The 230686-nt window shown below is 40.6% G+C and carries 205 protein-coding genes, 3 tRNA genes, 5 pseudogenes and 1 other annotated feature (1 of these 214 running past the window's edge); of the genes and pseudogenes, 42 read left to right on the top strand and 171 right to left on the bottom strand.

The genetic code is table 11. The features are described 5' to 3' along the window. The 3 genes from IGI86_RS04135 to IGI86_RS04125 all read right to left on the bottom strand — a co-directional run. Positions 1 to 1569 carry the 5' portion of a prolyl oligopeptidase family serine peptidase gene (locus IGI86_RS04135; RefSeq protein ID WP_430617760.1) on the bottom strand. The gene continues 411 nt to the left of window position 1, outside the view, so 1569 of the gene's 1980 nt are visible here — the first part of the coding sequence; the start codon lies at positions 1567 to 1569; the stop codon falls past the left edge of the window. A 78-nt stretch (positions 1570 to 1647) separates the two neighbouring features. Then, positions 1648 to 2592, bottom strand: a complete 945-nt coding sequence (locus IGI86_RS04130; protein ID WP_430617759.1) for a tocopherol cyclase family protein — start codon at positions 2590 to 2592, stop codon at positions 1648 to 1650. A 213-nt stretch (positions 2593 to 2805) separates the two neighbouring features. After that, a complete protein-coding gene (locus tag IGI86_RS04125) occupies positions 2806 to 3843 on the bottom strand; it encodes an NADH:flavin oxidoreductase/NADH oxidase (RefSeq protein WP_430617758.1) in 1038 nt (345 codons plus the stop codon). 263 nt (positions 3844 to 4106) lie between these two features. On the opposite strand from IGI86_RS04125, the gene IGI86_RS04120 reads away from it, so the two are divergent. Further along, positions 4107 to 6245 carry a HelD family protein gene (locus tag IGI86_RS04120; protein ID WP_430617757.1) on the top strand — a complete coding sequence of 713 codons (2139 nt, stop codon included), beginning with the start codon at positions 4107 to 4109 and terminating at the stop codon, positions 6243 to 6245. 258 nt (positions 6246 to 6503) lie between these two features. Then, positions 6504 to 7799: an ISL3-like element ISEfa11 family transposase gene (locus IGI86_RS04115; RefSeq protein WP_429972316.1), complete on the top strand. Its 1296-nt coding sequence runs from the start codon at positions 6504 to 6506 to the stop codon at positions 7797 to 7799. A 131-nt stretch (positions 7800 to 7930) separates the two neighbouring features. Here the strand turns inward: IGI86_RS04115 and IGI86_RS04110 are convergent, their stop codons facing one another. After that, on the bottom strand, positions 7931 to 9328 hold the full coding sequence (locus tag IGI86_RS04110) for a CHAP domain-containing protein (RefSeq protein ID WP_430617756.1): 1398 nt from the start codon (positions 9326 to 9328) through the stop codon (positions 7931 to 7933). A 392-nt stretch (positions 9329 to 9720) separates the two neighbouring features. On the opposite strand from IGI86_RS04110, the gene IGI86_RS04105 reads away from it, so the two are divergent. Then, positions 9721 to 11121: a metallophosphoesterase gene (locus IGI86_RS04105; protein WP_420657460.1), complete on the top strand. Its 1401-nt coding sequence runs from the start codon at positions 9721 to 9723 to the stop codon at positions 11119 to 11121. Positions 11122 to 11570: 449 nt separating this feature from the next. On the opposite strand, the gene IGI86_RS04100 is transcribed toward IGI86_RS04105, so the two are convergent. From IGI86_RS04100 to IGI86_RS04080, 5 genes are all read right to left on the bottom strand, one after another. Next, entirely contained in the window at positions 11571 to 11924 is a 354-nt protein-coding gene (locus IGI86_RS04100) for a nuclear transport factor 2 family protein (RefSeq protein ID WP_430617755.1), read from the bottom strand. A gap of 590 nt (positions 11925 to 12514) precedes the next feature. Next, on the bottom strand, positions 12515 to 12715 hold the full coding sequence (locus IGI86_RS04095; protein WP_005225331.1) for a cold-shock protein: 201 nt from the start codon (positions 12713 to 12715) through the stop codon (positions 12515 to 12517). A gap of 247 nt (positions 12716 to 12962) precedes the next feature. After that, positions 12963 to 14423, bottom strand: coding sequence for a glycoside hydrolase family 1 protein (locus tag IGI86_RS04090; RefSeq protein ID WP_430617754.1), 1461 nt, complete (start codon positions 14421 to 14423; stop codon positions 12963 to 12965). A gap of 1 nt (position 14424) precedes the next feature. Then, complete coding sequence (locus tag IGI86_RS04085) at positions 14425 to 15867, bottom strand: glycoside hydrolase family 1 protein (protein ID WP_016610579.1); 1443 nt, start codon at positions 15865 to 15867, stop codon at positions 14425 to 14427. Further along, complete coding sequence (locus tag IGI86_RS04080; protein ID WP_086299180.1) at positions 15864 to 17735, bottom strand: beta-glucoside-specific PTS transporter subunit IIABC; 1872 nt, start codon at positions 17733 to 17735, stop codon at positions 15864 to 15866. Before IGI86_RS04080 ends, IGI86_RS04085 begins: the two co-directional genes overlap by 4 nt. A 107-nt stretch (positions 17736 to 17842) precedes the next feature. Between IGI86_RS04080 and IGI86_RS04075 the strand changes: the two genes are divergently transcribed. Both IGI86_RS04075 and IGI86_RS04070 read left to right on the top strand, forming a co-directional pair. After that, on the top strand, positions 17843 to 18652 hold the full coding sequence (locus IGI86_RS04075) for a MurR/RpiR family transcriptional regulator (protein WP_008377267.1): 810 nt from the start codon (positions 17843 to 17845) through the stop codon (positions 18650 to 18652). Positions 18653 to 18897: 245 nt separating this feature from the next. Then, positions 18898 to 19479, top strand: a complete 582-nt coding sequence (locus IGI86_RS04070) for a polymer-forming cytoskeletal protein (RefSeq protein ID WP_005237347.1) — start codon at positions 18898 to 18900, stop codon at positions 19477 to 19479. 192 nt (positions 19480 to 19671) lie between these two features. Here the strand turns inward: IGI86_RS04070 and IGI86_RS04065 are convergent, their stop codons facing one another. The 4 genes from IGI86_RS04065 to IGI86_RS04050 all read right to left on the bottom strand — a co-directional run bounded on the left by IGI86_RS04065 (position 19672) and on the right by IGI86_RS04050 (position 24240). Continuing rightward, the gene (locus tag IGI86_RS04065; RefSeq protein WP_005237349.1) at positions 19672 to 21336 is read right to left on the bottom strand and encodes a peptide ABC transporter substrate-binding protein; all 1665 of its coding nucleotides are present in this window, start codon (positions 21334 to 21336) and stop codon (positions 19672 to 19674) included. A 228-nt stretch (positions 21337 to 21564) separates the two neighbouring features. After that, the gene (locus IGI86_RS04060) at positions 21565 to 22512 is read right to left on the bottom strand and encodes a hypothetical protein (protein WP_005237351.1); all 948 of its coding nucleotides are present in this window, start codon (positions 22510 to 22512) and stop codon (positions 21565 to 21567) included. A gap of 108 nt (positions 22513 to 22620) precedes the next feature. Further along, a complete protein-coding gene (locus tag IGI86_RS04055; RefSeq protein WP_005237353.1) occupies positions 22621 to 23460 on the bottom strand; it encodes a Cof-type HAD-IIB family hydrolase in 840 nt (279 codons plus the stop codon). Positions 23461 to 23616: 156 nt separating this feature from the next. Continuing rightward, complete coding sequence (locus IGI86_RS04050) at positions 23617 to 24240, bottom strand: GNAT family N-acetyltransferase (RefSeq protein ID WP_034878738.1); 624 nt, start codon at positions 24238 to 24240, stop codon at positions 23617 to 23619. A gap of 73 nt (positions 24241 to 24313) precedes the next feature. Between IGI86_RS04050 and IGI86_RS04045 the strand changes: the two genes are divergently transcribed. Beyond that, positions 24314 to 25102, top strand: a complete 789-nt coding sequence (locus IGI86_RS04045; protein WP_005237356.1) for a MerR family transcriptional regulator — start codon at positions 24314 to 24316, stop codon at positions 25100 to 25102. Between the two features lie 87 nt (positions 25103 to 25189). Here the strand turns inward: IGI86_RS04045 and IGI86_RS04040 are convergent, their stop codons facing one another. Then, a complete protein-coding gene (locus tag IGI86_RS04040; RefSeq protein ID WP_008377255.1) occupies positions 25190 to 26962 on the bottom strand; it encodes an oleate hydratase in 1773 nt (590 codons plus the stop codon). A gap of 244 nt (positions 26963 to 27206) precedes the next feature. Then, entirely contained in the window at positions 27207 to 28850 is a 1644-nt protein-coding gene (locus tag IGI86_RS04035) for an SH3 domain-containing protein (RefSeq protein WP_034878740.1), read from the bottom strand. 611 nt (positions 28851 to 29461) lie between these two features. Here IGI86_RS04035 and IGI86_RS04030 point away from each other — a divergent pair. Further along, positions 29462 to 29602, top strand: coding sequence for a hypothetical protein (locus tag IGI86_RS04030; RefSeq protein ID WP_005237363.1), 141 nt, complete (start codon positions 29462 to 29464; stop codon positions 29600 to 29602). 345 nt (positions 29603 to 29947) lie between these two features. Here IGI86_RS04030 and IGI86_RS04025 read toward each other — a convergent pair whose 3' ends face one another. The 4 genes from IGI86_RS04025 to IGI86_RS04010 form a co-directional block, all read right to left on the bottom strand. Then, complete coding sequence (locus IGI86_RS04025) at positions 29948 to 30406, bottom strand: GNAT family N-acetyltransferase (protein WP_008377253.1); 459 nt, start codon at positions 30404 to 30406, stop codon at positions 29948 to 29950. A 71-nt stretch (positions 30407 to 30477) separates the two neighbouring features. Continuing rightward, positions 30478 to 30777, bottom strand: coding sequence for a MazG-like family protein (locus tag IGI86_RS04020; RefSeq protein WP_005237365.1), 300 nt, complete (start codon positions 30775 to 30777; stop codon positions 30478 to 30480). Between the two features lie 146 nt (positions 30778 to 30923). After that, entirely contained in the window at positions 30924 to 32237 is a 1314-nt protein-coding gene (locus IGI86_RS04015; protein ID WP_005237366.1) for a PTS sugar transporter subunit IIC, read from the bottom strand. Between the two features lie 12 nt (positions 32238 to 32249). Beyond that, positions 32250 to 33629, bottom strand: coding sequence for a glycoside hydrolase family 1 protein (locus tag IGI86_RS04010; protein ID WP_005237367.1), 1380 nt, complete (start codon positions 33627 to 33629; stop codon positions 32250 to 32252). Between the two features lie 199 nt (positions 33630 to 33828). Between IGI86_RS04010 and IGI86_RS04005 the strand changes: the two genes are divergently transcribed. Beyond that, on the top strand, positions 33829 to 34527 hold the full coding sequence (locus IGI86_RS04005; RefSeq protein ID WP_034868333.1) for a GntR family transcriptional regulator: 699 nt from the start codon (positions 33829 to 33831) through the stop codon (positions 34525 to 34527). A gap of 64 nt (positions 34528 to 34591) precedes the next feature. Here IGI86_RS04005 and IGI86_RS04000 read toward each other — a convergent pair whose 3' ends face one another. From IGI86_RS04000 to IGI86_RS03990, 3 genes are all read right to left on the bottom strand, one after another. Beyond that, on the bottom strand, positions 34592 to 35911 hold the full coding sequence (locus IGI86_RS04000) for a glycosyltransferase family 2 protein (protein ID WP_005237369.1): 1320 nt from the start codon (positions 35909 to 35911) through the stop codon (positions 34592 to 34594). Beyond that, positions 35911 to 36417, bottom strand: a complete 507-nt coding sequence (locus IGI86_RS03995) for a hypothetical protein (RefSeq protein ID WP_005237370.1) — start codon at positions 36415 to 36417, stop codon at positions 35911 to 35913. Before IGI86_RS03995 ends, IGI86_RS04000 begins: the two co-directional genes overlap by 1 nt. A gap of 97 nt (positions 36418 to 36514) precedes the next feature. Beyond that, a complete protein-coding gene (locus IGI86_RS03990; protein WP_016613772.1) occupies positions 36515 to 37261 on the bottom strand; it encodes a YcjF family protein in 747 nt (248 codons plus the stop codon). Between the two features lie 401 nt (positions 37262 to 37662). On the opposite strand from IGI86_RS03990, the gene IGI86_RS03985 reads away from it, so the two are divergent. Next, positions 37663 to 37860 (top strand): hypothetical protein, encoded by a 198-nt coding sequence (locus IGI86_RS03985; protein WP_016610551.1) that lies wholly within the window; start codon positions 37663 to 37665, stop codon positions 37858 to 37860. 207 nt (positions 37861 to 38067) lie between these two features. On the opposite strand, the gene groL is transcribed toward IGI86_RS03985, so the two are convergent. Both groL and groES read right to left on the bottom strand, forming a co-directional pair. Beyond that, positions 38068 to 39696, bottom strand: a complete 1629-nt coding sequence (gene groL / locus IGI86_RS03980; RefSeq protein ID WP_005237384.1) for a chaperonin GroEL — start codon at positions 39694 to 39696, stop codon at positions 38068 to 38070. A 32-nt stretch (positions 39697 to 39728) separates the two neighbouring features. Beyond that, the gene (gene groES, locus IGI86_RS03975; protein WP_005225291.1) at positions 39729 to 40013 is read right to left on the bottom strand and encodes a co-chaperone GroES; all 285 of its coding nucleotides are present in this window, start codon (positions 40011 to 40013) and stop codon (positions 39729 to 39731) included. A 217-nt stretch (positions 40014 to 40230) separates the two neighbouring features. On the opposite strand from groES, the gene IGI86_RS03970 reads away from it, so the two are divergent. After that, positions 40231 to 40875, top strand: coding sequence for a CPBP family intramembrane glutamic endopeptidase (locus IGI86_RS03970; RefSeq protein ID WP_008377239.1), 645 nt, complete (start codon positions 40231 to 40233; stop codon positions 40873 to 40875). A 45-nt stretch (positions 40876 to 40920) separates the two neighbouring features. On the opposite strand, the gene IGI86_RS03965 is transcribed toward IGI86_RS03970, so the two are convergent. The 10 genes from IGI86_RS03965 to IGI86_RS03920 form a co-directional block, all read right to left on the bottom strand. Beyond that, a complete protein-coding gene (locus IGI86_RS03965) occupies positions 40921 to 42351 on the bottom strand; it encodes a 6-phospho-beta-glucosidase (protein WP_087664408.1) in 1431 nt (476 codons plus the stop codon). A gap of 25 nt (positions 42352 to 42376) precedes the next feature. Then, the gene (locus tag IGI86_RS03960; RefSeq protein ID WP_430617753.1) at positions 42377 to 43669 is read right to left on the bottom strand and encodes a PTS sugar transporter subunit IIC; all 1293 of its coding nucleotides are present in this window, start codon (positions 43667 to 43669) and stop codon (positions 42377 to 42379) included. A 155-nt stretch (positions 43670 to 43824) separates the two neighbouring features. Next, on the bottom strand, positions 43825 to 44562 hold the full coding sequence (locus tag IGI86_RS03955) for a MurR/RpiR family transcriptional regulator (RefSeq protein WP_008377233.1): 738 nt from the start codon (positions 44560 to 44562) through the stop codon (positions 43825 to 43827). Between the two features lie 42 nt (positions 44563 to 44604). Beyond that, positions 44605 to 45411: an MBL fold metallo-hydrolase gene (locus tag IGI86_RS03950; RefSeq protein WP_005237390.1), complete on the bottom strand. Its 807-nt coding sequence runs from the start codon at positions 45409 to 45411 to the stop codon at positions 44605 to 44607. Between the two features lie 55 nt (positions 45412 to 45466). Then, a complete protein-coding gene (locus IGI86_RS03945; RefSeq protein WP_005237391.1) occupies positions 45467 to 46321 on the bottom strand; it encodes a two-component system regulatory protein YycI in 855 nt (284 codons plus the stop codon). Continuing rightward, entirely contained in the window at positions 46322 to 47632 is a 1311-nt protein-coding gene (locus IGI86_RS03940; protein ID WP_005237392.1) for a YycH family regulatory protein, read from the bottom strand. Further along, on the bottom strand, positions 47629 to 49470 hold the full coding sequence (walK, locus tag IGI86_RS03935; RefSeq protein ID WP_008377228.1) for a cell wall metabolism sensor histidine kinase WalK: 1842 nt from the start codon (positions 49468 to 49470) through the stop codon (positions 47629 to 47631). Before walK ends, IGI86_RS03940 begins: the two co-directional genes overlap by 4 nt. Before the next feature lie 3 nt (positions 49471 to 49473). After that, the gene (gene yycF, locus IGI86_RS03930; RefSeq protein WP_010747607.1) at positions 49474 to 50178 is read right to left on the bottom strand and encodes a response regulator YycF; all 705 of its coding nucleotides are present in this window, start codon (positions 50176 to 50178) and stop codon (positions 49474 to 49476) included. Positions 50179 to 50310: 132 nt separating this feature from the next. Continuing rightward, positions 50311 to 51171 carry a DegV family protein gene (locus IGI86_RS03925; RefSeq protein WP_429947454.1) on the bottom strand — a complete coding sequence of 287 codons (861 nt, stop codon included), beginning with the start codon at positions 51169 to 51171 and terminating at the stop codon, positions 50311 to 50313. Continuing rightward, positions 51164 to 51730, bottom strand: coding sequence for a DUF1836 domain-containing protein (locus IGI86_RS03920; RefSeq protein WP_429946600.1), 567 nt, complete (start codon positions 51728 to 51730; stop codon positions 51164 to 51166). Before IGI86_RS03920 ends, IGI86_RS03925 begins: the two co-directional genes overlap by 8 nt. 269 nt (positions 51731 to 51999) lie before the next feature. Between IGI86_RS03920 and IGI86_RS03915 the strand changes: the two genes are divergently transcribed. Beyond that, a tRNA-Lys gene (locus IGI86_RS03915) sits at positions 52000 to 52072 on the top strand. A 689-nt stretch (positions 52073 to 52761) separates the two neighbouring features. Here the strand turns inward: IGI86_RS03915 and IGI86_RS03910 are convergent. The 8 genes and pseudogenes from IGI86_RS03910 to IGI86_RS03875 form a co-directional block, all read right to left on the bottom strand. Further along, on the bottom strand, positions 52762 to 53766 hold the full coding sequence (locus tag IGI86_RS03910; protein WP_430617752.1) for an SIS domain-containing protein: 1005 nt from the start codon (positions 53764 to 53766) through the stop codon (positions 52762 to 52764). 11 nt (positions 53767 to 53777) lie between these two features. Further along, a complete protein-coding gene (locus IGI86_RS03905) occupies positions 53778 to 54827 on the bottom strand; it encodes an SIS domain-containing protein (RefSeq protein WP_430617751.1) in 1050 nt (349 codons plus the stop codon). 12 nt (positions 54828 to 54839) lie between these two features. Further along, positions 54840 to 55658 (bottom strand): PTS system mannose/fructose/sorbose family transporter subunit IID, encoded by an 819-nt coding sequence (locus tag IGI86_RS03900; RefSeq protein ID WP_170920130.1) that lies wholly within the window; start codon positions 55656 to 55658, stop codon positions 54840 to 54842. After that, on the bottom strand, positions 55645 to 56430 hold the full coding sequence (locus IGI86_RS03895) for a PTS mannose/fructose/sorbose/N-acetylgalactosamine transporter subunit IIC (protein WP_315043888.1): 786 nt from the start codon (positions 56428 to 56430) through the stop codon (positions 55645 to 55647). The genes IGI86_RS03900 and IGI86_RS03895 overlap by 14 nt, the downstream gene beginning before the upstream one ends. Positions 56431 to 56447: 17 nt before the next feature. Next, entirely contained in the window at positions 56448 to 56918 is a 471-nt protein-coding gene (locus IGI86_RS03890; RefSeq protein ID WP_430617750.1) for a PTS sugar transporter subunit IIB, read from the bottom strand. A gap of 10 nt (positions 56919 to 56928) precedes the next feature. Further along, the gene (locus IGI86_RS03885) at positions 56929 to 57348 is read right to left on the bottom strand and encodes a PTS sugar transporter subunit IIA (protein ID WP_315043964.1); all 420 of its coding nucleotides are present in this window, start codon (positions 57346 to 57348) and stop codon (positions 56929 to 56931) included. A gap of 83 nt (positions 57349 to 57431) precedes the next feature. Beyond that, the gene (locus IGI86_RS03880) at positions 57432 to 60206 is read right to left on the bottom strand and encodes a sigma 54-interacting transcriptional regulator (protein WP_430617749.1); all 2775 of its coding nucleotides are present in this window, start codon (positions 60204 to 60206) and stop codon (positions 57432 to 57434) included. A 171-nt stretch (positions 60207 to 60377) separates the two neighbouring features. After that, a pseudogene (locus IGI86_RS03875) lies at positions 60378 to 60608 on the bottom strand (type II toxin-antitoxin system RelE family toxin). A gap of 439 nt (positions 60609 to 61047) precedes the next feature. Here IGI86_RS03875 and IGI86_RS03870 point away from each other — a divergent pair. Then, positions 61048 to 62475 (top strand): APC family permease, encoded by a 1428-nt coding sequence (locus IGI86_RS03870; protein WP_005225272.1) that lies wholly within the window; start codon positions 61048 to 61050, stop codon positions 62473 to 62475. A 115-nt stretch (positions 62476 to 62590) separates the two neighbouring features. Here IGI86_RS03870 and IGI86_RS03865 read toward each other — a convergent pair whose 3' ends face one another. The 5 genes from IGI86_RS03865 to IGI86_RS03845 all read right to left on the bottom strand — a co-directional run bounded on the left by IGI86_RS03865 (position 62591) and on the right by IGI86_RS03845 (position 67389). Continuing rightward, positions 62591 to 63217, bottom strand: coding sequence for a TetR family transcriptional regulator (locus IGI86_RS03865; protein ID WP_081118357.1), 627 nt, complete (start codon positions 63215 to 63217; stop codon positions 62591 to 62593). Positions 63218 to 63264: 47 nt separating this feature from the next. Then, a complete protein-coding gene (locus IGI86_RS03860; RefSeq protein WP_077453594.1) occupies positions 63265 to 63966 on the bottom strand; it encodes an ABC transporter ATP-binding protein in 702 nt (233 codons plus the stop codon). 5 nt (positions 63967 to 63971) lie between these two features. Next, positions 63972 to 65048: an ABC transporter permease gene (locus IGI86_RS03855; protein ID WP_142963006.1), complete on the bottom strand. Its 1077-nt coding sequence runs from the start codon at positions 65046 to 65048 to the stop codon at positions 63972 to 63974. Between the two features lie 319 nt (positions 65049 to 65367). After that, positions 65368 to 66327 carry an L-lactate dehydrogenase gene (locus IGI86_RS03850; protein ID WP_216682823.1) on the bottom strand — a complete coding sequence of 320 codons (960 nt, stop codon included), beginning with the start codon at positions 66325 to 66327 and terminating at the stop codon, positions 65368 to 65370. Between the two features lie 93 nt (positions 66328 to 66420). Continuing rightward, the gene (locus IGI86_RS03845; RefSeq protein ID WP_269924377.1) at positions 66421 to 67389 is read right to left on the bottom strand and encodes a TDT family transporter; all 969 of its coding nucleotides are present in this window, start codon (positions 67387 to 67389) and stop codon (positions 66421 to 66423) included. A gap of 150 nt (positions 67390 to 67539) precedes the next feature. Between IGI86_RS03845 and IGI86_RS03840 the strand changes: the two genes are divergently transcribed. Beyond that, positions 67540 to 68367, top strand: a complete 828-nt coding sequence (locus IGI86_RS03840) for a LysR family transcriptional regulator (protein WP_244351483.1) — start codon at positions 67540 to 67542, stop codon at positions 68365 to 68367. Positions 68368 to 68451: 84 nt separating this feature from the next. Here the strand turns inward: IGI86_RS03840 and IGI86_RS03835 are convergent, their stop codons facing one another. Further along, positions 68452 to 68880: a GNAT family N-acetyltransferase gene (locus IGI86_RS03835; protein WP_142963003.1), complete on the bottom strand. Its 429-nt coding sequence runs from the start codon at positions 68878 to 68880 to the stop codon at positions 68452 to 68454. 208 nt (positions 68881 to 69088) lie between these two features. Further along, entirely contained in the window at positions 69089 to 69805 is a 717-nt protein-coding gene (locus IGI86_RS03830) for a GntR family transcriptional regulator (protein WP_144771955.1), read from the bottom strand. Between the two features lie 156 nt (positions 69806 to 69961). On the opposite strand from IGI86_RS03830, the gene IGI86_RS03825 reads away from it, so the two are divergent. Further along, positions 69962 to 71371, top strand: a complete 1410-nt coding sequence (locus IGI86_RS03825; protein ID WP_430617748.1) for a PTS transporter subunit EIIC — start codon at positions 69962 to 69964, stop codon at positions 71369 to 71371. 11 nt (positions 71372 to 71382) lie between these two features. Next, positions 71383 to 72474 (top strand): SGNH/GDSL hydrolase family protein, encoded by a 1092-nt coding sequence (locus IGI86_RS03820; RefSeq protein ID WP_236598581.1) that lies wholly within the window; start codon positions 71383 to 71385, stop codon positions 72472 to 72474. Positions 72475 to 72630: 156 nt separating this feature from the next. On the opposite strand, the gene mngB is transcribed toward IGI86_RS03820, so the two are convergent. The 4 genes from mngB to IGI86_RS03800 form a co-directional block, all read right to left on the bottom strand. Then, positions 72631 to 75306, bottom strand: a complete 2676-nt coding sequence (gene mngB, locus IGI86_RS03815) for a mannosylglycerate hydrolase (RefSeq protein WP_269924375.1) — start codon at positions 75304 to 75306, stop codon at positions 72631 to 72633. A gap of 263 nt (positions 75307 to 75569) precedes the next feature. Next, positions 75570 to 76670, bottom strand: a complete 1101-nt coding sequence (locus tag IGI86_RS03810) for a PTS fructose transporter subunit IIC (RefSeq protein WP_060792679.1) — start codon at positions 76668 to 76670, stop codon at positions 75570 to 75572. Positions 76671 to 76688: 18 nt separating this feature from the next. Beyond that, positions 76689 to 77012 carry a PTS fructose transporter subunit IIB gene (locus IGI86_RS03805; protein ID WP_005225262.1) on the bottom strand — a complete coding sequence of 108 codons (324 nt, stop codon included), beginning with the start codon at positions 77010 to 77012 and terminating at the stop codon, positions 76689 to 76691. Continuing rightward, the gene (locus IGI86_RS03800) at positions 77009 to 77470 is read right to left on the bottom strand and encodes a PTS sugar transporter subunit IIA (protein ID WP_269924374.1); all 462 of its coding nucleotides are present in this window, start codon (positions 77468 to 77470) and stop codon (positions 77009 to 77011) included. The genes IGI86_RS03805 and IGI86_RS03800 overlap by 4 nt, the downstream gene beginning before the upstream one ends. 247 nt (positions 77471 to 77717) lie before the next feature. Between IGI86_RS03800 and IGI86_RS03795 the strand changes: the two genes are divergently transcribed. Beyond that, entirely contained in the window at positions 77718 to 79652 is a 1935-nt protein-coding gene (locus IGI86_RS03795) for a BglG family transcription antiterminator (protein ID WP_413132682.1), read from the top strand. Between the two features lie 82 nt (positions 79653 to 79734). On the opposite strand, the gene IGI86_RS03790 is transcribed toward IGI86_RS03795, so the two are convergent. From IGI86_RS03790 to IGI86_RS03765, 6 genes are all read right to left on the bottom strand, one after another. Beyond that, positions 79735 to 81243 carry a Spy0128 family protein gene (locus IGI86_RS03790; RefSeq protein ID WP_226818337.1) on the bottom strand — a complete coding sequence of 503 codons (1509 nt, stop codon included), beginning with the start codon at positions 81241 to 81243 and terminating at the stop codon, positions 79735 to 79737. Beyond that, positions 81144 to 81908: a mucin-binding protein gene (locus IGI86_RS03785; protein WP_225001482.1), complete on the bottom strand. Its 765-nt coding sequence runs from the start codon at positions 81906 to 81908 to the stop codon at positions 81144 to 81146. The genes IGI86_RS03790 and IGI86_RS03785 overlap by 100 nt, the downstream gene beginning before the upstream one ends. Position 81909: 1 nt before the next feature. Beyond that, a complete protein-coding gene (locus IGI86_RS03780; RefSeq protein ID WP_269924372.1) occupies positions 81910 to 83205 on the bottom strand; it encodes a P-loop NTPase fold protein in 1296 nt (431 codons plus the stop codon). A gap of 92 nt (positions 83206 to 83297) precedes the next feature. Then, positions 83298 to 84605 carry a putative phage abortive infection protein gene (locus tag IGI86_RS03775; RefSeq protein ID WP_269924371.1) on the bottom strand — a complete coding sequence of 436 codons (1308 nt, stop codon included), beginning with the start codon at positions 84603 to 84605 and terminating at the stop codon, positions 83298 to 83300. Between the two features lie 32 nt (positions 84606 to 84637). Further along, positions 84638 to 85237, bottom strand: a complete 600-nt coding sequence (locus IGI86_RS03770; protein WP_430617747.1) for a tyrosine-type recombinase/integrase — start codon at positions 85235 to 85237, stop codon at positions 84638 to 84640. Between the two features lie 184 nt (positions 85238 to 85421). Further along, the gene (locus tag IGI86_RS03765; protein ID WP_269924370.1) at positions 85422 to 87257 is read right to left on the bottom strand and encodes a DUF6119 family protein; all 1836 of its coding nucleotides are present in this window, start codon (positions 87255 to 87257) and stop codon (positions 85422 to 85424) included. 573 nt (positions 87258 to 87830) lie between these two features. On the opposite strand from IGI86_RS03765, the gene IGI86_RS03760 reads away from it, so the two are divergent. Next, a complete protein-coding gene (locus tag IGI86_RS03760) occupies positions 87831 to 88190 on the top strand; it encodes an ArsR/SmtB family transcription factor (RefSeq protein ID WP_003726380.1) in 360 nt (119 codons plus the stop codon). Beyond that, on the top strand, positions 88187 to 90304 hold the full coding sequence (locus IGI86_RS03755) for a heavy metal translocating P-type ATPase (RefSeq protein ID WP_001291323.1): 2118 nt from the start codon (positions 88187 to 88189) through the stop codon (positions 90302 to 90304). The genes IGI86_RS03760 and IGI86_RS03755 overlap by 4 nt, the downstream gene beginning before the upstream one ends. Positions 90305 to 91014: 710 nt before the next feature. On the opposite strand, the gene IGI86_RS03750 is transcribed toward IGI86_RS03755, so the two are convergent. Further along, positions 91015 to 91707, bottom strand: coding sequence for a MurR/RpiR family transcriptional regulator (locus IGI86_RS03750; RefSeq protein WP_269924369.1), 693 nt, complete (start codon positions 91705 to 91707; stop codon positions 91015 to 91017). Positions 91708 to 91747: 40 nt separating this feature from the next. Here IGI86_RS03750 and IGI86_RS03745 point away from each other — a divergent pair, with 40 nt between their 5' ends. From IGI86_RS03745 to IGI86_RS03725, 5 genes are all read left to right on the top strand, one after another. Beyond that, positions 91748 to 92365: a hypothetical protein gene (locus IGI86_RS03745; RefSeq protein WP_002309706.1), complete on the top strand. Its 618-nt coding sequence runs from the start codon at positions 91748 to 91750 to the stop codon at positions 92363 to 92365. A gap of 11 nt (positions 92366 to 92376) precedes the next feature. Next, positions 92377 to 93678, top strand: a complete 1302-nt coding sequence (locus tag IGI86_RS03740; protein WP_002309705.1) for a PTS sugar transporter subunit IIC — start codon at positions 92377 to 92379, stop codon at positions 93676 to 93678. A 121-nt stretch (positions 93679 to 93799) separates the two neighbouring features. Further along, complete coding sequence (locus IGI86_RS03735) at positions 93800 to 94480, top strand: IS6-like element IS1216 family transposase (RefSeq protein WP_269924368.1); 681 nt, start codon at positions 93800 to 93802, stop codon at positions 94478 to 94480. A gap of 188 nt (positions 94481 to 94668) precedes the next feature. Beyond that, the gene (locus tag IGI86_RS03730) at positions 94669 to 95283 is read left to right on the top strand and encodes a recombinase family protein (protein WP_074536930.1); all 615 of its coding nucleotides are present in this window, start codon (positions 94669 to 94671) and stop codon (positions 95281 to 95283) included. A gap of 300 nt (positions 95284 to 95583) precedes the next feature. Next, positions 95584 to 95727, top strand: a complete 144-nt coding sequence (locus IGI86_RS03725; RefSeq protein WP_306769983.1) for a type I toxin-antitoxin system Fst family toxin — start codon at positions 95584 to 95586, stop codon at positions 95725 to 95727. A 584-nt stretch (positions 95728 to 96311) separates the two neighbouring features. Here IGI86_RS03725 and IGI86_RS03720 read toward each other — a convergent pair. From IGI86_RS03720 to IGI86_RS03705, 4 genes and pseudogenes are all read right to left on the bottom strand, one after another. Next, positions 96312 to 96557, bottom strand: a pseudogene (locus IGI86_RS03720) (MerR family transcriptional regulator); the annotation flags it as partial. Positions 96558 to 97352: 795 nt separating this feature from the next. Further along, a complete protein-coding gene (locus IGI86_RS03715) occupies positions 97353 to 97658 on the bottom strand; it encodes a hypothetical protein (protein WP_269924367.1) in 306 nt (101 codons plus the stop codon). A gap of 86 nt (positions 97659 to 97744) precedes the next feature. After that, the gene (locus IGI86_RS03710) at positions 97745 to 97960 is read right to left on the bottom strand and encodes a hypothetical protein (protein ID WP_010748155.1); all 216 of its coding nucleotides are present in this window, start codon (positions 97958 to 97960) and stop codon (positions 97745 to 97747) included. A gap of 66 nt (positions 97961 to 98026) precedes the next feature. Then, positions 98027 to 98227, bottom strand: a complete 201-nt coding sequence (locus IGI86_RS03705) for a cold-shock protein (protein ID WP_005237682.1) — start codon at positions 98225 to 98227, stop codon at positions 98027 to 98029. Between the two features lie 295 nt (positions 98228 to 98522). On the opposite strand from IGI86_RS03705, the gene IGI86_RS03700 reads away from it, so the two are divergent. Continuing rightward, on the top strand, positions 98523 to 98672 hold the full coding sequence (locus IGI86_RS03700; RefSeq protein ID WP_005237684.1) for a hypothetical protein: 150 nt from the start codon (positions 98523 to 98525) through the stop codon (positions 98670 to 98672). Positions 98673 to 98747: 75 nt separating this feature from the next. Here the strand turns inward: IGI86_RS03700 and IGI86_RS03695 are convergent, their stop codons facing one another. From IGI86_RS03695 to IGI86_RS03680, 4 genes and pseudogenes are all read right to left on the bottom strand, one after another. Next, positions 98748 to 98951 (bottom strand): hypothetical protein, encoded by a 204-nt coding sequence (locus IGI86_RS03695; protein ID WP_060792664.1) that lies wholly within the window; start codon positions 98949 to 98951, stop codon positions 98748 to 98750. 836 nt (positions 98952 to 99787) lie between these two features. After that, the gene (locus IGI86_RS03690) at positions 99788 to 100375 is read right to left on the bottom strand and encodes a chromate transporter (protein ID WP_430617942.1); all 588 of its coding nucleotides are present in this window, start codon (positions 100373 to 100375) and stop codon (positions 99788 to 99790) included. Next, positions 100364 to 100858: pseudogene (locus IGI86_RS03685) on the bottom strand (chromate transporter); the annotation flags it as partial. The pseudogene IGI86_RS03685 and the gene IGI86_RS03690, both read right to left, overlap by 12 nt. Before the next feature lie 428 nt (positions 100859 to 101286). Further along, on the bottom strand, positions 101287 to 101694 hold the full coding sequence (locus tag IGI86_RS03680) for a GGDEF domain-containing protein (protein ID WP_236596075.1): 408 nt from the start codon (positions 101692 to 101694) through the stop codon (positions 101287 to 101289). Positions 101695 to 102296: 602 nt separating this feature from the next. Between IGI86_RS03680 and IGI86_RS03675 the strand changes: the two genes are divergently transcribed. Continuing rightward, complete coding sequence (locus IGI86_RS03675) at positions 102297 to 103487, top strand: IS256-like element ISLgar5 family transposase (protein ID WP_269924365.1); 1191 nt, start codon at positions 102297 to 102299, stop codon at positions 103485 to 103487. Positions 103488 to 103792: 305 nt separating this feature from the next. Here the strand turns inward: IGI86_RS03675 and IGI86_RS03670 are convergent, their stop codons facing one another. From IGI86_RS03670 to IGI86_RS03655, 4 genes are all read right to left on the bottom strand, one after another. Then, positions 103793 to 104149, bottom strand: coding sequence for a hypothetical protein (locus IGI86_RS03670; RefSeq protein ID WP_223597931.1), 357 nt, complete (start codon positions 104147 to 104149; stop codon positions 103793 to 103795). A 120-nt stretch (positions 104150 to 104269) separates the two neighbouring features. Further along, the gene (locus IGI86_RS03665; RefSeq protein WP_430617746.1) at positions 104270 to 105937 is read right to left on the bottom strand and encodes an FAD-dependent oxidoreductase; all 1668 of its coding nucleotides are present in this window, start codon (positions 105935 to 105937) and stop codon (positions 104270 to 104272) included. Between the two features lie 17 nt (positions 105938 to 105954). Next, positions 105955 to 107034 carry an ACR3 family arsenite efflux transporter gene (gene arsB, locus IGI86_RS03660; RefSeq protein WP_005237696.1) on the bottom strand — a complete coding sequence of 360 codons (1080 nt, stop codon included), beginning with the start codon at positions 107032 to 107034 and terminating at the stop codon, positions 105955 to 105957. Between the two features lie 13 nt (positions 107035 to 107047). Next, on the bottom strand, positions 107048 to 107362 hold the full coding sequence (locus tag IGI86_RS03655; protein ID WP_010748148.1) for an ArsR/SmtB family transcription factor: 315 nt from the start codon (positions 107360 to 107362) through the stop codon (positions 107048 to 107050). Positions 107363 to 108527: 1165 nt separating this feature from the next. On the opposite strand from IGI86_RS03655, the gene IGI86_RS03650 reads away from it, so the two are divergent. Then, on the top strand, positions 108528 to 108695 hold the full coding sequence (locus IGI86_RS03650; RefSeq protein WP_010748147.1) for a hypothetical protein: 168 nt from the start codon (positions 108528 to 108530) through the stop codon (positions 108693 to 108695). A gap of 354 nt (positions 108696 to 109049) precedes the next feature. Here IGI86_RS03650 and IGI86_RS03645 read toward each other — a convergent pair whose 3' ends face one another. The 17 genes from IGI86_RS03645 to IGI86_RS03565 form a co-directional block, all read right to left on the bottom strand. Next, positions 109050 to 110291, bottom strand: a complete 1242-nt coding sequence (locus IGI86_RS03645; protein ID WP_005237700.1) for a serine hydrolase domain-containing protein — start codon at positions 110289 to 110291, stop codon at positions 109050 to 109052. Positions 110292 to 110336: 45 nt separating this feature from the next. Beyond that, on the bottom strand, positions 110337 to 111611 hold the full coding sequence (gene dltD / locus IGI86_RS03640) for a D-alanyl-lipoteichoic acid biosynthesis protein DltD (RefSeq protein WP_269924364.1): 1275 nt from the start codon (positions 111609 to 111611) through the stop codon (positions 110337 to 110339). Next, positions 111608 to 111850: a D-alanine--poly(phosphoribitol) ligase subunit DltC gene (gene dltC, locus IGI86_RS03635; protein ID WP_005237702.1), complete on the bottom strand. Its 243-nt coding sequence runs from the start codon at positions 111848 to 111850 to the stop codon at positions 111608 to 111610. The genes dltD and dltC overlap by 4 nt, the downstream gene beginning before the upstream one ends. A 14-nt stretch (positions 111851 to 111864) precedes the next feature. Next, positions 111865 to 113064, bottom strand: a complete 1200-nt coding sequence (dltB, locus tag IGI86_RS03630; RefSeq protein WP_005237703.1) for a D-alanyl-lipoteichoic acid biosynthesis protein DltB — start codon at positions 113062 to 113064, stop codon at positions 111865 to 111867. After that, a complete protein-coding gene (gene dltA / locus IGI86_RS03625; protein WP_010748143.1) occupies positions 113061 to 114578 on the bottom strand; it encodes a D-alanine--poly(phosphoribitol) ligase subunit DltA in 1518 nt (505 codons plus the stop codon). The genes dltB and dltA overlap by 4 nt, the downstream gene beginning before the upstream one ends. Before the next feature lie 11 nt (positions 114579 to 114589). Further along, positions 114590 to 114727: a teichoic acid D-Ala incorporation-associated protein DltX gene (locus tag IGI86_RS03620; protein WP_081117249.1), complete on the bottom strand. Its 138-nt coding sequence runs from the start codon at positions 114725 to 114727 to the stop codon at positions 114590 to 114592. A gap of 450 nt (positions 114728 to 115177) precedes the next feature. Further along, positions 115178 to 115780 (bottom strand): hypothetical protein, encoded by a 603-nt coding sequence (locus IGI86_RS03615; RefSeq protein ID WP_430617745.1) that lies wholly within the window; start codon positions 115778 to 115780, stop codon positions 115178 to 115180. A gap of 316 nt (positions 115781 to 116096) precedes the next feature. Further along, the gene (locus IGI86_RS03610; RefSeq protein WP_121262243.1) at positions 116097 to 116444 is read right to left on the bottom strand and encodes a DUF7006 family protein; all 348 of its coding nucleotides are present in this window, start codon (positions 116442 to 116444) and stop codon (positions 116097 to 116099) included. A gap of 56 nt (positions 116445 to 116500) precedes the next feature. Continuing rightward, the gene (locus IGI86_RS03605; RefSeq protein WP_430617744.1) at positions 116501 to 117772 is read right to left on the bottom strand and encodes an HTH domain-containing protein; all 1272 of its coding nucleotides are present in this window, start codon (positions 117770 to 117772) and stop codon (positions 116501 to 116503) included. 78 nt (positions 117773 to 117850) lie between these two features. Next, entirely contained in the window at positions 117851 to 122356 is a 4506-nt protein-coding gene (locus tag IGI86_RS03600) for a WxL domain-containing protein (protein ID WP_260456625.1), read from the bottom strand. A gap of 16 nt (positions 122357 to 122372) precedes the next feature. Beyond that, positions 122373 to 123428, bottom strand: a complete 1056-nt coding sequence (locus IGI86_RS03595) for a DUF916 and DUF3324 domain-containing protein (RefSeq protein ID WP_430617743.1) — start codon at positions 123426 to 123428, stop codon at positions 122373 to 122375. An 83-nt stretch (positions 123429 to 123511) separates the two neighbouring features. After that, on the bottom strand, positions 123512 to 124327 hold the full coding sequence (locus IGI86_RS03590) for a WxL domain-containing protein (protein WP_221693483.1): 816 nt from the start codon (positions 124325 to 124327) through the stop codon (positions 123512 to 123514). Between the two features lie 18 nt (positions 124328 to 124345). After that, positions 124346 to 124678: an LPXTG cell wall anchor domain-containing protein gene (locus tag IGI86_RS03585; protein ID WP_121262252.1), complete on the bottom strand. Its 333-nt coding sequence runs from the start codon at positions 124676 to 124678 to the stop codon at positions 124346 to 124348. Positions 124679 to 124973: 295 nt separating this feature from the next. Then, the gene (locus tag IGI86_RS03580) at positions 124974 to 126449 is read right to left on the bottom strand and encodes a helix-turn-helix domain-containing protein (protein ID WP_430617941.1); all 1476 of its coding nucleotides are present in this window, start codon (positions 126447 to 126449) and stop codon (positions 124974 to 124976) included. Positions 126450 to 126818: 369 nt separating this feature from the next. Next, positions 126819 to 127577, bottom strand: coding sequence for a hypothetical protein (locus IGI86_RS03575; protein WP_121262254.1), 759 nt, complete (start codon positions 127575 to 127577; stop codon positions 126819 to 126821). After that, positions 127577 to 128059 (bottom strand): MarR family winged helix-turn-helix transcriptional regulator, encoded by a 483-nt coding sequence (locus tag IGI86_RS03570; protein WP_121262256.1) that lies wholly within the window; start codon positions 128057 to 128059, stop codon positions 127577 to 127579. Before IGI86_RS03570 ends, IGI86_RS03575 begins: the two co-directional genes overlap by 1 nt. A 376-nt stretch (positions 128060 to 128435) precedes the next feature. After that, entirely contained in the window at positions 128436 to 128768 is a 333-nt protein-coding gene (locus IGI86_RS03565; protein WP_226818121.1) for a hypothetical protein, read from the bottom strand. Positions 128769 to 128903: 135 nt separating this feature from the next. On the opposite strand from IGI86_RS03565, the gene IGI86_RS03560 reads away from it, so the two are divergent. Further along, positions 128904 to 129584: an IS6 family transposase gene (locus tag IGI86_RS03560; RefSeq protein WP_269924360.1), complete on the top strand. Its 681-nt coding sequence runs from the start codon at positions 128904 to 128906 to the stop codon at positions 129582 to 129584. A gap of 18 nt (positions 129585 to 129602) precedes the next feature. On the opposite strand, the gene IGI86_RS03555 is transcribed toward IGI86_RS03560, so the two are convergent. The 14 genes and pseudogenes from IGI86_RS03555 to IGI86_RS03490 all read right to left on the bottom strand — a co-directional run bounded on the left by IGI86_RS03555 (position 129603) and on the right by IGI86_RS03490 (position 142322). Beyond that, the gene (locus IGI86_RS03555) at positions 129603 to 131486 is read right to left on the bottom strand and encodes a heavy metal translocating P-type ATPase (protein ID WP_081132257.1); all 1884 of its coding nucleotides are present in this window, start codon (positions 131484 to 131486) and stop codon (positions 129603 to 129605) included. Between the two features lie 319 nt (positions 131487 to 131805). Continuing rightward, complete coding sequence (locus tag IGI86_RS03550) at positions 131806 to 132039, bottom strand: heavy-metal-associated domain-containing protein (RefSeq protein ID WP_003125439.1); 234 nt, start codon at positions 132037 to 132039, stop codon at positions 131806 to 131808. A 146-nt stretch (positions 132040 to 132185) separates the two neighbouring features. Next, positions 132186 to 133040, bottom strand: a complete 855-nt coding sequence (gene lgt, locus IGI86_RS03545) for a prolipoprotein diacylglyceryl transferase (protein ID WP_269924359.1) — start codon at positions 133038 to 133040, stop codon at positions 132186 to 132188. Then, positions 133025 to 133363, bottom strand: coding sequence for a hypothetical protein (locus IGI86_RS03540; RefSeq protein ID WP_003102891.1), 339 nt, complete (start codon positions 133361 to 133363; stop codon positions 133025 to 133027). The genes lgt and IGI86_RS03540 overlap by 16 nt, the downstream gene beginning before the upstream one ends. 228 nt (positions 133364 to 133591) lie before the next feature. Beyond that, positions 133592 to 134296, bottom strand: a complete 705-nt coding sequence (locus IGI86_RS03535; protein ID WP_269924358.1) for a Crp/Fnr family transcriptional regulator — start codon at positions 134294 to 134296, stop codon at positions 133592 to 133594. 143 nt (positions 134297 to 134439) lie between these two features. Next, entirely contained in the window at positions 134440 to 135012 is a 573-nt protein-coding gene (locus IGI86_RS03530; protein ID WP_002292150.1) for a Dps family protein, read from the bottom strand. 534 nt (positions 135013 to 135546) lie between these two features. Beyond that, a pseudogene (locus IGI86_RS03525) lies at positions 135547 to 135753 on the bottom strand (IS256 family transposase); the annotation flags it as partial. Positions 135754 to 135928: 175 nt separating this feature from the next. Continuing rightward, complete coding sequence (locus IGI86_RS03520; protein ID WP_002318452.1) at positions 135929 to 136693, bottom strand: ABC transporter permease; 765 nt, start codon at positions 136691 to 136693, stop codon at positions 135929 to 135931. Next, positions 136690 to 137343: an ABC transporter ATP-binding protein gene (locus IGI86_RS03515; protein ID WP_002307505.1), complete on the bottom strand. Its 654-nt coding sequence runs from the start codon at positions 137341 to 137343 to the stop codon at positions 136690 to 136692. The genes IGI86_RS03520 and IGI86_RS03515 overlap by 4 nt, the downstream gene beginning before the upstream one ends. 83 nt (positions 137344 to 137426) lie before the next feature. Beyond that, positions 137427 to 137849, bottom strand: a complete 423-nt coding sequence (locus IGI86_RS03510) for a cupin domain-containing protein (protein ID WP_002307506.1) — start codon at positions 137847 to 137849, stop codon at positions 137427 to 137429. Between the two features lie 773 nt (positions 137850 to 138622). Continuing rightward, positions 138623 to 138964 (bottom strand): annotated as a pseudogene (locus tag IGI86_RS03505) (DNA topoisomerase); the annotation flags it as partial. Between the two features lie 206 nt (positions 138965 to 139170). After that, on the bottom strand, positions 139171 to 139764 hold the full coding sequence (locus IGI86_RS03500) for an HD domain-containing protein (protein ID WP_060792975.1): 594 nt from the start codon (positions 139762 to 139764) through the stop codon (positions 139171 to 139173). A gap of 198 nt (positions 139765 to 139962) precedes the next feature. Further along, positions 139963 to 140343 (bottom strand): DUF7006 family protein, encoded by a 381-nt coding sequence (locus IGI86_RS03495; protein WP_005225213.1) that lies wholly within the window; start codon positions 140341 to 140343, stop codon positions 139963 to 139965. 485 nt (positions 140344 to 140828) lie between these two features. Then, on the bottom strand, positions 140829 to 142322 hold the full coding sequence (locus IGI86_RS03490; protein WP_142967589.1) for a helix-turn-helix domain-containing protein: 1494 nt from the start codon (positions 142320 to 142322) through the stop codon (positions 140829 to 140831). Between the two features lie 531 nt (positions 142323 to 142853). Here IGI86_RS03490 and IGI86_RS03485 point away from each other — a divergent pair. Then, the gene (locus tag IGI86_RS03485) at positions 142854 to 143288 is read left to right on the top strand and encodes a hypothetical protein (protein ID WP_005225210.1); all 435 of its coding nucleotides are present in this window, start codon (positions 142854 to 142856) and stop codon (positions 143286 to 143288) included. A 103-nt stretch (positions 143289 to 143391) separates the two neighbouring features. Here IGI86_RS03485 and IGI86_RS03480 read toward each other — a convergent pair whose 3' ends face one another. The 3 genes from IGI86_RS03480 to IGI86_RS03470 all read right to left on the bottom strand — a co-directional run bounded on the left by IGI86_RS03480 (position 143392) and on the right by IGI86_RS03470 (position 145806). Then, a complete protein-coding gene (locus IGI86_RS03480) occupies positions 143392 to 144039 on the bottom strand; it encodes a MucBP domain-containing protein (RefSeq protein WP_269924356.1) in 648 nt (215 codons plus the stop codon). A 13-nt stretch (positions 144040 to 144052) separates the two neighbouring features. Beyond that, a complete protein-coding gene (locus tag IGI86_RS03475) occupies positions 144053 to 144937 on the bottom strand; it encodes a hypothetical protein (RefSeq protein ID WP_269924355.1) in 885 nt (294 codons plus the stop codon). Between the two features lie 395 nt (positions 144938 to 145332). Continuing rightward, entirely contained in the window at positions 145333 to 145806 is a 474-nt protein-coding gene (locus IGI86_RS03470; RefSeq protein WP_010747557.1) for a DUF1456 family protein, read from the bottom strand. A gap of 259 nt (positions 145807 to 146065) precedes the next feature. Between IGI86_RS03470 and IGI86_RS03465 the strand changes: the two genes are divergently transcribed. Continuing rightward, positions 146066 to 146515: a DUF305 domain-containing protein gene (locus tag IGI86_RS03465; RefSeq protein ID WP_005225207.1), complete on the top strand. Its 450-nt coding sequence runs from the start codon at positions 146066 to 146068 to the stop codon at positions 146513 to 146515. Between the two features lie 132 nt (positions 146516 to 146647). On the opposite strand, the gene hisIE is transcribed toward IGI86_RS03465, so the two are convergent. The 25 genes from hisIE to IGI86_RS03340 all read right to left on the bottom strand — a co-directional run bounded on the left by hisIE (position 146648) and on the right by IGI86_RS03340 (position 173174). Continuing rightward, positions 146648 to 147280 (bottom strand): bifunctional phosphoribosyl-AMP cyclohydrolase/phosphoribosyl-ATP diphosphatase HisIE, encoded by a 633-nt coding sequence (gene hisIE / locus IGI86_RS03460; protein ID WP_010747556.1) that lies wholly within the window; start codon positions 147278 to 147280, stop codon positions 146648 to 146650. A gap of 38 nt (positions 147281 to 147318) precedes the next feature. Then, complete coding sequence (gene hisF / locus IGI86_RS03455) at positions 147319 to 148077, bottom strand: imidazole glycerol phosphate synthase subunit HisF (protein ID WP_005225205.1); 759 nt, start codon at positions 148075 to 148077, stop codon at positions 147319 to 147321. Then, entirely contained in the window at positions 148074 to 148793 is a 720-nt protein-coding gene (hisA, locus tag IGI86_RS03450; RefSeq protein ID WP_015509107.1) for a 1-(5-phosphoribosyl)-5-[(5-phosphoribosylamino)methylideneamino]imidazole-4-carboxamide isomerase, read from the bottom strand. The genes hisF and hisA overlap by 4 nt, the downstream gene beginning before the upstream one ends. After that, positions 148790 to 149413, bottom strand: coding sequence for an imidazole glycerol phosphate synthase subunit HisH (gene hisH / locus IGI86_RS03445; RefSeq protein ID WP_269924354.1), 624 nt, complete (start codon positions 149411 to 149413; stop codon positions 148790 to 148792). Before hisH ends, hisA begins: the two co-directional genes overlap by 4 nt. 66 nt (positions 149414 to 149479) lie before the next feature. Then, on the bottom strand, positions 149480 to 150073 hold the full coding sequence (gene hisB, locus IGI86_RS03440) for an imidazoleglycerol-phosphate dehydratase HisB (protein ID WP_061053828.1): 594 nt from the start codon (positions 150071 to 150073) through the stop codon (positions 149480 to 149482). After that, positions 150070 to 151128 carry a histidinol-phosphate transaminase gene (gene hisC, locus IGI86_RS03435; RefSeq protein WP_430617742.1) on the bottom strand — a complete coding sequence of 353 codons (1059 nt, stop codon included), beginning with the start codon at positions 151126 to 151128 and terminating at the stop codon, positions 150070 to 150072. The genes hisB and hisC overlap by 4 nt, the downstream gene beginning before the upstream one ends. After that, positions 151125 to 152405, bottom strand: coding sequence for a histidinol dehydrogenase (gene hisD, locus IGI86_RS03430; protein WP_430617741.1), 1281 nt, complete (start codon positions 152403 to 152405; stop codon positions 151125 to 151127). The genes hisC and hisD overlap by 4 nt, the downstream gene beginning before the upstream one ends. Next, positions 152402 to 153961, bottom strand: coding sequence for an ATP phosphoribosyltransferase (gene hisG / locus IGI86_RS03425; protein ID WP_269924352.1), 1560 nt, complete (start codon positions 153959 to 153961; stop codon positions 152402 to 152404). The genes hisD and hisG overlap by 4 nt, the downstream gene beginning before the upstream one ends. 286 nt (positions 153962 to 154247) lie before the next feature. Beyond that, positions 154248 to 156086: a glucose PTS transporter subunit IIA gene (locus IGI86_RS03420; RefSeq protein WP_269924351.1), complete on the bottom strand. Its 1839-nt coding sequence runs from the start codon at positions 156084 to 156086 to the stop codon at positions 154248 to 154250. An 88-nt stretch (positions 156087 to 156174) separates the two neighbouring features. After that, the gene (locus tag IGI86_RS03415) at positions 156175 to 157620 is read right to left on the bottom strand and encodes a glycoside hydrolase family 1 protein (RefSeq protein WP_269924350.1); all 1446 of its coding nucleotides are present in this window, start codon (positions 157618 to 157620) and stop codon (positions 156175 to 156177) included. Further along, positions 157610 to 158416, bottom strand: a complete 807-nt coding sequence (locus IGI86_RS03410; RefSeq protein WP_077454010.1) for a MurR/RpiR family transcriptional regulator — start codon at positions 158414 to 158416, stop codon at positions 157610 to 157612. The genes IGI86_RS03415 and IGI86_RS03410 overlap by 11 nt, the downstream gene beginning before the upstream one ends. A gap of 314 nt (positions 158417 to 158730) precedes the next feature. Further along, complete coding sequence (locus IGI86_RS03405) at positions 158731 to 159573, bottom strand: Cof-type HAD-IIB family hydrolase (RefSeq protein ID WP_200126018.1); 843 nt, start codon at positions 159571 to 159573, stop codon at positions 158731 to 158733. A gap of 249 nt (positions 159574 to 159822) precedes the next feature. Next, entirely contained in the window at positions 159823 to 160206 is a 384-nt protein-coding gene (locus tag IGI86_RS03400; RefSeq protein WP_077454012.1) for a DUF7006 family protein, read from the bottom strand. A gap of 553 nt (positions 160207 to 160759) precedes the next feature. Then, positions 160760 to 161416: an HAD family hydrolase gene (locus IGI86_RS03395; protein WP_269924347.1), complete on the bottom strand. Its 657-nt coding sequence runs from the start codon at positions 161414 to 161416 to the stop codon at positions 160760 to 160762. Positions 161417 to 161691: 275 nt separating this feature from the next. Further along, positions 161692 to 162306 (bottom strand): helix-turn-helix domain-containing protein, encoded by a 615-nt coding sequence (locus IGI86_RS03390; RefSeq protein ID WP_216682839.1) that lies wholly within the window; start codon positions 162304 to 162306, stop codon positions 161692 to 161694. A 252-nt stretch (positions 162307 to 162558) separates the two neighbouring features. After that, a complete protein-coding gene (locus tag IGI86_RS03385; protein WP_430617740.1) occupies positions 162559 to 163827 on the bottom strand; it encodes a CapA family protein in 1269 nt (422 codons plus the stop codon). A gap of 302 nt (positions 163828 to 164129) precedes the next feature. Next, a complete protein-coding gene (locus tag IGI86_RS03380) occupies positions 164130 to 166271 on the bottom strand; it encodes a BglG family transcription antiterminator (RefSeq protein ID WP_430617739.1) in 2142 nt (713 codons plus the stop codon). 23 nt (positions 166272 to 166294) lie between these two features. Continuing rightward, a complete protein-coding gene (dapA, locus tag IGI86_RS03375; protein ID WP_413132740.1) occupies positions 166295 to 167200 on the bottom strand; it encodes a 4-hydroxy-tetrahydrodipicolinate synthase in 906 nt (301 codons plus the stop codon). Continuing rightward, on the bottom strand, positions 167197 to 167862 hold the full coding sequence (locus IGI86_RS03370; RefSeq protein ID WP_413132741.1) for an SIS domain-containing protein: 666 nt from the start codon (positions 167860 to 167862) through the stop codon (positions 167197 to 167199). The genes dapA and IGI86_RS03370 overlap by 4 nt, the downstream gene beginning before the upstream one ends. 24 nt (positions 167863 to 167886) lie before the next feature. Continuing rightward, positions 167887 to 169173 (bottom strand): PTS ascorbate transporter subunit IIC, encoded by a 1287-nt coding sequence (locus tag IGI86_RS03365; RefSeq protein WP_413132742.1) that lies wholly within the window; start codon positions 169171 to 169173, stop codon positions 167887 to 167889. 25 nt (positions 169174 to 169198) lie between these two features. Beyond that, a complete protein-coding gene (locus IGI86_RS03360; protein ID WP_005237463.1) occupies positions 169199 to 169564 on the bottom strand; it encodes a PTS sugar transporter subunit IIB in 366 nt (121 codons plus the stop codon). Position 169565: 1 nt separating this feature from the next. Next, a complete protein-coding gene (locus IGI86_RS03355) occupies positions 169566 to 170012 on the bottom strand; it encodes a PTS sugar transporter subunit IIA (protein ID WP_016620574.1) in 447 nt (148 codons plus the stop codon). A gap of 428 nt (positions 170013 to 170440) precedes the next feature. Next, entirely contained in the window at positions 170441 to 170572 is a 132-nt protein-coding gene (locus tag IGI86_RS03350) for a hypothetical protein (RefSeq protein ID WP_005237465.1), read from the bottom strand. Continuing rightward, entirely contained in the window at positions 170569 to 172707 is a 2139-nt protein-coding gene (gene feoB, locus IGI86_RS03345; protein ID WP_413132743.1) for a ferrous iron transport protein B, read from the bottom strand. Before feoB ends, IGI86_RS03350 begins: the two co-directional genes overlap by 4 nt. Next, positions 172704 to 173174 (bottom strand): FeoA family protein, encoded by a 471-nt coding sequence (locus IGI86_RS03340; RefSeq protein ID WP_077454022.1) that lies wholly within the window; start codon positions 173172 to 173174, stop codon positions 172704 to 172706. The genes feoB and IGI86_RS03340 overlap by 4 nt, the downstream gene beginning before the upstream one ends. Positions 173175 to 173531: 357 nt before the next feature. Between IGI86_RS03340 and nrdH the strand changes: the two genes are divergently transcribed. The 3 genes from nrdH to nrdF all read left to right on the top strand — a co-directional run bounded on the left by nrdH (position 173532) and on the right by nrdF (position 177076). Beyond that, positions 173532 to 173756, top strand: coding sequence for a glutaredoxin-like protein NrdH (nrdH, locus tag IGI86_RS03335; protein WP_005225182.1), 225 nt, complete (start codon positions 173532 to 173534; stop codon positions 173754 to 173756). Positions 173757 to 173853: 97 nt separating this feature from the next. Beyond that, on the top strand, positions 173854 to 176013 hold the full coding sequence (gene nrdE / locus IGI86_RS03330; protein WP_140966253.1) for a class 1b ribonucleoside-diphosphate reductase subunit alpha: 2160 nt from the start codon (positions 173854 to 173856) through the stop codon (positions 176011 to 176013). A gap of 97 nt (positions 176014 to 176110) precedes the next feature. Further along, on the top strand, positions 176111 to 177076 hold the full coding sequence (gene nrdF, locus IGI86_RS03325) for a class 1b ribonucleoside-diphosphate reductase subunit beta (protein WP_005225180.1): 966 nt from the start codon (positions 176111 to 176113) through the stop codon (positions 177074 to 177076). Positions 177077 to 177135: 59 nt separating this feature from the next. Here the strand turns inward: nrdF and IGI86_RS03320 are convergent, their stop codons facing one another. From IGI86_RS03320 to IGI86_RS03295, 6 genes are all read right to left on the bottom strand, one after another. Continuing rightward, positions 177136 to 178191, bottom strand: coding sequence for an alpha/beta hydrolase (locus IGI86_RS03320; protein ID WP_269924343.1), 1056 nt, complete (start codon positions 178189 to 178191; stop codon positions 177136 to 177138). A gap of 90 nt (positions 178192 to 178281) precedes the next feature. After that, positions 178282 to 178998, bottom strand: coding sequence for an MIP/aquaporin family protein (locus IGI86_RS03315; RefSeq protein ID WP_005225178.1), 717 nt, complete (start codon positions 178996 to 178998; stop codon positions 178282 to 178284). Then, positions 178991 to 180820 carry a type 1 glycerol-3-phosphate oxidase gene (glpO, locus tag IGI86_RS03310; RefSeq protein ID WP_223080497.1) on the bottom strand — a complete coding sequence of 610 codons (1830 nt, stop codon included), beginning with the start codon at positions 180818 to 180820 and terminating at the stop codon, positions 178991 to 178993. The genes IGI86_RS03315 and glpO overlap by 8 nt, the downstream gene beginning before the upstream one ends. A 3-nt stretch (positions 180821 to 180823) precedes the next feature. Next, positions 180824 to 182344, bottom strand: coding sequence for a glycerol kinase GlpK (gene glpK / locus IGI86_RS03305; RefSeq protein ID WP_086293308.1), 1521 nt, complete (start codon positions 182342 to 182344; stop codon positions 180824 to 180826). A 131-nt stretch (positions 182345 to 182475) separates the two neighbouring features. Next, positions 182476 to 183918, bottom strand: coding sequence for a helix-turn-helix domain-containing protein (locus IGI86_RS03300; RefSeq protein WP_269924424.1), 1443 nt, complete (start codon positions 183916 to 183918; stop codon positions 182476 to 182478). Beyond that, a complete protein-coding gene (locus IGI86_RS03295) occupies positions 183908 to 185215 on the bottom strand; it encodes an FAD-dependent oxidoreductase (RefSeq protein ID WP_430617738.1) in 1308 nt (435 codons plus the stop codon). The genes IGI86_RS03300 and IGI86_RS03295 overlap by 11 nt, the downstream gene beginning before the upstream one ends. A 136-nt stretch (positions 185216 to 185351) precedes the next feature. Between IGI86_RS03295 and IGI86_RS03290 the strand changes: the two genes are divergently transcribed. Beyond that, a complete protein-coding gene (locus tag IGI86_RS03290) occupies positions 185352 to 186176 on the top strand; it encodes a DUF92 domain-containing protein (RefSeq protein WP_430617737.1) in 825 nt (274 codons plus the stop codon). Positions 186177 to 186237: 61 nt separating this feature from the next. On the opposite strand, the gene IGI86_RS03285 is transcribed toward IGI86_RS03290, so the two are convergent. The 3 genes from IGI86_RS03285 to IGI86_RS03275 form a co-directional block, all read right to left on the bottom strand. Further along, positions 186238 to 186948 (bottom strand): MgtC/SapB family protein, encoded by a 711-nt coding sequence (locus IGI86_RS03285; protein ID WP_008377072.1) that lies wholly within the window; start codon positions 186946 to 186948, stop codon positions 186238 to 186240. 231 nt (positions 186949 to 187179) lie between these two features. After that, positions 187180 to 187881 carry a glucosamine-6-phosphate deaminase gene (nagB, locus tag IGI86_RS03280; protein WP_005225171.1) on the bottom strand — a complete coding sequence of 234 codons (702 nt, stop codon included), beginning with the start codon at positions 187879 to 187881 and terminating at the stop codon, positions 187180 to 187182. Between the two features lie 153 nt (positions 187882 to 188034). After that, positions 188035 to 188637, bottom strand: a complete 603-nt coding sequence (locus tag IGI86_RS03275) for a LysM peptidoglycan-binding domain-containing protein (RefSeq protein WP_016611944.1) — start codon at positions 188635 to 188637, stop codon at positions 188035 to 188037. A gap of 234 nt (positions 188638 to 188871) precedes the next feature. On the opposite strand from IGI86_RS03275, the gene IGI86_RS03270 reads away from it, so the two are divergent. Beyond that, positions 188872 to 189261, top strand: a complete 390-nt coding sequence (locus IGI86_RS03270) for a DUF1093 domain-containing protein (RefSeq protein ID WP_005237494.1) — start codon at positions 188872 to 188874, stop codon at positions 189259 to 189261. Positions 189262 to 189580: 319 nt separating this feature from the next. Here IGI86_RS03270 and glnA read toward each other — a convergent pair whose 3' ends face one another. From glnA to IGI86_RS03240, 6 genes are all read right to left on the bottom strand, one after another. Next, positions 189581 to 190921, bottom strand: a complete 1341-nt coding sequence (gene glnA / locus IGI86_RS03265) for a type I glutamate--ammonia ligase (protein ID WP_005225167.1) — start codon at positions 190919 to 190921, stop codon at positions 189581 to 189583. A 59-nt stretch (positions 190922 to 190980) separates the two neighbouring features. Next, positions 190981 to 191361, bottom strand: coding sequence for a MerR family transcriptional regulator (locus tag IGI86_RS03260; protein ID WP_005225166.1), 381 nt, complete (start codon positions 191359 to 191361; stop codon positions 190981 to 190983). A 291-nt stretch (positions 191362 to 191652) separates the two neighbouring features. Continuing rightward, positions 191653 to 192897, bottom strand: coding sequence for a GTPase HflX (gene hflX / locus IGI86_RS03255; RefSeq protein ID WP_153883510.1), 1245 nt, complete (start codon positions 192895 to 192897; stop codon positions 191653 to 191655). Beyond that, a complete protein-coding gene (miaA, locus tag IGI86_RS03250; protein WP_223080501.1) occupies positions 192894 to 193811 on the bottom strand; it encodes a tRNA (adenosine(37)-N6)-dimethylallyltransferase MiaA in 918 nt (305 codons plus the stop codon). Before miaA ends, hflX begins: the two co-directional genes overlap by 4 nt. Continuing rightward, entirely contained in the window at positions 193808 to 194557 is a 750-nt protein-coding gene (locus IGI86_RS03245; RefSeq protein ID WP_269924341.1) for a glycerophosphodiester phosphodiesterase, read from the bottom strand. The genes miaA and IGI86_RS03245 overlap by 4 nt, the downstream gene beginning before the upstream one ends. 222 nt (positions 194558 to 194779) lie before the next feature. Then, positions 194780 to 195298 (bottom strand): hypothetical protein, encoded by a 519-nt coding sequence (locus tag IGI86_RS03240; protein ID WP_005231097.1) that lies wholly within the window; start codon positions 195296 to 195298, stop codon positions 194780 to 194782. Positions 195299 to 195473: 175 nt separating this feature from the next. On the opposite strand from IGI86_RS03240, the gene clpP reads away from it, so the two are divergent. After that, on the top strand, positions 195474 to 196064 hold the full coding sequence (gene clpP / locus IGI86_RS03235) for an ATP-dependent Clp endopeptidase proteolytic subunit ClpP (protein WP_005225161.1): 591 nt from the start codon (positions 195474 to 195476) through the stop codon (positions 196062 to 196064). 62 nt (positions 196065 to 196126) lie between these two features. Here clpP and IGI86_RS03230 read toward each other — a convergent pair whose 3' ends face one another. The 3 genes from IGI86_RS03230 to IGI86_RS03220 all read right to left on the bottom strand — a co-directional run bounded on the left by IGI86_RS03230 (position 196127) and on the right by IGI86_RS03220 (position 200270). After that, positions 196127 to 196720: a gamma carbonic anhydrase family protein gene (locus IGI86_RS03230; protein WP_005231095.1), complete on the bottom strand. Its 594-nt coding sequence runs from the start codon at positions 196718 to 196720 to the stop codon at positions 196127 to 196129. A gap of 62 nt (positions 196721 to 196782) precedes the next feature. After that, positions 196783 to 198540: an ABC transporter ATP-binding protein gene (locus IGI86_RS03225; protein ID WP_005225159.1), complete on the bottom strand. Its 1758-nt coding sequence runs from the start codon at positions 198538 to 198540 to the stop codon at positions 196783 to 196785. Beyond that, complete coding sequence (locus IGI86_RS03220; protein ID WP_010747462.1) at positions 198537 to 200270, bottom strand: ABC transporter ATP-binding protein; 1734 nt, start codon at positions 200268 to 200270, stop codon at positions 198537 to 198539. Before IGI86_RS03220 ends, IGI86_RS03225 begins: the two co-directional genes overlap by 4 nt. A 401-nt stretch (positions 200271 to 200671) precedes the next feature. Here IGI86_RS03220 and IGI86_RS03215 point away from each other — a divergent pair, with 401 nt between their 5' ends. Further along, a complete protein-coding gene (locus IGI86_RS03215) occupies positions 200672 to 200884 on the top strand; it encodes a DNA-directed RNA polymerase subunit epsilon (RefSeq protein WP_005225157.1) in 213 nt (70 codons plus the stop codon). Between the two features lies 1 nt (position 200885). After that, entirely contained in the window at positions 200886 to 202565 is a 1680-nt protein-coding gene (gene rnjA / locus IGI86_RS03210; protein WP_005225156.1) for a ribonuclease J1, read from the top strand. A gap of 142 nt (positions 202566 to 202707) precedes the next feature. On the opposite strand, the gene IGI86_RS03205 is transcribed toward rnjA, so the two are convergent. The 10 genes from IGI86_RS03205 to ezrA form a co-directional block, all read right to left on the bottom strand. Further along, positions 202708 to 202908 (bottom strand): cold-shock protein, encoded by a 201-nt coding sequence (locus IGI86_RS03205; protein ID WP_005225155.1) that lies wholly within the window; start codon positions 202906 to 202908, stop codon positions 202708 to 202710. Between the two features lie 200 nt (positions 202909 to 203108). After that, complete coding sequence (gene radC / locus IGI86_RS03200; protein ID WP_081119097.1) at positions 203109 to 203801, bottom strand: RadC family protein; 693 nt, start codon at positions 203799 to 203801, stop codon at positions 203109 to 203111. An 81-nt stretch (positions 203802 to 203882) separates the two neighbouring features. Continuing rightward, positions 203883 to 204557, bottom strand: coding sequence for an HAD family hydrolase (locus IGI86_RS03195; RefSeq protein ID WP_081119098.1), 675 nt, complete (start codon positions 204555 to 204557; stop codon positions 203883 to 203885). Further along, a complete protein-coding gene (locus IGI86_RS03190; protein ID WP_081119100.1) occupies positions 204550 to 205863 on the bottom strand; it encodes a bifunctional folylpolyglutamate synthase/dihydrofolate synthase in 1314 nt (437 codons plus the stop codon). The genes IGI86_RS03195 and IGI86_RS03190 overlap by 8 nt, the downstream gene beginning before the upstream one ends. Positions 205864 to 206011: 148 nt before the next feature. Beyond that, the gene (locus IGI86_RS03185; RefSeq protein ID WP_077454036.1) at positions 206012 to 208657 is read right to left on the bottom strand and encodes a valine--tRNA ligase; all 2646 of its coding nucleotides are present in this window, start codon (positions 208655 to 208657) and stop codon (positions 206012 to 206014) included. Positions 208658 to 209018: 361 nt separating this feature from the next. Next, positions 209019 to 209253, bottom strand: a binding site (T-box leader). A 57-nt stretch (positions 209254 to 209310) separates the two neighbouring features. Beyond that, a complete protein-coding gene (gene tpx / locus IGI86_RS03180; RefSeq protein ID WP_081119102.1) occupies positions 209311 to 209802 on the bottom strand; it encodes a thiol peroxidase in 492 nt (163 codons plus the stop codon). A gap of 65 nt (positions 209803 to 209867) precedes the next feature. Continuing rightward, positions 209868 to 210521 carry a redox-sensing transcriptional repressor Rex gene (locus tag IGI86_RS03175; protein WP_005237525.1) on the bottom strand — a complete coding sequence of 218 codons (654 nt, stop codon included), beginning with the start codon at positions 210519 to 210521 and terminating at the stop codon, positions 209868 to 209870. A gap of 153 nt (positions 210522 to 210674) precedes the next feature. Continuing rightward, complete coding sequence (thiI, locus tag IGI86_RS03170) at positions 210675 to 211883, bottom strand: tRNA uracil 4-sulfurtransferase ThiI (RefSeq protein WP_042890128.1); 1209 nt, start codon at positions 211881 to 211883, stop codon at positions 210675 to 210677. Between the two features lie 47 nt (positions 211884 to 211930). Continuing rightward, positions 211931 to 213073: a cysteine desulfurase family protein gene (locus tag IGI86_RS03165; RefSeq protein ID WP_430617940.1), complete on the bottom strand. Its 1143-nt coding sequence runs from the start codon at positions 213071 to 213073 to the stop codon at positions 211931 to 211933. A gap of 186 nt (positions 213074 to 213259) precedes the next feature. Further along, positions 213260 to 214981, bottom strand: coding sequence for a septation ring formation regulator EzrA (ezrA, locus tag IGI86_RS03160; protein ID WP_016611694.1), 1722 nt, complete (start codon positions 214979 to 214981; stop codon positions 213260 to 213262). Between the two features lie 358 nt (positions 214982 to 215339). Between ezrA and IGI86_RS03155 the strand changes: the two genes are divergently transcribed. Then, positions 215340 to 216689 (top strand): aspartate kinase, encoded by a 1350-nt coding sequence (locus tag IGI86_RS03155; protein WP_086293332.1) that lies wholly within the window; start codon positions 215340 to 215342, stop codon positions 216687 to 216689. A gap of 71 nt (positions 216690 to 216760) precedes the next feature. Here IGI86_RS03155 and IGI86_RS03150 read toward each other — a convergent pair whose 3' ends face one another. The 3 genes from IGI86_RS03150 to IGI86_RS03140 all read right to left on the bottom strand — a co-directional run bounded on the left by IGI86_RS03150 (position 216761) and on the right by IGI86_RS03140 (position 219093). Then, positions 216761 to 217291 carry an HAD family hydrolase gene (locus IGI86_RS03150; protein ID WP_140966288.1) on the bottom strand — a complete coding sequence of 177 codons (531 nt, stop codon included), beginning with the start codon at positions 217289 to 217291 and terminating at the stop codon, positions 216761 to 216763. 102 nt (positions 217292 to 217393) lie between these two features. Further along, on the bottom strand, positions 217394 to 218254 hold the full coding sequence (locus IGI86_RS03145) for a Cof-type HAD-IIB family hydrolase (protein WP_413132748.1): 861 nt from the start codon (positions 218252 to 218254) through the stop codon (positions 217394 to 217396). An 8-nt stretch (positions 218255 to 218262) separates the two neighbouring features. After that, positions 218263 to 219093 carry a DUF72 domain-containing protein gene (locus IGI86_RS03140; protein ID WP_016610430.1) on the bottom strand — a complete coding sequence of 277 codons (831 nt, stop codon included), beginning with the start codon at positions 219091 to 219093 and terminating at the stop codon, positions 218263 to 218265. Positions 219094 to 219181: 88 nt separating this feature from the next. On the opposite strand from IGI86_RS03140, the gene IGI86_RS03135 reads away from it, so the two are divergent. Further along, on the top strand, positions 219182 to 220150 hold the full coding sequence (locus IGI86_RS03135) for an asparaginase (protein WP_086293338.1): 969 nt from the start codon (positions 219182 to 219184) through the stop codon (positions 220148 to 220150). A gap of 50 nt (positions 220151 to 220200) precedes the next feature. Here the strand turns inward: IGI86_RS03135 and IGI86_RS03130 are convergent, their stop codons facing one another. The 6 genes from IGI86_RS03130 to IGI86_RS03105 form a co-directional block, all read right to left on the bottom strand. After that, positions 220201 to 220959 (bottom strand): acyl-ACP thioesterase domain-containing protein, encoded by a 759-nt coding sequence (locus IGI86_RS03130; protein WP_195266105.1) that lies wholly within the window; start codon positions 220957 to 220959, stop codon positions 220201 to 220203. A 15-nt stretch (positions 220960 to 220974) separates the two neighbouring features. Beyond that, positions 220975 to 221805 (bottom strand): fructosamine kinase family protein, encoded by an 831-nt coding sequence (locus IGI86_RS03125; RefSeq protein ID WP_140966230.1) that lies wholly within the window; start codon positions 221803 to 221805, stop codon positions 220975 to 220977. 16 nt (positions 221806 to 221821) lie between these two features. After that, on the bottom strand, positions 221822 to 222601 hold the full coding sequence (locus IGI86_RS03120) for a tyrosine-protein phosphatase (protein ID WP_195266107.1): 780 nt from the start codon (positions 222599 to 222601) through the stop codon (positions 221822 to 221824). 159 nt (positions 222602 to 222760) lie between these two features. Next, entirely contained in the window at positions 222761 to 224149 is a 1389-nt protein-coding gene (locus tag IGI86_RS03115; RefSeq protein ID WP_008377011.1) for an L-cystine transporter, read from the bottom strand. A gap of 345 nt (positions 224150 to 224494) precedes the next feature. After that, entirely contained in the window at positions 224495 to 225823 is a 1329-nt protein-coding gene (locus tag IGI86_RS03110; protein ID WP_142962927.1) for an aminopeptidase C, read from the bottom strand. Positions 225824 to 225942: 119 nt separating this feature from the next. After that, positions 225943 to 226959: an acyltransferase family protein gene (locus IGI86_RS03105; protein ID WP_269924339.1), complete on the bottom strand. Its 1017-nt coding sequence runs from the start codon at positions 226957 to 226959 to the stop codon at positions 225943 to 225945. Positions 226960 to 227123: 164 nt separating this feature from the next. Between IGI86_RS03105 and IGI86_RS03100 the strand changes: the two genes are divergently transcribed. Both IGI86_RS03100 and IGI86_RS03095 read left to right on the top strand, forming a co-directional pair. Further along, positions 227124 to 227513 (top strand): GntR family transcriptional regulator, encoded by a 390-nt coding sequence (locus IGI86_RS03100; RefSeq protein WP_269924338.1) that lies wholly within the window; start codon positions 227124 to 227126, stop codon positions 227511 to 227513. Further along, the gene (locus IGI86_RS03095) at positions 227510 to 228898 is read left to right on the top strand and encodes a hypothetical protein (protein WP_413132751.1); all 1389 of its coding nucleotides are present in this window, start codon (positions 227510 to 227512) and stop codon (positions 228896 to 228898) included. Before IGI86_RS03100 ends, IGI86_RS03095 begins: the two co-directional genes overlap by 4 nt. A 92-nt stretch (positions 228899 to 228990) precedes the next feature. Here the strand turns inward: IGI86_RS03095 and IGI86_RS03090 are convergent. Next, positions 228991 to 229064 (bottom strand) — tRNA-Asn (locus IGI86_RS03090). Positions 229065 to 229259: 195 nt separating this feature from the next. Here IGI86_RS03090 and IGI86_RS03085 point away from each other — a divergent pair. Next, positions 229260 to 229332: transfer RNA gene (locus tag IGI86_RS03085), tRNA-Thr, on the top strand. Between the two features lie 95 nt (positions 229333 to 229427). On the opposite strand, the gene IGI86_RS03080 is transcribed toward IGI86_RS03085, so the two are convergent. Further along, positions 229428 to 229667 carry a hypothetical protein gene (locus IGI86_RS03080; RefSeq protein WP_077454047.1) on the bottom strand — a complete coding sequence of 80 codons (240 nt, stop codon included), beginning with the start codon at positions 229665 to 229667 and terminating at the stop codon, positions 229428 to 229430. A gap of 358 nt (positions 229668 to 230025) precedes the next feature. Then, positions 230026 to 230460 carry a universal stress protein gene (locus IGI86_RS03075; protein WP_140966225.1) on the bottom strand — a complete coding sequence of 145 codons (435 nt, stop codon included), beginning with the start codon at positions 230458 to 230460 and terminating at the stop codon, positions 230026 to 230028. Positions 230461 to 230686 lie beyond the last annotated feature (226 nt).

Below are 230686 nucleotides of genomic sequence, written 5' to 3'. Positions count from 1 at the left end.
GTTGGTCATAAAGCCACCATAGCTGCCACCAGCTACATGGATCGTGTTCGTATCGATTTCTGGATGGTTTGCCACCACGGCATCAACCCCCAACAGCAAGTCTTGATAATCTTTATTGCCATAATCACCTAAAATCGATTTGACAAACGCCTGACCGTACCCTTGCCCGCCACGAGGGTTCAACAAGATGACCCCATAGCCGTTAGCGGCATGGACTTGCATCTCGTGGAAAAATGTTTCGCCGTAGCAGACTTGCGGACCGCCATGGATGTACAAAATTGCTGGATGACTTTCTTGTGTTTCGGTCGGGGGCAAATACCAGCCTTGAATTTGCCAACCATCTGCTCCTTCGTACCAAAACGCTTCGGGTTTACTGATCGCTAACTGTGACATAATTGCTTGGTTGGGATCATATAGATCAGTTACTTCGCCACTTGTTAAGTCAATCAAGCCTAAGCGACTAGGGATCGATGGCGTCGCATAAGCAACAGCAAGTTTGGCTTCCGAATAGATCGCCGCATCAAGGATATCCATTTTTTCATCAAGCAGTTTGGTCCATTCTCCTTGGATCGAGGCGCGGTACAATTGTAGCTTGCCATGCTCCGTTACGGGTACAAGGAATGTGTCATCCGTCAACCAGGTGATCGCTACGCCGCGATTTTTTTGTTGAAAATCACTGATGATCGCATTGCCAAAAGCGATGTCAAGATCTTGGGAAAGATTTTTGACCGCTTTTGTTTTTAAGTCGACCAAAAACAAATCATCCAAGGTCACAAAACCATAGGAAAGATCATTGCCTAATAGTAATAGCTGATCATTGTGCGCTGCAGCAAAAGTATACGTTCCTTCTGGCAGAATGTTTTCTAAACTTTCTGTCTTTTTCGTCTGACTATTTAGGAGACAAACCTTCGAGCCATAATCCCACTCGTCTTCTTCCTCTTTGTCAAAAGTGAAAAACAAAGTCTCTTGATCATCCGCTAAGCCAGAGAACACAAAGGGATACTTATGCTCAAAAATCAGTTCCGTTTCTTGTGTCGCGATCGTTTTTTTGATGATCGAATGTTTTTTTTCTTTTAAAAAGCCGACGCCATCCGCCAAATAATTGACTTTCGTAGTAGCTTTTACTTGTGGAAATTCCTTTTGCTTGTCCGTCTTTTCTTTGTCGTCTTGATTCTCTGAAACCGTCTCCTCTTGTGCCAGCTGGTAATAGATAGCCGTTGCGTCTTGCTTCCAAAAATAGTCGCCCAGACCTTTTTCAGTGACAAGTGCTTGGGGCTTGCCGCCGGACACCGCCATCGTCCATAACGTACTTTCACCTTTCTTTGGATCGGTCGTCACAAAACTGAGCCATTGCTCATCTGGCGAGACCTTTAGACTGTTGTGGGTCGTCGCTTCTGTTCCCCACTCACGCCGTTCATTGGTCTTTGCGTCAATACTAAAAATCGCTGAATCATACGTGTTGGTCTCTGGGTTGACTATCGTTTCCAAGTAAAAAACCTGATTTTGCCCCACTGCAGGCTGCGCAATCGTTTTCAGTTCAAACAGTGTCTCATTCGTTATTTTTTTCATCCATTTCCCTCCAAATATACGTGTTTTCGTAGTAACTACCTACTAGTATATCAAAAGAAACGAATTTTTCTGCTTTTTTTAATAGTGAAATCCTCGCAAATTCGCTACTTCTTCAAAACCAGCCGACATCCCTGTCTGCCTTAAGATCTCCTGCCCATTTTCTAAAAGGGTCAAGGTGATTTCCGTACTGGCACTTTCGCGAATGATCCGATTCATTTGCCCAATAGAAGGTGCCCTCAAAGAATGCCCTTCTTTCGTCAAAACTTCGATCGTTAAGGACCATTGTTTTTGTTTGAGATGGATCACTAAACGGTCTTCCGTGCGTTTGACATCATGAATCTTTGCACTATGATAAGTAGCAAAACGATATTCTTGGCTCCCGACTTGCAGAACACAAATCGTTCCCAAAAAAGCAAAACCAGCAAAGGGAATGTCGGCTGCGGAGAAAAAGAACCGAACATCTGGCGCATCAAAGCTGTTGCATTGAACCCAAATATAAGCTGCTGGAAAGGAGGTTCCCCAATCTTTTTCCAAATAACCGATCCCGTTCGTAAAATCGATTGCTTCGTCGTTCCACTGCAGCGTACCTTCTAAGGTATGACTCATGCTCAAGACCCCGTGATAACACTCCATAAATGACAGATACGAAAAAGGACCCATGATACTCGGCGCATAACGTGTCCGCTGAATCGGTTTGTGGTCGTTATACTTTACTGACCCTTGTACTTGAAGTTCGTTATTTTTTAAAGAGACTTGGATGCCTGCTTCACTAAAGATATTGTCACCAATCGTTACTTTACGCTCCTCTTCTGACACTTGAAAGTCAGTTTCTGGAAAGGAAAAGTAATGCGCACCCTCATGATTGATCACTTGAATGAATACTTCTTTGGTCCCGTCTTTTTGAATCGAAAAACCAGGAATAAAAGCATAGACTTCTTCACCGATTTGGTGTTTATGGTACCAGCCTTCAAAAAAAGCGGTCTGCTTGTCGTGGCCGTGAAAGAACTGATCTGTTGTCAACATCTTGATTTCCCTCCGTTTCTTTTTTAGTGTAGCATGAAGCAGAAAGATTCCTCAGGATAATGCTTTTTCTATGTAAAAAAAGCCAGAAACAAGCAAGACACTTGTTTCTGGCTTTGCTTATTGCTCTTTCATCACTCGTTTGAAAATATTCTAGCAGAATAAAAAAATCTCCTAAGAAGAATTTTCTTCTAGGAGATGTTTTTATCAAATATATCAACGTTTCACCCCACGTTGATAGGAATCATTGTACGCTTGAAAGGACTTATCGTGAAGTTTAGCCGCTGCATCTGCCAACCAGTTGGCATTTCTGATCAATGCGCGCCCTTGTAAAACCAAATCCACTTGATTGGTTTGCAAAAGATATTCGCAAAGATCAGGATTATCCAATAAACCGACTGCTGCTACGGGAATATCGACCACTTGCTTGATGGCTGCAGCAAAGGGCACTTGGTAGCCATCATAGATCGGAATATTAGGCTTTTTATCCACCACACCGCCTGTGGAGCAGTCAAGACAATCAATGCCATCTGCTTGAAGCCATTGGGCTACTTGCTGCCAATCTTCCAACGAATTTTGGCGTCCTGGTTCTTCATAGTCTGTCAGTGACAAGCGCATCCACAATGCCCCAGAAAAGACCGCCCGAACTGCTTGTACCGTTTCTTTTACAAAGCGATACCTATTCTCTAAGGAACCACCATACAGGTCGGTGCGTTGATTGACGAGAGGGGAAAGAAATTGATCCATCAAGTAGCCATGAGCCCCATGAAGTTCGATCATCGTGACACCCGCTTTGGCTGCTCGTTGGGCAGCCTGAACAAAACTATCTTGCACCCGTTTGATTTCCGACAGGGTCATTTCTGACGGTAACGGGTAGCGTTCGTTAAAGGCAACGGCACTTGGTGCCAAAGGATTGGTGGCATCAACTGCTTTTCGTCCTGCATGGCTTAGTTGGATGCCTACTTGCGCATCGAACCCATGCAGCAGTTCCACCAATTTCGTCAGTTCTGTTTGCTGTTCTTCATTCCATAACCCTAGATCATTGTTTGTGATTCGTCCGTCTGGTTCAACGGCAGTTGCTTCGATAATGATCAATCCGGCTTTGCTTAATGCTCGTGCCCCATAGTGAACAAAATGAAAGGGCTCCGCAACACCGTCTTCTTTTTTTACTTCATACATACACATCGGCGACATAACGACGCGGTTGGCCAATGTTAAATTCGCTAGCTTCACTGGTGACAATAGTTTGGACATGTTGACACTCCCTCAACGATTTTTCGCTTTGTATTTTTCTCTATATTCAGTATAAACAGCCCCTTCAAAAACACAAGCAATGACCCTTTTTCTCATTTTTAAAACAAAAAAATAGACGCATTCTGCTTGCTCCCATGACATTGGAACAATCAGATGCCTCTTCCCACTATTATTATACCGCATCCAGAGTCAAAAAAATAGACTAGTATTTTTGGTGGATGCCCGTATAATTGAGTTACTTTGGAGAATGGATGTGAGTCTGAATGAACAACCTAAAGGCTGAAAAGAAGCATCTCGCAGACACGTACCAGCAATTGCTGACACGAAAGACAGTGCTGAACAGTTTCTTGACTGAAGGCAGAAAAAAAGATCGCCTCGCGATGCAAAGCATCGGCGAAGAGATTCGCTTAAACTTTGATAATTTTGCTGACCGTTTAGATACTTTTGCTGCCATCGAAAGTAAGAATCGTGAGATCGACCAAATGAACGCCGCTCTTCAATCTGCTGAACGTGAATTAGCTGCCATCGACCGTCTTCTGGATAGTCCCTACTTTGGTAAAATCTCCCTACAATTTGAAGATGAGGAAACGATAGAAGATTTTTACATTGGGATCAATGGTTTTGTTAATGAAAATAAGGAAGGGCTGATCTATGATTGGCGCTCCCCAATTGCCGAATTGTTCTATGCCAAACGCTTGGGTCCGGTCTCATATCAAGTGAACAATCAGACGATTTCTGCCGTTCTTGAACAACGCCGTCAATTTATTATCGAAAAAGATCAATTGAAGCAAGCCTTTGATACCTCAGTGGCGATTCAAGATGACGTGTTACTGGCAGCCCTTGAAGCCAATAATAGCCAAAAAATGCAGGATATCACTGCTTCGATCCAACACGAACAAAACGTCATCATCCGTGACTTAGCGCATAAAAACCTACTGGTCAACGGTGTTGCTGGAAGCGGAAAAACTTCTGCTGTCATGCAGCGGATCGCCTTTTTGCTGTACCATTTTCGTGAAGAGATGACCGCAGAGAATGTCTTGATCCTCTCCCCGAATTCGCGGTTTATTGATTATATTTCGCAAGTGCTGCCTTCCCTCGGTGAAAAAAATCCATTGACGTTGACCATGCGGCAGTTTTGCCAAGCATTTCCTAGCGTTGACTTAGAATCGGAAGAGGCTTATTTTGACCGCATCCAGCAAGCACCCAGTGAAGCAATCGAACTTTTACGCAGTGCTGACTTCAGCCGCTTTCTTCAATCCTTGAGCAAACAGCTGCCAGAAGAACTTGTGCTTCAGTTTAAACCAATCAAAAGAAAAAACGTCGTCCTTTTTTCTGAAGAAACGATCGACACTTTCTTCCAAGAAACACCGAAACAGGCACCCTTGCGCGATCGCATCCAAGCTGTCAAAAAGAAATTGGCTTACGCTTGGGAGGAACGATTGCAAAAAAATGCCTTAGCAGCGAATGTTCACGACCAAGTTCGTTCTTTGACTGAAGATGAACTACGATCCCTTTTAGGGACAGTTTTAAAAGATGATTCAGAAAAAACGATTCAGAAAGCAGCCCTTCGCCTCCTAAAGAAAAAATATGCAAAAGTTACGAAACAAATCAACGACCTTACGTGGTTTGATACGAAACAATTGTTAGCAGACAGTGCCGACTATTTTACTCATGGACAGATCACTTTGACGCAAACAACAGATAGTTTGGATTATACTGTTTGTCTATTGCTGATACGTCATTTGGTGGCCGAAAAACAACCTGTCCCTGCTTTGCGCTATCTCTTTATCGACGAAGTCCAAGATTATACGCCAGCACAACTGCAGTTTCTATTATGTCTTTTTCCTATGACCGCTTTCACCCTCGTGGGGGATCAGCAACAGGCGATTTTTACAAGTGCCATCACCGTATCAGAAATCCAAACGATATTTCAACAACAGGCGAAATCCCTCGAAACGTATCAGCTGACTACGAGTTATCGGTCTAGCGGTGCAATCACACGGTTATTTGCTCAAATGCTACCAAAAGAAACCAATTTAAAAATCTCTGCCGTTCGACCAGCAGGAAAGTTGCCACAGTTTTATGCCAATCTGACTGACGTTGCCTTGGTAGACATAGTAAAGGAACTTAAGCAGCCAGTAACGATCATCACAAAAGATAGTCGATCCAGTGAAGAGCTTAAACAATTCTTCGATAAACAGGCCGTGTCATTTCATGGAACGGTTTTACCGATTCATCTTGCCAAAGGATTGGAATTTAAGCAGGTTCTTTTATATGATGTTTCAGCAGAAAATTATCATACCGATCAAGATCAGCGGATTCTCTATACGGCGATTTCTCGTGCAATGGAAGAACTGATGGTAACTTCAAAAACGACCTTTTCACCGTTTCTCACTATTTGATAGTAGAACGAGAAACCTCCTATTTTCTATAGAATCTTGATAAGATTTGAGAGAACCCTGTCTTGTCTCTCTGGGTAATTCTCTTGTCTGACCGATTTAGAAAGCGATCGATCAAATAAAAAGGCTCTATAATTTATGGGACTGATGAATCAGAATTGATTCTTCAGTCCCATTTTCATTTTAGGTATTAAAAAACATATCGTTCTCTAGTATGATTAAATCACCACAAAATAAACAACTGAGAGGACGATATGCTATATGAATGATTCTATCAAAAAAATGCTGAGAATAATAGAGAAAGATTTGATGATTATAGAGGTCTCTTACGAGACCCTTCAGAAGAAAAAGACGTTGGTCGTCGATGCTGTTCTCTCGCCTACTCCTCGTGCTTGTAGAAGTTGTGGTTCTACTGTGGTAGATGGAAACGGGAAAGCAATTATAGTGAAAAATGGGAAGAAGGAAACGATTGTCCGTTTTGAACAATACAATCATATGCCTTTGGTTATGCGCCTAAAAAAGCAGCGCTATACCTGTAAAAACTGCCGAACCCATTGGACTGCTCAAAGTTATTTTGTCCAACCCAGACATTCAATCGCAAATCATGTTAGATATAAAATTGCTTCTTTACTGACTGAAAAAGTATCTTTATCTTTTATTGCGAAAAGCTGTCAGGTATCTTTGACCACCGTTATTCGTACATTGAAAGAGTTTAAAAGCTATTTACCAAAGCAATCTAAGAAGATTCTCCCCAGAGTATTGATGGTTGATGAATTTCGTTCGCATGCTTCCATAGAAGATAAAATGAGCTTTATTTGCGCAGATGGCGAAACAGGAAAATTAATAGATGTTTTGCCTACGCGTAAATTACCTCGATTAACAAGCTATTTCTTAGGTTGTACCAATCCAGAAGAAGTAGAATTCTTGGTGACAGACATGAACGCCGCCTACTTCCAGCTCACCAAACGTGTTCTGCCAAATGCGAAAGTAGTGATTGATCGGTTTCATATTGTCAAACACATGAATCAAGCGTTCAATGAGTTGCGTATCCGTGAAATGAATGAACTTCGTAAAGCGGGACAGAAAAGCCAGGCAGAAAAACTGAAAAAGAACTGGCGCTTTTTGCTAAAAAATCGTGCAAACATCAACCATTATGAATACAAAACATGGAAAAGTTTCCGAGCACCAAAATACCCATTTCTTACTGAAGCAATGATGATTGATCGATTGCTTGAGTTTTCTACGCCCCTGAAGGAGGCGTACCCCTTTTTTCATGAATTAGTTGAAGCCTTTCGAGACAAAGACCCTGACTTATTTTTCTGCATATTGGCAGAACTTCCCGAAACGTTAGATGACGGCTTTCGGGAGAAGCTTCAAAACCTTCTGACTTATGAAGAAGGCATCACCAACGCAATGATCTATCCTTATTCCAATGGAAAAATAGAAGCGAAGAATACCCACATAAAGACAATGAAACGAGTATCCTACGGATTTAAATCATTCGAGAACATGAGAATTAGAATCTTTTTGATCAATCAATTAATCAATGTAAGATAACAAAAAATCTGAGCCAGAATGTGGTTCATTCTGACCCAGATTTGATTTTGCACAACTCATCAGTCCTTATTGACAAAGAGCCAATAAAAAAGCATCAACGCGATTGCGTTGATGCTTTGCTTTTGATTTGATTAGCGATGGATGTAAGTATATCCAGATGCGCTCAATGTTGCAGTGTTTGGTCCACCAGGACTGTCAAAGCCCATTCCGCCTTGAGAGATCGTGATCGTATTGTTTGATGGGTTGTATGATTCAACATAGGCTACGTGACCATAAGTTGGATCAGCAGTCCAAACGCCACCAACTGATTGACCAGCGGCAAAGACTACAACAGCACCGGCTGCTGGTGTACCATTGACAGTGTACCCATCAGCTGCAGCTGACGCACCCCATTGGGCCCCGTTACCCCAGTAAGTACCTACCCAAGGAGCGCGGTTTTTCACGTACCAAGTACATTGACCCCAAGCATACATGTTCCCTGAGCTTGAATGATCTTTTCCGCCGCCTGTAGAAGTACTTCCGGTAGAATCATTGTTTGATGAAGAGTTTGAACCTGAGTTACTTGAACTTGAATTGCTTGAACTTGAATTGCTTGAACCAGTGTTCGAAGAGCTTGTGTTCGATGAACTTGAGCTGTTAGAACTGCTAGTATTGCTTGAACTTGAGCTTGTGTTGCTTGAAGAACTACTTGTTGCTGTTTCAGTAGAAGCAACTGTATTTTCTGTCGTGCTCTCTGTTGATTGGGCAGCAGCTTCTTCTTGTGCTTCTTTCAAAGCAGCAGCTTGTCTTTCTTCTTCTGCTTTTTGAGCAGCAGCAGCTTCTTGTTGTTCTTTCAAGACACGGGCTTTTTCAGCTTCCGCTTCTTGTTTTTTCTTGTTCAATGCATCTTTGTCTTTTTCAGCAGTTGCTTGTTCTGCTGCTAAGTTTGCTTTCAAGACATTTAAATCAGCTTGTTTTGCTGCAATGGCATCTTTTTGTTGGCTAAGTTCTGCTTGGTTTGCAGCAACTTCTTGGATCTTGCTTTCGTTTTCTTTGACTTTGTCTTCAACATCTTGTTTGTCTTGTTTTTGTTGTTCAACTAAATCATTGTTTGCATTGACGATCGTTGTCATCGCTTGTACTCGACCGATAACATCCGTTAAAGAATCTGCTTCTAAAACAGCATCAATGAAATTGGTGCTTTGACCGTTAACTTGTACATCACGGGCTTGCTTTTGAATTGCTTCTTCACGTTTGGCAATACGCAATTTCAATGTTGCGATTTTGTCTTGCAATTTCTCAGCTTCTTGACCTAACTCAACTTGTTTTGCTTCTAATGAAGCAACTTTTGCACTCACTGTTTCAATTTCTGCTTCTAGAGAATCGATCTGTGATTGGGCGTCAGCTTGCTGACCTTTAAGAGAATTGATTTTTTGGTCTTGCTGCTCGATTTGATCATCAATGGAATCTGCAAATGCTAATGCAGGTGCTGCAACTGCGGTTAATGTTAGTGAACACACCATTAATGCTGATAACAAACTATTCTTCACTCGTTTTTCCTCCGACTAGCTGGTTGATTTGACAGATGAACTGCCTTTATAAAAACTTAATTTTGTCTAAGAAAGTTTAATGTTCGATTTAACGACAAATGAATTCTACCATAATGATATGACACACAGATAAAGGAAATGTTACAAAAATGTTTCAATCTAACATTGCCTTTATCTCAGCGATAAATAACAGAACAATTAAAGACCGTTAAATCAATGTTTCTGAATAAAACACCGCGTTTTCTTTTCATTTTCAAAAAATGATGTTCTTTCTATTTTAGTTATTTTTATCACATAAAAGCACCCAAATAAGAGCACTTATAGTTTTTTCGGAATTATTTTAACAAGAAAAACTATGAAAACAAGAAATCTTTCAAAAAAAGACCCTTTATGTGACAAGATTCCTTTTCCTTCCTATAATAAATAAAACAAGCGAGGAGGGAATCGCGATTCGTACACACAAAAAATGGTTTTGGCCATTGGCACTTCTTACACTTTTTGTCACCTGTTTCCTGTTATTCTTTCAATTTCGTAAGGTGCATGAAGCCGATACACCTTTGCAACAGGCAAGCAACAGTGAGTTTTGGCTCTTAAGTGATATTCATTTTCTTTCCTCCACGCTTCATGATAATGGCGAAGCCTTTCAGACCTTCACGCAAGGAGCTGCTGGCAAAGAGATGATGTATCAAGAACAATCAATCGAGGCCTTCACCGCTCAAGCCTTAAAGGAGAAACCAACGGGAATTATTTTGACCGGTGATATGACGCTCAATGGCGAGAAAGCAAGTGCTCAAGAGTTGGCAAGATTGCTTGAACCATTGCAAGAAGCTGGCATTATGGTTTTAGCATTACCTGGCAACCACGAGATTTACAATGGTTGGGCGCGAGCATTTCAAGGTGAAAAGGAATACTATGCCGATCAAATCAGTCCTGAGGATTTTCAAACGATTTTTGCTGAAGGTTACGAAAAAGCCAACAGTATCGACAAGTCTTCCCTTAGCTACAGCATTCAGTTAAATGACAAGTATCGCCTCTTTTTACTAGATTCATGTATCTACGATTCTGAGGTTAATTGGGATGATCCTACAACGAATGGTGAGTTGAAACCAGCTACTCTAACCTGGTTGGAGGAGCAATTAACCCTGACAAAAGAAGCAGAGCAAGTACCACTGGTCTTTTTACATCATAACTTGTTTGGTCATAATAAATTGTTACAAGACGGTTATGTTCTCGATAATGCCTCCGAAACTGTCGCTTTGTTGGACCGTTTCAACGTGCCAGCCGTTTTCTCTGGTCATATCCACATTCAAGACATTAACGAAGGGAATGATTCGCTTTATGAAGCAGTCACTGGGTCTTATTCAACAGCAGAATTAGGCTACGGCGTCCTTTCTCTTTCTGACAAGGAAATCGACTATGAAGCTCGTCAAATTGATCTAGATGCTTGGGCGGCTGAAACGAAGCAAACTGATGAACAGTTACTGGACTATCAAAACTACCAGAAAAGTATTTTTGAAAATGACACCGACCAACTGGTCCGCGACCAATTGTCCGCCGTGTCTGAACTGTCAGAAGCCCAGATCACACAACTTTGCACGTTTGTCACGAAGCTGAACACGGCCCTTTTTACTGGCAATGATACTTACTCAGTCGAGGAAATAGCTGCCATCAAAGACTCCGAGGAGTATCAGTGGTTAGCGACCTATTCTTACTTTTTGAAGCAATATGTCGATTCAATGCTCGACGATCAAACCGATGATCGCAAGCTGACGATCCCCCTCAAAGCAGAATAAAGCCAAAAAGTGTCTTCTTCCTTTCTTTTAGGAAAAAGACACTTTTTCTTTTCTAATGAACGATAGCCCTCTCGTTTGGGTAAACGAGAAGGCTATCTGACGAGTCAATATTTATTCTTTGAAAGTGCAGCATACTATTACTACTATTATTTATTTCTCATTTAAACGATACAATCCCTAACCTCTATTGTATCCTTGTAACTCTGAAGTTACGCCAGGTTTGAATAAATTTCTTCAAAACAAGTAACGTGTGGTACAAAAATATTTGTCGCTTGTTAATAACAATACCACGAGACAGAGTGCAAATGGAAGGAAACGTACTTATTCTTAAACATTACTTAAACAAAAAGCTTTGTTTTCATACAGTGTTGCCCTTTAAGAATTTTACGTGAAGCGATTAACCTTCCTGTCATGCATATCTGCTAACCATTCCTATACGGGAATTCCTTTTATTCAATAGGCAAGTCGTGCTGTTTTAAAAAAGATAATTTATCCCAGTAGCCTCTTTGAAATAAAATTTTATCATTTACTATTTGAAAAAAACCGCAGCCTCTCAAACCTAATGGGTCACGCCACTCTAAAATTGCCCATTGTCCATCTTCGAAAATGTTCTCAACGATACAAACCATTTTTGCGTCAGAAAAATCTTGCTCAAACATCTGCTTTATCGCTTCTTTCCCAATAACTGGCTCATTGGCAACCTGATGGTTTATTGCATTGTCATCATATAATTCTGAAATACATTCTACATCTGCTTGATTAAACGCATCAACCCATTGGCAAAGTATTTCTTTTGGCTTCATATAGATTCCCCCTCGATAGGTAATCATCTTTGTTCCCATCTGCAATAAAAAAAGTATCTAATTTGTATCAATATATTCTACTTTTGCAATTGATTCAAGACAATATCGATGAAACGAATAAGAATTATCGATCTTGCACATCGATTACTCTTGTATAAGTACGGGGGACCAGACATTGAATCGTGGCATTTTCCACTGTACCTGTTTCTTTATTCTATTCATAATGAGACATGCCATTTGAATCACTTGCGATCAGTGATTTTAATTGATAGCGATGCTACTAAACCTGTTCAATCACTTTTTCATTTACTGTGAAAAGCATTTATTTATTGAATACGGTATAGTGCCCTCTTTCTCTTTTCCTCTTTTTATACGCTTATCATCGAATGAGAAATCATGGATAAGTAAAACACAACGCTTAGGGTTAGTTGACTATCGAAAGCAAAGATGTACTATTTACCATGTTAGGCTCTCAAATCCTGCAACTATTCTCTTGTAACAGATCCTGGAAACCTTATCCATTTCAATACTTATATAAAATAAAACAAAAAAAAGCGAGAACCCAATGGATTCTCGCTTGTTAACGTCAATTAACCTTTAACGATGTTTGTTGCTTGTAAGCCACGTTGGCCTTCTTCAACGTCGAAAGTCACTGCTTGACCTTCTTCTAAAGTTTTGAAGCCGTCGCCTTGGATAGCTGAGAAGTGAGCAAATACATCATTGCCGTCTTCACCTGTAATAAATCCAAAACCTTTATCTGCATTAAACCATTTTACTGTACCGTTATTCATAAACGTATACCTCCATATTACACATCGACTGTGTTTATTTGTTTGTAATAGAAAATGATGTGTAATTGAAGTGTGTATCAATAGAAAAGATAAACAAGTATTAACATATCAGAACTTTACCTATTCATCATAGCATGGTTAAAATAAAATAGCAAATAAATTTGGGCTTTTTTCTTGATAATAAGCGAAATTGTTAAGAAACCTTATGATTAAGCCTAGGAATTGCTTTATCTGGAAGAATCAAAAATCAAAGAGTTGCGCCGTTTGAAGCAATTACTTTTTTGTACCAATCAAAAGACGCTTTCTTCAAGCGTTTCTTTGTGCCATTGCCTTCATCGTCTTGGTCGACGTAGATAAAACCATAGCGTTTCGACATTTGTGAGGTTGAGGCACTAATGATATCGATACAGCCCCATGCCGTATAGCCAAAGACCTCGACGCCATCATGCAACGCTTCATTGATTTGTTCAATATGCTGACGCAGATAGTCGATTCGATAAAAATCATCGATGGTGCCATCTTCGTTTACGACATCTTCTGCTCCCAAACCGTTTTCGGCAATAAACAAAGGTTTTTGGTAGCGGTCATAGAGTTGATTCAATGCTGTTCGCAACCCTTTGGGATCGATCTGCCAGCCCCATTTACTGCTTGGCAAATAGGGATTTTTAATCCCACCAGTGATCAGATTCCCGACAGCACTTTCCAAGCGTTCTGGATGCGCGCTGACTGCGCTGGACATATAGTAACTAAAGGAAACAAAATCAACAGGGTTTTCTCGGATGATTTCTAAGTCTCCTGGTTCGATCACCAATTCCACTCCTTTTTCTTCAAACATGCGGTTGGCATATGCTGGATAATAGCCTCTTGCCTGCACATCACTGAAAAAGAGTGAGGTACGTTGACTTTCAACTGTTTTTTGGACATCGTCTGGATCACAACTGTACGGCGTTAATAATTGATAGCTGATCATGCAGCCGACCTTGGCATCGGGAATCAATCGATGGCAATAGTCAGTCACGATTGCGCTGGCGACAAATTGATGGTGCGCCCCTTGGTACTTGTCTTGTTCAATATTAGGATGACCTTCTTCAATGATCCCGACACTAACATATGGATGGTGTTTAACACAGTTGATTTCATTAAAAGTCACCCAGTATTTGACTTTCTTTTGGTATCGCTCAATCACCGTCTTGGCAAAACGGACATAAAAGTCGATCACTTGCCGGTTTGGCCATCCTCCATACTCAGTCACTAAATACAAAGGCATCTCATAATGGGATAGTGATACCACTGGTTCGATCCCATACTTCAAACACTCATCAAAGACTGCGTCGTAAAATGCCAATCCAGCTTCGTTTGGCTCTACCTCATCCCCCTTTGGAAAGATCCGTGTCCAGGCAATTGACATCCGATAGGCTTTGAAGCCCATCTCAGCAAATAAACGAATATCTTCTTTAAAGTGATGATAAAAATCGATTCCCTGTCTTTTCGGATAGTATTTCGTGCTGTTTGGATCCTGTGCTTCTGCAACTTGCTGATGAGTCATCATATGCCATTGGTCCGTCCATCGTTCTTTCGGCATTGAGGAATCGAATAGATAGACATCAGAAACCGACAAGCCTTTTCCATCGATTCCAGAACCTCCTTCAACTTGGTTGGCAGCCGTTGCTCCTCCCCAGAGGAAATCTTTTGGAAAATAACTTTTCATTTTACTTGCCGCCTTTCAAAAATGATTCGTACGCCAACGCTTCCCCATTCGTGGCGATCACTTGCTGATAATACGCAAAACTAGCTTTTTTCTTGCGGGAAAGATCTCCGCTACCATCATTTTGCTTATCGACATAGATAAAGCCGTATCGTTTTTCCATCTCTCCTGTCCCCGCAGAAACGATATCGATCGGTCCCCACCATGTATAGCCTAGAATCGTTGCGCCATCTTTGATCGATTCCGCCATTGCTTCTACATGGTCTTTCAAATAGGCCATCCGTTCTTCATCGACGATCGATCCATCTTCATTGACAACATCCTTTAAACCAATTCCATTTTCAACGATAAATAATGGTTTTTGATAGCGATCAGTCAATTCGCTGCAAACATAGCGTAATGCCAGCGGATCGATCGGCCATCCCCAAGCAGTTTCTTTTAGGTAAGGATTCTTTTTCCCTAGTAATCCGCCAGTATTGCCTAAAATTTTCATGCCTGCTTCATGCAATGAGCTGCGGTAAAAACTAAAGCCTAAATAATCGCAGGTCCCCGCTTTAATGATCGCTAGATCTTCTTCTGTAATGTCCAGCAACAGATGATTATCCTTCACGATGCGGTCGAAGTATTCCGGATAGGCTCCTCGCAATTGCACATCACTATAGAACAAGGAACGACGGCGCAGTTGATACGATTCAAAAACATCTTGCGGGTTGCACGTCGCAGGGTAAATCGGGCTCAGTGACAGCATACAGCCAATCTGATTGTTTTCATCTACTGCCTTCCCATTCAGAACTGCTTTGGCACTTGCAACAAACATATTATGACTTGCTTGATAAAGTGCCTGTAATTTTTCTTCTTCAGTCTCGAAAGAAAACACATCGATACCTGCTGCGAGTAACGGGATCGTATGGGTATGGTTGATTTCATTGAAAGTCATCCAATATTTCACTTTCCCTTTGTAGCGTGCAAAAACCACTTTTGTATACCGATCAAAAAAATCGATCAGCGCACGATTTTGCCAACCACCATATTTCGTCACCAAATGCAGTGGCGTCTCAAAGTGGGCTAACGTAACAACTGGTTGGATCCCTTTTTCATTCAAGGCATCAAATAAATCATCATAAAATTGTAAACCTGCTTCATTGGGTTCCGTCTCATCCCCATTCGGAAAAATGCGACTCCAAGCAATTGAGGTACGCAAACACTTCAAGCCCATTTCCGCAAACAGTTCAATGTCTTCTGGGTACCGATGATAAAAGTCGATGGCTTCATGGCTCGGATAAAAGTTATCCTCTTCAAGCTGCAGTGAAACTTGCTCAATACGTTTTTCACCAACTGGTAAAATATCTGCTACACTTAATCCTTTTCCTCCTTCCAAATAAGCTCCTTCGGCTTGATTTGCGGCGATCGCGCCGCCCCATAGGAAATTTTTTGGAAATACACTCATGAAATCGCTCCTTTTAATAAATCATTTGCTACCAAAGCGGTAACGTCTTTTTTCGCTTGATCCACAACTGTCAATGCATCTTCTTTGATCACACTGGTAAAGACCAACATGGTTGTCGGATCATATCCTTTTTCAATAATTTTTGCTAAGTCAAAGGTGCCAATTTTTTGCCCCTTCACGACTTGATCCCCTTGTTTCACCGAAATCTCAAACACGCCTTTTGCTAAATCAACCGTGTCTAAGCCGATATGAACCAACACTTCCGTCCCAGCAGCTGATTGGATCCCAAAAGCATGTCCAGTTGGAAAAACTGTCACAACCGTACCAGTAAGTGGCGCATAAATATCGCCGGCTGATGGATAAACGGCTAATCCATCCCCCATTGCTCGAGAAGAAAATACTTCATCTTTGACATCATCAAGCGTGATCGCTTCACCAGCAACTGGTGTCATCACTTGCAGCCCTGCACCTTCTTCTAAAACAGGTTCTAGCGTTTCTTCAAATCCTAATACATAGGTCAAAATAGCAGTACCGAAGAACGCAAAGGCAATGCCGATCAAATAGTACACAAAGGTGTCCCCAAAGAAAGCTGGCAATGTCGTCAATGCTGGAAAAACATAGACGATGGCCTTGGTTTGCATCATGCCCATAAACGCACCAGCAATGGCACCAACGATGGTTTGAGCAATCAACGGCTTTTTAAATTTTACCGAAAGTCCATAGACGATGGGTTCTGTAATTCCTCCAAGCAATGCTGGAAGCAAGGAAGATAGCGCCAGACCTTTGGTTTCTTTTCTGCGAGAGCGTAAAAATACACCTAAAGCAACCCCAGCACTCGCAAATGTTGCTGCTGCGATCATCGGGCGCAGCGTATCATAGCCATATACCGCTAGGTTATTGACCATGATCGGTACAACTCCCCAATGGATCCCGATCATTACTAAGAATGTCCAACCGCCACCGATCAACAAGCCAGCCAACAGCCCACTCTTATCGCTGATAAAGTTCATGGCATTGCCTAAACCGTCCCCAAGCATTACACCTACCGGTCCAATGATCAAAACGGTCAGAGGCACCATGATCAAAAGAGCCACTAGCGATAGAGCAAAAATCTCGATACTCTTAGGAATGATCCGTTTGAGTAGGCGTTCCAAGTGCGAGTAGATATAGATCGAAACGATCGCTGGAATCACGGTACCCGAATACCCCATCAGCACAGCTGGGATGCCAAAGAAATCAACCGTCACACCGTTTTCCGTCACCATTGCTGTAAAATTCGGCTCCAGCAACGCCCCAACGATTGCTAAAGCAATAAACATATTGACTTTGAAAATCCGCGCTGCACTGATCGCTAAAAATAAAGGCAAGAAATAAAAGACACTATTGCCAGCAGCAGCTAATATTTTATAGGTGCTTCCTTCTGCGTCCATCAAATGATAGGTCGTAAAAACAACTAGTAAAGCTTTCAACATCCCTGCCCCTGCAAGCGCAACAATGATTGGATTAAAGATCGCAGACAATACATTGAAGAATCGGATAAATACATTGCCTTGTTTTTCTGTTGATTCTTCGGCATCTCCATCACTTTCCAAAGCGTTTTGGATCGAATACTTGCTCATGATCGTTTGAAAAACATCTGCCACATGATTCCCGATCACGACTTGAAACTGGCCATTTCCTTCAATGACTGACAATACCCCATCAAGCTGCTGAATTTTGTTCTTATTTTTTCGTGCCAACTCGACATCTTTCAACTTAAAACGCAATCTAGTGATGCAATGATACAGGCTAACGATATTTTGTTCCCCACCGACCTGTGCTATAATTTCACTAGCAAGTTTTGAATAATCTTTTGCCAAATGACTCACTCCCGTGTTTGATTTATAAAGCGCTTTATGGCGTTACTATAGCAGATTTTTTTCTCACACCTGCGAAAGTTCGCAATTTGGAAACTGCTTACAAGAAAGGAAAGAAAATGGGCCTCTTAATCATTCGTTTATTGAATCTTTTAAATAATGCACCCACTGATTCCACCAACTACTATATCGGTTTGACCATGATCAACTATTACGATCAGATCCAAACTCTAAGTATTGGTGAATTCGCCGCTCTTTGCCATGTGTCAAAGTCAACCGTTTCAAAATTCGCCCGTACCTTAGGCTTTGATGACTATGGTGATTTAAAAGACAACGCAGCTTTCATCGAGAACCGCTTCAACAATCCGCTAAATTATCGCTCGAATATTTTGTCTGCTTTGGAGCAAGAAGGCGTAGACTCCTATTTTGACGCAGTGATACAAGACATCGATTATCTGCGGCATCATCTTGATCTGCCAGCCATCGAACGGGTCGCACAAGCAATTGTTTCGCATAAAAATGTCTTTGCTTTTGGAATATTATTCTCAGAATCGGCTGCTATTGATTTCCAGATCAAACTAGCTTACAACGGCAAGTTCATTCGGACCTTCCAAGACGATCTCGTACAGGAAGAAATCATCAAATCTGCCGATGAAGAATCGCTTTTTATTATTTTTACCAATTCCGGTGACTACCTGACCAAGCAACAAATTCGAAATGGAACGCCTCGAAAAGATTTCTTTGATCGAACCAAAGCCAAAGTCATCGTGATCACCGCCAACCCACAGATCTCGGAACTTCCCTTTGTCCAAGAAGCAATCATCTTCCCTCATCAAACCCATTTCCAAACCCATGCCTTTATGTATCAGTTCATCATGGATTTGATCGTATCGAAGTTCAAGCAGTTGACTGATCGAAAGCGAATGTAGTAATGACCCTCCATTATAGAAGAAGTGCATTTCTTCCATAATGGAGGGTTCTTTGTGAATGAGATGTCTCATTCATTCGTAAGCGTCACGCATTTATTCCTAGTTTCTTTGAAATTTTTTTAATCCTAGGCTGATATTTATTAAATTTCTCCTCATTTATGTTTTTTGTTTCACAAACTTCACTTCGGTATGGTATAATCATTTTGTTTTTAAGAAAACTATGGGAATACAAAGGAGAAGGAAACATGAAAAAAACTAAAATCACTTTAATCGCTGCATCATTGCTTATGGGAGGCACTCTTTTAGCTGCATGTAGTTCAGATAACGACACAGCTGCAAGCTCATCATCAACAGCAGCTTCAACTGCTGCATCAACTGAATCATCAGATGATGTTGTTTCAACTGCTTCTATCAGTGACCAAACTTCAGTCATTGAAAAAGCATTGGGTGCAGATGGTAACTGGATCGTTGCTGTAACTGCTGACATGACATTTGATAACGATGTAACCGTTGATGGCGAATTCCATGATAAAGGCGATGACTCAGCTGATATCTACCGTAAATTTGCATTGTACTCACAAGATGAAGACCGCAACGTAACAGCTGAGTACACAGTAACTGTTCCTAAATTGATCGTTAACTCAGAAAACTTCAACATCGTTCACGGTGTAATCAAAGGTGACGTTGAAGTGAATGCAAACGGCTTTGTATTGAACGGTGCAAAAGTTGAAGGTAACGTAACATTCACTTCAAAAGAATTCCAAGATTCAGCAACACTTGACGAAGATGGCGCTTCTGTAACAGGCGACGTAACAGTTAGCGAATAATCTTTCACTGGATTTCTGTGAAATAGATGAAGAAAAAACGAGGTTGACAAGTTGATCATTGATCCTTGTCAACTTTTTTTTGTTTTTTTATAAACAATTGCATCCGCTCTCATTACTAACATTGTGTAAGTAAGAACAAAGCACAAGAAAAAACTGGCTTGCTTACGCAAAACCAGCTTCTTCTTTAGGCGCTTATTCTTCAATAACTGCCCACTTGTAATCGTATTGCGCACCGGCACCGTGAGAAACGACCCCTTTTACTTTTGGTGCACGTAAATGAGCTTCAACGTTTTGGTACACAGGGATAACCCCTTGTTGATCCATGATGATTTTCTCTGCATCCAACAAATCTTGCCAGCGGGCATCTGGATTGCCAGCATTTGTCGTGGCAGATGATTTCACTGCTGCATCGTACTCATCGCTTGTCCAACGACCTCGGTTGTATGAATTATCGGTTACAAATAGATCTGTAAAACTGCTGGCATCCGCATAGTCAGCACCCCAGCCACCCATAACGACATCAAAATCACCTGAGTTTGAACGATCAAGGCGAACGGAGAAAGGTACTGGACTTAGGCTAACTTTCACCCCATCAAGCGTATCTTGAATCGCACTTTGAATATATTCAATGGCTTTTTTGGTTGAGTCTGTGTCAGAGGCCAAAATTTCAAAACTTAAAGAATCGATTCCCAAAGCCTCTTTGGCTTTTTCCCAATGTTCTTTGGCTTTTTCTTGATCGTATTCAATGACACTTTCCGCTTCATCGACAAAATCAGTATTATCAGTTGGGTTAAAGGTCATTCCTTTTGGTATCAATCCTGTGGAAGCCAATGAACCATCACCTAAAATCGATGTCACTAATGCATCACGATCGATGGCATAAGAGATTGCTTTACGCAGATCCTCATTGCGAAATGGCGAATCTTCTTCTCGCTGATTCAACTCGATATAGGAAGTACGGGCTAATGGTTCTGACACAAACGCTTCATCATTGGCCATTTGCTGCGCCAATTCTCCTGTTAAGATGACGTCGTCCGCTTGCCCATCCTGGAATAGATTCAAAGAGGTCGATGATTCTTTTACGACACTGACATTGATCGTATCAAGTTTCACCGTATCTTTATCCCAATATTGGTCGTTCTTTTCATATGACCATTCTGTATCGGTTCCTGGACCATCAAAGCCAGCTAACACAAACGGTCCATTGTAAACGGCATTGTCGCTTGTTGAAGCATATTGATCGCCGTTGTCTTCTACGACTGCTTGGCTTTGTGGGAAGAAGGATGGAAATGCCAATAAGTATTGGAAGTATGGCGTAGGTGTCGTCAGCGTGATTTCTAATTCATAGTCGCTGACTGCTTTGATCCCCAATTCTGAGGCATCTTTTTCACCTGCTGTTATCGCTTCGGCATTGGTTACGGGCGCAAATAAGTACGCATATTCAGAACCTGTTTCCGCACTTACGGTGCGTTGCCAGCCAAAGACATAATCCGCTGCTGTTACTGGTTCTCCATTTGACCATTTGGCATCTTCACGTAATTTCAATTTATAGGTCAGACCATCTTCACTGACTTCCGCTAATTCGGCGGCACCTGCTGGTTCGGGCTTACTATCAGCATCTAAGCGGTACAACCCTTCATACACATTATTTAAAGCACTGAAACTGATCGTATCGGTGGCTAAGGATAGATCAGCACTAGGCATTTCTTGTTGAACCACAACATTAAAAATTTGTTCGGCAGCTGCTGTCCCACTACCACTTGAACTTTCACCTGTACTTGATGTCCCTCCTGTTGAGCAACCTGCTAATACGATTCCACAAACAGCGATGACACCATATCCCCATTTTTTCTTCATCTTACCTACCCCTTATGAAAATCCAAAATTTTCAGAATTATTACAAAACTCTGAATGTAAATAAGATTTTAATAAATATTAATTATAAAAGCAAGCTATTTTTCTCATTTTATTATTATTTATTTTTTATGTTAACACTGCATGTTATTATTTATGACACAAAAACAAAAAACACAAAGCGAAAGAGATCGCGCTTTGCGTTTTTTTATCTTTGGATAGAAAAGTGGATTACTCCATTTTATAGCTTTGACGCGTCACTTTCCCCTCTCGTACCGCAGCGATAATAGTTGGAATAGCCCCAATCGCCGTAAAGAGATAGACCAGACCTAAGTTCCCGTAATATTGACTCGCTTCCAAATACCCTTCACGAATCAAATCAGGTAAAATACGGAAAGCGTAGAAGACATCAACGTCTGTGTAATAATTCGCTACACTGATCGACCAGTCGATACGATTCCCGACATAGACCATAATGATCATGACGATGATACTACTAATAATACCTTTTGTACTGAGTTTTCCACCTAATAATTCATACCCTTTGATGGCACAGATCGCCATTGCGATTCCAGACAATGCAGCTACATATCCCAGTTGTCCTAATAAAATAATTGCGCCGGCACCAATCAGTGAACCAAGAAACGCGCCCACTGTTCCAGCTAGCCAATTTTCTTTTTTCTGCCCTTTTTCCCGTTCTTGTGCAAGGACCGCTTCTTGTTGTTTCTTAAAGCAAGCTTCACACGCAATGACGGGAGTGCCGCTAATAGCATACAGCGAAACCGGCTCAGTGATCGTTCCGCAGAAGGTACAAGCATTTTGGTAAGCTTTCGTCTTCAAGAAATTCGTCAATTGGTCCAACGCAGTACGGATCTTGTCCACAGTTTTCCCTGCAGTCATCGCTCCGCGTAATGTATAGGCAACTTGATATCCTTGGATCACACAGTCGGTGATCTCTTTTGACTCACTTAAAACTTCTTTGACTTCTTCTTGGTTCGGAAGTTCCCCCTCTTTGCTAAGGGAAAAATGAGCCACAAGAGAATAACTATTGTTATTCTCTTGAACTAAAAAAAGTTTATAACTATGATACGTTCCATAAATCACCCCGGTGGAAGTATCAACTGAGAGCCCCAACGGCTCGGCAAATTTGGTCAATGTCTTCTCGATCTTCTTATTCATTTTTCTCCTTCTTTCCAACAAACACTTACCTTTTTAGGTATAGCTAAAAGTTTAAGGAGAGTAGAAATGAAAGTCAATCAATTTGTTCAAAAAACCTAGTTTTTTTATTTATTCTGTGACAAATCGCCGCAATGCATCAGCAACCCCATGGTCTGTATTGCTAGCCGTCACAAAATCAGCTTTTGCTTTGACCAAATCGGGCGCATTCTCCATCGCAACACCGATACCGGCTGAAGCAATCATTGGCAGGTCATTAAAATTATCGCCGATCGCTAAGGTTTGCGCCAGCGGCACTTGGAAATAGGCCGCTAATTCATTTAGCGCCTTATCTTTTCCCACAGCTTGATGAGTGACTTCCAAATAATTCTCTTTGGATAAATAAAAGGCGCTTTCTAAAAAGTCAGCGTTCTGGCAGGCAGCATGAAGCGCTTGGATTTCTGCCGTTGTGCCGATCAAAAGAAACTTATGTACCTCAAAAGCTTCTTGTGCCAACAGTTGTTCCAATGAAGTTTCCAAAGGGGTCTCTTTGGTAATCGCCGCTTCTGCCTGTGCCCACTGATCCACTCTTTCGCAATACCACTGATCACCAGAGTAGACATTGATGGAAACGGCAGGAAAATCAGCTTTGATGCGAGCAACCAAAGTCTTTGCTTCTGCTTTTTTGACCTCATGACTAAATATTGGTACAAGCGTACCCGTATGATCGTACCGTCCAATCAGGGCACCGTTGTAGCAAGCCAAGGGCCAGTCTTCTATCTCTAATTCTTCAGCTATCGGTAGCATTCCTTTCGGGGAGCGAGCGGAAGCCAAAACAAAAGGAATCGCTTGCTGCTTCAACCGTTTGATTTCTTCAATCAAAACCGGATCGATTTGATGTTTATGATCCAAGATCGTCCCATCGATATCACTTAAAATAAACCCAATCTGCTTTTTTTCCAAATAAACCATCCTTTCCCATTCCCATCCTTTTTACGAAAGCGAATTGATCCATCGCTTTCGACCAAAACAAGCGCCGTTTCCATAAAACGAAAACAGCTTTCTTGTCCTTCTTTGCTTCCAGTTTACCATACTAGCCAATGAAAAAAAGAGTGCATCGCTGCACTCTTAGGAAGTATAGATATAAAACTCGATTTCCTTCTTGATCGGCTTTTTGATCCAGCGTTTCACAGCAGCTGCCCGCTTCAAGCCCATATGCTCATAAAAACCGTAATTACAAGTGGTATCGGTATAAAGGAAAAACGGAGCTGTTTTATCATGCTGGACCATCGCTAAGAAGGAAGTAAAGAGTTGCTTGCCTACACCCAATCCTTGTGTTTTGGGACTAACGGCAAACAAACCAACTTCGGTCTGAAAAGGAATTTGTAAGTCTTTCAACATCGCTTGATTTAACTCAGCCACCTCTTTGGCATAATGCAGCAGCGTGTTTCTCCCTTGATTAGAAAGCACTAAGCAGCCAGCATGCCACATCGTTTTCCCCCAATAGCGCATTGGATGAAGCTTCTTCCCTCTTTTACTGTCTGCTAATAAGATACCGACAGCTTCACCATTTAAAAGAGCCACACGTGAATAGGTAGCACGGGCAAGTTCATAACACAAAAAGACATGAGCAAAGTGTTTGGCGGTCTTCTGGTCAAATTGCTTGTCGTAGTTCCAGCTATCAATAATTACTTGCACAAGCGCAGGCAGATCTTCTCGTTTAAATGGTCGATATGTTACTTGTTTATTCATTCTATCTTCCTCCCAGTAGTTGACTATCTTTAGTATAAAGTTTACAGTAACTGTAAAGTCAAGGAGGAGCGCCATGAAAACCAAATTAAAAGTATCGGAAATGGCACGCTTAGCGCGAATCAATCCTCGGACACTCCACTATTATGACGAGATTGGGCTATTTCAACCAAACAGCAAAGACGAGAACGGGTACCGGTATTATTCCCTTGATCAACTTTTGGATCTCGGATTGATCCTGTCATTGAAAGAATTATCGATGCCCTTAAAAGAGATTCAAACAGCGTTGCAGGGGGATGCCGAGACCATGAGAAACTTATTGGAAGCCAAGCGGCAAACCATCGATGAAAAAATTCAGCAGTTGTCCAACATCCAAAAAATCATCGAACGAAAAGCAGCGGACTTGCGTCTGGCTGCAGAAAAAACTTCCCCCTTCACCTTGAAGGAACAGCCAGAGGAGTATTTCTCCCTTAGTCCTAGATTAAACGGCAGCAGCATCCCAGAGATGATCACCCAAGCCTACGACCTTTTGATGGCACAGCCTTATCTTTTCTCGAATAACGAATACGGTTTTATGATTCGGACGAACAAAGACAATACGCAGGACATCGACTACGTTTATGTGCGGCAAGAAGAACCACAACGAGCTTCCTTCGTGAAACCAGCAGGTTGCTATTTAACCACCATTTATCAGGGGGATGACGAAGGATTGAAGCAGTTCTATCAAAAACTCAAGCAGCTGATTGCAGCGCACCAATGGCAAATCGATGACTACTTCTATGAACGATCGATCCATGAAACGACCCTTAGCAACGAGCAAGCTTATTTGACAGAGATCCAAGTACGGATTTTATCTGAGGAATAAGGATTCGTCTAAACAACACTAAAAAGTAAATGAAAAAACGCAACGACCACGAGCAGTTTCTTTCGCCTCGCCGTCGTTGTGTTTTAATTAAATCAAATGGTTTTCTTTCAACAGATCGCCAATGTAGGTATGTTCGGTTTTCTTAACGAATCCTTCCAATAGTTTCCGTTCGATAAATGGTAGCTCCATTTCCGTGATTTTTTTCTTATCGGTCAGATAATAGACAGCTTTGGCCAAGGTACGCAGATCATAAGCGGAAGCAAACACTTCTGGTACCCCGCGTTCCACATCTAATAGCTGATAAACAGCCTCCATTGCAGTCCGAACGGAATACTCTGTTGTAAAAACAGTGTCTCTTTCAGTCTCTGCGAAATTACCGATAAAAGCTAAGTTTTTGGAGCCATTTGGAATAACCAATGGCCGATCCCCTGGCTCACGCAGCATGAAGTAGGAAGTGATAAACGGCATGTAAACCGGAACTGCCACACTTGATTCTTTTGAAATGCGTTGGATTTCTGCTTCCGGCACGCCTAAATGGTAAAGCAGTTCTTGCACGATTTCTTGTCCCGAACATTGTTCAATTGGTTTTTTGATGTAGTTTCCTGGCGTATTTGACAACAATCCATACACCCATGTGATCGTTTGTTGGTCTTTTTGTTCTTTAAAGTGCGGTTGGCGATGGGTCGCAAAGCTCATCATCCAATTGGAATCTTTGATGGTGATGATCCCGCCAGTGACGATTCTGCCTGTTCGCAACTTGCGATGGGTCAATTTTTCTAAATAAGGTTCAACATCAAAATTTTGCCAAGTGACAGTTGCCGAAACAAACCAGCTTTCTTCAGGTAAGTTTTCATAAAAGACTTCTGGATGACCAAACTCAGGCGATTGCGCCGCCAAGTTTTTCCATAAACGCCAGCTACCACCAGGTGCTTTTGAGATAGGCGCTGGAGTATAATGGTCCCCTTGCGTGGAACTTTCAGTGATCGATCCGTTGGTAACAAAGACCAAGTCATCTTCTGACAAAGGAATTTCTTCGATTGCCCCCGCTTTTTCTAGCACAAGTTTTTGAGCAACTTTTTCCTCGCCCACGATCCGAACATCGATATTGCTGACTGTGCATTCATATTGGAAGTCGACTCCTTGTTCTTCCAAATAAGCAAGTAGTGGTTTGACCAATGACTCATATTGGTTGTAACGGGTAAATTTTAACGCGGTAAAATCAGGCAAGCCATCGATATGATGCACAAAACGCAACACATAGCGACGCATTTCAATCGCCGAATGCCATTTTTCAAAGGCGAACATCGTACACCAGTATAGCCAAAAATTGGATTCAAAGAATTCTTCGCCAAAAACATCTTCGATTTTTTTCCCGATCAATTGATCTTCTGAAGTCATAAATAATTGAGTCAATTCTTTTTGTGCTGTAGCAGACAAGGTAAATTCTCCATCATCTGCTGCTCGTTGGCCGCGATTGTGGATGATCCGACAGTTAGACGAATTTGGATCATCGTGATCCAACCAGTAAAACTCATCTAACACTGAAGCATCTTCCACCTCCAAAGACGGAATCGAGCGAAATAGATCCCACAGACACTCAAAATGATTTTCCATTTCTCGACCGCCGCGGGTCACAAATCCATCATGGGGAATGAATTTTCCGTCTAATGAACCGCCTGATAAAGAAAGTTCTTCAAGGACGTGGATTTTCTCACCAGCCATATGGCCGTCACGGATCAAGAAGACTGCCGCAGCAAGTCCTGCTAATCCACCACCAACAATATAGGCTTCTTTCTTTTCGACATCTTTCGGTTTTCTGCTTCTTGCAAAAGCTTCGTAATTTCCGTTCGTATATCTCATGTAGATCCCTCCTAATATTGGTACGTTTTTATGGTATCAGTAACTATTTTTTTTGACAAAAATTTGTACTAGTAAAAACAAGTGATTTTGACAAATCGGCCTTTTTGTCAAAAAAACAAGGGCAAAATCCCACCTTTTAGAAGATCTGCGCCCAGCACAAAAAGCGCCCCTAAGAAAACTGATTGCAGCTTTCTTAGGGGCGTTTCTAACAAAGGACAAACCCTTTGCCTTTTCAATAAAATATTTATTTCACGCGTAGAGCGAAGCTAGCAGTCGAAAAGCCTGATTGTGCTTCGGTGACTGTATAACCCGTGCTTGGCGCATGGATATAGCTTGTATTACTTGTAGCGATCGCTACATGGTAGGTATTCCCTTTTTGACCCCAGAACAGCAAGTCGCCAGCTTGTGCTTGCGAGACAGGAATGATCGTCCCTGCGCTTTCTTGTGGGACTGTCCAATCACCGATGTTTTTGCCCGTCACTTTTAAGAAGACGTAGCGTGTAAACCCAGAACAGTCGAAGACATCTGGTCCTTTGCCTCCCCATTGATAAGGAGTGCCGATATGTTTTCTAGCTTCTGCAACGATCGCTGCTCCGTTCACGCTCATCGGAACATTGGTATTGCCTGCGTTGTTATTGTTGCCAGGAGTCGTCGCACTGACTTCTTTGACATATGCTGCAGATACCCAGCCACCAGTTGATAACTTATACCAAGTGGTATTGCCATTGACTGACGTGCCTTGTTTTTGAGCCACTGCTTTGAAGGTCGCATTACTGCCCAAACTGCTGACCACACTTGCAGAAGTCGATGCATTTGAGCGCACATTCATCCCAGTGGTTGTTTGGAACGTCTTATTGATGGCTTGCTCACTCGCATTGCTTGAGCCGTTTGATGAACCAGTATTGTTTGAACCTGTGTTTGAATTATTGTTATTACTTGTATTTCCAGAACTAGACGTGACGTCACGCACATATGCCGCTGTGATCCAGCCACCAGTCGATACTTTGTACCAAACATTGGTGCCGCCAACGGATGTGCCATTTTTCTGGGCAACGACCTTCACCGTCGTGCTGTTGCTTAGGCTGCCAACGACACTGCCGCTTGTTGACGCACTCGAACGAACATTTAATGCCGCTGTTGTTTTCACGTTCTTGCTGATAGCCGTTTCTGCAGAAACACTTGTATTGCCGCCAGAAGAACTATTGCCTGTGGAGTTACTGGAAACATCTTTGACATAGGCTGCCGTGATCCAACCGCCTGTGGACAATTTGTACCAAGTGGTCGTGCCATTCACCGATGTCCCACTCTTTTGTGCAACGACCTGTACTGTCGCATTACTGCTCAAACCGCGTACGACACTAGAACTTGTCGTTGCATTTGAACGGACGTTCAATGCAGTAGTCGTTTTCACTGATTTCGAAATTGCTTTTTCCGATGAAGAAGACGACGAATTGGACGAGCCTGTATTGGCAGAAGAAGAGCCTGAGGTGCTCTTCACATAAGCCCCTGAGATCCAGCCGCCTGTTGATAGCTTATACCATATTGTATTGCCATTCACTGAGGTACCGTTCTTTTGAGCCACCGCAGTGATTGTTGTATTTGCTCCTACACCACTTACGATAGAGGCGCTCGTTGAAGCATTTGAACGAACATTCAGTGAAGCTGTTGTTTTAAATTGTCGATTGATCGCCGTTTCAGCTGACGATCTGGCAAGAGTAGCAGTTGTGTTGGTTGATGACGAAGCGTTCGTCGTTTCGGTCGCATGAGCAAGAGACGTAAAGACACCTGAAGTTGATGCTAACGCTGCTGTGATACCCAATCCTTTTTGTACGAAAAGGGACCGTTTTTGTTTCACTAAACGCTTCCGTTTGATTTTCCGAGATTCCAATAAAACACCCCCTGTACCCCATTTTAACAAAAATTAATATTTTTTGATATTGTTTTCGTTTTGTATTTTTTTAATTTGCGTTTAATAAAACGTGTCATTTATTTTCCTGCGTTATTCTTTTTAATCACTTTCTCTTTGACGCTGACCACTGACACTATATTTACAAAGATTTCTATAAACAACAAAAAAATGCTATTTCATTCAACGTTATTTTAATTCGCGAATAAAAACAGGATTTTTTTTGCAAACAAACCCACTTTTTGAAAATCAAGACTGTTATTTGAATAACATTTCTTTCCTGATCCCCTTTTTCAAAAATCGATACTAAAATCACCCATTTATCATTCCTTTTTTACACACGGGATTCTGTGAAAAAGTTTTTTCAAAAAGAATGCTTCTTTCACCAGTGTGATCGACGCTATGATGAAATCCTGTTACATCGCTTCCAACTGGATACGAATTTTTTGATAGAGAAGTCCCTCACTTCTACCGAAAGAAATATTTTCACAATGTATTTCATACGAAAGTTTATAATACCAAGGAGAAAACCAAGAATTTGCATAAGTTTGTGAAATTATGCTATACTAAAAAAAAGGAAGAGGTGACCGAGTATGAAAACAAAGACGAAAGAAAAAGTTTATGCTGAACGACAACATAACTACAAAACGAAAAAAGAAGAGATTTTCAAAAAAGCCCTAGATTCCGTACCGACCACAGACAAGAAAAAAGAAGAACAGAAAAAGAAAGCGTAGAATCCTGCGTTTTCTTTTTTTGTTGATCTGTAAAAAGACGAGGCTTCGCCGAAGGGTGGCGAGTCTCGTCTTTATTGTAATCGAAAAAAAAGCAGGCTATGATACTTTCTATCTCAACCATTGTCAATTCACCTTGAAAATCACCGAATGACTACCATCAATGCAATAAAGGGAAACTCTTCCTCAAAAGAAGCGACAGTTTCTTATTCCAACGGGTCTTAAACACAATATTTAGTAGGCGAAAACACGTTCCTACAATATATTGTGGATAAACCTGTTGAAACTGTGCATAACTAAAAAGCCTGCGATTTTTTCGCAGACTTTTTAGTTATTGACATGCTTGAATTAATCTAGAGATAAATAATAGCTCACATTATCTGGTAACGGTTTAAAGCCATTCTTTTTGTAAAAATCCGCTGCGGGCATACTTTCTTCGGTATCTAACAGGATCGTTGGAATCTCTTTCTTGAGCAGATCCTCTTTGATCATTTCTAAGAAAGTGGAACCCAAGCCCTTTCCTTGGTGCGTGCCTGTAATTAAAAAGGTGTCGACCACATACTCTTTTCCTTGATACCAGGGCTTGATAAAGCCCAATGAAAGACCAATCAATTCATTCGATGCTCGGTTTGTTAGTCGATAACCAATAAAAGTATTCATTGCCATCATTGATGATACATAGTCGGTGATTTGCGGCACTGTCAATTGGTCATTCCATGGTTCTGCTGAAAATACAGCAATATAGTGGTCCACGACTTCTGCTAAATCTGCCGTTGTTAATTCACGCATGCTTACGTTCTTTTCCATCCTATCTCCTGCTTCCCTTTCTATTTCGGTCGAGCCTATACTCGAAGAATCCACTAATTTTTGTGCGTGTATCAATCATCGATTCGTTTTGCATAGCCATTGCCATAACTGATATAACGGCGCTTTTGGTTGACGGCCATTTTTTTATGAATCTCTGCTTCAAGATCAATGGAAAGGATTTCTGCTAACCCAAGAAGATAAATCGCCACATCCGCCAATTCTTCTCCTACCTCTTGTTGCTTCCGATAGGCATCAAAGGCCTCCCCTATTTCACCATATAAAGCCAAAAACTCTTTTTCAATATTGGTGACATTGAATTGGTGATCAATCTTGTTTTGATAAATCGCTTTTTGCATTTCTGATAGTTTCATAGTCGCTCCTTTTGGGATAGTATACCATTTAATTAAAATTCAAAATAGAAACTTAGTAAAAAAATCACCTCAAAAAATAGTGACCCCAAAACGTTAGAATTTTGATCTAACTTTTGTAGGTCACTATAATATAGGATTCCCTTTTTTTATTCTGCCCGCTCCAATTCAGCAGATTTGATTGCAACCCGTTGAGCGATTTTTAAAAATGGAAAATAGATTGCTACACAGACGACGATGATGATCACTTGAACCAAAACAACTTTAAAATCCCCTTTTGATGCCAACAATGCACTAAGAATTGGTGGTGTCGTCCAAGGAACCATCACAGAAAGTGGCTCAATGAATCCTACTGCGGTAGCAAAGTAGCCAATCAACGTCGCCACAATTGGACTTGCAACGAAGGGAATGATCATGGGTAAATTGAAGACGATCGGTAAACCAAAGATGATTGGCTCATTGATATTAAAAATACCCGGAGCTAGGGATAGATTGACGACATCCCGAAAAGGTTGGTAATTGCGGACGAATAAGAGCACTGCAATGATCAAGCTGATCGTAAATCCAGTCCCGCCTAGTTGTGCGAAAACCGTCACGAATGCTGAATTTAAGATATTGGGCGGCGCAGCACCGTCCTGCACGGCTTGCATGTTTTCATTCATATTGACTAACAGCAATGGATCTAATAAGGTGCCATTGATGACGGTTTGGTGAATGCCTAAAGTAAACAGAAAGTTGCCCGTTGAATAGATGATCAAGAACCCAAAAATCGATGTGTTCAATAAACGCAGTGGTTCTTGGATCACTGTGGAAATGATTTGAATCAGATCGGTATCAAAGGCTGCTAGCACGGTCGCAACTAAGGCAAAGAAAGAAATCACTAAAATAGCAGGGATCAACGTGCTGAAGGATTTGCTGACGGCAGGAGGAACTTGATCCCCTAAATTGATTTTTAAGTGCTTGTTTTCTGATAGCCGAATAAATAATTCCGTGGCAACTAGCCCACAAATGATTCCAGAAAACATCCCTTTGGTCCCGACATCATCAAACAGCATCACACCACTGATGGTCACTTCTGCTTGGGCGCCTTCTGGCATCACGGCATGAGCCATCGCCAACATGACCACTAAGCAAGTCGTTGCCACAAAAGTTGCATTGATAGCGCTTGGATTATTTTTGTTGCGACAAAGGAAGTAGGCGATCATCGGAGCAATCAGCAAACCGGCGATATTCAATGTTCCATTGGTGATGGAATTGCCAAACACTTGCATTCGCGCCAAGGCAGCCCCTTCTAAGAACCACGGAAAGAAGACATTATTAAACAACACAGCGATCCCTGCGATAATAAAGGCAGGCATTAAGGTCGCAAACGCATCACGAAGACTTTTGAGATGAACCTGATTGCCGAGACGGACCGAAAACTCTGTAAATTTATCTAAAAACGTGCGCTTTTCTGCTGCCATTTTCTGTTCCTCCTATTCTGCATATGGGTTTGTATAGATCGTACTACCATTCGTTTTGATCACTTCTTTGAACCATTCATACGATTTTTTCGGCACACGTTTCATATCTCGCAACTCATGATTGCCACGATTGACATACACAAGTCCGTATCGTTTCTCCATATCACCTTGAGAGCTCAAAATGTCGATCAGTCCCCAGCCAAGATAACCAAGACAGACCACTCCATCTTCCACCATCGCTGCAAACATCGCTCGAATATGCTCTTGATGGTAGGCAATCCGGTAATCATCTTGAATCGGTTCGTTGCCATTCCAATGCTCTCTGACACCAATTCCGTTTTCAATCGGAAACACTGGCAACCGGTACCGCTGATAGACTTTATTTAAGACATCACGGAAGCCGAGCGGATCAATTTGCCAATTCCATTCCGTCGTTTCAATATACGGATTGTCTTGTTTTCCAAAAGTCATGTACCGATTTGGCGGCGTTCCTTCAGGGATTTTTTCAGCGTTCAAGGTAGAAGAAGCATAATAGCTAAAGGCAATGTAATCATTTTTCTGCGCTGCGATCGCTTCTAATTCCCCAGGTAAAATATTCATATTGAGTTGATGATTTTTCACGTATCGGTCTTGTGCTGCCGAATACTTGCCGTGCGCATAGCAATCTAATAAAGTAAAATTCGCAAATTCATCAAACTCTCTTGCTGCTTTGATGTCTTGTGGACGACAAGTCGCTGGATACGCTTCAGAATACGCCAGCATGCCGCCAATCTTCGCATTTGTTGTTTCATGAAGATAGTTACAGATCTCTGCATGGCAAACCATGACATTGTGGAAAATTTGATACAATTCTTCTGTTGTTTCTTCCCCTTCTAAATAGCCGCTGATCTTAAAACCATGGTCTTGGTGGAAAAGATTTTGTTCGTTAAAGGTTAACCAATAATGGACTTTATCCGCAAAACGATCCACCATTTCTTTACCAAAGCGAATGAATGCGTCCTTCACTTCTTTGCTGATGAACCCGTTATAGGTTTTCGCCAGATGCAGGGGCATATCAAAATGATACAAACAAATCATAGGCTCGATTCCTCGAGCTAACAGATCATCAATAAAACGATCGTAATAGGCGATCCCTTCTTCATTAAAAGCACCATCTCCATCGTGAACGACCCTTGACCAAGAAATTTGGAAACGATACATGTTCATCCCCAAATCTTGCATATAATCAAAGTCTTCTGTATACGCATGATAGTTATCATTTGCTACATGCCAATCGCTAGCCTGTTCCGAAGCTTCCCGTATATCATAAACGGATAAGCTTTTACCACCTTCATTCCAACCACCTTCTGTCTGCATACTGCTGACACTGTTCCCCCAATAAAATGTTGTCATAGTGATTCCTCCATCATTTGTATTCGCTTACAAAACCTATTATAATTAGGTGAAATCGGCATGTAAATTTTTCAAACACACATGTAAATCTTTTTCTGTACATTTGAATTGCAGTTGATTCTTTAATGATATACCTTGTTTTTATCCCCTTCAAACAAAACTCAAGTCCATGAATTTCTTTACATAAGGAGTGATGACTATGACAAAATACAAAGAGATTGTTGATCAGTTGCGGACGAATATTTATGAAGGTGTTTTTCCAGCTTTATCAAAACTACCGGAACAAACGGCGTTAGCCAAACGATTTCAAACCTCGCGAATGACGATCCAAAAAGCGCTAAATCAACTGAAGCAAGAAGGCCTGATTTCCACCAAAAGAGGTCATGGCACCTATGTCAATTCAGCGACCTACCAAGGACAGATCAATGAGTATATCGGTCTAGTCAACCGATATGGCGGGCGGCATAAAGTGCAAAGTAAAATCATTAGTTTCAATGTTCGTTTCCCAGAAGCCAACGAAATGGATTACTTGTCCTTGCGAGAAAACGAACCTGTTTATGATATCGTACGACTGCGCTATGTTGATAACGAACCCTTTGAATTGGAGTACACGATCATGCCCATCAAAACCATTCCCGATATTGATATGGCGATCCTTGAACACTCGATCTATCGATATATCACTGATTCCTTACACCTCAAAATAGGCCCCGCCATACGTAAAATCCGTGCCGACAAAGCGGATTCCTATGATATCAAATATTTAGAAGTTGATCCCAATGATCCGATCTTAGAATTAGAACAAGTTGCTCGTCTCTCCGACGGACGGCCCTTCGAATTTTCACAAACTCGTTATCCTTACCAAAATCGTGAGATTTACTATCTTTCTGAACCTTAATGGCAAAAAAACAAGTCTGAAGAAAACTCAGACTTGTTTTTATTGTCTAGGAAAGGTGAACTCGTTAAGATTCTTCGTTTTTTTTCGCCGTTCGCTCGGGACTGACCCAAACGCCGCTACCGTAGCCAAGGATGGTTTTGACGGCTGGAATAAAGGTAGTGACGATCGTTATGGCATTAATCATCCAGTAAAACAGCATGTAAAAAGGGGCAAAGCGGAAATACTTCAGCTTGCTGCGGTTGTCATCCGCCAAAAGGCTGGTAAATAGCTGCATGACCCCTGCAATCATCTCAAAACAAACAAAGAGAAAGGCCATCGTAAACATATGGTAGATCCGCTCGTAATTCCCAGTTGCCCCATAATAAATCAGATAAAAAACAAACAAAGCCGAAGACAACCAGAAAAAGAATGACCATATAATACTTAAGGACTGATCCACAAACATGGCGGTTCGTCCGATATTTTCAAAAGGGTGTAAGAAAACTTTTTTAAAATTGGTCAACCACACTTCCGTTCCGCCTTTCGCCCAACGTTTCCGTTGCCGATAGAGCATCTTGAGTGTTTCTGGCACCTCCATGAAAAACATCACTCGTGACGCAAATAATGACAACCAACCATGGAATTGGTGGTCCCAGGCAATACTGATATCTTCCGTGGCACGATTTTGTCGAAAGAGACCAACGTCCATCAATGCGGCTCTACGATACATTGTGTTGGCACCGCTATAGGCATAGATGACGCCGAAAACGGCTTGCTGGGTTCGTTTGATAATTCCTACGATACTTGAAAATTCAACGGTTTGCGATTTCCCGACGATCGTTGTGCGATTTTGAACGTCCATATTCGCCGTAATGGCAGAGATATTGATGGAATCTTGGCGGATGAAATAATTGACATATTTCCACAATGCATCAGGTTCAGGGACCGTATCTGCGTCGTTGCTCAAAATCAATTCCCCTTTAGCAAACCCTACACCAATATTAAAGGCATGGGCTTTCCCTTGGTTTTTTTCGATACGCAAAACCCTTAGATTCGGGTACTGTTCCATCAATCGATCTAGTATCACAGGAGTTTGATCCGTTGAGCCATCATCCGTCACCAACACCTCATAGTTGCTGTAGTTTAGATTGTTCATTAAATAATGAATCGTGTCTTCAATTACGACTTCTTCATTGTGAGCCGGTACCATAATGGTGATCATCGGCTCGATTTCTTCGGGGATCGGTATCCACTCTAACTGACGATAGCGGAACAAAAAACGATTGCAGATCACCCCGATGAACCAAGCAAAGCCGCCTAAAATGGGATACGTGAACAGAATCATTAAAACAACCGTTAAAAATGTATCCAACCACGGGAACCCAGTATCAAAATTGACAACCATCAGCCCACCCCATTTCTACGGAAAAGTTCTTGGATCTCCGTTTCTCCAATGTTTTGCTCAGGAGTAACGGCATAGTACTTGGCAGCGTGACGCTCTTCTTTCGTTCCGAAGCGTTCTTCGTAAAAAGCTTCTAATACTTCTTTGCGTTTTTCTAAGGCAACTTCGTCATGCATCGATTGCTTTTGCAACAATCTTTTGAAACGCCGGTTGTTCCTCAAGGTCAACAAAGTAAATGTCAGAACCAAGACCAAAAAAGAAATTCCTAGGAACAACGCCAAAAAATCAAAAGTCACTGCTTCTTCCAGATATGTCCGAAAGGCGATCCGATCCGCTAGATTCGGTAAAGTCAGCGGGATGGCCAGCCAGACAAACGGAACCAAGACCATCAGCCAAGCAAGAATCGTCAAAATCGTTTGGCGGGTCTTCAAAGCAGAACGACCTTTTTGAAAATACGCATCGGTGACCAACCGTTCTTTGACTTCTTCCCGTGTCACTCGTTGTTTCATTTTACTCACTCCTTAAAAAGTATTTTTTGCTGTGAAGAAAAAGAAGCAACAAAAGCAAGTCGTCTTTTGATGGACCTGCTTCGTTCTTCTTTTTGACCTACTTGGATTTCTTGCCAACTTTCAACGCATTGAACAGCGTGTGAAATTGGCCTTTAAAGGACATCACTTGCTCAAACACATCTTCCCCATCATTCAGCATCTTGACAGTCACCCAGCCTAATGCTTCGGTGATACCACTAGCCACACTGGCATTGATCGCAGCTCCAGCAACGGTGCCTACTGCTGGGACAAATTTCAAGATATTGCCAACGGCACTGCGTCCAAAACTCACCACCACTAACTCTTTCGAGATACTCTTCGCTAACCCTTCACGCCACGTTCGCCCAAAAATGCGATACAAACGTGCCATCATCGTCATTTGAACCGGCACAAGTAACACTGCATCTGAAAAAGGAATCGGTGAACAGCCGATGATCGCCGCCGTCAAAGAAGCCGCATGGATCGTGCGGTGGGCTTTTTTCCGCGTTTCATCATCTACGCCAACCAAAAACTCCTCAAACACCTGATCAAATTGATCCTTGCTTTTCGCTAACACTTTTTCCGCTTGGGCTTTTGATCCGTCATAGCCTTTCATCACAAGGGCAGCCGATTTTTTCGGCATTCGCATCATGACATCCGCAAAAAAAGAAGTAAACTCCGCTTCTTCTTGCAGCTCCTCTCCCGTTTGACTTTGCTCGACTTGAACGGACTGTTCCGTTAATAATTCATTTTCGTTTTGTTTCTTTTTGCGTTTTATCCATGGTTTTTTCAAAGAAATGTCTCCTTCTTTCGACTCGTTGTTCATTTAAAAAATCAAAGTGAGCCATGATTTTGTTCCTCTTTCTATTTTAGCTCAGGTTTTTCAAGATAGCGAAAATGTAGCTTGAGAGAGCTTACACTTGCTAAAAAAATGCATATTTGCATCTTAACATTATTTATTTATATTATCGTTTTTTTATGCTATGATACACAAAAGGAGTGGATCGAATGAAAAAGAAATTGAATTGGAAAGTCCTTTTTTATCTAGGCTTATTGACTTACTTTCTTTTAAGCGGGATCTTCGCATTCTTTGGAGTCGAAATACCGTTTCTTTATAAACGTTGATCTTCACGTTTTCTCAGAACCATATCATTCAACTCTTTGCTCTATGTTGAGAGAATCCATCATTCTATCGTCCATTCAATCTAATCAGAAAAGGTGATTTTCTTGTCCATTTTATTTGATCTATTGCAGCTGCTTGCCGTTATCTGTATCGCGTATTTATTGTTCACAAAAAACCATTTCCTCAAACAATTAACTGCTGTTCAGAAAATGGTCTTTGTCGTTTTATGTATTTCGGTGATACTGCCGGCTCTTTATGAATTTATTACTGGTTTTGCGCAAGGATTTTGGGAACGGTTGTAATTCACGGTTCCTTAGGAAACACGCTGCCTTTACAAGACAAACAGATAGATCATATCTACCAGTCCTTTCTCCTTTTATTCAAGCAATGAACCAATTCTTTGGTGCTTAGAATACTAAGAAGAGAGGTTTTTTGTCTTTTTCTGTGTTAAAGTATTTTTTGATCGTACAAAAAAAGAACCCCTCAAAAGAGGAGTTCTCAAGGCTTGCTTACATCATGCCGCCCATACCCATTGATGGGTCCATTGCAGGAGCTGCTGGCGCTGCTGGTTCTGGTTTGTCGGCAACGACTGCTTCAGTTGTTAACAATAATGCGGCAACAGAAGCTGCGTTTTGTAATGCAGAACGCGTTACTTTTGTTGGGTCAACGATCCCAGCTTCTAGCATGTTTACCCATTCGCCAGTTGCTGCATTGAAACCAACACCTAAGTCAGCGTTTTTCAATTTGTCGATGATGACTGAACCTTCGTAGCCTGCATTTTCAGCAATTTGACGAACGGGTTCTTCTAATGCACGTAAAACGATTTTGACACCTGTTGCTGCATCGCCATCTGTTTCGATTTCTGCAACTTTGTTGATGACATTGACTAAGGCAGTTCCACCACCAGAGACCATGCCTTCTTCAACAGCGGCACGTGTTGCGTTCAATGCATCTTCAATACGTAATTTCAACTCTTTCAATTCAGTTTCAGTTGGTGCCCCAACTTTGATCACTGCAACTCCACCAGCAAGTTTTGCTAAGCGTTCTTGTAGTTTTTCACGGTCAAAGTCAGAAGTTGTATCAGCGATTTGGTTTTTGATCAATTGAACGCGTGCGTCAATTGCTTCTTTTTCACCAGCACCTTCAACGATCGTTGTGTTGTCTTTATCCACAACCACTTTGCTTGCTTGACCTAAGTTATCGATGGTTGCATCTTTCAACTCAAGACCTAAGTCTTCAGTGATCACTGTACCACCAGTTAAGATCGCAATGTCTTCTAGCATTGCTTTACGACGGTCACCAAATCCTGGTGCTTTCACTGCGACAACGTTGAATGTTCCACGGATTTTGTTCAAGACAAGTGTTGGTAATGCTTCGCCATCAACGTCATCAGCGATGATCAATAATGGTTTTGATTGTTGTAAGATTTGTTCTAACAATGGCAAGATATCTTGGATGTTAGAGATTTTTTTGTCAGTGATCAAGATGTATGGATTTTCTAACGCTGCTTCCATTTTATCGTTGTCAGTTACCATGTATTGTGATAAGTACCCACGATCAAATTGCATTCCTTCCACAACATCTAATTCTGTTTCGATCCCTTTTGATTCTTCAATAGTGATAACACCGTCATTGCCGACTTTTTCCATTGCATCAGCGATATATTGACCAACTTTTTCACTACCAGAAGAAACAGCACCAACTTGTGCGATTGCTTCTTTTGAATCAACGATTGATGAAATGTTGTGTAGCTCTTCTACAGCCACTTTTGTTGCCATTTCGATCCCACGACGAATACCTAATGGGTTCGCACCAGCGGTGACATTTTTCAATCCTTCACGAACGATTGCTTGTGTCAATAACGTAGCAGTCGTTGTTCCGTCACCAGCGATATCGTTTGTTTTTGAAGCGACTTCAGAAACAAGTTTTGCGCCCATGTTTTCAAAATGATCTTCTAATTCGATTTCTTTAGCGATCGTTACACCGTCATTTGTAATCAATGGTGAACCGTAAGATTTTTCTAAAACCACGTTACGACCTTTAGGACCTAAGGTTACTTTTACTGTATCTGCTAATTTATCTACCCCACGAAGCATTGCTGCGCGTGCGTCTTCTGCAAATTTGATTTCTTTTGCCATGATTTCATCACCTCAAGTATTTTTTATTTTTCTTATTCTACTACTGCAATGATATCTTTTGCAGCAACGATCAAATATTCTGTTCCTTCATATTTCACTTCTGTGCCAGCGTATTTTTCAAACATTACTTGTTCGCCAACGTTGACAGCAACAGGAGCTTTTTCACCGTTTTCGAGCGTGCGTCCTTCGCCGACTGCAATAACGGTACCCGTTTGTGGTTTTTCTTTTGCTGCTGATGCAAGCACGATTCCGCCTACAGTTTTTTCTTCTTCTTTTGCGACTTCGATAATCACACGATCACCTAATGGTCTTAACACGATAAATCCCTCCAATGAATGTTATAGAATTTAGTATTAGCACTCTCTTGTATCGAGTGCTAACTTACAGTTTCAATATTACTCATTTTCCCAAATTTTTGCAAGCCTTTTGCTAAATTTTTTTTGCATTTCTATTTGATTGATAAAAATAGTAGGATTTTTTGTTTCTAGAAGCAACCTAGTCTATAATGAAGCAAAGGAGTGTGAGGAAACAACTATGTCTTTATCAAAATATTCTTTGTCCACGATTCTTACTTACGGCATCGTCTTTTTTCTACCGATCGCCTTCATCCCTAGCGGACATCAAGTGGCCGCAACAACGATTGGTTATTTAGTTGGTGCTGCGATCATGTTTTTCTTGTATTTCAAACAAACGGAACCGTTATCGTTTGAACACAAAAGATCAAAAATTTCATCGATTCTTATTTATGGACTGACAGGTATTATTGCAGCGATCTTGTTGCAAAATCTAGCCATTTTTATCGAATCGCTTTTCGGTGAAGTCAGTGCTTCGCAAAATACCGAAAATATCATTGCTATTGTGCTGCAAAACCCACTGTTCGCCCTCGCGGCAATGGTTGGTGGACCAATTATGGAAGAATTTGTCTTCCGCAGAGCCTTAGTTGGCATCATTGGGAAATACAGCAATGTTTGGGTCGGTGTAGTGGTCAGCGCTGTAGCCTTTGCCTTTGCCCATAATGACAATCATCTCTTAGTCTATATTTTCTTAGGACTGTTCTTTTCTGGGCTTTATGCCTTGACCGGCAGCATTTGGACTTCCATGATTACCCATGTGGGAATGAACACTTTAGTTATTATTATTCAGTTGTTGCTTCATTACGGCTATATCCAAATGCCCTAAAGAAAAAAAACGCTACGCAGAAATTTTGCGTAACGTTTTTTTTCTTTATACCTTCATGCCATTGGACGCAATCACTTGCTGATACCATGCAAATGAATCTTTCTTCCGACGATCAAGGGTCCCATTTCCTTCATTGTCTTTGTCCACATAGATCACACCGTAGCGTTTCTTCATTTCCCCTGTACCAGCAGAAACCAAGTCAATGATGCCCCACGGTGTATAACCCAATAAGTCGACGCCATCATAAGCTACTGCTTCTTTCATCATTTCGATATGGGCTTTCAGGTAATCAATACGGTAGTCATCATGGATCTGCCCATCCTCTTCCACTGTATCTACGGCACCAAAGCCATTTTCTACAATGAAGAGCGGCAATTCGTAGCGTTCGTTGAACCAATTCATGGCGTAGCGTAAGCCCACGGGATCAATCTGCCAGCCCCATTCGGAAGCATCAACATAGGGATTATCCACCAGATCTTGGCTCTCATCATAGTCATAGGTTGGATCATTTTCCTTACCTTTGATCGCAAAAGACATATAGTAACTAAAGCCGATGTAGTCAACACAGCCGTTTGCCAAAATTGCTTCATCTTCAGGGGTGATATCTAAATCAAATTGTTTTCTCTCAAAATAGCTACGCATATATCTCGGATAGTGTCCACGGGCATGCACATCTGAAAACCAATAGCGGCGCTGCATGGCCACCGTGGCTGCCATCATGTCTTTGGGATCGCAAGAATACGGATAGATTGGACACATTGCGATCATCGATCCGATTTGAAACGCAGGATTGATTGCATGCCCTAGCGCCACCGCTTTCGCACTGGCAACGAGTTCGTAATGGGCTGCTTGGTACATGATTTTTTCTCGGTCTTCTCCTTCGGTAAAGAACAGACCGGAATTGGTAAACGGCGCAAAATCTTCTTTGTAGTTTGCTTGATTGTTGATTTCATTGAAAGTCATCCAATACTTCACTTTCTTTTGATAGCGCGTAAAACAAACTTCTGCAAAGCGGACAAACAAATCGATCAACTTACGGTTACGCCAACCTCCGTATTCGGTAACTAAATGATAGGGCATTTCAAAGTGAGAAAGGGTAATAACCGGCTCAATGCCATAGCTTAAACACTCATCGAATAATTGATCATAAAAGGCCAAGCCTTCCTCATTCGGCTCGCGTTCATCACCTTTTGGAAAAATACGGGTCCAGGCAATCGATGTTCGGAAGCACTTCAACCCTAATTCGGCAAAAAGCTTGATGTCTTCAGGATACCGATGATAAAAATCGATCGCTTCATGATTGGGATAGCTTTCGCCCGGTTGGATACCTTCCGTGATTCGGCGAGAAATTCCGTTGCCTCCTACAGTCATGACATCAGCGACACTCACGCCTTTTCCACCCGCACGGTAGCCGCCTTCCAATTGGTGAGCAGCGACTGCGCCACCCCATAAAAAATCGTTTCTAAGTTTATTCATTTCTGTTCAACCTGCTTCCTTGGTATTAAACGATCTCTGTTTCTTGTTTATAGTTCAAACTATCGACCTTACGAATGAAAGGATAGTAAATAAAGAAGCCGATTGCTAAAACAACAAATTGTAAAATAGCGGTCCGGATGCCCCCTACTAGAAATCCTGAAATGATCGGCGGGGTCGTCCACGGAACTTGCACAGCAGTAAATAACGGTACGATACCAGTATAAAGTGCAAAATACGTGATCACGCCTGAAACCATCGGTGTCAAAATAAATGGTAAGACCATGATTGGGTTCATGACGATCGGTGTCGCAAAAATAATTGGTTCATTGATATTAAAGAATGCTGGGATCAGGGAGAGACGTCCTAATTGTTTGAACTGCGCTGAACGGGCAAAAGCCACCATGTATAGCACGATGCCAATTGTCATTCCTGCACCAGTTACCGTCATAAATTGATCTAAAAACTGTTGGGTCACGATGTGTCCGCCATTTTCCAATGTCAATGCTTTACCAGATTCAAGAATAGCCGTATTTGCTAATGAATTGGCTTGTAAAATCGGCCCCATGATGCCGCCCACGATCGTCGAACCATGAACCCCGAAGAACCACAAGAATGGTACTAAGAAGCCTAGCATCATTGCACCGCCAAGAGAATCCGTCACACCTTGCATTGGACTTTGAATCACGGTGTAGATCCATTCGACCACGGTTGTCTGAAAGGCTTTATCAAAGAAAACATAAATGCCTAATGCGATGGTCGTCAAAACAGCTGCCGGAATCAACGCTGTAAATGAGTTTGCAACATTGGTGGGTACTTGTTCTGGCAGTTTGATCCGGATGTCGCGTTTTAAGAACCAAGTATAGCCCCAACCCACAAAAAGCCCTACTAAGATGGCACTGATCATGCCTTGTCCACCAGTCCATGTTTTATCAATGACATTTGCGATGGTCACATTTGCTTCAGCATCCGTTACACTTGACTCCATAGTTAATAAGAAAATAACTAAACCAATCATTCCTGCAGGGAGTCCTTCGTAACCTTCTGCTTTTACATACGAATAGGCGATGCCCATTACGGCGAAAAAGGCCATAATTGCAAAAGAGGCGCCATAGGCTTGGTTGAAGTATTCACCTAAGCCGCTATTCGTTACCCAATCCGCAATCGACTGGACGGGAAAGTTTGCTAACAGTAAGAAAATCGATCCTACGATTGAAAAGGGCATCGTATAAAGCATACCGTTTCTTAATGCAGTGATTGCTTTCGTATTAACAAATTTTAATATTGGGGGTAATAATTTCTCATTGATCCATTCGTTCATCTCACATCACTCCTAAAATAAAATTCCATCCACCGGCCAGTGAATTCGCTTACAAATAAATCTTAATGGATAATATTCCCCTTGCCTATAGCTTTTCTAAGTTATGAAACATGTTCCAACAAAAAAAACAGCCGAAGCTGTTTTTTTACGATCGCTTAGATTTGCTTGTAGACTTGATGGGCTAAAAGTTCGATCAGTGTAATCACCGGGACTTGCGTTGTCAGGTTCAAATCGACTTCTTTTCCGCCACTTACGACGGGCATATAATACGATATATTGTAGTCCGCCATTTGGGCGATCGTCGATTTTTCATCATTGGTGATGCTGAGTACTTTTGCTCCATAGCGTTTGAAGTCTTCCGTTTGCTTGATCATTTGAATGGTTTCACCCGACACCGATAAAATGATCGCTAACGTATTTTCCATTCCACGAGACGGTACTGGCAAAAAGGGATCAACGATGCTATAAGCATTAATGCCTAAGTTGGCAAAATAGCGACTGCCATAGGTGCCCAGAATGCCGCTTGTGCCGATACCGGAAAACGCCACATGGCGTGCGGAAAGAATCAATTCTACTGCCGGTTGGATAAACTTACGGTAATCTTCATTATTGACTTTTTTTAAGAATGTATTGACTTGAATCGTTGCATCATAGAAAAGATCAAACGCTCGTGCGTCTTGTTCCTTTTTTTGACAGATTGCATACTTTAACTCTGAATATCCACGATAGCCCAATTTCGTGATACATCGTAAAATCGTCGACGTTGAGACGTGGCATGCAGCTGACAATTCGCGAATCGTCAGCTGATCGATCTCTTCAAAATGCTGGACAATGTATTTATAAACTGCCATTTCAAGCTCGTTCAAAGTCTTGATTTTTTCTTCATCAAACATCCCACTGCCTCCACCCAACAAATTCATCGCTCTGATGATCGATTAGATCGCAAATAATTCCGTCGCTTTGTCAGGATCGGTATCAAAGACTTCAAACGTTTCTCCAACACCTAGATCATGTTCTTTCATGGTGTTGACCATCGTTAAGTGCGCCAACTCTTTCAGGTTGTTTTCTTTACTTAAATGACCAAGATAGACCCGTTTGGTGTTGTCGGTCAAGATATCCGTCATGACAAGTGCGCCATCTTCATTCGATAAGTGACCGCGATCTCCAAGAATCCGCTGCTTGAGACTCCATGGATAAGGACCCATTCGCAACATTTCTAGGTCATGGTTGCTTTCTACAAGGTATGCATCGGCGCCTTTGATGATGCCTCGCACATGATCGCTGCAATAACCGGTATCCGTCAACATCACGAATGATTTGCCGTCTTTATGGAAACGATAAAATTGCGGCGCTGCAGCATCGTGAGAGACGCCAAAGCTTTCAATGTCCAAGTCACCCAAGGTCAGCACTTTTCCCATTTCAAAGATATGTTTTTGCTCGACAGCGACGTTACCGATCATTGGATCCATCGCTTGCCATGTTTTTGTATTCGCATAGACATCAAGTTTGTATTTTCGTGCCAGTACTCCAACACCGTGGATGTGGTCCCGATGTTCGTGGGTCACAAGAATGGCGTCCAAGTCTTCTGGTTTGCGCCCTACTTCATCCAATAATGAAGTGATCTTCTTGCCGCTCAAACCGGCATCCACTAAGATCCGCTTTTTATTGCTTTCGATATAGAGCGAATTCCCTGAGCTTCCGCTGGCTAGAATACTTACTTGAAAGGCATTTTCCTTCATCATGGTTTACGTGACTTCCTCTCTGGTTGTTTCAACGAGTTCCATTATACCCGCTTTTTTATGGATTTTCTACCTTTTGAACGGCATTATTCGTGATGATCCGATTGCTGAAGGCATTGACCGTTTCGATTTGGATGGTGTCATCGCCATCTAATTGGAAAGCAATAAACCATGCAGGAATATACACGTTTTTTTCCCTAACCTTCAAAATCATCGTATAGGCTAATTCCGTCCAGAGAATTTTCGAGTGACTTGGCAGCTTGTTGTTCAGATAAAGCGTATTTACTGCTTCTTTTTCTGAATAGACCGTCATCTTTTCCCTTAGAGGCGTAATATTGGAGATATGTGTTTGCGTATAACGGGCAATCTGCAGTAGATCATCCGTTTGTTCTAAGGTGATATCGATCCGACTTGAGCTGTCATTGAAAGGAATGCCTTCATACGACTGGACCGCCACCACCGTCGGATGATTGGCGTTCAAGACAGAGAGGTTTTCCAAATAGTCATATTCATCCCCAAACAGGACTTGGTCTTTACGTTGCAAGAAACCATTGACGGTTTCTTCCGTTTGAGAATCATCACTGATATAAAAGCCATTGGTTGAGACATGGATCAACTGCTGCCCTTTGACCGTCGACCCTCTTTTGAACTGAGTATTGAGTTGCGGATTTCGTAGTTCTGCCTCAAAATCCGTCTGTTCACCGCTCAAATAATAGCCACTCAAGACCTCGTCTGATAATTCACCAGAATACCGAATGTCCTCAGAATCGAGTCGTTGTTCGATAGGAATCGTTTGGTTTGATTGTGAAACCATCTGATGCTCGCTGCGAGCCTCACTATAAACATTGAATAAAAAGACATTCAGACCAAGAAAAGCGAGGAAAAAAATCCATTCGATTCGTTTAAAATCCAATTAATTCTCCTCCGTTTCTGCTAATTTTGTCATTAATGCATCATAGCTAATCCAAGACGAGTCATAATTGACATACCAAGCAGGCGTCAAATCAACCAGTGGTGCATCTTTGATCTCCCCCCACTGATAGCCGACGATGATCTGTTGCAACAACGCTGGGTCAGCCCCTGCCGCAATCAAATCATTTTTGACTGACAAACTAGAAGGCAATTCAATCTCCGTTTCAGAAGGAATCGGCACTTGGATCGCATTCAAGCTGGCAGAAATCGTCATTTCACGACTGCCGGTCTGACCACTTTCTGAAAAAGCGACACTGATCACCCCCTGGCCGCCTGTACTAAAGACTGGATAGCCTTCGACGAAAACCCGATAATCCAAGTGTTTGTCTTGTTGATCAAAATAGCGGATCGTCCCAAAGTTATTGCCTAGACGAATAATGTAATCCGCACTCAACATTGCCAGATCCATTTCATCGGAACCGTCTGTGGTGGTTTCAAACTTGACTTGCTGCTGATCTTGCAAGACCGTCATGTTTTGCCCACCTTCATAATAGTAGGTATCGACACTTTCGTCGTTGATCTTGACATTTTTAGGATTGCTGAAAAAGGCTTCTCGGAACAAACTCTGAGACTGTGTCGAAGAATAGTAGCTGTATTTTTTTAGCTTGATCGAATCCTGCGTATAGTATTGATTGCTGGATCGTTCTTGATCAGTCCTCATTGCCGTCCATTCCCGAGGATTGTCTGCTAGCAAGTGTTTTACTTGGCTTTTATCCCAGTCGATCTTGCCTCGAACTACTCGTTGATGGGTAAAGTCAACAAATTGGATCGTATTTTCTTCGAGATCAAACTGGATGCGAGAAAACGGAAAATCCTCTGTTTCACTTTCGTCCTCTAAGGACAGTTCTTTATCAAAGGTTTTCTCGTAATCTTTCAAGTAAAATGTCGTATAGTAGTTTAAGGATATTCCTTGATCGACCTCTTGGGCTTTCGAAAAAGCCTGTTCTTCACCATAGGTTCGCAGGGTCAAATCACTGATCGTTGCCTCGTTGATCACCTCTTGGATCTCTCGAATCACCGCTTCAGAGTTGGTTTCTTTGATATCCTCTTCATCATTCCATGTTAGATATAGGGGCAAAAACAAATCGCTTTTTTGTTTGTACGTTTGAACCGAAGGATTGACGCCAGTATCTGTTTCGGTGCTGGCATTGTTGAACCCGGTCGGATTTAGCCAAATCATATAGGAGAAATAAAAACTCAAGGCGATCATCACGATCAAACCTGCTCGAATGATTTTTTCTGAGATTCTCATACCCACCAATCCTCCTCATACGGTTCATACGGCAACATAATGTAAAATGTTGACCCGCGATTTTCTCGACTTTCCGCCCAAATCGCACCGCCATGAGCTTTGATGACTTCACGTGAGATCGCCAACCCTAAGCCGGTACCTCCTTGTTGCCGGGCTCGAGCTTTATCGACTCGGTAAAAACGATCAAAGATCTTCGTGAGATCTTTTTTCGGAATTCCTAGTCCTTGGTCATTGATGCTAAGGACGATGTTGTTATGAGTCTCCATCAATTTCACCGTAATAATCCCACCATCTGGCGAATATTTGATGGCATTATTCATGATGTTGTCGATCACTTGGATCATTTTGTCCGTATCGACTTCCACCCACAATTCTCGTTTGGTGAACTCCCGACGAATCAGATATTTTTTGCTTTCATTCGTCACCATCATGTCAAAACGGTCCAACACGAAATTAACCATTTCATTGAAATTGATGTATTCCAATTGCAGTTGCGAATTGCCGCTATCCATCCGCGACAAACTCAATAGGTCATTGATCATGCGAATCATCCGATCCGTTTCATCCAAGGTCACTTTTAGAAAGTTCGGTGCAATTTCTGGATCTTTCCAAGCACCCTCACTCAGCGCTTCGATGTAACTACGCATACTCGTTAGAGGTGTTCGCAACTCATGGGAAACGTTGGAGACAAATTCTCGCCGTTCCTGCTCATTTTTTTCTTGTTCCGTGACATCGTGCATTACCGCAACTAGACCGGAAATGAACCCGGACTCTCGACGGATCATGGAGAAATCGATGCGCAAGATCAGATTTGTTCCCGTCAAATCATTGCTAGGACGTTCCAAAAGCATGTCTTCAGGATTTTCCAAAAGTTTTCGCAACGTGTATTCTTCATCGATTTCCAATAACGTCAAAATCGACTGCCCGATCGCTTCTTCGTTAGTGACATTCAACAAGGACATCGCCATCTCATTGATGGTTATGACTTTGCCTCGTCGGTCGGTGGCAACAACGCCGTCTGTCATGTGGGATAAGACACTATCCAAACGATTTCGCTCGGACTCCATCGCCTCTTGAGTCTCTTCGATTCGTTCCCCTAGTTGATTGAAGGTTTCCGCCAATTGTCCCAATTCATCTTTCCCATGAATCGCGACCTTGCGGCTATAATCTCCTTTAGCGATGCGAATCGCTTGTTCCCGCATCTCTCCAATTGGTTGGGTAATCGAACGAGAGACCAATAGTGCCACAATGATCGAAATCACTGCCGCTATCAGCGAGGCGGTAACAAAAATGACCGCCGTCGTACTGACTTCATTGTACTTTGACTCTAGATTGCTCCGTAAATAAAGGGTTCCTAAAACGGTATCCCCTGTCGGTGATTGGATCGACTGGACGATATTGAACACCCGCTGACCGCTGGATTCATCATAAAGGACTTCACTGCGGTTCGTATCGTAATCACGGTAATCATTTTTTTCTCCCACCGAGCCACGATCATTGATATTGGTGGTTGCACGAATAATCCCTTGCTCATCCACCACCCGCATCTCCAAAATTTCTGAAGAGTTGGTACTCGTTAAGATTCGATTCAGGGAAGCATTCATGGAATCCCAATCCAACCCGTCATCATTATCCATGCGACTCAATTCAGAGCCTAATGTCACCACTAACGTGCTGGCCCGTGCCTCCATGTCGCGTTTGAAGGCATCGACCGTTGTTCTTTCCAATTCGCGAATAAAATACGCCCCGATAATCTGGATCGCAATCAATAAGATCAAGATAAAAGTCAGGGCGATTTTGAAGTTCACCGATTGAAAAAAGCGAACCTTATTTTTCATAGCTTATTCCTGTTCTGGGTTCCGCAAGTAATAGCCCACTCCGCGACGAGTAACCAAATAGTTTGGATGGCTCGGGCTGTCTTCGATTTTTTCACGCAAACGGCGCACCGTCACGTCAACGGTTCGGACATCACCAAAGTAGTCATAGCCCCAGACAGTTTGTAATAAATGTTCTCGGGTCATCACTTGACCAAGATGTTTTGCCAAGTAGTGCATCAATTCAAACTCCCGGTGCGTCAGTTCGATGGCTGCACCATTTTTAGTGACCATGTAGGCATCGGGATGAATCGTTAAATCACCAATCGTTAATTCGCTGTTGGCATTGTCGTCTGCTTCCTTCGCAGCTGCCGAGCCGCGACGCAGATTGGCTTTGACGCGGGCCACCAATTCCCGGTTTGAAAATGGTTTGGTTACATAATCATCCGCACCAAGCTCAAGGCCTAGTACTTTATCGATTTCAGAATCTTTGGCTGTGACCATGATGATTGGCATGTCATGGGTTTTGCGCACTTCCCGTGCAACTTCCAACCCATCCATTTTTGGTAGCATCAAATCAAGCAAAATCAGATCAGGATCGACCTCGGCTACTTTTTCTAATGCCTCTTCTCCATCATAGGCGGTATATACTTCATATCCTTCTTTGGTTAAATTAAATTTGACGATATCAGAAATTGGTTTCTCATCGTCCACGACTAGGATCTTTTTCAAAAATGTCACCTCAATTTTTTTTGGTTTCTTACTTATTATACATTATTTAAACGGGCTTTTCATCTTTCCCAAAAACCGCGGCCTTATTCTTAAGGAAAGCACAAAAAAAGAAAGGCACGGGGCCTTTCTTTTTTACTCTTCTAAAAGCTGGATACCGATCCCTAACAACCCAGGACCCGTGTGGACGACTAATGCGGGAGAAATTTGTCCAAATAAGATTTCTTTGACCTTAGGAAATTCGGCTTCTAATCGTGCTTTCATTTCTTTGGCTTCTTGTAGTGCATCACCTTGGGCCACGGCTAAACGCACATGGCGATGATCACCGATGAATTGCTTGATCAAGTCAACGGTTTTGTCCAAGCTTTTCTTCCGTCCACGAGATTTTGCGACCGTATAGTAGATCCCTTCTTCATTACAAGAGATAATTGGATTCAATTTCAAAGCATTACCTAAGATGGATGCGACCAGACCGATGCGGCCGCCTTTTTGTAAATACTCTAAGGTAGCTACGTTGAAAAAGACTTTGTTTTTCGGTACTTCATTCGTTAATTGTGCCCGCAATTCTTCCCAAGCCACGCCTTTTTCTAACAGTTCTGCCGCACGAATCGCTTGCAGCCCTGCACCGATCCCAATATTTTTCGTATCAAGTACAAAAACCTCAAGATCCGTCCGTTGTTCACCTAACAGTCGAACGACATTAAATGTTCCGCTCAATCCGCTGGAGATGGTTACGGCAAGGACTTTTTCATACCCATCGGCTTTGATCCGATCAAAGATTTCCCCGATCGCCGCGCCATCAGGTAACGAGGTACTAGGGATCTCTTGTGGCAAGCGCTCGTAAATTTCTTCGGCAGTAATATCAACTTTATCGGTATAGGTTCGATCCTTATAGATTATTTGCAATGGCAGCATATACATGCCGTATTGCTCCATGATCTGTGCGGGAACATCGGTACCTGAATCAACTAATAGGGCAATTTTCTCTTTATTCATGGGCTTCTCCTTTATGTGTTTCTAAATAAATGACTTCCAATTCGATTGTTTTTTCTGCCAATAATTTATTAGCAAAGGAACGCGTTGCACCTTTCATGGCCACTAATTCAATCGGGATTGGTTCCAATGCCATTTGCTCGGGCTCTCCCATTGCTTCTTTGCCAACAAGATGGATTGCTTTTTCTTGTTCTTCACAAAATACATTATAGGCATTTCTGATTCCGACAGCTTTCCCTTGAAAAAGGATGCCTGTCTTTATTTCTGGAATTGTCAACACTTGCTTCAGCATCGTGATCGCGATCAAAAATGCGAGATGCTTTTGGTTGTAACGTTTTTTTTCTGGTGCGGGGATCATCCCTTTTTTGACATAATTATTGACCATAGAAGAGGTCAATAGCGGATGTTTTTCTGTTTGGATCACAGGTGATAAATATTGGTCAATCAAAGTGATTACCTGATCCATATACAGTTCCAGGGTTGGCAACTCTTCCCACCTAGGCAGATGGAATTCCAGCAGCGATTCACCCCATGTTTTCATGTCCGATTGTAATTTTTCCATGTCATCCTCCATTTTGACTAACAGAAGGTTAGATTATCACAAACTAATCATCTAGTTTCGATAACTAGATACATTTTATCACGGTTTTCTGAGTTTTTAAAGCAATCTGATCAATCTTTTAAGAATTTCCTATCATTTGAAATTGGGGAACGAATGGTGTTTTTTTAAGATAACCCCTGTTTTCCAACTGAAAAAAGCGCACATTTTTTTCAAAAGAATGATTGATTTTTAAACACCGGAGTGCTAAGATAATGAAGTACTTTTGGTACGGGCCGTTAGCTCAGTTGGTAGAGCAGCTGACTCTTAATCAGCGGGTCGCGGGTTCGAGCCCCTCACGGCCCATTGGGTGCCAAACCCACGGAACAGGTAAATGTTGGTGCGAAAGCATTTCGAAAACATTTATGCTGTTCCATTTTTTTGTTTAAGCCTTTTTTGATCACCTTGAAAAGATGCACCAGGGTTTCCTTCTCCACTGCTGATCATTCGGAAACTTATATGACTATCCTTAACACTTATCTCTATCCCCAAAAAACACCTCGCTTCTAAGTAGTTCAGCTATGCTCTTTTCAAGAATCAAAGTAATTCGGGCTAACTTCTTAGGAAGAACTCCCACTTCTCAGACGTCTTTCAATGGTAGATTGCTGCCATTTTTTACAAATATTAGAAACCTTTTGATTCGGCCTCCCTCTTTTTCCCGTTAACTTTAAACTAACTTAATTGCATTTCGTTAGTTTATTATCAACAAGGAGGTATTAGATTTTTGTAACTGTTTAAGTCCCTTCAAATTCTTTTCCTTTATCTTTTCGTTTCTTTTTGCTCCTCCAATAAATACCAAAAAAGCGTTCCATCAACATTTAGTTAACGAAACGCTCTATACATTGTTAAATTATGAATTCAGGTGTTCTTCATTTATGATATTTAAGAATAGATCACTTTTTCTTATTAAGGTAGCTATCCACTCTATAGAAACATTATATTTCAGTGTTCTTTTGGGTTATCTTTCTATCGATCCTATCTCTCTCTGTTTCCTATCAGTACTCGAATTGGCGATAGTAGCGCCGAATTTCCATTGGGTGACAATTCATTTGTTCGACATAGGCATCAATGCGCTGCGTCACACAATGCATCAATAAGTGGGACAGCACTCGGCCACGATATTTCTCACTGATTCCTGAAATAGGATAGTCCTTGGTATCGATCAATGTATAGTTTCCACAAATTCTTGGCAATAATTTAGCTACTCTTTCTGATAATGGACGTTGCTCATCTTCTCCTAAAAATACTGTGACAGGTGTGGTTTCGTCAACGATTTCCAACGTTCCGTGAAGAAACTCAGCAGCATGGATCGATTTTGAACGCAACCAGCTTTGCTCCTCCCAATAGCACATAGCATAAGAATAGACAGCACCCCATTGATTTCCCGCACCGATAAAATAATGCATCGGATCGTGACGATGTTTCTCCGCAAATGCTCGCCCAAATTCGTCCGCCTGCTTTTCAGCTTCTACTAATCCTTTTGCTAAATATTGATCCAATTCTCGATAGTAGGTGTCGTAATCAGGAAAATCTCCATGGTTTTTCATTAATCGATCGGCAACCATAAAGAATTTGATTTGTTCGGTTCCCGGTGCAGGATACGTGATGACATGGTCACATTGTTCCGCCAAAATACTGCCTTTTGAATCAATAAATCCTAGTAATGTCGCTCCTACTTTTTTGATTTCTTCAACTGCTTTAACCACTTCTTGTGTCGTTCCAGTAACAGAGGACAAGATGACTAACGAGTCTTTGGTCAAACGACGGTTGCCGGTTGTATAATATTCTGCCGCATGTTGGACGTAAACCGGTAAGTCACTTTTTCCATTAATGTAAGTGACAGCTTGCATCGCAGAAGCATAGGTACCGCCAATTCCTAGATAATAGATGGCGTCAAAGCCTTTTTCGTCAATGGCGTCGACTAATTTTTCAACTTCTGGACGTAACGCTAACATTCCTTGGATATCATCAATTTGTTGTTGTTCATTAAATTTCAGCATCTTTTCCACCTCTAAATTTTACTTTTTAGCACTTGATCAAAGTCATCAAAAATACGTTTACTCAAATCAATCCCTTTAGCAGCAGCCCCGAGATAGGAGAAAATTTGGAACGGAATAACTAAGAGCAAAGAAGAAAACGTTTCTTCACATGCAACATCCAGCCCAAGTGTATCGGGATTCTTTGCCGCTGCTGTGGTGACCGTATAAGCTTTTCCCACATGGGATGCTAAATAATCATGCAACAGTTGGGCTCTTGATTGATTCGGGCTTGGTGCTTCAATAAAGAAAAGCACATGTTCATGGTTGGCTTCAAGATACGGCCCGTGCATATACGCTTCTAATTCAAATCCTTGCGAAGGCACTCGAATGGTTTCCGTAAATTTCGTTTCAAATTCTTTAGCGGTTCCCCAGTTTGGTCCATAACCAACTGCCACAAACCGATTCGCTAGTTTAAAAATACTTGCGTTTTTCTCAAAAAAATCAATTGTCTTAGCAATGACCTGAGGAATGGCTTCAATCATTTCCTCTAACTGATTTTTGATCATCGACACTTGGTCGTCGGATAATATACCTTTACTGTAGCCAATAGATACCCCCATTAAATAGAGTTGCAATACTGTTGCTACATATCCTTTGGTCACGAATCCAACGGTTTCGATCCCAGTTCCTAGGTCAATTCTTTCATTTACTTTTTGAGCTAAGGGACTCTCGGGATCACTACTTAAACCAATAGTATAAAGACCTTGTTCTGACAAATGCGCCACTGCATCAATCGTAGAAGCACTTTTTCCGCTTTGAGAAACCGCCAAAACTGTCTCGACTTCTTTAGAAAGATGGCCGTAATGATTAAAGTGGTATGGCTCTTCAATCGTGACAGTGATTTGCGCTAATTTCTCCATTGCGTACTTTGCTGCTAAACAGGCATTGGCAGAAGAGCCCGTTGCCAAAATTAGTAAATTCTCGATTGCAGCTCTTTTTTCTTCTTTTTTAGGAACAAACCCCTGCAAGATCTCAACTAGTGTTACTTGCTCTTCTTGTATATAGTCCATCATCGTTGCCACAACAATTCCTCCTTAAAAGAGTCCAATCAAGGATCCTAAAATACCTACGACTGCTAATCCCAGCAGAATAATTAGCGGCTTGACTTCTTTTTTCAAAAGATAGAAGACAGCCCCAAACGCACCCAATGACAATATTTTCGGAACGATATCATCAAAGATGCTTTGAACCGTAACTGCATTTTCTCCTGAACCAATCTGCAACGGAATGTTGATATCGATCATCGTAGCGGTCATTCCTCCTACGACCATCAAACCAATGATTGCAGCGCCATAGGTTAAACTTTCCATCAAACCGTTTTCCTGAATTTTCTTTAAAAATCCTGTCCCAAGTTTATATCCCCAACCAGTCGCAAAATAACGAAATAGTAGATGAGGAACATTAAAAATCACTAGAAACAGAATCGGACCTAGGATATTTCCTTGTAATGCCAATGAAGTTCCTACCCCAGTAGCAATTAGCCGCAATGTTCCCCAAAAGAAGGAATCTCCGATTCCCGCTAAAGGGCCCATCAAAGAGGTCTTGATGTTATCAATCGCTGAAGAATCAAAATTTGGATCATTGACATTTTCTTCTTCCATCGCCGCATTGATTCCTAAAATAAGCGTGACGATATGCGGGGTCGTGTTGAAAAATTCCAGGTGCCGTTTCAACGCATCGGCCATCGATTCTTTTGTTTTGTAGAGTTTCTTTAAAATCGGAATCATCGCATAGACATAAGCTAGGTTCATCTGTCGCTCATAGTTCCATGAGAACTCCATTTGAAATGAACGCCAGAAGACACGATTCAACTCTTTTTTGGTAATTTCGGATTTCTCATTAGAAGTCTTCATCATCATCTAGTACCTCCCCTGAAGTCATTTGAATAGATTGCCCTTGTCCACGAATGTTTCTTAAATTCACGACTATAACAGCCGTTATTGCTCCGAAGATTGCAATCCCTGTAACAGGAATCTCTAAATAAGCTGCTAATGCAAAACCTAAAAAGAAGTACGGTGCAACTTGTTTGTTAATCAGTAACCTAGCCAACATGGCAAACCCAAGGGCTGGAATCAAACCAGTTGCAACTGATAGGCCGTTCTGTACAAAGGCTGGAATCATAGCCAATAATTTACTAATCGTATTGCTGCCTACCATAAAGGAGATCGTCACTACAAGGGCTAACATCAGAGATAGGCCAAAACCTGCTAATAAGTGCATTCGTTCCACACCTTTATAGTTTCCATCTGCCGCGTATAAATCGGCTTTTTGGTTCATCATTGGGATAAGCAGCCCCAAGTAAACATTTTTCAAGATAAGGGTCAAGGTAGCGATTGGAAGTCCCAACAGTAAAGCCGTCTCGGTTCCCGCTCCTGCCGTAATTGCGAAAGCTGTGCCCAGAATCCCTCCGGTTACGACATCTGGTGGAATAGAAGCACCGACAGAAAACGAGCCAATAAACGCTAATTCAAGTGTTGCACCCATAATAATTCCTGTACTTACGTCTCCTAATACGATTCCTGTAAACAACCCAGTGACAATCGGACGCGACAATAATGACGTTCCTAATGCGTATTCAGACTGCGCAATGAATGCAACAATTCCAAGTAATATTGCTTGCAGCATCTCTTTTGCTCCTTTCTTTATAAAACATCTTCGACAGCGACTTTTTTATCCGAAGGTACTTGACGGATATCGACAGCGATTCCTTTTGCAACCATTTTTTTCAAAAGTTCCTCTTCTACTGGTAAAACATTGACTGCTTTGCCAATATTTTTAGAGCCTTCTTTGGCTTTGATCCCACCTAAATTGATTTTGTCGATCTCTGGACAGTTTTCTGCTAACTTATACGCATCTTTGATGGAATCAACTACGATGAATAATTTGTATTTATCCGTCACACCGCTTTGCAGGGCATGAATTGAATCCTCAATTGATTTAATCACCAGTTTTACGCCTTGCGGTTTTGCTAATTTGATCGTTGTCTTACGAATATCATTTGTCGGTACATCATCATTGGCAATCAGAATACAATCTGCGCCTAAATTTTGGGTCCAAGAAAATGCGACTTGGCCGTGTAATAGCCGATGATCGACTCGTGTCAAAATAATCATGTCGTCCCTCCTAAAATTCTTCTTCTTCGATTTCTTTTGCTATACTATCATTGCAAAACTGGATCATATCTTTCGAATTTGCCAGCGCTTGATGGATCGTTTCTGAAATTGCACCTCCCCCTTGAAGTTGTGTCGTCAATTCAATCAACAATGGCAAATTCAAACCTGCGATTAAATAAAAATTGGGTTGTTGGATATAACGCAAAAATTCATTGTTCACGCTGCCGCCAAAAATATCTGTGATAACGATCACTTCATGTTCTTTATATGTTTCCATCAGGGTATCTACCGTTGTCGTTAGATCAAATACTTCGTCCACATAACAGTCAATCGCAAGGACTGATTGTTTTTTACCGCAGATAAGTTCTAACGAATGCAAGATTCCTGATGCAAATCGTCCGTGGGATGCTAAAATAACGAGTCGTTCCACTGCTTTCACCTCACTTTGCTCCAAGTTACATCTTACTAAACGCAAAAAGCGTGCCAAAAAAAGTGGCACGCTTTTCTTATCGATTAAAAATCCGCTTCAACCATTGAAGAATCAGTGTTTCCAAACAAAACGTCATAGATGTAACAAACTTCAGATTCCGGTATTGCGACACTGTAAACCTTTTCAATGACACTAAATGCTTTTTTGATCTCATTCAGCTGCTTTTCATGACACTGGAGTAATGTGTCGCTGGCATGATAAGTATCAATGGCTTCATTTCGAATAAGACGCTCAATTAAGCAACTCGTATGGACAAACAACGCGAGTTTGCGATCATTGGCGATCCGTTGCTGCCACATGCGCTCCAGATTTCCCACGAAAAATTCCATTTGAGAAATCACTTTTTCTGTATCTAGAATCGTTACCGATTGAATCACTCGATCCAATGAAAAGTTTCTTACTAATTGATTGTTCACATAGGCAATCATCTCTTCATCCAATTCTTCTTTTAGCCAACTTAATAGCTCCTCTGTCCCAGCACCCGAAATTAGTTCTTCTAAAGAAATAAAAGGAGCCAGCTCTTGGCGAGGTTTAGTGGTTCCCACAACACCAACAATGTCATACGCTGCCAATGTCTGTCTTATATGTTCACTGTTTTCCAGCTGGTTGAATTCATAAGGAAGGATCCGAATCTGTAAATGATCAGGAATACTCTTTTCTAATAAGGTAGAGATTTGAACAGCAGTTCCAATTCCGGTTGAACAAGTTGTAATGACAACTTTCTCTTTTTTCACTTTTGGAAGAATGATTTCCCATTCGTTTTGGTGAAAGGTATTTACTCGCTCTGGAATCTCTCTCAACGAAATATTCTGTCGGATACACTCCCCCACAGCGATGGCTACACTTGTCGTTACATTGTTCATCATAACAATTGGAACCGCCAATTCTGGAATATATTGATAGACTTCTTTCAAAGACCCCATGTCGAACAAGACAACGAGTCCATTAGATACATCGTTTTTCTGAATATAGGTGGTAACCCTTTCCGCAATTTGTTTGGGCGTGACCTCTAATGGCATATCGAAAGATTGAAAAACCGATTCATTCAATAAGCGGTTCGCAACATTCGCGATACTACTGGCGGTTGCATAACCATGGGCTACTATGATGCTGCGGGGAAGCGATGAATCTTTGGAATACCCCATATCATTGATATAAAGTGTAAAAATGATTCGGTCCATACTTGTTAACTCGATATCCAATGCTTTTTGCACTAGGCCTAGCAAATTCTCGGTGTAACGATCACTTGTAGAATAATGCTTTTTCACACTTTTCAATAGATTTTCTGTCAATAAAAGTTTGTCTTGATCATCCGGCAGCCACTCCACATTTCTCCGCAACCATAAATAATAACTGATTGTATAAACCATGCTCCCATTAAAACTGATTTGAAAAGAATGCTCGATATGCTCCATCATTCGCTGAACATGCTCTGTCACAAAAATCATTGTCCGCTGCTTTTGTTCCTGTTTATGATCAAACAATAAATTTTCGAAAAGCCTTTCGATCACTTTAGAAATAGGCTCGGCTGCCGCCGCAAAGTCCTGCCCTGCTTGGACATAATTAAGCAAGATCTGTTCATACGTTTGGATGATCTTTTGTTGTTCTGGTTCACTTTCCGCAGTTAGCTGCTGGATTTGAGTTTGACTATCAATAAGAACCGGTTGCATTGTCCCCATTTCATTAGGTTCTTCTGTCAGTTGCAGTAAGTGTTCTGGCAAATGATACACAGTGACTGCTATTTTTTTTACTTCTCGTTTTAAACTGGCTGTATAGCTTTTGGCTGTAATAATTTTGATTGTACTTTTCAATTCACCGACATTCCCAGAAAAATGACTGGTTGTTAAAATTTCGATTACTTGAGGTGAGAGCTCTAACGGCAAACCGATACGTTTTTGTTCTTCAATAAATGCTTGCAAAATCAACTGCTTCCTTTCGGAAACCGTCCGTTCTTCCAAAGCGGGCAATGTCGCTTGGATCGGAATTCGCCGTATAAAGGTTGTTAGAAATGTTTGTTTCAAATCTTCGGTGGTCGCAAACACCAACCGACAATCAACTGAGATTGGCCGGCCCGTATCCCCCATTCGATAGATAACTCCCTGATCCAGAAAAGTGAATAATTTTTCCTGTCCTTCAGCATTCAGTCGATGAACTTCGTCAAGAAAGAGGACTCCACCGTCTGCTGCTTCAAATGCACCTCCGCGATCTTCTTCTGCGCCAGTGAAGGCTCCTTTTACATGTCCAAATAAATTGCTCGTTAATAGCTCATGGTTATTGGCATACTGTGCGCAATTGATCGTAATCAGCGGAGCATCACTTTCTAGTAATTCATTTGCCACACAATAATGATGGAACATTTTTACGAGAAAACTCTTCCCAGTTCCACTTTCTCCCGTCAATAAGAAGGGAAGCCCGCCATTTGGATAGAAGGCTGCCATCTTAATCTGTTCAATGACTTCTGCCAGACTACCTTTGCTGCCGATCACACTGGAAAAGAAATCTTCTTTTTGATCAAAAAAAGGCTTTTCTTCCGCCACAGCAGCCAGACTATCATACACGTTTTTTGTTAAAGGATAATTTTGGATTTCAAATGCCTGCTTATGAAAAAAATAAACGGGTCGGGTCGCAATTTTCACAAGGCGACCTTCTTCCGTTAACTGATTCAAGTAGTGACTGATGGTATTTCTCTTGACGGAAAACTTCTCGGCAATATCTTTCGCAGTAAAGACATCGCTTACATTTTCGATAGAGAAAAAAGCTGTTTGATTTTGCAAATACGCGAGTAATTGTTCTTTCATTGTCGTTCTCCTTGTCCGCTTTCTCTGATTATCATAACTTAAAAAGCTTGGGGATGCTATAGAACTTTTCGTAGAGTGATTGTCTTTTCTAAACACAAAAAAAGCAGCATCCTTGATGGCAGCTGCCGCTTTTTATTTTATCTATACAATACTTCTATGACCAATAGCAAATCATTCAATCACTATTTCTGATTCATTTCTATTTGCTAAAATACGATAATTGCCAATGCGATAACGTCATTTGCCACTACTGTTTTCATTTAATCCTTTCCCATATTGGTGAAGGTTGCTTGTTCCTTCTAAATTTTTTCTGATCCAAGCGACAATTATTCTTGCTTGATTTCGACCCATTTTCTTTAGTTGTTTTTGTAGCTGAGGCATGTATAATACTCTATACTTCATCTAACAATTTCTCCATATCAGCTTAAGAAATACCGACCTCTTCTTTCTTTTTAGAAAGAGCCATCGCTTCTTTTAAATGAAATGGTCCCTCTCCTATCCATCCCCTTGACCGAATGTAGTAGCATTTCTTTCAGATTATTAATGAATGATGATGTTTGCTTTTTCAATCATCAGAAATTTATTATTTTTTTAAAATAACAATTTAATTTTTCTTGACCAAAAGAATTCAGAGGTTTATCCTAACTATGGAAAATCGACGACTGGATAAAAAAGAAGCAAGTGAAATTTTTATTCAATTTGACCTTTGACATTTGTGAAAAAATGCATAAGAAACTTGATAGTGATCAAGCGCTTATGGAAAGAAATTTTTTTCTCACTAAATTTCAAAAAACGCTCTATTTTAACCAGTCAGAAAAATCATTTTAAGAAGGAGAAAGCGATGAATGAGAAACAATTACGCTGGTATAATATTGCGCTGATGGCGTTCGTCTCTGTTTGGGGACTGGGAAATGTTGTAAACAACTACGCTCAACAAGGGTTGACTGTTGTTGTTTCGTGGCTATTAATTATGGCTCTTTATTTTGTACCCTATGCATTAAGTGTTGGTCAGTTAGGATCGACCTTCAAAGAGTCAAGTGGTGGGGTCTCCTCATGGATCAAAGAAACCTCAACAAAGCGGTTGGCTTTCTTTGCTGCTTGGACTTATTGGGTCGTTCACGTGCCCTACTTGGCACAAAAACCCCAAGGAATCTTAGTATCATTGAGTTGGTTATTTAAAGGAAATGGTACATTTGTATCGACGATGGGTTCCATGGAAGTATCGTTGATTTGTTTAGCTATTTTTCTATTCTTTTTATGGATTGCCTCTAAAGGATTGACGACCTTAAAAATGATTGGGAACATCGCCGGAACAGCCATGTTCGTGATGTCGATTCTTTTTATCCTTTTAGCAGTGACTGCTCCAGCAATGACTGGTGCTGAAATTGCTACACCAAACATGTCATCTGTTTCAACCTATATCCCTAAATTTGACTTTACCTATTTAACCACGATCTCGATGCTGGTATTTGCAGTAGGTGGCTGTGAAAAAATCTCGCCTTACGTAAATAACACAAAAAATCCTGCCAAAGAATTTCCAAAAGGCATGATCTTTTTAGCCGGTATGGTGGCGTTATGTGCCTTGCTCGGCTCGATTGCAATGGGGATGCTTTTTGATGCCAACCATATTCCAGAAGATTTGATGGTCAACGGCGCTTATGAAGCCTTTCAACGACTAGGAAACTTCTACGGAATTGGCAACTTTTTTGTCATTCTTTATTCCATCGCCAATGCGTTGGCGCAAATTTCTGCGTTGGCATTTTCAATTGATGCCCCATTGAAAATATTATTGTCTGATGCTGATTCAGAATTTGTACCAAATGGCTTAGCAAAACTAAACAAAAAAGGAACACCAGTGAATGGGTATATTATGACTGGTATCCTAGTCAGCATTTTGATCATTATTCCAGCACTAGGAATCGGCAATATGACCGAACTGTATCGTTGGTTGTTGAACTTGAATTCAGTTGTCATGCCATTGCGTTACTTATGGGTCTTCTTAGCCTTTATGCTAGTCAACAAACATGCCAATCGCTTTACTTCCGATTATAAATTCGTGAAAAACACCAAGGTTGGCTTTGGGATCGGCTTATGGTGCTTCTTGTTCACGGCCTTTGCCTGCATTTTAGGGATGGTTCCTAAGCTTGATTATGCGGCAGATCCGCAAGCTTGGTTCTTCCAATTGGCCTTAAATATCATTACGCCAATCGCCTTTCTTTTGATTGGCTTGATCTTGCCGATCATTGCGAAACGTGTAAATAAAAAATAATCATTCCCTCAAAAAAGAGGTGTCCGACAACTATTTCAGTTGTCGGACACCTCTTTCTTTGTAAATGAACTTCTTCGCCGCTCGCGGTATTTGGTCCATCCTCTTGCCGAAGCATTCATTCCTCTTTGTCGTCCTTTTTGATTCCATACTTGATCCATTGCACCTTATAGCGAAAATCTTTGATCAGCTCTTTTGCGGTCCATTCATTCGAAATGAAATCTGTCAGACTATCCATCACAACCGCCATAATAAAGTAAAGGAAACTGACGGCTTCTTGCGTATCATGGATCGTAAAGCGATTTTCTTCTAACAGTTCCAACCACTGACGAATCATGGGCGAATCGTCAGGGATCGCATCGCGCTTCGTCCAGGCATTGCTTTGGGTACATAAGTGGATCATTTTCCAATGATCATCTTCAGGTGACCATTGACTGCACCAAGCCAAGTATTCTTCGATCCCTTTGAAAAAATCATTTTTGTTGCGGTTGATAAACGTAAAAATCGCAGAATGGATTTGGTTGGAATAGTTGGTGATCGCATAGTCATAGGCATCTTCTAAGTTTTGAAAGTACTTGTAAAACGCCCCTCTAGAAATGTGCGATTTTTCGACGATGGCAGAGACCTTGACTTGACTGATATGCTTGCTGAAAAATTCTTCTAAAAGCACGGCATCGATTTTTTCTTTTTTCTCTTGTTTTAAATGAAAAAATGTTGTACTTGGCAAGGGATTCTCCTCCATCATTCGCAATCTACTCCCTCTATTATAAACAAATCCCTCTACTTTTCCACTCAGACTTGTGCAGTTTCTCTTGATGGGGCGTTTTGTTCGATGAGATTGCCATCTTCCATTCGGAAAATGCGATCACTCCATTGGATCATTCGCTCGTCGTGGGTGACCATGACTGTCGCTTTCTTTTTCTCATGTGCTTCTTTCACCAATAACTTCACGACTTCATACGCATGATCGGTGTCTAAGCTGGCAGTTGGTTCATCCGCTAAAATCAAGCTTGGGTCATTAAACAACGCCCTGCCGATCGCTACTCGTTGACGTTCCCCACCAGATAAATCGCGGGGAAACTTGTCTTGAAGGTCGAGAATATCTAATGAAGCAAGCAATTCATCAATCCGTTCCTTTTCCTTGGCTTTTCCTGAAACTTTGTCGACCAAATAAAATTGTTCCTTTACCGTTAGAAAAGGGATCAAATTCGAGCTTTGCAAGATAAACCCAATCTCTTTAAAACGCAACTTCCCTCGTTGCTTTTCATTTAATTGGGAAAAGTTCACCTGGTTGATGATGATCTCTCCAGATGTTGGACTTTGTAAGCCGCCAGCGATGGTCAAAAAGGTACTTTTCCCTGAACCAGAAGGGCCGATGATACTGACAAACTCCCCTTCTTGAACATGAAAATTCAGTCCTTTTAATGCCGTTACTTCCGTATGTTGCTTGCCAAATTTTTTTATAATATCCTTCATTACTAAAATGTCTTTCATCTTTGTTACCCTCCTATTGCCGTGATTGGATCGACTTTTGTGACCGTCCGAATGGAGAATAAGCCGCCTAGAACTGCCACGAGAATCAAGATGCCGCTATAAAGCAGCCATTGCTTTAATTCAAAGAAAAATGGCATGGCATCTGGTAAAAATAAACTGGTGCCGTATGCCGCCGCAAAGGCTAGGGCTACCCCGATCACACCGACCATAAATGCTTGCGCAATAATTGATTTAGCAATAAAGCTGGTCCGAATCCCTTGGGCTTTCATCACACCAAAAATCGCCGTTTTTTGTAGGGTGATCACATACATGAAAATTCCCACGATTGCCGTTGCAACAACAAACAAGAAGTAGATCATGGCGTTTAAGGTCAAGTTTTGGGCAGAAAATCCAGGAAGCTTTTCAATAAAGTCTTCCGTTGCCAACACTTTGAGCGGTGTTCCTTCTTGGTTATCGACTTTTGGCTCACTTGATTTGGTCACAATGATATTGATTGGCTGCTCCTTTTCAGATGCAAATGGTTGATTAGCAAACTTCATTTTTGTCCAAGTATCGAGAGAAGTATAAATCACTGGTGACACCGTATAAGACGTTTCTGGGGTGATCCCAACGACTTTGAAGGTTTCATCTGAACGCCCGATTTTCACTTGATCCCCGACCTTGATACCTTCTTCTGCTAAGTTTTCTGAAATCGTGATCTCATTTTCTTTTGAAAATGACTTGCCTTCTAAAACTTCTGGTAACAAGAACGCATCGTCTTGTGTACCAAAAACAGTCACATTGACTTGTTCATCGTTGACCGTGATGACACTGCTGTATAAACCAATCGGAGCTTTTTGGGTCCCTTCTACACGGTCTACATCCCCTCTCGTCAATTGCGAAGCCGCAAATGTGTCATTCGCATCTTCTGATAAAACGATCGCGGATGAATCCCAATCGACGATGGCCTTTTTAAAATCCCAGTTAAGTCCGGTAGCTAAGCCAGACAATATAAAAACAACATAGGCGATCAAAAACATGATTCCTACGATCAGCCCATATCTTAATTTTGAATAACGCATTTCTTTTATAGCCAGAAACATTGCTCTTTCCTCCTGTTTTCCAAATGTTGACAAAGTGTCACTTTTTGAAGAATACCACACAAGGTGACACTTTGTCACTTTTTACAACTCGGAAAGTTTGTAAGGTTGATCGATCATTCTTTTTCTGTCATTCACTGAGGATGTTTTTTCCTAAAGGAGTGTAAATAAAGAAAGTTGAATACTGGGCGTTTCGCGTAAAATACGCCATTTCCTTTTAACATTCTTTGCTAGATGAAAAAAAAGCATGGCAGACCGTAAATAGTCGAACCATGCTTTGGCAAAAACGAACACGAGGATTTCATTATTGGTGTTCTAGAGATCAGCTGACTTTGCTTTGTCCAATTGTGGAAATTACTGCTCGTAACTGATGACACGAAGTATCAAACTGCCGTTTTTCCTCAGGGGTAAGCGTCAATTCAATAATTTCGCGGACGCCGTTTTGGTCCACGACTGCAGGAACACCTGTGAATAAATCGTTGATGCCATATTCCCCATCAAGGTAGGAAGACACCGGCAGAATCGCTTGCTCATCATTTAAGATCGCTCGAACGATTCTTGCGACACTCATCCCTATTCCGTAAAAAGTTGCTTGTTTTCGATCAATGATTTCATAGGCGGCATTCTTTACTCGTTCAGAAAGAACCGCTAGATCGGCAACGGTCAAACGATCCTTTTGCTTGATCAATTCTACGATCGGTTGCCCACCGATCGTTGTATGGGACCAGACAGCGACTTCCGAATCACCGTGTTCCCCAATGATATACCCATGAATATTTCGTGGATCGATGGCTAATTTTGCCGCCACTTCTTTTCGAAGTCTTGTGGTATCGAGGGTCGTTCCCGTACCAACGACACGATTGGCTGACAACCCTGACACACGCCATGCTTGATAAGTTAAGACATCGACTGGGTTTGAAGCGATGACAAGCACGCCATCAAAGCCTGAAGCCATCACTTGTTTTGTGACGCTTGCCATAATTTCGGCGTTCACATCGATCAATTCAAGCCGTGTTTGTCCTGGCTTTTGGTTGATCCCTGCAGTAATAACGACGATATCAGCATCTTTACATTCCGAGTACTCTCCCGCCCAAACTTTGATGTTTTCTTGCCCCCATGACATACCGTCTAACAAATCGAGGGCTTCTCCTTCTGCTTTGTCTCTATTGACATCGATCAAGACCAATTCATTGATCAGTCCTTGATTGATCATGGAATACGCAATGCTCGTTCCAACGAAACCTGTTCCGACAACGACAACTTTTCTGCTTGTACTTTTCATGTGCGATCCCTTCCCTTTCTTTTCAAATACTTGTGCTATTGTTTTGCGTAGAGTACGCATTTTCTCAAAAAATGGATGATTTTTTGTGTTTCCTTAATAACTATGACCGGCAATCAGCGCTTTGGTTTGCTGATACAAATGAGCAGCATATTTTCCTAACACATAGCAGACGACAATCACGGCAAAGCTTGTTTCAATAATCGTTAAGGCTTGTAGAAACCCAAATATCAGTGGGTGATTCGCAAAAAACAGCGCTGATTTGAACATAGCAGTCGCCGAGATCACAAGAGGAAACGTAAATGCCGCATAGCTTGGGTAAAACCCGACTGCCAACATGTTTTTCATATAAGCGACGACACAAAAATAAATCGTTTGTGACAATAACAGCATAAAGGCGACAAACCAAGCATAGCCTTGTTCAAATACGGAGAGGTAACCCGCTAAACAAAGAGAACCTGGTGCTGTTAAAATCGTGATCAACGGAACTGCCGCACGTTCCGTCAGCTTCTGATGGACGATTCGTTTTAAAATAATCGGCAAAAGCGCAAAATACAATACCAATGCGATCCAGACGACCACTTCCCCCAGCTCTTTAAAAAAGACCGCAGAAGTATTGGGAATGACGCCAATCCCGACGAAGGTAATAAACCAGCTTGGATAAATGTATTCCAGCGAAAGGTCGACAGGCAAAATATGCACGACAACAAAATAGATCATTAAAGCAAAATGTAAGCCGATAGCCCCCCACCAGAGCAGATCATTCACCACTGCATTGGGAATGACCCGTTCAAAAACAGTGGAAATCACCATCAGCGCCATCGTAAAGGTCGGCGCCACCGAAGCAACGATTGGGTTTTGTAACTCTGACATCGTGTGCTTAAATGTAAAGCATACTTTCAGAAGGAAGAGCCCCATGATGAAAATACCAAGGGTGCAAAACCCATTTCCAACCGTCTCCATTCCTTCTGAATACAATAAATTCCCCAAAGACACAGTGCCTAAAATCAACCCACAAATCGGGATTGGCAATGAATGTAAAAAATGCTGGATCGATGTTTTCATCAACTCATCCTTTCTTAATGTATGAAAATTTCAATTAAATTTGCTTTCTTTTTTCTCTACACTTATACTATAATCACCTGCTAACTATTTGTAAAATTGTACTTTTAAATACTAATTATAAATTTTATTAATAATAAAGGAGTCCGCAAAATGATTGAATTGCTCAAAACCTTCATTGTTGTTTATGAAACGAGAAACTTTAGTCTTGCCGCCAAACAGCTCTATAAAACTCAGCCAACGATCTCCTTACAAATCCAACGATTAGAGGCGGAACTTGGCTTCAAGCTTTTTGAACGTAAAGGAAAACAATTGATTTTACCCACCAGCCAAGCGGAGTTTTTGTATCCTCGTGTGGTCGAGTCTCTCCGCTCATTGTCCACTATTTTTTCGCAAGCCAAAGACGCCAAAAATTTTAAAACAGAGTGTGTGCTCGCTTGTTCGAATACCACCGCCGTTTACTTACTGCCCAGCATCATGGCACAGCTGATTGCAGAATTTCCAACATTTGCCTTTGAAATCAAAATCATGAATTCGCAAGAAGTGATCGATGCCGTCGAATCAAACAAAGCCCATATCGGCCTGATTGAAAAATCAATCGTTTCGCCATTGATCCAAAAAGAATTCGTTTATCGTGATGAATTGGTGTTAGCAGGCAACCTCGCTTCTGATTTTTGGGTCTTGCGGGAAAATGACTCGGGGATGTACTACATTAACGAAACCTATCTATACGCACAGCACCTAAATCCGCAAATCATCAAAGCCAATAACAGTGAAGTGATTTTGTCCCTACTAAAACAAAACATCGGCAAATCGATCATTTCGAAACTCTCATTACCAGAAGAGTTGCCTTGGCAGGAACTTGATCCAGAGTACCGCTATCGTGATCTTTTTATCATTCAGAATCGTCAGCGTGTGACGCCGGAAATCGGAAAGGTTTATGAGGAGATTAAACGACTGTTGTTGGCATTGATTCCATAAATATTAGTCTTTTGAACCAATTAAAATGAATACAAAAAAAGACGCTGGAGTGTCGTTTGTCACTCCTCCAGCGTCTTTGTATTTTTATAATTCCTTGATAAACCGTTTCTGTTCATGACTGCTGTGGTAGCCATGGTTTTCATAAAACCTGTGGGCAGCATGGCGTTTGACATTCGAATTTAATCGAATGCCGTGCATTCCTCGCTGTCTGGCTTCTTCTTCAATTGCCGACAGTAGTTTCCCCCCAACGCCTTGCTTTTGCACTTGATCATCCACTACTAAACCTAGGACATTAAAAAATCGCCCGGCAGAATAAACTGTTGAATACGGCTGTGCTTCAATCATTCCAACTGCTTTTCCCTCTATTTCAGCAACAAGCAAGAGATGGTCCTCCTCAGCTATGATCCTCTTTAAACCCTCGATCAATACTTCTTCTTCGATTGGATAGCCTAGTACTTTCGACAAATGAGCTAGTTCTTTATGATCAGACAATGCTGCGGCTCTAATTTTCATGATATTCTCCTGTCTTTTGCTTTTGGTTCGGTCATTTCTTTAGAAAGTTTAATTTCATTTTCAACTTGGAAAAATGGTAAGTAGTCGCTTTGTGCAACCACAATAGAAAACGGAAATATACAGACAGTATACTAGCGATCACCTTATTGTTTTCACTATCTTTTTCCCGCTTGCTAAATTCCTTCAAGTTATTTTGCTAAATCAATATTTACGTCTGATCAAATGAAATGAGTGCGTACTCGTTAGGTATATACCTGATGGTCGTATATTCAAATAATTTTCCCATATCATTATAGACCGCATTTTCCAGTATCCCCACACAATTATTTTTTCCTAAAGCTAATTCTTTAAAGTCAGAATCTTTTGCAGACTCAACTTTCATAATGGACTTTGATGCAGCGATTTTAAAATCTAAGTTTTGTTTGATATGGTCGTAGATTGATCCGGCTATGATTTTCTCATTAAGTCCCTTAACGATACTTTTTTTGAAATAACTCGTATCTGACATCATCGCTTTCCCATTAATGATTCGTAATCGTTTCACAAGGTATACTCTTTCACCAACCGGAAATGAAATTTTTTTTGCTAATGAAACATCAACAGTCAACTCGCGAAATTCTTGCACAATTGTTTTTTTTTCGACTTCAGTATCTGAGGATAGTGCCTTCAATCCTTGAAAATTGCCTACCTTGAATGACTTCTTGTCAATCTCGATTCTTTCAAGAATCACTACCCCTCTTCCTTTCACACTATAAACCAATCCATCTTCATTAAGCAGTTGAATCGCTCGGCGAACTGTATTTCTACTAGTACCAAATCGCTCAATTAACGCCATTTCGGTCGGTAAAACCATTGTATCGTTATAGAGTCCCTCATTAATTTCATTTTTCAAAGTGTCATATATATCCCGAAACTTGTTCACCATAGTTCCACCTCACTCTTTCAGTTAATTATAGCATGATATCATTCTACCTATACAAAAAACTTAAATTTGTTTAAACAAATACTTGATTATTTGTTTAAACAAATTTAAAATGAGCGTAACCGGTTAAAAGAAATAAAGAAATGAGGAGGTTTTAGTATGAGTGACAAACAGTTAGCAGAGTACATGATTGAGTACGTTGGTGGAAAACATAATATCAAAAATGTAATCCACTGCATTACACGTGTTCGTTTCTATCTAGTGGACAAAGAGAAAGCCGATACAAATAAGATAAAAGAGTTGGATAGTGTAATGGGCGTCGTAGAAGCCCAAGGACAATATCAGGTGGTTGTTGGAAACAAAGTAAATGCTATTTACGAGGAAGTAATGCGCCAGTTAAACAATGATCAAGCCTTTGATTCTACAGAAGGAGTGGTGGAAAATGATTCCAATAGTGATTTTCTTCAGCTATTTCGAAATGGCTTCAATCAGTTTATTGGCATAATTACAGGTTCAATGATGCCCGTCATCGGTCTTCTTGCAGGAGCTGGAATAATCAAAGGATTACAAGCTTCGTTGGTGACGTTTGATTTATTACAAGATAGTTCGCAATCTTATCTATTGATTAATACGATTGCAGATGGCATTTTTTATTTTTTGCCTGTCATCTTAGGTTTTACTGCAGCTCAAAAATTAAAGGTGAATCCTATTGTTCTGGCAGTCGTGGGTGCGACACTCATTCATTCAAATATAGTCACTATTGCTTCAAGTACAGCTGCGAAGGTCGCTATTTTTGGCATAGAATTCCCCATTATGAATTATACAGCTTCGGTTTTCCCTATTCTGGTCGCTGCTTGGTTAGCAACGTATGTTGAAAAGTTTTTAAAGAAAATTGTTCCTCTCGTGATTTCTTCCATTGTGTCACCAATCGTTGAAGTTCTGGTACTAAGCTTAGCCGTTCTTCTTATCATCGGACCAATCATAACGATTATTAGTGATGGGCTTGCATTCGGAATTAGTACCATTTTTGACTTTAACACGATTATTGGCGGAGCAGTCTATTGCGCACTTTTTCCAGTCTTAGTGGTCTTCGGCATGCACTGGCCATTGATTCCGATCATCGTCAACGATTTAACTGTCAACGGATTTAGTATGATGAATGCCTTCTCGTCTGTATTGATGATGGGTATTGCGGGTACAACTTGCTCAATCGCATTAACAACAAAAAAAGCTCAACTAAAACAAGTTGCCTTTGCTGCCACTCTTTCACAAATATGCGGTGTTGGCGAACCGGCAATCTATGGTATTCTACTAAAATACAAAAAAGTTTTCTATCTCGTGACCCTTTCAAATATTTTTGGTGGTGCTCTAGCAGGCTTCCTTCACTTGGTCAACTATGGATTTGCAGGTGGGGTTATAGGCTTTGCCTCTTTTATCAACCCGGTTGCAGGGATCGATAAAAATTTCTATGCTTATCTACTCTCTCATATAGGAACATTTTTGCTATCCTTTCTTTTGACTTGGCTTTTTGGTTTCAATGATAAAATGAACGCTGCAGATGAACTGTAAGGTGATATATGATGAAAAAAATAATTTGGCATCAAGTATTTTCTAATTACCAAGTACTAAACTTTTCTCCTAATGGACGTAAATTACGTTTGAGAATCAAGCAGCCGCTTTCTGGAAAACGATTAGCACTTGAACTTTGTAACCGCTATGATTCTTTTGATTTAAACGTAGAGTCGATAAAAATCAGTAGTGATCCGGGAAACCAACAATCCAGTGTTATTACCTTAGATAATCGACCACAATTCATTGTCCCAGCTGGGGCCACTTTATGGACAGATGACATTGATTTTACAGTAACCAAAGGAGCCGATATTCTGATAGAGGCATTATTTTCTAACGAGATCAATCGCGTATCTTCCTCGGCAAACTTGCTGTCTGATCAAGTAGTCCATTCGAATATAAGAGAAACCAATAACTTTATTTTTGGAATTACTTCAGTTGCTCTAGAAACGAAAGTTGATGCAAAAGTCATTGCTTTTTTTGGTGACTCTTTGACGAATCAAGGATATTTTAGCGATAGTGTCATCGACAATCTAAACAAACGTGGTCTGGTTGCAACAAGCTTTAATGCTGGCATATCAGGTAATCGTCTGACATGTGCTGGTTCAGGAATTTCTCGTTGGAAAGACAGCTTTGGCGTTGCAGGAATAAACAGGTTCCAAGCAGATGTCGTGGATCAAAAGCCAGATTTGATCGTTTCATTGATTGGGTTGAATGACTTATTTCATCCAGGAACGGGCTCTCCGCTTTCAGAATTACCTACCAAAGAGGAGTTGATCCAACACTACAAAGTTCTAATAAATCTGGCAAATAAAGCAGACATTCCGTTTGTTCCCCTCACGCTTCCCCCTTTTAACTATTCTTACAACCAAGGAAAGCCGAGTTGGACCGAGGAAAAAGAAGCTATCCGAACTGCGTTTAATCAATGGTTAATGACGCAAGAAAATACGATCGATATCAATGATATGGTAAGAGATCCTTCTGATAAAACAAGATTAGCTTCTGCATTTGATTCGGGGGATCATCTGCATTTTTCTCAAACTGGAGGGGAAATTTTAGGAAAAGCTGTTGCTGAGAAAATTCTTTACCTGTCATTGCTATGAATTGATAGACTCTCAACAAAAAACTGCTAAAAATAGCCGAAAATAAAACATACCTCCCGTACACATCTAGTTAGAATGTATACGGGAGGTTGACCTTTTAACTATGAATTTTCTTCAACTCTGCATTTGGATATCCTTACTCTCGATCACTGGCAATTACTCTACATACAATGTCACAAATTTTGCATGGCCTATCTTTTCAAGAGTAACTACATTCTTTTCCACAACAAGTGCTTCTTTTGTAGTTTCTTTTAAATCGACTGTTTCTACTGCGTTCACTTGATGGTTGAATGTGATCGTCGCGTATCCACCTTCATCTAAAAGCCCATTGTATAGACGCAAAATATAACCTGGACGATCTTCGGCTTTTTTCAATACACTCAGGGTCAAATTGCCATTGATCTCAAAAAGACTAAAGTTTGCCGGTAAGGTTGGTTCAACCGGTCCTAAAGTAAATATCAAGCGCGAATTCAGGAATTCTGCGGATTGATAAAGAGTGATCGGTGTTACTGCTTGTTTGGCACTCTGTGCAACATTTGCTTGATCAAATCCTTTAGCAAAGTAAGCAACAGAGAAATCAAAATGCATCGTTTTGTGGCACTGCGCAGCTGGTGTCGCAATCACTGATTCTCCTGAAGCACGCCCTGGTCGATACAGTAGATTCTCTTTCCCCATGAAGCCATAGGTTCGGAAAATCGTTAAGCGAATCGTATCAAACGCTTTCCCCACGATCTCATATTCACGTACACCCTTGGGCATGACTGCTACGCCATGGGATGCATCGAATAAACCGACAAACGATTGACAAGTTTCTATGGCGATCGGCTGCTCATTCCATTGCTCTTTATTAGCTTCCCAAAGAGCCATTTCTTTTTCAAACACAACAGGGCGCTGCAACGTGCCAAACTGTTGGTCAGCCAGCGAAAATTTCGAGGCAATTCCGGTATCAAATAGCACACATACCCGATGACTATCCACTTGTTGGTTTTCAACCGTTAAGTTGAAATCAATTTGTTGCGATTGTTTTTTCAACACGATCGTCAATTGGATCGGTAGTGAAGCCGAGACCTTCTTTTCTGCACGTTCAGCTAAATCCTTCGGAACCCTCAGCGTGAATACCACATCAATCTTTTGGTAGATTGCTGATTGCTGAATCGAGATCGTTGGTTGCGCATCAATTGATGAAATCACAAAATCTTTCACAGGTGGTGAATAATTGAATGAATCACCATCGTCGCCATTTTCTTCAATGATCCCTTGATTTTGATAAAGCACCTGATTGGTTTTATCTAGAATATCTAAAGAGCCATTGCTATTGACAGTGATCTGATAGTACTCATTTTCGATCGTATTGGTTGTAATCTCCTGCAATGGTGCGCTTGTATCACCTTTTAAATCAATTGTCAGCTGGGTATACCCCATACTCGGCACATCAGTCGTTTCTATGGCAATCTTTGCTTTATAGACTTTCTCCGGCAAATAGATCTCCTTGACTGGATCTAATATGTTCCCCTGATTCAACACATACTCCGTTTGGTCGGTAAGCTCTAAAATCGTATAAGGTAACGCCTGACCTGACTGGTCAAGGATCGCAAAATCTTTTTGCGGCAAATAAACCTCTGCTTCGATCACCCCATTACGTTTTGTGTCATAGGTATTGAAAAGCGTAAAAGTAATTTCTTTTGCTTGTGGGTTGTTGATTGCAGTAGAAATCTGTCGTAACATCAATTCGACAAGATTCATAGAAATATCTCGCGCTTGCTTATAGCGCATATAGATATCTTCGTTGGTCGTATCAGAAACACAAGAACCGATCGAATCATGCGCCGCATTTTCAAACATTAACTTCCAAATCTCTATGACTGTTTCTACGGGGTACTCAAATCCTAATTGCATAGCCATGGTTAAGATAGGCTCCATGACATTGACTAAGTAATGTTGGATCTGTGTGTTCATCGCCTTCAAATCAGGACGTGAAGAAAAAATCGTTTTGTGAATTCGCATCAATTTGCCGTTGATCAGTTCACCAGCGATTTCTTCCAACTCAGGATGGCGTACTTTGACCGCAGCAATGTATTTTTCGATCGTTGAAAATTGTAACTCATACTCATCCTGATACAGTTGATTCATTCGATCAACCAATTCTGGAAGATTTTCTCTAACTGGTGCTTGGTCGAAACCATTTGGAAAATACACTTGATCCGTTGCACTGCGCCCCCAAGTCGTTTTAAACGGTTCTTGATGTAAGAACTCTGCTAATTCTGCTTCTCGTTCAGGAATGGCACCGCCAATGTAGTACCCACTTGGGATCTGGTAAACATTGACCACAGAACCATCTTCTCCACGCCATTTGTACTCTGTGTGTTTAACATCGTCATCACTGACACCGCGCCAAAACATTGTGTCTGTGATACCAAACTCACGATAGATTTGTGGCATACTAGCTGCTTGTCCGAAAGAATCTGGCACATAGCCGACATTCATGTAGGTTCCGAATGCTTCACAAATTTTCATGCCATATAACATATTACGAACAATGCTTTCTCCCGAGATCACTAATTGATCGGTTTGTGTGTACCATGGGCCAATGATCAATTTTCCTTGTTGAACAAGTTGTTGAATCCTTTCTTTGTCCTGTGGGCGCCATTTCAAGTAATCATCTAACAGAGAAGCCTGTCCATCTAAAATGAAACTTTCATAAGGATCATCCTTTTCTAGTTGTTCAATGACGTTTTTTAGATCGTGCATCAAATAGATTTTCGAGCGACTCGTCGTAAAATACCATTCGCGATCCCAATGACTGTGGGGTACGACATGTACTGTTTTTTTCATTCAATCATTCCTCTCCCGTGATTAAAAAAGGCACGTAACGATGGGTGTCGTTCGTGCCTATTAATTTTTCTCAATTTTTTTACCATCTGGTACGCATCATTTGATCCTTACATAAATGCTTCGAATTTTGAAAATCGTTTCTCTTCAAATACTCTTGTTTTCTTCCCCAAGTCTTGTCCTTGTCAGATACCTTAAAGCGTTCTTGAAAAATCACCTGCTCGTGCCTTTTCTTTTGCTACTATTTAGCTAATCAGCCTTGTTACTTAGTTTTCAAAGCTCACTTCAATATCATCGAGGGCAATATCTTCTGTTTGTTCTTCTTGCTTATTGAAATTCACGAATAAAGGCGCGACAAAACCGATGAAGGCTGCTCCTGCAAATAGTCCAATCAAATACGCCCAACCGTTTCCAACAGTGAAGAAGCCGTAGATTCCCCCAACTGGTGGCATTTTGTCATACATTCCTAATGCGATCCCCAAACCAGAAGCAATTGCACCTCCCAACATGTTGATCGGCACAAGCCGTAATGGATTGACTAATGTAAAAGGAATTGCTCCTTCTGTGATTCCGATGAACCCCATAATAAAGTTATTACGCCCAGCATCCAGTAGCTCTTTGTTGAATCGATTTTTGTGGAACAAAGTTGCTAAGGCATATCCAAATGGTACCGCACAAATCGCAACGTTCACGATGATGGCTGGTAAATAGACTCCTTCCGCTAGTAACACATTTCCTGCCATCCAAGCAGCTTTGTTTACAGGTCCCCCTAAGTCAGAGCCAATCATTGCCCCCATGATGAATGCCAGTAAAATTTTGTTAACGTCATTTTCAATCATGGTTCGGATCCATTCAACCAAACTAGTATTGATCCACGCCAAGGGCTCAGAGAGTAAGGCGCCCATGACGATTGCTACGGACAATGTAGCAATCAAAGGTAAAATTACCAACGGCATCACCCCAGCAAACGACTCCGGTAATTTGATATGTTCTTTCGCCCACTTCACTAAGTATCCTGCTAAGAACCCAGCAATAACTGCCCCTAAAAACCCAGCATTGGTGCTAGAAGCGACTGCACCACCGATAAAGCCGGCACCTAGCGCAGCCTTATCTCCAACAGAATACGCGATAAAACCAGCCAAGACAGTATTGATCAAGCCGATTCCTGCCCACCCTACTTGTTCAATCAAATAAAGCGCATGTTTAAAGCCTTCCGTGTCAGCATAAGGATCTAAGCTTGTGATCCCCATACCAAGAGCAATCATTTTCGGAATGGCAACAACCAGTGAAGCACCAATAATCAATGGCAGTACAAAACTAATTCCACTCATCAAGTGGCCTTTTAAATCTGCTAGAACTCTTTTCATCATCCTTGCCTCTTTCCTTTAGTTTGCGTTTCTTTGTTCAACAGCAGCTACACATTTCTTCAGCACCGCTTCCGGTGCCTTGATACACGTATTGATATTTACTCGAATTTGCGGTTTTCCTTCAAACCGTTCCATCCCAACAACTTTTTGGTCAGTCGCTAAAAGCAAGAAATCCGCTTCTTTTGCTTCGGCTGCAGTGATCTCATTGACTTGCCCTAATGAGCCTTGCTGTTCGATCTTGACCTCATAGCCAAGTTTCACACCAGCTTTTTCTAAAGCTTTTGCCGCCATCGGTGTATGTGCCAATCCAGCTGGACAGGCGGAAATTCCTACTATTTTCATACAATTTTCTCTCCCATCATTTCCTTTTTGATCAATTCTGCTAAATAAGCTTTGTCTTCTGATTGTTGAATCTGCTGGATGAATGTCTCTTCAAGCAATGCGGTTGCTAGGCGACTCAACATTTGCAGATGCACCGTTCCTTCATCTTTTTTAGGAACCATCAAAGCAAACACATTTTTGACTGCTGAATCATCGAAGGTTTCCCATTCGATGGCTTGCTCTAAACGAATAAACAAAACGGTCGGTTCCAAAACGGGTTCAGCTTTTGCATGTGGAATAGCAAAGCCTTCTTGTAAGCCGGTTGAATATTGTGCTTCCCGTTCAATGAATGCCGCACATGTATCTGCTGCATTGGTAACGATCCCTGATTCATAGGCATGATGCGCAATTACGTGAAACAGTTCTTCTTTTGATGTAACAGCCACATTCAAGAAAATATTTTTTTTCTGAAAATCCATCTCATCTGCTCCTTTCCTTTATTATGAAACCATTAGCGTAATTCGTGTGGTTTATTTTCTGTACACGTTTAATTTACGGTTTCTAATTCACGATGTAAACACAACAAATTTCCAATTCAAGTGGCAATCATTAGTAAAGCGTTTTCCAAAATGATTGCCAACTCTTCTGGAAATTTTCGGTACTGGTGAAGCATTTCATTCTTATTCTTTCTATTGTATGATGAGAAAGAGCACGGAGGTGAAACAAGTGTCAAAACTTGCTTATCAACGATTAGATGATCTAATGGAAGTATTAACTAGACAAACGGCGCCGCTACCAATGAAGGAGTTAACAAAAAGCTTCTCGATTTCTGAGCGAACGGTTCGGACCGACATTGCAAATTTGAATGATTTGTTAACAAATGTGGGTGCCTCCATCAAGTTGATTCGAGGGCAAGGCTATTTGTTGTCTATTGGTTCAAAAGAACGATTTCATGACTGGTGGACTGAAAGTATGTCGACTACCGAGTCCCTTCTAACTACGAGTGAAGAACGACAAGCCTATCTACTTTTCCTTTTATTTAAGAATGAAAACCCTTTATCCTTAGATGATTTTCTTGATCGATTATTTATTAGTAAAAACACCTTTTACTCATACTTAAAAACGGCTCGAGACAATTTAGCGACCTATCAATTAAAAATAGTAAATCGTCCAAATATTGGCTTTGAAGTCTTGGGTAACGAATTCGCCAAGCGACAAGCAATCAGTGATCTTTTGATTGAAAAAGATCTCCAAGAGTATTTGGTGGGTTTTACGGAAATGGAACTTGAGTTGTTTGATACGATTGATCTGACCCGCTTGCAAGAATTGTCATTAAATCATCTGGCGCCCTTAGACTTGTTAGACTCTGACTACTATCATAAAAACATTCTTTCTCATTTTGCTTTAGCAATCAGTCGCTTTATAGCTGGCCATCAGATCAACGAATTTCCCTTGCACGTGCCCGCGCTCAAAGAAGACGCCCAGAAAGTTGTTGGTCACTTCTTAGAAGAAATCGATCATGCATTTGATATACAATTGACTGCTGGAGAAAAACAATACTTCATTTACTATCTTGCGATGAATGCACCACGTTTAGTTGAAACAGGCGATGCAAGCGATTCTTCCACGAAAACTGCGAAAGCCATTGTGGAAGAATTATTAACTGCGATCAAACAGACGTCAAACTATGCGTTAGAGACAGACAAGATGCTAATAGACGATTTGACATCTCATATTGAGGGCTTTATCAACATGAATCTAATGGATGCACGCCGTAGCAATCCATTGCTGGCAACGATCAGAAAATCTTTTCCACAGGCTTATGATTTATGTTTGACTCATTTAGAAACGGTAAGCCTGAAACACGGTTTTTATTTTTCTCCTGATGAGATCGGCTATATCGCTTTGCACATCGCAGGTGCTATGGAAAGGAGTTCCATCAGAAATCATCATAAACATCGCGTCATCCTTGTTTGCGGAACCGGTCGAGCCATGAGTCGTATTATTGAAGCAAAAATTATCAAGCACTATCAAGAAACGATCGAAGTCGTTGATCGCTTTTCTTACGTCGAGCTACAACAATGTGATCTTTCTGCCATTGATTTTGTGATCACAACCGTTCCATTAGAACAGTTCTCGGTTCCTTCTATTTACATCAACATGGCCAAGCTAGATAAAGAAATTGGCAAAATCGAACCGTTCATTGAAACGCTCAGTGAATCAAAAGATGGTATCTATTCATTGTTTCAAAAAGCATTTTTTCTTCATGAAAATCATGCAGATAAAGAAACCTTACTAAAGAAAATGGCGCAGCAACTGTACCAAAAAGATTTTGTGCCCCAAGATTTTTATGACAGTGTGAAAAAACGAGAAGCAATCAATCAGACCAATATTAACGAGTGGCTTGCTATCCCCCATCCCATGACCTTGATGGCAAAACGCTCAGCCGTTTCAGTGGCGATCATTCCTGACGGCGTTGATTGGGGAAATGGTGATTTGGTTAAATTCGTCTTTCTCTTTGCGATTCAAAAAGACGAATATGAAGATACCGAAGAAATCTATAGTCTTTTATTAGAGTTGATGGATCGTGAAGATATTCAACAAGCAATCCTGCAAAATAGTGACTATCACCACTTTTTGAGCTGTATAAAGCAATTATAAAAGGAGCTGGGGAATCCAGCTCCTTTTGTTGATATGACTAATCTTATTTGATAGCTCTTTTTCTCATTCATAGTATGCAAGATTAAGATTGTTTCTTGACCTTTAAAATTTTAAATATCATTAACAAGATGAAACCAATAATACAAAACAATCCAACGAGAACATATCGTTGATCTGCAGTTTCTCCTGTCTTAGGCAGAGCAGCACTGTCTGATTTTTTTATCCTTTTATTTTCTTTTTCTAACACTTTTGGCTTCGATATATTAGTGGAGCGATCATTTATTGAAAATTTGATCGGTGTTTTATCAATTTGATAACCACTCGGTGCTTTGGTTTCAATCAACTGATACTCTCCTACTTCTAAATTACTTATCTCAACCTTTCCATCTTTGCTCGTAACTATGTTTTTTTGTACAATATTTCCTTTCGAATCTTGCAGCTCAAACTCTGCATTTGCCAGTAGTTTTCCTGTTTCGCTGTCTACTTTTTTCAGAGTTACTTTCCCAAGTTTTGGTGATACATAAGTATTCTTGAAAATAATCGATTCTTGGTACGCTGGACTTGCCACTAATTGTCCAGATTGGTCTTCCACATTTACGGTTACATGGTATTCTGTTTGGTCATAAGTGATCGTGCTATCTGTCCCTGCGACTTCTCGGATCGTATACTTGTATGTGCCTGCTTGGTCATAGTCGATTGCATCGAAGTAAATTTTTCCGTTGGCATCATTGCTCTTGGTTTGAATCACTTCCCCTTGTTCGTCCAACAGCTGGAATTGAAATTCATCTGCACTTAGTGCTTTGCCAGTCAATTCTTTACTTGCTTCTAGAACCGCACTCCCTTTTGCGGGATTGTAGCTATTTTTAAAAACAGCACTGCCTTCATAGCTTGGACTTGCCACTAATTGCCCCGATTGGTCTTCCACATTTACGGTTACATGGTATTCTGTTTGGTCATAGGTGATCGTGCTATCTGTCCCTGCGACTTCTCGGATCGTATACTTGTATGTGCCAGCTTGGTCATAGTCGATCGCATCGAAGTAAATTTTTCCGTTGGCATCATTGCTCTTGGTTTGGAGCACTTCCCCTTGTTCGTCCAACAGCTGGAATTGAAATTCATCCGCACTTAGTGCTTTGCCAGTCAATTCTTTACTTGCTTCTAGAACCGCACTTCCTTTTGCGGGATTGTAGCTATTTTTAAAAACAGCACTGCCTTCATAGCTTGGACTTGCCACTAATTGCCCCGATTGGTCTTCCACATTTACGGTTACATGGTATTCTGTTTGGTCATAGGTGATCGTGCTATCTGTCCCTACGACTTCTCGGATCGTATACTTGTATGTGCCAGCTTGGTCATAGTCGATTGCATCGAAGTAAATTTTTCCGTTGGCATCATTGGTCTTGGTTTGGAGCACTTCCCCTTGTTCGTCCAACAGCTGGAATCGATATTCATCTGCACTTAGTGCTTTGCCAGTTAGTTCTTTACTTGCTTCTAGAACCGCACTTCCTTTTGCGGGATTGTAGCTATTTTTAAAAACAGCACTGCCTTCATATAATGGATCGTTTGTTTGACTTCTTTGGTTTCCGTAGATTCAATCATGTTTGGCGAATAAGTGATAGTCACTTCGCGATCTTTGTCCTCTGCTGTCAAACCTGTGACTTCCTCAATGCTTGTTTTGTCTGCGTGATAGTTCTTGATTTCAGGACTTTTCACTTCATCAAACGTTGTATCATCATCTTTGGCTTGCCATTCTCCATAGGTATTTTCCCCTGTTGCTTCATTCGTTGTCACTGTGCGTGTGAACGTGACCGTGTCTACATTGTCTGACGCGGCTTCTTTGCCGTCTTCATACATATAATGGATCGTTTGTTTGACTTCTTTGGTTTCCGTAGATTCAATCATGTTTGGCGAATAAGTGACAGTCACTTCGCGATCTTTGTCCTCTGCTGTCAAACCTGTGACTTCCTCAATGCTTGTTTTGTCTGCGTGATAGTTTTTGATTTCAGGACTTTTCACTTCATCAAACGTTGTATCATCATCTTTGGCTTGCCATTCACCAAAAGTTTTGTCACCTGTTGCTTCATTCGTTGTCACTGTCCGTGTAAAAGTCACAGTGTCCGTCTTGTCTGACGCGGCTTGTTTACCGTCCTCATAAACATAATGGATCGTTTGCTTGACCTCTTTGGTCTCCGTAGATTCGATCATGTTTGGCGAATAAGTGACAGTTACTTCAAGATCTTCTGATTCTGCAGTCAACTCATGACAGATGTAATAAGTTATCTCTCATAGTAGAATCAAAATTTTCAAACCTACTTCTAATGAAATGGAAAAAATCGTCATTAAAAGATTCTACTCCTTTTATATTCTTTCTCAGAAGTTCCGAATCTTTTAATATCTCTTCACAGTCTACAATGGATAAGCCAGAGATACTTTCATAAATAAAATAGCCCTCAGGATTATCAATGAAGCATTGGGGATAATTTTGATTATATTCAAGTATATCTGAAAGTAAGTCTTCAGTTTTTTTTTGGTAACTACGTGTAGGATTTTTTTCATCATTCTTATATTTTTGATACTCCACAGATCCTAAAAATTTTTTTGATTTAAGGGTATCTTTGTACTTATCTGGATAAAATAAGTACAAATAAATAATTGCCAATTGTTGTTCAATTTGTGTATGTCCTAGCTTCTTGTATTTTATTAATTCTTGTTTTAGGTAAAAACTAAATTGATCTAAGTCACGTAAATTTCTATTATCTTCTATAAATATTGTTGCTAAGCTTTCTTTAATTTCTAAATCAAAGATAGTACCCAATCTTTCAAAATAGTCTCCCCAAATTTTTTGAGGATGTAAAACATAAGGAAGTTCAACCCTTTGATCAATAATCTTTCTTAGATAGTCATTTTCATTATTAATTATATTCTCAAAATCACCTACAAAAACAATAGGAAGTTTATTATTTAATACATTGAAAAGCTTATATGCACTTTTTTGAGTGTCAGGAGAAATCCGATCAAAATCATCAATAATTAATACTTTATTTCTACATAAATAACTTCCGATACACGAATCGTATAATGCAGTATAGAATCTATCACTATTAAATTTAAGCAATTGCCAGACTGAAACAAACAATGCAATTATAGTAATTGGTAGTCTGAACGTGTGTATTAAAAATTTCTGCCCAAGTCCCAAATCAAACGCGGGTGTCATTAAAATTGAGATTACAACTGAGGAAATAATAGCCATTCTAAAAAGAAGATAAATTTTTCGGTTAATTCTAGAAGCTGCTATGTGAATAGTAGATCTATCATCTTTTAAGTTCCATAGGTCAAGAAAGATAAACTTTTTTTGTGATCTCCAATTTCTCTTTTTTCTTTCAATTTTTTCTACATTTTCTAGAAAGGTTGTTTTTCCGGAACCCCATGGACCATTTAAAAAATATGTTTTTTTCTGTTCAAGTAATTCTAAGAATTTTTTTTCAGCTTCTGAAGTATCAATTAAATCTATAAACGTTAGTTCACTTTTCATAAAATCATCTTTATCATCCATTCTATCTCCACTTTTCCTTTCCTCAAAAATTGATAACAGTTCAACGAATTGGTGCGTATTTTTTGTTCTTAATATGCTCTATTCCACAATTACTATAGAATTTTTACGCAAAATTTCTGCATGTTTTTTAAATCTTCTTCCCCCCATATAAGCGACTCTTTTTGGAAAAAATACGCCTTATCAAAACTGCTCAATTCATCCTGTTCACCAAAAAATGACGTCTCTAATAGTTCATTATTCAAAGTAGCACCTCTATCGGCATAATAGGCAAAATAATACAGAATAACTAACTGTATCTCACTGATATTTGCTCGTAAGAAACTGATGTAATCTCTTTTTAATCCTACATTTTCTTCTTCATCTACATTTGCATGGATATAGCTTAAAATTCTTAAAATCATAGAAAAGAAGGAGTCAATCGAAGCGTAATATCCATTGATAGAGTTTTCAATAGCAACTTTTTTATATGGTAATTCTAATAAATTCAAATTGCTAGTATCCGTGTAAAGCAATAGTTTTCCTATAAATTTTTCCAAATTCTTTTTTGATTTTGAATCAAGGAAATCGACTCTAGAAACAGCTTGTAATTCATTAATTAGCTTATTTAAATTGTAATTAAGCGTTTGTGGTCTTTCTGCAAACCTTTTATTTTTAATATTTTGAATTAAATCATCCTCAATCATAAAAACTACTTGTACCATATCGATTTCTGGTTGGATACTTTCATAGTCTTCCTCACCTACATGAAATTTATGAAGATATGCTGTCTGGTTTATGTAATCTTTCCTGATAGCACTTAAACAATCTAGAACATTCTGAGAATATTGTGTTTTTCTGGAATTAAAATCAATATCGAATTCTTTGATCATGTTCTCCAAAATTGAAATTAACTCATCACTAGACTCATATAATTTATCGATTCCCATTCTTCTTAATTCCAAAACACTATTATCAAAAATACTTTCTCTTAATTCTTCAAAATGGTTATTATCTTTCAAGAGTGTGTTCTTTTGATCATTAAAAAGCAATAACAAGTTAAAGAAGGTATTATCTACTTGCTCTGATTTTCTAGCCTTTCTCTCTTCTTCTAGCTCTTTATCTCTAGCTAAAATTTGTAATTCAAAGCGCTTCTTATCTTCTGCTAACTCTTTATTTTTAGCTTTTGTCTCCTTGTCAAAACGCTCCTTATCATTGGACAACTGGATTTGAATCACGATTAAGGCTCCTACGACTCCAATAATAGATCCAAGATATCCACCCCAAAAACCTAACCATCCATCATCTGATCCATTATTCATGGTGTCCCAATTAATAAGTACTTGAATAAATAAAGGGATTAGGACAAGTGTAACCAACAAAGCCCACGCTACAAATTTTTTATTTTTTTTCAAAAATTCCATTACATTCCTCCACTTTCCATTGTTAACTCGAATTATAGATCTAAACTTTTCACTGCGGTATCTTTATCTTCTTGCGTGATCCCTATGTAACGTAACGTTTCACGCTGGGAGGAATGGTTAAGCAGCGATTGAATGATTTCTGTTTTGGTTCCTTGCTTGTAGAGAAAGTAGCCAAACGTTTTTCGCATCGAATGCGGCCCAATATCTTTTAACCCGATTGCAGTTCCAGCATCATGAATGATTCGCCAAAGACTTTGGCGATTGAGCGGTTCGTTTGTTCCTTTGCGACTTGGAAACAAGTAGTGATCAAATTCCTGCTGAAGGAGCTGCTCCGGAAATTCTTGCTGCACATATTCTAAAATCGTTTTTCGCAATTTATTGGAAATGTACACCGAATTGTGTTTCGCCGTTTTTTGTTCCTTCATTGATAGTCGATCTTTTACCACTACTCGGCCACGAGTAATTTCTAACACATCGGCCAGTTTTAATTGACGCAAATCAGAAATTCGATACGCCGTATTGATCCCGATTGAAAAAAGAACCAAATTTCGTTGGCCATATTTTCCTGAAGCCAAAATTGCTTTCTTGGCATCGATCTTTTTTTTGTCTCGAATAGGTTCAACTGTCTTCATTTTCTCTCTCCCTTCTAATAAGACTTAATCCCATTATAACATCTAATATGTCTTATTTAAAACGAGTGAAAGAAAAAGGCTCAAAAAGAAATGTGCATTTCTCTTAGAGCCACAATGGATAGCGCCTGTTCAACCAATGAGACACAACCAGCTTGTGTCTCATTGGTTTTTAAATATCTAAATTCTAAGTTTTCTTTTTTTTCCCCTTTTTATCAGGTATTTTAACCAAAGATACCTCAAATCCTTCTAAGGATAATGCATTCACTAACGCTACCAAGTTTAGAGAAAAAAGGACAGGAAATACTTTTGAGTTTTTAAAATGAACTTTTTTTTCTGGAATAATAATTCCTAGAATTATTTTGGAACGTTTAAGGTTTGTTTCATTTAGAAAAATTGCTCCTGACTCAGACGATTCAGTTTTTATTGCTGAATTAATATGATTTACAAAGTCTTCCGATTTTTTCAATAAGATGCACGAGGCTCTCGCCTGTGATAACAAGTGTGAGAGTCCTGAAGTCGCTGTTCCTCTTTTTACATGACAAAAAAATGCGCTATCTTCATTTACTTTGAGAATATCACATGGTTCGATTTGACTCCTCCCATTTATTTCGTATAAGCCAAATCCACCATCCAGATTTTGGTTTCCGAAATTTTCTTTATCAAGGCATATCAACCCCTTATTTGAATCTAGTTTGGAAATCTTGATGTTGTAATCACCTTCATTAGCATCCTCATTATTAAACTCATTAAAGTCTATACCATGAGCCTCGGAAGATAGACTATTAACAAAATCTCTAGTTTCACGCCAAACGTTCTTATTTACACTAAGCCAATCTCCTTGATACAAAATATATTTATCAGAATCATGATCTAACTCCATATATAGACAGGAAAATAGATTTCCAATAGATGTGTCTTTCGATGAATCGGATTTCCGATTCTTTATAGATACTTTTATAGATTTTAGTTTATCAGCAAATTCTTGAACGTTGTATTTTAAAAAAAATGAAAATATTTTAGAAAATATTTCTTCCTGAGTATTAGCGAAAAAATTGAAATACTCATCTGGCCTAAAAATACTGTGAACTCTAAATTCTAAATCTTCAATTTTAAACTTCACTTTATTTAAGGGTATATCTATAAATAATTTATCTAGATCATTTACTTTAAATTCATTGCTATTATTTTTGAAAGTGACCATCAACTTGGATAGATAATCATCAAGATTCTTATTAAGATACTCTTTCTTTCTAGGTGATACTGCTAGGATCTCTTTATCCAAAAACGTTCTTTTTGATCTCCTTTGTCTGTATGTATTACCTAATTGTTTTAAAATTGGAACGAGATCGTCTTCTATAGAAAAATTACCATTAATCTTAATTGAATCTTTACTACTCGCAAATATATTTAATGCTTTTATATTATTATTTCCATCTGTAAAACTAATTGTCATTTCCCCAAAGATTTCATCAACTATATTGGGAGTGGATTGTGAAGTGGAAATTTCATTTAAATTAATCTTATTATTGCTAGAAAAATTACTCACATATAGTGTGTCTGAGAAGTTCGTGTTCTTTACACGCTTTATAGTATGTAACTTTAGTTCTTTTCTAGCGATATTTAATCCAAAATCAGGTACTACATGTTCTCTATTTAATAGAGTATATCCATAAGAATATGAAATAGCATAGATACTACTGCTGGTACTTTTAATAATAATTAATGGTTTATTAAGTATATTAGGCGTAGTAAAATCTATCTGCCTTTCAGAAAATAAATTGACGCTCTCTAACCACCTTACTTCTGCTTGTTTCTCTTGCAGTATAAATATTTTCCCGGTTACATTATGATTTCTTCTCAACTGATCATCTAAAGGAAATATAACTAAATTAAACTCATTGATATCTTCTGCATTTTCGAATAGATCCTCAGAAGAATATCTGAGGTATTTCTCGTCTATAAAACTGTTTATGCTACTACTTTTTTTATTCTTAAGCATAAAAATACTCAATTCAGTCATTCTATCCTCCAAATATTTAAATTAATTTAGAATAAGGAATATTGCTGCGTCTAAGGTCATATAATTTTTCCATGAAAATATATTTATAAACAACGTTATTATACCACTAATCTATTCATTAGTTTGAAAATCAATGCGATTACTTGATTTCTGTCGGCAGCTCTTTTATTGTTTATTTTTCATTTAAAACCTTTGATATATCTATCAGTCTGATCACCAAAAGCATACAGATAAGAACACTATAATGATCGAAATCAATATCTTATTGAACATAATTAAGCGAGCCAATGAATGATCTATGAATTAAGGAAATAAACAAAGGATCAAAAACTTTTAAGTTTCTGACCACATCCAAGATTTGTCCTAATACTCATAAATTTAAATATTAATTGAACAATGATTTAGTTACGAGTTTATGAACATAAAAATAGAGCAATATACATCAATCGTTGTATCTAAAAAGAGTGTCCAGAAATTAGTCATTTTATGAACATTCAAACATTCACTTGAATATAGATGGATGTTCTGATACAATACATTCAAACAAACATTTGAATGTAAAGGAATGATCGTATGAATAATGAAATTTGTGAAATAACTTGTATTCATGAAGACAAAGTTAATCGTGCTAAATCTAAACTAGCAAACTTTGATACTCCGTCAGTAAGTGGTTTCTTTAAAATATTGTCAGATGAAAATCGACTTAAAATTGTACATGCTTTAGTCCATGAAGATGAGCTATGTGTTTGTGATATTGCTAATATCATTGATGCTTCGGTCGCAACAACTTCACACCATCTGAACTCCTTAAAAAAATTGGGAGTAGTTGATAGTCACAAGGATGGTAAGTTAGTCTACTATTTTATTAAAAATATCAAAATCTTAAATCTTATGGAGCTTGGCGTAAATTTTAAAGAAGAGGTGCTAGCATGAGTGAGAAAATGACCGAAAAAACCTATCGAATAGAAGGATTAAGCTGTACAAATTGTGCAGGTAAATTTGAAAAAAATGTAAAACAGTTGCCAGGAGTTACGAGTGCAACAGTAAACTTTGGTGCAAGTAAGATTTCAGTAGAAGGCCAAACAACAATTGAAGAACTCGAAGAAGCGGGAGCCTTCGAAAATCTTATCATTCGTGATGATCAAGAAAATGATGAACAAGTTAGATCAAAAGAGTCTTTTATTAAACGGAATATCGCTTTAATCATCTCTCTTGGTTTTATACTTGTTGCTGTGATTTCCCAACTATCATTGGGCGAAGATCATTTATTAACGAAAGCTCTTTATATATTGGCAATAATAATTGGTGGATTTGATTTATTTAAAGAAGGGTTCTCTGATTTGATCAAATTGGACTTCTCCATGGAATCTTTAATGACTATTGCAATTATTGGGGCCGCATTTATTGGAGAATGGGCCGAAGGTTCTATTGTAGTAATACTATTTGCTATTAGCGAAGCTTTGGAACGATTTTCAATGGATAAAGCAAGACAGTCGATTCGTTCTCTTATGGATATAGCTCCCAAAGAAGCTCTTATCAGGAGAAACAATGTAGAGCAATTAGTCAGTGTCGATAAAATCGATATCGACGATATTATGATCATTAAACCCGGACAAAAAATAGCCATGGATGGGCTTGTTATCAACGGTCATTCTTCAGTAAATCAAGCAGCAATAACAGGAGAATCGGTTCCTGTTGAAAAACAGTTAGATGATGAAGTGTTTGCAGGAACACTAAATGAAGAAGGTGTTCTTGAAGTCAAAGTAACAAAAAAAGTAACGGATACAACGATTGCCAAAATCATTCACTTAGTTGAAGAAGCGCAAGGAGAACGAGCTCCTGCACAAGCCTTTGTAGATAAATTTGCAAAATACTATACGCCATTCATAATTATTATGGCCCTTTTGATAGTGGTTGTTCCTCCGCTATTCTTTGGTGGTGACTGGAATAAATGGCTTTACCAAGGGTTATCCATTTTAGTTGTCGGATGTCCTTGTTCATTAGTGATCTCAACACCTGTTTCAATTGTTTCGGCTATTGGTAATGCAGCAAAAAATGGTGTTTTAGTAAAAGGCGGAGTCTATCTGGAAGAAATTGGTCATTTGAGAGCAATTGCTTTCGATAAGACTGGAACCTTAACAAAAGGAAAGCCTGTCGTAACGGATTTCATTGCAACCAGTTCTGAAACTGATATAAATTATCTATCGATTATTTCATCGTTGGAATCTCTTTCTCAACACCCATTAGCTTCTGCTATTTTAAACGAAGCGGATAAAACTAATGTGGATTACAAGTCAATACAAATCGAGGATTTCCAATCTATCACAGGTAAAGGACTTACAGGTATACATCAAAACATACGTTACTATATTGGAAGCCCTAAACTGTTTTCTGCATCAGTAATCGAAGAAACAGCGGTCAAAGTACAATACAGACAATTTCAAGAACAAGGGAAAACCGCCATGTATTTCGGTACTGACGAACAAATTTTAGGAGTAATTGCTGTCGCGGATGAAGTAAGAGATTCAAGTGCTGCCGTTATTTCTGAACTCCACAAGTTGTCAATTGAACACACTATTATGCTTACTGGTGATAATACTAAAACCGCTGAATCTATTGGTAAGCAATTAGGTGTGACTGAAATAAAAGGAGATCTAATGCCTCAAGAAAAATTAGATTCGATTAAAGCGTTGCGGACAACTTATAATAAAGTAGCAATGGTGGGCGACGGCATTAATGATGCACCAGCATTAGCTGCATCGACGGTTGGTATTGCAATGGGCGGTGCAGGAACAGATACGGCTCTCGAAACTGCTGATGTTGCTCTAATGGGCGACGATTTACAAAAATTACCATTCATTGTTAGACTTAGCCGCCAAACTCTAAAAGTAATTAAGCAAAATATCACCTTCTCATTAGGTATAAAACTATTAGCTCTACTACTAGTCATACCAGGTTGGCTAACACTATGGATTGCTATTGTAGCAGATATGGGAGCAACGCTTTTAGTAACATTAAACGGATTACGATTGATGAAAGTTAAATAACACAACAAATAAAAGAAGGCATGTTTATAAGCGTGCCTTCTTTTTATGATACATTTTTAGTTTTTTTGAACGCTAGTTATGAAGCAAACTATGCGCCATTTAAATATTAAAATGACAAGGCCCTAAAAGAAAAGTGATTTCCTCTTAGAGCCTCTAAGATGGAGCGATTTTAGCGAATGTGACATAATCTGATTGTGTCACATTAGGGTTTTGATATTTTCGGTAAGATTTGATTATCTCAGAACATTAATATTGTCCCTTTAAAAAATTTTGTCAGTACTTTTAAGTTATTCTATTCTGAAAATTCAAAATTTTCAGTCTATAAAATTAACTTATATTCAGTTTTACCAAATGATAAGCTTTAAAAAGTATTCAGAATTTAGTCATGTTATGGATCCAATAAAGTAGATATGGAATATTTATTTTCTCTTGTCTAATTTATAAGAATATGATTTGTCAAAGAATTAAAGCTATGAATTATTCAGGAATAAAAATTATTTTTAATAACAACCTATTATCCTTTCCAAGCTTGTAGATATTTTGGTTTAGATGTTTTTTATGTGAGTTCAATTCTACAGCGGAGGGAATGAGAAAGTTTTCTAAACAAGTTTGGAAATTCCTAAACATGTTCAGAACACACAGAAAACACTTACATTCTAAAGAAGATTCTTTATACTAGATTTTGAAGAAACAGTGGCCACAGCGTTCTTCTATTTATAAATAGCCTTCAGCGCCGCGCTCAACAAAAGCTCAAATTGATTCAGTGTCGTGCCAAAGAAAAGATTTGGTTGGTAATCAGATATTTTTTGTGGAATATAGGTTTCCGTGCTAATGGTTAATGTTGCCAGCGTACCGATTTTTGAATTTTTTTGCCCAACAAATGCGATCACATCGATAAAGTGATCGTTCGCAATTTTAGCTAATTCGGCTAATCGAACTGTATCACCAGAATTGGAAATAATAAAAAGCAGAATATCTTGTTGCACTTGCCGTCTAAGAAATTCTAAATGACTATTGGCCGTCGCACGAAATCCATATAGATTAAGAGATTCCGAAAAATAATTGGCTAGATTTTGCGAAAAACCTGAGCCAAGAATCATAATCCGTTTATCGCGATACGCAGACATTAAATGTATGAATGCTTCCTTCTCCTCATTGGAGAATGTGCTTGGCATCGTAATGTCAGATTGGCTGTTTCCTAGAGCAAATACCAACTCACTATAACCGGAATATCCAATTTTCTTCGCCATATTGATAATCGTTGCAGTAGAAACATACGATGCTTTGGCAACGTCACGAATCCCAATATTTTTTAAAGACTGACGATTTTTTTTCATAAATCGTAAGACTTCAGCTTCTGAGTCATTCAGTTGGTATTTATCTATAAGCATTTCAACATCCATAAGATTCACCTCAAATTTTATCTAATAGGAGTATTATATCATGACAGAAACGAAATTTATTCAAGATCCGTGGTCAAAAATGACTACCCGTAACGGCTTACGTGGAGATGAAGCTATCTCAGCATTACAGAAATCGATTCGTCGAGGCAAAGAAAAAGAAGCATGTGAATTTGCTTATGAAATGTATATCACCTCACCACAATTTGAAGAGAAACTCTGGAGAAGGCTATTGGCGATCAGTGTTGAGGATGTGGGCATGGGCAATCCTATGGCCGCCATCATGATCAATAACTTAAACGCCATGCGCAAAGAATTCCAATACAATGAATCCGATCGTGCGATGTATTTTTTCCACGCGATTCGTTACCTATGCCAATCTGAAAAAGATCGTTCATCGGATTTACTTAAGAACATTGTTATCAAGAGTTTCGCTATGGGATATATTCCAGAAATTCCTGATATTGCGTTGGATAAACATACTGTTCGGGGACAGGCAATGGGGCGTGGTTCAGAACACTTTTTGCATGAAGCAAGTAAAGTGATCCCCCAAGCAAAAGTTGATAATGACTACAAGGAACAATACGAAAAAATCATCGAGACCTATGATCCAGATCACGTCGTGCCAAGTACGTTTTCATTTAATCCTTGGCAAGTATAGGAGGAAGTTATATGGAAAATTCTGCGTTTATCATGAAACTGAATGACATACTTAGCCCCATCGCAGCCAAGATAGGTAATCAGCGCCACCTAAAAGCTATATCCAGCGGTATGATGTTTGGCCTACCCTTTATTGTTATCGGTTCTTTTTTTCTGATTTTTGCAAATCCACCCATCAATATTGATCAATACAATCCAGATACAGCTAATATTTTCATGAAATTTATGGCCAGCTGGAAAGATTTTGCCGTAGCAAATTATGATCTCATCACAGCCCCTTATAATTTGACAATGGGAATCATCGGATTCATTAGTGTTTTTGGCATTGCATTTTCCCTTGCCAATGAATACAAAATTAATCCTTCCATGAATGGCATGGTTGCATCTGTCATTTATCTAATGGTTTGTACACCAGTGGAAGAAGGTGCCATCAATCTTAATTTCCTTGGGACAAACGGATTGTTCGTCGCAATTATCATCGGCTTGCTAGTAGTGGAAATCAACCGACTATTTGAAGTAAAAAATATTAAGTTGAAACTCCCAGATACAGTTCCACCCATGGTAGCAACCTTTATCAATATGCTCGTTCCACTGCTGACAAATATATTCATCTTTTATGGCATCAATCTGATTTTCTTGGCAGCAACAAACAAAATCTTCCCTGAAGCAGTGATGGAAGTCCTGACTCCAGCAACGAACATCGCTGGCAGTCTAGGTGGTTTCTTATTGATCGTGACTTTGGGTAACATCCTATGGCTATTTGGTATCAATGGCTCGTCAATTATTTTCCCTATCGTCTTTACATTGGGAATGGCTCAAACTGGTTTGAATGCTGAACAACTGGCAAATGGTGAGACCATGACACACTTAATGAACTTACAAATGTTCCGTATTTCTGTACTTGGTGGAGCCGGTGGTACTTTGGGTTTGGTTTTATTGATGATGCGAAGCAAAGTACCCGAATATCGCACAATTGGAAAATTGTCATTGGTTCCTGGAATCTGTTCCATCAACGAACCAGTGATTTTCGGATTACCTATCGTTTTTAACCCTATTTTGGCAATTCCATTTTTGATTACGCCCATCATTTCATTATTGCTGACCTACTTTGCTCAGCAACTAGGATGGATTGGGATTGGATTTATCGTCGATCCTTCCTTCACACCTTTTTTTGCACAAGCTTATCTTTCAAGTATGGACTGGCGCAATATTCTCTTTTGCCTACTGTTGATCGTCATCAGCATCTTCATCTACTATCCATTTTTTAAAGTCATGGAGAGCAATAAAACAAAATTAGTAGATGAAAAACTATAGTCGTCATTCTTAACCTTGTAACGAAAATATGGTTCTATACTATTTAGGGTTCTGTTGCAAAGTTTTAAATCTACTATCAAATAAGGTAGAATAATAGAAAAAGATAGCAGGAGGAATGACGATGAATCATTTTAAAGGAAAGCAATTTCAGCAGGATGTGATTATTGTAGCCGTGGGCTACTATCTTCGTTATAACCTTAGCTATCGTGAAGTTCAAGAAATCTTATATGATCGTGGCATTAACGTTTCTCATACGACGATTTATCGTTGGGTGCAAGAATATGGCAAACTACTCTATCAAATTTGGAAAAAGAAAAATAAAAAATCCTTTTATTCATGGAAAATGGATGAAACGTACATCAAAATTAAAGGAAAATGGCATTATTTGTATCGAGCCATCGATGCAGATGGTTTAACCTTGGATATTTGGTTACGTAAAAAACGGGACACACAAGCAGCCTATGCTTTTCTTAAGCGGTTAGTGAAGCAGTTTGATGAACCGAAGGTTGTAGTCACAGATAAATCCCCCTCTATTACAAGTGCCTTTAAGAAACTAAAAGAATACGGCTTTTATCAAGGGACAGAACATCGTACCATTAAATACCTGAATAATTTGATTGAACAAGACCATCGTCCAGTAAAGAGACGCAATAAATTCTATCGAAGTTTACGCACTGCCTCTACCACGATTAAAGGCATGGAAGCCATTCTAGGATTATATAAGAAAACCCGAAAAGAAGGTACTCTCTTCGGGTTTTCGGTCTGTACTGAAATCAAGGTATTATTGGGAATCCCAGCTTAAATCATAGATACCGTAAGGGATTTTATTCTTTATTTAAAACTTTGCAACAGAACCGCTTTTATCATTCTAAATCAAATTGTATATTTAAAGCGTACCCTAAATAGACATGAATATAACATTGAAAAATATGGTTTTTCAATGTATGATTAGGGTGTATTTTAAATACTTGTAGAAAGTAGGTAAAACTTTTGAAAATTTCATATATCCGAGTATCATCGATCGATCAAAATGAACAACGTCAAATCGAAGAAATGAAAAAATTCGGTGCAGAAAAAATTTTCATCGAAAAACAATCCGGAGCGACTATTACTCAAAGACCGATTTTTCAAGAAGCATTAGATTTTGTTAGGGAACAGGATATTTTTATTGTAGAAGCCATCGACCGACTTGGACGTAATTATGACGAGATTATCGATTCAGTTAATTATCTAAAAAAGAAAAATGTGCGGCTCATTATCACCAGTTTACCAATAATGGCTGAAGCAATCGGAAATCCACTCCTAGATAAATTTATCAAAGACCTAATCATTCAGATCTTGGCCATGATTGCTGAACAAGAGCGTACTGAATCGAAACGACGCCAGGCACAAGGAATTAAAATCGCGAAAGCAAACGGCGTCTATAAAGGTCGTCCTAAGTTATACAGTGCAGACACAAAAGATCCTCAGCGGCGCCTTGTTTATAAAAGCATCGTTCAGGATCTTGAAAATGGAGTTGCTATCTCAAAGATTGCAAAAGACTATAATGTGACTAGGCAAACAATTTACCGGATAAAAAAAGAATTGGATCAACTAATTGTATGATTTCTTTTTTTTACACGTAATTATCAATAGTTATGTTATCAAGATAGACAATCATGTTAAATTCATCTAACTAAGTTGATTATATTTATGATATTGGGAATTTAGTTGACATAAATATAATCAATGCAGCAATTATCCTGATTTAAAGCTATTCATTATCGGTAACTTATCATAATATATCTTATGTAAACTAAAATAATTATGTATTCTTAAAAATAATGAACATAATTAAAATTGACCTATTGTGACACTTGCGTGGGATCACTTACTAGTAATCAATCTAGTGCACGAACTTTTAATATGTTAAAATTAGTAGTCGCCTATCCGACAGTCTTGCGACTGGAGGGAGGTGTTTTCATGATTCAATTCTTCATTTGCCCCCTTCTTGTCGGCTTACTAGTAGCCCTCTTCGAGTATTGGCTGAATAATCGAGACAAGAAGTAAAGCAACGAAGGCGACATCGGCCCACAAAATGAAACCCCAGAGAATCCGACCTCTCTGGGGTTTCGTGGTGTTTTCATGTCCAATAATTCATTTGCATGTATATTTTAACATGTAATTTCAAGGAAATCAATGAAGACAGGTATTGGAAAGAGCGCTGCCTGAAACTTCAATAACGGGCAGCGCAACTCTAAATATACAAATTTAAGTATATCATAATAAAAAAATATGAAAAAATTTGAAGGTAGTGAAGATTCTACCGTCGTTTGCTTTGCTTTTATTCTTAATAAGTTTTGTAATAATTACTCGACACGGTAGTTCGTTAGCTACGCAGCCACTGATCGTTGCATAGTTTCTGACATTGTTCTTATGATTCAGTAACTCTTATTCCGTTTGACTCCTAATAGTTCATGGGCGAAGCGCGTCCGTCTAAAATAGTTGTTTCTATCGTTTGAACCTCATTGACAATTTTTGGAGAATCTTACCATCCCTTTTCAGCAGTTAAATGTAAAATTCTTTAATAGCTACGCTTATTTTTCATCCAGAATGATAACCTCCCAAATTTTTCCTTCTATCTATATAGCATCATTTTGTGTTTCACGTAATTGAGCTAGTTGAGCAAAATCAATTAAAGATTCAATCGACAATCCAGCATTTCGCAAGTTTTTTGCTAGATAAATCCAATTTAAATCATTGGTAGTATAATCTCGGTAGCCGCTCTCGTGGCGGTGAACGGGTGGTATCACGCCAACACGCTCATAATAGCTTAGTGTATCCACACTTAAATCAAACATTCCAGCTGCTTTTTTATATTCATCGAATCTCCTCCTCATTCTTCTTATTTATAATAAACCATGGAGTTAACTCTAGAGAAACCAGAAGCCTCTTGTCTCTATGCTAATACTACACTAAATACCTCCTCACATTCCGTAGACTATTAAAATATTAAGCAATAGATAAAATCAGTTAAATGCAACTTCTCATATTCTAATGTTTATTAAGTAAGAATAATGTTAAAATAAAAAAACGAAGAGTATTCGGCGCAGTCCAGAAAAACTTCCCCAAGTTTTCTGTGCCGGTACTCTTCTTAGATTAATGCATGTTGCTTAATCAGCCTACGCTATATATTTCTTTTTTGCAAGTAATTACGATGTAGAAGCAATGCTTAGGAATCCCTTACGTTTTTTCTATTTTTACTTTTGACTTCTTTTAAGTGCTATACTGGATAAGTACCATGAAAGTAGGTGTTCAAATATGAATACTAATTTTTATCCAGTGGAAGTTTTTAGTTCGGACTACCGTTTATATTCATCAAAAGCAAAAACAAATTTGTATGATTTTCAATCGAGACCACCTTTGATCACGTCATTTGCTGTGCTAAATTTGAAAGAGTTGCGCAATATTCAACTCAAATTATTTATTTACGATATTGATATCGAAAAATTTTCTACTTTAGAGGAAGCTAAATCTAGATGTAACTCTCTTATGTATAAATAATTTAACTAGCTGATCATAGCTAGTTTTTTTGTATATCTGTATCTAATGAACTAAATGTTCATCCTTAATCTGGTTAATAAAAAGAAATATTTATCGCTAAACTTATGGTGGCGGATTTAGAAGTTTATAGATTAGCGAATGACACAGAAATATCTGCCATCTGCTATGGGTGAATCAGATAAAATATATTTCTGGATGGTTCCTTTGAAGAGTTTTTCTCCTTCACAGCAACTTTTTAAAGAAGTATACATTTTTTCAGAACCATCCAGATAATAAACATTGATTCCCTGAATCTGATTATAATTAATCGGAGGACGTCGTGTACAAGAAAGTTGATCTCCTAGATATTTCACTTGATTAACAATCATTGGGTCATTAAGCCAATTTTTGTTAAGTGTCAATTTTACGATTAACTGATGAATAGCTTCTTTTTGCATTTTATTCCTCCACTCAAACCAATCGTCTATCCAGTTTACATATACATAGTACGTGATTAAAAAACTCAATCTATTCTTCATTGATTTCAGTTACTCATTAAATTTTTATAATTTATAACTGTTCTTTCCGTAGTATTCGTCACTTCTGAATTTGAAAGGGTTACAACTGCCGAATTGCTGAGTAGCTTTATAATTGTTCCAGCTGCTTGTTTTTTTCTATATCGAAATATGACCTGTTGATCTATATGAAAAGCTTGGCCTTCTATTGAAAGTTGTTGTGGTTTCCATTGTGAAAAACTCATTCTTACCCCTCCTTTGAAGTATGAAAAAACCGCCTCACACATGTTGAGACGGGTTAAAAGGCACTTTTATGCTTTATAGATATTAGCAGCTTGCAAACCGCGTTGACCTTCTTCAGTATCAAAAGTAACTGCTTGACCTTCATCTAAAGATTTAAATCCATCCGCTTGAATCGCTGAAAAATGAGCAAAGACATCTTGACCATCTTCTCCTGTAATGAACCCAAAACCTTTATCTGAATTAAACCATTTTACTGTACCTTTATTCATACTATTTCCTCCTTGTGCATCATTACGAATGCGTTTTGTTGCAATAATTGTTTGATAAGCAAAAGGAGAGTATAAATTTATGTATAGCACTCTTAATACGTTTCAAAGTTTATCACTACAAGTAGTATACCACACAAACTCTTTAGTTGCAACTTTACATAAAAATATTATTTTTTTATAAACTTATCACTCACTATACACTATTTTATTTTTAATGTGCTATACTATCTATATAGAATTTCGCTATGAACGTTATCGTTACCTTTCGTCACTATTTGAGAGAGGAGAATGTATTATGACATTCACTAACAAAACAATTGATTATCGTGTTACTTTGGACACTAACTTAAACTTGTTTATTGTTTTTTCTAAAAATGATGAAACCAAAGTGGCAACCGGTACTACAATCGAAAATGCAGTACATGAATTAGAAAAACTAGCATAAGGAGTGAAACTCTCTAATGGCCAAGCTCTTTTCATATTAAAGGCAGCTACTTGTAAGAATGAGTAGCTGTCTTATTCATTTTTTGTGTGCTAATTTGCTAAAAATGATCTCCATTGTTTCAAGTGTATCGATATCCATCTGACACAACCAGAGAAATACCTTCTTTTCCTCCTCCGTCCAAGTAGTTTTTGGATAGGCGGAAAGAAGTTTCAGATATTTTACACGTTGGATACTAAATGATAATAGCCAGTGCTGTTCAAAACTCTCACTTTCTTCCATATCATCCCTCCAAAATGGTATTACCTACAGTTAGACATAGCAAATGCAAGTAACTTTTAACTAAAAAATATCACAAACTAGCAAGCCAATCATCACAGATTAAAAATTGCTTTTTTTATGTTAATAAAGCAGTACATCTATTTATTGTCTCCTATTCTTAGATCCAGCTTCAGCTCGATTTTAAAATAGAGCAAAATCCTATAATTTCTGATCCGTTAAAATCAATATTGTAGAATTCATAATCATTTTTTATCAAGCAATCATTTATTTAAAAACCATTCACATAAGTAATAATTAACTTTTCGAAACATAAGACTTTAAGGAATATTATTTTATTCTATAGTGGTTTTCCGATAATGCTTCCACATAATATCTTAATAACTTGTAATCTTTTTCATCAATACTTTTTATTATTATTTTATTTCCAAATAACGATTTGTGTGAACTTTTTAAAAGTCTGTGATGTATCTGATTTACAATCAAATACTCTACTTCTTCGTCCTTCAAGTTAGGATCAGTAATCTTTTCTAAATCCCGATGAATATAATTATATTCTAAGTGAGACGCGTCATTAATAACTCGTTTAAATTCTTCTTTCTCAACTTTCAGGAAAATCACGTCCTTCCCTTAATAAAAAACTCAGCGAAAAGAGAGATTAACTAACCACTTCTGCTATTTAAAAATACATATTACGTAATCAAATAAATTTCAATTCAACATCAGATATCTTTACAATAGTATGTTACCCCTTACCTACAAAAAAATCTATTGTTTTTATACATAAATACCCTAACATTCTTATGCAAAACTCTTATCATTAGATCATCTAATCTAAATCATAAAAATAGACCTAATAGAATTCCCCCTAAAATGAAGAATGCAGAGTTAATTTTGTATTTAAGAATACCTAATAGACTAATAAAAAAAATTAAAATGAAATACCATTCAACAAATATATTTTGTCCTAATTGGATGGTAACATTAGCCATCAATGCTAATGCTGCCGCATTTATACCAATTAACATTTTGGAAAATGTATTGGATTGTTTAAGCTTGGAAAATAGTGGTGCTAATATAAGAACCAGTAGAAACGATGGTAAAAAAATCCCTACTGTAGCTACCAAAGCACCTGGGATACCGAAAAGTAAATATCCAATAAAAGTTGCTGTAGTAAATACAGGCCCAGGAGTAAATTCGCCTACAGATATGGCATCTATCATTTGAACTTGGGTCAATACTTGTAACTTATCAACAAATTCTGATTGGATAAACGCAAGTAATACATAGCCACTACCATATAAAAGTAAACCTATTTTCAGGAAAGTTAAAAATAAAATTGAGAGACTAAATGGCTCTATGACATAATTTTTAAAATTCCAATCTTTTTTTATTAATAGTAAGAGTATTGCGGCAACTATTAACACAGTGAGTTCCGAAGCACCAAAAACAACCAAAAGCAGAGACAGGCAAAAAACAATAAATGTAGACATATCTTTTATAGCTGTTTTAAAAAGCTTTATTAGAGCTGCTACAATAATTGCTACAATGACAGGCTTTATATACTCCATAATTGTTTGAACTCTAGGAAGGTCTCCATATAATTTATAAAAGTGCCCTATAATCATTACAATGACCATTGCTGGTAAAATAAATGAAATACCTGCTAAAAATAATCCCCATTTTCCAGCACGCCGATGACCTAATATAATTGCCATCTCTGTAGAGTTTGGACCAGGAATCAAGTTAGTAAATCCTAATTAATTTAGAAACTCTTCCTTAGACATCCATTGCCTTTTATCCACGACTTCTTCTTCCATCATAGCGATATGAGCAGCTGGTCCACCAAAAGCAAAGAACCCAAGTTTTGAGAACACTTTAACAATCTCGATGTATTTATTTTCTTCCATAAGCCCTCCAATAGCATGAGAAATATTAAGTTATGTGCTGATTTGTTATATCAATGATTGGTTTCAGTTTAGTAGATCTTTACTTTCCAATAAATAGTTTAGAAAAGGACGCAAAGAGAAAAATAGAACTTTCTCTTTGCGTCCTTTGATGAAACCTTCTGAAAAACGATAAATATATTATCATTACAGTAGATTTACTCACCTATAAATATAAAAGCAACATATAAAAAGAAGACTTCCCCAATCTGCTTTCTCCGCTACTCTTTTAATGAGACACACTAGAAAATTTTAGAACAATTATTTATATATAGCAAGTAAAATGCCCTTGTTAAACAATACTATTTTAAATTAACCGTCCAAGTGATCTTGATCAAGCCAAAATCATGTTTAATTGCATAATAAATCAAGAATAAACAACAACTGTGTTTCTACCTCCTTTTTTTTGCAGCATACAGCGCTTGATCAGCCTGATTGATGAGTTCATATACATCTAAAGAAGAATCATACTTAGAAATGCCAGCAGAAAAATAAAGCGTAATCTTTCTTTCCCCTCCAATATTCAACTTATTTTTTAATAAGAATGCCTGAAATCTTAATATAGTCTTTTGAACAGACTTTAATGTACTGTCTTTGAAAATAACTAAAAATTCTTCGCCTCCATATCTATAAACCTCTACTTGATCTTGGTGTGCTTCACTAAGAAAAGTTGTTATTTTTTTTGAAAAGAATATTAAAGCACGATTTCCTGTAATGTGTCCATAGTGATCATTAATTCTTTTAAAATGATCTAAATCCATCATAACAAAAATAAGCTTTTCCTTTTCAACATCTGTCATACTATCTACGTCTTCATTTAAGCTTCTAATATTTTTAACTTTCGTCAATTCATCGTAGTTTCTCTCAATAAGTTTTCTATTTATATCTTTTAAGAATTATTTTTGAGTACTTAGATAGTATTGCCAAGAAATACAAATAATTATAGACCCTATAAACAAAGATAGATATTCCCAAAAAGTAAGTTTATATTCAAAAAAGAGCATAGAATTCAATCCAGCCATCATTAGAGTAATTAAAACAAAAAATATATAAAACGGTATCTGTATTTTATATTTATAAAAGCTTTTTTTAATTACGAAACTAAAAGTGAATGCCAGTATACTTAGAACTAGAATACTAAGTAATGTCTTGATATCAATAATACTTATTACGATAGTCCGATAAACACCATCATTAGAGCCAATAAAAGAAAATAATTTTTCATTTTGAATGAGTTAAAGTATAAGATAAATAAAGGTAATGTATATTCATAATAAACATGCCCCACATTATTTATCGAAAAAGTTAGAGAGTGTAAAATATTTTGTGTAAATAGAAAAAAGGAAGTCCCTTCTGTAGAATAGAGTTACCACAACACATTCACAGAAGAGAGGACTTCCCTATGAACGATTTTACTACAGAAATTCTAAAGACTCTAGCGAACAAAGGCGATTTGAATGAATTATTCCGTGTCCATTTGGAGAAAGCAGTCAATACGCTTCTCAAAACGGAGTTAACGGCTTTCCTAGATTACGAAAAGTATGATCGCATTGGTTTTAACACGGGTAATTCTCGTAACGGCTCCTATGACCGTACGGTCAAGACCGAGTATGGGGAACTTCATCTCCAGATTCCGCGCGACCGCAATGGTGAGTTCAAGCAACAGACTGTTCCTGCTTATAGACGGACGAATGACACGTTAGAGGAGACCGTCATTCACCTCTTCCGAAAAGGTATTACCATGTCGGAAATCGCAGACTTGATTGAGAAAATGTATGGGCATCACTACACGCCCCAAACCATGTCCAATATAACAAAATCATTTACAGAAGAGGTAACGGCGTTTAAAGGGCGGGAGCTTCATGACCGTTATGCTGCTATTTATATGGACGCAACGTATATTCCGTTAAAGCGGAAAACCGTCGCCAAGGAAGCTATTCATATCGCAGTTGGCATTCGCCCGGACGGATCAAAGGAAGTATTGAGCTATGCGATTGCACCGACTGAATCCATCACGATTTGGGAGGAAATTTTATTGGACCTTCAAGAGCGCGGTTTGAAAAATGTCCTCCTGTTCATCACGGATGGCTTAAAGGGGATGGTAGGAGCGATTAGTCGGTTCTATCCCAAAGCTCGTTTTCAACATTGTTGTGTACACGTTTCCCGTAATATCAGTCACAAAGTGCGTGTCGATGATCGTAAGGAAGTCTGTGATGATTTTAAAATGGTGTATCAAGCCTCATCTAAAGAGGTGGCGTTGGAAGCACGTGGTGCTTTTGCGGAAAAATGGAAAACCAGCTATCCAAAAGTGGTTGAATCGATTCTTTCGAACGATCACTTGCTCACTTTCTATGATTTCCCCTTGGCCATACCCAAGAGTATTTATTCTACGAACTTGATTGAATCCTTTAATAAGCAAATCAAGAAATACAGCCACCGCAAGGAACAGTTCCAAAACGAAGAGTCGATGGAACGTTTCTTAGTCTCGTCTTTTGATACTTACAACCAAAAATTCCTAGGTCGCAGTCATAAAGGCTTTCAACAGGCCGAAGGCGAACTTGAACAAATGCTAAGCCAACTGATTGAGAATTAGAAACAATCTGCAGTAGGGAAGAATCATTTACACAAAATTATTGACGCTCCCAAAAGTTATGATAAAATACATTTGCGATACAAATAATATTAAACCAATAATTATTTTAAAAGAATATCGTAAATGGAGTTTCTTAAAATTTTTTACAAATAAATCATAGGAAATAAGTAAGCTAATTACTATAATTGAATACAATATTACATAAAGCAAATGTAAAAGTCCCATAGACATTTCTCCATTTCTTTTTTACTGTATACCAAGACTATAAGTATGAGATTTTACCTTTTCATTCCAACTATATAAATTTATTTTGCATATCTTTTTGCTTCTCTTATTTTATCTAGAATAAAACTTGTTTGACTATAATCAGTTAGTTCACGTATTACTTTTTTCACCGTACGATCAACAGCGCAAATACCAAACATATCAGAATAGAAGTCAGTTATTGATTTGATTGGACTAAACAATTTTTCTGATAACTCAGTTTTTTTTGAGTAATTCATTTCTAAGTACCCTTTGTCTACTAGCCGATCAATAACTAAATAAGCTGTATTCAGCTTAAATTCTGGGTATTTTTTTACAAAGTTACGTTTTGTTATCCCTCCCTCGCATTCATATAATGAAATCAAAACTCGGTATTCAATTTTAGTTAAATCTACCATCTTCAATTTCACCTCTAGTAGTCCATAATATATAAAAAAATGAAGCTTGAAAAAAATACAAATTTTACATCAAACCTCAAAATAAGTTTCTTCCTAATTAATCCAATATTTAGAATTCTATCATAATTTTTGTATCGTTTCACAAACTTCTTGATAGTTTTTATTTCCTCCGGATAAATTATAAACTTGTTTAAATCCTTTGTTCAGTAAAATATTTTGTGCTGCATTTCCAGTAACGCCTTTATTACAATAAGTTACTGTCACACATTCTTTATCCAATTCCTCATATCGATCTCTTAACTCAGCTAAAGGTATGTGAATTGCTCCCTCAACTTTCGAAGTTTCAAACTGTTTTCTTGATCTGGTATCAATAATTTGTAATTTTTCGCCGCTATCAATTCTTCTCAATAGCTCTATAGGGGTCATTAACGGGGTATCATTATTTATATCGTTGTTCAAAGCCATCCCAGTATAATGAATGGGATCTTTTGTTGTAGAAAAAGGTGGAGCATATGCTAAATCCAAGTGAAATAAATCTTCAGCAGCTGCGCCAAATGAAATAGCAGTAGCAAGCACATCGATCCGCTTATCTACCCCATCATAACCTATGATTTGAGCCCCAAGTATCTTCCCATTTTCTTTATTTGCGATTGCTTTGATCACCATTTCTTTACCATTCATATAGTCCGGCTTATTAGGTTTAATATTATATAAAGTAGTAATAGCTATATTATTTGCTAAAGCATCTTTTTCTGTGAGACCAGTTTGAGCAATTGTTAAATCAAAGAATCGTAAAATACCAGTTCCTAAGATTCCCTTGTGTCGTAGATTGCCACCTGTAATAACATCTCCTGCGATCCTTCCCATTTTATTGGCTGTTGAAGCTAAAGGTCGATAAATTGGTCGCATAGTTATGCGATCAAAACTTTCTGCAACATCACCTACAGCATAAACATTTGGAAAATTGGTTTCTAACTTATCGTTTACTTCTATAGCTCCGGTAATTCCTAATTTAATTCCCATGGATTTTGCTAATGCGGTGTTCGGCTTTACTCCGGTAGCTAATACAAAAATATCTGCCGAAAAGATAGTTCCTTTAGCCGTTTCAATAGACTTCAGACTACCATCACCGTTAACTTTTCTGACGGTTTCTTCAGGGAAAAAGGCAATGTTTTTCCTTTTCATTTCATTAATGATTCTTGAAGACATGTCCCGGTCTAAATGGGACATGGGATATTTACTTCGTTGAAGTAACGAGACCTCAAGACCTAGTCTCTGTAACTGCTCGGCCATTTCTAAACCAATATATCCAGCACCAATGACAACTGCTTTTTTTGGCTCGTTTTCATCTACAAACTTCTTGATACTTTTCCCACTCGAAATATTTTTCACCTGAAAAACATTCTCAAAATGTCTATTAACAAATATTTCTGGGGTATTATAAACCGATCCTGTGGCCAACACTAAAACATCAAAATTATTAGTAAATGATTTTTTTGTAATTAGATTGATTCCGTGCACCAATTTTTTATCATAGTCAACCTGAGTTATTTCATGAGAGGTATGAATATCTACGTCGTACCTTTTTTTAAACCATTCAGCATTACGAGGCGTCAGTTCATCAAAGTTTTCCACTTCTCCCCCCACTGCATATGGAATCCCACAAACTGCGTAAGACACATCCATATCTTTATCATACAAAACAATCTCTGCATCTTCCGTATTTCTTCTTGCTTTTGCAGCGACACTTGTTCCAGCAGCGACAGATCCAATAATGATGATTTTCATTTCTCCACACCTATCCTTTATACGTTCTTGATTTCACTCAAAGATTCCGGATTTATGAACCAGTCTTTTGTTTTATTAGAAACCTTAACTAAAAGTAACATAACTGGCACTTCCACAAGTACGCCTACGACTGTTGCTAAAGTTGCTCCCGACTGTAATCCAAAAAGTGATATTGATACCGCTACTGCCAACTCAAAAAAGTTACTTGCTCCTATCATTCCAGCAGGAGAAGCAATATTATGTGGCAACTTCCAAAATCTTGCCCAACTATAAGCAATTGTAAATATTAAAATCGTTTGAATCGTTAAAGGAATTGCAATCAATAAAATATGCAATGGATTAGCAATGATTCTTTCACCTTGGAAGGAGAAGATAATGATCAGAGTTAGTAATAAACCAATAATCGTCACTGAATCAAATTTCTTCAAGAAGACATTTTCAAAATAGGTTAAACCTCTTTTTTTTATGATCAACACTCGAGTAATGAAGCCTAAAAACAATGGAACAACTACAAAAAGAACAGTAGACAGTAATAAAGTAGCTAAGGGGACACTTACATTATCAACACCTAACAAGAAAGCAACAATAGGTGCAAATAATACTAGGATAATTAAATCGTTGATTGCGACTTGAACCAAAGTATAGGCAGAGTCACCTTTTGTTAGGTAGCTCCACACAAAAACCATCGCTGTACATGGTGCTGCTCCTAGAATAACTGCACCAGCGACGTATTCTTTTGCTAGTTCTATTGGAATCAATTGTTGGAAAATCACATAAAAAAAGAGTGCTGAAATGCCATACATCGTAAACGGTTTAATAAGCCAATTAGTAACGCACGTGATAACTAATCCCTTAGGTTTTTTAGCAGCACGAACAATACTGGTAAAATCAATTTTTAACATCATAGGATAAATCATCAACCATATCAAAATAGCCGTTGGAATTGAGACCTGAAAATACTCAAATTGACTTAATGTATCAGGAATAGCTGGAGCAAACTGTCCAATCAATACTCCGATTATCATACACAAGATTACCCATAGAGTTAAATACTTTTCAAAAAAGCCTAACCCTTCAGCTTTACCTTTTGATTTCATTTTTACTTTCCTCCTACTTAGATCCTTCTTTTACTTTGCATACACAGTTGTCTTCATTATTTACAAGTAATTGTTGAATAGATTCCATAAATTCTACAACAAATTCTTCCCTCAATGAATAATGGTGCCATTGCCCTTTTTTACTTACACAAACGACACCCGCTTTTTCAAGTACTTTCATATGATGAGAAAGTGTAGGCTGCGTAAAATCAAAATATTCAAGTAAATCACATGCACACAAACTACCGCAAGAAAGCACATCTACTATTTTCATACGATTTGGATCCGCTAGAGATTTTAATACTAATGAAAGAGATTCATAATTCATTCTTCGACCCTCCTTATATAGATGGTTGTCTATATATATAATATAGACAACCATCTATATAAGGTCAAGTTGTTTACTCATAATTTCTAAGTAAATAGGAATTAATAGCATAGTTAGTACTCTCACTATAGGTTAATTTAGCATAGAAGAACTGTTAAAGAATATTCTATCTTGAACTCTTTTATAGTTATAGCAATCAAAGAGAGCTCATAAACCCTTAAGTTTTTGACCACATCCAAGATTTGTCCTAATACTCATAAACCTAAATTTTAATTGAACAATGATTTAGCTACGAGTTTATGAACACAAAAATAGAGTGATACATATAAATTACAGTATCTAAAAAGAGTGTCCAGAAATTAGTCATTTTCTGAACACTCTTACTCAAAATAACTCATTATGAATTTTTTATGATTCGAGAAAGCTTTTTGCACAATCTACATGGACACTATTAATGATTTAAAAATCTGTTTAAAGGAGTGTCCAACAGAGTATACTCTGCTGGCCTTTGAATCCCCTAACTAAACGATGTGCTGAAAAAAGAAAATATCTATATAAATATAGTATGATTAATTATTTAACTGATGACTAGATTTATAAAATAATTTAAAAAAGTAATCAGCTTCAAATTCCAACAAGATATTTTTTTTTAAGAGGGAGTAGATGAAAAGGATTTTGAGTTTAGTATTTTCTGAAAAACAATATCTATAAAAATATTTACGATAGCTAAGATTGAAATAGAAATTGAAGAAAGAGGAGATATAAATGAATAGAATCATAGTTACAAGAAAACAATATTGCCATTCCATTAAATAGTGAAAGAACCTCAAGATTCAAATATAAACCATCATTGGTACAGGTAATCTTGTAGTTTGTTTGATAATAGGGCGCCATTTGATGGAAGAGTAGGGGTCGAACTATCATGTTGCTTAAGAGATCGAGATTTTTAGTTAACATAAACATTTACATGTTTTTAATTATATTGATTTATAGCTTTTTAAAAGAGACAACTTTGTATAAAATCTATGTTATGTAAACTGAAATTATTCATACATCATTTTTCAAATATAATTAGCATTTTATACTTTTTGAATTAAAATAGACTTAAGATTTAGTAGTAGTGCCAAAAATAAAAAAAGAAATACTATTATTAGGAGGAAGCATTATGGCAAACATAAAATATGTTGGTAATGACACAAAGAAATCTGAAAACGGAAAAATTCATAGAAAAGAAGGTAATTATACTGGTTGTGGAGCAAGAATTGATGACAATCCACAAGATTGGCAGTCTACGACTTCTTCTATCACTTGTGAAAAAAAAGGCTGTAAATAGAACCACCTCAAAGTATTAATTTAAAAATTAATCGGATAAGCAATATAGCACAGCTTTGGCAACACTATAAAATCTAAATATGAAACCGCTATCTTGGTTTGTATGTATTTTAGCTATCACTTACTACTTAGTGATAGCTAATAGATTGTTCCATATCAATTCTGAATAAGAACCATACATTGTTTCATTGTTAATACACAGATAAACAAAAATTTTTTAATATTTTATGCCGAAGATGCAGTATTGATACATAAAATCTGCGATATCATAAAAATGAGTCCTATCAACAGAATTATAATATTTAGACAAAGGAAATCAAGCATATATCATAATTAATTTCCTCATATAATTTGATTAAAAAGAGACATCAATATTTGAAAGCGGATGATACAGTTGATTCATTAATTCCGTGTCGCTTTTACGTCCACGATTAGAGAGCAGAATCACACTAGTTTTATTATCTTTAGAAAACAACCCAAACGATTCGAATCCTCCTTTACCACCATGAGCACGGAAATAAGTCCCTTTGTCATAAAAACCTGCTGCATAGAATCCGCCAGCGGCTGGTTGCCACATTTGCTCCAGCGAAGCTTTATCTAACAGTTTCCCATTCAATAATAAATCATAATAGCGATACAAATCGCCAACTGACATATAGAGATTTCCAGTTCCTACCTCAGCTGCCAAGTTAGCTGAGGAAATATCGTTAGGGTTCCCGTAAGGATCTGTTTCACCATCCGTTTTGTAGTTGACCGTAGGATGATCCTGCTGCAAAAAAACTTTATATAAGAAAGAGTGTTTCAACCCATTCTTATTGATAAAATAATCCGTTAACAGCATATCATAACTTTTTCCTGTTACTTTTGTCAAAATGCCTGCTAGTAAATTGTAGTTGATGGGACTGTATTTGAATGTTCCTTGGGTTCCGGATAAGACAGCATGTGCAGCATCCCAGTCGAGAATCTGCTGCACGTCTTCCAGTCCTTGGGGATTTTCTGAAAGCTTGAGTCCGGAAGCCATCTGCAGCATTTGCTGAATCGTAATATTAGCAGCACCTGGAATATAGGGATAAAAGCGGGCTAACGTATCTGTCAAGGATAATTTCCCGTCCCTAACTGCTCGCATAATCAAGACAGCTGTTAGACCTTTTTGTATCGAGCCAATATTGAATAATGTTGTCGGAGTATTTTTAATATCAGCTGCCTTGTCCGCATATCCGTACCCTTTATGCAGCAGGACTTTCCCATTTTTTACAACCAATGCACTTCCGATAAAGCCACTGGAAATAATTTTCTGATCGTAGATAGCTCCTTCAGGTGTGATGACTTCTTGATTACTAATGAGATTGTCATAGTTTCCCGCATCCAACAAGTCCTGTTTCTTGTTGGATGCGGGCTGCTCATTTTTGGAAGAGTAGCTGCTGGCAGTACTGGAATGTACAACTTGCTCACTGAAATGATCAGAAGCATCCGTTGGTTCCGTTGGTAAAAACAAGTAGTAGAGGCCAATGAGACCACAAATAATCACAAGGATATCAATCCCAAGCACTAGTTTATGAACGTTTCTTTTTGCATGTTTTTTCGTATGTCTACTCATTGAATAAAGCCTCCAGCATTTCTATTCTCCAACAGTCCTCCTTTTTCATTCCCCCTGAATATCTTTTGGTGCTTCTTGCTGCCAATTTTTGGATAGAAAATAATGGTTGATTTCATAAGATGGTTTCTCTTTGCCCTTAGAATCCAAGAATGGCTGAATGTATTCATCTGCTGCTAGCCAGCCACGCCAGCCTAAGTGAATCGTATCTTCCATAAAATAGGGTTGATTGCCTTTCGTTGATAAATCAGCGATATTCATAAAGCCTTGACTTCTTAACTGGTAGCGGATCTTTTTGTCAAAACCAGTCAACACCTCTTGCGGTAAGCCAGTATAATCCATCCACTCCTGATTGATAGGCGGAATCACAAATAAGACATCCACATTGTTGCGAGCAAATTCTGTCAGTACTAGTTGAAAGTCACTATATTCTGGTCCAAAACGATAATCCCATTTCTTTTGAGAGCCTTTCATTTTATCTATGCGGCTTTGCAGATTATGTTGGTAAAAAGAATTCTTGATCCCTAAAGAATTATTAGTCGTTTCTGCTTTTCCTTCATTATCGGCTACTTGTTCTATTTGAGCGAGATTATAGGTAGAAGGTAATTTCTTTGCAGCAGCAGTGATTTTGTCAGTCAAGTTATGCCCCAACCCAAGACCACTAAAAAGCTCATCTTCCCGTTTCAAAATAGATCGTTGCAGATCAATCTGTTTTTTCTGCCAATCAGTTGGTATCTTACCGGATTTCACTTCATTCAAGACTTGTTCCGTCAAGCGATTTTCTCTCACTTTCGAATAGTCTAAGAGACGTTCGGCATAGTATTGATCGGTGTCAGAGATTTTCTTTAACGAAGAGAGCCAATCGTACACATGCTGTTCGGAATAATGATGGTTGAAATAGTCTCCTTTCAACCCTTTAGGAACGAACCATTGAGGGGAAACGATGAAGACTGCTTTTTTCCCTGCTAATTCTTTCGCCATTGATTGAATGATGGCGTACTGGGTCAGCGACTGGGTGCCAGGTGCACCAATCAAAAATGGCGTATAAGAACGGTGATATTTCTGTACCAATACGGAAGGATGTGTGGCACTCACACGGTTTAGTTCGGATGAGCCAAAAAATGGGACATATTTTCCTGTTGCTATTGCCTCATTTTTGATATGATCCCCACGAAACACCGCATCATTCATTGCCGTCGCCGCTTGAGCGATGACTTTCGGATCGTGGCTATTGATCTTCCAAGGGCCAAGGAAGAGTCCCCCGACAAGAATCACCGCACAAAGAAGCGGTCCAAAAGCCGTGAATAGTCGTTTTTTCATCATCGGCTTTGCAGCGTGTCTACTTTCTCAATGATTTTTGCTGGTGTATTCCACTCTGCCCGGTCAAATTCTGATACAGGAAACTCAATTCCTAACCGCCCTTCTAGTTCAACCAGCAATTGAACAGATCCTAATGAATCTAATAATCCTTCATCAAAAAGATCGATTGTTTCGTTTTCTTTTACTTCGTCACTTCCTGTAACTGATACTAAAATGTCTAATACTGCTTCTTTGGTTGTCATATTCTTTTCTCCTTTTATTTAACGAATAATTTGTCTAAGATTCCTGAGAAAATCAGGAAACTAAAGCAAACTGCTTGGAAGGTCAATACAGTGGACACCGCTTTGGTTAGTTTGTTCGAAGGTAGATTTCCTTGTTTTTTCTTCCAACGGATCCACGCATCATTTCCGCAAATCAGTGTCGCATGATATACCCCGTATAAAATGTAATACCAGGTAAGACCGTGCCAAATGCCCATTAATAGAAACAGGGCGAAATAACCGACATTAGATGCTACTATACGACTTTTGAAAACTTTCTTTTTGATCAGGGTGAACATCAATCGCATGTATACGTAGTCTCGGAACCAAAAAGACAGACTCATGTGCCAACGATTCCAGAATTCTTTGATATTGGGCGCCAGAAAAGGTTTATTGAAGTTAGCTGGTGTATCATAACCCATGAAGTTGCTGATACCAATTGCAAATAAACTATAACCAGCAAAATCAAAGAACAGATACATACTATAGACATACATATACCCTAGCATTCCCCAAGAGAACAGTCCATTTTGCAGGGCTTCTTTGGTCACGATCGGTAGTAATACTTGACCGAGATAATAACCAAGAATGAACTTATACAGGAGCCCTAGCATTATTTTGGCGACTCCTTTGTTTAAATAGTCGAGATACACTTCTTTTGTCGGTGGATTCAGCAGATCTTTCTCAAAGCGACGATAACGATCGATCGGTCCCGAAGAAATCGTTGGAAAGTATAGTAAAAACTGGATATAACGCCAAGGATGGTATTCTTTGATCAGGCCATCCCGTATCTCCATGATCATTTGCACCGATTTGAAGGTCAGATAAGAGATGCCCAAGAAATAAATCAGTGAGGCATGCCCAACAAAGAAAGGGGTGACTTTACTCAATGCCAATGGTAAGATCGCTGCTACCACTGCACCATAAAAGACGCCTGAAGTATTTGCTCGTTGACGATGCTGATAATAGCCATAGACGAGTAATGTCTGATACACGACGTACCCGATCAGCGCCAGACCCTGCTGCCAATATTCACCACCAAAACTTACGTACAATACCGCTAGTGTGAGTAACGTTTGATACCATTGCCAACGCTTTTGTTTGAACAGCAGCACAAGCATCATCGGAAGCAATCCTACCATTAGCCAAATGAAATAGGTGGGATTTGCATAAGGAATCATATGCTGCAGGTTCATGAAGGATTCACCTCATTTGTCAGCCGTTTGCGGTCGATTTTGCCATTTGCCGTATGGGGCAGATGCTCAACATAGATAAATCGCTGCGGGATCATATACTCCATCACCGTTTCACTCAGTGAAGATTTGATGGCTTTTGTCAGTTGAAACTCTTTCTCGAAGGGGTGCGTTTCGGGAACGACATAAGCAATCAACTGTTCCACTTTCTTTTCTTGATATTTAGGGACTACGACGGCTTGTTTGACCCACGAACTATTGCTTAAATGATGGTCAATCTCTTCTAGTTCCATTCGATACCCATGGAACTTCACTTGAAAATCAAGACGCCCTTCATAATGCAACAAACCATCTTCCGTCATTCTGCCGCTATCGCCGGTTCGATACGCTGGTTGCCCTTCATGGACAAAAAATGCCTCTTTTGTTTTTTCGGGATTGTTCAGATATCCTTTTGAAACGCTAGGACCACTAATGATAATCTCACCTACTTGCCCTTTAGGAACTAGTTGATCTTCTTCCATAAAGAAAACCGTCGAATCTTCTTTCACATACCCAATTGGCACCCGATCATATTGCTCCAGTAATTCTTCAGTGATTTGCACGCCGGATACGGCAACAGTCGCTTCAGTAGGTCCATAAGTATTGTAGATTTTTGCATTCGGAAAACGTTCCAGTAGCTCTTGAGCGGTTTTTTTCGGTAGTTCTTCCCCACAGAATAAGAAACGCTCCAACTGAGGAACGTGCATCCCGTCAAAGGTCTCTTCCATCAAACATAGTTTCATAAATGAAGGTGTCGAGATCCAAACATTGATAGCCAATTGCGGCAAAATCGCAAATAATGTTTTGAAGTCATTAATGACAACCTTTTTTAAAGGTACCAAGCAGCCGCCAGAAGTTAATGCTGGGTACACCCCCATGACAGAGAGATCAAAGGAATACGGTGCCTGCGCCAAATAATACATCCCGTCGCGTAAGGAAAAATCTTTCAATGTCCATTGCACGAAACTCAATAAATTCCCGTGACTAATCTGGACTCCCTTAGGGATGCCGGTCGTTCCTGATGTAAAGATGATGTAATAAATATCATCTTTTCCGAGCGTTTTTGCGTTACCTAAATTGCGCCCGCTTTGATAAATTTCTTCCAATTGATTTATTTCTAGCATTGGAATCATTGTTTCCGGACCTTGCCAGTCAGCTACACTAATGATCAAATCTGGTGTAGCCACAGAAAGGATCAATTCAACACGCTCTTTTGGTGTGGTACTTTCAATGGGGATATATGCCCGACCAGTTTTGGAAGCTGCCAAAAAAGCTGTCAGCATGTCAAATTCTAACTCGCCATAAACAACAATCGGTCCGCGAGTTTCCAACGTTTCCTCGAAATAGGCAGCTAATTGATTGGATCGAGCTGCTAATTGTCCATAAGTATATACTTGGTGATCTTCCCGGTAGGCAATCCTCTCTGAATCTTTTTTTGCCCACTCTTCAATGGCTTGCACAATATTCACCACGTTCATGAACATTCCTCCTAAAATTCATTATAGATAAAGGCGCCACCTTGCACGTTTTTATAGTGATAAAGATAAATTATCATAACGATAACAAAAAAATATAAAATAGTTTTCCACACAAAAGTAAGTACATGACTCTCAGGTCTATTATTCATAAATTTTTTCACAAAATTTCACCTCATGATAATATTCTGGAACCATTTTAATATAATTCAATAATACGAGACATTGATTTGTAGACTATAATCCTTACAATTTGGTAAGATTATTCTATGTTATTTAAACTTAATAAGGTTATGGTTATCCTATTAATATATAATGTATCTGGTCTATGAAAAATTGAATATTTTGTTTCTATTACTTACATCAAACGAATCGCTTCATGTGATTAATTAATCAATATAAATTATATGAAAAATCTCAATTATATTAAAATCTTATGGATTTTCCATAATAAAATCGAATTGAAAAAACACAGTTTGCGATTTTTTTTACAAAGGTTAAAATTTTTTAATTACTTAATTCAATATTTCTCTCAATTTCCTTAAGTTTCTCTTTCAAAACTACTTTATCAGACAAACGCTTAATTTTATTAACCAATTTATTTATTTCTTCATATTTTTTTTTTTCGATATGTTCGGCTTTACTTTATCTCCGCTATAGCAATCATTTATAACTTCCTCTGCATGATTAATTAATTTTATTTGATATTTTGCTTCTCTTAATAAACCTTTTATCACTCGTTTCCAATTATCTTCTTCAAATATGTCTATATTTATAGAATCTATTGTTTTAATATCAACATTGTATTCTATCACAATATCTTTCCGAACAGTTGAACCATTAATAGCCGGAGGGGGGGATTGAAAGATTTCATTTACTGAATTTTGTACAATTAGTTTTTGTTGAATAATATTACATTGTTTACTTATTGCTTCAAATTGATCTGTTTTCAACTTTTCTCTGGGATACTTTTTCTTAAAGCTATGTATTTGTTCATTTAATTTTAGCAATAACTGGTTAATCGAAGATACCCTTTGATAATTTAAACTTTTTGATAAAAATCCTAAGTCATCTGAAAAGCTATCAATGACTTTTCCAATAGATCCTGAAATTTCTAAACTTAACAATTTTTGCTCAATTTCATTCCTTTCATTTTTGTATTTATTTTCTATGTAAGCTCCTAATCCACCAAGCAGAACTCCCATAAAAAAACAATACACCCACTAAGCACTAGTATCGTAACATTATACTCTGTTACTCTCTAAATAAAACATTTCTGACCTAATTAATTGAGCTGCTTGAGAATCTATAAAATGGGCAATTAAAAAAGGATCAAAAACTTTTAAGTTTCTGACACTTAGGAATAATTAATCTTAATTCATTAATATATTGTCTCGAATAGAGACTTAGCATAGGTATTACGAGCAAGAAAAAATAATCTTTTGTTTAATATTAAATGATAAAAAAGAATCCAGAAAACAGATTTTCTAGATCCTTTTTTTATTCTTCGACATCTTAAATTTATACTAGATTAAAAATCATCGAATACTTATCTTTCATTTTCAAGTCATACCCACATAACTCTTTAAAATAATCTTGATAGTCATTTTCAACAATCCGAATAATTTCTTCATTCGAAAAATCATCAAAAGAAATCATTTCAGTTAGTAAGGTTAATTTCGCATCTATGCCTAAAATTTCTGGAAATACCTGCCAAAATGTCTCGTTCGAAATAGTTTCTATTAACTGATTCAATTTTTGGAACTGCTTATTTAAGTAAATTTTCAACACAATTCTTTCTTGTCCTGCTTTGTCGACTGATTGTTGAAATTGGTTCATGTACTCTTTATTTGTTATAAATTTGGGCATTGTTGCCTCCTCCTCTATTTAATTTTATGCAACGTACTATTAATGATTTGTAAAACTCACCAATCTATTACTTTTAACGCTTGTTCGATTTCTCTTTCTTTTGGAATACTCGACAGACACACCATGTGTGGCTTTTTTAGTGGTATTCTTGTATTCGTTACGGTTATTTGATGAGTGTACGGTATTTTTTGTACGCTCTCTATTAAGTAGTAGCCTTTCGACTGTAATTGATGGCGGACCACCTTTTTTATCCATCGCTGTAAAGCTGAGCTTCCCTCTAATTGGAATTCAAGTAGTAATGATCGTTCAAGTCGTGTTTTACTTTCGTAGTAGTTCTTTATCAGATTATTTATGAAATGTTTTTCGTCTGTCTGTTCTTCTATCCAGTCTTCCTTTCCTTTATAATGTTTTATAAGAAAGAATTGATTCATTAAAGCAATCATTGTTTCAAAAAAACGAAATGTAATACCCTCAGAATCCAGCTGTGAAAAAGAAGAACCATTCTCAGAAGAAAACTGCCGAATAAATTCTTTTTGTCGTAAATGATCAAGAAACTGTTCTTCTTTCAACGACAACAGAAACAAAGCCGCTTTTTCTTGTAATGGAAAAGATAAGGTAACTGTTTCATCAAAAGCATTAGCCAATTGCTTTTGCGTTTCCTCTTGGCTTTCTTTTGGTTGTAAGTACTGATCCTGATCGATACGCCATTGCGCAAGTTGAATCCACTGATTTAGACAGACAGGATCTAGTTCCCAACTACCTGTTCTTTTCACTTGATTGAAAGAACTCCACGACTCGATACGTTTTTCAAAATACTTTGGGTATAGAGGGAGTGTAAAGTATAAATCATACATGAACTGACGTATTGCTGATTCTTCACCATATAATCGATTGCTTTTATCAATAATGGTTAGACAGTAACGGTCATTTAACAATTGTACAAAAAAACGTTTTAGTCGTCCGAAACTAGCAGGGGAAAGAGATAAGACTTCCGCCCATTCTTTATTGGTTCTTCGAGTCCCCGCAATTAGCTGATCCTCTAAAAGAAACAGTGGTTCATGTTCTAACAAAGCTTGTTTTTTATTGGTATACATCACAGGATCTTGAAATGAAAAATGATATCCATCCTCATCACCAAGTAGGAGAATTGACGCATCAAAATTGCGTTTTATTTGTTTTATGTCTGTTTGAATCGTTCGTGTGGTACACCCTAACTTCTCAGCTAATTCTTTGGCCGTCATAGTTTGATTTACTTCCAGATAATTTAAAATCGTTAACCAACGCTTTGTTTTTTCTTGATAAATCAGATCATAAAATAACTGACTCATTTTTTCTCCTTTCTAAAAAATATCCTGTTATTAATACTAAAAGAAAAGGAAAAGAGAGGCTTCTCTTTTCCTTTTCTTTTAGTTATCGGGAACTGCACTTAATTCCCAGACAAGGGTGGTGGAATAAGTGGTTGCTTCAGGGGTTGCCCCTTTCGGCACATTGAGTGTAACACTCTCTCCAGCTGTTTCAGAATCACCAAACCGATAGATCCAAGTACCAGTTCCTTCATTTCCTTGCGCCTTGAGCAATGTTCTTCGATTCCCAGGTACGAGTTCGCATGGAACGGATTGTAGTCCGGGAGCCGTCCCACCTTGAGCAGTAATGACTTGTTGGTTCGACAGTGTGATACTGGCGCCATTTAGCACTTGATTATTTTCGCCTTTAAATTGCTCTTTTTGTGTGACTGCAAGTTCCCAGCCATTGCGCTCATTTTCCGAACGTCGATCACTGATCTGAACGTAGTTTGGCCGTTCTTCAGTCTCATTAACGGTACCATCTTCATTCAATAATCGTTGTGATAGTGCATAATAAGTTTGATCATGAACCGAAATGACTTGTGAGCCAAAGTTGAAGGACGAAACGAAGTCAATACTTAGTTGTCCTTGATCCTCTGGCAATTCCGGTTTATTTTCTGGATCCACTTCAATTTCTGGATCTAAAGGATCTACTGGTGATACAGGCCCTAGATCCCCCACGATTAATGTCGTAGCCGGTTCAAAAGATACATCGTGAAACGTTAATTCAGTGGCTGGATTGATATTTCCGCGAGTATTATTTGTTTCTGGAGGATTAATAACTCCTGCAGCTACAGCTGATCCTTCTGCATCACGTAGAAAGACTTGTATTTCATCATCCATTTCTAAAGAAACCTCACTTAAATCTAATGTAAACCTACCATTAGTTTCTACCGTGACCGCTTCAGTATTGAGTAGTTCACCATTATGTGTGGCTGTTACTTCTGCATCTAGATTCTCCGTCACACCTTGGATCGTAGTACTATCTTGCGCAATGATTGACGAAGAAAATTGTGCTGGTGTTGGTGGTATGATTGGAAAAACCTCAACGGTATCTGTTAAAATCTGGTGTTCGAAGCCATCCGTAAGTTCGCCACTGGTTAGTTCAACTTCAATGATTCGAACTCTCGATCCGGCTTCTAGCGGTTCATCCAAATCGATTTCAAAGAGTCCGCCACGAGGCTCTTCGCCATAGATACTGATACCTGGACTTTCATCGGAGTCACCGACTGTTTTTGCGGTGTATTCTCTCAGTTGACCTGTAGGTGGGATGACTTCTACGGTGACGATCGCTTCATCATCCCAGGACGGTCGGCTGGCATATAGCCCTTCTGGAATACTTACTCGACCATGAATTTTCTTATCAGCATTGGTTGGAACTCGTAATTCATCGGCAATGGCCCATCGACTATTAGTTGAAGAAATTCTAGTATATGGTATCAACCCATTTGTACCTAGTGTCTCAGTATTTAGCAAATCTGGTCGACTAGTATCACTAATGGTATTAAAATTGGCACCTGAAAACACAGTCTTTGTTTTAGGGAATATCAAATCTGGACTGCTATTTATATTGCTACTATTTTTCCAAAGGGATATTGGACTGTCATCAAGGTTAAATATAGCAGAATTATTAACATCGAATACCATTCCTTTATTATTATTCCTAAAGTCAAAAAATAGAGGGTTTGAAACAGTCATTTCTAAAGCTCCACCATAAAAAACTCCTGATGATGCACTCGCGGTATTCGCATCGACAATAAAGCTTCCCATCTCATCTACCTCTATGATTGATGTAACTGATCGTTGCATGTCGATAGCTGCCCCATTCGTTGCGGTTATGTCTATACTACTACCTAGTCCCCTAACTCTAAATTCATTGGTATTTGCGGGACTTCCTCCACGATAATATATAGCTTGGTTTCTATTATCATTTCCTGGATCCCTCTTCACGCCATCTCCATTAGCAATAATTTTAAGAGTCCCTCCATTCTCAACCTCAATCATATTTCCTTGTCCTAGAAAACTTATGGCTGGTTGGCTTTCAGACTCATTTACCACTTCCAAAATACCTTCAATTTTCCACCTAGCTGCCCCATAAAAATTGTAGAATATGGAGGAATCTCTTACGGTGTCAATAAATACTTTGGATGATTGATCTATAATAAAGTCAGATCCCTCGATACTCTGGATATACATAGTAATATTATCACTAGATTTTAGATTAATGGTAGCATTGTTTTTATTAGAAAATTCAGCTGAAATTTCAGTTGAATAAACTTCATAAGCTACTCCAATAACATCTACATCTACATTAGAATGATCTGATATCTCAAAAACAGTACTGTGTCCGCGTTGCTTTATACCACTCCCCGTACCATAAATGCTCAATTTTGAATTATCAATAACATGAATGTATTCGCTCATAATTCCATTTTTAAAACCACTAGTTATATCTATATTAATCTGAGATTGATCAGAGACTAATAACTTAGAGTGATTACCTCTTAAATTTATAGCATTATTTGTTGCAACTGTCGCAGCGGCTGTCCCACTTGTTGTTGTGATGGAAATCTTAGATCCATCGGTAACCGAAAGTTCCGGGCGTACATTGTTATTCCCAATCTGGATATTCTCTGTTGTTCCAGACCCTGCACCTGTAATTGCCAGTTCACTCTGGTTACTCAAAGAAAGCAACGCGTCAGTTCCTTGTAAGATCATTCCTTGCGAAGCGCCAGTATCACTCATAAGCAAATGACTGTTTTCCATGAGCACTTGAGGCGTTTCTCCCTGCAAAAAAATTCCTCGCCCAGTTGAAGCATTCATAGTCAACTCTGTACTAGAAATCGATACTAATGATTTGGCACCAATCAAATTGATTCGCTGGCCAGTGGTACTGATAAAGCTAACCATTGATGAATCAAAAATTATTTGGGGCGATTCACCAGTTATGTTCGTTGTAATGCCCGTCGTTGAAACAAGCTGAATCGTGCCATTTTCTGACGAAAAAGATGAGTGAGCGCCAGTTATATTTATAGCTGCTTGTGCCGCAGAAGTAACAGATAACTCAGAATCACTTACAACAAGTTGTGCATTATCTCCGACTAAATGAATGCCTCTTTTTGACAATGTGGTGCTAATTGAAAATACACTTCCCTGACTAACAGTGACTTTAGGTGATATGCCAGAAAGAACTATGGTATTGTTTCTAGTATCTGACGGTGTTGTTGTAGTAGCTGGTCCTATTGTATTTACCGTCAATTGTCCATTCGATTGAATGGATATTTCCGAACTTGCTCCTCTTAATTCAATGGTATTAGCCACTCCTGCGGTAGTTGTGATCGTAACTGTTGCGCCCTGCTCTACCGTGATCTTTGGATCAGCAACTGTAGCATTAGAAAAGAAGACTGTCGCATTTCCTCGACTAATAGTGACTTCTGCTTGTTTTGTTGCTAAGACTTCTTTTGCTTCGATGAACGGTTGTGCAGAAGTTGTACGTGTAAAGTTTGATACACCACCTGTAAAGTGAATACTTCCTTCAGGAAGATAGGCTAATTGCATGGTATTCGCATTCACTTCAGCTATATCTTCCAATTCAACGGTCCAATTTTTACCGTTTCCTACCGTTGCGTTGATTAATGGTGTAACACCAACTTTTGTCAGTGTCGCATTTTCAATACGAAAGGCACTAGCTTCAACTACTTCTTGTAATAGAAAGTAAAACCCATTGTTGCCAAAAGTCAATGTATATCCGTTTCCTTGAACAAGCAGCGGACGATCGATCCTTAGTATATTTATAGTAGCCGCTGTCAGATTGGCTTGAACAGAAATAATCCCAATATCAGGATTGGCAACTGCTTCTATAAATTCTGCCATTGTAGTGACATCTGCTGTTTGTCCATCAAAGACGGTAGGTTCGACCACTTGTGACGCCTCATCGTTTTGTTGCTCCTGAGGAGCTTCTGCAACAGGCTCACGTACTTCTTCTTTAGACTGTTCATTATCGTGATTTTCTTCTTTTAAATCCTCTTGTCCTGCTGGCTCCTCATCAGAAGCTCCTGTTTCCTCGATTGGGACTTCTTCACCAGGCTCTTCTTGCTCACTAATTTCTAGATGGGCCGTCGTTTCTTCCACCGACAGTTCATAGTTTCCCGCTTCTTCAAATATTAAAGGAAGAACAAACGTATTTTGCGCACGTTTTGATTGAACGATCCATTCATTAGGTTGCGCTCCTTCCTCAACTGAAATCCCTATTGGTAATTGATCTTTCAAGAGCTTCGCTTCTTCTGGTAAGAATACTTGTACTTCGGACACTTCTTGATCAGAAAAGAATGTCACTTGAACTGGTTCTTCTGCCGTTCTTTGCATCCGAGAATGAGTAAAGAAAAAGCGCGGCTCACTAGCCTGTTCCTTTTCAAGATAGTTTTTCATCGGTGGAAGTTCCACTTGTTCTTGTTCCTCTGTATCAATCGTTGTCCCTGCGTATACTATGCTTATTGGCATAAAAAACACCTGTACCGTTAATAAGGTCGTACTTAATACAATCATTATTCTTCTTAAGATAATAGGCATCAAATTCACTCCTTTTTTACTCTTGCTCTTTAGTATTTACTTTCTTTTTTTGTAATAGTAGATACAGAATGACTCCAAGTAAAAGAACGAGTAAAATGATTGAGCCAATCATCCACCAATTTAAGCTTGAATCGATAGTCACATCTGCTCGATTCAATGAACGTGCTTCATCCGCTTCAATAGTGAAGTTTCTTTCCCACTCCCATTCTTCTTCTCCAGAAGTTGCTTTTAGTTTCAACACATACTCTCCGCTTTGAAAACGATCCCCTTCTAACGAGATTGGAAAATTGAAGTTGGAGTTTGGTGCCATCTGCATCCTTTCTTCACTAGCTTCATAGAGAATATCGCTTTCTCCTGCTCGTTGAACAGTCGCTTCCACTGCCATTCGGTTCACGAAAGTGGGGGTGAAGTTCTGGATTGTCGCGCTGATAACATTGCGGTAGTTTAACTGATCCGCAAAAACATCTAACAATTCAAGATCAGGTTGGACTGAATCTCGGGTGTTACTTACAATAACACCTACCACATAGGCAAATTCATTCTTGATTGCAACGCCTTCCTCAGAGCTTGTCGTTTCTTCTTGTTTTTCTTTGACTTCAGTAATGCGTAAGCCTCCAGCTAAAAATCCTTCGAACGATTCATCCGGCATATGTAAAGAAACAGCGATTGTTTTGGTTTCATTTCCTGCCAATTCAATAACTTCTGATGGACTAATCAATTCGTCTAACGAGTAAGAAAGACTACTATCTGGTTCTTGAGCATCTTTGCCGTACTCAACGACCCCATGAACATTGGTATAAGCTGTATGAGGAGTCACTTGGACTTGAATTGGTTCACCACTAGCGTTTTGTAGTTTTAGCGCAAGTGTTTCTGTCTCGCCAGCAGTCAGATTCAAATCAAAGTAACTATTAGATCCCTCGATCTGGCTTTCAGGAAATTCTGGCGTTACATAAAAAGGAAGTGTTTCCTCCGCTTGAACTACTGCTGGGAAGAAGACAAGAAGTAGGGCAAACAAAGGAAGTAGCCACCAAGTAGCTCTAAGAGGACGATTAACTAAGTTTGAGTGTTTCAATGGTAGTCTCCTTTCTTAGAAAAACAGCGCCACAAATACATGCGGCGCTACTGAGAGTTTCTCATCAAATACTTACAAGTGACTTATGCGTCAGTTTCTGGTCCATCTTCTCCTGGCGTTGTTGTTAATTCCCATGTCAAAGTCGAAGTATACGTTGTCGCATCTTTGGCAGTTGAACCTGGAATCGACAATTGAATTGCACCATTTTCTACCACATCTGTCTCAGGATCAAAGTCTTCTGCTTCGAATTGTGCAGTCAAGTCTTGTTGGTCTCCCCATACTACTGAGGAAGCTCCTGCACCTTGTCCTTGTGCTGCGGTCATCACAGAACGTGCTGCGCCATTAGGTAATAGTGTCAATCCATCTTCGTGGGCTGTAGGGGCATTTTCTGCATTGCTCCCTTCATACTGGATGCGAGAACCAACAAATTCAATCTCTGCGCCTGTTAAAACATTGTTTTGTGTCTCAGAAGTGAAATCCGACAAGCTTACTTGTAAGTCCCATCCAATATTTGTTCCGCGTAAATCTTGTACTTGGGCAAAAGAAACATAAGGTACTTTGTTTTCGTCACCTTCGGTACCGCGCAATTGTTGCATCTCTGCAACCATATTATAGGTTTGGTTTTGATTGGAAATAACTTGTGAGCCAAAGTTCATTGTCGCAGCTTTTACAATTGATAATGGGCCTGTGGTTCCTGGGATCTCCGGTTCGATTTCAACATCTGGACCTGGTTCTGGGTTAATTACTTCCAATTCACCATCTTCTTCTCCGGCAGAGCGAAACTCAACTTGCCCGTTGGTCGTTACTTCTCTTGCCTCATCGGCAAAAACAGAAACTGCGCCTCCAGCTAAAATAGTACTTGATAATGCAGCGATTGTTGCTAAGCGAATAAATTTCATTTGATAATTCCTACTTTCTTATTGTTTTAGTTGTTTTTTTTCTTTTTTCCTTCGAATCCACAAAAGGAAAACCATGCTTAATATGAGGATTCCTAGCCAAATGAACCATGGATGACTTAATTCATTTGTTTGCGGCAATGTGCCATCCGGCTTGGCCACTTCAGTAATTGGTGGTCTCACAATACTTTCAGGCGGTGTAGGATCGGGTGTTCCTATTGGTTCGTAAACACCGGTAAATCCAATAGTCCCCGTGGTTTCAACCTGCTGAACTTCTGTAGCACTTACCATAGTAAATGGAAAAATGAAGATCGCAATAGCAACCACTAGCCTCCCTTTTCTTTTTTTACACATGTCCCTCCTCCTTTGTTCATCTAAAAATCCTACGTTTTTTAGACGAATCTATCTGATGAAAATGGTTAATATAATTTTTATTCTTTTATCATATATTAACCGTCCAGTTAACTAGAATAGCTATTTGACTTGCTTCTCTAATAACCTGTTTTTAAAACATATTTTTGTAAGTTTGCACGTCGCTCTCTTACTTGACATTAGTTTACAAGGAAACCTAATCTACATAAAACCGTTATTTTCATGACTATATGAAAATGCATATCCACTCCTGTTCCTAGTAATTGTTTTTTGGGGATTAGAAAAAAGGCTTTCTGTAAGGATCGATTTTCCTTTCCAAATGCTGCCAATCTTGCTCGTCAGGAACGGATTTTAACAAAAGATAATCGGTCTCAATAATAAAGTCTAATAGATAACGATTATAATTTGTGACAATCAGATCAATGTGTTCCTCGTTTAAAATTTCTTGAGTGAGGTGTTGAAAAGGTAAAAAAGTCAACGTGTGCTTTGTACCAAATTGCTGGATAGCACGTGTTCGAATCTGTTGACAAATGAAATGATCACCTTCCAGAAGAAAATAAATGTTTTTCTCTCGCGAATAAAAATCGAAAATCAAATCACTGTAGATTGTTAAACTTACACAAATATCTTCAATATAAGGGGTATCTAAAAAATCTATTCTTTGATTTTCTTTTAAAAATCGTAAATTTCGTTCATAGTTTTCGTTATCAGAATGCATGAGCGCTTCTTTGATATCTTGCGCCTCTTTATTCAGTACAGGGGAAAGTAAGTGATTGACTTTCCTAGAAAGGAAGAATGATTGTAAGAAGATTTTTATTTGAGAACGACTGTCTTTAGCGAGTTCAAATACGTTTAGGTACGCATCCGTAAGCTGGGCAATTTCTGATCCTTGATGAAACTGTTTGTAGAACTTTTTCTCGGACTCTGTCTGATCTAACGTACGTTTACAAATAGTGACCAAATAGATCCAAGCAAATTCTTCTTTTGCTAATTCTATCCCGTAGAGTCTTTTGATTCCCTCGTTTAACGAATATAGTAATGAAAAACTCTTTCCCTTATAAGCTAATTCAGCCAGGTCTTTGGAAATTGTTATTGGAAAGCCAAAACTTGCCCGTTTGATGGCAATATAAAAGGTATAAGAAAATGCAGCTGGCGTCGTTCCAGAGCCAATTTCGTGTTGCCCTAGTTTGTTGTTTAATTGATTTAGAATCAATTCATGCAATTCAGGATCTGGCACAAGTGTGTAAGTCGTATCAATTCCTTCATAATAAAAATCTTTGAAGAATTTTCTAAGATTCGCTTCACTTCCTTCAATCGTCAACGGACTCGAAGACCATTGTAAACCGTAACTTGCTAATACAGTGGCTGAATTCCCTAACAAACGTCGGAAAGTGGTCTCTGAAAAATGATACCGATGTGCTAATTCGTCAACTTCTGACACATTCCCTTTAAAAATTTCTCCTATTAATTCAAATAGGCATTCATTTTCTAAAAATTCTTGTTTTTTTTCTTGGTAAATAGAAGGCTTTTTTTCTTCAAAAAGAAAACCACTACTCCCTGAAACCAATGCAATGCAATCACCAAAATAATCCTTTATGTACTTTATGTCGCTCGCAATCGTTCGTTGTGTTACTTGAATCTTTTCGGCTAGTTCACCAATCGTAAATAAACGAGCGCGTTCCATAGTACTCAATATCTGGAAAAAGCGTTTGGTCGTTCGATTACTTATGAACGCTAGTTGTAAGTCCCTAATGTTTCTCACCTCGTCTTCAAATATAAGCTTTTCTCTATTGCTAATAATTAGCATCATTACTGAAAATGATAAATACTTTTATTATTTCTCGGCACAAGAGCAAAGAGCTTAGTGCATTTTCATTTTATTTTTTTAACTTGTAATTATTTATGATTGTAATAGCTATAACATTTCCATGTGTATTTATTAATTTTTTTAAACAAACAATTTGAATTATCTTCTGTTAAATCTGAATCTATTTTTATTCAAATCATAAAAATTTTTTGAATATTCATCCTGTGCACATTGAGCTAGATATCTTACAAAGATAAAATGTGACTATACATCACAAGTGGTTTCCGATAAAGATTAAACTCATCATTTCTTTGTCTAAATAACATAACCAAGCCATTGTCTGAATTCACATGCTAAATGATACTGGTGTTTTCTAATCATATAGTTTGGTAAAACGGAAGGAAATTCAACTAAGGCTCTAAAACGAAAACCATCATGCTCTTTTTTGATTTGATGACGAACTCCACCAATAATAGTACCATCTGCCAATTTCGCTGCTCCTGCCACTTGGACAGTAAATCCCTCATTAAGTGTTGAAGTCAACCCTTTTTCCTCCCCATAGTGAGCAAAAAAACGAGTAGGGAAAGGCGCTCCACCAGTGAATTCGATGATTTCCTGTACATTTTTTTCTGTACTAATCAATACGAAGTGATCGGGATTTGTCGCTAAGTTCATATACAAGTGCTCCATCGTGTTTTCTAGCATAATAGTTTCTAGTCCATCCCTTACTTCTTCTGGAGATTTACTCGAATTTGGGATCACTACATCAGTAATGCTGTACTTTCTCCCTCTTGATATAGCAACGGCAACTTTTGAAACAACATTGCCAATTGTGTATTTTCTTTTTAACAACCTTCTAAATATTTGCGGTTCACAAGAAGCTTTTACCTGTGCTAGTTCTATTCGTGCTTTATCTAAATCTTGACTTTTTATATATAAATCAAAATTCTCACTAAAGTTAAACCCCTTTTTCTTTAGAAAATGATACTCTTTTATTAACCGACGTAGCTCCCACTCGTCAATCTTCATACTTGAAACTACTTTTCCGTTCATTTCAAAGATCATCTTTTTCATTATTTATTCTTCCTCTCTGCTAGTTTTTCTTGATAATCATTGATACTAATCGAAATAATTTCTAAAATCTCATGGATTGTCTGAATCTGTTCTGGTGAGAATGAAGTTAATCTCGCTTGTATCGAACTATACAACTCTTCATGTAGAGAATTGTGAGCATCAAATACTTTCTCCCCCTCACTAGTCAATGAAAGAAATTTGTTTTTCTTATTGTCTTTTTTTTGTGAAATTTCAATAAGTCCTAATTTTCTTAATACTGGGATCTGTTGAGAAACAGCACCTTTAGTAACTCCCAATAATTCAGCCAATTCAGTAATAGTCGTTCCAGGATACTTACCAACCAAATCTATTAAATGAATCATGCTTGTACTCAACTTATGTTCACTAGTTATGTTGATGGGTTTTTTTTGAATCTGTGTAATAAGGTTATTTACCTTAAGAAATTCTTCAGTTAACTGGATAAATTGCATTTTAGAATCCATTTCGAGCACCTCGTTCTTTAAATTATAAATAAATAGTATAGGGCTAAACAAAAAAAGTCAATAATTTTGTTTAGCCCTATACTATTTTTAAATGATTGATTACCCGAAAGAGGTTGATATGGTGGAATATTAATAATTATTTAAATTTCCCTTAATTGAATGATTGTCTAATAGCCCACTAAAGTGATAATAAATAAGTGGTCAAAAACTATTAAGTTTCTGACCACATCCAAGATTTGTCCTAATACTCATAAATCTAAATTTCAATTGAACAATGATTTAGTTACGAGTCTATGAACACAAAAATAGAGTGATACATATAAATTATAGTATCTAAAAAGAGTGTCCAGAAACTAGCATTTTCTGGACACTCTTTTTAATCAAAATATTTCATTTTCTTTTCTTTAACAAAATCATTACTACTGCCGTCAGAAGAACAATTCACATCCTCTTCATTTTTTAACGCATGTATGGAATCAAGGATTGCCTTTGCTTCGTTCTCCTTAAAAATACCTAACTCTTCTTTTCTTTGCGTAAATTGCAAATTCTCAACCGTCGCAGCGTTGCTTAAAAAGCCCATCAGTTCCTTAGAAAAATGGTTGAAAACGATCACTGTCCAAGCCTTTTCTCTTCTATCTTCAAGAGAAATTAGTTTACCACCTACATCATTCTTCATTTGGTTTAACCAGGATAAAGTGATCTCTTCCATCGACCTTCCGATACTCCCGTTGACACGCTTTACATAAATATTGACCATTAAGATAAAAGGTTCTGTTGCAAAGTTTCCCCTCAGATCTATTATAGGGTAAACTGAGTTTAATAGGAACTAGGAGGAGTAACGAAGATGAACCATTTTAAAGGCAAACAATTTCAGAAAGATGTGATTATTGTCTCTGTAGGCTACTATCTTCGGTACAACCTGAGTTATCGTGACGTCCAAGAAATTCTGTACAACCGTGGTATTAACGTGTCTCACACCACTGTCTATCGTTGGGTACAGGAATATGGGAAACTACTTTACAACATTTGGAAGAGGAAAAACAAACAGTCCATTTATTCGTGGAAAATGGACGAGACCTATATTAAAATCAAAGGAAAATGGCATTATCTTTATCGCGCCATTGATGCAGATGGTCTCACTCTGGATATATGGTTACGGAAAAAGCGAGATACACAAGCAGCTTACGCCTTTCTCAAGAGATTAGTTAAACAGTTCGATGAACCAAGGGTTCTGGTGACCGATAAAGCTCCCTCTATTGCCAGTGCCTTCAAAAAATTACAGGCACACGGGTTTTACCAGCGAACAGAACATCGCACGGTGAAATATCTAAATAACCTCATTGAACAAGATCATCGTCCCATCAAGAGACGAAACAAATTTTATCGAAGCTTACGAACAGCCTCAACCACGATTAAAGGCATGGAAGCCATTCGAGGATTATATAAGAAGAACCGAAAAGAAGGCACTCTCTTCGGGTTTTCAGTCTGCACGGAAATGAAGATATTATTAGGAATACCTGCATAAACTATAGCTAGTGTTAGACTAGTATTGTTCATTTTGGAACTTTGCAACAGAACCTTTCAACTTATACTTCATTAATCTCATGCCATTGAAAATTACCACCAAGATACTACCTTCATGAACCAACATTCCGATAGACATATTCATCCATTCGCTGAAGAAGACGCTGGTCAACAAGACCAACACTACTCCAATTGAAATCACGATATTTTGTTTCATATTATTTGCGGTGGCTTTTACTAATCCTAATGCGTGAGGCAAGTTGCTGAAGTTCGAGTTCATTAAAACGACATCGGATGTTTCAATCGCTACGTCCGTTCCGCTTCCCATTGCGATTCCAATGTCTGCTAAAGCTAAGGACGGACTATCGTTAACGCCATCTCCAACAAAGGCTACAATTTGACCACGTTGTTGAAGTTTTCCGATATAAGCCGATTTGTCTTCCGGCAACATGTGGCCGTGAGCTTCGGTCAAACCAAGTTCGCCGGCGACCACATCAACGGTTCCTTGGTTATCTCCTGAAAGAACGACTAGATTTTTCACGCCCAAGTCTTTTAATTCCTGCAAATTAGCTTTCACACCCGGACGGACTTGATCGCGAATGCCCATCAGTACTTTTAATTCACCGTCGACCGCTGTCAAAACGAGAGAGTTCCCTTGTTGTTCAAACCGTTTGACATCTTTTTGCACTTTTTTGCTGAGAGTGACATTTTCTTTTTCCATCAAGGCCACATTCCCAACAGCCACTCTATGTCCAGCTACACTTGAAACGATTCCGCCGCCTTTCACGACTTCAGTTCCTTCAACAGGATAAAAATTTGTTTCTCCAATTTGATTTAAGACCGCTTTTGCTAATGGATGATCTGATTCCCGTTCCACACTGGCCAGATAGCCAAGCGTTTCAGCAGAATCTTTTTCATACAGTTCAGTCGCTGCAACGGTTGGGTTTCCGACAGTTAAAGTACCTGTCTTATCAAATACAATTGTATCCACATTGCTGAAGTCTTGAATGACTTCACTCCCTTTTAAAAGAACACCGTTACGAGCACCATTCCCGATACCGGCAACGTTTGAGACAGGCACTCCGATAACTAATGCGCCTGGGCAACCTAGAACCAAGATGGTGATTGCTAACTCAATATTTTGACTGAACGCCCATACAACAATTGCCAGAACCAAGACAGCTGGTGTGTAGTATTTAGAAAAGCGATCAATGAACCGTTCCGCTTCGGATTTAGAATCTTGTGCTTCTTCCACGAGTTCAATAATTTTTCCAAATGTGGTGTCCTCACCAACTCGGTCAGCTCTGATTTGAATCGTTCCGTTTTCTAAAATGGTTCCTGCAAAAACTTCTGCATCAGCTAGCTTGTTGACCGGAACAGCTTCCCCTGTAATGCTAGCTTCATTGATATGCCCTTCGCCCGTAAGGACTGTGCCATCCACTGGAACTTTCGCACCCGTTTTAACGAGCAAGATATCCCCTTCATCTACATCATCCACTTCTACTTCTTCAAATTCGCCATTATCCATTTGTTTCAAGGCGCTTTCGGGTGCCATTTCAGTCAATTCTTTGATAGCAGATCGCGTTTGGTTCAATGTTCGTTGTTCCAAGTAGTGTCCGAATAAGAATAAGAACGTGACAATAGCCGATTCTTCATAATTTTGAATAAAAAGCGCACCAATCGCTGCAATACTGACTAAGACATCAATACTGATGACTTTGACTTTCATTGCTTGAAACGCTTGAATGGCAATTGGCGTAATCCCAAAGACAGAGGCGATGATCAAAGACCACTCTGAAAGTCCTACGTTTTCTAAAACAAAGTGACTGAAGAAACCGAGTGCGATTAACAATCCACTGATGACGGTGATAACATTTTTCTTGCTTAATATATATTGTTGCATGCTTTTTCCCTCCAAATTTAATTTCTCTTTTATTGATAAACACAGTATAAGATAATTGCCTAAGTAATTAATTGACTGACATCAAGTTTTGAAAAAATACGTGTCCCTTCTCACTATTTTTTTGATCTAACAGCCTCAATGACACTTATTCCTCTTTACAGTTATAACGATACCCTCTTTTTATCGAATAAAAATTTACGGCTATCAAGTTTAGAAAGTTCTCTTTTATCGTTTCTAAGCACCTCGAATCGGATTGCAACAAAAAAGCAATCCCGGAAAAATAGCTTTTCTTCCAGAATTGCCTAGTTCATTTAATCTGTTAAGCGGCCTTGACTTTTGCTTTAAGGACCGGATAGCCTACGTTTTCGATAGCTTTTTGAATCTCTTCAATCGAAGTGACAGCTGAATCAAAATTGGTTTTGACTTTGCTGGAGTTGAATAATACTTTAATGCTGTCTTTATCAATACCGTTAACTGATTTCAAGGCACCTTCAATTTTTTGCATACAACTTGGACAAGACAACGTTTCTAATTGCAATATAGCTTTTTCCATAATTCCTATCTCCTTTATGTGTTTTTATTTTATCCGCAGCAGATTAATGAACACTGCCTTTTCCTCTTTACAACTGTAGTATAGCTCACTTTTAGCAAACGAAAATTGACGCATATCAAGTTTTGCACTTCTTTTTATCTTTTTGCTCAATTCACCATCTTAATAGTCTTTTTCTGCCCCTTATTGCCATCAGAATAATAATAAATTGGTGGATAGTCTTGTCTGCGTATAAACCATACTACAATCGCGCCAATAAACAGGGCCAGAGACAAGGCTTGCGAAACGCGGATCCACTCGCCAATCCATAAACTGTCCGTTCGCATACCTTCAATGAAGAACCGACCCACTGAGTACCACAAAACGTAACTCAAAGCGACTTCTCCTTGACGCAAAAGCTGTTTTCGGTTCCGTATAGTGACGATGAGGACAAAGCCCAACAAACTCCACAATGACTCGTATAAAAAAGTCGGATGGTAGTAGGTACCATTGATATTCATTTGTTCAATGATAAATTCAGGTAAATAAAGATTTTCCAAGAATTGACGAGTAACCGGTCCACCATGAGCTTCCTGATTCATAAAATTGCCCCAACGACCAATGGACTGGGCTAACAATACATTGGGCGCTAAAATATCAAGAACGAGTGCCAAAGAAGTACCTTTTTTCTTTGCATACCAATATAGCGTACCCCCTCCTGCAATCAATCCCCCATAAATCGCAATGCCGCCATTCCAAATCGCAAGGATTTGTCCTGGATTTTGCAGATAATAACCAAGTACAAATAACACATAATAAAGCCGAGCGCCGAGGAGTCCAATCGGAATTGCCCATAAGGCCATATCGATAATGGTATCCTCTTCCAGTCCTTTTTTCTTTGCTTCCTTGGTGCTCAACTGGAGAGCCGCTAATATGCCCGCTGCAATAATGACTCCATACCAATGAATCACAACAGAACCAATCTCCACCGCATGGGGATTCAAAACGCCTAATACGAATTCCATTCTATTTGCTCCATTTCTTCAATTTTTCGCGTCATTCTAGTCATGGTGATGCTGAACAAGATTCCGGCTAAGCTCCATGGAAACCAAACAGTGAATACACTTTTATCTCCCTGGTCACTCGCTTCGTAATACGCCACTTTTCCGTGTCCGATTACGCCGGCTCCTTTTACAACTTCCTCTTCTTTTTCCATAGCTAACCTATCTGCCTCAACAACGTTAGACGTTTTTGCTTCGCCGCCAATCGTGTTCTTGGTGAAAGGGACGACAAAGAATGCACCCGCTGCTGACAACGTGATGGCAACTATCACCCAAAAATAATGCACATTCACCCCTACTTATTTTTACGTTTTGTTCGACAACCCTATCTTAAAGAAAAATAAAACAAAAAAACTTGAGGGTTATCATGTTTGTGCTTTTATTTTTCCAATGAATGAAGGTCGTTCTGTCTTAAAAAAGCCAAAAACGGACAGATGGAAGCAAAAGCACTGAGTTCTGTCCCGTTGTTAATGAAGAGCGACAGAACACCAACGTGTAGAAAAAAGTGTGTCCGATTATTCGCTGTAAAGCAATAAATCATCTAAATCCTGAATCTTGATCCTTTTCCCAGACAGCTGTTGAATCAATCCCTCGTCCTCCAATTCTCCAAATTTGCGACTGATGGTCTCAGGTGTCGTTCCTAAATAGGAAGCAATGTCCTTTTTTTCCATCGGCAGGGTGATGGTGGGAGAGTTGCCCATTTCAGGTTCCACATTTTCTGCCAAAAACAAAACTAAACGGGTAATGACACTCTCCAAGGCTACTTGTGTCGTTTGACGTTCTGAACTTTCTAACCGTTTAGACATTTCCGCCAATAGTTTTAAAGAAATAGCTGGGTATTGTTCCAGAAAATCTTGGACATCTTTTTGCTGAATCATACAGACAACGGTATCTCGGGTTGCTTCGGCATATTCCTCGTGTACTGCATCCGGGTTGAACAAGGTCCATTCTCCGGTGAAATCACCAGGGTTCAAGATCCGCACTAGCTGCTCTTTGCCAGAGTCTGCCAATCGATAAATACGGATTTTCCCACGATTGATAATATATAAAGTATCCTCTTTTTCTTGTGAACGAAACAGAAACTCTCCTTTTTGATACTGTTTCGTGTGGGCTTTTTCAGCAATGTAATTCATCGCGCTATCCTCTAAGTGATTGAATATTGGAACCAAGCGGATACAGGCTGCGTGGTCGCAAATTTCATGATGGGTATGTTTAGTCAATTCATTCTCCCCTTTATTTATTTTGTTTATATTCGCTGCTTTTATTATATAAGTCTCTTACTACAAAAAAATTGATGCACATCAAGAAAATGGAAAAAGGACTGGAAAGAATTCCAATCCCTAAATCAGCTTCTACTTTTACCTTAATCTTCATCCTCATCAAGAGCGTCATCATCTTCTAATGCTTCTTTACCAATGAACGCTTGCAGCATCCAAATGTTCTTGTCTAAGTCATTTTTAAAAGCAATCAATGTATCTTCTAAAGCATCGTCACCCTCGTCTTGAGCTAAACGAATCGCGCGAATAGTTAGGTCACGAGTGCTTCTGAAGTCCTCGATAATATTTTCAACCATGTCTTCTGCTTTAGCGTATTTATTAACTGCATCTTCCGAAAGCATCGAATATTTTTCAAATTCAACCGTTGTCGAAGCAGGTTTATGCCCAGAAGTAATTAGACGCTCCGCAAGTTTGTCGAACCATTTTTCATTTTCGTTATACAACTCTTCAAATTTTTCATGCAACGTAAAGAAATTGGCTCCTTTTACATACCAGTGATATTGGTGCAGTTTCACATGTAATGTATGCATGTTGCCTAAAAGATGATCCGCAATGGCCGCTGCATTAATTTTCGTATGATGAACATGTTCCTTGTGTTCTTGTTCTTCTTGCAATCTTTCTTGGGGTGTTCTTTCTTGAGTAGCTTTATTTTCAGTCATGATTTATTCCTCCTATAATTTTGGTTTGTTTAAAATAGCTTTCTTTGATTCCTCCTTTTTCTTTACTGAATTTAGTATAGGATAGATTTCCGTTAAAAAAATTGACGCTCATCAAGAAAAGTATTTCTTAATAGACGCCAGGCTTCTCTATTAAATTCAACTGAAATAATCAAAGGAATGAAGTCGTTCCCTCCAAACAAAAATTTCATTAAAGTAGGGCCTAAAAAAAGAATAGCAACTATACTTTGTCAAGAGACCTGACTGCTATTTTTTTGCTTGTTATTCTTCAATTACCAAATGTCTTGCCTTGCAGTATATTTAATGCTCTTTCTCACTAGTGTTGCATGCAACACTAGTGAGAAAGAGTATTAATAAGATTAACCTAGAAGAATAACTTTACTTTATTTATGTCATACCATAAATAAAAATTGAAAAGAATTTTTTATTTATTTTTAGTAGATCGATTAATAGGAGTTTTAGCTTGGGAGCGTCAATAATTTTGTGTAAATGGTTCTTTCCTACTGTAGATTGTTTCTAATTCTCCATCGGTTGACTCAGCATTTGTTCGAGCTCGCCTTCGGCCTGTTGGAAACCTTTATGACTGCGACCTAGGAATTTTTGGTTGTGAGTATCAAAAGACGAGACTAAGAAACGTTCCATCGACTCTTCATTTTGGAACTGTTCCTTGCGGTGGCTGTATTTCTTGATTTGCTTATTAAAGGATTCAATCAATCCAGTTGCTGCACTATATAAAAAATTTCATCATAGTTTCGCCCTAGTCGTTCCAAAGATTCGATGACAAAAATATCCTTCTTCCTTAAAAAATGAAGTTCTTTTTGCAATTATTCTCGTGAGGTCTTCTTTTAACTACATAAAATTGTAACCACTGGTTTTAAGAGTAGTGTATCATCCCAAATCATATAATTAATTGACTGCGATTGTTATAAAACTCACGGTAAGCCATATAACTAGCAATAAACGAAGAAATCGCAGTAACTGAAATCAACATAAACATCACAACAATTTGGTAACGAATCGCTTGAACAGGATCAATTCCCGCAAAAATCAACCCTGACATCATACCTGGTAGGCTGACAAGTCCAACCGTTTTTGTTCGGTCAATAGAAGGAGCCATGCCCGTTTTGACGCTTTCTCTTACAATACTCATGGACGCTTGTTTTTTATTGGCTCCCAATGCCAATTTTTCCAATACCTGTTGGCGTTGGTCCGTAAATTTTGAATTCAAAGACCGATAGGTCACTCCAATCGCAGTCATGGCGTTGCTGGCAATCATGCCTGTAATTGGAACGATTTGGGAAGGGGACCAGTCAATGACTCCTGAAAAAACAAGAATGAGTAAGGACAAGGCTGTTCCTACTCCAATAGCCGTCGTTGAAATTTTAAAAGAGCGGTTGATCCCCTCACTGCGTGTATGGGCGTTATAAGAAGCGTTGAACACAATGAACAAAACCATCGCTAAAGTGAGAAAGTTGTTATCCACTCGTAATACGTAGCTCAATACATATCCAATAAGGAATAATTGAACGACAGCGCGAATTCCCGCAATAAAAATGTCGTTTCCTAATCCCAATTTCTCTTTGTAATCAATCAACAAGGCAACTATCAAGAGGACAGAGGATAAAAGCAAAGAAAGATTACTGATTTCCAAATTGTTTGTCATTTCGATTCCTCCATTTTTCCACCTTTGATAGTAATCAGACGAGAAGCTTGGTCGATTTCTTCCTGGTTGTGAGTGACGGCCAACACCGTAGTTTGTTGGTCTTTCATCATGTCTCGTACTAAATCAAGGACAATCGCTCTGTTTTCTTGGTCCAATGAACTGGTAACTTCATCCAGGAGCAACACTTTCGGTTGATACATCAAATTTCGGACCAATGCAACCCGTTGTTTTTCCCCTCCTGATAGTTCCTTGACCTCTTTCGATAAGTAAGTTTCAGGTATTTGAACTCGTTCTAACAATTTTTTTGCACGTTCCCGATCAAATCCTTCTTCTCTTATGCGGGCAGGAAAAGACAAGTTCTCTTGAACTGTCTCATCGAATAGAGAAGCGTTTTGAAAGAAATAAGAGACTTCTTTTCTATACTCCACAGGATCGATTTTTTGCAGATCCGTACCTCGATAATAAATTTTTCCGGAAGTTGGGGAAAGCAGCGTACCAATTAATTTCAAAAGGGTACTTTTTCCACTTCCAGAAGGACCAGAAAAAACAATCACTTCCCCTTTGTTTACTGTAAAAGAGATATCTTGAAGGATTTGGTTTCCGTTTGCCTGAAAACCAACCTTCTCTAATTGAAACAATGAATCACTCATACCACTTCTCTCCTTTATAAAAAAGCCCTGCACCAGTGGACCATCCATACGGGTGCAGGGCTTTTGTTTCATCCTAGTGTACCTCAGTGTTCGTTTGGATCGTTTTTGGCGTCTTCATGAGTAGGGTGAACCGTTCCTTCAAGGTGATCTGGACCAGCATAAATGGTATACAGTCTGAGCGGCTTATCACCGGTGTTTTCGATGTTGTGCCACATGTCCGCCGGAACAAATACGGCGTCATCATCCATCACTTTTTGTTGAACATGTAAGTTATCTTTAGAAGGCCCCATTTTACACACGCCTTCTCCTTCTTCAATACGGATAAATTGGTCAATGCCTTCGTGCACTTCCAAACCGATGTCATCGCCCGGTTGAATGGACATTACGGTGACTTGCAGTTTACTGCCTGTCCAAATGGTCGTCCGGTAATTATCATTTCCTGTGGTGGCGTCTTCAATATTAATGATATACGGCTTCTTCCCATGATCCTTGTAGTCTATTTCCATCTTCCATTCCTCCTAGTCTTTTTACTAAAACAATGATACCTACTTCTTATTTATAATAATTCTAATTAATGGTACCACATCTAAAATTCTATGCAAAAAATTGGCTTTTTGGAGAGCGATTCTAAACAAAGACCATATAACGCGCAATTACAATTGGTACCCCTTAATCCTCAGCACATAAAGGAAAAAATATGGAATCAAAAAATAACCGATATGTACTCTGGTTATGACTTGAATCAGGGAGAATTTCAGAGACGACACATCATACTTTTTTAGTTTGCACTTGTAAACTAACTAGCGTATATTAAGTTTATGCTCACTATCAAGCGTTGTCAATCCTTTAGACTCTTATCAATTTCGAAAGAAAGTAGCAAGGTTATTGATTGTGACTGTAAAAGTGGGGTGTTCCTATAAGCACATTAAACTATCTTCTCTAATTTATCATGCTATTTAAATTCTGTTTTTTCATGAGAATTTTTGTCCAAAACTTGTTAAAATGATTTTAAAAAATACTTACATACACAATCCCCAAAAAACACTAATGTCATTTCAGTCAAAAAAGATACCGCAGAAAATTTCCACCTGAGATTCAATACGATATTACTCTCTTGACAGCCAGCTTAATTCCTTAGTTGAATAGATTATTAAAGTGCACAAAAAAACAATGCGGCGTTTGTTATATTTTCTGGTATAAGCGACGGTGCTATAAACTTTTTTGCAGATTAAAAATCATATGAATTTAACTCCAGTAATAAGAGTTTAAGTGCCAATGCATGTTTGATTTCTTCGTTGCGTTGGTAAATCAAGAACAAAGTCGGGGTTTGGACGCGTCCAACGCTAAACACGCCTCTCATGCCGTTTTTCTGCATATAAAGCGTGTAAAGACGGGTGAGATTGATTCCTACCAGCCAATCAGCGATTTGTCGGGTTTCTGCTTCTTTGTAAGTGGAATAAAACGCCTGTCCGTCCTTCAGATTTTGAAATCCTTTTTTGATTTCGCTAGTTTCAAGCGAGTTGATCCATAAACGTTTAATGGTTTTCCGGCTATTTCCCGAAAGGTTGATAATCAAGCGGGCGATTGCTTCACCTTCTCGGTCGCTGTCGGTCGCAATCACGATTGTTTCCGCTTCATCTAAATGCTTTTTGACGATCTTGTATATATTGATGTAAGAATAGACACTGTTACGATAAAATACTTTGTAAAAATATACCCTACTTCCCCGATACTCATAACCATTCCTTCTCTTCTAGTACATTTGGTGTTCATTTTGATGATGCTCTTCTACTTCGGCTCATGTTTAGCAGCTTATTGATTTTTGCTTTATTGCTTCAGCCAACCTTTATTTACGGCATCATCTATAAGTTTTCTAACATAGTCCCAAACTTCTGGCATAATTTCTTTGATGACCTCGTTTCGTTTTAATTCGCGTTCAACATCAATGTTATTTTCTAACCAGGTATTCCCGTCACAGTAGTATATCTGCAAGACAGGCTGTAACCTATCGATTGCCGCTGCATATTTTGCTTCTACGGTTGCCATCTCCTCAAACTCTTCCCACAAATCCATAAATTCATCATATTGTTCTCTCGGTAATGTAGAAAATAAACTTGTAGCTGCTTCCCGTTCTCGCTGTACTTTATCCAGGTACCCAGCTTCATCATAACAATAGGTATCACCTGCTTCGATTTCTACCATATCATGAATAATTAACATTTTGAGTACTCGCAACAAATCCACTTGCCCTTCGGTTGCGACATGTTCTGCAAGCAATAGTGCACATAATGTCAAATGCCAGGTGTGCTCTGCATCATTTTCCCGTTGGTTTCTATCATAGATCAGTGTCGATTGTCTAAGGATGGCTTTAAGCTTGTCAGCTTCGACAATAAACTGGATCCTCTTTTCTATTGCATTCATCTGTGACCTCCAATTATTTGTTGAATGAATTTATATCAAAGGTACAGCTTTTTTCCACAATGCCTCCAAAGTTGCATAAAAAAACTGCAGCCTTTTCTTTTGGTAAAACAATTACTCCTGCACAAACCTTAATGAAAGGCTCCTTTCAAACTTCCTATAACACTTTTTCCTCACGAATGATCTTTGTTGTTACTTCAACTACTCCACGGAAAAATGCAATGAATGGGGCGTAGGCGCGATCAATGTCAGCCCACATCTTTCTTTAAAATAGGTTTTGCTATCTTGTTTCGCCACTTGCAAAATTTCTGCCTCAGCAAAAGGGACCACATTGTCACTCCCCCGCAATTCACTGCATTCCAAAATAATCAAAATCTCTGCTTCTAATGTATTGATTCTCGCATACTGTTCAAAAAAGTTTTCGTGATTGATTTCTTGGATCGCTCGTTTGATTTCGAAGCAATTGGCAAGAATCTTTTCTTTGAGTTCTGGAAACTCTTCCTTGAAAAAAAGCCGCTCCGTTTCTTCCATGTAGAAGTTTAAATATTCTTCCATTGAATGGATCTTAAATGCTGACTCCATCTTTAGTCCTCCTGTTCTATTGATTGGTGAATCTTATGTAAAATCCTGTTTATGTGTTTATCGTTGGAACGAATACGTCGATGCGTACTCTATGGAAATATTGAAAGGAAATCGACCTTTAGGCTGAAATCACTAGCATTACGTTAAATAGAGGATTCGAACACTCTTTCTTACCTTCGCTTTTTCGTAAAACGTTTCTGTTGACCGAGATCTTTATGCCTGCATTATTACATGTTTTTTAGGAAAGGAGACGCCAATCATTTGTTTGTTAGAAGCAAATAAAGTCCTGTTAGATACCTTCGGGTTGGATCGTATCAATTTTAGTTTCATAAAAGTAAACAAGCCCAATAGCCGATTGAGCGATTGACAAACTACATAGGAAATCTGAGAAACGCTGTGCAAAACTTTTCGCTTCCTACTAAAAAAAGGGAGGATTCTCTGGTTTTGAGAATCCTCCTTTTTTTCATACTGTGAAATCCACAGTTTTACGTATGTTTTTGACTAAACTCATTCTGGAACTTTTCAACTGCTTCAATCAGTTCAAGCCAGCGATCCCCCGTTGGAAAACTATTCCATTTAAAAAATTGGACGTTGGGATTTTGGTCAATAAAAGCTTGCCGATTGACGGGATAATCTGTCACGACAAAATCGGGATTTTCGGAAACAAATGAAAGTGTGTACTCAAACCAGCGCTTCAATCGTTCCTTTTGTCTGATTTCTTGGATTTTTCCGAATTTTGATTCGTGAAAAATACGAACCGTAGAACGATCAATTTTCGCTACCAGAGAAAGAAGCATACTATATTGAAAAAGCAAGCGATTGTTCGCTTCATACATGGTTGAAAAAATTGGTGATTGTTGCGCTAACGATTCGTACATCTCCTGAACAAACGGAAAAATCTTAGAAAAGACACGGCGATAATCTTTGTCCGTGGTGCTTTTTCCAAAGGCATCGATCTTATTTTTCGATGCAAAAAGAAGCGAAACCGAATGAATATTCAAGGCATTGACCAACAGATAATCAATATTGCTTTCAGAAACGAGAAAAACTTTCTGAGCGTTTTCCGCAAATAGCCTTGCTGCAGCGATTGCTCGTGGAGAAAAATGATCCCCAATTGTTAACTGACTAGGAATCTCTTCAGGTAAGTACGTCATCATGACAGAAAACATATAATACAAGAAGAGAAATTCTGTTTCTGGAAGCCCATTTAGAATCAAATTGTCTCTTAGCAATGGCTTGATCAGCTCTTCTTTAAATTCTTCAAAGGAAATCGTCAGATGCCTCATCTCCCTCATCTCTTGAGGAATCTCTTTTACAGGAAAGCCTCTTTTAAAACGATAAATACTTAACGCCAACAATTGAACAAATTTCTCCTGATCAATCCCGCGATAAAAACTGGGATAACTTGTCAACTTTTTCTTCAATGTACTGACACTTTGTTTCGTCAATCCACTATAACGCACGTTCGTTGCATCATAGATCTGCCAATACATGATGTGGAAAAAATGCCGAATGCGGTATTCTTCGCCCACAAAAAGCGGTTTTCTTTTTAGGTTCAATCGAATGTGATAATTTTCAAGAATCGTTTCTACTTCCTTTAGTTTTCTTTGAACCGTGCGATTGCTGACATAATGTTGTTGGGCGGTTTCTTCCAGCGACACATACTTATCACTAAAGAGTCTGTCTAAAATTTGAAATGGCATGCTTTCTTCTAGCATGACCGAATAAAGCTTAGACAAAAGAAAATTCGGCGCAAAATAAAGCGTCATCTCTCTACCTTCATGCAACGCAATCTCAAAATAAGGATACGCCGTTTGCAAATCGAGTGCTCGCTCAAAAACTAAGACGATTCGTCGTTTTGATAAGTTTGTCTTTTCAGCAAGAACATTTAGTTTTTCACGCTCCACAGCCTGCTCAAAAAAATGCGCAAACAATTCATAAACATCTTGGTCTAATTTAGTTAAAAGAAATTTATACATAATAATACCTCTTAACTTTATTTTTAAGGTAATTATACTCCTTTCACGATCTATTTTCATTCAGTGTGTATTCATTGACTACTTATTTCATTTTATAAGAAGCTGTCTCTGAAACTATCACCTTCTGAATCATTTAGGATAAGCAAAATCATGGCTACAACTACTTAGAACTACGAGTTACTACGTCTGGAGAACATTGCTCTTTCTAACAGCTAGTTTAAGACGACAAAACAGTCCAAAGCGCTATTTATCAAAAAATTATTTTATAATAATAAAAGTAAAAAACCGTATATTTTGCTACGATAATAAGAGAGTCGGTTTTTAGGAGTATTTACAATCGAAGAGTTAGGTAGCCTTTGAGCATTTCAACAATTCCAAAAGCTTTTACTTTCTATCAATTACGCTTATATAAAGTTGAAAATTAGTACAGTTATTTTTAAAGTATCTTCGCCATAATCAAGCTAACTTCTTACATTAAATAAAAAGAATGGGGGGACAGGTGTTCATGCTTCGCTGAATGAACTGAAATCAATGAAAATATCAAAAAAAATAGTATGGTCAAGTGTTGCTAGTATTCTCGTTCCAATTTTAATAAGTCTCGCTGTCTTTGTCTCCCCTAGTAATAAACCTGGGATCGTTGTCTCAAATGACTTTGGAAAGATCACAGTTCCGTTGCGAATAAGTAGAATCTATTTAACTCAAACAAACACTGTCTTCTATCAGCCTGAAATACGCTCAGCCAAAACAGTTCTGGAGGAGGCGAATTTATTAGGAGAAAGCACACTTTCGATAAAAATCGGTGAGGAAGAAAAAGAAATTGTTTCTTATATTGATGCCAATGTTAAGAACTTCTCTCTAGAACTAAACGTGGAAGACTATGACAAAACAACAGGAAAATTAGTCTTGACTATTGCCTATCGTGATGGCTTGAATGATGAATTCAAGAACGTAACATTCGAAAGATAACTGATAAAAACCTATATTCTCGCTCATATTTAAATAGGGTTAAACAAAGAGTATCCAGAAAACAATCAATTCTGGATGCTCTTTCCTCTCTATTGAAAAGCTTTTAATTTTCAGTTTTTCTTTTTCGTCTCAAAATTACTACGAAAGAAAACAGAACAGTGATGACTCCCAAAAAGCCCATGATTCGTTGACCTGTAAGTTGTTCTCCTGTTGCAGGCAACTTATTTTTTGATTTGGTTTGTGTGTTTGTTTGCTTGCTGTTATTTCCTGAGCTATTCCCGTTCTCTTCGTCCGGCGTCTTGTTTTCTGATTCTGGTGTATCTTTTCCTGAATCTTCTCCCGGTTCATTCTCTTTATCAGCACTGTAAACATAAATAACTTCTTGGACGGCATCACTGAAGGTACCTTTTGCATTTTTAGGCGTCTTTGAAACCCGCCAGCCAGATATTTCTTTGGCGTTGCTTTCATAAGACAAGCCAACTTTTCCATTAAGGATCGTTGGTTCAGCTAATTGATTTCCTTCCATGTCTTCATATCTTACGATAACCAGTGCTGCATCACTACGTTCATAAACATAGGTAACTTCTTGCGCATTTTCACTATAAGTCCCATTAGCGTTAGTTGGCATTTGGGAAACGTACCAGCCTGGGATGGCTTTAGCTTTACTTGTATATGGTAAACCTATTTTGCCACTCAATACCGTCGGTGCAGATAGTTGATTCCCTTCTGTATCTTCATACTTGACCGTCACTGGCGCTGCATCACTACGTTACTAGCATTGGCTCTAATAGTATTTTCTCCTGAGTCATAATAGATAGTTGGGAATTTTGATGGTGTTCTGGAGATAGCTCTAACTTAGAAAAATCCGTCATGCTACTTGCATAGACCGTCAGATAATCTGTTACCCATCCACTAAGATATTGACCAACCCCAATTAATTCTTGGGCTGTCAAATAGGCATCATAATTTCCTATGTGGATATTTGAAAAAGATCCTTTTGGAAGAACGTGTGCTAGTACATTAGGACGGGTAAACAATGTTGCATTTTCCGCCATAGTGATTTGGGGAACATTCGTAGCAATAATAGACGTCGTGTATAACGCTTGCAAGTTGCTAGCGTATTCTAAACCAGTAAAATCGACTACTGTGTCTTTGACTAAAGAAGAAAAATCTAACTGTTTTAGATTCACCATATCTTCTTGAGTGATCGTATCAACTGTTTTGTTTAGCCCTTTCGCTACCTCATTTTGCAAATTCTTATCCGGCATCCAAGCGTCTAATGAAACGCTTCGATTAGAGAATGCCTCTTTCATTTCCGCTGATGATTCAGTTGCCGAGCTAGCTGTGTCTTTACTTGAATCAGGGAGGTTTTTTTCTGTACTTTCCGTCGAGCCACTTTTCTCATCATCATTAACCACTTCTTGCGATTCTGAGTTACTTGTGGTGTCACCGTTGATTTCTTCTTTTATACGAGAAGAATCGACTGTTTCAGTAGTCTCCTCCACTTTTTCTAATGTTCCTAATGTCGTGATTTCTTTGTTTGATGGAATGGTTTCCTGTTCCTCAGCCATAACTTGTGCCAAAGGTGCCAACACAGGCTGACTTAACAAGATCGCCAATGACAAATAGCCCCAAAATTTCCTTTTCATAACATTCTCCTTTTATATTCGTTTAAATACGATACGCTTTCCTATCTTTCACCTATCGACAAACTTCCCCTTCTGATGATGGTGACGACTTGTTAATTACAATCTTTAGACACAGGATACCCCTGTTCATTTTGATAGTATTACATGGTTCATCATTCTGAACACGTCAACATTTGTATCAGAAATGACCAAACTTGTCAGGTTTTAACAAACAGGTTATTCAAGCAAACAGATCGCTCACTTCACCTGCTCCTTCATGCTCCAAGCTTGGCCTCAGTTAGCGTTATAATCACTGATTTAAATTGTTTTTTTTAATTTACACACAAAAAAAGAGACACATAACATGCATCTCTTTGGGCGGCCCATTGTAAGTTCAGCCTATTATTGATTTTTTACTAGTTATCCCGATACTCGATCGTCAATCCTTTTAAAAAGTTGCGGGCATATTTGTCTAAACATGGTTTGTAATTGCGATGGCCTTCTTTTCGTAAAATGGCGCCTAATTCACCTTTTGAAACTTTAACTCCCGCTTGCTCGAAAATGTCCAGCATTTCATCTGTTGTTAGGGAAAGGGCGATTTTTATTTTCTTCAGCATCAAATTATTTACATTGCCATTGTTCAACTCTAGGACAGGTTCTGCAGCATCTGGCTTTGTTCCTCGTTGCGAGCGAATCAAACCATTTAAGAAACGCTCAAAGGCTTCATTGGTACACTCAATCTCGTAGGTCTCAGGATCTTTTTTCTTCAATAATTGTCTTACTTCTTCTTTTGTGAAAGAAGCGCCGCCAAGTTCAAAAATTTTCACCATGTCGGTATCCTTGATATCCAAAGCATAGCGTAAACGCGTCAAGCGATCATTGTGATTCATTCTATACACCATCCATTTCTTAGGTTGATTATAACAAATAAACCTAGACGAGTAATCCCGTTTTCGCTTTTTTACTCTAAGAACCCATTTGTTTTCGTTCAAATGTATATCGCTTCTCTCATTCTACTTCCTCCGCTATACTTGATTTAGGGAGTAAATTTATTCTAACAAAACAATAAACGAAAAAAAGCATCTGTTCCGATGATGTTTTGGATTGCTTTATTGTTTTTATTTTGTACACAAAAAGGAGAGGAAAGAAATGAAGAAATACGGGAAATTTTTGGTAATGATTGGGGTATCGACGGTGATTATGTTTTGTATGATGTATTTCAATGTCTACGCCCTCGATCATATCTTTTTCAGCCAAACCCGCCTATTTATGGCACTAATGATGGGCGCGATGATGGCGATCATCATGCTGTTATTTATGTGGAAGATGTATGACAACAAGAAAATGAATATCGGAATTTTAGTTGTCAGTGTTGTACTCTTTTTTGGTTCACTGTTTATGGTCAGAAGCCAAACCGCCGTGGGAGATACGGCCTGGATGAAAGCCATGATTCCCCATCATTCGATTGCGATTCTAACCAGTAAAAATGCCGATTTGTCTGATCCAAGAGTAAAAGAACTTGCAGAAAAAATCATTGACGCACAGGAAAAAGAAATCAAAGAAATGAAAGAATTGATCGAAGAGTTGGAAAACAAATAGCCAGTTTGTGTGCTCACTCAAAGTACCAGCAGATCAACTTTATCGCCACGGTTGCGAAGCCCTTCAAACAATGGCTGAAGGGCTTCTTTTTTTATCGTCAGTTGCTTTCTTTCTACTGAAAACCCCTGACCGTTATTGCATCCGTTCTTGTTTGACTTTCTTATCCACAACATGACGCTTGGCAAGCTCTTGGCGAATAGCCGCTAAATCAATCCCCATTTCTGCCATTAAAACCAATGTATGATACGCCAAATCAGCAATCTCATAAACGGTTTCTTGGCGGTCTTCCTTCATCGCCCCAATCACGACCTCGGTTGCTTCCTCGCCGATTTTTTTTAAGATTTTCTCACTGCCTTTTTCAAACAAGTAGCTGGTATAGCTGCCTTCTTGCGGCGTATCTTTACGACCTTTTATCAGCTCATACAACGCATCGATGGTCGGAGAGGATTCTGTACCATAAAGCACCTCTGTAAAGCAGCTTTCTGTGCCTGTATGGCAAGCAGGTCCGTCTTTTTTTACTTTGGCGACTAAAGCATCTTGATCGCAATCTGCGGTCAATGATACTAAATGCTGGTAATTGCCGCTGGTTTCTCCTTTGCGCCACAATTCTTGGCGACTGCGGGAATAAAAGGTCATCAATCGGTCTTTCAAGGTCAAGGTCAAACTTTCTTGGTTCATATAAGCCAAGGTCAAAACTTCATTCGTTTCCACATCCTGCACGATCACTGGAACCAATCCTTGTTCATCAAATCGTACTTGCACCATGTTATCCACTCCTTCTATTGCCTATCAAAACGCCAACGCTATACGATTCGTACGGGAATATCGACGGCCTGTAATTGTTTTTTCAGTTCTGGGATTTTTACCTCGCCATAGTGAAAAATCGAGGCCGCCAACCCTGCTTCAATATTTGGCAATTGAAACAGCTCGATAAAATCGGCACTTTTGCCAGCACCACCCGATGCGACGATCGGTAATTTGGTGATTTCGCTGACAGCTTTCAGCAAGTCTAAATCAAACCCCTGCTTCACGCCATCGGTATCCATGCTGTTGATGACTAGTTCACCAGCACCTAACTGCTCAGCTTGGCGAATCCACGCCAATGCTTCTAAGCCTGTATCTTCCCGTCCGCCTTTGGCAAACACATGCCAGTTCTCACCGACACGGCGAACATCAACGGATAAAACAACGCACTGGCTGCCATAGCGTTTCGCGCCTTCTGCAATCAACTCTGGTCTGCGAAGTGCCCCCGAATTGACGCTGACTTTGTCGGCGCCACAGTTTAAGACTCGTTCAAAATCTGCTACTTGATTGATGCCACCGCCCACCGTCAAAGGAATAAACACTTCTGACGCCACGCGCTGCAAAATGTCCGTGAATAAGCCGCGTTCTTCTGCAGAAGCAGTAATGTCATAAAAAACCAGCTCATCGGCGCCTTGTTCATTGTAAAAGCGCGCCAAAGTCACTGGATCATTGACATCTTTTAAGCCAGCAAAATTGACCCCTTTCACGACTCGCCCATCTCGCACATCAAGGCAAGGAATGATTCGTTTGGCGATCATGCTTCTGCCTCCCCTGCTGCTAAGACATCCGCCAATTGGAGACTGCCGTTATATAAGGATTTCCCAACGATCACGCCAGAGATGCCCAACTGTTTTAATCCTTTAATATCTGCCAATGAAGCCACGCCGCCAGAAGCCACGATGTCGCAATCCAATTGATTGAGTTTTTCGTATAGCGGCAGATTGATGCCTTCTCCTGTACCGTCACGTGAGATTTCGGTAAAGATGATCGTTTGCGCGCCCCATTCCACCAATTGTTGGCAAAAAGTAAACGCGTCTGTTGCCGTTTTCTCGAGCCAGCCTTCCACGGCCACTTTTTCTTCCTTGGCATCGACCCCAATCGCGATCTTATTGCCGTATTTCTTAAGCATCGCTTTTGTGAATGCTGGGTCTTTCTGGGCAATCGTGCCGAGGATCACCCGATGAACGCCTGCTGCCAAACAATGCTGGATCGTTTCTTCCTCACGAATCCCGCCGCCAACTTCGACAAACAGATTGGTTTGCTGGACGATTTTTTTTGCGACATCAAAGTAATGGAGTTTGCCAGCTTTGGCACCATCTAAGTCGACGAGGTGCAGATAGTTGGCACCTTCTTCTTCAAATGAACGAGCAAATGCCACTGGATCATCCCCAAACACTTCTTTTTGCTCATAGTCTCCTTGGTACAAACGGACCACTTTTTGATCTAACAGATCAATTGCTGGAAAAATTTTCATAGCGGCACCTCCGTAAATGCTTTTAAAATCTTCAACCCGACAGCCCCACTTTTTTCTGGGTGGAACTGAGTACCGAAGACATTGTCTTTTTGCACGATACCGGGAATTGCTAGACCATAGTCACTGTCTGCTATGACATACTCTTGGCAATCAGTAGCAAAATAACTGTGGACATAGTAGACAAAGTCTTGTTCCCCTAGCCCGCTGACTAGAGGACTTTCCTTTCTGACAGTCAGCCGATTCCAACCAATCTGCGGCACTTTCAGATTCAGTTTGGCTTCTTCAAAGGCGCTTTGCATGGAAACGATCCGTCCTGGAATCAAACCGAGCCCCGCATGTGTGCCAAACTCCTCACTACTATCAAACAACAGCTGCATCCCTAAACAAATGCCTAAAAAGGGTTTGCCAGCTGCTGCCAATTCTTGGATCGGTTCGATCAGCGACAACTCTGCCAACTTTTGGCGGGCATCGCCAAAAGCGCCTACGCCAGGTAAAAGAATGCGGTCGGCAGCTTTTAATTCTGCTAGTGAACGCGTGATTTGGCACTCAACACCCAAATAATCCAGCGAACGAGACAAGCTGAACAAATTGCCGACCCCATAGTCGATGATTGCTAACATAATACGCCCCTTTCCTTATCTCATCCCTCTGTGTGGAAGATACGTAATCATTTTTCCCCTCATGAATCACTGGATCGTCCCTTTGGTTGAAGGGATCTCATCTGGGGCTGCTTGATTGATCGCCACCGCTTCACCTAAAGCACGCCCAAAACCTTTAAAGCAAGCTTCCACAATGTGGTGGCTGTTTTTGCCAGCGATTTGATGGAGATGGATCGTAGCACCTAATTCACGGGCAAAAGCAATGAAGAATTCTTCAACCAACTCCGTATCAAACTGCTGCCCGATTTTTTCACTCGGTATCGCCAACTCTACGACTGCCATGCCGCGACCGCTAATATCGATCGCTGTCATAACTAAGGCTTCGTCCATCGGAAGCAGCATACTACCATAGCGTTTGATACCTCGTCGCTCCCCAAGACTTTCTGAAAACGCTCGGCCAATGGCGATGGCAACGTCTTCTGTTGTGTGATGGGCATCTACTTCTGTATCGCCATCACAAACCAACGTCAAATCAAAGCGACCGTGGCGGACAAATAATTCCAGCATGTGGTCTAAAAACCCCACACCAGTCTTGATTGATTGCTGACCAGTACCATCGATCGTCAACTGCAGGTGGATCTTGGTTTCCGTCGTATTGCGGGTAGCTTCTGCTTTTCTCATTCCTTCACCTCTTCTATGATCGTTGTTAGCACCGTCATCAGTCGTTCCATCTGGGCCTTCGTCCCTACCGTAATTCGTAAATACTCTTTGATGCGGGGCTGATTGAACCAGCGGACGAAGATTTTCTGCTCTTTCAGTGCCTGATACAACTCTTCACCGGCAATCGCAGGGTGCCTTGCAAACAAAAAATTCCCTTGGCTGTCGGTCTGCTCAAAGTCGAATTTCGCTAGGGCTTGCTTGCTCCACTCACGCACGTGGATCGTTGCTTGGATTTTCTCATCGACATACGCTTGTTCCTGCAAAACGGCTGCACCAGCGGCTTGGGTCAAACTATTGACATTGTACGGATTCAAGCTAAATTTCAACCGATTCAAGTCTTGGATCAGTCCTTCATTGGCAACCGCAAAGCCTAAGCGTGCTCCTGCCAGCTGCCGAGATTTCGAAAACGTCCCCACAACCAAGAGATTTGGGTATTGATCGATCAAAGAAACCATTGAAGAGCCGCCAAAATCGATATAGGCCTCATCGACTATCACTAAGCGATTGGGATGCCGTTTTAGAAAGGCACAGATTTCGCTTTGTTCTTGATAAACCCCAGTCGGGGCATTGGGATTGGCAAAAATGACGGTCCCTTTGAGTGAATCGTAGTCCGTTAACGCGATTGAGAAATCTTCTTGCAGCGGAACAACGGTGGCAGCGACTTGGTACAAGGCACTATATACTTGATAAAACCCGTAGGTCACATCGGGAAAGGCGATGCCGTTTTCCGTGAAGCCTTGAAAGAGGTAGGACAAGACTTCGTCACTGCCATTACCGAGAAACAGTTGGGCTGGCGTAACGCCAAGATAGGCAGCCAGAGGGTTTGTCACCACTTCAGCAGCAATATCCGAGTAACGATTCAGCTTTTGGGCGGCATCAGCAACCGCTGCTTGAACACTTGGCGCTGGCGGATAAGGACTTTCATTGGTGTTCAGTTTAATAACGACTTGCTCATCTACTTGTTCCCCCGGTGTATAAGGAGTCAGCTTGTGATACTTTTGATGTAAAAAGGTCATTTTTCTCCCTCTCTTCGTACATTGATCGAACGGGCATGGCCGATCAAGTCTTCGGTTTCCGCGAACAACGCTACAGCTGGACCAGCTGCTTTCATGGCTGCCTCTGGGTAATACAAATAACTGCTTTTCTTAATAAAATCATCCACTGATAACGGCGAATAGAAACGAGCCGTCCCTTCTGTCGGTAGGGTATGGTTTGGTCCAGCAAAATAATCTCCCAGTACTTCCGGTGTATGGTGACCTAAAAAGACGCTACCCGCATTTTCTACTTGTCCCAATAATGCAAAAGGATCAGCCACCGCTAATTCAAGGTGTTCTGGAGCAATTTGATTGGCAATGGTAAGTGCTTCGGTCAAATCTTTGACCAGAATCAGCTTTCCGCTAGATTCAAGCGCCGCAGCAGCAATGTCTTTGCGGGGCAGTTGCTTCAGCTGCAACTCAAGCTCGGCTTGTACTTCTTCAATCAAAGCTGCTTCTGTTGTGACTAAGATAGCTTGCGCTAAGGGATCATGCTCGGCTTGTGCCAAAAGATCCGCCGACAGCCAGCGAGGATTTGCGCTGGCATCAGCGAGGATCAGCACATCGCTGGGCCCTGCGATCATATCGATATCAACTTCGCCGTACACCATTTTTTTCGCTGTGGCGACATAAATATTTCCCGGTCCGACGATTTTGTCGACTTTGGGAATTGTTTCTGTTCCATAAGCCAATGCCGCTACGCCATGGGCCCCACCGACTTTGTAGATTTCATCCACTCCGGCAACGGAAGCTGCCGCTAAAATAGCAGCCGGAACTTTTCCCTGACTGTCCGTCGGTGTGATCATAACGATTTTTTTGACCCCGGCGATTTTTGCCGGCAGGACATCCATCAAAACCGTACTTGGATAAGCTGCTGTGCCGCCAGGAACATAGACCCCGACTTTTGTTAATGGTAAGACCCGCTGTCCCATCACAACGCCATTTTCCTTCGTTAAGACAAAGCCTTGCTGGACTTGTTTTTGATGAAATGCCAAAATGTTTTCTTTCGCCTGTTCCATCACATTAAGCAGCTCGGGTGAGACGGCATGGACAGCCGCGTCTATCTCCCTTGGACTGACGGTTAAGGAAGACAAGGTCACTTGATCGATTTCCTCAATTAATTGAAACAACGCCTGATCTCCTTGCTGCTGAACACGGGCAATGATTTGGGCGACAACGGTTGAAACATCCTTTGTTTCCGACTGTTTCCTTGCCACAATCGTTTCGATCGTATCTTTTTGGGTCGAAAAAATTCTCATAATTGCTCCCTCACCTTCTCAATCACTGTTTGAATACGTTCTTGCTTGAAACGCCACGTGGCGTGGTTGATCACTAAGCGCGCTGAAGACGGCGCGATGTCTTGGATCACTTCCAAATCATTTTCTTTTAGTGTCGTCCCCGTTTCGACGATGTCAACGATCACATCGGAGAGACCTAACAAAGGAGCCAATTCAATCGATCCATGCAGTTGGATCAATTCCACCGATCGACCTAACCCTTGATAAAACTGGCGGGTGATCTGCGGATATTTTGTGGAGACCCGCAGCGGGCGGGAGAAATCTTCCTCGAAATCTGTACGCGCCGCTACTGCCAAACGGCAGACCCCCATATGCAAATCAAGAAATTCGATGACTTCTGCCTTGCTTTCCATTAAAATATCTTTGCCCACGACACCGATATCCGCCACTCCGTGCTCCACATAGATTGCCACATCACTAGGCTTGACTAAGAAAAAGCGCAGCTTGTTTTCTTCATCACAAAAAATCAGTTGGCGATTGTCTTTGAAAACACCTTGTGCAGCCACACCGGCTTTGGTGAATAAGTCGTATACGGCATCCCCCATGCGGCCTTTTGGCAACGCAATGTTCAAATAGCCTGAACTTTCGTTGTCAGTTGGCAACTTTTGTCCAACATGGTTGAGCTTCATGCCAAAACCGATCGCTCCTTGCTCTTTGCCTTGCCGACTCATCAAGCGATCATAACGGCCGCCATATAAAATCGTCTCTCTTGCTTCTTCGATAAATCCTTGAAACAGCAAACCACTGTAATAATCGGCATCATTTAAAATCGAAAAATCCAGCCTTATCCGAATGGAGGCTGACAGTTGTTCTTTTTGCAATGCTTGATACAGTTGGTTCAGTTCTGCTAAACCAGCTTGTGCTTGGGGATATTCTGCCAGCAGCTCTTTGGCTTTTTGATACTTGGTTTCAAAATCACCTGACAAACGTACCAGTTTCGCTAATTTTTCAGCTTCTGTTGCTGACAAGCCAGCTTTTTCAGTCAGTGCATCCATGCCATGAGAACTCTTGTCCCGCAGGCAGTGCAGTACTTTTTGTCGATCCGCTTCGGGGAAGCGTTGGCAGATGCCATCCAAAATCCCCATATGGGACAGATCTAAGGTCCCTTTTCCCACCTGAGCCAAACTTTCCCAAGCCAGTTTTACAACCTCCAGTTGATCTTCCCACGTGATTTGATCAATGAGCTCCAAACCGATTTGATCGATCTTTTGGTATTCCCCTGCTTGACGATCCTGTCGATAGACATCTTCCACATAATACACTCTGCGGGCTTCTCCAGACGGTGTATTTTTGGCAATCGACAAGGTGACATCGGGTTTTAGCGCCATCGTCCTACCATCCGTACCCGTAAACGTGATGATGGAAGAACCACGTAAGAACGGATCATTTTGCTGATAGTTGCGATACTCTTCAAAGTTGTTCGAGTGATAAGGGGAAAAATGATGCTGCGTATACAATTTTCTTAATTTCAGTTCGACTTGTTCGGCTGGCTTCAATACATTCCATAACTCTTCCACACTTATCACTCCTATTTCATGCCACTGATTCGGCTTTTCCGTTGTTAAACTATGCTTTATCATCGGTTCACCATCAGTTTTTCTAATAATACTAATGGTTTTGCCATAAATAAGCAATGGTATTTTTCGAAATATTCTGGATTTTTTAGATACACTTTATTGGTAGAAACAAAGAAAGGGCATCAAATAAAAAAAGCCCTGCCGCAAATTCAGGACAGGGCTTTCACTTGAAGGTATAGTTGACGTCCGCGCCTAGGAGCGTGAAAAAGAAGTAATTAGGAACCCATTATTGAACTGAAAATAAATAATCGCTGCTATTTACTTTTTGCTGTATCGTCTGAGCAAAGGGTTCATGATCAGCTGTATTTGTGACAATGATGGGGATCGTTAGATCATAGCCTGCTGCACTGATTTCTTCTTCGTCAAAAGAAATCAGTTTTTCTCCAGCTTTAGCGTATTGATTTTCAGCTACATAAAGAGTAAATCCTTTTCCATCTAAATGAACCGTGTCGATCCCGATGTGGATCAAAAGTTCGACACCATTCTCTCCTCTTAAGCCAATCGCGTGCTTGGTGGGTGTAGTCATAATCACATAGCCATCAAAAGGAGCGACTATAATTTCATCAGAAGGAATGATCGCCACTCCATCCCCCATCATTTTTTCCGAAAACATCGGGTCCTTGACTGCCTCAAGAGAAATAACACTTCCCGATATTGGGCTGCTAACCTTCAAAGCATCTTCGGCTTTACTCATTTGATTTGCTTGAACTCGTTTTTGTTCTAAGAGAATCGTTGTAGTAAAAGAGACACATACAGCTAGGAGAATGACGACAATTGCAAACCAAAAATTGCTATTGAATCCAGAACCATCTGTCGGGATAAAAGTCGGGATCGCAACCAGACCTGGTGAAACAACTGCATATTGTTTTAGTTGAACAAACCCTGCCATGATCCCACCTACTGCACCACCTAGAATCGCCCCTATAAAAGCACTTCGGTAGTTGATCAAGACGCCAAAAATAGCCGGCTCGGTGATCCCCATCACACCAGTCAGTCCTGAAGAAAGAGCCAACGCTCTTTTTTCAGTATTTTTTTCCGTATAAGAAATAGCTAAGGCTGATGCACCCACGGCAACGTTAGCTGCCAGCATAGCTGGCATAACAAATGAATCATAGCCGTAGTCTCCTAACATAGCAAAGACCAAGGGGAACAACGCTTGATTAGTGCCGGTCATGACTAATAGCGGAGTCATTGCTCCTAAGACACCAACTGAAAACCAGCCGAGTTTGTCGTATAAAAAGCTCAAACCACTAGCAATGTATCCGCCCACTGCATTGCCAATTGGCCCTAATACGATTAGTGTGACAGGTACGGTAATTAAAATAACTAATAATGGCTTGACGAAATACTTGATCGATTGCGGAATAAACTTATCCCCGATTCGATCCATTACCGCCATAAACAAAACGCCAAATATTACAGGAATAGTCGTTGTATTATAGCTCATCGTTGGGATAGCGATTCCTAAGAAATTCAATCCTTCCACGCCATTGATCAATGAGTGGACGAGGATCGCACCTAGGAACATACCCATCAAACCATTGATACCAAGTTTTCTAGCAGCACTATACCCAATATAAATCGGTAGAAAATAAAAACCCGCATCATTGATGGCATTTAAAATCGTGTAGGTCCCGCTGTCAGCTGCAAGTCCGAAAAAGGTCACACCAATATTCAATACCGCCGATACCAGCCCAGCAGCTACCAATACGGGCAGAACTGGAACGAAGGTTCCACTGATAAAATCGACAACCAGCAAGCCGTAGTCTTTGAGGGTGCGCTTCGTTTTTCGTTCCTCCTTTGTCTGACCATTCATTTGATTTCGCTTTTCTGTAAAAATTGCATACACTTTTGGCACATCCGGACCGATGATCAGTTGAACTTCATGTCCTCTTCTCACTGTGCCCAAAATGAGTTTGTTTTCTTTTAATTGCTTGTCATCAAAAGCGGTTGGATCACTCAACTGCAGACGAAGCCTAGTGGCACAGTGATTGACTGTTTGAACATTTTCGATTCCTCCGATATTTTTTATAATATACGCAACCAGTTCATGATAGTTTGACATAGTGATTCATCCTCACTTTATTTAATAAACCGCTTTCACTAAAGTAGTTTTTGGAGCGATAGAAGCTCTTTCTTCTATCGCTCATTTCTCATCCTTTTGGACGTGCTAACGCTTGACCATTTGATCGGATCACTTCTTTATACCAATAGTAAGAATCTTTCGGGATTCTACGTAAATCCAGTAACTCTTCATCAGTTGTATTGATATAGACAAGTCCATACCGTTTCGCCATCCCATTGCCCGTACTCAAAAGATCAGTAAATGACCATGGATTATAACCAAAGACTTTTGCGCCATCTTCAATCGCCAATCCGACTTGATAAATCTGATCATTTAAAAAATCGATTCGTTCTTGATCATGTACTTGTCCATCCTCACCTAGCGTCTCATGCGCCCCGTAGCCATTCTCAGTAATCACCATTGGTAAATGATAGTGGTCTTCCATATACCGTAACAAGTAACGCATAGCAACTGGATCGATCTCCCAATCCCAATCGGTTGTCTCGACAAAAGGATTGACCGTTTGCGCAAAAATCCCTGGATTATTTGGGTAAACAAATTCCCCTTTTTTCCCCGATTTGTTCAACCCAATTTCTTGATGATCGGATGCCACTGGTGACTCCTTCGCTACGTTGCTACGGTAACAATTGATGCCGAAAAAGTCGATTTTTGCTTGTGCAACCAATTCCATATCCCCAGGGCGAATATCTGGGTCAATATTATTTTCTTTCCAATAACGTTTAATAAAACCATTGTATTCACGATTTGCATTAAAATCATTCCAGATTTTTTCCGTCAGTTCTTCTGCATTCATCGCTGCAATCTGATCTGCTGGTTTTGCTGACTCAGGATAAAACGGAACCATCCCAGGAACCGGGCCGATCTTGCCGTCTTCAACCAACTCATGACACGCAATCACCGCTTTTGCATGACATAGGTTCATAATATGATTGACTTTCCACTTATCTTCGAACCAAGTCTCTGGGTATTTGCATACTCCTAACCAGTCTCCATAGACAATTTGCATGTTCTGCTCATTAATTGCCAGCCAGTATTTCACACGATCGCCGAATGACTCAAAACAGGTTCTAACATATTGGTCAAATGCATCAATGATGCCTCGGTCGTACCAACCATTAAATTCTTCATCAACCCAGACTGGCATATCGTAGTGATACAAAGTGACGATTGGAGTAATGCCATGTTCAACTAATTCATCAATCAGCTGATTGTAAAAGTCAATTCCTAATTGATTGGGCACCCCTGAATTATCAGGATAGATCCTAGGCCAAGCAATCGAAAAGCGATAGGAAGTAAAGCCCGCATCAGCCATTAATTGGACATCTTCTTTGTATTTATGGTAATGATCAGCGGCGATCGAATTATCTGTATAGGGCTTTTTCTTTTTACTGTTTAAGTCGATGATCGCAGTTGAACGCCCATCTTCTGCTACAGCCCCTTCAACTTGCCACGCCGCACTTGAAGCCCCCCATAAAAAATCCTTTGGAAATAGTGGTTTATCTTTATAATGCATGCCCATTGCCTTCTCTCTTAAATTTAAGTAAATAACCATTGAATAGTAGATCAAGTACGAAATCAATGCCATACGTATAGTAAAGCAGCTCATTGATTTCTTTTTCATGTGTTTGTGAACTTAAATGATACAGTTTATCAAAATAGCGGTTATAGATCGGGTTTCTATTATTTGTAAACAAAATCGTTGGTGCCTTGACCTCTTTTAGTATCTCAAGCATAGAAGAGACGAAGAGACCCGATAGCGAAAAAACAATGATCAAGGGATCTTGGCAATGTTCCAAGGCTAATGTCAGGTCGCTCTTTGACGTTAATAGAGTAATTCTTTTGCCGAAGATAACCATTCGCTGTTGGAAAGTTTTTACACTACCGGTAATATTGCTTGAACACAAAATCATAACTTCTCGACTATCATTGATTAATCGGACAAGACGATCGACTTCTTGTGTGTTAAACCGCAGACTTAATTCTTCCATTAGCGAAGTAATATTGGCTTGAAGCTTAGGCAAAAAATCAGAGTAGCCGTAAAACTTTAGAAATTCATTGATTCCATCATCAAAAGTTTCCGCGTTTTTTTTCATATCTAAAAAGTTCTCGTAACCCAATTGTTTCGCAAATCGTCGAATGGAGGCCCGTGATACATGCTGTTCTTCTGCAATCTGATAAATGTTCCAGCGAGTCACGCTTTTGAAGTTCTCTAAGAAAAATTTAGCAAGTTCAAATTCAACCGTCCCTACTTCATTTTCGTTCACAATATGATTAAGCTTATAAATGAAATTCAATCGATTATTATCCATTTTTTTTAATCTCCCTTGGCCAAGTTTGATTGTATCTAAATTATAACGTATCCGTTTCCAAAGTTGGGGTGCATGTCTTGTCCCCAGTTAAATCTTATCTAGAAATAAAAAAAGAGGCACAGAATTCGGCTTCTGTCCCCTTCTACCTATGGTATGTTCTAGCGTCACTGATAGTACTTCTTTCTAATCAGAGTCTTCTTCACAATAATGGAGCAAAAAACTACTCTATCGGTCATTTCGCAGGTCGTCTGAACTTTGTCACTATGAAACCTGACTAGCATAAAGAAGCATGTGCTGGACATGCTTTTTGGTGGCTACACAAGACCGTGCTTTTGTAACGCTTGCGCAATCCCGCCGTCTTCTGGTCGAGCCGTCACCTCGTCAGCTACTGCCAATAGCTGTTCACAGGCATTGCCCATCGCAATTCCTGTCGCAACAGCTTCAAACATTTCGACATCATTATGGCCGTCACCAAACGCCAATGTATCTTTGTTATCGATTCCTAGATGGTTCAAGAGAAAATCGATAGCTGTTTTCTTATGGATATTCTTGATGCCGATCTCGCCACTGTCTTTGCCAAAAACAGGTACCGTACTGCGAATCATTTGGAATTGATGGTGATATTGGTCATGGACCCGTTCATAAGGAATCGAATGATTGATAAAGGAAACTTTATTCACGTCATCATAATCAATTTTCGCTTCGTCCTCAATCAGTAAGTCAAGGAACCACTGAATAGTTTGAACGCGTTGTTTTCCTGCTTCACTTTCAACAGGCTCACCTGCCAAGACGATCTCCAGCAAGCGATTTCGTAGATTGGTACTTGCAAATAATCCTTGATTCGATTCTAAATAATATTCGATTTGGTTTTCTTTTAAGAAATCGACCAATCTTAATAAAGCTTCTTTTTCAAAAACTTTGTGTAAAATCACCTCATCATGTACTTCACAGTAACCACCGCCGGCACCAATCATTCCGCTTAAGGGCAGCGTCAGTACATCCTCTGTGATTTCGGCTTTTGAACGACCGGTACATAAGAAAAACTCATGTCCCTTCTTATGTGCCGCTGTGATTGCTTGGCGTGCACTTTCTGGTACGTTCCCCGCGTCATCACATAATGTTCCATCTACATCTAAAAAGACAATTTTTTTCGTCATTTCTTTCCCTCTTTTCTCACTCCATCAATAAAGCGCTCACATGAACGTACTTGCCGAATACAAGGTGTCAAGATCAGCTACTTAGATTTAGTATAACAAATCACAAGGAAAGTGCGCTAGACTATTTTAATTGATCATAAGATGGGATTCTGTTATTGTGGTCGCTCTTTCTATTCCTTTACTCCGTGTTCATCGCGCTATTACTCCATGTGTTTTTTCTTGAGATGGTTGAATTTTCCTAAATTGTGCTTACTCCTCACTTAAATAAATTAAGCTCCATTTTGGTAGTTGATTGTTTTTTTGGCCTGTAAGCTCGCGATAATATGATTTTTTATCATTTTTGATCATACAAATTATTTCATGCTCATCCATACAAAACTCTTGGCATAAGTTTGTTCTACTATTTTCAAAAAGTTCCAGTAAAATTTGAATCTGCGCATCTATTGCTAGAAGTGCTTTGAGCTGAACAAATAAACTCTTTGATTGATCATAGTAAATGTGCTCAAATTCATCACAGAGTTCTTGATAATAATGGAAGATTTTTGGGTAATCAGTCAATACCCCTACACTTAGCAACACTTCTTTTGAATAACACAAATAGTCTTTCGGTTCCTTGATATTTTCTGATATCATATCCTTACTCCTTTACATCTATGTTTTTTTCGGTGAAAGTAGCGCTATCACTTCTGCTCGCTTTGATTTTCTTCCACTAGGTGTTTTTATTCGCTCAGACAAATTGAAGCTTAGCTGTCCAAAAACGACTAAAAGTGATTGGGTCCTTAGCTCTTACCAGTGCAGACACGTTAAGAAAATCAGTTACTCCTATTATAGTTTCCCTTTCGTGTCCTCTTATAATTACTTTTTATTAAATAAGAGAAATAAGAGTGAAAAAGTGGCGGACAACTCGTTTCCTTCTACTAAGAAGTAGTGCTCGAACGAAACTAGATCGGTTCTAGTAAAAAGAAAATGACTACAATATCGATAAAAATCAACAGATAGTTAAAGTTGTTGCTTCAAGGAACAAAGACACCTCCTATCCATACCAAAAAAAACCAATAATCGAATCTATCGATCATTGGTCGAAACCTTAAATATTTTGTTGGAAGAAGACGTTCAGTCCATACTATTTTATCACGCTACAGGTCAAAAATAGAATGGACTTTGGGACAGTGTCAGTAAAAATGGATCAAGCATAAATATAATCTAAAATCTCCTGCGGTGTCTCTGCCACAGCATCTGGTTTTTCGGCAGAAAGTTTTTTTGCATTGTGGCTGCCCCACGTTACGGCGATGGTTTTGACACCAGCTGCTTTGCCCATCTGAATATCAAAAATAGCATCTCCTACCATGATCGTCTTGGTCGGATCAAACTGATACTGCGTTACTAATTGATTGATTCCTTCTGGATGAGGCTTGTAGTAGGACACCGCATCTGAGCCGATGATTTCCTCAAAGAAATCCACAAGATTCTGAGCAGCCAAGTTTCGTTTGACGACTGCTGTCTTCTTACTTGAAACGACGAAACAAGGAACCTTTCGTTTATTTAAACTCTCTAAGATATGGGGAATTTCAGGAAATACTTTCAAGGTACTTTCTTCATATGTTTGGTAATAGGCACGAAAAATCCGAATCAATTCCGCTGCGATTTCTTGATCTAATGGCTGTTCTGACATTTTTAAAAATGATTTTTCGATCGGTATCCCCATATAGTGTTCAATGACTACTTCACTGGGTACTTTGAGTCCCATCTCTGTAAAAGCTGCTTTTGTTGCCTTAACACTGCACTCTTTTGAATCCAATAAAGTTCCGTCCAAATCAAATATCACACACTCAATCTTCTTCACGCCATTTCCTCCTCTGAAAGATACTACAACACTTTTCTACCAAGCACTTTTTAAATCCTGCAGTATTCCTTTTCATTACTGATTATCTCTATTTTAACACTAAAAAAAAGCATTATCATAATTTTCAATACCATCACTCATTTAATACTAATGTTTTTATATAAAAAACGACTCAATTTGAAAACAGAGTCGCTTCTACAAAATAGACTGATTTAAAGAGGTTTACTCTTGATAGAAAAAGCTTCAATACACTTCTTATCACACATTGGCTCTTTTTATTGTAAAATATAGCCTTTGCCCCAAGCGGTTCGCACCCGCTTTTCAGTATAGTCGTATTCATCTAGTTTTTCATTGATGCGTTTCGCTAATATCGACAACTGGGATTTTCTTGAGTTCGTTCCACCATTCCCCCAAATTTTCCAACACAAATCTTCCCGGTTGATGAATTGTTCTTCTCCTAAATTGTTAAAAAAAATCTGTTCTTGCAGACTAAGAAACTTAGGAAAGGATTCTTTTGTGACGGATGCTTTTTCTAATTTACGACTATTTGGTGGTAATGCTGCTAAAAATTCTCTCAGCTCGACAAAAGAGCGATTCAGGTACGTGGCATTCTCAGCTTTTTCAATCATACCTTCTTGTTCACGATCCCCTGCCAAAATGCGGACGATCCGCTGTTGATAATAAGGAGCCAATGTCTGATTGATCAATAAAAATTCTGGATCAGCAATTGTTTCACTAACAAATAAACAGTCAAATAACTTGGCGCTTTCTATCAACCACTCTTCCTCTTTCGTAGTTCTCCCTACGAATACTTCATGACTCAACATCTGTAGCTCCCGCTGCAAATCAATCTCATATGATATGTTTTTTGTCAGTATAATAATTCTCATGACACATCCTGCTTTCATTCCCCATTTATTCAGAAATCATTTACTGAATCCATTCGGACTCATTTCTGAATGCTTTATGTTGACATTATTACTTATTTTTATCCGCTTGAGGTGTCATTTTTTGTTCATAAATGCTGATATGGTGTCATGTTTTGTGGGAAGGATCAGCGTTCATTTCATAATTCGTTTTTTCGATAACCTATAAAAAACAACCGTTGTGAGATTGCCGTATTTGCCATTTTGAGTTTCTCATCACTGCTCCCACTTCAAATCCAACAGCTCCAGCATTTCATGGTAGGCGGTTTCGATTCGCTGGCGCTTTTCTTCAGGAACATTTTTGGCATATCGCCCATCTGGCAGATAATCTTCAGCAAGGCAGACTTGAAAATCAAAGGCCTGCAAGACGCCGTATTCTGGATCATAATAGGTACGATCAGGGATTGGTTCTTTGGAGACCCAAGTTGGATGCAAGGCAATCTGGCTTAAATAGGTTCGCTGCCCTTCTTTGGAGATTTCAACTTCTGGAATGACGCCTCGTTCGGTCCAATAGTTGTCATTGACGGTTTCATAACGTTGATTCGACAGTAAGTTCCCCATTGAGTAAATGATAAATTTCTTTTCGCCGTCCTTTTCGATGATTTCGGTTGATTCTGCTACATGCGGATGGCCGCCGAAGATAATATCAGCACCAAAATCGATCATCTTCCGATAAACAGTTTGTTGTTCTTCCGTTGGTTCTAAAGAATACTCAACACCAGACTGAGGCATCACGATGGTGATATCCGCCAAGCTTTCCGCTTCTTTGATCTCTGCTTCCACTTTATCTAACGACAAGTCTTTCAAGTAGGTATCATACTCTGCTTGAGTTAAGCTTTCTTCAAGGCCATTGAAGCCGTAGGCATAGGCCAAGAGAGCAACTTTGATCCCGTTGACTTCTTTGACCAGGATTCCACTGTTGTCGACCGTGACACCAATCGTTGCCAAGCCTTGGTCGTGAAAAGCAGCCGCCGTCGTTTTGATTCCTTCGATCCCCGTATCTAAAATATGGTTATGGGCAAGATCGATCACATCAAAGCCCGCGTCTTTGATGCTGGTAACAGCATCGATAGGGGCGTTGAATAGGGGAAAACCGCCAAGCGGTTTATTAGGATTGATGGTTCCTTCAAAATCACCTAAAGCAAGGTCCGCCGATGCAATCAACGGTTTGACCTGCTCAAAATCGTTGTCAAAATCATAACGCTTTCCGTCGTAAGCGCTTAAATAAACAGGTGTATGATAAAGCATATCACCACTAGCTGTCACTGTGATGGTTTTTACTTCTGACTTTGTTTCGGTAGAACTACTTGATTCTTGCATTGTTTTTGTCGGTTTTGTCGATTCTGCTGTAAGACGCTGTTCGGGGATACCTATCGCTTGAATCACTAGATAAATCACTCCAAGTGTGATTGCCAGCAGCGCTATACTTAACCCCGCAATGATCCGCTGGCGTTTCTGACGTTCCTGTCTTCGTTGTTGTCTCATGCCCTCACCCTTTCACTCTGCTTTATCAAAAACCTATCTTCATTTACGTTCTAACTAGATTCCCTTCTCCTTTTCCTGCGACCCCTACTAAATATTATCTTTTTATTAAATAATTATACTATACTTATCAGCCCTTTAATAGGTCATTTTACAAAGCATAAAAAAACAGCCCGATCGTAATCGAACTGTTTCACACATCTCTTAGCAGTGGATTCCTCTAAAATCATTCCTGCAGGTCTGTGTTGTCTAAGGTCTTGTATCATTTAGTATCTTAGGCTGCGATTTTTAGCTAAGGATTCTTCTCATTCATCATGGATGATAGACTTCCGATCATATATGGACTCCGTATCCCCTGTACGTAAAATCTCAGCAAACCAGTGATAAACTGTTTCAGGACATTCATGTTTTTCTAATTCTCGAAAAAAGTCTTTGGATTCAATAAGGGTAATAAACTGAGTCATCGCATTTAGATGCTGCTTGCTGTCTAACGCAGAAAGAGTAAAGATGTACTTTACAGGAATCGTTCCTAAGACATATACTTCAGATTCTAATGTTGTCAATCCCATGCCAAGTTTTTTTGCACCTACTTCAGGAACCGTATGCGGTAAGGCAACTTGATCGAATATCACCATATAAGCACCTTCTGATCTGGTTTGTTGAATGATCGAATCGATGTAATTTCTAGTGATGATCTTTCTTTCAATCAATGGATTGGCTGCGAGATAAAAGGCCTCTTCCCACGTTCTGGCTTTTTTGTTTAATTGTATCAATTCTGGACGCATCATATCCAACAGCATTGCAGGTTCTTTTGACTTTTTCTCTTTTTGAGACATGATAGATGCCGTTGGCGAGCAGGTCTCTTGTACAAATTTCTCTAGCTGATGTCGCAGAGCTGACTCGCTAGTAACTGTTGAATATTGTTGAATAATTTGCATCAAGCCGTCGATCGTAACAGTATTGGGCTTGATACTTGTACTGGTTTCGAATTTGACATCTAAAAACAACTGGGTTCGTTCCTCGTAAGACATGATCGGGTTTACTACAAAAATCGGTTTTTTTAACGGATAAAGTTGAAAGTTGGGTTTTGTCGTAAAAATGATATCGTACGACTGATCAAATGAATGTAGTTCGCTTGTTTCAATCGGTCCCAATAAGATAAAAGAGGGAAAGATTTCCTTTAATTCATTGTAAATGATTGCTGAGCTTCCAATACCATTGGGGCAAACAACGACCCCCACTTTTTGTTGCACCATATATTCTTCAGAATTCCTGATCAAAAGCGCAAAGTGCATTGTTAAAAAGGCTACTTCTTCATCTGGAAGCTTTGAATCAAAGCTATCACTGATTGGTCTCAAGGTTTCTTTTACGATCTGATAAAGATCATTATATTTTTCAAAAATTTTCTCCTGCATAGGATTGATGATCGGTAATCGAAACAGCATCCGGAAATAGGTCGGTCGAAAATGACTATATAACTGCTTGATGACAGAGTGTTTATCCTTGAAACGAATACCTGAAAGCAATTCAAATCGCTCGACGATTCTTTCTACCAAGTCAATGATGACCAAATTTCCTTTAAGCCATTCCTTTTCATTTCCTAATGCCATTCCCAGGACCCACCCACAGAGGTAGTTCTTTTCTATACTATTCATCACCCCTGCGTTTTCTAAAACTTCTTCAGCAAAGCGATACTCCTTCATTTTTACTAACTCATGATCATTAGAAAAGGGCTTTAGATCAAATTCATTCAAGCCCATTCTTGGGTATAAAAAAATAAGGATATAGTTCAATTCAATCAACCTATTTTCAACTAACTCTATCGCATGTTTTTCTAAAAGAAGAGAAAGATAGGTGTCCTGCTCATCCGCCAATTGTATTCGTTCGTTATGAATAAAGTAACGGTAAATAAAATCATCGTCCTTGCTAGTCACATCTTCCAAAATCATTCGAAATAAAGCGTAACGAATCATCAGTTCATCACCTGCTAAGTGATACCCCTCTTTTCTCGAATAACTGATTGAAATATCGTACCCATGTAATTCCGCTTGTAATTTGCGCAGATCACTCATAAAGGTTGTTTTGCCGATTTTTAACGCATCTAAAAAATGGTTGACCGACAGATAGTCTTTCTCGTAGTAAAAGAGCGTCAAAAAGATATATTTTCCTCGTTCTTTTGAACTCATCTCATAATATTTAAACATACGCTCACGTAAAAATGACTCCAACAAATATTCCTTGCTTTTCTCAGGAAGTCGAATCACACTTTCCTTATTCACGCTAAGTGGTAGTTTTTGGGCAGATAGAAACTGGTTGATTTTATCAATGGTATACTCTATTTGAGTGCGGTTCATAGAATAATTCCGCTGAAGATAATCGTAACTGATGGTTGGTTTTTCAATCAGAGCCATCATCATCTTTCTCGTCCTATAGTCAATTTTTACCATCAATGTTCCCCCATTTCTGCAGCCTACTGTTCTACTTTCAATGTAAATCCTTCCACTTGTACATATTTTTGAAGCACTTGATCTACTTGCTGCTTTTCTTCTTTAGTAAGATCTAGAACAGGCAGTTTCGGTAACCCAACATCCTGTCCGATTGCCCGCAAACAGTATTTCAGCCCAGACGGAATCGTTGAGCATTTGCAGGCTTCTCTAAAATCATCAATACTTGCTTGTGCTTGCCGCGCTTGTTCTATGTTTCCAGCTACAAATTGTTCATAGATCGCCACATCTGTTTTCGTCACAACATTTGCGGTTGAAGCCACAGAGCCATCTGCTCCTAACTGTAATGCTTCTAAAATCTTAGAGTCGCTTCCCATCAGCAAAGAGAAATCCTCTCGATGATTTAATTCAAGATAGCCCTTGAAGTTTTCTAGATCACCGCTTGAATCTTTTATCCCAATAATCGAGTCAATTTTGAGTAATTCCGAGAAAACATGACGATTGATGAAATTTCTAGTATTTGGCGGAATATTGTACAAAATGATTGGTAATGTCGTTTGCTCAGTAATCACACGGTAATGATGAATCAGCTCCTCATCGGTATACTTCAAAAGATATGGCGTTATGATGGAAGCAGCATCAACGCCGATTTTTGCAAACTCATTTACTAATTCAATCACTTTATTCGTTGCGATGTCTCCGGCACCTGCAAATACTGGTACTCTGCCCGATACTTCATCGACAACGATTTTTGCAAACTGGATTTTCTCTTCTTTGCTTAAGGTATGAAATTCGCCATTGGTTCCTAAAATAAACAACCCGTGGACACCACCAGCAATCAAATGCCTTACAAGCTTTCTGGTGCCCTCTTCATTGATGCCGTTCTCATTTAATGGTGTGACCATTGCTGGTATAATTCCTCTGATTTTCATTGTGTAAGCTCCTTTTTTGTCGTTGCTCCTAAGCTTCCCCCTGGATGCCATTTAAGGTAATCTTCTAAATTGATTTCTTTTGCTTCTTGCAGCAACACCGACAGAATCTGCAGCTGGATCATTTGGGCAATCACAGAGGAACGTGGCGGTTTATTCAATGAGTCCCCTTCTTGGGAAACATAAGAAGACAATGTGACTTCAGCACAGGAAGCTAGGGAAGAATCTTCATTTCCTGTTACCGCTAAAATTACAGCGCCATTAGCTTTTAAGGTAGCAAGCGCATATTCTAATTCTTTGGTATTCCCACTATTACTTATCGCAATCACTACATCGCCAGCCACGACTTGTCCTGCCGATCCGTGCACGGTTTCGGTTGTGTCTAAAAAATAGGCGGGTGTACCGACAGATGAGAAAAGTGAAGCTGCATAGCCTGCTACATAGGAACATTTTCCCACGCCGGTTACATGAACGCGCTTATGATTTTTTTCTGCATGGAGAATAAGTTCTTTGGCCTTCACCATCTGTTGATTGACTTCTTCGTCTTCAAGCCGATAAAATTGAGCATCGCTTTGGGCTTTTAAATTCGTACTATATGCAAACAAAACGTTTTTTTCATTCAATACAGATTTTCCTTTCTTATAGCAAGGAGAAATGGTATTCATCCTTCTCCTTGCTAATCATACTTTTTAACTAAATAGTTTTAAGATTTTGTCTAGTAAAATTCCGATAATATTGTAGTCGATTTGAGGAAATCCAGCGTCTGTGATGCCTAATTCAGAAAAAGCTGGGAAAAGTACCAAAGGCAATGCAGTCAGCAAAATACCGCCTAAGAAGGATGCGATGATCGCCCCTTTCAACCCGCCTCTTATTGAACCAAAGACACCCATGGTTCCACCCGAGAAAAAAGCGATCCCAGCTGCTGGCAAAAGCACAACGGGAGAACCCATAGCAGCCATGGCAAACGTCGCTGTTAACCCACCTATAAACGAGGTAATAAAACCGACAGGAACCATGGTTGGCGCATATTGGAAAAACACAGGAACATCTACTGCCGGCATTGATCCTGGGATATATTTTTCAGAGATCGCTACGAAGGCAGCTGTTAATTCAGCAATAAATTGACGCACACCATAAATCAGTACAGACATCCCCGCCGCAAATTGCAACCCTTGAATCAACGGATACAAGAACCATAAGTCGTTGCCAGCCATTTCTTGAACGACATCCATATGACCACTTAAAACTGCTGCGATCGTTGCAATGTAGAAAAGAATAATCATGAAAAATGCAACAGAGAAGACAAAATCTCGGAATACGGAGAAGAAATCAGGAAGCTCGCGATTGGCTGCTTTCTCTTTCTTTGCTTGCCAATTTTTCCCGCCAATGACACTGCCGATGACACCTGAGAACCAGTAAAAAATCAAGTTAAAGTGACCTAGTACAACCCCTGCATTACCTGTCAGCTCATCTGTATATTTCTGAGCCAATTTGGGCAACCCTGCTCCTGCAAAACCTAGCACCAAAGAACCAAAGATAACTGTTACCCAAGTGGGCATACCATTCGAAATAAAAATCAACCCAATGACAGCAGCAAAGAAAAGATAATGCTGACCGGTTAAGAAAATTGATTTTAAAGGCGTCAATTTCGCAATAACTAATCCGAATATGAACCCTAGCCCCATAATCATTGATATTTCAAAACCATATACATCCATAGCTAACGCTGTAGCAGGCTCTACTGCTAGAACCGTCCCTTGAACACCAAATGCGGTCTGAAACAACGTGGCGAAATTTGCAGCAATCGTTCCTACATGACCTCCACCAATATTAAAAATCATAAACCCAATGCCCACTTTGAGGACACCGCTCAGGGTCTCCTTCGCAGGCTTTCTTTGTGCAAGTAACCCGATCAAAGCCAAAATCATTAGCAACACAGCAGTATTTCTGAATTGGTTCATTACTAAAATTGCCATTCAATTTATTCCTCGCTCCATCAATTTATTTTGTTTGCATCGTTTCAAGAAATGTTTCTAGTTTTCCTTGGATCTCTTCTTTACTCATAATATTTTGAATGCCTATGACTTCATAAGGTTTGTTTTGAAAATCAGGTTCCGCTGCGATATCTGCCATACTCATAAAGGCATCGCCGGTAAAACCAATGAGAACGTCTAGATTTCCATGAATCGTTTCAATGGGATAGCCGTTTTCTTCAATCACTGATTTTACTTTTATGTGAAGCAGCGTTGAACTTCCCATCCCCGCACGACATGCAACCGCTATCAAAAATTTCTTGCCATTACTCGCCTTAGGTTTTGCATCTGATTGGATCGATGCATCATTTTTCTTTTTTTGAAAGAATCCCATCTTAACTCCTCGTTTCTTCTAATAGTTGTATAAATGCTTCTGGTGTCTCCACATTTGCTAAACGATCAATGATACTGTCCCTTGCTAAAACTTCTGCTAACTCACCCATCAGCTCCAAATGACTGGTCGGGTCTATCGCTGCCAAACAGAAAATGACTTTCACTGGATCATTGGGCGAACCAAATGAGATGGGGGTATTTAATGTCATCGCACTTAGTCCTAAGCGACAAACCCCATCTTCTGATCGGGCATGCGCCAAAGCAAATCCAGGCATAAGCACGATATACGGCCCGGCATCTAAGACGGATTGAATCATCGCTTCGACATACTGTTTTGTAACGTTGCCATTCCTCAATAACGGCTGGGCAGCTTTTTTGATTGCTTCTTGCCAGCTGGTACTCTCTTGCTGAAGTAAAATGTTTTCTTTTGTTAATAATGTAGTTTGCAAACGACAATTTCCTTTCTAAAAAATTTCTTTAGGTCTTAGTAAAGAATTTCTCGAGATAATTCCTATACACACACTATAAGTGAAAAGTTTCGGCCTGAATAGACGATTTTAGACCACATGTTTGTACACGCTCCCAGATTAAGTGAACTGCTCTTCTCAAAAAGACCAGGTATACTGGCTATTTTTTTTATTTGCCTCCAGTTTTTCTCGATAACCTTCTTGAGCAGTTCACAAAACTTATTCTATCAAGGAAAAAGTGAACCAAAAATGGACAGATCTTTTGCTTGCATCCACAAAAAAAGAAGCTCTTAAATAAACTAAGAACTTCTTAAGGCAAACACTCTATTCATGGCTATAGATCTACCGTTTTAATTGTATTTCTAGCCGTAGGTATTTTCACACGAATTTTTACTTGCAACTGCTATTTTCTACTTTGCTTCCTCATGCTTCACGGGACAACTGCTGTGGCAATCAGAACAATGATCCTTTTTCACCATGCGGTAAACCACACGGCCGCCATAGCCAAAAATCAGTCCGCTTAGAATTACTGTAGCAATCATTTTTCGCCTCCTACGACTTGGATCAAGGGCGCACTCCCTCGGAATGGTTTCTTCACCAGAGCAAATACCAATAGACCAGTAACGACTATTGCCGCGAAAACACCTAGCGTGAGGTGTCCGCCTTCAAAGATGACGTGTCCGAATTGGTAGACCAACAAACTGGCGCAGTATGCCAAGCCACATTGATAGCCAATGGCTAACCATGTCCACTTGCTGTCCCCCATTTCACGGTGGATCGCACCGATGGCAGCAAAACAGGGGGCACATAGTAAATTAAAGACGAGGAAAGAGTATGCCGCCACAGCAGTGTAATCGCCGCGCAACACTTGCCAAATCTCCGTCCCACTTTCTGACAACTCACCGGTTTGTCCGTAGAGAATCCCGAATGTGCCGATCACATTTTCTTTGGCCACCAAGCCAGTGATCGTCGCCACGGCGCCTCGCCAAGTTCCCCAGCCTAGGGGAGCGAAAAGTGGCGCCAAAAGTCGACCGAAAAAGGCCAAAATGCTTTGGTCTTCACTGACCCGCTGCAAGGTAAAGCTGTAGCTGGAGGTAAACCAGACAAAGATACAAGCTACAAAAATTATCGTACCGGCTTTTTTTACAAAAGCAATGGCTCGATCACAGGCACTTTTCAAAATCGTTTTGACCTGCGGCAAATGATACGCTGGCAGTTCCATAATGAATGGTGCCAGATCACCTGCAAAAAGCGGCGTTTTTTTCAAGACGATCCCTGAAAAAATCACAGCGCCCATGCCGACAAAATAGGCCGATGGTGCGACCCAACTATAATGAGGGAAAAAGGCTCCGGAGATCAATGCGATGATCGGCAATTTGGCAGAACAAGGCATGAAGGTCGTGACCATCACCGTCAACCGACGATCCTTTTCGTTTTCAATCGTTCGGCTTGCCATCACCCCCGGCACGCCGCAGCCTGTGGCAATCAACATAGGGATAAACGACTTGCCGGATAGACCAAATTTGCGAAACAACCGGTCCATGACAAATGCCACCCGTGCCATGTATCCACAGTCCTCCAAGATAGCCAAGCAAAAAAACAACACGAAAATCTGCGGCAAAAAGCCTAAGACCGCACCGACCCCTGCCACGATGCCATCCAAAATCAATTCTTGCAGCCACTGGGCGACCCGCAGCTGTTCTAGCCAGTGCGCTGCTGTTTCGGGTATCCAGCTGCCAAATAATACATCATTGACCCAATCGGTGCCGATCGTGCCAATCGTCTGAATCGATAAATAGTAGATTCCCCACATAATGAAGGCAAAAATCGGTAGTGCCAATACGCGATGGGTCAACACGCGGTCGATTTTGTCGCTGAAGGCTAAGTGCTGATCTGTTTCCTTGATGACTGCCAGCGCCAACAATTCTTCAATGAAGCCATAGCGCTCATTAACGAGAATGGCGTCACTGCTGTCTTTAAAGATCATCTCTAAAATCGAAATCGTCTCCTGAAGGACTGCTTGCTGGGAATCAGTCAGTTTACACATTGCTTGAATCGCTTCATCTTTTTCAAAGAGTTTTATGGCAAACCAGCGTTTTTGCTGCTGAGGGATCGTCTCTGGCAAAATCGCCATGATCTCGGTCAAGCCAGCTTCTAAACGATCATCGTAGCGGGGAGGGAGCTGTTGTGTGTTGACTGCGTGCTTCGCTGCCTCGATCATTTTGGCTAAACCACGTTGTTTCAAAGCACTGATCCCCACTACCGGAATCCCTAATCCGTAAGCCAATTTTTCGAAGTTGATCTGCAAACCTTTTTTCTTTAATAGATCGATCATGTTGATGGCTGCCACGGTGGGAACATTCATTTCTAATAATTGCAAGGTTAAATACAGATTTCGCTCAAGATTAGTTCCGTCAATAATATTGATTACCGCATCCAGCGATGCTTCCATCAAATAATTGCGGGAAATCAGTTCTTCCGGCGTATAAGGCGACAAGGAATAGATCCCGGGCAGATCTTGGATCAACACGTGCCGGTCTTTTCGCAGTCGCCCCGCTTTACGTTCTACGGTGACACCCGGCCAATTGCCCACTGTTTGTTTGGCACCAGTCAATTGATTGAAAGTACTTGTTTTCCCGCTATTGGGATTTCCTGCTAATGCAAAGTGATAGGTCATACCGTTTCGACTCCTTTTTCGACAAAAACCAACGCTGCTTCTTGCTTTCTCAAAGACAATTCATAGCCGCGGAGCCGAATCTCCATTGGATCACCCAATGGAGCCAGTTTCACTACTTCCAAATGAACGTTTTTCGTAAGACCCATATCCATCAAACGACGGCGCAAAGCACCTTTTGCACCAATCTGATTGACCTTCCCGCTTTCACCGACTTGTAGCTGATCCAAAGAGGTAATGACGGTTTGCTGCTGGATCTCTGTGACATCGATTTGTTCCATGACCCTTGCATCTAAAGCAATCCGCGTTCCCTGGTGCAAAATGATGCCGCCTTTGCGATCTTTTTGTATCACAACGATTTCAACGCCCGTGCGAATGCCAAGATCGTTTAAATGAACCGTGATTTCTTTGGTTGTTGCGAACGAGTCGATTTTGTATGTCCCAGAAGCCCGAGTTTGCGCCATTTTCATTGGTTCTTACTCCTTTTGTGAAGTGTTGTTTTAATTAACCAACTTTAATTGAGAATGATTATCATTATAATAGAGCCATTTCCACAGGAAGTCAATCTGTTTTCGACTTAACTTTGAATCTTCCTTCACAATGGAGATTTTTTTTACTCATTTTGATTGCATATCCCCTCTAATAATTACGCAAAAACCTTGTAATTCTACGTATTTTCCGCTTTTTTCATTTGCATAAAAAACACAGAAACACTATAAATTGTGTATGTCGAATTCACAAGCACAAGATATAGTGTTTTTTCGTTGACTTTCTCCGAGACTTATTTATACTAGGTTTATAACTATTACAACTCGGAGGAAACAATTATGAATATCAAACTATTTTCTAAAAACAACTGCATGCAATGTAAAATGGCGAAACGCTTTTTAAGTGAAAATCAGATTGCCTTTGAAGAAATCAATATCGATAATGAGCCTGAAGCATTAGAATTTTTGAAAGAACAAGGATTCCAAAGTGTGCCAGTCATTACCTCTGATGCGCAAACGATCATCGGTTTCCGTCCAGATCAACTACGTCAATTAGCGAGCTAAGATTTTTCTCAATGTGATGCTTTTGAGGGATTTGTCAGTCGTCCAGACCGCAAGTCCTTTTTTATACGAACAAAACAAGAAAAGAGGTTAGCCATTTATGAGCTTGAAAGAAATCAAAGATGTCAGTTATTTCAAATTGAATAATGAGATCAACCGTCCAGTAGATGGTCAAATTCCATTAAATAAAGACAAAGAAGCCCTAGCGGCATTCTTTAAAGAAAACGTTGAACCAAACACCTTAACCTTTGCGACTGCAATGGACAAAATCAATTATTTGATTGAAAATGATTATTTAGAAGAAGAATTTATCAAAAAGTACCGTCCTGCTTTTATTGAGGACTTGTATCAATTCTTAGACGAGCAACACTTTACTTTCAAATCATTTATGGCTGCTTACAAGTTTTATTCACAATACGCACTAAAAACCAATGATGGTACCGCGTATCTAGAACGTTACGAAGATCGGGTCGCTTTCAACGCCCTTTACTTTGCGGATGGCAATGAAGAGTTAGCCATGAGCTTGGCAGATGAAATGATCTACCAACGTTACCAACCAGCAACTCCTTCTTTCTTGAATGCAGGACGCAAACGTCGGGGTGAATTGGTTTCTTGTTTCTTGATCCAAATCACTGATGACATGAACGCGATCGGTCGTGGGATCAACTCCGCGCTGCAACTTTCACGGATCGGCGGCGGTGTCGGGATCACATTATCAAACTTGCGGGAAGCCGGCGCTCCTATCAAAGGCTACGAAGGTGCAGCAAGTGGTGTAATGCCTGTAATGAAATTGTTTGAAGATAGCTTCAGCTATTCAAACCAATTGGGTCAACGGCAAGGGGCTGGCGTAGTCTACTTGAACGTCTTCCACCCAGATATCATCAGCTTTTTATCAGCGAAAAAAGAAAATGCGGATGAAAAAATCCGTGTCAAAACCTTATCATTAGGCGTGATCGTACCTGATAAATTCTACGAATTGACGCGTAAAAATGAAGAGATGTATCTCTTTAGTCCGTACAGTGTCGAAAAAGAATATGGCGTACCCTTCTCTTATGTCGATATCACCAAGGAATACGACAACTTAGTTATGAATCCACGGATTCGCAAAACCAAAATCAGAGCCCGTGATTTAGAAAACGAAATTTCTAAATTGCAGCAAGAATCTGGTTATCCTTATATCATCAATATCGATACCGCAAACCGCAGCAACCCAATCGATGGCAAGATCATCATGAGTAATCTTTGTTCCGAGATCCTTCAAGTCCAAGCACCATCTGAAATCAACGGCAAACAAGAATACGAGGTTTTAGGAACAGATATCAGCTGTAACTTAGGTTCCACCAATATCGTGAACTTGATGGACAGCCCTGACTTTGGGAAATCTGTTCGAGCAATGACTCGTGCCTTGACCTTTGTTACTGATGCGTCTGACATTGACGTGGTACCATCGATCCAAAATGGGAATGCCTTGAACCACACGATCGGTTTAGGCGCAATGGGCTTGCATACCTATTTTGCAAAAAATCAAATGGAATACGGTTCACCAGAATCTCTTGAATTTACTGATCTTTATTTCATGTTGTTGAACTATTGGACATTGGTTGAAAGCAATGCCATCGCCAAAGAAAAAGGCGAAGTTTTCCATAACTTTGAAAAATCAGCCTATGCAGATGGCAGCTATTTCACTGACTATATCCAAGGTGACTACCAACCAAAATCGGAAAAAGTCAAAGCATTGTTTGAAGGCGTCTTTTTACCAACTGGTGAAGATTGGGCAGCCTTGGCACAAACCGTCAAAGAAACCGGCTTGTATCACCAAAACCGCTTAGCCGTTGCACCAAATGGTTCGATCTCTTATATTAATGATACGAGTGCCAGCATCCACCCGATCACTCGGATGATCGAAGAACGCCAAGAAAAGAAAATCGGCAAGATCTACTATCCAGCACCATACTTGAGCAATGAGACGATCGGCTACTACAAATCAGCCTACGATATGGATATGCGCAAAGTGATCGATGTTTACGCAACTGCTCAAAAACACGTCGATCAAGGGATGAGTATGACCTTGTTTATGCGTTCAGATATTCCAGAAGGTCTTTACGAATGGAAAGAAACGACAAAACAAACCACCCGTGATTTGAACATCTTGCGTCACTACGCTTTCCACAAAGGCATCAAATCGATCTACTATATACGGACCTTTACAGATGATGCAGAAGAGATCGGCAGCAACCAATGTGAAAGCTGTGTCATCTAATCCAACTTTTGCCTGAAAACGAACCAACCGCCTGCCCCTGCTCTTTCTTGAGAGCGGGTCGGCTGTTGTCTTGATACGATTATTGGAGGAACCGACTATGGGTAAGACTTACTATGAAGCAATCAACTGGAATGAGATTGAAGATATCATCGATAAATCCACTTGGGAAAAATTAACAGAACAATTCTGGTTAGATACGCGGATCCCTTTATCAAATGACCTTGATGATTGGCGGACGCTATCACCATTAGAAAAAACGACAGTGGGCTACGTCTTTGGCGGCTTGACCTTATTAGATACCGTTCAATCAGAAAGCGGTATGGATCAACTGCGTAAAGATGTCCGCACCCCACATGAAGAAGCGGTCTTGAACAACATCCAATTTATGGAATCTGTCCATGCAAAAAGCTATTCATCGATTTTCAGCACCTTGAATACAAAAGCGGAGATTGCCGATATTTTTGAATGGACCAATACCAATCCTTACTTACAAAAGAAAGCCGAACGAATCAATGAGATTTACAAAAATGGGACACCGCTAGAGAAAAAAATCGCCAGTGTGTTTCTAGAGACCTTCTTATTCTATTCAGGTTTCTATACACCCCTTTACTACTTAGGCAATAACAAACTAGCGAACGTAGCGGAGATCATCAAATTGATCATTCGTGACGAATCCGTTCATGGCACGTATATTGGCTACAAATTCCAATTAGGTTTCAACGAATTACCAGAAGACGAACAGCAAAAGCTGAAAGACTGGATGTACGACTTGTTGTATGAGTTGTATGAAAACGAAGAGCGTTATACCGAAGAATTATACGATGAGATCGGCTGGACCGAGGAAGTCAAAACCTTCTTGCGTTACAATGCCAATAAGGCTTTGATGAATCTAGGACAAGACCCGCTTTTCCCAGACACCGCCAACGATGTCAATCCAATCGTCATGAACGGTATTTCAACTGGTACCAGCAATCACGACTTCTTCTCACAAGTTGGGAACGGGTATCTGCTTGGTTCCGTGGAAGCGATGAAAGACGATGACTACTTCATCGGACTTGATTGATTTGCTTACAAATAAACACCTTGTTTCTCGCCAATAGAGGGTGAGAAACAAGGTGTTTTTTAGTGAGCCAGCTGGTCTTTGATAAAGGTCAATGTTTCTGTCAAACAGGCCTGTGCTTGTGGCAAGCTATAATCAAATTGGTATTCGTGGGTCACCGTTTCCGAATCCCCTTTGTAAAAACGACTTGTCACGGGAATATCAAGAGCTTGTAGCTGGTTGGCAAAGGCAATGCCTTGGTCTTCAAAGGAATAGGCGTTGCCATCAGTGATATACGTTGGTGGAAAATCAGCCGTCAATTTATCCACCAGTGAGATCTCCTGCAGTTGGGGACTATCTTGCCATTCTTTTTTGCCTAATAACGACCAAGCCACTGTTTTAACAAAGAATTTCATAAAACGATCATCCGAAGAAGTTCCAACGATCTGCTTCAAATCAAGGGGGCCGCAATAGGAAATAAACCCTTTCAGGGCCGATGCAGGAATGTCTTTATCAAAGGACATTTCCTTCGCATACGCTGGATTGGTTTGCAGCGCCACATATTGCCCGGCAATTTGGGCACCTGCAGAATCTCCACCAAAGAAGAGTTGATCGAAATCAAGCATGGGGTATGCTTGGGCATCTGCTTTGATCGAGTCTACCGCTTGGGCTAACTGTTTGACCTGTCCCGGATAATGCAAACTTGGCGCCCATTCATAATTAATCGAAATCACAGCGGCTTTGGTTTCATCGACGACATAGGTCGCAAACTCTTTGACGCCTTCTTTGTCTCCCCCGACATAGCCGCCCCCATGGACCCAAAAAATGATGGGAACAGGGCCTTGTGCCTCTTTGGGATAATATAGATCAAAGGTACTGCGTTGATAATCCGATTGATACGTCAAGTCCTGTTTGACCGTCACATTCGGCAAACTTTTTTGATAAGCTGCCTCATCCTTGATGGTCACTTCTTGGTTAAACAGATGACCGATCAAAAAAGCCCCCGGTCGTGGGGAGAGTTGAAAAGCCAGAAAAACGGCAGCTAAGAGTCCGATCAGGACAATCGCCACCCACATGAAAAAGCGCAGAATTTTTTTCACGCAAAAGCTCCTTCCTTCGTTCTGTTTCAGCTTTTTCATTTAACCATGTTTTTTTAGCAAATTCAATGACAATCGCTAAAGATTAAAAAAGGATGATACCAATAGGCACCATCCTTAAAATAACATCGTTTATAATGGCAACATCATAAACAAACCAGCTGCGATCGCTGCACCGATCATTGGACCGATGATTGGTACTAACGCATAGCCCCAATCGGAAGTCCCTTTGTTTTTGATTGGTAAGATTTGGTGAGCGATCCGTGGTCCTAAGTCCCGTGCCGGGTTGATGGCATAGCCAGTTGGTCCACCAAGCGACAGTCCGATCGCTAAGATCAAGATCCCAACAACGATGGGATTTAATCCATCCGTAAAGGTATTGGCACCAAAAGCCAATAAGCCAAAGACTAAGACAAAGGTACCAATTACTTCAGTGATCGTATTCGATACTAAATTACGAACTGCAGGCCCTGTTGCAAAGGTACCTAAAATCGCGCCTTGGTCTTTTGTTTCATCCCATAATGGCAAGTAGTTGAGCCAAACGAGGATTGCCCCTACGATCGCACCAGCAATCTGCGCCAGCATAAACGGTACAGCTAAGCTCCAAGAAAAATTCCCTGTCATCGCCATGCCTAATGTAACGGCTGGATTCAAGTGAGCAGGTCCCATGTACCCTGAAACGTAAACGGCAATCGTTACCGCTGTCGCCCAGCCCATCGCGATCACGATCCAGCCAGAGGCTTCCGCTTTACTCTTTTTCAGATTGACAGCCGCACACACACCATCCCCTAACAAAACCAAAATAGCCGTTCCTAGAAATTCACTAAAGATCTGGGTTGTTTCATTCATCTTTTTTTCCTCCTTTTAAGGCTGTTAAATCTGATTCTGCGATCACTTGGTTCAATTCTGCTACATGGGTTGCTTTTTCTTCCTCGTCCCAGCCAAAGAAGTCGGTCATAGCTGCAACGACACCGGCTTTGACTTCATCTAAGGTATCTCGCATAAATAGGATATGGTTGGTCCGACGCAATAGATAATCGACAGGCGTCAGAACCATTTCTTCATGCAAGGAATAGTTCAAGGCAGTGCTTTCTTTTTCATCTAAGCCCTCAAACTTCGTCTTGTAGTTCAACACTTGGGGAAGATTCGACCCATAAAGATGAGCCAAATACGTCGCATCTGCTTCATTGAACCCAGCGGCTTGCGCTTGGTCAGCCAACTTCGCTAATTCTTCCTCTACATTGGCTGCATCAAGCTCCCCACCAGAAACTGGGTACGTGGTTGAATCCACTAACTCGAAGGAAGCACCGCTTTCTTGAAGCAATTCATTGATCCGTTTGACTGCTCCTTCCGCCATCAAACGATAGTCGGTGATTTTTCCGCCTGCCAACGTCAATAGTCCGTCTTTTGAGCGTTCCAAACTGCTGCCGCGAGAAACTTGCGATGGATCCACTTTGCTGGCTTCTACTCGTTCTTGTGCTTGTTTTACGGCTTTTTCTACAACTGGTCGCTGCCGCTCATCTGCAAGATACTCTTTGACGCTTTCAACGATCTGCTCAAAGCTTTCATCCGATAGTTTGCCTTTACCGCCGCCATTGTAATCAGAACCGCCATTATTCGTAATCAATGGACGTAGACCAGCCCAGCTCGCTTCGATATCATCAAGGGTGATTTGTGCATGTGGGAAGCGTTCATTCACGATGGTCAGTAGATAATCGACATCTTCTTGTGTGACCGTCGGATGGGCAAAATCGCCTGTATAGTCCGTATCGGTTGTGCCAAAATAGGTCTTGTTTTCTCTTGGTACCACAAAAACCATCCGACCATCATTTTTCCCAGTATCAAAATAGGTTGGTTGCGGCACTTTTAGTTTTTCCCGATCGACCACTAAATGGACACCTTTCGTCGGACGCATTTGTGGCGGCAGCTCATCATTCTTGTCTAATTGACGAACGATGTCTGACCAAGGGCCTGTCGTGTTGATCACGACTTTGGCGTGAACCTCAAAGCGCTCGTTTGTCAGTTGGTCCTCCACTTCTACCCCATTGATGATGCCTTGCTCATCATGTAAGATGCCGACGACTTTGGCTTTACTGATCATTGCTGCCCCATCGGCTTGTGCACGTTTGATGTTTTCGATCACCAAGCGGGCATCGTTGTTGCGAAAATCAAGATAGACACCGCCACCGACTAAGTTTTCCGCCTGCAGCTGAGGTTCGCGTTCTAAGACCTCTTCTTTCGTCAGCAGATAATTTTCGTATTTACTGCCTGTCACATTCGCTAAGCGATCATAAAGATCCATCGCCACTTTAACAGAAAACAAGGAGAAGGTTGCCCCCGGTTCATCGTAAATCGGTAAAAGCATCGGATCGGGTTTCGGGATATGCGGAGCAATTTGTTGAACGATCGCCCGTTCCCGCACGGTGTCAGCGACCACTTCCACGTCAAAGGTTTTCAAATAGCGAATACCGCCATGAACGAGTTTCGTGGACCGCGAGGACGTCCCTTCGGCAAAATCCTGCATTTCCAAAAGCACCGTCTTCATTCCAGCGGCTGCGGTTTGAACAGCAACCCCTGCGCCGGTAATCCCACCACCGATGATCAACACATCATAGGTGGTCTTTGCCGTTTCTTGAATGGTTTCCTTCCGATCTTTCTGAGAAAAGGTCATGGCTTACTCGCCTTCTTTCTTCGCTTTGAATTTGAAGGTCTGAGTAGCCGCCACCGCTTGTTTCCAACCTTCGTACAAATTGTCTCTTTCTTCTGCTGGCATTTCTGGCGTAAACATTTGCCCTTCTTCTGCCATTGATTTCAATTCATCCAAGTCTTTCCAGAAGCCAACCGCTAGCCCTGCCAAGTAAGCTGCACCTAATGCGGTTGTTTCCAGATTCGCAGCTCGTTGCACGTCAATGTCTAAAATGTCCGCTTGGAACTGCATCAATAAATCGTTTTTGGCTGCCCCGCCATCGACTTTCAGCAATGGGATATCGATACCGGAATCTTTTTTCATCGTATCGATGACGTCTTTTGATTGGTACGCAACAGCTTGCAGTGTTGCCCGAACAAAATCTTCCTTCGTCGTCCCACGAGTCAAGCCAAAGACGGCTCCTCTTGCATCTGAATCCCAATAAGGTGCACCCAATCCAGTAAAGGCAGGCACCACATACACTTCATTATCACCTTTTGCTTTGGCAGCTATTTCTTCTGATTGTGGCGAAGTCTCGATCATGCGTAGACCATCCCGCAGCCATTGGATCGCTGATCCAGCAACGAAGATACTTCCTTCTAAAGCATAATAGACTTTGCCGTTGATACCATACCCGATGGTCGTCAGTAGGTCATTGTCAGACAATTGTGGTTCTTCACCCGTATTCATGACAATAAATGCCCCAGTGCCGTAAGTATTTTTGATCATACCTTTTTCAAAGGCCATTTGTCCAAAGAGGGCGGCTTGTTGGTCTCCAGCCATTCCGGCGATTGGTACTTCACTGCCGTAAAAATGGTAGCTGCGGGTGTGACCATAGACTTCTGAGTTGCTTTTGACTTCTGGTAGCATCGAGCTTGGAATGTTCAAAAGATCCAAAATTTCTTGATCCCATTCTAATTTATGAATGTTGTAAAGCATCGTCCGGCTAGCATTTGAGTAGTCGGTAACATGGACTTGTCCATCTGTCAGCTTCCACACAAGCCATGAATCGATCGTTCCGAAGAGTAGCTCACCATTATCCGCCTTTTCTTGTGCCCCTTCGATATTGTCTAAAAGCCAACGCACCTTGGTCGCTGAGAAATACGCATCAATGACTAACCCAGTTTTTTCATGGATCATCTCTGTATGGCCATCTGCTTTTAATTGGTCAGCGATCGGTGAAGATTGGCGGGATTGCCAAACGATTGCATTCGCGATTGGCTGCCCTGTCGTTTTGTCCCAAACCACTGTCGTTTCACGCTGATTAGTGATCCCGATGCCAGCGATTGCTTCTGGTCGGATACCTGATTCAATAAATGCCCCTGCGATGACTGATTGGACAGAGTTCCAAATTTCGTTGGCGTTGTGTTCTACCCAACCCGATTTTGGAAAGTATTGCGGAAACTCTTTTTGTGAACTGCCGATTTTTTTCCCGTTACGATCAAAAATAATTGCTCTTGAACTAGTGGTTCCTTGGTCGATCGCCATTACATAATTTTTTTCTGCCATTTGATTCGCTCCCTTTAGTTTTTTATACGCTTTTCTTGTTAGCGCTTTCTGACTTGCTTTTATTTTAGCTGAACTTTCGCTATGTGGTTCGTCAATTTTTTTTCAAATTTCTAAGAAATTGACGAAATCCACTATTGAAAGCGTTCGCGGATCATTTTTTTGATCGTTTCCCGATCATAAGCGGTACCTAGTTCACTGATTCGATAAGTCGGTGTTTTCGTCTCGATAGCATAATTTGCCAAGATCAAGTCATATTCTTGTTCCGGGCGATAGCGCTCCACGACTACGCCATTCAAATTTTTGAGATACAGCAGCCACATATAGTAGAGGGCTTCTTTAAACAGTTCATCCATTTTCAAAGCGATCCCGACGCGAAACTCCCGATTGATTTGATAATCGATGATCGTGATCACGCTCAAGTATTTGACCATCGTCATCATCAGTAGACTATTTTTATCGGACGGCTTGATATTTAACTCTGCTAGGGCCTTATCTAATAATTCGTGACTGATTTGCTGGATGTTACGACTAGATAGCTGCGCTTCTAACTGCCAAATATTTTCTCGATCAAAAACCTCCACATCCCCTTTGAAAAAATACACGCGGCTGTGGATCTGCAGCAGGTGCCCATAACAAGTGGCTTCGATTTCACGGGGAACAAACGATGGGCGGTAGAGATGCAAAATATGTTCCAAAATCAAGGTATCCGTCAAGGCAGTTGGCGTAAACCGAGAACGCTGCAACATATACACTTGCAGATCGTGTTCGGATAACACCGAGAACGACAGTAAAAAGACAAAGTGCAGCATCGCCTCCTCTTCTCTGACTTCTAATGCATAATGGCCAAACCCACGAAATACCAACTCACGTAATTGTTGAAACAAAGGGTCTTTCATGTAAGATGCCATTTTCTCCCGTAAAACTTGAAAGGATTGAGTAGCAATTTTCAGTCGCGCTTTCATGATCCTCAGCCATAGGGACAAGCGCTGCTGGGCTTCTTTCGTAAAACGCATGTTCAGGCCGCGAGTGATCAGACCGACATATTTCTCATCGATCGGTAATGGCTGACTGTCAAAAGAATGAACATACCAAAAGAGTTCAAAATAGAAATAACGAATCTGCGTTTCTTCCCCAATCAGCTTTCCTTGCCAGATCTCTAATTCAAATTCTGCTAGCAAGCCATTTAGCTCTTTGATTTTGCGAAACAAGGATGACTCGCTGACCGCTAATTTTTGTGCCAGCTGGACAGTCGTCACTTCTTGATGTTGTAAAAGATGCTCGAGAATTTGAAATTTCAATGCCGAACGATAAAATGCCCATTCAATTTGGTTAAGAGAAAAGGTGGGACTCATTTCAAAAACCAGTGAACCATTTCGGTAATACAATCGACACTGCTCTTGGTAGTGAGCCAGCTCATCTTGCAACTCCTCCACATATTTTTCCAAGGAAGGCTTACTGATACCAAGATAGCTCGCCAGCTCGTGCGTCTCCATTTTTCCGCCCACCAGTAAAAGCTTTTTGAGCAGCTGCAATTGTTTTGCTTCTTTTTTTTCTAATAACTGATCAAGTCTCATCGGCATCACTTCCCGACCATATGAAGGTTTGATCCAACACATTCGTGAACCGTGGATGGAAGAAAAAGTCTTTTTGGGTCAGCTCCTCCATCGTTGCCTGCTGCTCGATCGCAAATGCTAGTAAATTGATTTTTTCCAAAATATTGGCTTTTGATAATAGCTGCGCACCAACGATTCGGCCGCTGGCTTGTTCGATCATCACTTTTCCATGGACCTGCGTCGAATCAAAAAGGGAAACGGTAGTCGTAAAAGTGTGACAAACGATCGGTGATTCATAGAAAAACTGATCCGACTCGGTCAAGCCGGTACTGGCTAAATACCACTCAAACAATTGTGTACCGACTGTCCGCAATCCACCACGAAACGGGGTCGTTTTGTTTGCTAGATTGCGAGCTGCCGCAATCCCTGAGCGAACAGCATTATTGACTAAGGGCATGTAGACCGTGTCTTTCGTAATAGCATTTGGAATTTGGATCAAGTCGCCGACCGCAAAAATATCCGTGGCAGAAGTTTCCAAGTAGGCATCTGTCCAGATAGTTTGATCACTGTGTAATTCAAAGACCGTAAATGCCTCTGGCAAGCGAGGATGAACGTTAACTGTCGTCAATACCAGATCGCTTTCATAACCTTGATCGGCGGTTTCGATCCGAAAGCCTGTTTCCGTTTTAACGACTGCCAAAGTTGGCTCCGACCAATGCAGCTGCAAGTTGGGGATTTTTTCGATCTCCGTTAAAAAGGGCTGCAAAAAATCGCGATCAAAGTATTTGAATAAAGGATACGACATTGATTCGATCACACTGACTTTTTTGCCGATCATCGTTAAGGTATTCGCCGCTTCCATCCCGGCTTGACCAGCACCGACGATGGTAATCGACTCTGCTTGGGGCAATTGCTGTAAGAAATGCTTCGCTGCTTCATATTCTTTGTAGGTCAGTAGTGCTTCTTCTGGTTGCGGCAAAACAGTGGAATCTTGACTGGAACCTGCCGCCAAGACGAGTCGATCATAGCTTAGTTCCCGCTGATCCGTCCGAATCCGATGATCAGAAGGAAAGACTTCTAGAAAGGTTTCTTCTAAGGCTACGTCGATTGTTTCTGCCTCCAGCTGCTCCTTCGTACAAAAGAATGCTTCATCCAGTGAAGCGATCCTGCCTTCGATCAGCAATAACAAACCGCTTGGAACAAACCCAAGATGGGCTTTTTTTTCTATCAATAAAATCTCTGCGTCAGGGTATAATCGGCGTGCTTCACGGGCGCAGCTGACACCACCAAAGGACCCGCCTACGATAATGATTTTCATTGGATCACCTCTCTCCCTTAGCTTAAATGAAACGCTCTCATTTGACGAGTAAAAAGCTATCTTCCTTACTATTATTTTGTTAACTGCGGTAAAATAAATGAGACCTATGCTACACTATACGCAAAGGAGTGTTCAAATGGTTTTCTTTTATCAATTCATGCTAGGATTGTTTGCCAGCATATTCGTTGCAGCGGCAGCATTCGTCTTTCAGTGGCTGACTATTTCTGGCGCACTGGCTGCGATTCTTTGCGGCACACTGGTCATTGGCTTTGGTCCGTGGTACAGCATCTTTTTGATTGGATTTTTCTTTGCCAGCTCTGGCATCATTGGTCTTTTAAAGAAAATGCGCCGTCAGCCAGAGTTAGCTGTGCTTGCCAAAGGTGCTCGCCGTGATGCAAAACAAGTCTTTGCGAACATCGCACCAAGCATCTTTGCTCTACTGCTTGCCTTTTGGACGAAAGAACCGCTATTCCTTTGGGGATTTGTGGCGGGAATCGCTAGCTGTACGGCTGACACTTGGGGCTCAGAAATCGGCGTGCTGAGTCCAAGTGCACCGCGTCACTTACTAACGGGAAAAAAATTACCACCGGGACTTTCCGGCGGTGTCAGTTGGTTGGGAACTGCCGCTTCCCTAGCAGGGAGTCTCGCCATCACTGGTTTATTCGCAACAGCCTTATGGTTGAACGGCAAGCCGTTCTCCTTTGATCTCTGGTTGACCTTGACTGTCTTAGGCTTTTGCGGTAGTCTCTTGGACAGCTTACTGGGCGCAACGATTCAGGTGCGCTATCAATGCCCTGTCTGTCACCAATACACCGAAAAAAAAGTCCACCACGACGTTGCCACCAAGCAAGTCGGCGGTCTTTCCTTTGTAACGAATGAAGGGGTCAATTTGCTGACTTCAATCGTGATCGTTATTTTGACTGTGTGTTTCTTTTACTTAAAAATGTCTAACGCATCATAAAAAAAGCAGCAAGGCATCTCACTAACGTGAGGTGTCTTGCTGCTTTTTGATTCAATATCCGTTAAGCAATATCCACCAAGCGGATCTTCGTGACATTTTTGTAGACAGACAATTCTTCGATCACTTCAGAAAAGCCTAGTCCTCGCGGAAGATCAATCGTATAAATATTGGTATAAATGCGATAGTCTTCCATGAATTTGACATCAAAATTGACATCTTCGATCACGATATTTTTCTCTTGGAAGTACTCCGTCAAAAACTCTTTGGTCTCGGTGCGGTGGATGTATTGGATTTCTAATTTCTTTGCTGTTGGTACGCGGACGATCCGCTTAACGATCGTCAATGCAAAGAAGATCCCGATAAAACTGCTTAATGCGATGGTGTAAAAGCCCATCCCGATGGCAATTCCTAAACCGGCGATCGCCCATAAAGAAGCAGCCGTCGTCAACCCCGTCACCGAGCGCTTCGTCACAATGATCGTTCCGGCACCTAGAAAACCGACCCCGCTGACGACTTGCGCAATCAATCGTGCTTCGTCCGAACGAATCACGCCTGCTAAATCTGGATGATCCAGCGCATCTCGCATGGCACCTGTGGCGATCTCCACTTGGATCAAAGCAATGACACAAGCCCCCATGCAAACCAAGATATGGGTTCTAAGACCAGCTGGTCGGCTTTTGTACTGCCGCTCGTACCCAATCGCGCCACCCATGACCATCGCCAACAGCAACCTCAGTGCTACTTCAGGAATGGATAAATGCATATCAACCATTTGCATCCCTCTTTTCTTCGTATTCTCTCTTTTAACTATAGCATCTCTGATGGAAAAAAGGAAAAAACATCGCTAGAGCGGCCAAATAAAAAAAGCCTCCTCAGAAATAAGCAAGATAGATCCGAACCATCGCTCGCAGCTGCGCTGGCATTACTGCACAAGCGCAGGGGGAAGCTGCAAGGATGGCGCGTTTTTCCTTCTGACTTATTTCTGAAAAGGGCTGATTTTGTTTTACAGGTTGCTGGCAGCAGCCTCATCGATGATCACGATCACGTCATCATGCTTTTGTAAAACTGAAGCTGGTAATTCGTTGGTTACGGGTCCTTCGATCATTTTTTGGATTGCATCCGCTTTGACTTCGCCAAATGCCATCAAAATGATTTTTTTGCTTTGCATGATTGAACCGATCCCCATGGAAATCGCCGTCGTTGGGACGTCTTCGACTTTATCAAAGTAGCGTTTGTTGGCATTGATAGTCGATTCAGTCAAATCAACGACTGAGGTCGTTCCTTCAAAGGATGCACCAGGTTCGTTGAAGCCGATATGTCCGTTTTGACCGATACCCAAGATTTGGATATCAACTGGGTGATCCGCAATCACGCTATCGTAGCGTTGGCATTCTGCTTCTAAGTCTTCCGCTTTACCGTTTGGTACGAAGGTTTCTTTGAATGGTTTTTTATTGAATAAATGAGCATTCATGAAGTAGCGATAGCTTTGTTCGTCTTCGCCGCCTAGTCCTACGTATTCATCTAAGTTGACTGAAGTCATTTCTGAAAAATCAACTTCACTGGCAGTCATTTCTGCATAAAGGGTCTCTGGCGTGCTTCCTGTTGCTAAACCTAGCACCTTGGCGCCATTTGCCATACCTTCTTGTATCAATTCAAAAGCTTTCTTTCCGCCTTGAGCAGCATCTTTAACGCGAATAATTTCCATGATCAGCGCTCCGTTTCTATTTGGTATAGTCCAATAATACCACAGGTTGTGTTTGATTACAATAATTAGTCTAGACCAGATGACGATTTTTTCTCGCCAATCAAAAAAAGACGAGCTCTAAAATGCGCTCGTCTCTACTCGTATTCTACTTGCTTACCAATTCGTATAAACATCAATACCGCTATGACCAACACCTGTGTCATAGACTTTATAGGCACCTAAGGATGATTGACCGGTCGAACCTTTCGGTTGATTGTCACTGGCAACAACGATGTACCCATCGGCATCACGGATGGTTCCGTCTGATGCTACATGGCGACCAGGGATGTTCAATCCGCCTCCAGGCAAGACTTTTTGTGAGTAGTACGATTCTCTCACACCATTGAAGTAGTTGATACCGTCCACTGGATTCAAGACACCAGAACCAGCACCAGGAATGCTTGAACGGGTTTGACTCACGTTAGCAGTCGCTGTAGATTCACTTTTTTCTGTGCTTTCTTTCGTACTTGTTTCTTTGTTTTCTACTGATTGGCCATCGTTAGAAACCAACAATGTTTCGCCATCAAAAATCATATTGGGATTTTCGATCGAATCATTCAAAGCTAAAAGATCTTCGACCGTTGTTTGATAAGTAGCAGCGATCCCAGATAGGGTGTCTCCTGGTTCGACAACATGGGTTTGTTCTGCTGCTGAAACAACTGTTCCTCCAACGAATAAACCAAATCCTGCAACAACTGTAAATGCAAATTTTTTCAAATGAAAAAACCTCTCTTTTGATTATTTGTCCCGCTATCGGGCACAAGTAAGAGAATAACATTACAATATTGCAGGAAGGTTTCAGAAATATTTTTCATTATCACAATTGTTAAACAGAAAGTTACAAGCTTTTTGTTGATAATCAGTAAACTTACAATATTGTTATCCATTTCGATGAATGATTTTGGCTCCATCATGCTATAGTAAACCCAGTAATTGAAAGGATCGATGCACATGAAAAAACTACTTTTGACGCTTGGCGTTTTGATTTTAGCAGTAGGTGGCTACTTTGGCTACACGTACTACACAACAACTTATCAAGGGATAACGGCTTATGCCATCACGCCCAACAAAGTCCCAGAAAAGACCCAAACGTACAGCGATTCCGGTGAAAAAATCGATGGCTCCTTTACGTATAAGTACACGTTTGAGTTTGTTAAGAAAAACGGCGAGAAAGAACTCATGACCTATGATCTTTCTGGTGAAAATGTGAAGCCATTCGCGCCAAATACCTTAGTCAAAGCAGAGATCAGTAAAACCCGTGTCATCTCGGGTCCCAACGAAGTCCCTCAATCAGAAGTCCCCGCAAAAATACTGTCTGAGCTGGAAACCTTTGACGAATAAGGACTTCTTACAAGAAACTTTCTACTTTTTAAGGTTCATTTTACTTTGACCGGCTATGCTAACGTCATACCAAAACTATTTTTCTTCCTCTTACCAGTCCTCGCCCGACTGGTATTTTTTATTTTTTCTCAATGGTCAGGCAAGATTTACGCTTCTTATAGACAGAACCGCTCTAGCTTCGCAAGGTTTTTTCTGCTCAAGCTTTGATCAAGTAGCTATTGACTATCGGAAATAAATAAACCGAGAATCATTAGGATAAAAGCTGAGTTCATCATAAAAAAACCGCTAGATTGTTTATCTCTAGCGGCTTTCTTCGATTTTAATAGAGTTCCAAGTATTGTTCTCTTTCCCACTCGGAGACTGTTTGGCGGAAGGCTGCCCATTCTAATCGTTTTGCTTCGACAAAGTTGGCATAGATGTGTTTGCCTAAAGCATCGATCATCACTTGGTCTTTACGCAATGCTTTGATGGCATTGTGGATCGTTGACGGCAGATCTTCGATTTGTGCTTCTGCGCGTTCTGTTTCGTTCATGATGTAGATGTTGCGGTCGACAGCTGGTGGTGGTGTCAACTCACGTCTAACGCCATCAAGTCCTGCTTGTAATAAAACAGCCATTGCTAAGTATGGGTTAGCGGATGGGTCAACCGAACGCAATTCCAAACGCGTTGACAAGCCTCTTGATTCTGGTACCCGAATCAATGGTGAACGGTTGCGTCCTGACCATGCCACGTATACAGGCGCTTCGTAACCTGGCACTAAGCGTTTGTAAGAGTTGACCGTTGGGTTGCAGACAGCCGTGTAAGCACGGGCGTGTTCGATCAAACCGCCTAAGAAGTGATACGCTGTTTGGCTTAATTGCATTGGTCCTTCTTCATCAAAGAAGACATTTTCATCACCTTTGAACAAGGACATATTGCAGTGCATGCCTGAACCATTGATGCCGAATAATGGTTTTGGCATAAAGGTCGCATGCAAGCCGTGTTTACGAGCAATGGTTTTCACGACAAGCTTGAAGGTTTGGATGTTGTCACATGCTTCCACTGCATCCGCATATTTAAAGTCGATCTCGTGTTGCCCTGGTGCCACCTCATGGTGAGACGCTTCAACTTCAAAGCCAAGGCTTTCTAATTCTAATACGATATCGCGACGGCAGTTTTCCCCTAGATCGGTTGGGGCAAAATCGAAGTAGCCGCCTTTGTCGTTTAATTCCGTTGTGATTTCGCCTGCTTCATCTAATTTGAATAGGAAAAATTCTGGTTCTGGTCCAAGATTGAAAGAAGTAAAGCCAAGGGATTGCATGTCCGCTAATGCCCGTTTTAAATTGCCGCGAGGGTCGCCTGCAAATGGGGTGCCATCTGGATTGTAGATATCACAGATCAAACGAGCCACTTTGCCATGTTCACTTTCCCAAGGGAAGATCATCCAGGTGGACAAATCAGGATACAGATACATGTCACTTTCTTCAATACGGACAAATCCTTCAATAGAAGAACCGTCAAACATCATTTTGTTTTCCAGTACTTTATCTAATTGACTTACAGGTACTTCAACGTTCTTGTTCGTTCCTAAAATATCAGTAAACATCAAGCGTAAAAAGCGCACGTTCTCATCCTTTACGATTTGTTTGATGTCTTCGGCAGTTCTTTCAAATTTTGGCATAGTATCCCTTCCTTTTTCCCAATTCTTATTTTATATCACAGCAATGATCTACTAATGCTCTACATTCGTGGACCTTTTTGCTGGTATGGCTGTTGTTGATTCAATCCACCTTGAGCCAAGAGTTCATCATAAAAAATTCGACGTACATCTTCATCGGTCAGCGGCGGTTTGTTCTTCGCTTCTTTTTCTTTGGCAACTTTCATTTCATAAACTCGTTTGATTCCCGCCATGTTCAGTCCATCGGAAAGATAGTCTTTGATCTCTAGCAAGGTATCAATATCATTCAGCGAATACATTCGTCGATTGCCATCGCTGCGTTCCGGGTGGATCAATTCTTGTTCTTCGTAATAACGAATTTGACGGGCGGTGAGATCGGTCAATTTCATGACTGTTCCGATAGGAAAGACTGACATTGAGCGCCGCAATTCTTTTTCCCGCATAACTTGGCTCCCCTCCGTTTCAATGATGCTGCGTAACTTTATGGAAACTATACCAATTCTTTTTTTGCGTGTCAACCCCTCATGTTAGAAAAAGTGACATGAATGCAAATTTTTTTGATTTTTTCATTGGACCCTTGATTTGATCGCATGTTCAAGCAGTCCTTTTTCTGGAAGAAATGGTGCCTTAGCCAAAAATGTTCGGGTTTTGCACTTGAAGGAAGTCAAACCACTTATACTTCCATAATTTTGTCACCACAAAAAAAACGGTGCATCAGCTGCACCGTTTTCTGTTTATTCCTGTTCTTGCACCATTCTGCGTAGTGGATAGGTATCCTCCAGCGCAAATCCTTTGATATGATAGGTCTGTGTTGCTTCATCGAAGGCATTACTCAACACTAGCGACTCCCGTTTTAAACGATTCAGCGCATTGCCTTCATCGGCTTGCAGCACCAGATGATAAGGCTGCATGATCTGCATCAATTCCATTTTGATTGCTTGAGTCAAGCGCTCTTTGCCTTTGGTACTCTTTGCCGAGATCAAGACATTGGGAAATAACGTTGGGACAAACTGATCGGCGTCGATGCGATCCGCCTTATTGTAGACCGTCAACATCGGTAATTGGGTCAAAGAAAGTTCCTCCATTAATTTTAAGACCGTCTCCTCTTGCTGGACCCGTTCTTCGGAACTGGCATCGACGACATGCAGCAAGAAGTCCATGTTTTGACTTTCCTCCAGTGTGGAATGAAACGCATCGATCAATTGAGTCGGCAATTCTTGGATAAAACCAACCGTATCGGTAATGGTGACTTCGAATCCTTCTGGCATCCGCCAGCGTTTCGTCAAAGGATCGAGTGTCGCAAACAACTGGTCTTGCTCATAGGTATCTGCACTGGTCAAAATGTTTAAAATAGTTGATTTTCCAGCATTGGTATAACCAATCAAGCCCATTTGAAAGACTTGGCTGTCTTTGCGCTTTTGACGTGTCCGGTCTCGATGGGCTGCCACTTCCTTCAATTCCCGTTTGATGATGGTGATGCGGTTGCGGATGTGTCGACGATCGGTCTCCAGCTTGGTTTCCCCTGGCCCTCTCGTTCCGATTCCGCCCCCTAGCCGAGACATGTTCTTTCCTTGCCCTATCAAGCGTGGAAGCAAATAATCCAGCTGCGCCAATTCTACTTGCAGCTTTCCTTCTTTGGAACGGGCACGCATCGCAAATATATCGAGGATCAGCTGGACGCGATCAATCACTGGCACTTCTAGCGCATCACCAATCAACTGGCTTTGCCTTGGTGTCAGTTCATGATTGAAGATCACTAGATCTGCTTCATGTGCTTCTGCCAACTGCTGCAATTCCGCAACTTTCCCCTTGCCAATCACGGTTTGTCGATCGACTTGCTGCCGTTTTTGCACCAGTGAAAAAACAACTTCGCCATTGGCGGTTTTTGTTAAGCTTTTCAATTCTTTCATTGACGAATCAAAATGAAGATAGTTTTTCTCCGTTTCTACTCCGACAAGAATCACACGTTCTTGGCTCATCTTTTCTCCTCCAACCATTGGTCGATTTCTGTTTCAAGGGTACGTTGTTCTTCAGGTTGTCTCACTAAATCAATCCATCGGGGCTGTGCTCGGTTATTGAACCACGTCAGCTGCCGCTTGGCGTAGCGGCGTGAGTTTTGCTTGATTTGCTCAATGGTTTCATCCAATGTGGCCTGCCCGTGAAAATAGGGCAAAAATTCCTTGTAGCCGATCCCTTTGGCGGCTTGCGTTTCTGGATACTGCAAAACAGCTTTTGCTTCTTCGATCAAGCCTTGATCCATCATTAAGTCCACTCGCTGATTGATTCGCTGGTATAACAATTCTCGCTCAGTGGTTAAACCAATCATGAAGAAATCGTACAAAACTTGCGGTGTTTCTTTTGGTGCAGCAATACTTTCGCCAGTCATTTCAAAAACCTCCAACGCACGAATCACTTTCCGCTCATTGTTGTAGTGGATCTTCGATGCTGCCAAGGGATCGACCGCCTGCAACTTTTGCCATAGAGCTTCTTTGCCGATGGCTGCTGCTTCTTGTTCATAGCACTGACGAATCGTTGGGTCGCCTTCTTCTGCTCCTAAACGAAAGTCATACAAAAGCGCTTGGATGTATAGCCCTGTCCCCCCCACAACGATCGGCAACTTTCCTTGTTGCTGGATCGTCTCAATGGCTTCACGTCCCATTTGCTGGAAATCAGCGGCAGAATACGTTTCCGTCATTGCACGAATATCGATCAAATGATGAGGAATCCCTGCCATTTCTTCCTTGGTCACTTTGGCGGTACCGATATCTAATTGTCGATAAATTTGCATGGAATCCCCGCTGATAATCTCCCCATGGTATTTTTGAGCTAATTGGATACTCAAGGCGGTTTTACCGACTGCGGTCGGTCCCACGATCACTAAGACTTTTTTCATCCTTTTGTTTCCTCGCGGACCTGCTGCACAATTGCCCGAGCGTTTTCTGGAAAATCGGTGATGATCCCGGTCAACCCCAAAGCCAAGCAGGTGCGAATCGCCGCTTCTTCATTGACAGTCCACGGACGGATCGCGATCGGAAAATCAGTCAAGACCGTCGCTGTCTCTTGGATCCAGCGATAGGCCGGATGAATCCCTTCGATATACGGTCGGCTGAGCGCCAACGGTGGTTTGTCTTCCCCGCGTCCCATAATAAAATCAAGGATCGCATCCGGTTCGATCGCATGCATGCGATCCAAAGTCTCGATATTGAAGGAACAATACCAATGAGTAAAGGGCCATTCTTGGCTATTCAATAAGTCGGATACTTTGGCTTCGATTCCTTCATACTCATAATGATCGGTTTTTAATTCGATCGTCAAAATGCCACGATAATTCTTCGCTGCAAGTAAATCCAACACTTCTTTTAGCGTGGGGACTTTGGCGGCTTGGAATTCCTCAGAAAACCAGCTGCCGGCATTGAGTTCTTTTAGTTCAGCAACCGTCAGGTCACAGATCCGACCTTTGCCGTTGGTCGTTCGATCAACCGTTTCATCATGCATGACGATCAAGCCGCCATCTTTTGATAGATGTACATCTAACTCAATGATATCAGCTTTGACCCGCACCGCTTCCGCAAATGCCGGTAGCGTGTTTTCAGGTCGGTTGCCGCTACTCCCGCGGTGGGCAACGATTTGTACCATCATTCTTTCACTCCATTCTCATTCTTTATTTTACCATGGAATCTGCTAGAACCAAAAAGCCTCTGTTTGTTTTGATCCTTTTAAGGGGGACAGCGCTTTGTTTCGGTCAAAGAAAAACACTCTTACTATGATCGCAGTAAGAGTGTGTGTGATCAGTTGAAAAAGTGCAATCGTCGATACTCTGGTTTGGTTACCTTAACCAAGGCGACCGACTGACCAGTAGAATCAAATCGTTTTTGAAAAATAGGTCAACGGTTCGCTCGTCATGTTTTTCATTTGGGTTTTACGCTCATTGACCATTTCGACTAATTGATCAAGGAAATTTTCCATAATGATCCGACCGCCTTTATAGGTATACCCACCGATTTTAACAGTTTCCTCTGGGGATAAAATCACCCGACGTGTTCCGATTTTTTTGAAAAATTCTTCCAAGAAAAAATTCGGTAGATAAAAACTGTTTTGCGCCGCAAAAGATTGTAGATAGGCAAAATCATCGATGGTGATATAACAGTCGTCAAAGGCATCAAAGCTGACATACTCATCCATCAGCATGACCCGTTTTTGTAGAATCTCACTGATTTTTTGATTCAATAAAACCAGCGTTTCGATTTCTTTGACTTTATGCTCCAACAAACGGCGTTGTTTTTCTTTTTGTTCCTCATACCGAATGCGTAAATTAAAAATGATGGTTACTAACAATGCGCCCACTAAGACGCCGATCAAACCTGCTATTGCTACTGCCATTCTTCGATCCTTCCTCATTCCTTTTTTCATATTGTATCATATTTGAAAGTTTCGCAAAAAAGATAACGAACTTTTTATTTGACCTTTCTTGACCTAATCGGTATACTATCTCTTAGATATTGCGAAAACTTTATGCTAAACTATATCTATAACGATTTTTAGGAGGACTATCACTATGAATTTAATTCCTACAGTCATTGAACAATCATCTCGCGGTGAAAGAGCGTATGACATCTATTCTCGTCTATTAAAAGACCGGATCATTATGTTGAGTGGTCAAGTAACCGATGACTTAGCAAACTCGATCATTGCTCAGCTTTTATTCTTGGACGCGCAAGATTCTGAAAAAGACATCTATTTGTACATCAACTCGCCGGGCGGAAGCGTTACTGCTGGTCTAGCGATCTTTGATACCATGAACTTTATCAAAGCCGATGTCCAAACCATCGTTATGGGGATGGCTGCTTCTATGGGTTCATTCTTATTGACCGCTGGTGAAAAAGGCAAACGCTTTGCGTTACCAAATGCCGAAATCATGATTCACCAACCATTAGGTGGCGCACAAGGTCAAGCAACTGAGATTGAAATTGCTGCCCGCCACATTTTGGCAACCCGCGAACGTCTGAACAAAATCTTGTCAGAACGTACTGGTCAACCAATCGAAGTGATTGAACGCGACACCGATCGCGACAACTTCATGACCGCACAAGAAGCCAAAGATTACGGCTTGATCGACGAGATCATGGAATCAAACAAATTGAAATAAGCTTGCATAAAAAAAGGTGTACGAAGCAATTCGTACACCTTTTTGCGTCTTTGGATTCGGCGTCAGACTTCACCATATTCGCCCTGTTGGTAAGCATACCCATTTTCCACGTAATGCGTGATGTTTGCCTGATTTTTGGCGATTTCTTCTTCTGTCAACGGGCGGATCACTCGTGCAGGACGACCAAACGCCAACACATTGGGCGGAATGACGGTTCCTTCCGTTACTAACGAACCAGCACCTAACAAACTATTTTCGCCGATCACTGCATGATTCAAAACAATCGAGCTCATGCCGATCAAAGCCCCTTTTTTGATGGTACAGCCATGAAGCATACACTGATGCCCAACAGTCACATCGTCTTCCACGATCGTCGGGGCATCGTGATCAACGTGGATGATCGTTCCATCTTGAATATTGGTACGCGCGCCGATTTCGATGCGATTGGCATCGCCTCGAATCACTGCTTGAAACCAGACCGTACTCTCTTTTCCTAGAGTCACGTTTCCTACGATCGTCGCATTTTTTGCCACAAAACAAGGCGTTCCTTGCAACGAGGCGGGCGAAACTGTTTTGTGGGTTTCATTCCCTGATTGTTCTTTGTCCATCAACTTCTCCTTCCAATCCATAAACGGATCTGCGCTTTCTTTTTTCACTATAGCACCACCCTTGCGACAATGCAAAAAGAGCGCCAGTCAGACTGGACGCTCTTTTCGGCTTACTCGGCTTCTTCTGAAAATTGACTTTGATACAGTTGGCTATAAAAGCCGCCAGCTGCCAACAAGGTTTCGTGATTGCCTTTTTCAATGATCGATCCTTGATCCATTACTAAGATCAGATCTGCTTCACGAATCGTTGACAAACGATGGGCGATCACAAAGCTGGTACGACCTTCCATCACTTTATCCATTGCTTTTTGAATCAGCGCTTCTAAGCGGGTGTCCACCGAACTGGTGGCTTCATCGAGAATCAAAATCTTTGGATCAGAGATGACTGCCCGGGCGATGGTCAACAATTGTTTTTGTCCCAAAGAGACATTATCGCCTTCAGAATTGATGATCATCTCGTAGCCATCCGGCATCGTACGAATGAAGTGATCGACATTGGCGGTTTTCGCTGCATCAACGACTTCATAATCGGTGGCATCTAATTTCCCAAAGCGAATGTTGTCGCCGATCGTGCCTTCATACAACCATGCATCTTGTAAAACCATCCCAAACAATGAACGGACATCATGACGTTCCATCTTCTTCGTGTCGATACCGTCGATCTTGATGGCCCCTTCATTGACATCATAAAAACGCATCAACAAATTGATCAAGGTGGTTTTCCCAGCACCTGTTGGTCCCACGATCGCCACGGTTTGTCCAGCTTTGACTTCAAAGTTCAAGTCTTTGATCAACGGTTTTTTCGGATCATAGGCAAAGCCGACATGTTCAAAGGTCACGTCGCCTCTGATTTGTTCTGGCAATTGGATATCGGTTTGATTGACTGGCTCTTCTTCCTCATCTAAGATTTCAAAGACCCGTTTTGCTGCTGCTGAGGCACTTTGCAAAACGGAAGACAGCTGGGTTATATTCCCCATTGGCTGACTGACTTGCCAAATGTATTGAATGAACGCTTGCAGCTGACCAACAACGATCACACCGCTGATTACGTAAAAACTACCCATGACTGCCATTGCGATATAGGTAAAGTACGCGGTCATTTGCACCAGTGGCATCATCAATCCTGACACAAAGGCAGAACGAAAGCCGTAATAGCGCAACTGGTGGTTAACGTTTTTAAACCCTTCAAGTGTTTGCTTTTCCCGTCCATACACTTTTAAGACACTGAATCCAGTCATGTTTTCTTGTACGTAGCCGTTCAGATCCCCTAACGCATTTTGCATGCCTTGGAAGTCTTTTTGCGACTTTTTGACGATCGTGCGAGAAATCAATAAGGAGGCTGGGATCATGATCAATGAAACCAATGCCATGTAGGTATTGATGTAAAACATCATGGAAACCGCCATAACGATTCCTAAGAAGGCATTGACGATCCCGATCAAGGCTTGCTGCATCGCACCGCTGACGGCATCCACGTCATTGGTCACCCGTGACAGGATATTCCCTTGCTGGTTGCGGTCGAAGTAAGAAACGGGCAAACGATTGATTTTTTCTTCAATGTCTTGCCGCAAATCTCGCATCGCCGATTGGACAACGTTGGTGATCAGCAGCCCTGACATCAATTGTGAGAAACAGTAACCGACACCAACGACTGCGATCCAGATCAAGCAAAGGATCACGTAATCAAAATTAACGCCTTCGCCAGCGGCGATGTTGCGGCTGATCTCTGTCGTCGGTAATCCAGAAACATACGGCATTGCCGCATTGAAGCCGACGGTTGCAACAGTAAACAGCAAGACTAGGATAAATTGTACTTTGTACGGTTTGATGTAAGCACCTAACCGTTTTAAAGAAGAGATTGCTTTCATTGTGCCAACTCCTCCTCTGATAATTGTGACGCCGCAATGTCGTAGTATACTGGACAAGTTTGCAGCAGTTCTTTGTGGGTGCCAATGCCAACCACATCGCCTTCGTTCAAGACGACGATCTTATCGGCATTCATGATCGTTCCTACTCGTTGAGCAACGATCAAAACGGTCGATTCCGTGGTCTCTTTTTTCAAGCGTGCCCGCAATTTTGCATCCGTTTGGTAATCCAATGCAGAAAAACTATCATCAAAAATATAGATCTCTGGTTGGCGGATCACCGCACGGGCAATCGCTAAGCGTTGTTTTTGTCCGCCAGAGAAGTTGGTTCCGCCTTCTGCCAAGTGAGCATCAAAGCCATCTGGTGTGCGAGAAATGAAATCTGCCGCTTGCGCAATCTCGGCCGCTCGTTCCAGCTCTGCTTGCGTGGCATCTTCTTTCCCATAGCGCAGGTTTTCTGCGATCGTCCCTGTAAATAGCAACGCTTTTTGAGGGATAAACCCGATCTTGTTGCGCAATGTCGTTAAGCTGTAATCCCGAACGTCAACGCCATCCACCAAGACTTGGCCTTCACTGACGTCGTAAAAACGTGGGATCAATTGGATCAAGGTTGATTTCCCGCTCCCGGTACTACCGATAAATGCCACGGTTTCCCCTGGTGAAGCGGTAAAGCTAACATTACGGATCACTGGACTTTGGGCATGTCCTGGATAAGCAAAGGTAACATTTTTAAATTCCAAGAAGCCTTTCGTCTTAGTTTCTGTCACTGGCTGTTCTGGCTCTTTGATTTCAGAAGTCGCATCTAACGCTTCTTGGATTCGGCGAGCAGAAACCGCCGCTCGTGGATACATCGTAAAGACGGTCGCAAACAGCATGAAAGAAAACAGCGCATGGAAGATGTATTCGATAAATGCAATCAAGTCACCGACTTGCAGCTGCCCTTGATCGATTTGAATACTTCCCGTCCAAATAATCAAAATCATCACGATATTGAATAAGAAGAAAAAGCCTGGTTGTGCCGTTGCCATCAAGCGAAACAAGCTGCGAGAACTAGAAGCATAGGCTTGGTTGACTTTGCCAAAGCGTTTTTCTTCAAATTTTTCATTGACGAAGGCACGGATCACTCGTAAACCAGAGAGATTTTCCCGCAAGATGCCATTGATTTTATCTAGATTGGCTTGTTGTTTGGTGGATAATGGTTCCGAGATTTTGGCAATGGCGATGACGGCCATCAGTAATATCGGCAATGCCCCCAAGACATACAACCCTAGTTGTGTACTTGTCCGCATGACCATGTACAAGCTGACCACAAACATCATGGGTGTCATCAGACCCGTCCGTAAGATACTTTGCATAAACAGCATGATTTGATACGCATCATTGGTCACACGGGTGATCAATGATGAAACCCCGATTTTTTCATATTCAGTATGTGAATAGCCTTGGACTTTTTCAAAAAGATCGTCACGAATATCTGCCACAATGTTAGTGGTGATACGTGACGTGAAATAGCCTAACAAAATGTTCATCGTGATCCCCACAATGGTGATCGCGATCATCGCCGCACCCATTTTCCATATGTAGTCGCGATCACCAGCGGCGATCCCTTTGTCGATCATTCTTGCCAATAACGTCGGCAAACCTAATTCAATCAAAATAAAACCAAAAACACAGATGAAATTAAAAACCAGCAGTTTTTTGTTTCTCATCGTATAGTGCCACATTAATTTCAAAAAATCCCCTCCTTTTTTACTTCATTACTTCTACTATAGCATAGGAATATTCTTATTGTAATGCACTATCAGCGAAAAAAAGTAAACTTCGAGGATAGTCCTTTCATTTTCTTTCAGTAAGCCTTTTCAAAATGACGTGTTTCTATACTTATTCGTTTTTCTGTGATAAACTAGGGATACTTGTAGTGGAACGACTTACAAACCCGGTGAATTTTTTATGACGACATTTGGAAAGCAAAGACGAGGCTTTCTCTTTTTTCTCACAACGATTGTCTGAAAAAAGCATGCAGCGGCTCTCGAAGCCTTCTTTTCAGGTCACTTTATTCGGACCTCGATTTTGTGATGCAGCGAATTCATCAACCAAATAGACTACTGCGAAAAGCAGATAAAGGAGAAAAGATATGATTTACAAAATTTATTACCAAGAAACAAAAGACCGCAACCCAAAGAGAGAACAAACCCACTCTTTGTACATTGAAGCAGACGATGCAGTGATCGCACGCCGTCTGGTTGAACAAAATACCCCATACAACATCGAGTTCGTTCAAGAACTAGATGAAAAACATTTAGCTTACGAAAAAGAAAACGCTGATTTCAAATTAGCGGAGTTTTAAGATGAAAGTTTCGCTGAAAAATAATGAGACTGGCGTATTCGGCGTCGGTGGACTTGGCGAAATCGGAAAAAACTGTTATGGGGTTCAATTCCAAGATGAGATCATCTTAATAGACGCGGGAATCAAATTTCCCGAAGATGAACTGCTTGGGATCGACTATGTCATTTCCGATTATAGCTACATCGTTCAAAATTTACCGAAAGTCAAAGGCTTGATCGTCACTCATGGTCACGAAGACCATATTGGCGGAATCCCTTACTTGTTGCGGGAAGCCAATATCCCGATCTATGCGGGACCATTGGCACTTGCTTTGATCACCAACAAATTAGATGAGCATGGCTTATTGCGAGACGCAGAATTACACGAAATCAATGAAGATACGGTGATTCGTTTCCGTAAAACGTCCATCAGCTTCTTCCGAACGACCCACAGTATCCCAGATGCTTTAGGTGTCGTTGTCAAAACGCCTTCTGGCAATATCGTCGCAACTGGCGATTTCAAGTTTGACTTTACGCCTGTGGGCGAACCAGCAAACTTGCACAAAATGGCAAAAATTGGTGAAGAAGGTGTCCTTTGCCTCCTTTCCGATAGTACCAATGCAGAAATTCCAACCTTTACCAAATCAGAAAAAACGATCGGCAGCTCGATCCAAAAGATTTTTGAAAAAATCGATGGTCGGATCATTTTTGCCAGCTTTGCCTCCAACATTTTCCGTCTCCAACAAGCTGCAGATGCGGCGGTTGCGACTGGACGTAAAATCGCCGTTTTTGGACGCAGTATGGAAAATGCGATCGTCAACGGACAGCGCCTTGGCTATATCAAGGTGCCAGATGGAACCTTTGTGGAATCTCATGAGATCAATCGTTTGCCTGCAAACGAAACCATGATCCTTTGTACGGGTTCACAAGGAGAGCCAATGGCTGCTTTGAGTCGGATTGCCAATGGGACCCACCGTCAAATCCAAATTCATCCAGATGATACCGTGATTTTTTCAAGCTCACCGATCCCAGGAAATACCACGAGTGTCAATCAGCTGATCAACTTGCTGTTGGAAGCTGGCGCAAACGTGATTCATGGAAAATTGAACAACATCCATACTTCTGGTCATGGTGGCCAAGAAGAACAAAAACTGATGTTGCGTCTAATGAAACCAAAATTCTTTATGCCTGTGCACGGGGAATTTCGGATGCTGAACATCCACACCCAATTGGCACAAGATGTCGGTGTACCAAAAGAAAATTGTTTCATTATGGAAAATGGTGACATGTTGGCCTTAACGGCGGATACCGCTCGCTTGGCTGGTCATTTCAATGCCAATGATGTTTATGTTGACGGCAGCGGTATCGGTGATATCGGAAATGTCGTCTTACGAGATCGTCGCATTCTTTCAGAAGAAGGCCTCGTCTTAGCTGTCGCGACAGTCGATGTGGCGAAGAAAGAAGTCCTTGCTGGACCAGATATCCTTTCTCGTGGGTTTGTTTATATGCGGGAATCTGGCGAGATGATCAACGAAGCACAGCAGATCCTCTTCCGTGCATTGCGGGAAGTCTTGAACCAACCAGACCCAACAGAACACAAATTAAGAGAAGCGATGTCTTCGGCGTTACAGCCATTCCTATTTGAAAAAACCGAACGTCATCCAATGATCCTTTCAATGATCATGACGCCGGATGATTTATAGTCTTACATGCAAGGGGAGTTCTCAGGTTACTGAGAACTCCCCTTTTTCCTTTCCGTTGCCAAAAGCAAAAAAAAGACCATCAATTGATGGTCTTTTGGGTTTTTGATTTCAAAGTGTTCTTACTGGCAGTTTGTTTGAAAGCTTACGCTTTGTTTACGTTAACTGCTTGAGGTCCACGATCAGAATCTTCCACGTCGAAAGTAACTGCTTGACCTTCTTCTAAAGTTTTGAATCCTTCACCTTGGATCGCTGAAAAATGTACAAATACGTCTGTACCGTCTTCGCGAGAGATAAAACCAAACCCTTTTTCAGCATTGAACCATTTTACTGTACCTTGTTCCATTATAAAAAAACCTCCTCGTGCATAAGCACTTAATTATGTGTAACATTGCCTTTGTGCGATAGAGGCCTAACGTGCGTTTCAACATCTATTCAGCAAACAAAATTACAATAATATTTTACACTTGCCCGTATTTTTTTGCAAGACAGACGATTAGACAATTCACCTTTATTTTTAATAATGTTCGCAAATTAGCCGTTGTGTCAGCAATTTTCTTGTTGCCAGAGGCCTTCTTCTCGCAAACTAACATAGGCATTGTCGCCAATAATCAAATGATCTAGTAGTTCGATCCCCATCAAGTCCCCACATTTGATCAAGCGGCGTGTAAACAGTAGATCTGCCTCCGAGGCTTGAGGACTTCCACTTGGGTGGTTGTGAACGACGATCACACGTGCGGCGCTATAACGTACCGCCCAATGAAAAATCTCCCGTGGGTGAGCGATCGACTGATTCAACGATCCGATGAAGATCGTCTTTTTTTGAATGATCTCATTTTTGGTATTCAAATAAATTCCTAGCAAGTGCTCCTGACGAAAGTCTTTTAATTCTTGGATCAGCTGATGAGCGATCGCCATACTGGAGTTGATCTTGCCGTACTTCGGTTGAACAGACCGCTGGATCCGCACGCCTAATTCAACCATCGCTTTGATCTCAATGGCTTTGATTTGTCCGACGCCGCGAATTTCTTGTAATTCATCGATTGTCGCTTCTTTTAATTCATACAATTCTTCAAAACGATTCAAGACACTAGCCGCCAATTCCAGGACATTTAGGGGCCGTGAGCCAGTTCGCAACAAAATGGCCAACAGTTCTTGGTTCGAAAGGGCATCAACCCCATATTGCACTAAGCGCTCTCGTGGAAACGAGCTTTGGGGAATTACTGTTTCATTGATCATAAAAAAACTCCTTTGCGTCGGTCTAATAAGAAATACGCAAAGGAGGAACTATTTGATTCCGATGCTTTTAAAAAATCGCCATTAGAAAGAAAAAGCCGTTTCTAGAAAATCTGGGACATCCTCTAGTGATGGTAAGACTTTCAAAACTTTTTCTTCAATGATGGTCGTCGGCGCGATCAAATCGGGAATCATAATGACTGAGATCCCTGCCCCATGAGCAGCATGGATACCATTGGCCGAATCTTCGAGGATCACCAATTCTTCTTTTGGTACCGCCAATAATGCGCGGGCTTTTTCAAAAATCTCAGGATCTGGTTTTGCCCGTGTGACATCATCAAAGCAGACGATCTCAGGAAATTCCGCCGTTAAGCCTGCTGCTTCCAGCAAGGTATCGATCACTTTGCGCTGGTTGCTAGACGCCAACACTCGGGGAATCTTTTTCTCATCAAGATAATGCAATAACTCGTGGATACCTGGCTTCAATTCAGCCTCGCCCCGTTGGAACATTTCCAGCGTTTGCTGAAAAGCCGCTTGAATAAATTCTTCAATCATCTGATGACCAAAGGCCTCATCGAACCGTTCATGATAGGCGGCCCAAACTTCTTCATCCGAGACCCCCACATAAGCTAGATACAACTCTTTTGTATAGGGAATACCCATTTGATCCGCCACGATTTGAGTTGCTTGGTAGTAGAGCAGCTCCGTGTCAAAAATCAAGCCGTCCATATCGAAAATCACACCACGTAACTTAGCCATTTTTTCCTCCTATTGCCAACAACAATTCACGAACTTCTGAAACAAAATACAAGGATCCTGTCACCAGTAGCAAATCTTCATTGGTCATTTTTTCTAATAACTCTGCCAAACCAAACTGCCATAAAGAAACCGTCGAGATTCGGTTGTTATCGAGTTCCTGATAGCCGTCTGCCAAATGCAATGCTTTGGGAAAATCAAAGGTCGTTAAATAAATCTCGGCTTGGGGAATCGCCAGCAATTGCTGAAGCATCTCATTGACGTTTTTAGTTTCTAAGGCTGAGAACAGCACATGGATGCGATAGTCGCTAAACTCTTCTTTCATTGTATCTACTAAACGAGCCATGGCGTGTACGTTATGGGCACCATCGATAATCACCAGCGGTTCACTGCTGATTCGTTCCATTCGGGCGGGCCAATAGGCTTTTCGCAAGCCATTGCGAATCTCTTTGGCTGAAAACGGCAGTTGTCGCAGGTCGCAATACAGGCTGTACAATTGGATCGCAACACCGGCATTTTCTGGTTGATGGCGGCCTAACATCGGCGTTTTCAAGCCTTTGATTTTGCCATGCTCATTTTCAAAATCAAACAATTCGCCCCATTCTTCATCGGGATGACGATAGGTCACACGGTACTCTTGCCCTGCATGATAAGCGGGTGCCTGTGCTTCTGCAGCTTTCAAATCGATCACCGAAAGCGCACTTTCAACGATATTGCCAGTAACAAGGGGTGTTTGTGGCTTAATGATCCCTGCCTTATGGGCAGCGATTGCTTCAATAGTATCCCCTAAGACATCCATGTGATCCATGCCGATCGTCGTGATCGCGGTCAAAATAGGAGAAATAACGTTGGTACTATCTAAGAGTCCCCCTAAGCCAACTTCAATAATCGCAACATCGACCTTTTTTTCTTCAAAATAGCCTAATGCCATAGCGGTAATGATCTCGAACTGAGTGATGCCAGTCAAGGTTTCATCACGATCGATTTCAGCAACCAGCGGCTGGATTTTTTCCACCCAAGCGACCAAGTCCTCATCTGATATAAATTGTCCGTTGATTTCGATTCGTTCATTGAACGCTTCAATGTGTGGGGAAGTAAAGGTCCCCACTTGCTGCCCAGCTTCTTCTAAAAGACTGCGCAAATAACTGACGGTCGATCCCTTGCCATTCGTTCCGGCGATATGGATCATGGTCACCTTTTTTTCAGGATTCCCCATCCGTTTTAATAATGCTTCGACACGCATCAATCCGGGTCTTTGCCCAAATGTCAAACGCGAATGGATCCACGCTGTTGCTTCTTCGCTTGTCATCTCGCTCACCTCGCTCCTATTTTAACAAAAAATGAACGGCTTTCCCATTTTCTTTCCTTTAAACGAGAAAGTTATTCGCCCTGTTTCTATTGATTAAGCAAAAACAAGCATCTTCGAGAGATGCTTGTTTGCGCGTGATGTGCTCATCCTATTGGATTGTGCGTAATTGTTCGATCCGTTCTTGAACGGCTTTTTGTTTTTCAAGATAATCGGCTTCTTTGCTGCGTTCTTGTGCCACGACTTCCTCAGGCGCATTGGCAACGAAGCGTTCGTTCGCCAGTTTGCCTTGTACCCGTTGAACTTCTTGAGTGAACTTCGCTAGTTCTTTCTCCAAACGCGCGATTTCTTCTTCAATGTTGATCAACCCAGCTAGTGGCAAGTAGATCGTCGCACCTGACAGGATGGCTGACATCGCCAATTCAGGAGCTTGCAAGCTGTTAGAGATTTCTAGTTCTTCTGGATTACAGAAGCGTTCGATATAGTTTTTGTTAGCAATCAAGAATTCTTCGATCTCAGGCTCATTTGCTTGGATCAGCAAAGTAATTGGTTTCGAAAGTGGTGTATTTACTTCTGCTCGGATATTTCGAACCGAACGAATCAATTCTTTCAACACTTCCATCCCTTGCGCCGCTTTTTCATCGGTCCATTCTGGTGCCACTTGTGGATACTCAGCAACAACTAATGATTCCCCTGTATGCGGCAGTTTGCTCCAGATTTCTTCTGTAACAAATGGCATGATTGGGTGCAATAAGCGTAAAATTTGATCAAGAACATGGACTAAGATGCTCTTATTGACTTGTTTCGCTGCTTCATTGTCACCGTATAAGGTTTCTTTCGACATTTCAATGTACCAGTCACAGAAGTCATCCCAGATAAAGTTGTATAATTGACGACCCGCTTCCCCAAATTCGAAGCGTTCAAAAAGATCAGTGACTTTTTCAATCGTTTCATTCAAGCGCGTCAAGATCCAACGATCCGCCACTGATTTTTCACCAGAAAAATCAATGTCTTCGGCAGTCATTTCGCTGACATTCATCAAGACGAAACGGGAAGCATTCCAAATTTTATTGATGAAGTTCCAAGCGGCATCCATTTTTTCATAGCTGAAACGCACGTCTTGTCCCGGTGCAGAGCCATTTGATAAGAACCAACGCAATGCATCGGCACCGTATTGTTCAATGACTTCCATCGGATCGATCCCATTTCCAAGCGACTTACTCATTTTGCGACCTTGTTCATCACGGATCAATCCGTGGATCAGGACATTTTCAAATGGTCGTTTGCCAGTAAATTCCAAGCTTTGGAAGATCATACGGCTTACCCAGAAGAAAATGATGTCGTACCCGGTCACTAATGTATTCGTTGGGAAGTAGCGTTGGAAATCTTCATTGTTTTCATCTGGCCACCCCATTGTTGAAAACGGCCATAAAGCAGAACTAAACCAGGTATCCAATACGTCTGGATCTTGCTGCCAATTTTCGGCATCTGCTGGCGCTTCAAGTCCTACATACATTTCTCCCGTTTCTTTGTGGTACCAAGCTGGGATTTGATGGCCCCACCACAACTGACGAGAGATCACCCAGTCATGGACATTTTCCATCCAACGTAAGAATGTTTGGTTGAAACGTGGCGGATAAAAGTCCACCGCTTCGTCGGTATCTTGGTTGTCGATGGCTTGTTTTGCTAATGGTTCCATTTTTACGAACCATTGTGTTGATAAACGAGGTTCGACTACTACGCCTGTCCGTTCTGAGTGACCTACGCTATGGACCATTTTTTCGATCTTGATCAGACGACCTAACGCCTCTAAGTCTTTCACGATTTGCTTGCGAGCAGCAAAACGATCCATTCCTGCATAGGTACCTGCTAAGTCATTCATTGTTCCATCATCGTTCATAACATTGACCCTTGGTAGGTCATGGCGGTTACCGACCTCAAAGTCATTCGGGTCATGGGCAGGAGTGATTTTTACGACCCCTGTTCCAAATTCTTGGTCCACGTACTCGTCAGCAATGATTGGGATCTCTTTATTGACCAAAGGCAAAATCACTTTTTTACCGATCAATGCTTGATAGCGTTCATCTTCTGGATGAACCGCGACTGCTGTATCCCCCAACATTGTTTCTGGACGAGTCGTTGCGATCTCCACCACACCGCTGCCATCTGCTAATTCGTAAGACATGTGGTAAAAAGCACCTTCGATGTCTTTGTGGATCACTTCAATATCAGATAATGCCGTGCGGGCTTGCGGGTCCCAGTTAATGATGTACTCGCCACGATAGATCAAGCCTTTTTCATAGAGCGTCACGAAAACTTTACGAACCGCTTCGGATAATCCATCATCTAACGTAAATCGTTCACGGCTATAGTCTAGAGATAAGCCTAGTTTCGCCCATTGTTCCCGAATGTGACCGGCATATTCTTCTTTCCAATCCCATACTTGTTCAACAAATTTTTCCCGACCAAGGTCATAGCGAGAAATTCCTTGTTCCCGTAGCTTTTCTTCTACTTTGGCTTGGGTAGCGATCCCAGCATGGTCCATTCCTGGTAACCATAAGGTGTCATACCCTTGCATCCGTTTTTGACGAATGATGATGTCTTGTAACGTGGTATCCCAGGCATGACCTAAGTGCAATTTTCCTGTTACGTTTGGTGGTGGAATCACGATAGAATAAGGTTTTGCTTCTTTGTTGCCGCTTGGTTTAAAACGGTCATGTTCTAACCAATCTTGGTAACGCCCCGCTTCTACTTCTTGGGGATTGTACTTGGTGGATAGATTCTCAGTTTCTGTCATAGTTGGTCCTCCTAAAGTTACGTTTTTTAAGCGTAATGGTTGGTGTAGTTTTTTTGGTGCCAGTTGCCAAGTAAAGCGTGACAATGTTTGAATCGTTCAGGATGAGTGCGGTGGTAATTATTAGCAGTTTATTGTTGGAAAAAAAATTGCTTACAGAGGTCATGGCTCACTTCGTGAACCATTTTTGGTGACTCCTTGTACTGTTCATCATCTATTCTGTCTTGCTCCGCAAGCCAGTCGTTGTGATTCCTAGTACGGTTACTACGCTCCCTATGGTCGCCTAGTACTGTTCATCATCTGCTCTGTCCCACTTGTGGGCCACTCGCAGTGATTCACAGCAAAAAGCGCCCTAATGCCGAGGCATTAGGGCGCTGATACGCGGTACCACCTAAATTGCAGATTGCTCTGCCACTTTGACGTGAGGTAACGTTCACGACGCGCTTGATCTTACTGTGCGGCTTTGTCTGCAAGAAACAAACCGTGGTTCGGATCAAAGACCTTCAAGCTACCTTTTCAGTGTCTGGGGAAGTCTTGCACCGACCGACTTCTCTCTGACCGCCAGGGTCACTGATACTCCTCTTGAACATTGTCTTGCTATCATAGATTCTTGTTTCATCTTGCTACATTCTACAATGAACTTTTTTGAAAGTCAATCAGAGGTTTGCTTTCGCCGCATCAATGGCTGCTTGATAATCCGGTTCGTGGGAAATCTCAGGCACGATCTCAACGTGTTGAATCACGCCTTCACGGTCCAAAACGAAAATTGCTCGGGCAAAATGACCGAAGTCTGGGATCATGATTTGATAGGCCTCACCGAAGGTATTCGCCGGATCATGAAGCATGATCATGTCGACGCCTTCTTGGCCGCACCATTGTGCTTGATCTTCTTTTGTATTGTTAGAGATCGTTACAAAATTTATATCATCCAATTGACTTGCCTCTTGGTTGAAACGCTTGGTCTGCAACGCACAAACGCGTGTCACGATATCGGGAACAACGCTGATGATCGTTGGTTTTCCTAAAAAATCAGTCAGTGTGTATTCCTTGTCCTCTAAACTTTTCAAGCGAAAATCAGCTGCTTTATCCCCTACTTTTGGTTGGTTGCCGGGCATCTCATAAACCGTTTCTTTGCGTGTAACTTGCATAACATCTCTCCTATAGCATTTTCTCCCAGTATAAGAAAGATTGTCAAAAAACGAAAAGGATTTGCTCAGACTTTCGATTTTTGCGAGTAGGTCGTATCAAAAAAGATCAAGGTTTGCAATTCTGTCGTCAAATCAATGTATTGGATATTGACATCTTTTGGCACGATGACGGGATCAGGGGCAAAATTCAGGATTGCTGTGATCCCAGCATCCACGATCGCATCGATCGCCATTTGTGAATAGCGGCTAGGAACAGTCGAAATCGCTACGGTGATCCCTTTTTCCGCTACGACTTCCGCCAATTGGTCCATTCCATAGACATAACGTCCACTAATGGTCTGGCCAATCATTTCTGGATCATTGTCAAAAACCGCGATGACGGAAAGATTTTCATTTCTGCGAAAATTGTTGTTAGCTAACGCTTTTCCTAAATTTCCATAACCAATCAAGGCGATTTTTTTCTCCTCATTGGTTTCTAAAATATAGCTCAAAACCTCAATCAAATAAGGAACATCATAGCCATAGCCACTTCTACCCAATTCTCCTAGATGAGAAAAATCCCGGCGGATCGTGGCTGAAGGAACTTGCGTGATTTCTGCAAACTCTTTTGATTTGATTCGCTGAATACCTGAGGCATCCAGTAATTTTAAGTGTCGTAAATAAGCTGGCAAACGTTTTGCCGTTGCTTTCGGAAGTTTTTTATCTCTTAATGCTTCCATCCTGTCCACCCTCCTTGTTAAATGATTCACATATTGAGTGTAGCATGTTCCATTTTCAATAGCAAGAAAATATTCACAAACTCTCTCACACGATGAAAAACGACCACAAATGTTCCATAACAGTTGTGGTCGTAGTTTAAAAAAGAGAGATTATTATAAGAATTCAGCGAATTCAGTTGCTGCTTTTTCTTGATTTGCCGTGATTACTTCCAGTTTCAACCCAGCCATCGCCCGTTCCATCATCCCTTCGATATCGAGACGCTCTTCATATTGATGTACTTTATCCAGTCTTGGGCGCGTCTTTGGTTGAGGAGGCGCAAAGATTGTGCAGCAATCCTCAAAGGGCTGAACCGACAATTCAAAGGTATCAATGGCTTCGGCAACTTCAATGATCTCCAATTTGTCCATCGTTGCCACTGGGCGCACGATCGGCGTATTGGTTACTTCATTGATGGCGACCATGCTATGCAAAGTTTGTGAAGCGACTTGTCCTAATGATTCACCATTTAAGATGATCAAACCGTGACGAGCCTCACGAATCGCATCTGTCAAACGCAGCATCATCCGACGAGTGATGGTCATCCAATAACCTTGCGGTACGCGGTTTTTGATTTCTTCTTGGATTTCCGTAAACGGAACTTCGATAAATTGAATGCTTCCTACATAAGGCGCAAGCTTCTTCGTTAAATCTTTGGCTTTTTGTAATGCTTGTTCACTCGTATAAGGAGGACTTGCGAAATGGACCGCTTCGATCTCAACGCCGCGTTTCATAGCAAAGTAGCCTGCAACGGGCGAATCGATACCGCCAGAAAGCATCAACATTCCCTTACCGCTGGTGCCAACGGGTAAGCCGGCTGCTCCTTGGATCGTTTCATAGGACAAATAAGCGCCATCGATCCGTATTTCTACCCGCAAATTGATATCTGGTTTTTTCATTTGGACCTTGATATCAGGAAAACGGTCGATCACCGCATTACCTAAGGTCAAATTCAACTGGTTGCTATCTTGCACAAACGAGTGATCACTGCGTTTGGCTGTGATTTTAAAGGTCTCAACGCCCGTATAGATCTCTGCCATGACGTCTTGAACGGCTTTCTTTAATACCTCAATGTCTTTTTCAACCCGAATACTAGGGGAAAAGTTTTGAATACCAAAGACTTTTTGCAGCTTAGGAATGATCTCTTGGCTGTTTTCACCGTTCAATAGCAAGTGCATGCGATCTCGCTCGGCATGAACTTTGACATGGGGATAATCTGCTAAGGTACGTTTGACGTTTGAAGCTAATTGCATAATAAAACTACGACGATTTTTGCCCTTTGTTGACAGTTCGCCGTAACGAACCATGATTTCTGAATAATTCACGAGAAAACTCCTTTGATTTGGATTGATTTTATAGTGGTCTGTCGTGCTTAATTGATTTTCGAAAATTTTTGGTACAACTGGTGGAAGACGATCAGAAACTGTTCGACTTCAGCCATCGTATTACTCTCATCTAAACTGATACGAACAGCCGATGTCGCTAACTGTTCCGGAACGTGCATCGCATGAAGCGTACTGCTGGCCATCTTTTTACGTGAGGAACAAGCACTTGTCGTCGAAAGATAGATCTGCTTTTCTTCAAAGGCATGGACTAAGACTTCTCCTCGGATCCCTTTTAATGAAAAACAAAGTATATGTGGCGCAAACCCTTCAGTGCCAGAAAAAAGCGTGACTTTCTCGTACCCAGCCAGTGCTTCTTGCAAATAGCCTTTTAATAATTGAACATGGTTCGGCTTTTCAGCCTTTTGCTCGGTCGCTAAACGTAGGGCTTTTGCCATAGCAACGATTGCTGGTACATTTTCGGTACCGCTGCGTTGATTTTGCTCTTGCCCACCGCCAGTCATCAATGGCGCCAACTTACGGCCTTGTTTCCAATAGATAAAGCCGGCGCCACGAGGTCCGTGAAATTTATGTGCAGAGAACACGGCAAAATCGACTCGCTCATTGAACCATTGCTCTTGCGGGACCTTTGTGATGGCTTGGACGGCATCTACATGGAAATGGATCGTTGGGTAGTCCGCTAACACGGTTGCAATCTCATGGATCGGTTGGATCGATCCTACCTCATTATTGACCGCCATCACCGAAACCAAAATCGTTTCTTTGCGAATTAACTTTGCTAATTCTGACACGTTGACAAAGCCTTGGGCATCGACAGGCACAACACTGACTTCAAACCCTAACTCGGCCAATTGAGCCGCTGTTTCACTGACGGCATGGTGTTCAATACTGGAAATAATCAGGTGATTTCCATAGGCTTTTTTCGCTATAGCAGTCCCTTTGATGACCCAGTTGTCTCCTTCAGTTCCCCCACTGGTAAATGCGATCTCTTTGGAAGAAACGTTTAACAGATCGGCGATCTGCTGACGTGATTGCTGCAGCAGGCGATTGGCTTGATTTCCTAAATCATGCAGGCTTGAGGGATTGCCGATGATTCGCTGACTGACTTGGACATATGTATTTAAAGCTTGTGGATAAATAGCGGTTGTTGCACTGTTGTCAAAATAGATCAATGATAGGACCCTTTCTCTAAAAAAATTCTTTCCCATTATAACTGCTCTTGGGCTGAGTTTCAAGGTGACTCGCTGGCTTTGCCCTTATTTAAAGGAAACTTTTCCTTCCTTCGTAAGCGGTACTCATGCAACGAGCCATTCTTTCCATGAAAAAAGCCAGTCAGTTTTTCACTGCTGGCTTTCGTATTATACTAAGTCGCGGTTATTGAAGTAGAAGTTTTCGATCCGTTTGAAGGCACCTGGTTCTACTCGTTCCAACGCTGTGCCGATTTCATCTAGCGCATCTTGATAGCGATATTCTTTACTGAACAAGTAAAGTGATTTGTCGATCGCTGCCTTGATATCTGGATGAGAATGACGATAGCGGTTGGCATATTGCATCATTTGCTCAGTCAATGCCGCAGCATCCACTAAGTCTTTCGTTTGTTCATCTAAAAGATCAAGATCTTCTTCACAGACAGAAACCAATTTATTGATTTCTTGCATGTTGATGCGAATCTTGTTCAATTCTTTGCCTAATTCTTCCACCCGATCTGTTGCCACGAAGAAGAATTCTAAATACTCGCCTGGCAAACCAGGTAAGCGTTGCTTCTCAACAAACCGCTTCAAGTTGCGTAGACGGAATTCGAAGCTTTCCACTTTTTCTTGCGCAACTTTTTCGCCACGACGTAATTCCGCAAGGGAATCATCGATTTCGACTTGCTGGCTTTCCACATCATCCAAAATCTTGTAGGCATCTTTGTAGAAGCTTTGCACTTCTGAATAAGGAATTTCGTGCTTTTCTAATTGTGGTAGGTACTCGTTGTTGCGACGAGCCAATTCGTCGACTTCCGTTTGGAAACCACGGACGCGACCTAATTCATTATGATTCAATGTGTAGCTTTGTGCCGTATGATCCAACTCGATCAACAATTGACGGTTGTTCTTCGTTGCGTGGTCAATATAGTCTTCAATGATTTGGCGATTTTTCATGACATATTTCTTGGCGTTGATCTCACGTTCCATCACCGTATACAAGGCATCGATATCACTTGCAGTATCACGACTTGCCACTTCAACGGAAGCGACTTCTGTTTTCGCTAGATCGTTCATGGAGTTTTCAACTCGTTTTTTCACACGGTTGATTTCTTCTTGGAAGTTTGCTTCTGGGAACACATATTTTTGTTCTAATAATTTTTTGTAGCCATCTTGGATTTCTTTCAACTGATCTGGGAAGGTGCGGTTTAATTCTTCGTAGGCCGCTGGGATCCGTTTCATTAAGTCTTCCACTTCATAGGTGTGTTTTTCCGCTTGGTCTAACACTTCCCGTGCTTCCACAGGATCGCCTGAAGTATTTAAGGTAACAAATTGGGTGAACTCAATTTCAATGTTTTTGATTTGTTTTTGCAGCTCATTGTAAGCAGGACCGAATTCTTCCCCTTGATCCCGTAGCTTCTTCTTCAAGTCTTCGTAAACGTCCAACGCTTTTTGGACTTCTAGTGAATTTCGTTCTTCACTTTCTCGTAATTCTTTCAAGCCGGCGCGAATCTCTTCTACTTGACGTTCCATCTCATCCATGGTCGCTTCGGCTTGGACGATCGCCCCTTTTGCTTTGAAAAAGCGGATGCGTTCGTTTAGTTCTTCCACTTCAAAGATTTGACTCTCAAGTTCAGCAAAAGATTTTGTGGAGATATCTGTCCATTGTTGGTTCCACTCACGGAAGGTATTTTGACTTTGACCAACCAAGTGCATTCTTTTTACTTCATCGACTTCTTCGATCACCGGTAAGTCAAACAGATTTTCTTTGCGTTTTTCCAAGTCATTTAGCTTTTCTTGGTTTTTCTTCCGCATGAAAAAGCCAATTGCATACAAGACCGCTGCGATGATAATGATGGCAATGACAATTCCAAAGATGATATTAGTTCCCATTTTGTGGTTCCTCCAATTTTCAAATATACATGTTTCGTCTAAAACCTGCTGATCAGCAGATTGATTGATAAGTTCATTGAGCATAAAAAGGACAGACAGTCCCTTTATAAAAAAGCATCTACGCTAGATTATAGCATAAAGAAAAAAATCAAGCATTAGATTGAGGCAAAAAAGATCGACTTTTTTCGCATTGAATAAAATCATTCACGGCTTTTCCATCGATAATGAAAACAAATCGTGAAATTTACATCAACAAGTGACTTTTTTTCTGATTTTTCCGATTTTTTTCAAGAAACCGCTTGATTTCTCCCTATTGAAACTGTACTCTAGTAAAAAGCTTGAACAGGAGTAATGTCAAATGAAAGTAGCGAAATTCGGAGGCAGTTCCCTTGCCTCAGCCGAACAAGTCGAAAAAGTTGTTGCGATAATTGAAAGTGATCCTAAAAGACGGTTTGTCGTTGTTTCAGCGCCTGGTAAGCGTTCCAGTGACGATCAGAAAGTCACCGATCTGTTACTAGCAGTCTGTACCCGTCTGTGTGCTCAAGAAGAAATTACTGATTTAATCGAAGAAATCTATGCCCGCTATACCGCGATCGCCGCCCCTTTTAATATCGAACAAGTCCATTTAGATCGCATCTGGCAATCATTGGCGGCTTTTCAAACGCTGCCTACCCAAGACAATCCGCATCTCTATGATACGGTCTTGGCAAGCGGCGAAGACAACAATGCCAAATTGATCGCAGGGATTTTACAAAGTCGTGGGTTAGCTGCTCGCTACATGAATCCGCAAGAACTTGGGTTGCTAGTGACGGATGAACCCCAAAACGCCCGTATCTTGAACAAGTCGTACGCCAAGATCGCACAATGGCGCGATAGTTCTGAAATCTTAGTGATTCCTGGCTTCTTTGGTTACACAGAAGCCGGCGAGATTTGTACCTTCTCTCGAGGGGGATCAGATATTTCTGGTGCCATCGTGGCGGCTGGTCTGCAAGTAGAATTGTACGAAAACTTTACCGATGTCGATGGGATTTTTTCTGCTCATCCAGGCTACGTTCATCATCCAGAGTCCATCAAAGAAGTGACTTACCGAGAAATGCGGGAGCTGTCTTATGCCGGCTTTACTGTGTTGCACGATGAGGCGTTGATGCCTTCATACCATGCAAAAATTCCCGTGGTGATCAAAAACACCAATAACCCAAGTCATCCCGGTACCTTGATCACCAACCAAAGAGACAACTTGGATCAGCCGGTGATCGGCGTTGCCAGTGACGAAGGCTTTTGTATGATCTATATCCGCAAATACTTGATGAACCGTGAAGTTGGGTTCACGCTACGAGTCTTAGAGATTTTTCGTGATTTTGATTTAAATTATGAACACATGCCTTCAGGAATCGATGATATCTCGATCATTATGCGCTCCAACCAGTTGAATCCAGTATTGGAAGAAGAACTGCTACGCAAGATCGCCTACGAGATCGATCCCGATGAACTGCGAATGACCCACGATCTCTCCATGGTCGTCGTCGTTGGTGAAGGAATGCGTCAAAGAGTCGGAATCACTGCCGACAGTACCGCTGCCCTTGCGCGGAAAAATATCAACTTAGAGATGATCAACCAAGGGTCCTCTGAGGTCAGCATCATGTTCGGCATCCACAAAGAACAAGAAAAAGCCGCTGTCAGAACCCTTTACTACACTTTCTTTGATTAAACCAAACGTGCCAGTTGCACCACTCCTTTTGCTGATAAGCAATCGGAACGGGCAACTGGCACGTTTCTGTTTTATTCTGACGATTCTTGGGCTTGCGCTTGTTTTTGCGCCAATTGGCGTTTGATTTCTGCCTTGATTCGCGGTTCAGGAGCATACCGTTCTTCCCAATCGCTCGGCTTCATGACTTTGTGGGTCTCAGGATCGTAATGGGGCTGCCCATCTGGGAAAAGTTTCCCCATGTTGGCTTCATGAACGATAGCCAAGATCGGCGCTGGATCGACCCCTAACAGTGAAAAAGAGCCATAGGTAAAATACAGCAGATCACAGAGCGCATCGACTTGTTCTACTAGGGAATCACTGACAGGCTGTTGTTTGGCCGCCAGCTTGGCTTGGGCTTGATCGATTGCTTGATGCAAATGCTCCAGACCTGATTGGAAGGTCTCTTCGTCATTGTTGCTGGCAGCATAAAGGAACTCAACTAATTCTTCAATTTTAAAACCAGCACGAAACTGGGCTTTTTCCGCTGAAAAAGCTTGTGGATATGGCGGTCGCGTTGGATCAAAGGTTTTATGAAACTCTTCCGTCATTTCAAATGGACTCATTTTACTCGCTTCTTTCTGCTTTTTCTAATGGTTCTGTTTCATGGTTCTACGCTGTCTCCTACGTTGCTTCATGGATTGGCTACACCTTGTTTATTTTTTTATTCAATACCTTGCTTGGGCATCCTCGGCAATAATCCCAAAATGGATCAAGGCTTTCTTGATGCCGTCATGATCGTTGGTGTCCGTCACAAAGTCAGCACTGGCTTTAGTGATAGGCTGGGCATTGCCCATCGCCACCCCGATTCCCACGCCTTCTAACATTTCCACATCATTAAAATGATCCCCAAAGGCCATCGCTTCTTCCATCGCGATCCCTTCATAGGCCAAAAACTCTTTGATGCCTTTGATTTTTGAACCGTTTTTCGGCACGATGTCAACAGAATAGGCATTGGATCGCTTAAAATCACATTGCGGCAGCTTGGAGCGTAATTTTTCGCGCTCTGATTCAGGGCTCAGCATAATACACTGATAGATGGGTTCTCGTAAAATGTCCAATGATTCATAGCGTTTGGCGTTGCGATTGGGACTGAAGCGCTGCAAAACTTTCTTTAAAAAACCGACGGGAAATTTTTTGGGCACATAGCGCAAATAGCGTTGCATGACGGGTGATTGGCTTAAACGGATCGTCAAGCTACCAGCCACCTGGGTTTCTCCGCCAAACATGACTTGACGGTAATTTTCATCGGCGTAGTCTACGATCGCTTCCAACGTTTGTTTTGGAAATGGTTTGGCATAAATCAAGTTTTCCTTCGTGTAGACATATTGGCCGTTATAGGTGATAAACATGTCTAACGACAAGTAATCGATCACCTTCTCTAAATCAACCGGACCACGTCCGGTAGCAATGCCGCAGAGGACGCCATTGGCTTGGGCTTGTTTGATGGCTTCACGGGTACTGGCAAGCGCCTTGCCGTTGCTGGCAATCAGTGTGCCATCAATATCAAAAAAGATTGCTTTTATCATATGACTCCTCAAAATAATTTCAGCTGATTAGGATTTAATGCTTCGTAATCGATCTGCAGCGCATCGATCAATGCGCGGGCATTGTCAGCGGCATCACGACCGGCATTATTATTGAAGACCACTGCGACTTCTTTGGCATTGGCTTCGATGGCTTGGACTGCGTGTTTTAACTCCGTTAGTTCGGCTTGGTCATAACGATACAAGGTTCGCAGATTTTTGGCATCTGGTCCCGTCGCTGTCCAGCCGCTGTCGTTGCGTCCATGAAAACGGCACAAGACAAACGCGGGATTGGTCACGGTTGGATCAAGGGGAATGGTAGTCGATAGCTTTTTCGGCTGATCAACAACTACTAAGGAAAACTGTTTTCGCTTCATATAATCGATCATTCCCGGATACAGTTTCGGCTGATACCAGCTGCTGTCTCTCAGCTCGATCGCCACTGGGTAGCCCGCAAACCATTCTCGCACTTGGTCTAAATAGGCGACATTTTCTTTCGTACATTTAAAGCTGTTGGGAAACTGGGCTAGTAGGCAAAACAGTTTGCCCGCTTCTACCATTGGCGCGATCGCTTCTTTATAAAGCTGCAGCGCTTCAGTCATGGTCAACTGATCTGGCAAATCCCCTTGGGTGGTCACACTTTGATGGACTTTCAACACAAAGCGGAAATTTTCGGGAATCTGGGTCAACCAATTGCGCACGTCTTTTTCTTTTGGCAAAAAATGATAGGTGGTATCCAGCTCAACTAACGGAAAATAACGGGCATACTCAAATAATTTCGAGTTTTTTCTTTGCACGAGACTGCCATGTTCACTAAATGTGGTACAACCAATTCGAATCATTTTTTCCCATCGCTCCTTGTTTTCTTATTTTAATAGTATACAATAGTTTTGAGTTAAGAGTAAATAAATCATTGCAGGTGATGAAAAAATGAAACGAATTCTCGTGTTGCACACTGGCGGCACCATCGCCATGAAAGAAGACACCCTGACTGGCGGCGTCAGCCCTGATGTCAGCAATCCACTGATGGATGCACCGATCCACATTGACGACGATGTTGAATTGATCGTCGAAGATATTTTTAATATTCCCAGTCCTCATATGACGCCAAAAGAGATGCTGCAGCTGAAACAACGTATCCAGCTGGCGCATTTAAGTGGTGTCGATGGGGTCGTGATCACTCACGGAACCGATACGCTGGAAGAAACAGCCTTCTTTTTAGATACCACGATCGGCGGTCAATTACCGATCGTGGTGACTGGTGCCATGCGCTCAAGTAATGAAATTGGCAGTGACGGGCTGTATAACTTTGAAAGTGCGATTCGGGTGGCGAAATCACCTGATGCCATAGGAAAAGGCGTCTTAGTCGTGATGAACGATGAGATCCATTCCGCACGTTATGTTACGAAGACCCACACCACCAATATTGCGACGTTCCGTACCCCGACATTAGGTCCGATTGGCTTAGTCACAAAGCACCGAATCTTGTTTATGCAAGAGCTGTTAAATAACCGCCATTTGGATGTTGATCGTGTCGACGGACTGTTTCCGATCGTCAAAGCCTATGCGGGGATGACTGGGGAATTGTTCGATGCTTTAGCCGACTCGCTGATCGATGGACTAGTGATCGAAGCTTTAGGCGCTGGCAATCTGCCGCCGCAAACCATAGAACCTTTGAAAAAACTGATCGCTAGAAACATTCCAGTCGTCTTAGTTTCTCGTTGCTTCAACGGAGTTGCCGAGCCGGTCTATGACTACTTAGGCGGCGGGATCGAATTGCAGGCTCTTGGGGTGATTTTCTGCAATAGCATCAATAGCCAAAAAGCCCGCATCAAATTGCTGATAGCAAAAAACCGTGGGTTGACCATGGATGAACTGCCTGATTTCATGGAGAATTAACCAAACAAAAACCCTTTTGCCATTCCGCTAATGGAGGCAAAAGGGTTGTTTTATTTTTCTCGCCAAGTAAAGATGGCTTCGCAGTAAGTATCCTCACCAATCTTGATCTCGTGGATCGTTTGCAGCGGCACAGCCTCGCCGGCTTCATCGACTGTCTTCTCATTGATTTGAAAATGGCTTTCGATCAAATGGCCGTAAGCCACTTCCCGATCAAAGCGGATCGTCACTTGTGTCACTTCATGTTTTGTTAAAAACTCATAGCCTAAGACGTCCATCAGCCAATTGAAATACATGGCATTGTTGACATGCTGATTGCTATCGATATCGTAGAAACGCACCCGATACGGCAAAAATTGTCCTTGTGTGATAGGGGTGATCTTCGGATAGCGTTTGATTCGCTTGATTTTTTCACTGCCAAAAGGCGCCACGATCTCATCTGGTACACTGCTGACTTTGCGCGTCTCCGGGTCCATCAACGCAAAAACCGCCTCGATTTTGACCAGTTCCGTTCCGTCTTCTGCCAATAACCAAAAGTAACGGTAACAGAAAAACTTATTGTATTCTCTCGCCTGGGTCGCCACTTGGATCTGCTCCCCTACGCGCGGCAAACGAGTCACCGTTATGTGATAGCTGGTAATGATCCAGGTCAAGCTATAACTAGCGATGACTTCCGGTCCGCGGTTTAACGCCGCACTTTGTTCTTCTGATGTCTTGATGGCGATGCCTAGCATGGCTGGAAACGTCATCGTTTGGTTGATATCACATTCATAATACGCCACTTCATGCGTGGTTTGATACTTTGCTGCCATAGTTCTAATTGCCTCCTAAAAACGACTCAATAGTTCATCGACATTGGGTCCATAGCTTTCGCCAAATTGATTCAAATGGACCAATAAATAATACAATTGATACACTGGCAGTCGCTCTTGCCAATCCTCATCTAATGGGTAGACTTCTTGATAGCCTTCCAAAAATTCCTGACGAAAACCGCCGAAGAGCTGGGACATCGCAATATCCATTTCTCGATCCCCATAAGCGACTGCCGGATCAAGAAACACTGGTTCTCCTTGTTGATCGAATAGCACATTCCCCCGCCAAAAATCACCGTGCAATAAAGCAGGTGTGACGCTGCGATCACGCCAATTCTCATGCAAAAATTCTTTCAAACGCAGATAAGCGGCTTCCCGTTTGGCATGCCAGCGATTACCTAGCTTCGCTAATTCGACTTGCACATCCAAACGGCAGACTGTGTAAAAATCAAGCCAATCGGTGGTTTTCGGATTGACTTGCGGCAAAAAGCCGATGTAATTGTCTTCGTAAAACCCAAAAGACTCCTGCGTCTGCTGATGAAGCCGAGCTAAGCTTTGGCCTAAGCGTCGCTGCTGTCCTTCCCCACCATCGATCCATTCCATCAATAAAAACGCCCCCTCTTCGGTCTGACCGAGACGTTCGATTTTTGGCACTCGCACGAAAGGGGCTAATTCAGCTAAGCCGTTGATCTCTGCTTGAAAGAACATCGATGAAACATGAGGATGGGTCTTTAAAAAATAGCGATTTTCTCCTGTAGTGAAACGATACGTTTGATTGACATCCCCACCACTGATGGGCGTCAGCGAGCCGGTCATCCCGATTGCTGCGAACAATGCTTCCTCCATACGGATCTCCCTTTCTTTACTCAGTCAGTTGGGCAGTCAAAAACGCTTGTTCCTCTTTCGTCACCCCTAGTCCTTGCAGAAGATACTGATCGACCGAACCGAAATGCTGATCGATCGCAGCTAAACTTTCATCAAGAAAACTCTCTTTGGCACTCATCAAAACCGTGATCGCCGTTAACAGCTCTTGCGGCAAATGCTGGGTCATTGGAGCAAATTTTTCTTTTAGCATTGGGGCTAGATAACGATTGGTCGCTAAATAATCTTCTTTGATCGTCGTTGGTGCCACTGCCAACACATGTAGCAATAAAAAAGCGCCAAAGCCTGTGCGATCTTTGCCGGCGGTACAGTGGAACAAGGTTGCTCCTTCGCCTTCCGCATTGGCGATCACATGATCAAAGAACTGCCGATATTGTTGGCGGGCATAGTCGCTTTCAACAAAGTGACGGTAGACTTTTTTCATCTGCTCTTCGGCATCTTCCCCATCTTCCAAGCGCTGCTTCAAGCTTTCTGGCGACAAGGAAACCATCGTTTCGTCTTCTTTAAAAATAGGTAAAAAAAGCTGCTTTGCTGTGGCGATCGGTCGATCAGGTTGTGCATTGGCTTCAGCGATGGAGCGAAAATCAATGACCTGATTGACCCCATAGTTTGCCAGTACTGCTTGATCTGAAGCAGTCAATTCATTGATCGCTGCACTGCGGATCAATTTTTTTCGTTTGATCGTCGTGCCGTTTGTCGTTTGATAGCCGCCAAGTTCTCTGACGTTTGCTGCTCGTTCTAGTTGAATCAATTGTGTCATTGCTTATCCCTCCCGCGATGTTCTAGTTAAAAGTATAGCAGAAACTTCGCTATTAAGGGCACTGAAACCTAGATTTTTCTATGGGCTGAGCTTTAACGGACAAAAAAAAAGAAAGACCACACGCAGTCTTTCTTTGCTTTCGCTTGTTACGAAACGTTTCTATTCGGCTTCGATCACGGCGGCAGAATCATCTAAGATCGAACGATCCAGTTCGTTGATACGGCTGCTGGTCACCATTCCGGCAACCATACTGTCGCTGACATTAACGAGTGTCCGTGCCATATCGATCAATGGTTCAACAGAAATAACTAAGCCTACGATGGCGATCGGCAAGTTCATTGAGCCTAAGACAATCAATGAAGCAAAGGTTGCGCCACCGCCGACACCGGCAACACCGAATGAGCTGATCGTAACAACTGCAACTAGCAGCAGGATAAACTGCCAATCAAAGACATTGATCCCAACCGTTGGTGCAACGATCGTTGCCAACATCGCTGGATAAACACCCGCACAGCCGTTTTGACCAATCGATAAACCAAAGCTGCCTGCAAAGTTAGCCGTGGCTTCATCAACACCTAACGCTTTGGTTTGGGTTTCAATGTTCAATGGCAAGGCACCCGCACTTGAACGAGAAGTAAAGGCAAAGCTCAAGACTGGAAAGGCCTTTTTGAAATACGTCACTGGATTGACCCGAACAGCGATCAGCAATAATGAATGAACGAGTAAGACCAAAATCAAAGCCGCATAAGAGGCGATGATAAATTTCCCTAAGTTCAAGATGGCTTCAAAATCACTTGAAGCTAATACGTTTGTCATCAATGCCAAAACGCCATAAGGTGTCAGGCGCAAAACTAACGTGACGATACGCATCACGATTTTATATAAGCTGTCCATCAAATTCGCAAAAGTTTCCGCTTCTTTTGGTGATTTACGTTTGACACCAAGAAAGGCGATCCCAACAAAGGCTGAGAAAATCACGACCCCGATCGTACTTGTCGAACGAGTACCAGCAAAGTCGGCGAAGACATTGCTTGGGATGAAGGAAACGATTTGTTGTGGGATCGATAGATCTTGGACTTGTGTCGAACGTTCCGCTAATTCTGCGATCCGCGCTGTTTCCGTTGCCCCTTCGGTAAAGCTGGCACCGTCAAGACCAAAGACCATGACCATCACGATCCCGATCAAGGCAGCGATCGCCGTTGTCCCTAGCAAAGTCGCAAGAACCGTAAAACTGATCTTCTTGATTTTTTCGCTTTCTTTCATCTTGGTGAAAGCACCAACGATCGAAACGAAGATCAAGGGCATGATCAGCATTTGCAAGAGGGCCACATAGCCACTACCGACCATCGTGATCCAGTCAAGAGCTTGCGTGACAACGTCAGAGCCTGTCCCAAAAATCAGCTGCAGCACACCACCAAAAACGATCCCGACGAACAACGCCGCAAAGACCCGCGTTGAAAACTTCAGATGACGCTTTTGCAATAAATAGAACCCATAAATAAGGGCAGCAAAAAGTAGAACAACAATAATAGTTAACAGATTTGTCATTTGAATCCTCCTTTTGTTCAATAAACATGACAAAGTCTGTCAGAGGAAGTAAAGGTTCCCAGTGACCATTCTTCAACAGTTCACTCTAATGAGACGTGTGGCATCATTAGTGACTATTCCATTTTAAAGAAGTTTGCTTCATCTTACAATAAATAAGTTTCCAGTTTTCTGCGATGGTACCGCTTTTTTTTCAGAAAATAAAAAAAGAACCGTTACCACACCCCCATGCTGCTAGGATTTCTGCTTTCCTAACAGTTAGATTGCGGCAACTGGTTCGTTATTTTTTCATTTCGTCTTTTTGAAAAATTTCAGAAAATATTCAGGCAATCATTAGAAATTGCTGCCTTACGCCAAAGCCCCCATTGGATCCCAAGGTGCTAAGACCGTTGGTTCTGCTTCAAAGGCAGCCAATTGTTCAGCTGTCAGGAATTCTTTGCGAACCACGATTTGATAGGTGTATTCATCCATCCATGCATCGCTCATGACGAAGAAGCCATTCGTTCCGACTTTTTCCCCCCAGCTGTTTTCGACTTTCCATTTGGTTGATTCGCCATCGATCAAGTCAACACCGGTCAAGACCATCGCATGGGTCATTAAGCTTTCGCCAAAATCTAAGCGTTCTGCTTTGGTCATCGTAAAGTCGATGTCAAATAAGTCGTTGATATCATACGCATCTAATGCCATGATCCCAGTATCTCTGGTAGAAGATTGACCGACATCACAACCGAACCACACGGACTCCCCTTGTTCCAATTGAGCGATCGCTAATTTTTTGAAGGTCGGCATATCGACGTTCAAGTATTTGACTTCTTTGCCACCAACCACGTTGCCTAGCATTTCTACGGTATACGATTGATTGTAAGGTTTGTCGGCAGTTGGTGCGTTGATGATGCTGACATAATCGTCAAGGTCAACACCAACATATTTTTCATAAAAGCTTTGTGGTGTTAAGTTGCGATCAATGTGATAATTTTTGTCTTCATCACGGTATTCAAAATCAAAGGTTTCTGGCGGTGTGCCTAAAGAAGTCGCTAAGAAACGATAAATGTCTTCCAACATCGCTTCTTTGGCTGTTTGGATGTCTTCAGCTGTTTTGCCTTCGGCTACTAGCTGACGCAAAGCAACCGCATCTTTACGCAGTTTTTTGTTTAAGTAATTGTTTAGGTCACGAGAATTAGAAGAGTTGCTGCTTTCTGGCATGACCGCTTTTGGCACGACACCATATTTTTGGAAAATCGAAACGATCATGTCCCATTGCCCACCATCTTGTTGTGGGGTTTGCAACAAGAAAGCAACTTTGCGACTTGTCAAAGGCTCGTTGGCAGTTGCTAAAATATTTTCATAGAAATAGTTGGCTTTTTCGTATTTGTCCCAAAAAAAGGTATGGTTTTGCGACAATTCAAATTCTTTTAAATTGAAATCATTCAGCATCTTATGACGGAATGTATTCAATGCGGCAAACATCCAGCAGCGACCTGATTGTTTTTGGTTTGAGACTTTCCCTGTTGTCACATCGACTGAGAAAACCGGCACATTGTTGACTTTTGCTGACACGTTTTCTGCAGAAGCGGTGATCCCATTTTTCACAACACTCCGTTGCAGTGCCGTTTGTTTATTGTTGTCTTGATACGCTTGCGCAAAGGCAGCGGTGGTCTTTTTTGAAATTTCTGACATATTTCTTCATCCTTTCACTTTCCGTTCCTTCCATTTTACGCCTCTGCCTCTCAAATAACAACCGCTCCTAGAAAAATGAAAGGATCATCTTTCTAAGAGCGGTTGCTCGTATCAAGGATTTAAAGGGTGAGCATCAAAAGCAAAAAGCCAAGTAAAACAAAGGAGAGTCCTCGTTCAAATCGTGCATACAGGAAGCGGATCGGGTGACTGGCTAGCAAGATCGTCAGTAAAACACTGGCTAACACCAACGTCACAAAGCCTAATACCGATAGATTCAAGTCGGTGATCGCTAATGCCCGCAAGCCCTTGATGAAGATCCCTTGTAAAAGATAAACCAGCAGAGTGTTTTTGCCCCACTTTGTAAAAAACAAGTGCTCTCTGGGCACGAGGCTCAGAAAGCCGATGATCCCCATCAGCCCGATCACGAAAAAGACCGCACGCAAGGGACCGCCGAACAACGGATAGCTCAAGTAATCGTCATAAGGCTTGGAACCAAAAACCATGTACTTGTTCATCCCATGAAAAAACGCGATAAAGGTGTAGATGATCGGTAAGAAAAGCAAACTGATGGTCCGAATCTTTGGTTTCAATAAAAAGCGCATCTCATTTTTGGGAAAATAAAACCCGATGATGAAAAACGGCAAAAAGACAAAGGTCCGCTGCAAGGTCAACACTTGATTTAAAAACGGCACGTAGCCAGCGAAGATACTCAAGCCGATACTCAGCAAGATCGCCTGCTTTTTAGACATTTTTTGAAAGACTAACAGCGAGAGCTGCCAAAAGAACATGCTAAGCAAAAACCAAAGTGCCCATTGCGGATTCAACAGTTGGATTTTTAACGACTCCCGTAGACCGATCAACCAGTAATAGACGGTGTAAAACACCTGAAAGAAGACATACGGCAGCAAGAACTTTTTCATCAGCTCACGAAGCTTGTGTCCCTTCGTCAACGGTTTGGCAAAGTACCCAGCCAGAAAAACAAAAGCTGGCATGTGGAAAGTGAAGATAAAATAATATAGGTCATGATAAAACTTCTGATCGCCGATAAAAGGCTGTAGTAAGTGACTGAAGACGACCAAGATCATCAGTAAAAATTTTGCATTATCAAAGTAAGCCGTTCTTTGCGATTGGCTCATAAAAAGTTCCTCCTCTAAGTTGTATCTGTCAAAGGATACCTGATCCATGAAACAGAACTGTAACAAGCTATTTACTTTTTTCTAACGATTCTTGTTCATTTGATTACTAGTTGCTATTTTGTATCGTTTGTATTAATATATATAATACAAAGGAGCTGTTTTCGATGATATTTGATATTCAAACCCAAAGCAACCAACCCATCTACCAGCAGTTGCAGGAACAGATCATTGTCGGTATCGCAAAAGGCGATTTGGCCGCTGGCGAATTGCTGCCATCCGTCCGTCAACTAGCCGAAGAGATCGGCATCAATACCATGACGATCTCAAAAGCCTACAATTCCCTCAAAGAAGAAGGCTTGTTAGTCACAGATCGCCGCAAAGGAACCGCCGTTGCCGCGCCACCACCGTTTACTTCCGGACAAGAAGCGGAGTATCGCCAAAACTTGCAGCTACAGCTAGCAACCGCTCTCTTACACGGCAAAAGCAAGCAAGCGCTTTTAACGGATGTTCAACAACTGCTGGACCAATTTCCTGAAAGGAATGAATGCAAATGACTTATCTTTTTTTCATTATTGCCCTCGTCCTCTGTGGGACGACCGCCTTTGGTTTACGCTTGATCAGTAAACCCCACAAAAATGTTTTACTCGAAAATACCCTTGCCCCTGAGCATCTGGATGATCCTAGCGTCCACAGCTTGATCACAGAATTTCGCAAGCGTATCTTACAAATCGTTGGTACATTTAGTGTAGCAAGTCTCCTTTTTTTGTTCAATTTATCTGACTCCATCATCCTTACCCTATTCTGGCTTTATATGGCCGCTTTGTTGGGGACAGCTTACTTGGTACAAGTGCATTACATCGGAAAAATGCGGCAATTGATCCTTGCCAATGGATGGGAACTACCCATCGATCCGATTCGGATCGACACAAAACTCGTTCAAGCCAAAAATAAACGAATGCTGCCGTGGTATAGCCTCGTTCCAGCGGGGATTTTGTTAATGATCAGTTTGTACCAAGCATGGCACTTGCCTGATCTTTCTACAGGATACTTGATGGGCGGTGTCTCCTTAGCAATTTTTGCGCTCTTCATCTATCTCTGGGTGATCATCAGCCGCTTACCCGTTCGCGGGATCAGCGGTGATTCAGCTATCGACCAGCACATCAATGATTTAACAAAGCGCTATTGGTCCTTATTGATCGCTGTCACTTGTACCATTACACTGCTCTTGTTGACTGTTCCGCTGGCGTCCATGTCCGCTACTGGAGCATTCAGTACTATCCTCTTACTTCTCTTTGTTGTTTTGGTTGTTTTCTTGATCGTCTTTACCTTCTTCTTGTTGCTAGATCTGCGTAAAAAACAAGATCAGCTCTTAGAACCAGCAGGACAACCGCGCTATTATGGTGAAGATGCTTACTGGCGATATGGTTTTTACATCAATCCTAATGAAGCGCGACTGTTCGTTCCTGACCGTGTTGGGATGAATATCGGCATCAATCTTGGCAAACGCAGCGGACAAATCGTCGCAGGCATCACCGCTGTCTTCTTACTTGTGTTAATGGTCGGTACCATCATTCCAATGTACCGCTTAGATTTCGCTCCTGATGCGATCACCGGCGAAGTGCAAGGACAAGAAGTCACCTTTGATGCACCAATGACCGGGAAAACAACGGTCTCTTTGGCAGATATAGAAACGGTGGAATTGATCGAAGCTTTGCCATCGCCTCGTGTTCGTACCATGGGTGTAGGAACCGCCAGTTACCAAATCGGTAAGTTTACCGTTGCCGGTGATCCTGCCAGAATGTTCGTGGACATAAACTCGACACCTATTTTAAAAGTCACCACCAAAGATGGCCCAACCGTTTTTTATACAAATAAAAAAGCCGCCGAAACGACGGACTTATATGAGGAACTAGTACAGAAGATTTCCTCAGCAGAGTAAGTATTCTGGAGAAAAAACTGGGGAACCCATTATCCCCAGGCTATCCACAATCAAAAAAAAACGACCTTCCGAAACGAAGGTCGTTTTTGATACTCCGGCAGTAGGACTCGAACCTACGACATCATGATTAACAGTCATGCGCTACTACCAACTGAGCTATGCCGGAAGAATCTATCTGTACTATACCAAATAGTCAGATAATTTAGCAAGAGCAAAAATCAATTTTTTGTTCCTTTTTTTTCAAGAAAATCCCCTTTTAGAAACTTCCCTTCCCGCAAAGTGTTTTTCTCAAGAAATATCCGAAAATCTGATTGACAAAGCAGCGCCTTTACGGTATTCTATATCTTGTGTTAAATAACACGCCGCTTTAGCTCAGTTGGTAGAGCGCATCCATGGTAAGGATGAGGTCGACGGTTCAAGCCCGTCAAGTGGCTTTGGTAGGACAACGTTTGTCGGACGTTGTCTTTTTTTGTGCGTCTAATTCCCCAAATATAGCGATATTTTCTTAACTTAATCATTCGTATTGCCCCTAATTCCCTGCGATATACAAAAGAAATAAGATCGTAAAACCCAATAGTAGGACAGATACAACGGCTTTCACCATCCTCGCTGCATCTTTAAATTTAAACAAGAGCGTATATAGATTGATAAAGTAAATGATCGACAGAACTGCTTCTTGGGAATATTCTTTTACTTGGATCAAGCCTAACCATATAATCAGCAAAAGAATCGAAAAAACAACCAAATAGTTTTCTTCTAGATGCTTCATTTCATTCTCCTTTCCAATGATAAACATTTGCAACCAGCTGAATCATGGAAACTCAGTAAATTATCAGCCCCTCTCTCCAATACTTTTCCTACATCCTTTGCTTATTAAAAGTGTAACAAACTATCTTTTCTAACGGTCAACCTAGTTCAATTTACCTAAATATTTTTTTGATAGAACGACGAAAAGACGTTTTCAATCGTTACTCACAGCTCCGTTTTAGGCACTTCTTTTTTACAACAAAAAACCCGCTCTCCTAAAGCTAAGAGAGCAGATTTTTCAACTAAACTGAATTTTTTTGAAAGGAGATGCCTGGTGTTAACTTAAAAAATAACATATTTTTTCCGTATGATTTAAATTTTTACTTCACGACCAGCACTGTACATTTCGAATGATTGACGACATAATCGGTGGTTGAGCCCACGACAGCTCGGGTCAATGTGCCTTTACCAGTTGCACCGATAACGATCAAATCAATTGGATACAATTCAGTCGCTGCATGAATGATAAAACGTTTTGGATCGCCGACTTCAACGATCACCTCAACATCTTCCACCCCATGTTGATTGGCATCATAGATTTTTTTCAACATATCCGTTTCCACACGTAATTTTTCTTGATCAAAAATTTTCGCAAAAGCATAGGCACTTGTGGATAACTCAGCATTGTTGATAACAGAGAGGACATACAATTTGGCTTTGTTCCTATGACAAATCGCGAGTGCTTCTTGGAACGCTTTTTCTGACTGATCCGACCCATCTAAGGCAACAAGTACATTTTGAGAATTACGTAACATCCAAATCGCCTCCTTTTCTTTATTTTACCACAAAAAATGGAAGCGTTACAAAAATGACGAGATCTACTCTTAAGAGACCTAAAACTTCCTTTAAGATTTGTGAATGTCCTTACTTGGTTCCGCAATTATGCAGTAAAATAAGGAGAACAATGATTCGAGGTGAAAGAAATGCGCTCTTTTTTCCATGCTGCAGTCACTGTGCTCTTGTATTTAGGGCTTTTCTTGC

It is taken from the genome of Enterococcus sp. AZ188, from assembly GCF_050544075.1.
Classification (GTDB): domain Bacteria; phylum Bacillota; class Bacilli; order Lactobacillales; family Enterococcaceae; genus Enterococcus_D; species Enterococcus_D entomosocium.
The sequence above is the reverse complement of the archived record's forward strand: the minus strand, read 5'-3'. Positions and strand labels throughout refer to the sequence as shown.

Bases quoted from the DNA above. Each gene is read 5' to 3' on its own strand.
- IGI86_RS03575 (WP_121262254.1), bottom strand. From the start codon at position 127,577: ATGAAAAAGATGATCTTTGAAATGAACGGAAAAGTAGTTTCAAGTATG.
- IGI86_RS03565 (WP_226818121.1), bottom strand. From the start codon at position 128,768: ATGGAAGAGATCACTTTATCCTGGTTAAACCAAATGAAGAATGATGTA.
- IGI86_RS03900 (WP_170920130.1), bottom strand. From the start codon at position 55,658: ATGAAGACTTCTAATGAGAAATCCGAAATTACCAAAAAAGAGTTGAAT.
- IGI86_RS03620 (WP_081117249.1), bottom strand. From the start codon at position 114,727: ATGAATAATAGACCTGAGAGTCATGTACTTACTTTTGTGTGGAAAACT.
- IGI86_RS03810 (WP_060792679.1), bottom strand. From the start codon at position 76,670: ATGAAAAGAGTTCTAGCAGATTTAAAAGGCCACTTGATGAGTGGAATT.
- nrdH (WP_005225182.1), top strand. From the start codon at position 173,532: ATGAATATCAAACTATTTTCTAAAAACAACTGCATGCAATGTAAAATG.
- IGI86_RS03675 (WP_269924365.1), top strand. From the start codon at position 102,297: ATGAACGATTTTACTACAGAAATTCTAAAGACTCTAGCGAACAAAGGC.
- IGI86_RS03410 (WP_077454010.1), bottom strand. From the start codon at position 158,416: ATGGATAATAATCGATTGAATTTCATTTATAAGCTTAATCATATTGTG.
- IGI86_RS03950 (WP_005237390.1), bottom strand. From the start codon at position 45,411: ATGATGAAGGAAAATGCCTTTCAAGTAAGTATTCTAGCCAGCGGAAGC.
- IGI86_RS04040 (WP_008377255.1), bottom strand. From the start codon at position 26,962: ATGAGATATACGAACGGAAATTACGAAGCTTTTGCAAGAAGCAGAAAA.
- IGI86_RS03485 (WP_005225210.1), top strand. From the start codon at position 142,854: ATGAAAATATCAAAAAAAATAGTATGGTCAAGTGTTGCTAGTATTCTC.
- lgt (WP_269924359.1), bottom strand. From the start codon at position 133,040: ATGGAATTCGTATTAGGCGTTTTGAATCCCCATGCGGTGGAGATTGGT.
- IGI86_RS04130 (WP_430617759.1), bottom strand. From the start codon at position 2,592: ATGTTGACAACAGATCAGTTCTTTCACGGCCACGACAAGCAGACCGCT.
- groL (WP_005237384.1), bottom strand. From the start codon at position 39,696: ATGGCAAAAGAAATCAAATTTGCAGAAGACGCACGCGCAGCAATGCTT.
- IGI86_RS03645 (WP_005237700.1), bottom strand. From the start codon at position 110,291: ATGAGTAGACATACGAAAAAACATGCAAAAAGAAACGTTCATAAACTA.
- IGI86_RS03285 (WP_008377072.1), bottom strand. From the start codon at position 186,948: ATGGTTGATATGCATTTATCCATTCCTGAAGTAGCACTGAGGTTGCTG.
- IGI86_RS03735 (WP_269924368.1), top strand. From the start codon at position 93,800: ATGAATCATTTTAAAGGAAAGCAATTTCAGCAGGATGTGATTATTGTA.
- IGI86_RS03870 (WP_005225272.1), top strand. From the start codon at position 61,048: ATGAATGAGAAACAATTACGCTGGTATAATATTGCGCTGATGGCGTTC.
- IGI86_RS03860 (WP_077453594.1), bottom strand. From the start codon at position 63,966: ATGAAAGACATTTTAGTAATGAAGGATATTATAAAAAAATTTGGCAAG.
- IGI86_RS03130 (WP_195266105.1), bottom strand. From the start codon at position 220,959: ATGGCAGCAAAGTATCAAACCACGCATGAAGTGGCGTATTATGAATGT.
- IGI86_RS03365 (WP_413132742.1), bottom strand. From the start codon at position 169,173: ATGGCAATTTTAGTAATGAACCAATTCAGAAATACTGCTGTGTTGCTA.
- IGI86_RS03115 (WP_008377011.1), bottom strand. From the start codon at position 224,149: ATGACAAATCTGTTAACTATTATTGTTGTTCTACTTTTTGCTGCCCTT.
- IGI86_RS03495 (WP_005225213.1), bottom strand. From the start codon at position 140,343: ATGGAGTCAGCATTTAAGATCCATTCAATGGAAGAATATTTAAACTTC.
- IGI86_RS04065 (WP_005237349.1), bottom strand. From the start codon at position 21,336: ATGAAGAAAAAATGGGGATATGGTGTCATCGCTGTTTGTGGAATCGTA.
- IGI86_RS03700 (WP_005237684.1), top strand. From the start codon at position 98,523: ATGACATTCACTAACAAAACAATTGATTATCGTGTTACTTTGGACACT.
- IGI86_RS03695 (WP_060792664.1), bottom strand. From the start codon at position 98,951: ATGGAAGAAAGTGAGAGTTTTGAACAGCACTGGCTATTATCATTTAGT.
- feoB (WP_413132743.1), bottom strand. From the start codon at position 172,707: ATGACCTATCACTTTGCATTAGCAGGAAATCCCAATAGCGGGAAAACA.
- IGI86_RS03725 (WP_306769983.1), top strand. From the start codon at position 95,584: ATGTTAAAATTAGTAGTCGCCTATCCGACAGTCTTGCGACTGGAGGGA.
- IGI86_RS03140 (WP_016610430.1), bottom strand. From the start codon at position 219,093: ATGATTCGAATTGGTTGTACCACATTTAGTGAACATGGCAGTCTCGTG.
- IGI86_RS03605 (WP_430617744.1), bottom strand. From the start codon at position 117,772: ATGAGTCAGTTATTTTATGATCTGATTTATCAAGAAAAAACAAAGCGT.
- IGI86_RS03960 (WP_430617753.1), bottom strand. From the start codon at position 43,669: ATGAACGAATGGATCAATGAGAAATTATTACCCCCAATATTAAAATTT.
- IGI86_RS03490 (WP_142967589.1), bottom strand. From the start codon at position 142,322: ATGTATAAATTTCTTTTAACTAAATTAGACCAAGATGTTTATGAATTG.
- IGI86_RS03710 (WP_010748155.1), bottom strand. From the start codon at position 97,960: ATGAGTTTTTCACAATGGAAACCACAACAACTTTCAATAGAAGGCCAA.
- IGI86_RS03770 (WP_430617747.1), bottom strand. From the start codon at position 85,237: ATGAAGACAGTTGAACCTATTCGAGACAAAAAAAAGATCGATGCCAAG.
- IGI86_RS03295 (WP_430617738.1), bottom strand. From the start codon at position 185,215: ATGAAAATCATTATCGTAGGCGGGTCCTTTGGTGGTGTCAGCTGCGCC.
- IGI86_RS03610 (WP_121262243.1), bottom strand. From the start codon at position 116,444: ATGCCCAAATTTATAACAAATAAAGAGTACATGAACCAATTTCAACAA.
- tpx (WP_081119102.1), bottom strand. From the start codon at position 209,802: ATGCAAGTTACACGCAAAGAAACGGTTTATGAGATGCCCGGCAACCAA.
- clpP (WP_005225161.1), top strand. From the start codon at position 195,474: ATGAATTTAATTCCTACAGTCATTGAACAATCATCTCGCGGTGAAAGA.
- IGI86_RS03765 (WP_269924370.1), bottom strand. From the start codon at position 87,257: ATGACTGAATTGAGTATTTTTATGCTTAAGAATAAAAAAAGTAGTAGC.
- hisF (WP_005225205.1), bottom strand. From the start codon at position 148,077: ATGATCGCCAAACGAATCATTCCTTGCCTTGATGTGCGAGATGGGCGA.
- hisH (WP_269924354.1), bottom strand. From the start codon at position 149,413: ATGTTAGCAATCATCGACTATGGGGTCGGCAATTTGTTCAGCTTGTCT.
- IGI86_RS03320 (WP_269924343.1), bottom strand. From the start codon at position 178,191: ATGAAAAAGCTGAAACAGAACGAAGGAAGGAGCTTTTGCGTGAAAAAA.
- IGI86_RS03095 (WP_413132751.1), top strand. From the start codon at position 227,510: ATGACTTATCTTTTTTTCATTATTGCCCTCGTCCTCTGTGGGACGACC.
- rnjA (WP_005225156.1), top strand. From the start codon at position 200,886: ATGAAAGTTTCGCTGAAAAATAATGAGACTGGCGTATTCGGCGTCGGT.
- IGI86_RS04045 (WP_005237356.1), top strand. From the start codon at position 24,314: ATGAAAACCAAATTAAAAGTATCGGAAATGGCACGCTTAGCGCGAATC.
- IGI86_RS03570 (WP_121262256.1), bottom strand. From the start codon at position 128,059: ATGGATTCTAAAATGCAATTTATCCAGTTAACTGAAGAATTTCTTAAG.
- IGI86_RS03825 (WP_430617748.1), top strand. From the start codon at position 69,962: ATGAGTGACAAACAGTTAGCAGAGTACATGATTGAGTACGTTGGTGGA.
- IGI86_RS03585 (WP_121262252.1), bottom strand. From the start codon at position 124,678: ATGTGTAAAAAAAGAAAAGGGAGGCTAGTGGTTGCTATTGCGATCTTC.
- hisD (WP_430617741.1), bottom strand. From the start codon at position 152,405: ATGAGAATTTTTTCGACCCAAAAAGATACGATCGAAACGATTGTGGCA.
- IGI86_RS03360 (WP_005237463.1), bottom strand. From the start codon at position 169,564: ATGGGATTCTTTCAAAAAAAGAAAAATGATGCATCGATCCAATCAGAT.
- IGI86_RS04020 (WP_005237365.1), bottom strand. From the start codon at position 30,777: ATGAAACTATCAGAAATGCAAAAAGCGATTTATCAAAACAAGATTGAT.
- IGI86_RS03655 (WP_010748148.1), bottom strand. From the start codon at position 107,362: ATGAATTATGAATCTCTTTCATTAGTATTAAAATCTCTAGCGGATCCA.
- IGI86_RS03290 (WP_430617737.1), top strand. From the start codon at position 185,352: ATGGTTTTCTTTTATCAATTCATGCTAGGATTGTTTGCCAGCATATTC.
- IGI86_RS03800 (WP_269924374.1), bottom strand. From the start codon at position 77,470: ATGGATTTTCAGAAAAAAAATATTTTCTTGAATGTGGCTGTTACATCA.
- IGI86_RS03890 (WP_430617750.1), bottom strand. From the start codon at position 56,918: ATGATTATTTTGACACGAGTCGATCATCGGCTATTACACGGCCAAGTC.
- IGI86_RS03515 (WP_002307505.1), bottom strand. From the start codon at position 137,343: ATGAGTGATTCATTGTTTCAATTAGAGAAGGTTGGTTTTCAGGCAAAC.
- IGI86_RS03215 (WP_005225157.1), top strand. From the start codon at position 200,672: ATGATTTACAAAATTTATTACCAAGAAACAAAAGACCGCAACCCAAAG.
- IGI86_RS03755 (WP_001291323.1), top strand. From the start codon at position 88,187: ATGAGTGAGAAAATGACCGAAAAAACCTATCGAATAGAAGGATTAAGC.
- IGI86_RS04050 (WP_034878738.1), bottom strand. From the start codon at position 24,240: ATGAATAAACAAGTAACATATCGACCATTTAAACGAGAAGATCTGCCT.
- hisB (WP_061053828.1), bottom strand. From the start codon at position 150,073: ATGAGAAAAGCAGAAGCTACCCGCAATACGACGGAAACCAAGATCCAC.
- IGI86_RS03965 (WP_087664408.1), bottom strand. From the start codon at position 42,351: ATGAATAAACTTAGAAACGATTTTTTATGGGGTGGCGCAGTCGCTGCT.
- IGI86_RS03195 (WP_081119098.1), bottom strand. From the start codon at position 204,557: ATGGCTAAGTTACGTGGTGTGATTTTCGATATGGACGGCTTGATTTTT.
- IGI86_RS03555 (WP_081132257.1), bottom strand. From the start codon at position 131,486: ATGCAACAATATATATTAAGCAAGAAAAATGTTATCACCGTCATCAGT.
- dltB (WP_005237703.1), bottom strand. From the start codon at position 113,064: ATGAACCTGCAGCATATGATTCCTTATGCAAATCCCACCTATTTCATT.
- glnA (WP_005225167.1), bottom strand. From the start codon at position 190,921: ATGCCAAAATTTGAAAGAACTGCCGAAGACATCAAACAAATCGTAAAG.
- IGI86_RS04120 (WP_430617757.1), top strand. From the start codon at position 4,107: ATGAACAACCTAAAGGCTGAAAAGAAGCATCTCGCAGACACGTACCAG.
- IGI86_RS03830 (WP_144771955.1), bottom strand. From the start codon at position 69,805: ATGGTGAACAAGTTTCGGGATATATATGACACTTTGAAAAATGAAATT.
- IGI86_RS03225 (WP_005225159.1), bottom strand. From the start codon at position 198,540: ATGAAAGCAATCTCTTCTTTAAAACGGTTAGGTGCTTACATCAAACCG.
- IGI86_RS04005 (WP_034868333.1), top strand. From the start codon at position 33,829: ATGACAAAATACAAAGAGATTGTTGATCAGTTGCGGACGAATATTTAT.
- IGI86_RS03705 (WP_005237682.1), bottom strand. From the start codon at position 98,227: ATGAATAAAGGTACAGTAAAATGGTTTAATTCAGATAAAGGTTTTGGG.
- hisC (WP_430617742.1), bottom strand. From the start codon at position 151,128: ATGACCTTTTTACATCAAAAGTATCACAAGCTGACTCCTTATACACCG.
- IGI86_RS03850 (WP_216682823.1), bottom strand. From the start codon at position 66,327: ATGAAAAGTACAAGCAGAAAAGTTGTCGTTGTCGGAACAGGTTTCGTT.
- IGI86_RS03400 (WP_077454012.1), bottom strand. From the start codon at position 160,206: ATGATATCAGAAAATATCAAGGAACCGAAAGACTATTTGTGTTATTCA.
- arsB (WP_005237696.1), bottom strand. From the start codon at position 107,034: ATGAAATCAAAAGGTAAAGCTGAAGGGTTAGGCTTTTTTGAAAAGTAT.
- IGI86_RS03760 (WP_003726380.1), top strand. From the start codon at position 87,831: ATGAATAATGAAATTTGTGAAATAACTTGTATTCATGAAGACAAAGTT.
- IGI86_RS03075 (WP_140966225.1), bottom strand. From the start codon at position 230,460: ATGTTACGTAATTCTCAAAATGTACTTGTTGCCTTAGATGGGTCGGAT.
- ezrA (WP_016611694.1), bottom strand. From the start codon at position 214,981: ATGGGAACTAATATCATCTTTGGAATTGTCATTGCCATCATTATCATC.
- IGI86_RS03145 (WP_413132748.1), bottom strand. From the start codon at position 218,254: ATGATAAAAGCAATCTTTTTTGATATTGATGGCACACTGATTGCCAGC.
- IGI86_RS03390 (WP_216682839.1), bottom strand. From the start codon at position 162,306: ATGAGAATTATTATACTGACAAAAAACATATCATATGAGATTGATTTG.
- IGI86_RS04100 (WP_430617755.1), bottom strand. From the start codon at position 11,924: ATGAAGCCAAAAGAAATACTTTGCCAATGGGTTGATGCGTTTAATCAA.
- IGI86_RS03715 (WP_269924367.1), bottom strand. From the start codon at position 97,658: ATGCAAAAAGAAGCTATTCATCAGTTAATCGTAAAATTGACACTTAAC.
- IGI86_RS03155 (WP_086293332.1), top strand. From the start codon at position 215,340: ATGAAAGTAGCGAAATTCGGAGGCAGTTCCCTTGCCTCAGCCGAACAA.
- IGI86_RS03190 (WP_081119100.1), bottom strand. From the start codon at position 205,863: ATGACAAGCGAAGAAGCAACAGCGTGGATCCATTCGCGTTTGACATTT.
- IGI86_RS03340 (WP_077454022.1), bottom strand. From the start codon at position 173,174: ATGAAAATGGCGCAAACTCGGGCTTCTGGGACATACAAAATCGACTCG.
- IGI86_RS03380 (WP_430617739.1), bottom strand. From the start codon at position 166,271: ATGGTAAAAATTGACTATAGGACGAGAAAGATGATGATGGCTCTGATT.
- dltD (WP_269924364.1), bottom strand. From the start codon at position 111,611: ATGATGAAAAAACGACTATTCACGGCTTTTGGACCGCTTCTTTGTGCG.
- IGI86_RS03590 (WP_221693483.1), bottom strand. From the start codon at position 124,327: ATGAAATTTATTCGCTTAGCAACAATCGCTGCATTATCAAGTACTATT.
- IGI86_RS03670 (WP_223597931.1), bottom strand. From the start codon at position 104,149: ATGGTAGATTTAACTAAAATTGAATACCGAGTTTTGATTTCATTATAT.
- IGI86_RS03920 (WP_429946600.1), bottom strand. From the start codon at position 51,730: ATGGAAAAATTACAATCGGACATGAAAACATGGGGTGAATCGCTGCTG.
- IGI86_RS04000 (WP_005237369.1), bottom strand. From the start codon at position 35,911: ATGGTTGTCAATTTTGATACTGGGTTCCCGTGGTTGGATACATTTTTA.
- IGI86_RS04115 (WP_429972316.1), top strand. From the start codon at position 6,504: ATGAATGATTCTATCAAAAAAATGCTGAGAATAATAGAGAAAGATTTG.
- radC (WP_081119097.1), bottom strand. From the start codon at position 203,801: ATGATCAATGAAACAGTAATTCCCCAAAGCTCGTTTCCACGAGAGCGC.
- IGI86_RS03240 (WP_005231097.1), bottom strand. From the start codon at position 195,298: ATGGCAGTAGCAATAGCAGGTTTGATCGGCGTCTTAGTGGGCGCATTG.
- IGI86_RS03150 (WP_140966288.1), bottom strand. From the start codon at position 217,291: ATGAGTCCATTTGAAATGACGGAAGAGTTTCATAAAACCTTTGATCCA.
- IGI86_RS03105 (WP_269924339.1), bottom strand. From the start codon at position 226,959: ATGAGCCAATCGCAAAGAACGGCTTACTTTGATAATGCAAAATTTTTA.
- IGI86_RS03370 (WP_413132741.1), bottom strand. From the start codon at position 167,862: ATGAATACCATTTCTCCTTGCTATAAGAAAGGAAAATCTGTATTGAAT.
- IGI86_RS03500 (WP_060792975.1), bottom strand. From the start codon at position 139,764: ATGAATGCAATAGAAAAGAGGATCCAGTTTATTGTCGAAGCTGACAAG.
- IGI86_RS04055 (WP_005237353.1), bottom strand. From the start codon at position 23,460: ATGGTTTATTTGGAAAAAAAGCAGATTGGGTTTATTTTAAGTGATATC.
- IGI86_RS03175 (WP_005237525.1), bottom strand. From the start codon at position 210,521: ATGGAAGCATTAAGAGATAAAAAACTTCCGAAAGCAACGGCAAAACGT.
- IGI86_RS03845 (WP_269924377.1), bottom strand. From the start codon at position 67,389: ATGAAAACATCGATCCAGCATTTTTTACATTCATTGCCAATCCCGATT.
- glpO (WP_223080497.1), bottom strand. From the start codon at position 180,820: ATGACCTTTTCTCAGAAAGATCGGAAGGAAACCATTCAAGAAACGGCA.
- IGI86_RS03300 (WP_269924424.1), bottom strand. From the start codon at position 183,918: ATGAGACTTGATCAGTTATTAGAAAAAAAAGAAGCAAAACAATTGCAG.
- IGI86_RS04010 (WP_005237367.1), bottom strand. From the start codon at position 33,629: ATGACAACATTTTATTGGGGGAACAGTGTCAGCAGTATGCAGACAGAA.
- IGI86_RS03775 (WP_269924371.1), bottom strand. From the start codon at position 84,605: ATGGAATTTTTGAAAAAAAATAAAAAATTTGTAGCGTGGGCTTTGTTG.
- IGI86_RS03520 (WP_002318452.1), bottom strand. From the start codon at position 136,693: ATGACAAACAATTTGGAAATCAGTAATCTTTCTTTGCTTTTATCCTCT.
- IGI86_RS03780 (WP_269924372.1), bottom strand. From the start codon at position 83,205: ATGGATGATAAAGATGATTTTATGAAAAGTGAACTAACGTTTATAGAT.
- IGI86_RS03665 (WP_430617746.1), bottom strand. From the start codon at position 105,937: ATGAAAATCATCATTATTGGATCTGTCGCTGCTGGAACAAGTGTCGCT.
- IGI86_RS03650 (WP_010748147.1), top strand. From the start codon at position 108,528: ATGGCAAACATAAAATATGTTGGTAATGACACAAAGAAATCTGAAAAC.
- dltC (WP_005237702.1), bottom strand. From the start codon at position 111,850: ATGACAACCAAAGAAGCAGTATTAGACATTTTAGTATCAGTTACAGGA.
- IGI86_RS03120 (WP_195266107.1), bottom strand. From the start codon at position 222,601: ATGACACAATTGATTCAACTAGAACGAGCAGCAAACGTCAGAGAACTT.
- nagB (WP_005225171.1), bottom strand. From the start codon at position 187,881: ATGGAAATTATTCGCGTTAAAGATGCTGCTCAAGGCGGAAAGAAAGCT.
- IGI86_RS03955 (WP_008377233.1), bottom strand. From the start codon at position 44,562: ATGTTTGATGAAGAAAAAATCAAGACTTTGAACGAGCTTGAAATGGCA.
- IGI86_RS03470 (WP_010747557.1), bottom strand. From the start codon at position 145,806: ATGAATCACAATGATCGCTTGACGCGTTTACGCTATGCTTTGGATATC.
- hisIE (WP_010747556.1), bottom strand. From the start codon at position 147,280: ATGGTGCAAGTACGATTTGATGAACAAGGATTGGTTCCAGTGATCGTG.
- nrdF (WP_005225180.1), top strand. From the start codon at position 176,111: ATGGGTAAGACTTACTATGAAGCAATCAACTGGAATGAGATTGAAGAT.
- IGI86_RS03135 (WP_086293338.1), top strand. From the start codon at position 219,182: ATGAAACGAATTCTCGTGTTGCACACTGGCGGCACCATCGCCATGAAA.
- walK (WP_008377228.1), bottom strand. From the start codon at position 49,470: ATGAAAAATAAGGTTCGCTTTTTTCAATCGGTGAACTTCAAAATCGCC.
- IGI86_RS03995 (WP_005237370.1), bottom strand. From the start codon at position 36,417: ATGAAACAACGAGTGACACGGGAAGAAGTCAAAGAACGGTTGGTCACC.
- IGI86_RS04095 (WP_005225331.1), bottom strand. From the start codon at position 12,715: ATGAATAACGGTACAGTAAAATGGTTTAATGCAGATAAAGGTTTTGGA.
- IGI86_RS03560 (WP_269924360.1), top strand. From the start codon at position 128,904: ATGAACCATTTTAAAGGCAAACAATTTCAGAAAGATGTGATTATTGTC.
- IGI86_RS03465 (WP_005225207.1), top strand. From the start codon at position 146,066: ATGAAGAAATACGGGAAATTTTTGGTAATGATTGGGGTATCGACGGTG.
- IGI86_RS04075 (WP_008377267.1), top strand. From the start codon at position 17,843: ATGGGCCTCTTAATCATTCGTTTATTGAATCTTTTAAATAATGCACCC.
- IGI86_RS03405 (WP_200126018.1), bottom strand. From the start codon at position 159,573: ATGACGAAAAAAATTGTCTTTTTAGATGTAGATGGAACATTATGTGAT.
- IGI86_RS03750 (WP_269924369.1), bottom strand. From the start codon at position 91,707: ATGGATGTTGAAATGCTTATAGATAAATACCAACTGAATGACTCAGAA.
- IGI86_RS03990 (WP_016613772.1), bottom strand. From the start codon at position 37,261: ATGAACAACGAGTCGAAAGAAGGAGACATTTCTTTGAAAAAACCATGG.
- IGI86_RS03680 (WP_236596075.1), bottom strand. From the start codon at position 101,694: ATGACAGATGTTGAAAAGGAAAAGCTTATTTTTGTTATGATGGATTTA.
- hflX (WP_153883510.1), bottom strand. From the start codon at position 192,897: ATGAGCCAAGAACGTGTGATTCTTGTCGGAGTAGAAACGGAGAAAAAC.
- dapA (WP_413132740.1), bottom strand. From the start codon at position 167,200: ATGAAAATCAGAGGAATTATACCAGCAATGGTCACACCATTAAATGAG.
- IGI86_RS03840 (WP_244351483.1), top strand. From the start codon at position 67,540: ATGATTGAATTGCTCAAAACCTTCATTGTTGTTTATGAAACGAGAAAC.
- IGI86_RS03185 (WP_077454036.1), bottom strand. From the start codon at position 208,657: ATGACAGAAACTGAGAATCTATCCACCAAGTACAATCCCCAAGAAGTA.
- IGI86_RS04085 (WP_016610579.1), bottom strand. From the start codon at position 15,867: ATGAGTGTATTTCCAAAAAATTTCCTATGGGGCGGCGCGATCGCCGCA.
- IGI86_RS04025 (WP_008377253.1), bottom strand. From the start codon at position 30,406: ATGGAAAAGAACGTAAGCATGCGTGAATTAACAACGGCAGATTTAGCA.
- dltA (WP_010748143.1), bottom strand. From the start codon at position 114,578: ATGAACGTGGTGAATATTGTGCAAGCCATTGAAGAGTGGGCAAAAAAA.
- hisA (WP_015509107.1), bottom strand. From the start codon at position 148,793: ATGAAAATTTTTCCAGCAATTGATCTGTTAGATCAAAAAGTGGTCCGT.
- IGI86_RS03100 (WP_269924338.1), top strand. From the start codon at position 227,124: ATGATATTTGATATTCAAACCCAAAGCAACCAACCCATCTACCAGCAG.
- IGI86_RS03350 (WP_005237465.1), bottom strand. From the start codon at position 170,572: ATGATTGCTACAGTAATTCTAAGCGGACTGATTTTTGGCTATGGCGGC.
- IGI86_RS04060 (WP_005237351.1), bottom strand. From the start codon at position 22,512: ATGAATAAGAAGATCGAGAAGACATTGACCAAATTTGCCGAGCCGTTG.
- IGI86_RS03895 (WP_315043888.1), bottom strand. From the start codon at position 56,430: ATGCTGCAAGCAATATTACTTGGAATTGTTGCATTCATTGCGCAGTCT.
- IGI86_RS04030 (WP_005237363.1), top strand. From the start codon at position 29,462: ATGAAAACAAAGACGAAAGAAAAAGTTTATGCTGAACGACAACATAAC.
- IGI86_RS03740 (WP_002309705.1), top strand. From the start codon at position 92,377: ATGGAAAATTCTGCGTTTATCATGAAACTGAATGACATACTTAGCCCC.
- IGI86_RS03805 (WP_005225262.1), bottom strand. From the start codon at position 77,012: ATGAAAATAGTAGGAATTTCCGCCTGTCCAGCTGGATTGGCACATACA.
- IGI86_RS04090 (WP_430617754.1), bottom strand. From the start codon at position 14,423: ATGAAAAGTTATTTTCCAAAAGATTTCCTCTGGGGAGGAGCAACGGCT.
- IGI86_RS03530 (WP_002292150.1), bottom strand. From the start codon at position 135,012: ATGACTGAAAATAAAGCTACTCAAGAAAGAACACCCCAAGAAAGATTG.
- IGI86_RS03855 (WP_142963006.1), bottom strand. From the start codon at position 65,048: ATGTTTCTGGCTATAAAAGAAATGCGTTATTCAAAATTAAGATATGGG.
- IGI86_RS03205 (WP_005225155.1), bottom strand. From the start codon at position 202,908: ATGGAACAAGGTACAGTAAAATGGTTCAATGCTGAAAAAGGGTTTGGT.
- IGI86_RS03970 (WP_008377239.1), top strand. From the start codon at position 40,231: ATGTCTTTATCAAAATATTCTTTGTCCACGATTCTTACTTACGGCATC.
- glpK (WP_086293308.1), bottom strand. From the start codon at position 182,344: ATGGCAGAAAAAAATTATGTAATGGCGATCGACCAAGGAACCACTAGT.
- IGI86_RS03745 (WP_002309706.1), top strand. From the start codon at position 91,748: ATGACAGAAACGAAATTTATTCAAGATCCGTGGTCAAAAATGACTACC.
- IGI86_RS03600 (WP_260456625.1), bottom strand. From the start codon at position 122,356: ATGCCTATTATCTTAAGAAGAATAATGATTGTATTAAGTACGACCTTA.
- IGI86_RS03865 (WP_081118357.1), bottom strand. From the start codon at position 63,217: ATGATGGAGGAGAATCCCTTGCCAAGTACAACATTTTTTCATTTAAAA.
- IGI86_RS03550 (WP_003125439.1), bottom strand. From the start codon at position 132,039: ATGGAAAAAGCTATATTGCAATTAGAAACGTTGTCTTGTCCAAGTTGT.
- IGI86_RS03260 (WP_005225166.1), bottom strand. From the start codon at position 191,361: ATGCGGGAAAAAGAATTGCGGCGCTCAATGTCAGTCTTTCCTATCGGA.
- IGI86_RS03415 (WP_269924350.1), bottom strand. From the start codon at position 157,620: ATGCATTATAAAGATAAACCACTATTTCCAAAGGATTTTTTATGGGGG.
- IGI86_RS03940 (WP_005237392.1), bottom strand. From the start codon at position 47,632: ATGAGAATCTCAGAAAAAATCATTCGAGCAGGTTTGATCGTGATGATC.
- IGI86_RS03125 (WP_140966230.1), bottom strand. From the start codon at position 221,805: ATGGAGGAAGCATTGTTCGCAGCAATCGGGATGACCGGCTCGCTGACG.
- IGI86_RS03615 (WP_430617745.1), bottom strand. From the start codon at position 115,780: ATGGGAGTTCTGCTTGGTGGATTAGGAGCTTACATAGAAAATAAATAC.
- IGI86_RS03420 (WP_269924351.1), bottom strand. From the start codon at position 156,086: ATGTCAAACTATCATGAACTGGTTGCGTATATTATAAAAAATATCGGA.
- IGI86_RS03270 (WP_005237494.1), top strand. From the start codon at position 188,872: ATGAAAAAACTACTTTTGACGCTTGGCGTTTTGATTTTAGCAGTAGGT.
- IGI86_RS03510 (WP_002307506.1), bottom strand. From the start codon at position 137,849: ATGGAAATAGACTACAAGGATCATGGGAAGAAGCCGTATATCATTAAT.
- IGI86_RS03835 (WP_142963003.1), bottom strand. From the start codon at position 68,880: ATGAAAATTAGAGCCGCAGCATTGTCTGATCATAAAGAACTAGCTCAT.
- IGI86_RS04070 (WP_005237347.1), top strand. From the start codon at position 18,898: ATGAAAAAAACTAAAATCACTTTAATCGCTGCATCATTGCTTATGGGA.
- IGI86_RS03245 (WP_269924341.1), bottom strand. From the start codon at position 194,557: ATGATGGTACAAATCGTTGCCCACCGCGGGAGTAGCGGCAACCGACCT.
- IGI86_RS04125 (WP_430617758.1), bottom strand. From the start codon at position 3,843: ATGTCCAAACTATTGTCACCAGTGAAGCTAGCGAATTTAACATTGGCC.
- IGI86_RS03925 (WP_429947454.1), bottom strand. From the start codon at position 51,171: ATGAATAAAGAGAAAATTGCCCTATTAGTTGATTCAGGTACCGATGTT.
- IGI86_RS03110 (WP_142962927.1), bottom strand. From the start codon at position 225,823: ATGTCAGAAATTTCAAAAAAGACCACCGCTGCCTTTGCGCAAGCGTAT.
- nrdE (WP_140966253.1), top strand. From the start codon at position 173,854: ATGAGCTTGAAAGAAATCAAAGATGTCAGTTATTTCAAATTGAATAAT.
- miaA (WP_223080501.1), bottom strand. From the start codon at position 193,811: ATGAAAAAAGTCTTAGTGATCGTGGGACCGACCGCAGTCGGTAAAACC.
- IGI86_RS03315 (WP_005225178.1), bottom strand. From the start codon at position 178,998: ATGAATGAAACAACCCAGATCTTTAGTGAATTTCTAGGAACGGCTATT.
- IGI86_RS03080 (WP_077454047.1), bottom strand. From the start codon at position 229,667: ATGAAGCATCTAGAAGAAAACTATTTGGTTGTTTTTTCGATTCTTTTG.
- IGI86_RS03385 (WP_430617740.1), bottom strand. From the start codon at position 163,827: ATGAGACAACAACGAAGACAGGAACGTCAGAAACGCCAGCGGATCATT.
- mngB (WP_269924375.1), bottom strand. From the start codon at position 75,306: ATGAAAAAAACAGTACATGTCGTACCCCACAGTCATTGGGATCGCGAA.
- IGI86_RS03880 (WP_430617749.1), bottom strand. From the start codon at position 60,206: ATGAAAGAACAATTACTCGCGTATTTGCAAAATCAAACAGCTTTTTTC.
- IGI86_RS03475 (WP_269924355.1), bottom strand. From the start codon at position 144,937: ATGAAAAGGAAATTTTGGGGCTATTTGTCATTGGCGATCTTGTTAAGT.
- IGI86_RS04015 (WP_005237366.1), bottom strand. From the start codon at position 32,237: ATGGCAGCAGAAAAGCGCACGTTTTTAGATAAATTTACAGAGTTTTCG.
- IGI86_RS03910 (WP_430617752.1), bottom strand. From the start codon at position 53,766: ATGCTGAAATTTAATGAACAACAACAAATTGATGATATCCAAGGAATG.
- IGI86_RS03820 (WP_236598581.1), top strand. From the start codon at position 71,383: ATGAAAAAAATAATTTGGCATCAAGTATTTTCTAATTACCAAGTACTA.